This is a genomic window from Luteibacter sp. 1214, from assembly GCF_031455395.1.
Classification (GTDB): Bacteria; Pseudomonadota; Gammaproteobacteria; order Xanthomonadales; family Rhodanobacteraceae; genus Luteibacter; species Luteibacter mycovicinus.
The window spans coordinates 518,916-749,601 of record NZ_JAVDSQ010000002.1; the positions used below are offsets into that span (position 1 = coordinate 518,916).

201 protein-coding genes, 2 tRNA genes and 3 pseudogenes (2 of these 206 only partly in view) are annotated in these 230,686 nt (G+C 65.4%); 72 read left to right on the forward strand and 134 right to left on the reverse strand.

What is annotated here, in order from left to right:
- On the forward strand, positions 1-25 hold the final stretch of the coding sequence (gene glnK, locus J2X57_RS06890; RefSeq protein WP_036109554.1) for a P-II family nitrogen regulator. The gene continues 314 nt to the left of window position 1, outside the view; 25 of the gene's 339 nt are visible here — the last part of the coding sequence; its start codon lies beyond the left edge, outside the window; the stop codon is at positions 23-25.
- A 15-nt stretch (positions 26-40) separates the two neighbouring features.
- Here the strand turns inward: glnK and J2X57_RS06895 are convergent, their stop codons facing one another.
- Positions 41-568 (reverse strand): DUF1453 domain-containing protein, encoded by a 528-nt coding sequence (locus J2X57_RS06895; RefSeq protein ID WP_309865190.1) that lies wholly within the window; start codon positions 566-568, stop codon positions 41-43.
- Positions 569-753: 185 nt separating this feature from the next.
- Complete coding sequence (gene gpmA / locus J2X57_RS06900) at positions 754-1,491, reverse strand: 2,3-diphosphoglycerate-dependent phosphoglycerate mutase (protein WP_043696375.1); 738 nt, start codon at positions 1,489-1,491, stop codon at positions 754-756.
- Positions 1,492-1,649: 158 nt separating this feature from the next.
- Here gpmA and J2X57_RS06905 point away from each other — a divergent pair, with 158 nt between their 5' ends.
- Positions 1,650-2,300 (forward strand): hypothetical protein, encoded by a 651-nt coding sequence (locus J2X57_RS06905; protein ID WP_309865194.1) that lies wholly within the window; start codon positions 1,650-1,652, stop codon positions 2,298-2,300.
- A gap of 1 nt (position 2,301) precedes the next feature.
- On the opposite strand, the gene hemF is transcribed toward J2X57_RS06905, so the two are convergent.
- Complete coding sequence (hemF, locus tag J2X57_RS06910; protein ID WP_090352961.1) at positions 2,302-3,204, reverse strand: oxygen-dependent coproporphyrinogen oxidase; 903 nt, start codon at positions 3,202-3,204, stop codon at positions 2,302-2,304.
- Between the two features lie 94 nt (positions 3,205-3,298).
- Positions 3,299-4,090 carry a YdcF family protein gene (locus J2X57_RS06915; protein WP_239709128.1) on the reverse strand — a complete coding sequence of 264 codons (792 nt, stop codon included), beginning with the start codon at positions 4,088-4,090 and terminating at the stop codon, positions 3,299-3,301.
- A gap of 35 nt (positions 4,091-4,125) precedes the next feature.
- Between J2X57_RS06915 and J2X57_RS06920 the strand changes: the two genes are divergently transcribed.
- The 4 genes from J2X57_RS06920 to J2X57_RS06935 are packed head-to-tail and all read left to right on the forward strand — an operon-like array spanning position 4,126 to position 8,526.
- Positions 4,126-5,328, forward strand: a complete 1,203-nt coding sequence (locus J2X57_RS06920; RefSeq protein WP_239709129.1) for a beta-ketoacyl-[acyl-carrier-protein] synthase family protein — start codon at positions 4,126-4,128, stop codon at positions 5,326-5,328.
- A complete protein-coding gene (locus J2X57_RS06925) occupies positions 5,325-6,125 on the forward strand; it encodes a beta-ketoacyl synthase chain length factor (RefSeq protein ID WP_309865200.1) in 801 nt (266 codons plus the stop codon). Before J2X57_RS06920 ends, J2X57_RS06925 begins: the two co-directional genes overlap by 4 nt.
- On the forward strand, positions 6,122-6,892 hold the full coding sequence (locus tag J2X57_RS06930) for a glycosyltransferase family 2 protein (protein WP_043696393.1): 771 nt from the start codon (positions 6,122-6,124) through the stop codon (positions 6,890-6,892). The genes J2X57_RS06925 and J2X57_RS06930 overlap by 4 nt, the downstream gene beginning before the upstream one ends.
- A gap of 38 nt (positions 6,893-6,930) precedes the next feature.
- The gene (locus J2X57_RS06935) at positions 6,931-8,526 is read left to right on the forward strand and encodes a tryptophan 7-halogenase (RefSeq protein ID WP_043696396.1); all 1,596 of its coding nucleotides are present in this window, start codon (positions 6,931-6,933) and stop codon (positions 8,524-8,526) included.
- A 107-nt stretch (positions 8,527-8,633) separates the two neighbouring features.
- Here the strand turns inward: J2X57_RS06935 and J2X57_RS06940 are convergent, their stop codons facing one another.
- From J2X57_RS06940 to J2X57_RS06955, 4 genes are all read right to left on the reverse strand, one after another.
- Positions 8,634-9,068, reverse strand: coding sequence for a phosphotransferase (locus tag J2X57_RS06940; protein WP_036116984.1), 435 nt, complete (start codon positions 9,066-9,068; stop codon positions 8,634-8,636).
- An 8-nt stretch (positions 9,069-9,076) separates the two neighbouring features.
- The gene (locus J2X57_RS06945; protein ID WP_036109532.1) at positions 9,077-10,033 is read right to left on the reverse strand and encodes an acyltransferase; all 957 of its coding nucleotides are present in this window, start codon (positions 10,031-10,033) and stop codon (positions 9,077-9,079) included.
- A complete protein-coding gene (locus tag J2X57_RS06950) occupies positions 10,030-10,344 on the reverse strand; it encodes a hydroxymyristoyl-ACP dehydratase (RefSeq protein ID WP_052191425.1) in 315 nt (104 codons plus the stop codon). Before J2X57_RS06950 ends, J2X57_RS06945 begins: the two co-directional genes overlap by 4 nt.
- 67 nt (positions 10,345-10,411) lie before the next feature.
- Complete coding sequence (locus J2X57_RS06955; protein WP_036109531.1) at positions 10,412-10,684, reverse strand: phosphopantetheine-binding protein; 273 nt, start codon at positions 10,682-10,684, stop codon at positions 10,412-10,414.
- A 177-nt stretch (positions 10,685-10,861) separates the two neighbouring features.
- Between J2X57_RS06955 and J2X57_RS06960 the strand changes: the two genes are divergently transcribed.
- Positions 10,862-11,848 carry a pteridine-dependent deoxygenase gene (locus J2X57_RS06960; RefSeq protein ID WP_309865209.1) on the forward strand — a complete coding sequence of 329 codons (987 nt, stop codon included), beginning with the start codon at positions 10,862-10,864 and terminating at the stop codon, positions 11,846-11,848.
- 5 nt (positions 11,849-11,853) lie between these two features.
- On the opposite strand, the gene glmU is transcribed toward J2X57_RS06960, so the two are convergent.
- The 13 genes from glmU to queD all read right to left on the reverse strand — a co-directional run bounded on the left by glmU (position 11,854) and on the right by queD (position 22,644).
- The gene (gene glmU / locus J2X57_RS06965; RefSeq protein ID WP_309865212.1) at positions 11,854-13,233 is read right to left on the reverse strand and encodes a bifunctional UDP-N-acetylglucosamine diphosphorylase/glucosamine-1-phosphate N-acetyltransferase GlmU; all 1,380 of its coding nucleotides are present in this window, start codon (positions 13,231-13,233) and stop codon (positions 11,854-11,856) included.
- A 67-nt stretch (positions 13,234-13,300) separates the two neighbouring features.
- Positions 13,301-14,377, reverse strand: a complete 1,077-nt coding sequence (locus J2X57_RS06970; protein ID WP_036109529.1) for a DUF748 domain-containing protein — start codon at positions 14,375-14,377, stop codon at positions 13,301-13,303.
- Between the two features lie 112 nt (positions 14,378-14,489).
- Entirely contained in the window at positions 14,490-14,915 is a 426-nt protein-coding gene (locus J2X57_RS06975; protein WP_036109528.1) for a F0F1 ATP synthase subunit epsilon, read from the reverse strand.
- Positions 14,916-14,957: 42 nt separating this feature from the next.
- Complete coding sequence (atpD, locus tag J2X57_RS06980; RefSeq protein ID WP_036109527.1) at positions 14,958-16,370, reverse strand: F0F1 ATP synthase subunit beta; 1,413 nt, start codon at positions 16,368-16,370, stop codon at positions 14,958-14,960.
- 76 nt (positions 16,371-16,446) lie between these two features.
- Complete coding sequence (gene atpG, locus J2X57_RS06985; protein ID WP_090352969.1) at positions 16,447-17,355, reverse strand: F0F1 ATP synthase subunit gamma; 909 nt, start codon at positions 17,353-17,355, stop codon at positions 16,447-16,449.
- A gap of 71 nt (positions 17,356-17,426) precedes the next feature.
- A complete protein-coding gene (gene atpA / locus J2X57_RS06990; RefSeq protein ID WP_036109525.1) occupies positions 17,427-18,977 on the reverse strand; it encodes a F0F1 ATP synthase subunit alpha in 1,551 nt (516 codons plus the stop codon).
- Between the two features lie 50 nt (positions 18,978-19,027).
- On the reverse strand, positions 19,028-19,561 hold the full coding sequence (locus J2X57_RS06995) for a F0F1 ATP synthase subunit delta (protein WP_036109524.1): 534 nt from the start codon (positions 19,559-19,561) through the stop codon (positions 19,028-19,030).
- Positions 19,562-19,563: 2 nt separating this feature from the next.
- Positions 19,564-20,034 (reverse strand): F0F1 ATP synthase subunit B, encoded by a 471-nt coding sequence (locus J2X57_RS07000; protein ID WP_036109523.1) that lies wholly within the window; start codon positions 20,032-20,034, stop codon positions 19,564-19,566.
- 82 nt (positions 20,035-20,116) lie between these two features.
- Complete coding sequence (gene atpE, locus J2X57_RS07005) at positions 20,117-20,404, reverse strand: F0F1 ATP synthase subunit C (protein WP_036109522.1); 288 nt, start codon at positions 20,402-20,404, stop codon at positions 20,117-20,119.
- Positions 20,405-20,489: 85 nt separating this feature from the next.
- Positions 20,490-21,329: a F0F1 ATP synthase subunit A gene (gene atpB / locus J2X57_RS07010; RefSeq protein ID WP_036109521.1), complete on the reverse strand. Its 840-nt coding sequence runs from the start codon at positions 21,327-21,329 to the stop codon at positions 20,490-20,492.
- A gap of 3 nt (positions 21,330-21,332) precedes the next feature.
- Positions 21,333-21,662 carry an ATP synthase subunit I gene (locus J2X57_RS07015; protein ID WP_081907632.1) on the reverse strand — a complete coding sequence of 110 codons (330 nt, stop codon included), beginning with the start codon at positions 21,660-21,662 and terminating at the stop codon, positions 21,333-21,335.
- A gap of 205 nt (positions 21,663-21,867) precedes the next feature.
- A complete protein-coding gene (locus J2X57_RS07020; protein WP_036109519.1) occupies positions 21,868-22,194 on the reverse strand; it encodes a phasin family protein in 327 nt (108 codons plus the stop codon).
- A gap of 93 nt (positions 22,195-22,287) precedes the next feature.
- A complete protein-coding gene (queD, locus tag J2X57_RS07025) occupies positions 22,288-22,644 on the reverse strand; it encodes a 6-carboxytetrahydropterin synthase QueD (protein WP_036109518.1) in 357 nt (118 codons plus the stop codon).
- Positions 22,645-22,852: 208 nt separating this feature from the next.
- Here queD and J2X57_RS07030 point away from each other — a divergent pair, with 208 nt between their 5' ends.
- On the forward strand, positions 22,853-23,485 hold the full coding sequence (locus tag J2X57_RS07030; protein WP_309865234.1) for a LuxR family transcriptional regulator: 633 nt from the start codon (positions 22,853-22,855) through the stop codon (positions 23,483-23,485).
- A gap of 44 nt (positions 23,486-23,529) precedes the next feature.
- Here J2X57_RS07030 and J2X57_RS07035 read toward each other — a convergent pair.
- A tRNA-Met gene (locus J2X57_RS07035) sits at positions 23,530-23,606 on the reverse strand.
- Positions 23,607-23,780: 174 nt separating this feature from the next.
- On the opposite strand from J2X57_RS07035, the gene J2X57_RS07040 reads away from it, so the two are divergent.
- The 9 genes from J2X57_RS07040 (at position 23,781) to J2X57_RS07080 (ending at position 30,996) form a co-directional block, all read left to right on the forward strand.
- Positions 23,781-24,323 carry an RNA pyrophosphohydrolase gene (locus J2X57_RS07040; RefSeq protein ID WP_036109517.1) on the forward strand — a complete coding sequence of 181 codons (543 nt, stop codon included), beginning with the start codon at positions 23,781-23,783 and terminating at the stop codon, positions 24,321-24,323.
- Between the two features lie 77 nt (positions 24,324-24,400).
- On the forward strand, positions 24,401-24,604 hold the full coding sequence (locus J2X57_RS07045; protein WP_036109516.1) for a (2Fe-2S)-binding protein: 204 nt from the start codon (positions 24,401-24,403) through the stop codon (positions 24,602-24,604).
- Positions 24,605-24,707: 103 nt separating this feature from the next.
- Positions 24,708-25,190 carry a bacterioferritin gene (gene bfr / locus J2X57_RS07050; protein WP_036109515.1) on the forward strand — a complete coding sequence of 161 codons (483 nt, stop codon included), beginning with the start codon at positions 24,708-24,710 and terminating at the stop codon, positions 25,188-25,190.
- A gap of 132 nt (positions 25,191-25,322) precedes the next feature.
- On the forward strand, positions 25,323-26,069 hold the full coding sequence (locus J2X57_RS07055) for a DUF6776 family protein (RefSeq protein ID WP_309865237.1): 747 nt from the start codon (positions 25,323-25,325) through the stop codon (positions 26,067-26,069).
- Positions 26,056-26,490, forward strand: coding sequence for a polymer-forming cytoskeletal protein (locus J2X57_RS07060; RefSeq protein WP_309865240.1), 435 nt, complete (start codon positions 26,056-26,058; stop codon positions 26,488-26,490). Before J2X57_RS07055 ends, J2X57_RS07060 begins: the two co-directional genes overlap by 14 nt.
- Before the next feature lie 31 nt (positions 26,491-26,521).
- On the forward strand, positions 26,522-26,908 hold the full coding sequence (erpA, locus tag J2X57_RS07065; protein WP_036109513.1) for an iron-sulfur cluster insertion protein ErpA: 387 nt from the start codon (positions 26,522-26,524) through the stop codon (positions 26,906-26,908).
- A 13-nt stretch (positions 26,909-26,921) separates the two neighbouring features.
- The gene (gene nudC, locus J2X57_RS07070; RefSeq protein WP_309865242.1) at positions 26,922-27,908 is read left to right on the forward strand and encodes an NAD(+) diphosphatase; all 987 of its coding nucleotides are present in this window, start codon (positions 26,922-26,924) and stop codon (positions 27,906-27,908) included.
- A 45-nt stretch (positions 27,909-27,953) separates the two neighbouring features.
- A complete protein-coding gene (locus tag J2X57_RS07075) occupies positions 27,954-28,820 on the forward strand; it encodes a cobalamin biosynthesis protein (protein WP_309865245.1) in 867 nt (288 codons plus the stop codon).
- A 142-nt stretch (positions 28,821-28,962) separates the two neighbouring features.
- The gene (locus J2X57_RS07080; RefSeq protein WP_309865247.1) at positions 28,963-30,996 is read left to right on the forward strand and encodes an RICIN domain-containing protein; all 2,034 of its coding nucleotides are present in this window, start codon (positions 28,963-28,965) and stop codon (positions 30,994-30,996) included.
- Between the two features lie 45 nt (positions 30,997-31,041).
- On the opposite strand, the gene J2X57_RS07085 is transcribed toward J2X57_RS07080, so the two are convergent.
- Positions 31,042-32,916, reverse strand: coding sequence for an MFS transporter (locus tag J2X57_RS07085; RefSeq protein WP_036109507.1), 1,875 nt, complete (start codon positions 32,914-32,916; stop codon positions 31,042-31,044).
- 196 nt (positions 32,917-33,112) lie between these two features.
- Here J2X57_RS07085 and J2X57_RS07090 point away from each other — a divergent pair, with 196 nt between their 5' ends.
- Positions 33,113-34,630: an RICIN domain-containing protein gene (locus tag J2X57_RS07090; RefSeq protein WP_309865250.1), complete on the forward strand. Its 1,518-nt coding sequence runs from the start codon at positions 33,113-33,115 to the stop codon at positions 34,628-34,630.
- A 19-nt stretch (positions 34,631-34,649) separates the two neighbouring features.
- Here the strand turns inward: J2X57_RS07090 and purD are convergent, their stop codons facing one another.
- The 6 genes from purD to J2X57_RS07120 all read right to left on the reverse strand — a co-directional run bounded on the left by purD (position 34,650) and on the right by J2X57_RS07120 (position 42,911).
- Positions 34,650-35,933: a phosphoribosylamine--glycine ligase gene (gene purD / locus J2X57_RS07095; protein WP_309865253.1), complete on the reverse strand. Its 1,284-nt coding sequence runs from the start codon at positions 35,931-35,933 to the stop codon at positions 34,650-34,652.
- Between the two features lie 33 nt (positions 35,934-35,966).
- Positions 35,967-37,331, reverse strand: coding sequence for an AMP-binding protein (locus tag J2X57_RS07100; protein WP_036109503.1), 1,365 nt, complete (start codon positions 37,329-37,331; stop codon positions 35,967-35,969).
- 14 nt (positions 37,332-37,345) lie between these two features.
- The gene (locus tag J2X57_RS07105; protein WP_309865256.1) at positions 37,346-37,915 is read right to left on the reverse strand and encodes a Sua5/YciO/YrdC/YwlC family protein; all 570 of its coding nucleotides are present in this window, start codon (positions 37,913-37,915) and stop codon (positions 37,346-37,348) included.
- A 1-nt stretch (position 37,916) separates the two neighbouring features.
- Positions 37,917-40,454: a DNA topoisomerase I gene (locus tag J2X57_RS07110; protein ID WP_043696433.1), complete on the reverse strand. Its 2,538-nt coding sequence runs from the start codon at positions 40,452-40,454 to the stop codon at positions 37,917-37,919.
- Between the two features lie 100 nt (positions 40,455-40,554).
- Positions 40,555-41,697, reverse strand: coding sequence for a DNA-processing protein DprA (gene dprA, locus J2X57_RS07115; protein ID WP_309865259.1), 1,143 nt, complete (start codon positions 41,695-41,697; stop codon positions 40,555-40,557).
- A 62-nt stretch (positions 41,698-41,759) separates the two neighbouring features.
- The gene (locus J2X57_RS07120; protein WP_309865261.1) at positions 41,760-42,911 is read right to left on the reverse strand and encodes a LysM domain-containing protein; all 1,152 of its coding nucleotides are present in this window, start codon (positions 42,909-42,911) and stop codon (positions 41,760-41,762) included.
- Between the two features lie 209 nt (positions 42,912-43,120).
- Between J2X57_RS07120 and def the strand changes: the two genes are divergently transcribed.
- Genes def through rsmB form a run of 3 tightly spaced genes read left to right on the forward strand, consistent with a single transcriptional unit; the run spans position 43,121 to position 45,878 of the window.
- Positions 43,121-43,624 carry a peptide deformylase gene (gene def / locus J2X57_RS07125; protein ID WP_036109486.1) on the forward strand — a complete coding sequence of 168 codons (504 nt, stop codon included), beginning with the start codon at positions 43,121-43,123 and terminating at the stop codon, positions 43,622-43,624.
- A gap of 2 nt (positions 43,625-43,626) precedes the next feature.
- The gene (fmt, locus tag J2X57_RS07130) at positions 43,627-44,574 is read left to right on the forward strand and encodes a methionyl-tRNA formyltransferase (RefSeq protein WP_309865264.1); all 948 of its coding nucleotides are present in this window, start codon (positions 43,627-43,629) and stop codon (positions 44,572-44,574) included.
- Entirely contained in the window at positions 44,571-45,878 is a 1,308-nt protein-coding gene (rsmB, locus tag J2X57_RS07135) for a 16S rRNA (cytosine(967)-C(5))-methyltransferase RsmB (RefSeq protein ID WP_309865266.1), read from the forward strand. Before fmt ends, rsmB begins: the two co-directional genes overlap by 4 nt.
- Here rsmB and J2X57_RS07140 read toward each other — a convergent pair.
- Complete coding sequence (locus tag J2X57_RS07140; protein ID WP_308846397.1) at positions 45,875-47,008, reverse strand: glycosyltransferase family 4 protein; 1,134 nt, start codon at positions 47,006-47,008, stop codon at positions 45,875-45,877. The two genes, rsmB and J2X57_RS07140, sit on opposite strands and share 4 nt — an antisense overlap.
- A 162-nt stretch (positions 47,009-47,170) precedes the next feature.
- Between J2X57_RS07140 and J2X57_RS07145 the strand changes: the two genes are divergently transcribed.
- From J2X57_RS07145 to J2X57_RS07160, 4 genes are read left to right on the forward strand one after another with little or no spacing between them, the layout of a single operon-like run.
- Positions 47,171-48,427 (forward strand): O-antigen ligase family protein, encoded by a 1,257-nt coding sequence (locus tag J2X57_RS07145; protein ID WP_308846396.1) that lies wholly within the window; start codon positions 47,171-47,173, stop codon positions 48,425-48,427.
- Position 48,428: 1 nt separating this feature from the next.
- Positions 48,429-49,427: a glycosyltransferase gene (locus tag J2X57_RS07150; protein WP_309865269.1), complete on the forward strand. Its 999-nt coding sequence runs from the start codon at positions 48,429-48,431 to the stop codon at positions 49,425-49,427.
- A 40-nt stretch (positions 49,428-49,467) separates the two neighbouring features.
- On the forward strand, positions 49,468-51,411 hold the full coding sequence (locus tag J2X57_RS07155) for a glycosyltransferase family 39 protein (protein WP_036109477.1): 1,944 nt from the start codon (positions 49,468-49,470) through the stop codon (positions 51,409-51,411).
- Complete coding sequence (locus J2X57_RS07160; protein WP_036116966.1) at positions 51,408-51,731, forward strand: tetratricopeptide repeat protein; 324 nt, start codon at positions 51,408-51,410, stop codon at positions 51,729-51,731. The genes J2X57_RS07155 and J2X57_RS07160 overlap by 4 nt, the downstream gene beginning before the upstream one ends.
- Here the strand turns inward: J2X57_RS07160 and J2X57_RS07165 are convergent.
- Positions 51,706-52,611: a lipid A biosynthesis acyltransferase gene (locus tag J2X57_RS07165; protein ID WP_308846394.1), complete on the reverse strand. Its 906-nt coding sequence runs from the start codon at positions 52,609-52,611 to the stop codon at positions 51,706-51,708. The two genes, J2X57_RS07160 and J2X57_RS07165, sit on opposite strands and share 26 nt — an antisense overlap.
- 100 nt (positions 52,612-52,711) lie before the next feature.
- On the opposite strand from J2X57_RS07165, the gene dtd reads away from it, so the two are divergent.
- The 4 genes from dtd to J2X57_RS07185 all read left to right on the forward strand — a co-directional run bounded on the left by dtd (position 52,712) and on the right by J2X57_RS07185 (position 56,140).
- The gene (gene dtd / locus J2X57_RS07170; RefSeq protein WP_036109472.1) at positions 52,712-53,152 is read left to right on the forward strand and encodes a D-aminoacyl-tRNA deacylase; all 441 of its coding nucleotides are present in this window, start codon (positions 52,712-52,714) and stop codon (positions 53,150-53,152) included.
- Between the two features lie 180 nt (positions 53,153-53,332).
- A complete protein-coding gene (gene rpoD, locus J2X57_RS07175) occupies positions 53,333-55,198 on the forward strand; it encodes an RNA polymerase sigma factor RpoD (RefSeq protein ID WP_036109469.1) in 1,866 nt (621 codons plus the stop codon).
- A 256-nt stretch (positions 55,199-55,454) separates the two neighbouring features.
- Positions 55,455-56,000, forward strand: a complete 546-nt coding sequence (locus J2X57_RS07180) for a hypothetical protein (RefSeq protein ID WP_036109468.1) — start codon at positions 55,455-55,457, stop codon at positions 55,998-56,000.
- Positions 56,001-56,064: 64 nt separating this feature from the next.
- Positions 56,065-56,140 (forward strand) — tRNA-Ile (locus J2X57_RS07185).
- A 264-nt stretch (positions 56,141-56,404) separates the two neighbouring features.
- On the opposite strand, the gene J2X57_RS07190 is transcribed toward J2X57_RS07185, so the two are convergent.
- The gene (locus J2X57_RS07190) at positions 56,405-56,650 is read right to left on the reverse strand and encodes a tautomerase family protein (RefSeq protein WP_308846392.1); all 246 of its coding nucleotides are present in this window, start codon (positions 56,648-56,650) and stop codon (positions 56,405-56,407) included.
- Positions 56,651-56,697: 47 nt separating this feature from the next.
- Positions 56,698-57,408: an SDR family oxidoreductase gene (locus J2X57_RS07195; protein WP_036109460.1), complete on the reverse strand. Its 711-nt coding sequence runs from the start codon at positions 57,406-57,408 to the stop codon at positions 56,698-56,700.
- A 79-nt stretch (positions 57,409-57,487) separates the two neighbouring features.
- On the opposite strand from J2X57_RS07195, the gene J2X57_RS07200 reads away from it, so the two are divergent.
- Entirely contained in the window at positions 57,488-58,372 is an 885-nt protein-coding gene (locus J2X57_RS07200) for a LysR family transcriptional regulator (RefSeq protein ID WP_043696456.1), read from the forward strand.
- A gap of 42 nt (positions 58,373-58,414) precedes the next feature.
- Here J2X57_RS07200 and J2X57_RS07205 read toward each other — a convergent pair.
- Positions 58,415-58,723 (reverse strand): annotated as a pseudogene (locus tag J2X57_RS07205) (transposase); the annotation flags it as partial.
- A gap of 141 nt (positions 58,724-58,864) precedes the next feature.
- Positions 58,865-59,473: a DUF416 family protein gene (locus J2X57_RS07210; RefSeq protein WP_036109455.1), complete on the reverse strand. Its 609-nt coding sequence runs from the start codon at positions 59,471-59,473 to the stop codon at positions 58,865-58,867.
- 249 nt (positions 59,474-59,722) lie between these two features.
- Here J2X57_RS07210 and J2X57_RS07215 point away from each other — a divergent pair.
- Positions 59,723-60,498: pseudogene (locus tag J2X57_RS07215) on the forward strand (transposase); the annotation flags it as partial.
- Between the two features lie 124 nt (positions 60,499-60,622).
- Here the strand turns inward: J2X57_RS07215 and J2X57_RS07220 are convergent.
- From J2X57_RS07220 to J2X57_RS07255, 8 genes are all read right to left on the reverse strand, one after another.
- A complete protein-coding gene (locus J2X57_RS07220; RefSeq protein ID WP_156108669.1) occupies positions 60,623-61,018 on the reverse strand; it encodes a hypothetical protein in 396 nt (131 codons plus the stop codon).
- A 111-nt stretch (positions 61,019-61,129) separates the two neighbouring features.
- The gene (locus J2X57_RS07225; protein ID WP_275451497.1) at positions 61,130-61,465 is read right to left on the reverse strand and encodes an RHS repeat-associated core domain-containing protein; all 336 of its coding nucleotides are present in this window, start codon (positions 61,463-61,465) and stop codon (positions 61,130-61,132) included.
- Between the two features lie 898 nt (positions 61,466-62,363).
- On the reverse strand, positions 62,364-62,948 hold the full coding sequence (locus tag J2X57_RS07230; RefSeq protein WP_043696459.1) for a hypothetical protein: 585 nt from the start codon (positions 62,946-62,948) through the stop codon (positions 62,364-62,366).
- 14 nt (positions 62,949-62,962) lie between these two features.
- Positions 62,963-63,280 carry a putative toxin gene (locus tag J2X57_RS07235; protein ID WP_308846391.1) on the reverse strand — a complete coding sequence of 106 codons (318 nt, stop codon included), beginning with the start codon at positions 63,278-63,280 and terminating at the stop codon, positions 62,963-62,965.
- 1,534 nt (positions 63,281-64,814) lie between these two features.
- The gene (locus tag J2X57_RS07240) at positions 64,815-65,153 is read right to left on the reverse strand and encodes a ribonuclease E inhibitor RraB (RefSeq protein ID WP_036109448.1); all 339 of its coding nucleotides are present in this window, start codon (positions 65,151-65,153) and stop codon (positions 64,815-64,817) included.
- Between the two features lie 29 nt (positions 65,154-65,182).
- Complete coding sequence (locus J2X57_RS07245; RefSeq protein ID WP_051943204.1) at positions 65,183-65,653, reverse strand: Imm26 family immunity protein; 471 nt, start codon at positions 65,651-65,653, stop codon at positions 65,183-65,185.
- A complete protein-coding gene (locus J2X57_RS07250; protein WP_052191430.1) occupies positions 65,650-66,648 on the reverse strand; it encodes an RHS repeat-associated core domain-containing protein in 999 nt (332 codons plus the stop codon). The genes J2X57_RS07245 and J2X57_RS07250 overlap by 4 nt, the downstream gene beginning before the upstream one ends.
- A 17-nt stretch (positions 66,649-66,665) precedes the next feature.
- On the reverse strand, positions 66,666-72,068 hold the full coding sequence (locus tag J2X57_RS07255; protein ID WP_309865284.1) for a hypothetical protein: 5,403 nt from the start codon (positions 72,066-72,068) through the stop codon (positions 66,666-66,668).
- Positions 72,069-72,893: 825 nt separating this feature from the next.
- On the opposite strand from J2X57_RS07255, the gene J2X57_RS07260 reads away from it, so the two are divergent.
- Positions 72,894-73,760 carry a LysR family transcriptional regulator gene (locus tag J2X57_RS07260; RefSeq protein WP_043696468.1) on the forward strand — a complete coding sequence of 289 codons (867 nt, stop codon included), beginning with the start codon at positions 72,894-72,896 and terminating at the stop codon, positions 73,758-73,760.
- Between the two features lie 33 nt (positions 73,761-73,793).
- On the opposite strand, the gene J2X57_RS07265 is transcribed toward J2X57_RS07260, so the two are convergent.
- The 7 genes from J2X57_RS07265 to J2X57_RS07295 all read right to left on the reverse strand — a co-directional run bounded on the left by J2X57_RS07265 (position 73,794) and on the right by J2X57_RS07295 (position 80,364).
- Positions 73,794-74,096, reverse strand: coding sequence for an EthD family reductase (locus J2X57_RS07265; protein ID WP_043696471.1), 303 nt, complete (start codon positions 74,094-74,096; stop codon positions 73,794-73,796).
- Between the two features lie 45 nt (positions 74,097-74,141).
- Positions 74,142-74,894 (reverse strand): SDR family oxidoreductase, encoded by a 753-nt coding sequence (locus tag J2X57_RS07270; RefSeq protein WP_043696474.1) that lies wholly within the window; start codon positions 74,892-74,894, stop codon positions 74,142-74,144.
- Positions 74,895-74,962: 68 nt separating this feature from the next.
- Positions 74,963-75,493 (reverse strand): VOC family protein, encoded by a 531-nt coding sequence (locus tag J2X57_RS07275; protein WP_043696477.1) that lies wholly within the window; start codon positions 75,491-75,493, stop codon positions 74,963-74,965.
- Positions 75,494-75,560: 67 nt separating this feature from the next.
- The gene (locus tag J2X57_RS07280) at positions 75,561-76,409 is read right to left on the reverse strand and encodes an alpha/beta hydrolase (RefSeq protein ID WP_043698461.1); all 849 of its coding nucleotides are present in this window, start codon (positions 76,407-76,409) and stop codon (positions 75,561-75,563) included.
- 216 nt (positions 76,410-76,625) lie between these two features.
- Positions 76,626-77,729 carry a J domain-containing protein gene (locus tag J2X57_RS07285; protein ID WP_309865290.1) on the reverse strand — a complete coding sequence of 368 codons (1,104 nt, stop codon included), beginning with the start codon at positions 77,727-77,729 and terminating at the stop codon, positions 76,626-76,628.
- Positions 77,730-77,919: 190 nt separating this feature from the next.
- Complete coding sequence (locus J2X57_RS07290) at positions 77,920-79,491, reverse strand: glycoside hydrolase family 30 beta sandwich domain-containing protein (RefSeq protein WP_309865293.1); 1,572 nt, start codon at positions 79,489-79,491, stop codon at positions 77,920-77,922.
- Between the two features lie 33 nt (positions 79,492-79,524).
- Complete coding sequence (locus J2X57_RS07295; protein ID WP_036109415.1) at positions 79,525-80,364, reverse strand: helix-turn-helix transcriptional regulator; 840 nt, start codon at positions 80,362-80,364, stop codon at positions 79,525-79,527.
- Positions 80,365-80,462: 98 nt separating this feature from the next.
- Here J2X57_RS07295 and J2X57_RS07300 point away from each other — a divergent pair, with 98 nt between their 5' ends.
- The gene (locus J2X57_RS07300; RefSeq protein ID WP_309865298.1) at positions 80,463-81,359 is read left to right on the forward strand and encodes an SDR family oxidoreductase; all 897 of its coding nucleotides are present in this window, start codon (positions 80,463-80,465) and stop codon (positions 81,357-81,359) included.
- A 194-nt stretch (positions 81,360-81,553) separates the two neighbouring features.
- On the opposite strand, the gene J2X57_RS07305 is transcribed toward J2X57_RS07300, so the two are convergent.
- The 7 genes from J2X57_RS07305 to J2X57_RS07335 all read right to left on the reverse strand — a co-directional run bounded on the left by J2X57_RS07305 (position 81,554) and on the right by J2X57_RS07335 (position 89,920).
- Positions 81,554-83,866 (reverse strand): hypothetical protein, encoded by a 2,313-nt coding sequence (locus J2X57_RS07305; protein WP_309865301.1) that lies wholly within the window; start codon positions 83,864-83,866, stop codon positions 81,554-81,556.
- Between the two features lie 569 nt (positions 83,867-84,435).
- The gene (locus tag J2X57_RS07310) at positions 84,436-85,380 is read right to left on the reverse strand and encodes an AraC family transcriptional regulator (protein ID WP_036109407.1); all 945 of its coding nucleotides are present in this window, start codon (positions 85,378-85,380) and stop codon (positions 84,436-84,438) included.
- Between the two features lie 5 nt (positions 85,381-85,385).
- On the reverse strand, positions 85,386-85,880 hold the full coding sequence (locus tag J2X57_RS07315; RefSeq protein ID WP_051944154.1) for a DUF2127 domain-containing protein: 495 nt from the start codon (positions 85,878-85,880) through the stop codon (positions 85,386-85,388).
- Positions 85,881-85,928: 48 nt separating this feature from the next.
- The gene (locus J2X57_RS07320; protein WP_309865305.1) at positions 85,929-86,480 is read right to left on the reverse strand and encodes a DUF2894 domain-containing protein; all 552 of its coding nucleotides are present in this window, start codon (positions 86,478-86,480) and stop codon (positions 85,929-85,931) included.
- Positions 86,477-87,121 (reverse strand): OmpA family protein, encoded by a 645-nt coding sequence (locus tag J2X57_RS07325; RefSeq protein WP_043696493.1) that lies wholly within the window; start codon positions 87,119-87,121, stop codon positions 86,477-86,479. Before J2X57_RS07325 ends, J2X57_RS07320 begins: the two co-directional genes overlap by 4 nt.
- Complete coding sequence (locus J2X57_RS07330) at positions 87,118-89,214, reverse strand: DUF802 domain-containing protein (RefSeq protein WP_309865311.1); 2,097 nt, start codon at positions 89,212-89,214, stop codon at positions 87,118-87,120. The genes J2X57_RS07325 and J2X57_RS07330 overlap by 4 nt, the downstream gene beginning before the upstream one ends.
- Before the next feature lie 10 nt (positions 89,215-89,224).
- Complete coding sequence (locus tag J2X57_RS07335) at positions 89,225-89,920, reverse strand: DUF3348 domain-containing protein (RefSeq protein ID WP_309865314.1); 696 nt, start codon at positions 89,918-89,920, stop codon at positions 89,225-89,227.
- Positions 89,921-90,066: 146 nt separating this feature from the next.
- Between J2X57_RS07335 and J2X57_RS07340 the strand changes: the two genes are divergently transcribed.
- The 3 genes from J2X57_RS07340 to trxC all read left to right on the forward strand — a co-directional run bounded on the left by J2X57_RS07340 (position 90,067) and on the right by trxC (position 92,877).
- Positions 90,067-91,809, forward strand: a complete 1,743-nt coding sequence (locus J2X57_RS07340) for an alpha-glucosidase (protein ID WP_309865317.1) — start codon at positions 90,067-90,069, stop codon at positions 91,807-91,809.
- A 205-nt stretch (positions 91,810-92,014) separates the two neighbouring features.
- Positions 92,015-92,362, forward strand: a complete 348-nt coding sequence (locus J2X57_RS07345; RefSeq protein ID WP_308846378.1) for a hypothetical protein — start codon at positions 92,015-92,017, stop codon at positions 92,360-92,362.
- Between the two features lie 68 nt (positions 92,363-92,430).
- Positions 92,431-92,877 carry a thioredoxin TrxC gene (gene trxC / locus J2X57_RS07350; RefSeq protein WP_309865322.1) on the forward strand — a complete coding sequence of 149 codons (447 nt, stop codon included), beginning with the start codon at positions 92,431-92,433 and terminating at the stop codon, positions 92,875-92,877.
- 176 nt (positions 92,878-93,053) lie between these two features.
- Here the strand turns inward: trxC and mgrA are convergent, their stop codons facing one another.
- Positions 93,054-94,085: an L-glyceraldehyde 3-phosphate reductase gene (gene mgrA, locus J2X57_RS07355; RefSeq protein ID WP_309865325.1), complete on the reverse strand. Its 1,032-nt coding sequence runs from the start codon at positions 94,083-94,085 to the stop codon at positions 93,054-93,056.
- A gap of 225 nt (positions 94,086-94,310) precedes the next feature.
- Between mgrA and J2X57_RS07360 the strand changes: the two genes are divergently transcribed.
- The 4 genes from J2X57_RS07360 to J2X57_RS07375 all read left to right on the forward strand — a co-directional run bounded on the left by J2X57_RS07360 (position 94,311) and on the right by J2X57_RS07375 (position 99,241).
- A complete protein-coding gene (locus J2X57_RS07360; RefSeq protein WP_309865327.1) occupies positions 94,311-95,273 on the forward strand; it encodes an iron ABC transporter permease in 963 nt (320 codons plus the stop codon).
- Positions 95,270-96,058, forward strand: a complete 789-nt coding sequence (locus tag J2X57_RS07365) for an ABC transporter ATP-binding protein (protein WP_051943195.1) — start codon at positions 95,270-95,272, stop codon at positions 96,056-96,058. Before J2X57_RS07360 ends, J2X57_RS07365 begins: the two co-directional genes overlap by 4 nt.
- Entirely contained in the window at positions 96,055-96,924 is an 870-nt protein-coding gene (locus tag J2X57_RS07370; protein ID WP_309865332.1) for a cobalamin-binding protein, read from the forward strand. Before J2X57_RS07365 ends, J2X57_RS07370 begins: the two co-directional genes overlap by 4 nt.
- Before the next feature lie 64 nt (positions 96,925-96,988).
- Positions 96,989-99,241, forward strand: coding sequence for a response regulator (locus J2X57_RS07375; protein ID WP_309865335.1), 2,253 nt, complete (start codon positions 96,989-96,991; stop codon positions 99,239-99,241).
- 38 nt (positions 99,242-99,279) lie between these two features.
- Here the strand turns inward: J2X57_RS07375 and J2X57_RS07380 are convergent, their stop codons facing one another.
- The 5 genes from J2X57_RS07380 to J2X57_RS07400 form a co-directional block, all read right to left on the reverse strand.
- The gene (locus J2X57_RS07380; RefSeq protein WP_309865338.1) at positions 99,280-101,379 is read right to left on the reverse strand and encodes a prolyl oligopeptidase family serine peptidase; all 2,100 of its coding nucleotides are present in this window, start codon (positions 101,377-101,379) and stop codon (positions 99,280-99,282) included.
- A 20-nt stretch (positions 101,380-101,399) separates the two neighbouring features.
- A complete protein-coding gene (locus J2X57_RS07385; RefSeq protein ID WP_309865341.1) occupies positions 101,400-103,241 on the reverse strand; it encodes a hypothetical protein in 1,842 nt (613 codons plus the stop codon).
- A 29-nt stretch (positions 103,242-103,270) separates the two neighbouring features.
- Positions 103,271-104,206, reverse strand: a complete 936-nt coding sequence (locus J2X57_RS07390) for an ABC transporter ATP-binding protein (RefSeq protein WP_255363999.1) — start codon at positions 104,204-104,206, stop codon at positions 103,271-103,273.
- Complete coding sequence (locus J2X57_RS07395; protein ID WP_036109366.1) at positions 104,206-104,613, reverse strand: GntR family transcriptional regulator; 408 nt, start codon at positions 104,611-104,613, stop codon at positions 104,206-104,208. The genes J2X57_RS07390 and J2X57_RS07395 overlap by 1 nt, the downstream gene beginning before the upstream one ends.
- A 178-nt stretch (positions 104,614-104,791) precedes the next feature.
- Entirely contained in the window at positions 104,792-106,717 is a 1,926-nt protein-coding gene (locus J2X57_RS07400; RefSeq protein ID WP_309865346.1) for an LTA synthase family protein, read from the reverse strand.
- Positions 106,718-106,849: 132 nt separating this feature from the next.
- On the opposite strand from J2X57_RS07400, the gene J2X57_RS07405 reads away from it, so the two are divergent.
- Positions 106,850-107,470, forward strand: a complete 621-nt coding sequence (locus J2X57_RS07405) for a YrbL family protein (protein ID WP_309865348.1) — start codon at positions 106,850-106,852, stop codon at positions 107,468-107,470.
- A gap of 102 nt (positions 107,471-107,572) precedes the next feature.
- Here the strand turns inward: J2X57_RS07405 and J2X57_RS07410 are convergent, their stop codons facing one another.
- Both J2X57_RS07410 and J2X57_RS07415 read right to left on the reverse strand, forming a co-directional pair.
- Positions 107,573-109,222, reverse strand: a complete 1,650-nt coding sequence (locus tag J2X57_RS07410; protein WP_309865351.1) for a glycosyltransferase family 39 protein — start codon at positions 109,220-109,222, stop codon at positions 107,573-107,575.
- A gap of 117 nt (positions 109,223-109,339) precedes the next feature.
- Positions 109,340-110,917, reverse strand: coding sequence for a methyl-accepting chemotaxis protein (locus J2X57_RS07415; protein ID WP_309865354.1), 1,578 nt, complete (start codon positions 110,915-110,917; stop codon positions 109,340-109,342).
- A 249-nt stretch (positions 110,918-111,166) separates the two neighbouring features.
- Between J2X57_RS07415 and J2X57_RS07420 the strand changes: the two genes are divergently transcribed.
- Genes J2X57_RS07420 through J2X57_RS07430 form a run of 3 tightly spaced genes read left to right on the forward strand, consistent with a single transcriptional unit; the run spans position 111,167 to position 115,233 of the window.
- Complete coding sequence (locus tag J2X57_RS07420) at positions 111,167-111,709, forward strand: sigma-70 family RNA polymerase sigma factor (protein ID WP_090353903.1); 543 nt, start codon at positions 111,167-111,169, stop codon at positions 111,707-111,709.
- Positions 111,706-112,728, forward strand: a complete 1,023-nt coding sequence (locus J2X57_RS07425) for a FecR domain-containing protein (RefSeq protein ID WP_309865357.1) — start codon at positions 111,706-111,708, stop codon at positions 112,726-112,728. The genes J2X57_RS07420 and J2X57_RS07425 overlap by 4 nt, the downstream gene beginning before the upstream one ends.
- Positions 112,729-112,752: 24 nt before the next feature.
- Entirely contained in the window at positions 112,753-115,233 is a 2,481-nt protein-coding gene (locus J2X57_RS07430) for a TonB-dependent receptor (RefSeq protein WP_308846364.1), read from the forward strand.
- Here the strand turns inward: J2X57_RS07430 and J2X57_RS07435 are convergent.
- The 6 genes from J2X57_RS07435 to cyoA all read right to left on the reverse strand — a co-directional run bounded on the left by J2X57_RS07435 (position 115,230) and on the right by cyoA (position 121,124).
- Positions 115,230-116,153 (reverse strand): DUF535 family protein, encoded by a 924-nt coding sequence (locus J2X57_RS07435; protein ID WP_308846363.1) that lies wholly within the window; start codon positions 116,151-116,153, stop codon positions 115,230-115,232. The genes J2X57_RS07430 and J2X57_RS07435 overlap by 4 nt on opposite strands.
- A 39-nt stretch (positions 116,154-116,192) precedes the next feature.
- Positions 116,193-116,975 (reverse strand): SURF1 family protein, encoded by a 783-nt coding sequence (locus J2X57_RS07440; RefSeq protein ID WP_309865361.1) that lies wholly within the window; start codon positions 116,973-116,975, stop codon positions 116,193-116,195.
- The gene (cyoD, locus tag J2X57_RS07445) at positions 116,972-117,382 is read right to left on the reverse strand and encodes a cytochrome o ubiquinol oxidase subunit IV (RefSeq protein ID WP_036109351.1); all 411 of its coding nucleotides are present in this window, start codon (positions 117,380-117,382) and stop codon (positions 116,972-116,974) included. Before cyoD ends, J2X57_RS07440 begins: the two co-directional genes overlap by 4 nt.
- Complete coding sequence (cyoC, locus tag J2X57_RS07450) at positions 117,379-117,954, reverse strand: cytochrome o ubiquinol oxidase subunit III (RefSeq protein WP_214442890.1); 576 nt, start codon at positions 117,952-117,954, stop codon at positions 117,379-117,381. Before cyoC ends, cyoD begins: the two co-directional genes overlap by 4 nt.
- A 52-nt stretch (positions 117,955-118,006) precedes the next feature.
- Positions 118,007-119,980 carry a cytochrome o ubiquinol oxidase subunit I gene (cyoB, locus tag J2X57_RS07455; protein WP_197056653.1) on the reverse strand — a complete coding sequence of 658 codons (1,974 nt, stop codon included), beginning with the start codon at positions 119,978-119,980 and terminating at the stop codon, positions 118,007-118,009.
- A gap of 70 nt (positions 119,981-120,050) precedes the next feature.
- Entirely contained in the window at positions 120,051-121,124 is a 1,074-nt protein-coding gene (gene cyoA / locus J2X57_RS07460; protein ID WP_218124548.1) for a ubiquinol oxidase subunit II, read from the reverse strand.
- A gap of 139 nt (positions 121,125-121,263) precedes the next feature.
- Here cyoA and J2X57_RS07465 point away from each other — a divergent pair, with 139 nt between their 5' ends.
- Together J2X57_RS07465 and J2X57_RS07470 are read left to right on the forward strand one after the other, a co-directional pair.
- A complete protein-coding gene (locus J2X57_RS07465; RefSeq protein WP_036109345.1) occupies positions 121,264-122,607 on the forward strand; it encodes an MFS transporter in 1,344 nt (447 codons plus the stop codon).
- A gap of 121 nt (positions 122,608-122,728) precedes the next feature.
- Entirely contained in the window at positions 122,729-123,787 is a 1,059-nt protein-coding gene (locus J2X57_RS07470; protein WP_308846710.1) for a trifunctional transcriptional activator/DNA repair protein Ada/methylated-DNA--[protein]-cysteine S-methyltransferase, read from the forward strand.
- Between the two features lie 72 nt (positions 123,788-123,859).
- Here J2X57_RS07470 and J2X57_RS07475 read toward each other — a convergent pair whose 3' ends face one another.
- The 18 genes and pseudogenes from J2X57_RS07475 to J2X57_RS07560 form a co-directional block, all read right to left on the reverse strand.
- Complete coding sequence (locus J2X57_RS07475; protein ID WP_309865369.1) at positions 123,860-124,846, reverse strand: NAD(P)-dependent oxidoreductase; 987 nt, start codon at positions 124,844-124,846, stop codon at positions 123,860-123,862.
- A 12-nt stretch (positions 124,847-124,858) separates the two neighbouring features.
- Complete coding sequence (locus J2X57_RS07480) at positions 124,859-125,404, reverse strand: DUF2058 domain-containing protein (RefSeq protein ID WP_043696536.1); 546 nt, start codon at positions 125,402-125,404, stop codon at positions 124,859-124,861.
- A 77-nt stretch (positions 125,405-125,481) separates the two neighbouring features.
- Complete coding sequence (locus tag J2X57_RS07485; protein WP_309865373.1) at positions 125,482-126,462, reverse strand: fimbrial protein; 981 nt, start codon at positions 126,460-126,462, stop codon at positions 125,482-125,484.
- Between the two features lie 34 nt (positions 126,463-126,496).
- Positions 126,497-126,928, reverse strand: a pseudogene (locus tag J2X57_RS07490) (hypothetical protein); the annotation flags it as partial.
- Positions 126,929-126,936: 8 nt separating this feature from the next.
- A complete protein-coding gene (gene trbL, locus J2X57_RS07495; protein ID WP_309865377.1) occupies positions 126,937-128,142 on the reverse strand; it encodes a P-type conjugative transfer protein TrbL in 1,206 nt (401 codons plus the stop codon).
- A gap of 51 nt (positions 128,143-128,193) precedes the next feature.
- Positions 128,194-129,030 (reverse strand): hypothetical protein, encoded by an 837-nt coding sequence (locus J2X57_RS07500; protein ID WP_043696545.1) that lies wholly within the window; start codon positions 129,028-129,030, stop codon positions 128,194-128,196.
- Between the two features lie 32 nt (positions 129,031-129,062).
- Complete coding sequence (locus tag J2X57_RS07505) at positions 129,063-130,286, reverse strand: TrbI/VirB10 family protein (RefSeq protein WP_309865380.1); 1,224 nt, start codon at positions 130,284-130,286, stop codon at positions 129,063-129,065.
- A 20-nt stretch (positions 130,287-130,306) separates the two neighbouring features.
- Complete coding sequence (gene trbG, locus J2X57_RS07510; protein WP_309865383.1) at positions 130,307-131,203, reverse strand: P-type conjugative transfer protein TrbG; 897 nt, start codon at positions 131,201-131,203, stop codon at positions 130,307-130,309.
- A gap of 10 nt (positions 131,204-131,213) precedes the next feature.
- Positions 131,214-131,930: a VirB8/TrbF family protein gene (locus J2X57_RS07515; RefSeq protein WP_309865386.1), complete on the reverse strand. Its 717-nt coding sequence runs from the start codon at positions 131,928-131,930 to the stop codon at positions 131,214-131,216.
- Complete coding sequence (locus tag J2X57_RS07520) at positions 131,927-134,464, reverse strand: VirB4 family type IV secretion/conjugal transfer ATPase (protein WP_309865388.1); 2,538 nt, start codon at positions 134,462-134,464, stop codon at positions 131,927-131,929. Before J2X57_RS07520 ends, J2X57_RS07515 begins: the two co-directional genes overlap by 4 nt.
- Entirely contained in the window at positions 134,461-134,772 is a 312-nt protein-coding gene (locus J2X57_RS07525) for a conjugal transfer protein TrbD (RefSeq protein WP_043696555.1), read from the reverse strand. Before J2X57_RS07525 ends, J2X57_RS07520 begins: the two co-directional genes overlap by 4 nt.
- Positions 134,772-135,191 (reverse strand): TrbC/VirB2 family protein, encoded by a 420-nt coding sequence (locus J2X57_RS07530; RefSeq protein ID WP_309865392.1) that lies wholly within the window; start codon positions 135,189-135,191, stop codon positions 134,772-134,774. The genes J2X57_RS07525 and J2X57_RS07530 overlap by 1 nt, the downstream gene beginning before the upstream one ends.
- A 19-nt stretch (positions 135,192-135,210) precedes the next feature.
- The gene (trbB, locus tag J2X57_RS07535) at positions 135,211-136,179 is read right to left on the reverse strand and encodes a P-type conjugative transfer ATPase TrbB (RefSeq protein WP_043696558.1); all 969 of its coding nucleotides are present in this window, start codon (positions 136,177-136,179) and stop codon (positions 135,211-135,213) included.
- A gap of 100 nt (positions 136,180-136,279) precedes the next feature.
- Entirely contained in the window at positions 136,280-138,877 is a 2,598-nt protein-coding gene (locus J2X57_RS07540; RefSeq protein WP_309865396.1) for a fimbria/pilus outer membrane usher protein, read from the reverse strand.
- The gene (locus J2X57_RS07545) at positions 138,874-139,602 is read right to left on the reverse strand and encodes a fimbria/pilus periplasmic chaperone (RefSeq protein ID WP_309865399.1); all 729 of its coding nucleotides are present in this window, start codon (positions 139,600-139,602) and stop codon (positions 138,874-138,876) included. The genes J2X57_RS07540 and J2X57_RS07545 overlap by 4 nt, the downstream gene beginning before the upstream one ends.
- A gap of 72 nt (positions 139,603-139,674) precedes the next feature.
- On the reverse strand, positions 139,675-140,220 hold the full coding sequence (locus J2X57_RS07550; protein WP_308846707.1) for a fimbrial protein: 546 nt from the start codon (positions 140,218-140,220) through the stop codon (positions 139,675-139,677).
- A gap of 297 nt (positions 140,221-140,517) precedes the next feature.
- Positions 140,518-141,912, reverse strand: coding sequence for a sugar porter family MFS transporter (locus tag J2X57_RS07555; protein WP_309865402.1), 1,395 nt, complete (start codon positions 141,910-141,912; stop codon positions 140,518-140,520).
- 100 nt (positions 141,913-142,012) lie between these two features.
- Complete coding sequence (locus tag J2X57_RS07560; RefSeq protein WP_309865405.1) at positions 142,013-142,777, reverse strand: SDR family oxidoreductase; 765 nt, start codon at positions 142,775-142,777, stop codon at positions 142,013-142,015.
- A 167-nt stretch (positions 142,778-142,944) separates the two neighbouring features.
- Here J2X57_RS07560 and J2X57_RS07565 point away from each other — a divergent pair, with 167 nt between their 5' ends.
- Entirely contained in the window at positions 142,945-143,742 is a 798-nt protein-coding gene (locus J2X57_RS07565) for a GAF domain-containing protein (protein WP_308846705.1), read from the forward strand.
- Positions 143,743-143,778: 36 nt separating this feature from the next.
- Here the strand turns inward: J2X57_RS07565 and J2X57_RS07570 are convergent, their stop codons facing one another.
- From J2X57_RS07570 to J2X57_RS07580, 3 genes are all read right to left on the reverse strand, one after another.
- The gene (locus J2X57_RS07570) at positions 143,779-145,104 is read right to left on the reverse strand and encodes a PAS domain-containing methyl-accepting chemotaxis protein (protein WP_197062447.1); all 1,326 of its coding nucleotides are present in this window, start codon (positions 145,102-145,104) and stop codon (positions 143,779-143,781) included.
- Positions 145,105-145,208: 104 nt separating this feature from the next.
- Positions 145,209-147,575, reverse strand: coding sequence for a penicillin-binding protein 1C (gene pbpC / locus J2X57_RS07575; RefSeq protein WP_309865408.1), 2,367 nt, complete (start codon positions 147,573-147,575; stop codon positions 145,209-145,211).
- Between the two features lie 85 nt (positions 147,576-147,660).
- Positions 147,661-153,672, reverse strand: a complete 6,012-nt coding sequence (locus J2X57_RS07580) for an alpha-2-macroglobulin (protein ID WP_309865411.1) — start codon at positions 153,670-153,672, stop codon at positions 147,661-147,663.
- 391 nt (positions 153,673-154,063) lie between these two features.
- Here J2X57_RS07580 and J2X57_RS07585 point away from each other — a divergent pair, with 391 nt between their 5' ends.
- Entirely contained in the window at positions 154,064-155,083 is a 1,020-nt protein-coding gene (locus J2X57_RS07585) for an HWE histidine kinase domain-containing protein (protein WP_309865415.1), read from the forward strand.
- Positions 155,084-155,237: 154 nt separating this feature from the next.
- Positions 155,238-155,618 (forward strand): VOC family protein, encoded by a 381-nt coding sequence (locus J2X57_RS07590; RefSeq protein WP_309865725.1) that lies wholly within the window; start codon positions 155,238-155,240, stop codon positions 155,616-155,618.
- 43 nt (positions 155,619-155,661) lie between these two features.
- On the opposite strand, the gene J2X57_RS07595 is transcribed toward J2X57_RS07590, so the two are convergent.
- Genes J2X57_RS07595 through J2X57_RS07605 form a run of 3 tightly spaced genes read right to left on the reverse strand, consistent with a single transcriptional unit; the run spans position 155,662 to position 158,325 of the window.
- Positions 155,662-156,138, reverse strand: a complete 477-nt coding sequence (locus J2X57_RS07595; RefSeq protein WP_043696574.1) for a T6SS immunity protein Tdi1 domain-containing protein — start codon at positions 156,136-156,138, stop codon at positions 155,662-155,664.
- A 55-nt stretch (positions 156,139-156,193) separates the two neighbouring features.
- Positions 156,194-157,384 carry a serine hydrolase gene (locus J2X57_RS07600; RefSeq protein WP_081996651.1) on the reverse strand — a complete coding sequence of 397 codons (1,191 nt, stop codon included), beginning with the start codon at positions 157,382-157,384 and terminating at the stop codon, positions 156,194-156,196.
- A complete protein-coding gene (locus tag J2X57_RS07605; protein ID WP_051943183.1) occupies positions 157,381-158,325 on the reverse strand; it encodes a YbhN family protein in 945 nt (314 codons plus the stop codon). The genes J2X57_RS07600 and J2X57_RS07605 overlap by 4 nt, the downstream gene beginning before the upstream one ends.
- Positions 158,326-158,432: 107 nt before the next feature.
- Between J2X57_RS07605 and J2X57_RS07610 the strand changes: the two genes are divergently transcribed.
- Positions 158,433-159,224, forward strand: a complete 792-nt coding sequence (locus J2X57_RS07610) for a TOBE domain-containing protein (RefSeq protein ID WP_043696577.1) — start codon at positions 158,433-158,435, stop codon at positions 159,222-159,224.
- Here the strand turns inward: J2X57_RS07610 and J2X57_RS07615 are convergent.
- The 4 genes from J2X57_RS07615 to glgX all read right to left on the reverse strand — a co-directional run bounded on the left by J2X57_RS07615 (position 159,214) and on the right by glgX (position 163,547).
- Entirely contained in the window at positions 159,214-159,879 is a 666-nt protein-coding gene (locus tag J2X57_RS07615; RefSeq protein ID WP_043696580.1) for an ATP-binding cassette domain-containing protein, read from the reverse strand. The genes J2X57_RS07610 and J2X57_RS07615 overlap by 11 nt on opposite strands.
- Complete coding sequence (gene modB, locus J2X57_RS07620) at positions 159,876-160,550, reverse strand: molybdate ABC transporter permease subunit (RefSeq protein ID WP_090353199.1); 675 nt, start codon at positions 160,548-160,550, stop codon at positions 159,876-159,878. Before modB ends, J2X57_RS07615 begins: the two co-directional genes overlap by 4 nt.
- Positions 160,551-160,556: 6 nt before the next feature.
- Positions 160,557-161,303 (reverse strand): molybdate ABC transporter substrate-binding protein, encoded by a 747-nt coding sequence (gene modA, locus J2X57_RS07625; protein WP_309865427.1) that lies wholly within the window; start codon positions 161,301-161,303, stop codon positions 160,557-160,559.
- A 141-nt stretch (positions 161,304-161,444) separates the two neighbouring features.
- A complete protein-coding gene (gene glgX, locus J2X57_RS07630; protein WP_309865431.1) occupies positions 161,445-163,547 on the reverse strand; it encodes a glycogen debranching protein GlgX in 2,103 nt (700 codons plus the stop codon).
- Between the two features lie 188 nt (positions 163,548-163,735).
- On the opposite strand from glgX, the gene J2X57_RS07635 reads away from it, so the two are divergent.
- Together J2X57_RS07635 and J2X57_RS07640 are read left to right on the forward strand one after the other, a co-directional pair.
- A complete protein-coding gene (locus tag J2X57_RS07635) occupies positions 163,736-164,104 on the forward strand; it encodes a DUF2946 domain-containing protein (protein ID WP_051974347.1) in 369 nt (122 codons plus the stop codon).
- Between the two features lie 45 nt (positions 164,105-164,149).
- Positions 164,150-166,444 (forward strand): TonB-dependent receptor, encoded by a 2,295-nt coding sequence (locus J2X57_RS07640; RefSeq protein ID WP_052191441.1) that lies wholly within the window; start codon positions 164,150-164,152, stop codon positions 166,442-166,444.
- Here J2X57_RS07640 and lanKC read toward each other — a convergent pair.
- From lanKC to J2X57_RS07670, 6 genes are all read right to left on the reverse strand, one after another.
- Complete coding sequence (gene lanKC, locus J2X57_RS07645; protein WP_309865439.1) at positions 166,441-169,131, reverse strand: class III lanthionine synthetase LanKC; 2,691 nt, start codon at positions 169,129-169,131, stop codon at positions 166,441-166,443. The two genes, J2X57_RS07640 and lanKC, sit on opposite strands and share 4 nt — an antisense overlap.
- Positions 169,132-169,225: 94 nt before the next feature.
- Positions 169,226-169,357: a hypothetical protein gene (locus J2X57_RS07650; protein ID WP_255349726.1), complete on the reverse strand. Its 132-nt coding sequence runs from the start codon at positions 169,355-169,357 to the stop codon at positions 169,226-169,228.
- Positions 169,358-169,576: 219 nt separating this feature from the next.
- A complete protein-coding gene (locus J2X57_RS07655; protein ID WP_309865441.1) occupies positions 169,577-170,779 on the reverse strand; it encodes an ATP-binding protein in 1,203 nt (400 codons plus the stop codon).
- A gap of 11 nt (positions 170,780-170,790) precedes the next feature.
- Complete coding sequence (locus J2X57_RS07660) at positions 170,791-172,164, reverse strand: sigma-54 dependent transcriptional regulator (RefSeq protein ID WP_043696595.1); 1,374 nt, start codon at positions 172,162-172,164, stop codon at positions 170,791-170,793.
- A gap of 42 nt (positions 172,165-172,206) precedes the next feature.
- Positions 172,207-174,552 (reverse strand): ABC transporter permease, encoded by a 2,346-nt coding sequence (locus tag J2X57_RS07665; protein ID WP_043696598.1) that lies wholly within the window; start codon positions 174,550-174,552, stop codon positions 172,207-172,209.
- Positions 174,549-175,313, reverse strand: coding sequence for an ABC transporter ATP-binding protein (locus J2X57_RS07670; protein ID WP_043696601.1), 765 nt, complete (start codon positions 175,311-175,313; stop codon positions 174,549-174,551). The genes J2X57_RS07665 and J2X57_RS07670 overlap by 4 nt, the downstream gene beginning before the upstream one ends.
- A gap of 309 nt (positions 175,314-175,622) precedes the next feature.
- On the opposite strand from J2X57_RS07670, the gene J2X57_RS07675 reads away from it, so the two are divergent.
- From J2X57_RS07675 to J2X57_RS07705, 7 genes are all read left to right on the forward strand, one after another.
- Entirely contained in the window at positions 175,623-176,432 is an 810-nt protein-coding gene (locus tag J2X57_RS07675; RefSeq protein WP_043696604.1) for a hypothetical protein, read from the forward strand.
- A 56-nt stretch (positions 176,433-176,488) separates the two neighbouring features.
- Complete coding sequence (locus J2X57_RS07680; protein WP_052191443.1) at positions 176,489-178,975, forward strand: response regulator; 2,487 nt, start codon at positions 176,489-176,491, stop codon at positions 178,973-178,975.
- 153 nt (positions 178,976-179,128) lie between these two features.
- On the forward strand, positions 179,129-181,306 hold the full coding sequence (locus tag J2X57_RS07685; protein WP_043696606.1) for a glycoside hydrolase family 3 N-terminal domain-containing protein: 2,178 nt from the start codon (positions 179,129-179,131) through the stop codon (positions 181,304-181,306).
- A 40-nt stretch (positions 181,307-181,346) separates the two neighbouring features.
- Positions 181,347-182,123, forward strand: a complete 777-nt coding sequence (locus J2X57_RS07690; protein ID WP_043696609.1) for a 3-hydroxybutyrate dehydrogenase — start codon at positions 181,347-181,349, stop codon at positions 182,121-182,123.
- Positions 182,124-182,257: 134 nt separating this feature from the next.
- Entirely contained in the window at positions 182,258-183,997 is a 1,740-nt protein-coding gene (locus tag J2X57_RS07695) for an alpha/beta fold hydrolase (RefSeq protein WP_309865447.1), read from the forward strand.
- A 42-nt stretch (positions 183,998-184,039) separates the two neighbouring features.
- Positions 184,040-185,674 (forward strand): alpha/beta hydrolase, encoded by a 1,635-nt coding sequence (locus J2X57_RS07700; RefSeq protein ID WP_309865450.1) that lies wholly within the window; start codon positions 184,040-184,042, stop codon positions 185,672-185,674.
- Between the two features lie 16 nt (positions 185,675-185,690).
- Complete coding sequence (locus J2X57_RS07705) at positions 185,691-187,340, forward strand: alpha/beta hydrolase (RefSeq protein ID WP_309865454.1); 1,650 nt, start codon at positions 185,691-185,693, stop codon at positions 187,338-187,340.
- Positions 187,341-187,354: 14 nt separating this feature from the next.
- Here J2X57_RS07705 and J2X57_RS07710 read toward each other — a convergent pair whose 3' ends face one another.
- The 3 genes from J2X57_RS07710 to glnA form a co-directional block, all read right to left on the reverse strand.
- Positions 187,355-188,542 (reverse strand): porin, encoded by a 1,188-nt coding sequence (locus tag J2X57_RS07710; protein ID WP_309865457.1) that lies wholly within the window; start codon positions 188,540-188,542, stop codon positions 187,355-187,357.
- 147 nt (positions 188,543-188,689) lie between these two features.
- Positions 188,690-189,481, reverse strand: a complete 792-nt coding sequence (locus J2X57_RS07715) for a glutaminyl-peptide cyclotransferase (RefSeq protein ID WP_309865460.1) — start codon at positions 189,479-189,481, stop codon at positions 188,690-188,692.
- Positions 189,482-189,637: 156 nt separating this feature from the next.
- Positions 189,638-191,050, reverse strand: a complete 1,413-nt coding sequence (gene glnA, locus J2X57_RS07720; protein WP_036109277.1) for a type I glutamate--ammonia ligase — start codon at positions 191,048-191,050, stop codon at positions 189,638-189,640.
- 332 nt (positions 191,051-191,382) lie between these two features.
- On the opposite strand from glnA, the gene acpA reads away from it, so the two are divergent.
- A complete protein-coding gene (gene acpA, locus J2X57_RS07725; RefSeq protein ID WP_309865464.1) occupies positions 191,383-193,062 on the forward strand; it encodes an acid phosphatase in 1,680 nt (559 codons plus the stop codon).
- A 120-nt stretch (positions 193,063-193,182) separates the two neighbouring features.
- Here acpA and J2X57_RS07730 read toward each other — a convergent pair whose 3' ends face one another.
- The 3 genes from J2X57_RS07730 to J2X57_RS07740 are packed head-to-tail and all read right to left on the reverse strand — an operon-like array spanning position 193,183 to position 197,738.
- Complete coding sequence (locus tag J2X57_RS07730) at positions 193,183-194,733, reverse strand: DHA2 family efflux MFS transporter permease subunit (RefSeq protein ID WP_036109272.1); 1,551 nt, start codon at positions 194,731-194,733, stop codon at positions 193,183-193,185.
- Positions 194,734-194,736: 3 nt separating this feature from the next.
- Positions 194,737-196,227 carry an HlyD family efflux transporter periplasmic adaptor subunit gene (locus tag J2X57_RS07735; protein ID WP_309865468.1) on the reverse strand — a complete coding sequence of 497 codons (1,491 nt, stop codon included), beginning with the start codon at positions 196,225-196,227 and terminating at the stop codon, positions 194,737-194,739.
- Positions 196,224-197,738 (reverse strand): efflux transporter outer membrane subunit, encoded by a 1,515-nt coding sequence (locus J2X57_RS07740; protein WP_309865471.1) that lies wholly within the window; start codon positions 197,736-197,738, stop codon positions 196,224-196,226. Before J2X57_RS07740 ends, J2X57_RS07735 begins: the two co-directional genes overlap by 4 nt.
- A gap of 180 nt (positions 197,739-197,918) precedes the next feature.
- Between J2X57_RS07740 and J2X57_RS07745 the strand changes: the two genes are divergently transcribed.
- Positions 197,919-198,713 carry an undecaprenyl-diphosphate phosphatase gene (locus J2X57_RS07745; protein WP_036109270.1) on the forward strand — a complete coding sequence of 265 codons (795 nt, stop codon included), beginning with the start codon at positions 197,919-197,921 and terminating at the stop codon, positions 198,711-198,713.
- Positions 198,714-198,853: 140 nt separating this feature from the next.
- On the opposite strand, the gene J2X57_RS07750 is transcribed toward J2X57_RS07745, so the two are convergent.
- On the reverse strand, positions 198,854-199,840 hold the full coding sequence (locus J2X57_RS07750; protein WP_043696631.1) for a LysR family transcriptional regulator: 987 nt from the start codon (positions 199,838-199,840) through the stop codon (positions 198,854-198,856).
- Between the two features lie 196 nt (positions 199,841-200,036).
- On the opposite strand from J2X57_RS07750, the gene J2X57_RS07755 reads away from it, so the two are divergent.
- The 4 genes from J2X57_RS07755 to J2X57_RS07770 are packed head-to-tail and all read left to right on the forward strand — an operon-like array spanning position 200,037 to position 206,650.
- Positions 200,037-201,245, forward strand: a complete 1,209-nt coding sequence (locus tag J2X57_RS07755; protein ID WP_308846682.1) for an efflux RND transporter periplasmic adaptor subunit — start codon at positions 200,037-200,039, stop codon at positions 201,243-201,245.
- A 6-nt stretch (positions 201,246-201,251) separates the two neighbouring features.
- On the forward strand, positions 201,252-204,443 hold the full coding sequence (locus J2X57_RS07760) for an efflux RND transporter permease subunit (RefSeq protein ID WP_043696638.1): 3,192 nt from the start codon (positions 201,252-201,254) through the stop codon (positions 204,441-204,443).
- Positions 204,444-204,446: 3 nt separating this feature from the next.
- On the forward strand, positions 204,447-205,880 hold the full coding sequence (locus J2X57_RS07765) for a TolC family protein (RefSeq protein WP_309865480.1): 1,434 nt from the start codon (positions 204,447-204,449) through the stop codon (positions 205,878-205,880).
- Positions 205,877-206,650 carry an SDR family NAD(P)-dependent oxidoreductase gene (locus tag J2X57_RS07770; RefSeq protein ID WP_255364002.1) on the forward strand — a complete coding sequence of 258 codons (774 nt, stop codon included), beginning with the start codon at positions 205,877-205,879 and terminating at the stop codon, positions 206,648-206,650. The genes J2X57_RS07765 and J2X57_RS07770 overlap by 4 nt, the downstream gene beginning before the upstream one ends.
- A gap of 89 nt (positions 206,651-206,739) precedes the next feature.
- On the opposite strand, the gene J2X57_RS07775 is transcribed toward J2X57_RS07770, so the two are convergent.
- From J2X57_RS07775 to J2X57_RS07820, 10 genes are all read right to left on the reverse strand, one after another.
- A complete protein-coding gene (locus J2X57_RS07775) occupies positions 206,740-207,903 on the reverse strand; it encodes an AI-2E family transporter (RefSeq protein ID WP_036109255.1) in 1,164 nt (387 codons plus the stop codon).
- Complete coding sequence (locus tag J2X57_RS07780) at positions 207,900-208,217, reverse strand: hypothetical protein (protein WP_309865487.1); 318 nt, start codon at positions 208,215-208,217, stop codon at positions 207,900-207,902. The genes J2X57_RS07775 and J2X57_RS07780 overlap by 4 nt, the downstream gene beginning before the upstream one ends.
- Before the next feature lie 2 nt (positions 208,218-208,219).
- Positions 208,220-208,618, reverse strand: coding sequence for an ABC transporter ATP-binding protein (locus J2X57_RS07785; protein ID WP_309865490.1), 399 nt, complete (start codon positions 208,616-208,618; stop codon positions 208,220-208,222).
- A gap of 110 nt (positions 208,619-208,728) precedes the next feature.
- Positions 208,729-209,118: a DUF883 family protein gene (locus J2X57_RS07790; RefSeq protein WP_036109244.1), complete on the reverse strand. Its 390-nt coding sequence runs from the start codon at positions 209,116-209,118 to the stop codon at positions 208,729-208,731.
- 170 nt (positions 209,119-209,288) lie between these two features.
- Entirely contained in the window at positions 209,289-209,453 is a 165-nt protein-coding gene (locus J2X57_RS07795; RefSeq protein ID WP_036109241.1) for a DUF1328 domain-containing protein, read from the reverse strand.
- A 157-nt stretch (positions 209,454-209,610) separates the two neighbouring features.
- Positions 209,611-210,234, reverse strand: a complete 624-nt coding sequence (locus J2X57_RS07800) for a YbhB/YbcL family Raf kinase inhibitor-like protein (protein WP_308846679.1) — start codon at positions 210,232-210,234, stop codon at positions 209,611-209,613.
- A gap of 22 nt (positions 210,235-210,256) precedes the next feature.
- A complete protein-coding gene (locus J2X57_RS07805) occupies positions 210,257-211,348 on the reverse strand; it encodes a PQQ-dependent sugar dehydrogenase (protein WP_308846678.1) in 1,092 nt (363 codons plus the stop codon).
- Positions 211,349-211,371: 23 nt separating this feature from the next.
- Positions 211,372-212,373, reverse strand: coding sequence for an alpha/beta fold hydrolase (locus tag J2X57_RS07810; protein WP_309865496.1), 1,002 nt, complete (start codon positions 212,371-212,373; stop codon positions 211,372-211,374).
- Positions 212,370-213,170 (reverse strand): lysophospholipid acyltransferase family protein, encoded by an 801-nt coding sequence (locus tag J2X57_RS07815; protein ID WP_036109236.1) that lies wholly within the window; start codon positions 213,168-213,170, stop codon positions 212,370-212,372. The genes J2X57_RS07810 and J2X57_RS07815 overlap by 4 nt, the downstream gene beginning before the upstream one ends.
- 83 nt (positions 213,171-213,253) lie before the next feature.
- Complete coding sequence (locus J2X57_RS07820; protein ID WP_036109235.1) at positions 213,254-213,733, reverse strand: Lrp/AsnC family transcriptional regulator; 480 nt, start codon at positions 213,731-213,733, stop codon at positions 213,254-213,256.
- A gap of 135 nt (positions 213,734-213,868) precedes the next feature.
- Between J2X57_RS07820 and phhA the strand changes: the two genes are divergently transcribed.
- Both phhA and J2X57_RS07830 read left to right on the forward strand, forming a co-directional pair.
- Complete coding sequence (phhA, locus tag J2X57_RS07825; protein ID WP_036109233.1) at positions 213,869-214,756, forward strand: phenylalanine 4-monooxygenase; 888 nt, start codon at positions 213,869-213,871, stop codon at positions 214,754-214,756.
- A 69-nt stretch (positions 214,757-214,825) separates the two neighbouring features.
- Positions 214,826-215,074, forward strand: coding sequence for a hypothetical protein (locus tag J2X57_RS07830; RefSeq protein WP_036109231.1), 249 nt, complete (start codon positions 214,826-214,828; stop codon positions 215,072-215,074).
- A 250-nt stretch (positions 215,075-215,324) separates the two neighbouring features.
- Here the strand turns inward: J2X57_RS07830 and J2X57_RS07835 are convergent, their stop codons facing one another.
- From J2X57_RS07835 to J2X57_RS07865, 7 genes are all read right to left on the reverse strand, one after another.
- Positions 215,325-216,032, reverse strand: coding sequence for an SGNH/GDSL hydrolase family protein (locus J2X57_RS07835; protein ID WP_051943170.1), 708 nt, complete (start codon positions 216,030-216,032; stop codon positions 215,325-215,327).
- Between the two features lie 18 nt (positions 216,033-216,050).
- Positions 216,051-216,752 (reverse strand): RES family NAD+ phosphorylase, encoded by a 702-nt coding sequence (locus J2X57_RS07840; RefSeq protein ID WP_043696660.1) that lies wholly within the window; start codon positions 216,750-216,752, stop codon positions 216,051-216,053.
- Complete coding sequence (locus J2X57_RS07845; protein WP_043696663.1) at positions 216,749-217,150, reverse strand: MbcA/ParS/Xre antitoxin family protein; 402 nt, start codon at positions 217,148-217,150, stop codon at positions 216,749-216,751. Before J2X57_RS07845 ends, J2X57_RS07840 begins: the two co-directional genes overlap by 4 nt.
- 109 nt (positions 217,151-217,259) lie before the next feature.
- Positions 217,260-218,987 (reverse strand): DUF885 family protein, encoded by a 1,728-nt coding sequence (locus J2X57_RS07850; RefSeq protein WP_309865502.1) that lies wholly within the window; start codon positions 218,985-218,987, stop codon positions 217,260-217,262.
- Between the two features lie 62 nt (positions 218,988-219,049).
- A complete protein-coding gene (locus J2X57_RS07855; protein ID WP_036109223.1) occupies positions 219,050-219,754 on the reverse strand; it encodes a YafY family protein in 705 nt (234 codons plus the stop codon).
- A gap of 69 nt (positions 219,755-219,823) precedes the next feature.
- Complete coding sequence (locus J2X57_RS07860) at positions 219,824-220,462, reverse strand: glutathione S-transferase family protein (RefSeq protein WP_043696666.1); 639 nt, start codon at positions 220,460-220,462, stop codon at positions 219,824-219,826.
- On the reverse strand, positions 220,459-220,716 hold the full coding sequence (locus tag J2X57_RS07865; RefSeq protein ID WP_309865506.1) for a hypothetical protein: 258 nt from the start codon (positions 220,714-220,716) through the stop codon (positions 220,459-220,461). Before J2X57_RS07865 ends, J2X57_RS07860 begins: the two co-directional genes overlap by 4 nt.
- Before the next feature lie 135 nt (positions 220,717-220,851).
- Here J2X57_RS07865 and J2X57_RS07870 point away from each other — a divergent pair, with 135 nt between their 5' ends.
- A complete protein-coding gene (locus J2X57_RS07870; protein ID WP_309865509.1) occupies positions 220,852-221,877 on the forward strand; it encodes a class 1 fructose-bisphosphatase in 1,026 nt (341 codons plus the stop codon).
- Positions 221,878-221,986: 109 nt separating this feature from the next.
- A complete protein-coding gene (locus J2X57_RS07875; RefSeq protein WP_051943164.1) occupies positions 221,987-222,910 on the forward strand; it encodes a patatin-like phospholipase family protein in 924 nt (307 codons plus the stop codon).
- On the opposite strand, the gene J2X57_RS07880 is transcribed toward J2X57_RS07875, so the two are convergent.
- Positions 222,911-223,495, reverse strand: a complete 585-nt coding sequence (locus tag J2X57_RS07880) for a TetR/AcrR family transcriptional regulator (RefSeq protein WP_036109212.1) — start codon at positions 223,493-223,495, stop codon at positions 222,911-222,913.
- A gap of 164 nt (positions 223,496-223,659) precedes the next feature.
- Between J2X57_RS07880 and J2X57_RS07885 the strand changes: the two genes are divergently transcribed.
- Positions 223,660-224,214: a glutathione peroxidase gene (locus tag J2X57_RS07885; RefSeq protein WP_309865515.1), complete on the forward strand. Its 555-nt coding sequence runs from the start codon at positions 223,660-223,662 to the stop codon at positions 224,212-224,214.
- A 20-nt stretch (positions 224,215-224,234) separates the two neighbouring features.
- On the opposite strand, the gene J2X57_RS07890 is transcribed toward J2X57_RS07885, so the two are convergent.
- The 4 genes from J2X57_RS07890 to J2X57_RS07905 form a co-directional block, all read right to left on the reverse strand.
- The gene (locus J2X57_RS07890; protein WP_036109206.1) at positions 224,235-225,539 is read right to left on the reverse strand and encodes a c-type cytochrome; all 1,305 of its coding nucleotides are present in this window, start codon (positions 225,537-225,539) and stop codon (positions 224,235-224,237) included.
- On the reverse strand, positions 225,536-227,809 hold the full coding sequence (locus J2X57_RS07895) for a molybdopterin cofactor-binding domain-containing protein (protein WP_309865520.1): 2,274 nt from the start codon (positions 227,807-227,809) through the stop codon (positions 225,536-225,538). Before J2X57_RS07895 ends, J2X57_RS07890 begins: the two co-directional genes overlap by 4 nt.
- The gene (locus J2X57_RS07900; protein WP_036109200.1) at positions 227,806-228,300 is read right to left on the reverse strand and encodes a (2Fe-2S)-binding protein; all 495 of its coding nucleotides are present in this window, start codon (positions 228,298-228,300) and stop codon (positions 227,806-227,808) included. Before J2X57_RS07900 ends, J2X57_RS07895 begins: the two co-directional genes overlap by 4 nt.
- A gap of 212 nt (positions 228,301-228,512) precedes the next feature.
- Positions 228,513-229,502, reverse strand: coding sequence for a glycoside hydrolase family 43 protein (locus tag J2X57_RS07905; protein ID WP_309865526.1), 990 nt, complete (start codon positions 229,500-229,502; stop codon positions 228,513-228,515).
- Positions 229,503-229,613: 111 nt separating this feature from the next.
- On the opposite strand from J2X57_RS07905, the gene J2X57_RS07910 reads away from it, so the two are divergent.
- Complete coding sequence (locus J2X57_RS07910) at positions 229,614-230,603, forward strand: helix-turn-helix domain-containing protein (RefSeq protein WP_043696679.1); 990 nt, start codon at positions 229,614-229,616, stop codon at positions 230,601-230,603.
- Positions 230,604-230,681: 78 nt separating this feature from the next.
- Positions 230,682-230,686, forward strand: partial view of a DJ-1/PfpI family protein gene (locus J2X57_RS07915; protein WP_052191447.1) — the 5' end (the start) only. The gene runs 985 nt beyond the window's last position; 5 of the gene's 990 nt are visible here — the first part of the coding sequence; it begins with the start codon at positions 230,682-230,684; its stop codon lies off the right edge, out of view.

Sequence of the window (230,686 nt, forward strand, 5' to 3'; positions counted from 1 at the left end):
CGAATTGGACAACGACGCCCTCTGAGTGCGTCTCCGGCGATCAGACCGCCTGCTCCAGCCGCTTGAAGCGGCGGTGGTGCACCAGGATCCCCGCGTAGTAGGCCGCGTAGTAGCCGATCGTCAGACCGACCACCAGCATGGTGAGCGGGCTGTTACCGGGCGGCGGCGTATGGGCGACAGCTGGGCCCTCGCCCTGAAACAGGGGGGCCAGCACCAGGAAGCGCCAAGCCATGCGGCCCAGCAGCAGCGCGGTGAGCGCGGCCCCAAGCCAGGGATTCGGGATATAGAAGTCGCCGCCCTGGGGGCTCGACTCGAAACGGGTGAGGCGCAGGCCGACGAAGGCCAGCGCACCGCCGAGCACGAGGCCGCCGAGGGCGCCCTCCGCAAGCCGGATGTCCTGCAGACCCGAGGTCATCATCAGGCAGGCGATCGCCGCGAAGATGACGATGCGAGCGGTCATCCGCTTCGTCCGGATCGGCTGCCGGCCGAAACTGCCGCGAACACGGCGGTAGACGGCGAAGGCCATCAGCGGAGCGACGATGAACGGGATGGTGGTCGGAGCCAGCATGGGCGCGGTCTCGGTGGTGGTGACTGTGACGCTACCTTACGGCGACCGTGGCGGGCATTCGAGGGCGGGATGTTAGGTGTTGGGGGTGACGGGTGTCATGCGGCCGGAGTCCCGCGCCGGGCCCGTGGGGACCGGCGCGAAGAGCTGTCGCGCGCGGGGCGCGCTCCTACACGAAGCGGCCAGCGTTATTTTGCTTTGCCCTGGTTGGCGACGGCGGCCATCTTGGCCGCGATCTCGGCCTCGTCGCCCAGGTAATAGTGCCTGACCGGCTTGAGGTCGGCGTCGAACTCGTAGACCAGCGGAATGCCGTTGGGGATGTTGAGCTCGGCGATGTCGTCGTCGGAGATGCCGTCGAAGTACTTCACCAGCGCGCGCATGGAGTTGCCATGAGCGGCCATCAGCACGCTCTTGCCGCTCTTGATCGCCGGCGCCAGTACGTCGTGCCAGTACGGCAGCACGCGGGCGACGGTGTCCTTCAGGCACTCGGTCAGCGGGACGTCGGCGATGCCGTCGTAGCGGCCGTCGTCGGCGAACGACATCTCGCCCGGCTTCAGGGCCGGCGGCGGCGTGTCGTAGCTGCGGCGCCAGATCTTGACCTGGTCTTCGCCGTACTTACTGGCGGTCTCCGACTTGTTGAGGCCGGTCAGGGCGCCGTAGTGGCGCTCGTTGAGGCGCCAGTCGGTCACCACCGGGATCCACATCAGGCCCATCTCGTCCTGCACGTGCCACAGGGTGCGCACGGCACGCCTGAGGTAGGAGGTGTGGGCCAGGTCGAAGGTGAAACCGGCGTCCTTGAGCAGGCGACCGGCCTCACGGGCCTCGGCCACGCCCTGCTCGGTCAGGTCGACATCGGCCCAGCCGCTGAAGCGGTTCTCGAGGTTCCAGGCCGACTGGCCGTGGCGGATCATGACAAGCTTGTACATGGCATCCAACGTCAGGAGGAAAAATCCGATGGTGGAACCTCGCCCGCGAGGCGTCAACTTACGCGGCGACGGCAGGCAGCCGTGCCGGAAGTCACGCTAAACCTTGCGCGGGGCGCGCGCATCTCAGGTGTCCTAGTCCACTCGCGGAGTGCCGCAGCATGCCTCGTAGCCTGATTTCCCTCCTCATCGCCCTGTCCCTCGCCGGCGCCGCCGTCGCGGCCGACGACATCAGCAAGGTCAACGGCACCGCGTCGGTCGAAGCTGGCCAGAACGCGGGCGACGTCCATACGGTGAACGGCTCGGTCCGCATCGGTTCGCGCGCCACGGTACAGAAGGCCAGTACCGTCAACGGTTCGGTCGAGCTTGGCGAAGGAGCTACCGCCGCCACCGTGAAGACGGTCAACGGCGCGGTGTCCCTGCTTGAGCAGTCGCGCGTGAGCGATGAAGTGCAGACGGTCAACGGGCGGGTTCAGCTCGAGCGCGGTGCCGACGTCAAAGGCCACCTGTCCAACGTCAATGGTGAGATCTCGCTCGACGGCGCGCACGTGGGCGGCGGCATCGAGACCGTCAACGCGGACATGGATATCGGTGGCGGCTCGAAGGTCGAGGGCGGCATCCTGGTGAAGAAGCCCAACATGGGCTGGCACACCAACAACGACCGCAATCCGAAGATCGTGATCGGACCGCACGCCGTGGTTCAGGGCACCCTGAGGTTCGAACGTGCGGTCGATCTCTACGTGAGCGACTCCGCGACGGTCGGCAAGATCGAAGGCGCCACGCCGCACACGTTCTCGGGCAGCGCCCCGTAACTCAGATCCAGTCGCGCGGCTTCAGGTATTCCTGCAGCCGCGCTTCGGGGCTGTCCGCCTCGGGCGCGTACGCGTATTCGAAGCGAACGCGTGGCGGCAGACTCATCAGGATCGATTCCGTGCGCCCGCCCGACTGCAGACCGAACAAGGTGCCGCGGTCGTAGACCAGGTTGAACTCGACGTAACGACCGCGACGATAGAGCTGGAATTCGCGCTCGCGCTCGCCATACGGCGTGTCGCGACGGCGCTCCACGATGGGCAGGTAGCCGTCGAGAAAACCCTGACCGACGTCGCGCGTGAAACTCATGCACCGCTCGAAGCCGCCCTCGTTGAGGTCGTCGTAGAAAAGACCGCCGACACCGCGCGTTTCGCCGCGATGCTTGAGGTAGAAATACTCGTCGCACCACTGCTTGTATCGCGAGTACACGTCATCGCCATACGGCGCGCAGAGGTCCCTGGCGACCCGATGCCAGTGACGCACGTCCTCGTCGACCGGATAGAACGGCGTGAGATCGAAGCCGCCGCCGAACCACCACACGGGCTCCGCGCCTTCTTTCGAGGCCTCGAAGTAACGCACGTTGGCATGCGTCGTCGGGATGTGCGGGTTACGCGGATGCAGAACCAGCGAGACGCCGGTGGCGATGAAGCTGCCGCCGACGAGGTCGGGCCGGTGCGCCGTGGCGCTCGGCGGCAATGGCGAACCGGCGACCCGAGAGAAATTCACGCCCGCCTGTTCGAAGATGGCGCCGTCGCGCAGGACGCGCGTGCGACCGCCGCCGCCCGCAGGGCGCGTCCAGGCATCCTCCTCGAACGTCGCCTTGCCGTCGATCCCCTCGATGGCGGCGCAGATGCGGTCCTGGAGCCCGCGCAGGAACGACTCGGCAAGATCGGCTTGTTCGGACATGACGGCGCAGGATCCTTGGGCGGGAAATGTCGCGAAGCTTAGCAAGTCGGGCCGGGAGGCCCGCTGCGGCACGCCGCCGCGTAACGATGACGGGTCAGGAAATACGTGCGGCCATGCGCCGGTTGCCCGTGAGCGCGGCCCAGCGCATGCCGATGTCGATCCACATCAGATAGCCCGCTTCCATGAGCATCCGCACGACATAACGACCGCTGAGCGCGAGCCGGGGTTCGGCGGCGATGGGCGAGGCGTCGAAACCCAGCCGGCGGGCGAGGTACAGGCAACGCGCCAGATGGTAGCGACTGGTGACGAGCCAGACGGCGGGCAGCCGGCCTTCGTCCGATGGACGCAACAGTTCGCGGGCGTGCCGCAGGTTTTCGAGGGAATCGATCGACAGCTGCTCGAGCGTCATCGGCACATCGACGGGCCAGCCGGCGGCGACGAGCCAGCGACGTCCCGCCTCCGCTTCGCTGACCGAGCCGCCACTCGTGCCGCCAAGCAACAACACGCGATCGGCGGCGCCGGCGAGCACGTTTTCGCGCCCGCGCGCCAGACGCTCGGTGAAGTCGGCCTCCGGCAGATCGTCGACCAGGCGACGCCCGAAGATCAGCAGCGCCCGACGATGCCCTCCGGCGATCGGGCTGCGTCGGGCGAGGCCCCATACGTTGATCACGTGCGCGACGTAGACCAGGCCCAGGGTGCCGACGAAGACCACGACGGTGACGAACGCCGCGATCAGGATGTCGCGGTCACTGAGGTAACGCCAGACGCCGCGACGCAGGGGTTTGAGAAGACCGGCCATAGACAGCGGAGTCTGGCGACTTGGCTGGCGAGGCGCAACGATGCGGTCCTGCGAATGAATGGCCATGTCATGGGTGCCGTCATTCACGCGACGCTGCGGCTCAAAAAGGATAGGCTCGCCGCATGCCTCATCCCATGCCTCCTCTCGCCATCCGCGCGTACACGGCGACCTCCGCGCTCGGTCGCGGTCTCGACGCTCACGCCACCGCCATCGCCACCTCCCGGGGCGGCCTTCAACCCAACGACTTCAGCTCAGCACCCCTGGATTGCTGGATCGGCCGCGTCGCCGGACTCGAAGACGAACCGCTCCCGCCGGCTCTCGCCGAATGGGAATGCCGGAACAACCGCCTGGCCTGGCTGGCGTTGCGTCAGGACGGTTTTATCGATGCGGTCAGGGACGCACGCGAGCGCTACGGCGCCTCGCGCGTCGCCGTCCTGCTCGGCACGTCGACCGCCAGCATCGGTGCGACCGAAGAAGGCTATCGACGCCTGGAAGGAGGCCGGATGCCGGCGGATCTCCATCGCTCCGTCCTGCACACCCCCCATTCGCTGGCCGGATTCGTCGCCACGGCGTTCGACCTGGAAGGGCCTTGCCTGACCGTCGCCACCGCGTGCTCCTCCAGCGCCAAGGTGTTCGCCAACGCCGAGCGGATGATCCGCCTCGGATTGATCGACGCCGCCATCGTCGGTGGTACCGACACGCTCTGCGACAGCGTCCTGTTCGGGTTCAATTCGCTCGAGCTCGTGTCACCTGAACCCTGCCGCCCGTTCGACGCCGACCGTGGCGGCATCTCGATCGGCGAGGCGGCCGGCTTCGCGCTCATCGAGCGCGCCGTGGAGGGTGGCGGACTGCCGCTGTTGATCGGCTACGGCGAAGCCAGCGACGCGCACCACATGTCGACACCGCATCCCGAAGGCCTCGGCGCCGAGCTCGCACTGAACGACACGCTGGCGCGGGCGGGCATCGTCGTGGGCGATGTCGATTACATCAACCTGCACGGAACCGCCAGCCAGAAGAACGACGAGGTCGAGGCGGCACTGGTGGCACGGCGTTTCCCGGCCAGCACACGCGCCAGCTCGACCAAGGGCTTCACCGGCCATACGCTGGGCGCCGCGGGCATTCTCGAGGCCACGCTTACGCTGTTGTCGATGCGCGACGGCGTCGTGCCCGCCAATCTGGGTGCGACGACACCGGATCCGCTGTGCGGGCCGCAGATGGCGTGGACATCCGAGCGCGGCGATCTCCGCATCGCGCTGAGCAATTCGTTCGGCTTTGGCGGAAACAACGCCTGCCTCGCCTTCGCCCGGGCGGAGGTTGCCGCATGAGCGCCGCGCTGACCGTATGGATCAAGGGTATCGGCACGTGGGCACCCGGCGCCGACGACTGGCAGGCGTTCCGCGAGATCGCCAACGGTGCCGCCGCGCCTGGTGCGACCACGCGGCCCGTGGCCGACGTCCTGCCGCCGAACGAACGGCGACGCGCTCCGGAAAGCGTGCTGCTGGCCGCCGCCGCCGCGGGCCAGGCCGTGCGGATGAGTGGCCTCGACGCCGCCGCGTTGCCTTGCGTTTTCGCTTCCGCACACGGCGACCAGGTGATCACCGACTACATGTGCACCACGCTGGCGACGGCACCCACCGAACTGTCGCCCACCAAATTCCACAACTCCGTGCATAACGCCCCCGCGGGCTACTGGACTATCGCCACGCATTGCCATGCCAGTTCAAGCGCGGTGTCCGGCGGCGAGACGAGCTTTGGCGCCGGACTGCTCGAGGCGGCCACCCTTGCGGTAGCCGACGAGCGCGATGTCCTGCTGGCCAGTTACGACATCGCGGGCACCGGCCCGCTCGGTGAGATGACCAGCACCACCGGCCCGTTCGCTTGCGCGCTGGTGTTGTCGCCGCGTCCGGAGGGCGCCCTGGCGCGCATCGATCTGACGCCGTCGGCCGGCAATACGGGCGCTGTCGCGCTGGGTGACGCCTGGATGGACGACATCGCGGCCAGCAGCCCCTCGGCCCAGGCGATACCGCTGTTGCGTGCACTGGCCCGCGCACGCCCCACCGCCCTGCGCGTGGCCGCCGCCACCGGCCTGGACCTTCACGTGGATATCGAGGCCGTATCATGAACGCCACCGGTGATCGCTGCTGCATCCTGATTCCCTGCCTCAATGAGGAACGTGCCATCGGTCGCGTGGTTGCCGAAGCCATGGAGCTGGGCTTGCCGGTGATCGTCGTCGACGACGGCTCGGACGACCGCACGCCCGGGATCGTGGGTGAGCTGCCCGTCACCCTGATTCGCCACGCGACACGACGCGGCAAGGGCGAGGCCCTGCGCAGCGGCTTTCGCGAGGCGCTGCGTCAGGGTTTCGACAACGTCATCACGATGGACGGCGACGGACAACACCTGGCGTCCGACATCCCGGCGATCCTCGAAGCTCACCGCCGCTATCCCGGCAGCATCGTCATCGGTGCGCGGCTGCTTGAGCGCGAACAGCAGCCGCGGGGACGCCGCCGTGCGAACGCCGTGGCCGACTGGGGCATCTCCTGGGCCTGCGGCCGTCCTGTGGCGGATACGCAAAGCGGCCAGCGGCTGTACCCGCGTGCCGCTCTCGACCTCGTCGACCTTCCCGCCGAGAACTTCGTCTTCGAAGCCGCGCTGCTGATCACGGCGTGCCGCGAGCGCGGCATCGGCGTGGTCTCGGTGCCGATCGCCTCGCGCTACGAGGGCGAGTTCCGCCTCAGCCACTTCCAGCCGGTGCGCGACGTCACCCGAATCACGGTGTATACGGTAGGCCGCATCTTCCATTACGGTCACGTAATGGCATGCTACCGGTCCTCCCGCGCGACACCGACGATTGTCGCGACGGCACCTGGGACACGCGACACGCACTGAAAACGCTACGCGCACGCACCGCGCAAGGGGTCGATACGATGGATCGCAAGTTATATGACGCAGTCATCCTTGGCGGTGGCCTGGCCGGACTGTCCCTGGCGCTGCAGCTGAAAGGCGCCTACCCCGACATGGACATCGTCGTGCTGGAGCGGCAGGCACGACCGCTGCCGGTGGCGGCGCACAAGGTCGGCGAGTCGACGGTGGAAATCGCCGCCCACTACTTCACGCATACGCTGGGCCTGCGCGAACACTTCGAGACGGAGCACATCCGCAAGTTCGGCTTCCGGTTCTTTTTCTCGGAAGGTCGCGACGACCTCGCCGACGTTCTTGAACTGGGGGTCAGCGCTGTGTTGCCGACGCCGAGCTACCAGATCGATCGCGGCATTCTGGAAACCTTCCTCGGCGAGGAAGCGGTACGCCGCGGCATCGATTTCCGCGAGGGCGCCACCGTCCGTGGCTTTGACATCGGCAAGGGTGACGACAGCCACACGGTTCGCTTCAGCCAGTCCGGCAGTGACCACGAGCTGCAGGCACGCTGGCTGCTCGACGCATCGGGGCGTGCGGGCATGATACGGCGCAAACTCGATCTCACCCGCGACAACGGCCACCACGCCAACGCGGTGTGGTTCCGTATCGACGATCGCCTGGAGATCGACGGCTGGTGCGATGACGCCGAATGGAAGGACCGCGTGCATCCGCCGGAGCGCTGGCGTTCCACCAATCATCTGGTCGGCCCGGGCTACTGGCTGTGGCTGATTCCCTTGTCGTCGGGGGCGCATTCGGTCGGCATCGTGGCCGACGCCAAGATGCATCCCCTGGATGGCATGCGCGATTTCGAGAAGGCGCTGGCGTGGATCCATGAGCACCAGCCCGTGGTCGCGCGCGAGATCGAAAAGCGCCGCGACAAGTTGCTGGACTTCGCCTTCTTCCGGCATTTCTCCTATGGCTGCTCGCGGATGTTTTCGTCGGACCGCTGGGCACTCACCGGCGAAGCGGGCGCGTTTCTCGATCCGTTCTATTCGCCTGGCAGCGACTTCATCGCCATCTCCAACACGTACATCACCGAGTTGATCGGTGTGGACCGGCGCGGCGAACCGCTGGCGCCGCACGCGCGTGCCTACGAGCGGCTGTTCTTCTCGTTCTACGAGAATACGCTGCACATGTACCGCGGCCAGTACAACCTGTTCGGCGATCCCGAAGTACTGTCGATCAAGGTGATCTGGGATTACGCCTATTACTGGGGTGTGCTCTGCCAGATCATGTTCCAGGAGCGACTGGCCGACACGCACTTCATCGGGCGCCTGGCGCCGGAGCTGCTCGCCGCGGCCGACCTCAACAAGGAGATGCAGGTCTTCTTCCAGCGCTGGCACGCCGTGTCCGAGCGCCGTAACCCGAAGATGATGCTGGATCAGCGCGACCTCACCTGGTTCGCCGACATGAATGCCACGTTGCACGATTCGCTCAACGAAAAAGCGCTCGGCGATCGCATCCGCGCCAACGTGCACATGATGCGGCTGCTCGCGGCCCACGTGGTCGAGCGTGCGGCGGCGGATCATCCGTCATTGATCGAAGGTGCGGAGCATCTGGTGGATGTCGAGGGCGCGCGGACGACGCTGTTCGCTCAGGTGGCGTGAGTCGCGCGATCTGAGACGCCGCGGATCGACACTACGGCGGTCGGTCCGGAGGGGCCGGTCAGGCTCCTCATCAGTCACCCTTTCGCGCTGCCCCTCCGGCCGGCGAATCAACCCGCCGGGTGAATGACCGCGGCTCGACCCGAGGCGATCTCGACGCCGTCATGCGCGATACGAAAACTGTACTGGGCACCGGACGTATCGGCCATCAGGCACTCCGCGTGCACGTCGAGGCGTCCTTCCAGCGTATCGATCCGTTCGACCGCCAGCTTCACCCCTCGCAGGCTGACCAGCATCCCCGGACGGGGCTCGGTGTCCCCGCGTTCCTTCGCCAACAAGGCGCCATGCACCGCCATCGCCTGTGCGCCATATTCGGCCAGATGCAACGCGTGCAGGCCGTGGGGGCCGCGCAGCGGATGCGTCGGCAGTACATGGCTCGTGCTGAACGCATGGAGGGCGGATGCGTCAAAGGCGACCACGCCGTCGAGCAGGCACATATCGCCCGCATGCGGAATCAGGTCGATGAACTCGTGTCTGGACAGCAGGGACACGGTCATCCGCCGTGGGCATCGGAGTGCCCGGAGAGAGCGACGGCGGCGGCTGGCTCCTCTACGGACTCCATCTCCTGCCAGAAGTCGTAGAAGTTGAACCAGTTGAACGGATAGGCGCGGGCGTAGTGCTCGACGCGCTGGGCGTAGCGCGCCACGACCGCATCGAGGACGGCGGCGCGTTCCGTACGAGGCACGTCGATGCCTTCGGAGAAGGCCTCGAAGATCAACCGGTAGCGGTTGCCGCCCAGATAGATACCCATGCAGACCACCACCGGAACCTTGAGCACGGCGGCGAGCTGCCACGGCCCCGTGGGAAACGGCGCAGGCTTGCCGAGGAATGGCACCATGCGCGTCGCTTCACCGCGATGCCCGCGGTCGGCCAACAGCGCGAGCATGCCGCCCTGCTCCGCGGCTTCGGCCATTGCGAGCGCGATGGATGCGCCTCCCAGCGCCGCGTCGATCACCGCGGCGCCGACATCGGGCGCGAGCGCCTCGAGCACGGCGGTCAACGCCGGTGTCTTCTGCTTGTCCAGCACGACGCGCAGCGGCACATCGGGACGGCGTCCGCCAAGCGCGCGCAATGCTTCGAAGCTACCCTGATGGGAGCCGATCAGGAGAACACCGCGTCCCGCATTCAGGTGTCGGTCGAGTTCCGGCAGGCCCTCCACCTCGACCTCGAAGTCGCGCTCGCCACGGGCCAGAAAAAACAGCCGGTCAAGCAGCGTCGCGGCGAACATGTGGATGTGGTGAAACACGTCATATGCGGTCACCGGCCGGTCGAGCACGCGCGACAGATAGGTGCGCGAGGCCGCGCGTTCGTCGGCGCGACGCAGGAAGAAATACAGCGCGATGGGATAAAGCAGCAGGCGCGCGACGCCCCGTCCGAGGCGCAGGGCGATCGTGCGGATCAGCCAGATCGCAAAGCGCCCGCCACCTTCCCGTTGTTTCCAGTGACTCATGCCCGGCCCTCGAGCGTGCCGCGGACCAAGGTGTCGGAGCCGCGGCGAACGGTGAAACGCACCCGCGCGGCATCCAGCCCGGTCAGCTCGACCTCGGCATCCTCATCGGGAAGCAGCGGCAGCAGGAACTTCGCGTCGATCACCTGGCCCACGCCGACACCGCGCCACGCGCGCAACGCGTCGGCCGCGGCTTCGAGCAGCAGGACGCCGGCAACGATGGGGCGACCGGGAAAATGTCCGGCGAAACTCGGGTGCGCCGCGTCGAAACGCAGCGGGCGCACGAACGATGCGATGTCGGCTGGATCGGTCATGGGCATCTCAGGCTCACGGTCGGGGCGAAGCAAAGCACGCTCCGGGCGAGTGGTGCCTGAACGACGATCAGGCCGCGGCGCGGTGCTGTTCGATGTGCTCGGACAGCGTGCGGAGGCTGGTGAAGATGGTCCGGTTGTCCGGATTGTCGGACTTCAGCTGGAAGCCATAGCGCTTGGACACCGCCAGGGCGATTTCGAGGGCGTCGATGGAATCCAGGCCCAGGTCGCCGCCGAACAGGGGCGCTTCCGGGTCGATGTCGGCCGGCTGCACCGACTCGAGGTTGAGGCTCGTGACGATCAGTTCGGCGAGTTCGTGCTGTGCTGCGGTTTGCGTTGCCATTGTGTTTCCAGGTCCTGGATTTCCTGCCTCCCCCCGGATGGCAGCGGTCGCGGAGTTTATCACAGGGCCCCCGGGCAAGCCCCTGCGGCCACTCAGCTTCGTGAAGAATCGACCGTTCACGTTTCTCGCCGACGGCGTGACGATATGATGCCCCGAACGCGTTCTATGGACTACCTGATGCCCCACGGCAATGAAATGCGGGAGCGCACGGCGCTCACCGCCCACCCTTCCCCGCTGGTGCGTTACCGCGACGGCTCCGCTTCGCCGGGTCCGCGCACGCTGGCCCTTTTCGGCTTTGGCTCGACACCTCGTGACATCGACGATCCGCGCTGGCTGCGGGTCGTCCTCGATCCGCTGGGCGACGCGCCGCTGGAAGCGTGGGAAGTGGATGCCACGGTCGAGGCGGGCCGCCAGGGCGACCTGCGCTGGTCGCGCGGAGGCGGCTGGCTCTACGCCGCCGTCGAATGCCACGAGGACCACCATGGCGGGCCCGAAGGCGCGGCCGTGCATGCGTATGGTTTGCTCTCGCGATTCGTCGAGGCCGCCGAAGAACGGCACGTGCAGCGCATCTGGAATTACCTCGGCGCGATCAACGAGGGCTCGGGCGACGACGAACGCTACAAGCACTTCTGCACGGGGCGTATCCGCGGCATGGGCGACGTGTTCGCGCAGGGCTTTCCGGCTGCCTCGGCGATCGGACATCACGGCGATCCCGGGCTGTTGCAGGTGTATCTGCTCGCGACCGACCGGCCCGGCACCCGCGTGGAAAACCCGCGTCAGGTCAGTGCCTGGCAGTATCCGCGTCAGTACGGGCGCACGCCCCCGAGCTTTGCGCGCGCCACCCTGCTGCCGGCGGGCGATGTACTGGCGATTTCAGGCACCGCCGCGGTCGTGGGTCACGCCTCCGCGCACGCCGGGGATCTCGAAGCTCAGCTGGCGGAAACGCTGCGGAATCTCGATGCCCTGCTCGAATCCGGCGGCATGCCCGCCGGCCTCGATGGCGGGGCGCCGCTGAAGGTGTACGTGCGGCATCCCGAGGATGAAGCCGCGGTGCGGGCCTTCGCGGCAAAGCGCTTCCCCTCCGCCCCCTTGCTGCTGGTGCACGGCGATATCTGCCGGGCGGAGTTGCTGGTGGAGATCGATGGATGGCGCTACCGGGGCTGATAGCCTTACGGCTTCCTGACGGGCCGCACCCAACCCTCGATCGCCGTCTGCCGTGCACGCGAGATCGTCAGCGTATCGGCCGGTGCGTCCTTGGTGATCACCGAGCCCGCACCGATCGTCGAACCGGCACGCAGGGTCACCGGCGCGACGAGCGAGCTGTTTGACCCCACGAACACCCGGTCTTCGATGGTGGTACGACTCTTGTTTACGCCGTCGTAATTGCAGGTGATCGTGCCCGCACCGATGTTGACCTTGCTGCCGATCACCGTGTCGCCCAGGTAGCTGAGGTGATTGGCCTTCGATCCCTCCGCGATCACGGCATTCTTCGTCTCGACGAAGTTTCCGATGTGCACGCCGGCTGCCAGGTCGGTCCCGGGCCGCAGGCGGGCGAACGGACCGATCGTGCAGGGGCCGTGGGTGACCACGCCATCCAGGTCGCAATGCGCGAGCACGACGGTGCCGGCAGCCAGCGTCGCGTTGCGCACGCGCGTAAACGGACCGATGCGCACGTCGTCGCCGAGCACGACCTCGCCTTCGAAGATCACATTGACGTCGACCTCGACGTCGCGCCCCGCGCTCACGCTGCCACGCACGTCCAGCCGCGCCGGATCGGCGAGACGGACACCCGCCAGGGCCAGCTCGCGCGCGGCGCGTTCCCGGTACAGCGTCTCGAGACCGGCCAGCTGCCACGGGTCGTTCGCGCCTGACGCTTCGACCGGATCGCAGTCCACGCAGGCGGCGGGCGCTCCTTCGGCCGAGGCCATTTCGAAAACGTCGGTGAGGTAGTACTCGCCTTGCGCGTTGCTGTTACCGAGCGCACGCGTCCAGGCGAGAAGGCGTGCCGCATCGCCGGCGACGATACCCGTGTTGACGAGGTCGACCGCGCGCTGGGCAGCGTTGGCATCCTTTTCTTCGACGATGTGACGGACCTTGCCGGCCGCATCGAGCACGACGCGCCCGTAACCCTTCGGATCCGCGAGGCGCGTGGCCAGCATGGCGAGACCGTCGCCGGTGCCGACCAGTGCCGCCAGCGTTTCGGCGCGGATGAGAGGAACGTCGCCGTAGAGGATGAGTACCCGTCCCTCGAGCTTGCCATCCGTCTCCAGTGCCTCGAGCGCCGTGCGTACGGCATGCCCGGTACCCAGACGCTCGCGCTGCTCGATCCAGCCCAGCGAGCCATCGGCGGCGAACGCATCGCGCACCTGCTGCCCGTTATGTCCGTAGACGACGTGCACGCCAACGGGATTCAGCGAACGCGCCGAACCGATCACATGCGACAGCAGAGGCCGCCCCGCCAAGGGCATCAGCACTTTGGCGGATGCGGACTTCATCCGCTTGCCTTCGCCCGCGGCGAGGATCAGGACGTGAAGGGGCGTAGCGGTCATGGGCTCTCGTACCTGCCTGGAAGTGAGGGCCGCACTGTCGCGCGTTTGGCCGGCGCTGCCAAGTCGGCTACTCGTCGTCCTTCCGTTTGCTGAGGTTTTCGAGGTTCGGCTTATAGGCCTCGACGAAGGCATTGCGCAGGATGCCGATGATGGCGTCCGACGTGGAAACGCTCTTGTCGTCGATGTTGCCGGATATCGCCACACGCGTCGCGAACTGGTCCTTGGACTGGTTCTTGAACAGCTTGGCCACGCCCTCGGCCGCCGCTTCGTAGACGATCTTCAGCGGACCCTTCTTGTCTTCCTCCACGTCCTGCTTCCAGCTGAAGATCTTCAGTCCGTGGAAGAGTGGCTTGGCGTAGCCACTGAGCTTGCGATCCTTGGCCTGGAGCTCCATGACGAAGTCGCCTTCGCCGCCCGCGAAATCGAGGCCGGAATAAGCGCGCGCGAGATCGTTGGCCTTGACCAGCTTGATGTCGTGGACGGTGATTGAATAATGGAAGTCGCCGAGGCGTTCCACCGGATCGATGTCGGCATGGGTTTCGAGCGGCGCGTCGCCCAGCACCTTGGCCGTCGCGTGCATATGGGCGACCCGGTCGCCGCCTTCGCGCTGGACGTTGGTGAGGTTGGTCACCGTGCCGTTGACGTCGGTCATCTTCAGGTCGACCTTCGGGCTGGACACGAAGTTGTTGAAGGTGATCGTGCCATTCATGACATTGATTTCGTCGAACCGGAACGGCGCCAGGGCACGGAGCTGCTCGCGCCAGTCCACGCCCTTACCCGTCTGCTTGTCGCCCTCCGACTTGCCGTCCACGAAGTTGACGACGGGATCGTAGAAATCGATCTTGCCGCGGAAGTGACCTTTCACCAGCGCGCGCCAGGTCAGCGAAATGTCCGCGCGCGTGGTCTTGAACAATGGGACCGGCACCTTGCCGTCGACCTTGGTGACCGACATCTGGTCGATCGAGTACGACCCGCGCCACAGATGGATGTCGATATCGGCAATCCGTCCGGCGTAGGCGCCCATGTGAGCCAGGCGACCGTTGAGGTAGTTGAGCACGACATACGGCAGCGCGACGCGGGCCGCGATGAGCACGACGGCGACGATCCCCAGGATCCAGAAGCTTCGGCGGTAGCGGGTGCGCATGAGACTTTCACCTTGAAACGACAGCCCAGTGTTGCGCCGCGGCAGTCATTTCCGGATGAAGAAGCAAAAAAAACCCCTCCGGAGAGGGGTTTATCGGGCGAGGCGGCGTCGCTCAGTGCTTCAGCGTCTTGCGCATGCGCTCGAGTGCCTGGAGCTGCGCCAGCGCCTCGGCCAGCTTGGCCTGGGCTTCGGCGACGTCCATCTCGGGGCCGCGGTTGGACAACGCGGCCTCGGCTTCTTCCTTCGCCTTCAGGGCGGCCGCCTCGTCGAGGTCGGCCGCGCGAGCGGCCGTGTCGGCGAGGATCGTCACGACCTGCGGCTGCACCTCGAGGATGCCGCCGGAGACATAGAACTGCTGGCGATCGCCGTTGGTGCCGACCACGTCCACGTGGCCCGGCTTCAGGCGGGTGATCAGCGGCGCGTGACGCGGCGCGATACCCAGCTCGCCAAGCTCACCGGTGGCGACCACGAGCGTGGCTTCGCCGGAGTAGATCTCGGCTTCGGCGCTGACGATGTCGACGCGGATGGTGTGGGTCATGGGCTTGTCTTCCGTTGGTCGGGAATGGGAGGAGAAGGTCGCTTACGCGGCCTTCTTCGCACCCATGTCCTCGCCCTTCTTGATGGCTTCGTCGATGCCGCCGACCATGTAGAACGCCTGCTCGGGCAGGTGATCCAGGTCGCCGTCGAGAATCATCTTGAAGCCGCGGATGGTTTCCTTCAGGGCGACGTACTTACCCGGCGAGCCGGTGAAGACTTCGGCCACGTGGAACGGCTGCGAGAAGAAGCGCTCGATCTTGCGGGCGCGCGACACCGAGGCCTTGTCTTCCGGCGACAGCTCGTCCATGCCGAGGATGGCGATGATGTCCTTCAGTTCCTTGTAGCGCTGCAGGGTGCCCTGCACGCGACGGGCCGTGTCGTAGTGCTCCTGGCCGATAACCGAGGCATCGAGCTGACGGCTGCTGGAAGCGAGCGGATCGACGGCCGGGTAGATACCCAGCGAGGCGATATCGCGGCTCAGCGTGACCGTGGCATCGAGATGCGCGAAGGTCGTGGCCGGCGACGGATCGGTAAGGTCATCCGCGGGAACGTAAACGGCCTGGATCGACGTGATCGAGCCGGTCTTGGTCGAGGTGATGCGCTCCTGCAGCACGCCCATTTCCTCGGCCAGCGTCGGCTGATAACCCACGGCCGACGGCATACGACCGAGCAGCGCGGACACTTCGGTACCGGCCAGCGTGTAGCGGTAGATATTGTCGACGAACAGCAGGACGTCCTTACCCTTGCCCGACTCGTCCTTCTCGTCACGGAAGTACTCGGCCATCGTCAGGCCGGTCAGCGCGACGCGCAGGCGGTTGCCCGGCGGCTCGTTCATCTGACCGTAGACCATCGCGACCTTGTCGAGGACGTTGGAGTCCTTCATCTCGTGATAGAAGTCGTTACCTTCACGAGTACGCTCACCCACGCCGGCGAACACGGACAGACCCGAGTGCGCCTTGGCGATGTTGTTGATGAGCTCCATCATGTTGACCGTCTTGCCGACGCCGGCGCCGCCGAACAGGCCGACCTTGCCGCCCTTGGCGAACGGGCACATGAGGTCGATGACCTTGATGCCGGTTTCGAGCAGTTCGCTGGCCGCGGCCTGCTCGTCATACGACGGGGCTTCGCGGTGGATGACCCACTGCTCTTTCTCGCCGATCGGGCCGGCTTCGTCGATGGGGTTGCCCAGCACGTCCATGATGCGACCGAGCGTGGCGGTACCGACCGGCACCTTGATGCCTTCGCCGGTGTTGCGGGCGAGCAGGTTGCGGCGCAGGCCGTCGGTGGAACCGAGCGCGATGGTGCGCACGATGCCGTCACCGAGCTGCTGCTGCACTTCGAGGGTGATCTCGGTGCCGTCGATCTTCAGTGCGTCGTAAACCTGCGGCACCTGGTCGCGCGGGAATTCGACGTCGACGACCGCGCCGATGATCTGAACAACTTTGCCCTGGCTCATGGAATGCTCCGGATGAATCTTCGTAAGGTTCTGTTCGGGCGCCGCTCACTGCGTCGCCATCGCGTGTAGCTTTCGGTCAGACCGCGGCGGCGCCGCCGACGATCTCCGAGATTTCCTGGGTGATCGCGGCCTGACGTGCCTTGTTGTAGACCAGTGTCAGTTCGCCGATGACCTTGTTCGCGTTGTCCGACGCGGCCTTCATGGCGACCATGCGCGCGGCGTGTTCGCTGGCGAGGTTCTCCAGCGCGGCCTGATACACCACCGACTCGATGTAACGCGTCATCAGGTGCTCGAGGACCGTGCGCGCATCGGGTTCGTAGATGTAATCCCAGTCGTGGGTCTGCTCGACCTTCACGCCCGTGGATGCATCGCCTTCGGCGTCCTCGAGTTCCTTCGCCACCAGCGTGAGCGGCAGCAGGGCCTCGATGGTCGGCTTCTGCACGATCGTGTTAACGAAGTCGTTGTAGACCAGGAAAACGCGATCGAGCTTGTTGTCGCCGTAGGCGTCGAGCACGACCTTGATCACGCCGATCAGATCTTCCAGCTTCGGTTTTTCGCCGAGGTGCGTGGCCGAACCGATCAGGTTGACGCCCTTGATGCGACGGAAGAACTGCACGGCCTTCTGGCCGACGGCGACGACGTCGATCTCGGCACCCTTGTCCTGCCACTCGCGGATGCTGGTCAGCGTGCGACGGAACAGGTTGGAGTTGAGACCGCCCGCGAGGCCGCGATCGGTCGACACCACGATGAAGCCCACGCGCGCGACGTTCTGGCGCTCGGTGAGGTACGGATGGGTGAAGTCCGTGCTGGCCTGGGCGACGTGCGCGATGACTTTGCGCATCAGACGCGCGTAAGGACGCGACGCCTTCATCAGGTCCTGCGCCTTGCGGATCTTCGACGCCGAGACCATTTCGAGCGCACGCGTCACCTTGCGCATGTTCTGCGTGCTCTTGATCTTGGTTTTGATTTCGCGGCCGCTAGCCATGGCTTACTCGTCTGTAAAGGGTGACGCCGGATCACGGGGCGGACGTTGCCGCCGCCCCGCGGGTCTCGCTATTACCAGCTACCGGTCTTCTTGAACTCGTCGGCGGCCGACTTGAAGGTCGCCTCGATGTCCTTGTCCCAGTCGCCGGTCTCGTCGATCTTCTTCATCAGGTCGCCGTGATTCTGGCGGAAGAAGGCGTGCAGGCCCTTTTCGAACGGCAGCACCTTGTTGACCGGCAGGTCGTCGAGGTAGCCCTTCTCGGCCGCGTAGACCGAGACGCCGAGTTCGGCGATCGACAGCGGCGAGTACTGCGCCTGCTTCATCAGTTCCGTGACGCGCTGGCCACGATCGAGCTGAGCGCGGGTCGCGGCGTCCAGGTCCGAGGCGAACTGCGCGAACGCAGCCAGCTCGCGGTACTGGGCGAGAGCGAGCTTCACGCCGCCGGACAGCTTCTTGATGATCTTGGTCTGGGCGGCACCACCGACGCGCGACACCGAGATACCGGCGTTGACGGGCGGACGGATACCGGCGTTGAACAGATCGGTCTCGAGGAAGATCTGGCCGTCGGTGATCGAGATGACGTTGGTCGGAACGAACGCGGAAACGTCGCCGGCCTGGGTTTCGATGATCGGCAGCGCGGTCAGCGAACCGGTCTTGCCCTTCACTTCGCCGTTGGTCATCTTCTCGACGTATTCGGCGCTGACGCGCGAGGCGCGCTCGAGCAGACGCGAGTGGAGATAGAACACGTCGCCCGGATAGGCTTCGCGACCCGGCGGACGCTTCAGCAGCAGCGAGATCTGGCGGTAAGCCACGGCCTGTTTGGAGAGATCGTCGTACACGATGAGCGCGTCTTCACCGCGGTCACGGAAGTACTCGCCCATGGCGCAGCCGGAATACGGCGCGACGTACTGCAGGGCGGCCGCTTCGGATGCCGAAGCGACGACGACGATGGTGTTGGCCAGCGCGCCGTTCTCTTCGAGCTTGCGCACGACGTTGGCGATCGAGCTGCGCTTCTGGCCGATGGCGACGTAGATGCACTTAATGCCCGAATCTTTCTGGTTGATGATCGCGTCGATCGCGACGGCGGTCTTGCCCGTCTGGCGGTCGCCGATGATCAGCTCGCGCTGGCCGCGGCCGATCGGGATCATCGAGTCGATGGACTTGTAGCCCGTCTGCATCGGCTGGTCGACCGACTGGCGCCAGATGACGCCCGGAGCGACCTTCTCGACCGGGCTGCTGCCCGCGGCGTCGATCGGACCCTTGCCGTCGATCGGGTTACCCAGCGCGTCGACGACGCGGCCGAGCAGGCCCGGGCCGACCGGCACTTCGAGAATGCGGCCGGTCGTCTTGGCGGCATCGCCTTCGCGCAGGTGCTGGTATTCACCGAGCACCACGGCGCCGACCGAGTCGCGCTCGAGGTTCAGCGCGAGGGCGTAAGTGTCGTTCGGCAGTTCGATCATTTCGCCCTGCATCACATCGGCCAGGCCGTGGATGCGCACGATGCCGTCGGACACGCTGATGATCGTGCCTTCGTTGCGTGCCTCGGCGCCGAGCTTGAACTGCTCGATGCGGGTCTTGATCAGCTCGCTGATCTCGGACGGATTCAGTGTGGTGCTGGACATGGTCGGTTCCTTGGGTCGCGCCGCTTTCACGGCACCCGGTGGTATGAGAATCAGTGCGTCAGCGCGCTGGCCAGCCGCTGCAGGCGGCCTCGCGCGGAACCGTCGATGACCTGCTCGCCCGTGTCGATGACGACACCGCCAAGCAACGCCGGATCGACGTGCGTATCCAGTTCGATCTCACGCTTGAAGCGGCGCTTCAGCGAAACGCGAAGCTTGTCCGACTCGGCGGCGTCGAGATCCATCGCGCTCGTGACCTTGACCAGCAGGGTCGACTCCGACTCACGCTTGTAGTCGTCGTACAGCGAGGCGATTTCCGGCAGGAGCGCCATGCGGCCGTTTTCCGCGAGTTCCTCGAGGAAGCGGGCGAACGGCGCCTCGGCGGCCATGCCTTGCGGCAGGTGCAGCGCGACCAGCTGGGTCGGCAGCACGCGCGGATCGTTGCCGAGGCCGGCGACGCGCTGGTCCGCGGCGACGAGCGCCGCGAAGTTCAGCGCCGACGACCAGTCGGCCAGCGAACCCGACGCATGCGCCACTTCGAAGGCGGCGCGTGCGTAGGGACGGGCGAGGGTGAGCGCCTGGGCCATGATCAGATCTCGGCGGCGAGCTGGTCGAGCAGGGCCTTGTGGGCCGCCGGATCGATTTCGCGCTGCACGATCTTCTCCGCGCCACGGACGGCGAGGGCGCCGACCTGCTCGCGAAGCTGCTCACGGGCACGCTGGGCCATCGAAGCGATCTCGTCCTGGGCCGAAGCCTTCAGGCGGTTGATCTCTTCGATCGCGTCGGCGCGGGCCTTCTCGAGAATCTGGTTGGCCTGCTGCTGCGCCTTGTCGATGATGTCCGTCGACTGCACGCGGGCCTGCTTGATCTCGGTGGCGACCTTGGCGTCGGCATCCTTCAGCTCGGCGCGGGCGCGCTCCGCCGCGGCGAGCCCTTCGGCCACCTTCTTCTGGCGTTCTTCGATGGCACCGTTGAGCTGGGGCCAGATGAACTTGGTGGTGAACCAGACCAGGATCGCAAAAGAGATCATCTGGCCCAGGAAGGTCATGTTAATTTCCATGATCTCTCCAAAGACTCCGAACGCTGGGGTACTGACGGTCGCCGTGACGCATTACGCCACGGCGACGAAGACGAACGCTTGCTCAGCCGCCGGCGGCGGTGCGCAGAACGCCGATCAGCGGGTTCGAGAAGGCGAGCAGCAGGGCGATGGCGAGGCCGATAATGAACGCGGCGTCGATCAGACCGGCGAGCAGGAACATGCGGCCCTGCAGCAGCGGAACCAGCTCCGGCTGACGAGCGGCCGACTCGAGGAACTTCGAGCCCATGATCGCGATGCCGAGGCAGGCGCCGAGCGCGCCGAGGCCGATGATCACGCCGATGGCGATGGCGGTCATGCCCTGCACGTGTGCGAAGAGTGCGGTGAGTTCCATGGTGTTCTCCTGGGATATCTAAGAATGACGAATGGGTGGAAACGAAACGAAACTGGACTGAGCGGTCTAACGTCGGTGCGGTGAGTTAGTGGTGTTCACGTGCCGTGGCGATATAGACGATCGTCAACATCATGAAGATGAACGCCTGGAGGGCGATGATCAGGATGTGGAAGATCGCCCAGGCCGTGTTGAACACGACACCAGGCACGAAGCCGATCCAGCTCACCATCAGGCCGGCGATCAGCATGAACACCAGTTCGCCACCGTACATGTTGCCGAAGAGTCGCATCGCGAGGGACACGGGCTTCGACAGGGTCTCGACGACGTTAAGAAGCAGATTCGGGATGAGCAGGACGATCTTGGCGCCCATGCTCTCCGCATGGAACGGCGCGGTGAGCATTTCCTTACCGAAACCGAAGCCGCCCTTGGCCTTGATGCCGTGGCCGATGACGATGAGGATCACCGCGAGGGCCAGACCGACCGTGGTGTTGATGTCAGCCGTGGGAACCTGGCGGAAATAGGTGTGATGCGCGACTTCGGCACCGCTGAACGTATGCACCAGCCAGCCGGGCAGATCCACCGGCAGCAGATCCATCGCGTTCATGAAGAACACCCACATGAAGATCGACAGCGCCAGCGGCGTGACCGTGCGGCGGTCGCCGTGGAAGGTGTCCTTCACCTGAGTGTCGACGAATTCGACGGCGAGTTCGACCAGCGCCTGACCCTTGGACGGGACACCCGACGTCGCCTTGCGGGCGAACAGCCAGAACCACAGGCAGAAGATGGCGCCCAGCACGAAGGACACCACGATCGAGTCGAGGCGGATGTTCCAGAACCAGAAATGATCGGCGCTGAAATTCACCGTCATGTGGTTCAGGTGGTGCTGGATGTATTCGGTCAGACCGCCTTGCGGTTCGCTCGCCATGCCTCAACCCTTGAATCTGAATGCAAATACGTTGACCGTGAAACCCGCTACCAACCCCACGAGCGCGGGCAGGAACGGCAGTTTCCACTGGACCAGAATGAGCGCCAGCCCGCCGACGAGGACGATCCAGCGAAGGATCATTCCCACCAGGAACCTCATGAACGTCGCCGCGCCTCCACCCAGCGCGCTGAACGCTCGCGCTGCGAAAAGCGCGTTGGCGATAGCGACGATCAGGGCGGCTGCAAACGCGGCCAGTCCGGCGGCACGCCCCTGCAGTGAAAAAGCGAGTCCCGCGATGATAGCCACCCCGATCTGCGCGATAACGACGCGCATGGCGAGATGACGACCGGCGGCAAGACTGTTGAGCAACGCGAGGCTCCCGTGGTTTCGCTCGAGGCGGCACCTTTGGTTCAACGGGCCACGGTCTAATCTGGAAAAGTATACCAGCGCCGTAAACGACGGGACAAGCGACGAAAGTCCAATAACCACCCGCCGGCGCGACCGTCCGTCGCGTCGTTGGCGAGGGAGCGGCGGTGGATCAGGCCCTGGCGGGCTGACCTACCAGCGCGCCGAGCGAGGTGGCCGTCTCAACGGCCACGTCGAATATGCCACCGGCGGCCGATGCGGCACGCTCGACGCCTTCCCGCTGGAGGTCCCCACCGCGCGCCATGATGGCGCGCATCGCGTTCGCATCTGTAGCGAGCATGGCATCGGCCATCAGGCCGGATGCCGCACGCGCATGCCCTTCCATCGCCTGCAGGTGCAGGTCGGCCACGCGCTCCATGCCACGCCAGGCCAGGGCCTGCGCGGAAGTAGCCTGCTCGACGAAGCGGGCAAGATCGGCGTAACCGTTTACGTGAGGCATCGAGTGCATCCGTGGGGAACGGGGAGGTGCCGGAGTGTAGACCTGTCTGCGGCGGCGCAGCAACCGCTAATTGTTGCGATGACAGCCTTTGCCTCAGTCGCCCGTGTATTCCGCACCCGAGGTACAGGTCTCGTTGACCACGACCTTGGCCAGACCCGGCACGTCGACACGCAGCCGCTGGAAGATCCAGCGCGCGAGGTTTTCACTGGTCGGATTCTCGAGACCTTCGATATCGTTGAGATAGTTGTGGTCGAGGCGGTCGTAGAGCGGCTGGAAGCGCGCCTTCAGGTCGCCGAAGTCCATGACCCAGCCGAAGACCGGGTCGACCGGGCCTTCCACGTGGAGCTCCACACGAAACGAATGACCGTGCAGCCGCGCGCACTTGTGGCCTTCGGGCACATTCGGCAAGCGATGCGCCGCCTCGATGTTGAACGTCTTATAGATACGCATGAGGGTGAATCGATCTCTGATGACTGGACAGTGTAGCGGACCGGCTTCAAACGATCTCAGCGACCGCCTTCACGACGTGGTTCGCATTTTCGAACCGTCAGGGCGTCGTTTCGTGGACTTTTACGACCGGAACGGTTGCAGTGGTAACTTGTCCGACGGAGCCGGGGGGCGTCCGTTGAGGGGATTCGTGCTCACTGAGGAGGCATCCATGTGCCTTGGTCGTGACTCGCTCGACCGCCCGCACCAGTGCGGGCTGGCCGAAGAAGTGTTTGCCGCCCTGCCCATGCCCTGCGTGGTGTGGCGCGATGAAGGCGGGCGCGCGGTGATGGTCAACGCCGCATTCCGGCGGGAGTTTGGCGTGGGCCGCGGAACAGCCGGACCGCGCTGGATCGCCGACCACCTGGAGCCTTCCGGCGGCGCCGACGAATTCGCCTTCCGCGATCCGCACGGCCAGCCTCGCCGCTATCGCGTGACCCGGCAGCGTCTCGAAGCACCCAGCGGTGCGTTCCAGGCCGTTTTCCTGATGCCCCTCTCCGATGATGAGAGCGTGGCGGCGGATTCTTCTCCTCCGGCCAGCCCCGTCTCGATCGCCGCCACGCGTCCGGACCTCGGCCTGACGCGAAGGGAATCGCAGGTGCTCGACGGAATCATGAGCGGCAAGCTCAACAAGGTCATCGCCAGCGAACTGCGGATCAGCCCGAAGACCGTGGAACTCCACCGCGCCAATCTGATGGCGAAGCTGCGCGTGCATAACGTCGTGGAACTGGCGAGGGCCGTGCTGGACGGGCCTCCCTCCCGTCCCGACGAGCGGGTCGCGGACACCGACCTGTCGGCCGCCTGAGGCATAAAAAAAGCCGCATCGTGACGATGCGGCTTTTCTCGTTTTGGTGGCTAGAGGCGGGCTCGAACCGCCGACCTCAGCATTATGAGTGCCGCGCTCTGACCAGCTGAGCTACCTAGCCATGGAACCTGGTCGTTCGTAAGCGAGGCTCACGAAGGCCGGGCAGTTTAATCGGGGCTGAGCTTCCGTTCAAGTGGTGCCTTGCCCCGTCTTCTCGCGCTGTGGTTGAATCGGGCCCATCGCGCACGTTTCCGGCCTGCAAGGCTGGCGCGCGGCATGGATTCGCGGAGGGCGGATGATCGACGCAGATGGCTATCGACCGAATGTGGGCATCGTTCTCCTCAATGGGGACGGGCGCCTGTTCTGGGCGCGCCGTGTCAATCGCGACGGCTGGCAGTTTCCTCAGGGGGGCATGCGCAGCGACGAAACGCCGCTGGAGGCCATGTATCGCGAGCTGGAAGAAGAGACCGGCCTGCTCGCCAAGCACGTGGAAGTCCTCGCCGAGACCCGTGGCTGGCTGCGCTACCGGTTGCCCAGCCGCTTCGTGAGACACCATCAGCGCCCCACCTGCATCGGCCAGAAGCAGGTGTGGTTCCTGCTGCGCCTCAAGTGCACCGAGGACACCTTTCGCCTGGATGCCTGCGAAAAGCCGGAGTTCGACCTCTGGCGCTGGGTCGATTTCTGGTATCCCGCCAACCACGTGGTGAACTTCAAACGCCAGGTGTACGAGCGCGCCTTACGTCAGTTCGCACCCACGGTCGAGACCGTCTGTTCGGTCACGGTGGGTACCTGCCCACAACAGGCCGAAGCCGAACGGCTCGCCCGCGGCGGCGAATGATGGCGCGGTAACCTCGCGGCTGAATTTCACATCTGTGTAGTTGACAATCGTTCGCATTCGTATTCGAATGCCGACCCATGTACATATGCATGTGCAACGCCGTCACCGACCACGCCATTCGCCGCGCCGCGGCCGATGGTGTCGAATCGTTCGCCGAGCTCCAGGCCCGCACCGGCTGTTCCGACTGCTGCGGCGCCTGTGAGTCCGAGGCCCGGCAATGCCTCCGTGAGGCGGTCTCCGAGATGCGCCCGGTGCTGAGCTTTCTCCCTACCCCGGCCTGATCTCGCGCCCGCCTTTGCGGACGCAAACCGTCTTCATTCTCGTTACGTCATCGCTTCTCCGCGAGTCGTATAGTCGCCGCTGAATATCCAGGGAGACACCCCCATGAAGGGCGACGCGAAGGTCATCGAATTCCTCAACAAGGTCCTCTACAACGAGCTGGCCGCCATCAACCAGTACTTCCTGCATTACAGGATGTTCAAGGACTGGGGCTACAACGAACTCGCCAAGCACGAGTACGAGGAGTCCATCGAGGAAATGAAGCACGCCGACAAGCTGATCGAGCGGATCCTGTTCCTCGACGGCCTGCCGAACCTTCAGCACCTGGGCAAGCTGCGCATCGGCGAGAACGTGGTCGAAGCGCTGCAGGGCGACCTGGATCTCGAAATGATCGCGACGAAGGATCTGCGCGAGGCCATTGCCTACAGCGAAGGCATCCACGACTTCGTCAGCCGCGACCTCTTCAAGTTCATCCTGGGCCAGGAAGAAGAGCACATCGACTGGCTGGAGACGCAGTTCAGTCTGATTTCGGACATCGGTCCGGAGCGCTACATGCTCAGCAAGGTCGGCTCGCTCGACAAGCACTGATCAGGTCGCTACAAAGCTACATAAGGCCGCCGCCAGGCGGCCTTTTTCGTGGAACGAGGCGGGGTTCCTTGACCGCGGCGGAAGCCGGGGGCTATACCATCCGGCCTTCACGCCTTCTCCACGGATCCATTCATGGCCCCAAGCCATCCACCCCGCTTCGTCGTGCGCCGGCTCGACGACATGTCCGTCGAGCGGCGAAAACGGCTGCTGATGGGCGCCGCGTGGCTAGGCAGCCTGTTCCTGACCACGCTGCTGACCTTGAGTCTGACGGCGGGCAAGGCGCCGGCCGGCAAGCCAGGCCATGGCCCCATCGTGGCGCACGAGACCGAGGCCGAAGACCTGCGCCAGCAGGTCGCCAACCTGCAGCGGGCGGGCCAGGTCAGCGAGATCGCCGCCAGGGAACTCAAGAGAAACCTCGCTGAGCGCGATGAGGAGATCAGTGGTCTGCGTACGGATCTGGCGTTTTATTCGCGCCTGGTCGGCGGTAACGGGCAGCGCGACGGCCTGAAAATCCAGGGCACACGCACCACGGCGATCAAGGGCGCGCCGAACGGATGGAACGTGGTGATCACTCTGACTCAGAACGCGCGCCGGGGCGATGAGGTCAAAGGCGATGTCCACCTCGCCGTGGAGGGTATCCAGGACAACAAGGTGCGTACCCTCGAAGGCGCCGCTCTCGGCCAGGCCGCATCCGTGGATGGTCTGCCCTTCGCCTTCCGGTATTTTCAACAGATCCAGGGCAGCTTCACGCTGCCGGCTGGGTTCCAGCCGACGCGGCTGCGCCTCGAAGCGCGGCCTGCCGGGGACGACACCGTCAGCGCCACCGTGCCCTGGGCCGAGGCAACACGCAACGACGAGGCAAGCGATGTTCAACAGTAAGGGGAAGAAGCAGGGGCCGGCCGTCGGTATCGCCGCCACGAGCCTGATCGCGCGGGGCGTGATCATTCGTGGAGACGTGCTTTTCAGCGGCTCGCTGCACCTGGATGGCGCGGTCGAGGGCTCCGTCCACGCCGACACGGGTAGCGACGGCTTTCTCACCATCAGTGAGACGGGACGCGTCACCGGGCGGATCGAGGTGCCACACGCAAGCATCAACGGCGGCGTGACCGGCGACATCGATGTGTCCGAAAGGCTCGAACTGGCGCCGCTGGCGCGTATCGAAGGCGACGTTCACTACCAGGTGCTGGAAATGGCCGCCGGTGCACAGGTCAACGGCAAGATGATCCATCGGGCGCCCCCGACCGTACGGCAGCTGGCCCAGGCGGGTATCGAGAAGACCCCGACGCTGTCCGAGGCTTGACCTGTAGCCGATCGGCGCCATTATGGGAGGCATGAACAACCCCTTCCCCATGGCTCCGTCGGCAGCCGCGCCGGATTACCGCTCGGCGGGTTCGCCCCTGATCTTTACCGAGGCCGCCGCACGAAAGGTGCACGAGCTGATCGACGAAGAGGGCAACCCCTCGCTCAAGCTCCGCGTGTATATCAGCGGAGGCGGCTGCTCGGGTTTCCAGTACGGCTTCACCTTCGACGAAGAGCAGGCCGAGGACGACCTGGCCGTATCGCGCGAGGGCGTGACCCTTGTCGTCGATCCGCTGTCGCTGCAGTACCTGACCGGCGCCGAGATCGATTACGCCGAGTCGTTCAGCGGTTCGCAGTTCGTGATTCGCAATCCGAACGCGAAGACCACGTGCGGCTGCGGCTCCTCGTTCAGCGCATGACCGGTCGTACCGCGTGAGCTACGGAACGGAGCGCCACACGCCCGTAGAAGGTCGCGTGCGGGATAACGTCTTCGCCGGCGTCGCCATCGACCGTATGGCCGAGCGCCGCGACGATCGTCTCTGGGTCGAAGAAACCGAACGCGCCGACGACACGCGCTTCCTGGTGCTGGACAGCGAAGGGCAGGCCTTCGTCGACGAGCGTGGCGAGCATCCTCAGTGGATGACTCCCGTGATGCGGGCCGAACGCTTCGGCGATGTGGTCTCCACGCTGCTGGGGATCGCCAACGGAACGGCATGGTTCGCGCTGGTGCTCGACGAGGCGCATGCTGAGATCTTCGTCGACCTGACCTCCGCGCGACGCATGTCGCTGCGCGAAGCCGGGTTGATCCTGCCGGCCTTCGAAGCGGGACTCTTCGCGTTCGCCAAGGGCATCACGCATTGGCAGCGGCAGACGCGTTTCTGCAGTCTCTGTGGTGCTCCCACGCTCGTCGTGGCTTCGGGACATCGCGTGCAGTGCACGAATCCCGACGGTCCGCACATGCATTTTCCCCGCACCGACGCCGCGATCATCGTGATCGTGGAGGACGGCGACCGTTGCCTGCTGGGCCGACAGCGCGGCTGGCCGGCGGGCCGGTATTCCACACTGGCCGGCTTCATCGAGCCGGGCGAGTCGCTCGAGGATGCGGTCAGGCGCGAAGTGCGCGAAGAGTCCGGCGTGGAGGTACTTCACGCGACCTACCACTCGTCACAGCCCTGGCCCCTGCCGGCCTCCCTGATGGTCGGTTTCACGGCCACGGCCAGAACCCGCGAGATCATCCTCCGCGACGACGAGCTGGAAGACGCCCGCTGGTTCACCGCCGACGACATCGTGTCCGGCATGCGTTCGGGTGAACTGGGCGTACCGCCGCCGCTATCGGTCTCGTATCGCCTGATCGAACACTGGCTGGCGCAGCGGAATATCTCCCTCGAGGAACTGATCGCGAGTTCGCCGGCCCGCTGACGGTTCGCCTACAATCGGGCCATCGATCTGCGGATTCCGCTTGCCATGGCTCTACGTCTCCTCGCGATTCTCATCTCCCTGGCCATCGTCTGGAGCGTGCCCCGGCTGGCGCGCTGGCGTGACGACCGCTGGTTCCGGGGCTGGGTCTCCCGCTTGAGCGATCTTTCCGGTCCCGGTCGCGTCGCGGTCGTGCTGCTGGTTCCCGTCATCGCGGCGGCGATCATCGCCGGCGTACTCCGTGCCCTGCCCTTCTTCGATCTGGCATGGCTGGCTTTCGCGATCGTCGTGCTGACCTACGCACTCGGACCCCGCGAAATCGAGACCGATATCGACGCGATCCTGCGTGCGAGCGATACGCTTCGCCGTGACGAGGCCCTGATCGCGCTCCGCCACGACGAAGAGACCCTTCCGTGGTTTGCGCCGGCTCTGGTCGAGGCCGCCTTTTACGGCGCGCTTCGTCGTCGCTTCGGCGTGCTGCTGTGGTTCCTGCTGCTCGGGCCGGCCGGCGCGCTCGGCTATCGCCTCGCGCAGTTGCTGGGTCGCGACGCGTCGCTATCCGTCGACACGGACACGCGTACCGCGGCACGTCGTCTGGCCGATGCGCTCGACTGGATTCCCGCCCACCTGATGGTTTTTGCGATGGCGCTGGTCTCCGATTTCGACGCCGTCATGGGCGCATGGAAGCAGTGGCATCGCACCTCGGGCAGCCCGCGCTCGCGGCTGGACCCGGACTTCCTGGGTGCTGTCGCCCGTGCCGGTGTCGATGCCGACGTGGAAGCCGGCGACGGCTACGCGCAGGACGTCAGCGACCCCGTCGTCGAACTCGAAGATGCTCGCCGGGTCATACGGCGCGTGCTTGTGGTCTGGCTGGCAATGGTTGCGCTGATCGTGCTGGCCGCCTGGGTGGCGTGATATCGACTTACGCTGATCTGAGGCGAAGCCCTACGCGCAAGTGATGGGTTGACTGAGCCAGACTCGGGGCGAAGGACTGACCTCGCCTCGTAGGGGAATGCGGCACGCTTCGTACTCCCCCCCTGCCAAGGATATGGCAACCATGAAAACCCGCACCCTTGCCCTGGTCCTGATGGCCAGCCTGAGCACTGGCGTACATGCCCATTCGCCGCCCGCCTCCGCACCGAACGACAGCGCCATCCACTTCCTGCGACTGAAGGCCCTCCCCGAGGCCATGGCCACGACTCAACGAGATCCGGCTCGCTGGCGAACCCCCGACGAACTCCGCGGCCTGTCCTACCGGGAAGCCGCCGCGGAGCGAGAACCCGTCGTCGCTTGGATCTCCGGTGACGCCCTGAGCGACGCCACCGTTCGTTCGCTTGCAAGCAAGGCTCTCCACGAGGGCATCGGCGTATTGGTGACCTCGCCCGAAGGGACCACCCGTCATGAGGCGGAAGTCTTCGGCATCGAAGGCCAGGGACGGACATCGCTGTACAGGCGTGGCAAGGATGGCGTACTGGAAGTCTCGACCCTCGACGACACCACAGCCGACGTCGAAACGTCCCAACGGCTCTATCGCGAGCTGGCGGCGGCTCCAGCGTTCAGGGCATTCGCGCGCAGCGCCACCCTGAACGGTGCGAACTCCGCGTCCGACGACATACCCGACCACGTGCCACACGAGCGCTTCCGCTACAAACCCATCAGCGCCCATGGAAACAAGGTCGTCCACGACATCGTCGTACTGCGCGATGCGCGCACCAGCGGGGACAGCAAGGTTATCGTCGTCAAGGCGGGTGTCGATATCGCGCCATGGGACAACGGCGTCTACGGCAAAAACCGCCCCGCCTTCGAACGTGATGGTATCCACGACTTCCTCGCCATCGCGGGTCGCTACGAATTCAGGACGCTTGTGGATTGGGAAGGCAAGGACCGTGGCCCGGAGCTCCGTCTGGACCGGATGGTTCCCGACACCTCGCCGGACGTGAATCGTTCCGTTGCGAAGAGCAGCCAGGTGAGCACGTCCTATGGCGTCAGCACCGCATTCAAGGCTGAGGATGCACTCAAGGGTATCGGCATCTCCGCCATCGGCAAGGTCCCGTTCGAATTCTCCGCCAATCGCACGTACACCGACTCCACCTCGGTATCGATGGAGACGGAGTCCTATTACATCGACGCCGTGACCGAGAATTACGGCCGAGCCCAGGGCGTGACCTGGAACATGCACCTCGCCAACGATGTCGCAGGCAGCCCCGGATACTTCAACGCGAAGAGCAAGTACAAAGTCAGCACGGCGATGGTCACGCCGATGATGCGCAAAGCCTCCGCCCAGCTGATGTCGGTATGGCGAGTCCGTGGCGACTACGAAGGAAATCTGCTGATCGGTACGGGCGGGCGCGTCGAGAATCGACGCTACGGATGGAACCGATCGATGGGCGTTTCCTGGGACCGCAGCTCCGATGTCCATCCCGACTACACGGCCGACATTCCATGGTGGTTCTGGCACAAGGGCAACGACCCGTGGGCGCATCTCCGCCAGGTACCCGCGCAGCCGACGCAAGTGGTAAAGATCAACCTTGGCTCACCCTTTCTCACGTCCAGCCCGACGGTGCTGATTCAGTCGAGCAGCGGCGAAGGCCTGTGCATCACCCAGGGCCCCTTTGACGAGAAAGCCGGCGCCGCCCAGCTCACGGAATGCGACGAAGCCGAAAGCCATCGCGCCCAGCAATGGAACATGGATTCGGAAGGCCGATACCGCAACCGCGAGAGTGCGCAGTGCCTTCAGATCGACACGAAGAGTGGCACAGTCGGCACGGCGAAGTGCGCCATTCGTCACAACCAGCGCTGGAAGTGGGCCGCGGATCGCGTCGTGTCCCTGATGGACGGGGGCACGCATCATCGCCTCGAAGTGTCGAATGACTCGCTGATCGCAAAGTTCGATGCCGTGCGACATGATGAAGTCGTGGTCAACACGGAAAACGCGTTGCTGCCACCGTGGAGCAACTATCCGCTGGCACCGTCACCTGGCAGCACCATTCCACGCCTGTCGACGAATTCGCCGACGGTGCCGGACAGCTACCTGAGCTACCGTCGCGTACCGGCGACGGAGCGTTGGCAGACGATCCCCCTCAGTCGCTGAAGCAGGAAAATCGAATCGCCGGCGCTCAACGCGCCGGCGATGCCCTCAGGCTTTGTCGCCCCGCAGTTCGCTGACACGCGCTTCCAGTGACGCTGCATTCGCGGCCTCCGCAGGCAGCGGTGCACCACCCACCAGTTCGATCTTCGACCAGAACCGGCGTGGCAGACGCGCACGGCGCAAGGCACCGTCACGGCGACTGAAGATACTGCCCCACATGCCTCGCAGCGCCAGCGGCACGACGGGCACCGGCCGACGCGCAAGGATGCGGTCCACGCCAGGGCGGAAGGTCTGGATGTCACCGTCGCGCGTCAGGCCACCTTCCGGGAAGATGCAGACGACCTCTCCGGCCGCCAGTGCCTCGTCGATCTCGTCGAACGCCTTGTCCATCAGCGCCACATCCTCGTTACGCCCGGCGATGGGAATCGCCTTCGCGGTGCGGAAGACGAAGCGCAGCACCGGGATGTTGAAGATCTTGTAGTACATGACGAAACGCATGGGGCGGCGCACGCTGGCCATCAGGATCAACGGATCCATGAAGCTCACGTGGTTGCACACGACCAGCGCGGCACCTTCGTCCGGCACGTTCTTCAGACCGTCCACCCGCACCCGGTAAAGCGTGTGCACGAGCACCCAGGTGATGAAGCGCATCATGAATTCGGGAACGAGGGTGAAGATGTACACCGCGACCGCGATGTTGATCAGCCCCGTCACGAGGAAAATCGTCGGCACGGAGAGTCCCAGCGCCGTCAGGCCGATGCCGAAGCCGGAAGCGGCACAGATGAAAAGCGCATTGACGATGTTGTTGCCCGCGATCACGCGCGACAGGCGGTCGCGAGGCGCGCGACTCTGCACGAAGGCGAACAGCGGGACGACGTAGAAGCCCGCGAAGGCTCCGATCATGGTCAGGTCGAGCGCGGCGCGCCACGCTCCCGGCACGGCGAGAAAGGCCAGCCAGTCGAGCGAGGCGCCGGGCGTCACACCGGGCCGCGCGAAGAACAGATCGACAGCGAATACGGTCAGGCCGAACGCGCCCATGGGCACCAGGCCGATCTCGACACGTTTGCCCGACAGCCTCTCGCACATGAGCGAGCCCACGCCCGTACCCAGCGAAAACAACGTCAGCACGAGCGTATTGACCGAACCGTCCCCGCCGAGGATGTGGCGCGTGTAGTTCGGCAGCTGCGCGATCATGACGGTGCCGAAGAACCAGAACCACGAGATGCCGAGCACGGCGTTGAAGACCGCGCGATCGGCGTTCGTGATCTTCAGAACCCGCCAGGTTTCGCTGAGCGGGTTCCAGTTGAACTTCAGATCGGGCGCGGTCGCGGGCGCGGGAGGTACAGACCGGCTGACGAGGTAACCGGTCACCGCGATCGCGATGGTCGTCAGCGATGCCGCGAGCGTTCCGTAGCCGGCGATCAGCATCAGCGAGTTGCCGACGATCATGCCGATCAGCATCGCAAGCTGTGTACCCATCTCGACCAGCGCATTGCCGCCGACGAGTTCGCTGCGATCGAGGGTCTGCGGAAGAATGGAATACTTGATCGGGCCGAAGACGGTCGAATGGATACCCATCAGAAACAGGACGACGAGCAGCAGCGATACGTGGTGAGTGAAGAAGCCGACGGCCGCGATGGTCATCGCTGCGATTTCGAAGAGCTTCACGTAACGGATGATCCGGGTTTTCTCGAACTTCTCGGCCAGCTGTCCCGCCGTGGCGGAGAACAGGAAATACGGCAGGATGAAGAGCGCGGGCGCGAGGTTCGTGTATAGCGAGACCTCGGCGTCCGGCAGGCTCATCTGGAAGGCGACCAGCATCACCATCGCGTTGCGGAACGCGTTGTCGTTGAAGGCGCCCAGCGCCTGGGTCCAGAAAAAAGGTGCGAAGCGGCGCGTGGCGAGCAGTGAGAACTGGGACATCCGTGATCGACCCTCTGATTTTTCCGGAGTGTAGCTGAGACGTGGGTCACCGTGGCCGGCACACCCGGTCTCGTCGCGGTGCGCTGCGTTTTCAGGAAAAACCTCACGGACAGCAACGGCGGGTTCCTACCTCGCCGCCTGCAAGCAGATGCCATCCTGACCGGCATGATTGCCCACGATCCAAGGAAGACATCCCATGACAAGAAGGAAGAGAGCACCGGACCACACGCGCCACCCCGAACCCTGGCTTGTCGCCACCGTGCTCGCGGCGGCGCCTTTCGCGGCCGTCGTCGCCCAGGACGCGCGCACCGTCGGCGGTTACGTGCCACGCCTGGAAGTACGCGACAGTGACGTCTTCGACAACGGCCGGAGCATCCACCACGACATCGTCGTCGTCCGGGAAGTGAGCCCGAGCGTCGACGAGAAGGTCGTCATCGTAAAGACCGTCGTCAACCAGCTGCCTACCGTGCAAGGTCTCCACATGTGGGGCGGCCGGGAGAGCGAAGACAACTACGGAAACATTCTGACCCTGCCCCTGCATTACGAGGTGGAAACCACCCTGACCGCACCGGACCTGCAGGACGGACAGGTGCGCCTGATATCGCAGGCACCCCGTTCGGATGGCGCGACCGATCGCACCTTCGTGGACAAGGTCGGCGTGAAGACCAGCGTGGGCGCGGGCGCGAGTACGGAACTGACGGCGGCCGTGTCGAAAGACAGCGGTTTCTCGTGGGGAAAACTGCCTGTCTCGTTCAACGCGGGATTCGAGCAGACATCGGAGCGCAGCGTCACAATGACGCTGAAAGATTACTTCACCGAGAGCGCCGTCACGAAGAACGCCGCAGGTGAGGCATCGGCGCTGTGGCGATTCCGGCTGGCGCCCGACATCGCCAACGACGTTTGGTATTCGTACTCGCACTATCGGGTGGGGCCAGGCTGGCTGTTCACGCTCCCCACGACGACTCCGATGATGCAGCGAGCCACGATCGAGACCGTCTCGGAGTGGCGCCTCCCGGGTGGCTACAGCGGTCCCATCGACATCGCCACGCGCAGCTCCGTGGACAACTCCACGCGGCTCGCGCCGACGTCATCGATGGAGACATGGCGCGACGACGACGCCGGCATCGGCCATCTGACGCGCATCGACCTCGGCTCGCCGCATCTCGAACGGCAACCCGTCGTGAGATTGCAGTCCCTCGCAGGCGAGGGCCATTGCCTCACCCAGCCTCAGCGGGACCAGCCTGCCGTGGCGTTGGCGCCGTGCAAAGGCGGCACCGACGGTGCGGAGCAGCAGTGGTATCTCGACAGCGACCATACCTACCGCAACGTCGCGAGCCGGCTCTGCCTTGCCGCGGATCCGGCGGGTGGCGGCGTCAGGACCGAATCCTGCGCAGGCTCCATGCTGAACAAGCAGTGGCAGTGGCGCGCCGACCGCCTGCACTCCACTTACATGGACGGAGGTTCCTGGCGCCTTCATGTACGCGACGGCGTACCCCGGGCTATCTTCGATCCCGTGCGACACCAGGAGATCGGCAGCAACCCGTTCCATCATCTGCTGCGACCGTGGTCGTCGTATCCGCAGGCACCGACACCGGGCGATGTCGTCCCGGCTGTCGCGGGTGCCTCACCCGCCATCTCCCAGGGACTGCTGCGGCACAAGGCGGTCAGTGCGGAAGAACGTTGGCAACCCTTGCCGATCGATTCGAACCGTTAGCCGATGTGGCGTGGCGGCCTCACGCTCGTGAGAGCGCGCGGTGTGCGATGTCGTGGCGGAAATACATGTCGGCGAACCGCACGCTGCCGAGCGCCTCGTAGGCCGACGCGCGGGCGGCCGCCACGTCCACGCCCAGCGCGCAGACGGTGAGTACCCTGCCCCCGGCGGTGACGGCCTGCCCGTCGGCATTGTCGGCCGTACCCGCATGGAACACCTTCACGTCCGCACCGAAGTCACCCTCCGCGCCGGTGATCACATCGCCGGCGCGGACCTTGCCCGGATAGCCGCCCGCGGCGAGCACCACGCCCAGCGAGGGGCGCGGATCCCACTCGGCGGTGACGTCGCCGACGCGGCCATCCAGCGCCGCCTCGATCAGATCGACCAGGTCCGAACGGAGGCGCAGCATGATCGGCTGCGTTTCCGGATCGCCAAAGCGCACGTTGAACTCGATGACCTTCGGCGCGCCCGCCTTGTCGATCATCAGCCCCGCATAGAGAAACCCGGTGAACGGCGCACCGTCGGCGATCATGCCGTCGAGGGTGGGCTGGATGATCTCGCGCATGACCCGCGCCGAGACCTCGTCGGTCACGACCGGGGCGGGCGAATACGCGCCCATGCCGCCCGTGTTCGGGCCGAGGTCGCCGTCGTCGCGCCGCTTGTGATCCTGACTGGTCGCCATCGGCAGCGCATGCCTGCCATCGGCGATGACGATGAAGCTGGCTTCCTCCCCGTCGAGGAATTCTTCGATGACCACACGGGACGAAGCGTCACCGAAGGCCTGCTGACCGAGCATGTCCTCGAGCGCGGCTTCCGCGTCTGCGAGCGTCATGGCGACCACCACGCCTTTACCGGCGGCGAGGCCGTCGGCCTTGATGACGATCGGGGCGCCGGTACCGCGCACATGCGCGAGCGCAGGCGCCAGCTCGGTAAAGACCGCGTAGTGCGCCGTAGGAATGCCGTGGCGGGCGAGGAAGTCCTTGGCGAAGGCCTTGCTGCCCTCCAGCTGCGCCGCGGCGGCGGACGGGCCGAAGCAGCGCAGGCCTTCGGCGGTGAAGCGATCGACCACCCCGGCGACGAGGGGAACTTCGGGGCCGACCACGGTGAGGCCTACGCCTTCGGTTTTCGCCAGGGCCACGAGACCGTCGATGTCGGTGACCGGGACCGCCGCGTTACGGAGGCCCTGCTCACGTGACGTACCCGCATTGCCGGGAGCGACGATGACCTCGTCGACGCGGCCCGACTGGCCGAGTTTCCAGGCAAGCGCGTGTTCGCGACCGCCGCCGCCGATAACGAGGACCTTCATGCTGCTTCTCCCGACAAGTAGCCGGAGATTCTATCAGCCGCGTGCGGCCAGCATTTCCAACAGGAGGCCGCGCGGCAGTTTGCCGGTCTCGTTGCGCGGCAGCGCCTCCACGACGCGCAGCGGGCGCGGCAGAAACACCGGGTCCATCGCCTGGCGCAAGGCGGCCAGTACGGCCTGCTCGGTCATCCCCGGCGCTACCACGAGGCCCGCGATGCGGCGGATGCCGGAGGCGTCGGCATCGTCGAGCTGGAACAGTACGCCGTCGCGCACGCCGTCTATGGCCAGCAGACGGCGATTGAGGTCGCCCAGCGAAGCGCGCTTGCCGGCGATCTCGAGGAGATCGGTGTTCCGGCCGCGGAGCTGAAAGCGGCGCCCGCCGTCGTGCAGCGAGACGATGTCGGCAAGGGCGATCGGCTCAGCGAGCTGCGGCGCGTCGACCAGGGTCCCATCAGGCTGCGGATGCAGCGTCACACCCTGGTAGAGCGACCAGTCGTCGTCGGTCGCGGTGCGTCGACTGGCGAACACGCAGGTTTCGGTCGAACCGAACACCTCGTGCAGCGGTGCGCCGAAGCGCTCTTCCGCCGCACGCGCCAGCTCCACCGGCATCGGCGCGGTCGCGGAGACGAACGCGGCGAGGCTGGGCAGGACGACGCCGGACTCGACCAGCGCGCGAAGGTGCACGGGCGTCGTCACGAGTGCGCGCGGTTCCGGCATCGAGGCCAGCGCGGCGGCGACATCGGCCGGGAAAAACGGGCGACCCGAATGGACGCTCACTTCGGACAGCAACGGCATCAGGACCGACATCTCCATGCCGTACATGTGCTGCGGGGGCACCGTGGCGACGACATCGAAGGCGCGTCCGATGGTGCCACCGAGCATCGCGGCGTTACCGGCATTGCTGGCGACGAAGCTGCCCCAGGTCTTTACGTTGGGCTTGGGCCTGCCGGTGGACCCGGAGGTGTAACCGATGGCGACCACGGCGTCCGTCGGGATCGAGGGCACCTCACCGCCGGCCAACGACGTATCGTCCAGCGTCGGCATGCGCAGGTAGCCGGCCGGTGCGGGCGCCAGGGCCAGCTCGCCGATGGCGTAGGAGCCCGGGTGGCTGGCCATGACCTCGTCGACCGCATGCGTCGCGCGCGAAGGGGGCAAGAGGTTGATCTGACCACGCGTGACCAGCGCCGCGAAGGCGACGAGGAAGGCGTAACGGTCCTCGCAGAGGTTGACGGCGCTGTCGGCCTCGGGAAGCAAGGCGGCCACCTGGCGGACGTGGGCCAGGAAGGTGGACGCGGTGACGGCCCGACCGTCACGCCAGGCGATGGCGCGCGACGGCGCGCCTACCAGCAACGGTAACGATGGCGCGGTCTCGCGCCCGGTGATTTCGTAAACGGTCGACAACGTGATTCCCCCTGTCAGGCGCGGATGATAGCGCCGGTGAGGGCGTCGCGGATGGTGGTCGGGCGCTCCTGGCCGCCCAGCGGAGCGTCCAGCGCAGCATCGAGGCGGTCGCCGAAATAGCGCTCGAGGGTCGCCACGTCGCGAGCGGGCGGCTCACCATGCGGGTTCGCGCTGGTCGACGCCAGCGGTGCGCCGAACACCCGGCAGAGCGCCGCCGACGGTTCGTGCGCCGTCACGCGCAGTGCGATGCCGGTGTGTGCGCCCGCCACCCATGCGGGTACGCGCGCGCTACGCGGAAACACCCAGGTATGGGGACCTGGCCATGAGCTGCGGACATCGCGAAGGATCTCCGAAGAAACGGCGGCTACGTCGATATACGGCTCGACCTGCGCGAAGTCCGCCGCGATGAGCAACACGCCCTGGGTCGGCGGACGCCCCTTCAGCGCGAACAGACGCTCGAACGCGCCTTGATCGTGGGGATCGCAACCGAGGCCAAAAACGGCCTCGGTGGGGTAGGCAATGACGCCACCCTCGCGAAGCCGGTCGGCGGCCAGGGCGACGTCGGGAAGAGTGAAACGTCGCATATCAGTCCGCGGCAGGCGCCGCCGTTTTCGATGCCGGGGCCGCGGTTTTTTTCACCGCCGCCTTTTTGGTTGCGCTTTTCTTCGTGGCGGCCTTCTTCGCGGCAGTCTTCTTCGTGGCCGTCTTCTTCGTCGCGGTCTTCCTGGCGGCCGTCTTTTTCACGGCCGTCTTCTTCACCGCGGCGTCCTTGGTCGTTGCCGTCTTCTTTGCCGCGGCCTTCTTTGTCGCGGTTTTCTTGGCGGCGCGACCGCCACGCGGCTTCTTGACCGGTGCGGCGGCGAGCAACTCGCGACATTCGGCCTCGGTCAGCGACTTGGGCTCCTTGTCCTTCGGGATGCGCGCATTCTTCTCACCGTCGGTGATGTACGGCCCGTAGCGGCCGTTCAGCACCTGCACGCCGTCACCGAAGTCGGTGATGATGCGGTTCGCGATGGCTTCGAGCTTCTCCTGAACGAGCTGCAGGGCCCGCGGCAGCTCGATGGTGTACGGATCGTCTTCCGGCTTGAGCGAGGCATAGGTGCTGCCCTGCTTCACGAACGGCCCGAAACGACCGACACCGACCGTGACATCGTCACCGGCTTCCGACTGGCCGAGGTTGCGCGGCAGCTTGAACAGCTCCATCGCCTCTTCGAGGGTGATGGTATGCATGCTCTGGCCGGGGCGCAGGCTGGCATAGGTCGGCTTGGCCTCGTCGTCCTTGGTGCCGATCTGGGCGTAGGCGCCGTAGCGGCCCAGGCGCACCGACACGGGCTTGCCCGATTTCGGATCGTCGCCCAGTTCTCGCGCACCGGTCGCCTCGTTTCGGTCGACCGATTCGGTCTTGTCGTCGACCAGCGTCTTGAACGGCTGCCAGAAGCGCTCGAGCAGCGGCACCCACGCCTCCTCACCGCGGCTGACGGCGTCGAGCTCGTCTTCCAGCCGGGCGGTGAAGTCGTAATCGACGTACTGGGTGAAGTGCCCCGACAGGAACTGGCTGACCGCGCGGCCGACGTCGGTCGGCTTGAAGCGCCGGCTTTCGAGCAGGACGTATTCGCGACTGAGCAGCACCTGGATGATGCTGGCGTAGGTCGACGGACGACCGATGCCGTATTCCTCGAGCGTCTTGACAAGGCTCGCTTCCGAGAAGCGCGGCGGCGGCTCGGTGAAGTGCTGGTCGGCCACGATGGCGGCGACGGGCACCACCTCGCCCTGCTTCAGGCGCGGCAGACGACGCTGATCTTCATCCTCGTCACCCTTCTGATCCTTGCCCTCTTCGTAGACGGCCAGGAAGCCGGGATCGATGACCGTGGTGCCCGTGGCGCGGAACGCGGAGTCGCCAACCGGAAATTCCACGGAAACCGTATTCAGCGTGGCGTGGATCATCTGGCAGGCGACGGTGCGCTTCCAGATCAGCTCGTACAGCTTGCGCTGGTCGTCATTGAGGAACGACGCGACGCTGCGCGGCGTACGCATGGCTGAGGTCGGGCGGATCGCTTCGTGCGCTTCCTGGGCATTCTTGGACTTGGACTTGTAGACCTGTACCGCGTCAGGCAGGGCGTTCTTGCCGTATTCGCTGGCGATCAGCCCGCGCAGCTCGGCGACCGCGTCGTCGGACAGCGCCACGGAGTCCGTACGCATGTAGCTGATGAGGCCGACGTTGCCCTCGCTGCCGATGCTCACACCTTCGTAGAGGCCCTGGGCCACACGCATGGTGCGGCTGGTCGAGAAACCGAGCTTGCGCGCGGCCTCCTGCTGCAGGGTGGAGGTGGTGAACGGCGGCGCGGGACGGCGCTTGCGCTCCTTGCTGGCGACCTCGCCCACCGTGAAATTGCCAGCGGCGGCACGCTCGAGCGCGGAACGCGCGGCGGTGGCATCGGCCTCGTTGGTGAGGTCGAACTGCTCGAATTTCTTGCCGTCGAGCCGCACGAGGCGGGCGTCGAACGCACCGTCCTTGTGGGTCAGGTTGGCCTGGATCGTCCAGTACTCGCGGGCCTGGAACGCTTCGATCTCGAGCTCGCGCTCGACGATCATCCGCAGCGCGGGCGACTGCACACGGCCAGCCGACAGGCCGCGCTGCACCTTGCGCCAGAGCACCGGCGAGAGATTGAAGCCGACCAGGTAGTCCAGCGCGCGACGCGCCTGCTGGGCGTCGACCATGTCGTGCGAGAGCTGTCGCGGATTGGCGACGGCTTCCTTGATGGCCTTGGGCGTGATTTCACTGAAGACCACCCGCTGGACGTCCTTGCCCGCCAGCAGGCCGCGTTCGCGGAGGATCTCGCTGATGTGCCAGGAAATGGCCTCACCCTCGCGATCCAAGTCGGTCGCGAGATAGATGCTGCTTGCCGCCTTAGCCGCCTTGGCGATCGCATCGACGTGTTTCTCGTTGCGTTCGATGACCTCGTAAGCCATGGCGAAGCCGTGTTCCGGGTCGACCGCGCCCTCTTTAGGTCGCAGATCGCGCACGTGACCGTACGACGCCAGCACCTGGAAGTCGGCCCCCAGGTACTTGTTGATCGTCTTGGCCTTGGCCGGCGACTCGACGATGAGGAGGTTCTTTGCCATGCGTTAACCGATTCCAAAGGCCGCCGGGGCGAGTGGACCCCAGGGCATGTATATATTTAGTGGGGGCATACCACCGTGATGCCTGTCAAGCGCCGGATGCTTACATCACGCGCTGATAACGGTTTCCGGGGAGGCTTGCGACCTCACCTTCCAGCTCCAGCATCAACAACATGGAAGACAATGGCCCCGCAGCGAGACCCGTCGTGCCCACCAGGGCGTCCAGAGAAGCGGGATCGTACCCCATGACGTCGAGCAGGCGGCGATATTCCTCATCCTCGCGCCAGTCGAAGGGGCCGCGCTTCGCCCGCCCGGTGGCCGGCTTCGCCTCGCCGGCGGCCAGCCGCTCACGCAGCTGAGCCCCCAGTTCCATGGCCGCGGGCGCCAGCGCCGCGAGGACCTCGTCGGGACGCTGGACCAGACGGGCGCCTTCGGCGATCAGCGAGTGACAGCCCTCGGCCAGGGGATTGTGGATGGAGCCAGGCAACGCGAAGACGTCCCTGCCCTGCTCCCCGGCGACGCGCGCGGTGATCAGCGAGCCCGAGCGCAGGCCGGCCTCGATCACGACGACGCCCAGGCTCAGGCCGGCGATGATGCGGTTGCGCTCGGGGAAATGGCGGGGCAGCACGGCGGTACCGGGCGAATATTCACTGACGATGGCCCCGTGGGCCGCGATACGGCGGGCCAGGGCGTGGTGTTTGCGCGGGTAGACCCGGTCGGGGCCGGTGCCGATCACGGCGATGGTCGGCTGTCCGGCGTCCAGAGCCGCCTCGTGCGCCGCGCCGTCGATGCCGTCCGCCATTCCGCTGGTCACCACGAGGCCACCCTCGGCCAGCCCGGCCGCGAACCGCCGTGCATTGGCGAGTCCCGGGACCTGAGCCTTTCGTGCGCCGACGATGGCGACCTGGGGTCGCAGGAGCAGCGAAGCGTCACCTTTGACGAAGAGCGCCGCGGGCGGATCCGGGATGGCCTCCAGCTGCGGGGGAAAGTCTTCTTCCGTGCACAGCAGCAGGCGCTGGTCGTCGGCGCCCTTCACCCAGGCCAGATCGGCGGCCAACGCAGCCTCGTCCGGCTGAGCCAGCCAGTCGCGGCCCTCGGGTTTCAGGGAGCTCTCGTGCCGGGTCAGCCAGCCCAGCAACGCCGAGGCGCTGCCACGTGCGACGAGCCCCTCCCGCAGGTTTCGCGGCGTGAGGCCCGGGGTCCGCAGAAGGATCAGCCAGGCGCGAAGGTCGTCGGTGTCGGTCATCCGCGCAGTGTAGACACTGCGCGGCGACTTACTGTCAGCGGGCGGCTTGACGCCACCGGCGATTATTCCGGCAGAACGAGCTTTTCGCCCTTCTTGATCGGCCGGAGTGCGTCCATCACGAGCGCGTAGCTGACATGGTCGAACGTGCGGAAAACCATGATGTGGCCCGCGAACTCGTCCGGCAGCTTGACCTTTGGCGACGTGTCGCGGCGCTTGTAGTTGCCCCTGACTTCGTCGGGAATGACTTCGCCCTGGTCCATCACCGTGAAGGTGGCACCGTTGTCGACGCCGTCGGCCGAGCCGGCGGAAATCGATACGACCTGGCGGCTGCCGGCGTAGTTGCCGTCCGCGATGCCGATGACGCGGCCGTCCGCCGGCACGCTCTTTGCGGCGTGCGGATAGAAGTACGGGTCGTAGGGCGTGTCGTCGATCTGCGTAAGGCGATCACCCTTGCGGATTTCCAGGGTCGAATCGACCAGGACCAGGCTCGTCACGTCGCCCTTGGTCGCGATGACTTCCGCCGTGCCGATGACCGATACCTCGACACCGCGATCGTCACCCTTGCCCGTGTGCGTGTCGTGACGCGAATCTTCCTGCCAGGGGCTGTTGGCCATCGAGGCATCGCTGTCCAGTTCGTCCGCGACGAACGAACCGTGGCCCGGGTTGTTCAGCATGTCCAGACCACCGGGGTTTCCGCCATGGTCGCGGAAACGATTGGTCGGGCGGACGATGGCCCAGCGCTGACCCAGCTGCGCCGAGTCCAGATCACGGGCGTAGATCTTGTTGCCCGGTGAGGCGCGCAGGTGCGATTCCTCGAACCCGACGAGGTACGGCAACTGTTCGACCGCGTCGGCGTCCATGACACGCATTTCCTTCAGGAACATGCGCAGGTCGCCGAGCGGGATGGCCGCGACCGCTTCGCCTTCATGGCGGATGCCCGGCTGCAGGCCGACGCGCGGACCGCCTCCGGCCATCGACAGATTCAGAACGTCACCCGGGTAGATCAGGTGCGGGTTGCGGACCTGGGGATTGGCCTGCCAGATTTCCGGCCACAGCCATGGCTTGCTCAGAAAGCGGGCGGAAATATCCCACAGCGTGTCGCCCTTGCGGACCGTATAGGTATCCGGATGGTCGGGACGTAGCTGGGCCGCTGCGGCATAAACGGCCACAGTGAAGAACATGCCGCCGAGCAGCATGGCGAACTTCTTGATCATGCGGGATTTCCCCCTTCCCCGGTGCTGTCGCGAGTGTAACTGAATCGTTAACGGGCACAATACGTGGCGTCGCTCGCCCGGCCCCCGGCGCGCGCGTAGAATACAGGCTCATCCTACAGGTTGCCGCTGGTTGGATTTCGCCGATTTGCCCGCAAATTTGCGGTCAGGCAGGCGCCGCAGTGGCCCGCGCATACGTTCAAGGTGACACCGTGTCCACCCTCACCATCCTCGAATTCCCCGATCCCCGCCTGCGTACCGTCGCGGCGCCGGTCACCGTCTTCGACGCCGAACTCAAGCAGTTCGTCGCGGATATGTACGAGACGATGTACGCCGCGAACGGCGTCGGGCTGGCCGCCACCCAGGTCAACGTGCACCAGCGCGTCCTCGTCGCCGACATGAGCGACAACCGTGACGAGCCGATGGTGCTGATCAATCCGGAGATCCTCGAGAAGGACGGCCAGCAGGTCTATCAGGAAGGTTGCCTGTCGTTTCCCGGCATCTATGCCGACGTGACCCGTGCGCTGCACGTCAAGGTTCGCGCGCAGGATGCCGACGGCAAGGAAATCCTCGTGGACGTCGAAGGCCCGCTCGCGGTGTGCATCCAGCATGAGATGGACCATCTCGCCGGCAAGGTCTTTGTCGACTACCTGTCGCCCCTCAAGCGCGGCATGCTGCTGAAACGCATGGAAAAGCAGCGCAAGGCAAGCGCCTGAGCGTGGCCGGTCGTCCTCTGCGCGTGGTGTTCGCCGGAACACCCGACTTTGCCGTCCCGTGTTTCGAGGCCTGCCGCACTTCCGGCGCCGACGTCGTGGCCGTATACACGCAGCCCGACCGGCCCGCCGGCCGCGGGCGCAAACTCGCCGCCAGTCCGGTCAAGGAAGCGGCGCTCGCCGCCGGGGTCCCGGTCGAACAACCGGAATCGTTCAAGGCCCAGGCCGACCGCGATCGCCTGGCAGCCCACGCACCCGACCTCATGGTCGTGGTCGCTTACGGGCTGATTCTTCCCCGCAAGGTACTGGCGATTCCACGGCTGGGCTGCTGGAACGTCCACGCGTCCCTGCTGCCGCGCTGGCGCGGCGCGGCGCCCATCCAGCGGGCGATCCTGGCCGGCGACGAGGAGTCCGGCGTCGACCTGATGCAGATGGAAGCGGGCCTGGATACGGGTCCCGTACTGATCGAGCGGCGCACCCCCATCACCGGCGACGACACGGGCGGCAGTCTGCACGACCGGCTGTCCGCGCTCGGCGCGGACGCGCTGGCCGAAGGCCTTCGTCGCGTCATGAACGGCGAAACCCTTGTCGCCCGTGCGCAGGCGGAAGACGGCGTGGAGTACGCGCACAAGCTGGACAAGGCCGAGGCTCGCCTCGACTTCTCGCTGACGGCGATCGCGCTGGAACGCAAGGTGCGGGCGTTCGATCCCTGGCCCGTCGCGGAAGCCGATATCGCGGGCGAACGCCTGCGTATCTGGTCGGCGCGCGCGATCGACGCGGAGACGGCCGGCACCACGCCGGGACAGGTACTGTGCGTCTCGCGCGAGGGCATCGATATCGCCTGCGCCGACGGTGCCCTGCGCCTGCTTGCCGTACAGCGGCCCGGTGGCCGCCGGATCGGCATCGTCGACTACCTCAATGCGCGTCCGGAGCTGAAGCAGGCGGTCTCGTGAGTCGGACGATCTCGGTCCGTGCCCTGGCCGCCGAAGCGCTGGCCGATATCGCCCTGTCAGGGCATTCGCTGCGCGAAGTGGCCGACCGGGCTCTCCCCCGTCTCCCCGATGCCCGTGACCGGGCGCTTCTCACCGCCCTCCTCAATGAAGGTGCGCGCTGGTGGCCCCGGTTCGACGCCGCGCTCGACCGCCTCCTGGCCAAACCTATTCGGCGGAGCGAGCCGGTCATCCACGCCCTGCTGGTGACCGCGCTGGTCCAGCTCGAGATCCTCGAGATGCCGGGTTATGCCGCCGTGGCCGCCACGGTGGAAGCCGTGCGCGAACTACGCCGCCCGCGACTTGCCGGCATGGCCAACGCCGTACTGCGCCGCTGGCAGCGCGAGCGCGAGGCCCTGCTGGCCGACCTCGATGCGACGCCGGCCACGCGGCATGCTCATCCGGCGTGGCTGGCCAAGGCTATCGCGCGCGACTGGCCCGGCCACGCGGAGGCGGTCATGGCCGCGGCCAATCACGAGCCGCCGCTGATGCTGCGCGTGAATCGTCGACGCGCGGGGCGCGACGAGGTCGCCGACCGCCTGCGTGAGGCCGGTCAGGAGATCGCCGCGCACACGTGGCTGGCGGACGGTCTGGTACTCCCCCACAGCACCGATGTGACACGCCTGCCCGGATTCGCCGAAGGCCATTTCGCCGTCCAGGACGGCGCCGCCCAGGTGCCGGCCGACCTGCTCGATCTGGCCAGCGGCCAGCGCGTGCTCGATGCCTGCGCCGCCCCCGGCGGAAAGGCCTGCCACGCGCTGGAACGCTCGGACATCGCCCTCGTCGCCGTGGAATCCGAGGCGCGACGCGCACTGCGCATCACCCAGAATCTGGAACGCCTCGGCCTCGCTGCCGACGTCATCGTCGGCGACGCGGGCGACGTGCGGGCCTGGTGGGATGGCAAACCCTTCGATCGCGTCATGATCGACGCCCCCTGCTCGGCTACCGGCGTCATTCGCCGCCGACCGGACGTACGCCTGCATCGCCGCGCCGCCGACATCGAAGCGCTCGTGGCACTACAGAGCCGCATCCTCTCCGCCTGCTGGGAAACCCTGGCACCCGGCGGCACGTTGCTTTACGTCACCTGCTCACTGCTGCGTGCCGAGAATGAGGGTGTGGTCGGTGCCTTCGTCGACGGTCGCGCCGATGCCTCCGTGCTGCCATTGACTCTGCCCGTGGGCCAGGCGGCCGCCATCGGCTGGCAGATCCTGCCCGGCGACGGCGACCTCGACGGCATGTACTACGCCCTGCTGCGCAAACAGGGCTAACCCGGCAGCGTGGCGAGCCTGAGTTCGCGGTAGAACGCTTCGGTCGCGTCGATGAAACGCTCCAGTCCGAACTCGGCCTCCGCATGTGCTCGCGCCGCGAAGCCCATCGCGGGCAGCTGGTCGCGCTCTTCGACCAGCCGGCGCAGGGCGGCGGCGATCGCATGCCGATCGCGGGCCGGCACGATCCAGCCGTCTTCGCCCTGACGAATGTTTTCGGGCAACCCGGCGTAGTCGCTGACGAGCACGGGCTTCTCCATCGCCATCATTTCGCGGCAGGCGAAGGAAATCGTTTCGACGTCCCAGGACAGGACGAATCCGGCATCGAGCGTCGCCACCAGCGGCCGGACGTCGTCGAGCCGGCCGGCAAAGTGCACCTGCGATGCCACGCCCAGGGCTTCGATACGGCGGCGGTCTTCCGCGTCGGGAAGACCGCCGGCAAGGACGACACGAAGGCGATCGCGCCAGGCCGGTTCCAGCGACGCCAGCGCTTCGACGAGGTCCATCCACCCCTTGTAGCTGGCCGTACCCGCATTGCTGCCAATCAGCAGCGGTGCTTCCGCGGTGGCAGGCGCCAGCCATCCGGCACGAAGCGTCGTATCGGCAGGTCGCGGCGCGAAGCGATCGATGTCGACCCCATTGAAAACGGTGACCACACGGCAGCGCGCATAAGGCGAAGCCATCACCTGCCGGTGCACGTAGTCGCAGACGGCAATGACGCCATCGGTGCCGACGCGGGCCCGCCAGGCGTTTCCGATGCCGGACATCGGCTTGGAGTTGTGCTTGGTGAGCACGATGGCCGGGCGACGGCGCAGTCCACGCACGGCGGCAATGACCAGACGATGGTCGGCGGAGCCATTGACGTGGATGACGTCGAACCGATGCCCGGCCAGATAGGCCGACAACTGCTGGCGCGCGCGGCGCCGTGCCGGCAGCTTGCCCAGGCCGTTCGGATAGGGCTGGTCGAGCACATGCACGCCGGCAAGCGCGCGGGCCTCGCGATTCAGACGGCTACCCGGCGGCGCGGCGACGTGCACCTCATGCCGGCCCGACAGTCCGCGCGCGAGGCTGATCAGGTAAGTCGTATGGCCGCCACCGTCGCCGGCGTGGAAATTGGTAAACAGGAGCTTCATCGCCCGGGCGGGTCCTTACGGAAGCTGAATTGGCGCCGCTCACCCGGAACCGCACGGAGAGGCATCCGCGATCCGTTAAAGTACCATGCCCTCGCGCCGCCCCGGCGGCACGAGCCGGTGACGGCGAGGCCGCCGCGCCGTTCCGATCCCAGCAGGTGCCGAGTGCTCGACAAAACGAATCCGTGGCGCGTGTGGATCCTCTCGCTGCTCATCGCGATCATGCCGCTGTCCTTCGCCTTGCCGGTCAAGGCCAAGGCGGTCCCTGCGCTGATCCTGTTTCTGACGGGGCTCTGGGTGCTCGCGACGCGTGCCGACGTCCGTCGCGCCTACCGCCGCGCGGCGCCCGTGCTGGCACCCGCCGCCATCGCCTTCGTCTTCTGGGCCGTCAACGTCGGCGCCCACGGGGTGAACTGGCGCGAGTTCGACGTCACGTCGCACATCCTTGCGTTTCTGGTCATCGCGGCGACGTTCGCCCTGCCGCTGCGGACCGCCGCCCTTCGCGTCGGCTTCAGCGGATCGGCGGGCGTTCTGGGCCTGATCTGCGTCGAACAGCATTACATCGAACATATCGACCGCGCCTACGGGATCAACAACGGCGAATGGGGTGCCATCGAATTCGGCATGTTCATGCTGGTGCTGTCACTCATCGCCATCGTGCAGGCCCTGCGGGGTGAGCTCCGATCGCGCGAGCGCGCGATGCATGCGGTCTTCGCCGTCATGGGCTTCTATGGCGCGCTGCTGACGCAGAGCCGCGGCCCCCTGTTGGCGTTCGTCCCCGTCTTCGCGGCACTGATGCTGATCCAGGGTCGCCGGACGGGACGCTGGCGCCAGAGCGTGCTGGCCCTGGTCATCGGTGTGGCCGCCGCCGGCCTGGCGGCGACGACGCTGCACGGCGAGATGGTGGAGCGCCTGGCCGCCGTGAAAGACGAAGTAGCCACCTACAGCGAACAGGACGCCACCGGCGCCGTGCGCGAGCGCCTCGAAATGTGGCGCACCGCACGAATGGCCGTGATCGCGCACCCCGTCACCGGCGTCGGCATGAACCAGTTCGGCCCCTTCGCCCGGGCGCGGATCGCCGATGGCGAGGTCAATCCGTCGGTGGTCCGCTATGACCATCCGCACAGCGAGTACCTCGAGTGGGCGGCGACGGGCGGCATCCCGGGCCTGCTGGTCCTCGTGCTGCTCTTCGGTGGTTCGCTGATCTATTTCGGGCGGCATGCGCTGAACCGCGATAACGCCATCGCCATGCCGGCATGCGCCGGATTCTCGACGACGGCCATGTACGCGCTATGCGCCCTCACCGACAATGTCTTCTATCGGGCGATGCCGCACTCGTTGTATTTCTTCCTCACGCTGGGACTCGCCGTTTACGTCGGACGCGCGCTCGATCGGCACCGCACCGGCGCAGGAGCCTCCTGAGATGGCCCACATCAACCTCATCGCCTGGGACAACGGTCGCGGGCTCACGCACGATATCCGCCTCTTCGAGAACGCCTTGCGCGAACTCGGTCACCAGGTGACGGTGACGCGGACGCCGCAGCGCAATCATGGATGGCCGTGGCGGGCCTGGGCGCAGCGTGCCGCCATGTTCGGCCGCTGGCTGACCGGCCGCGGTCCGCGGCGCTACGACCTCGGCCTGACGATCGAGCACGTGCACCCGGGCTACCTGCCGATGTCCCGGCGCAATGCGCTCATTCCCCATCCGGAATGGATGAGCAAACGCGACCGCCGCCACCTGCATCGTTTCGACACCATCCTGTGCAAGACCGACAGCGCGATGAAGACGTTCGGCGGGATGGGGCTGCGCACCGCCCACATCGGATTCATCAGCACGGACTGCCGTCGTGAAGGTGTCGCACGCGACCGCGCCTTCCTGCATCTTGCCGGCGGCAGCCGCATGAAGGGTACCGAGCGCCTGCTCGACGTCTGGCGCCGGCACCCGGAGTGGCCGACCCTGCATGTGCTCCAGTCACCGTCGGTGGCCGCACCGGACCGACCGCCGGCCGCACCGAACCTCGATCACCAGGTGACCTTCCTGCCCGACGTGGAATCGATCTACCGCCTGCAGAACGCACACCGTTTCCACCTCTGCCTGTCCGAGGCCGAGGGCTGGGGCCACTACATCGTCGAAGCCATGAGCTGCGGTGCCGTGGTACTGGTCACCGACGGTGCGCCGATGAACGAACTGGTCGACGACACGCGAGGGATGCGCGTCCCCGCGCACGAAAACGGCACGCTCAACGCCGCCACGTTGTGGAAGTTCGACGAAGAGGGGCTCGAAGCATGCGTCGAGCGTATCGTCGGTATGTCCGATGCCGAGGTCGAAGCCCTTGGGCAGGCCGCACGCGACTGGTACGACGCCAATCAGGTCGGGTTCCCCGCACGTCTGGGGCACGCCCTGGACACGTTGCTCCGGTGAAGCGTTTAGAATTCCTGATCCCTTAACGGTGACGACGCCCTTGTCCAACAGCGCCTATACCCGATCGGAACATGTCCGCGCCCTCTGGCCATGGCTGCCCCTGTGGGCCGCGATGGCGTTGCTCGCGATCTTTTCCCACGGTCCGATGCCGATGTTTTCCACGCGGACGCTCGCGGTCGCCTGGGAAATGTGGGCGCACGGTCACTGGCTGGTGCCGTACATCAACGGCGAGCCGTACAGTGAAAAGGTGCCGCTGCTGTTCTGGATGATCCACGCCGGCTGGGCCGTGTTCGGGGTCAACGATGTGTGGCCGCGCCTCCTCGAGGTCCTCTTCGGCGGCACGCAGCTCGTACTGGCCTCCGTTCTGGCCGGGCGCCTCTTTCCGGCGCGCCCGTGGGTGGCCAAGGCCACGCCGTGGCTGCTGATGGGCTTCGCCTACGCGTTTCTGTTCGGCCTGCAGATCATGTACGAGGTGCTCCTCGTCGTCTGGGTACTGGCCGCGCTGCTCACCCTGACCCCGACCGCCACGCGTGCGGAGCCCCGCTGGTGGCTGTTCGGCCTGTTCGTCGGCGCGGGCCTGCTGACCAAGGGGCCGGTGATGGCCCTGCACGTGCTGTTCCCCCTGCTCTTCGGCCCGCTGTGGAACGACTGGGCGCGGCAGAACAAGGCACGCTGGTACGGCTTCGGCGTGCTTGGCCTGCTGCTCGGCTTCGCGATCCTGCTGGCCTGGGCACTGCCGGCCGGGCAGGCCGGTGGCGAGGCTTACCGCCAGCGTCTGTTCTTCACCCAGACCGCCGGCCGGGTGGTCGAAACGCATAACGCCGACCTGCAGAACCACGCCCGTCCCGCCTGGTACTACCTGGTTTTCCTGCCGGTCATCGTGTTCCCGCTCAGCGGCTGGCTGCGCGGCATCGTCGCGCTGCCGACGGCACTGTTCCGCAAACCATGGCGCGCCGGCACCGGTGGGGCGATCGCCTGTGCGGTCGTCGCCCTGGTGCTCCTGCTGATTTCCGCCGCGTTCGCGCATTTCCCGCCGCTGGCCGAGAAGCTGCTGCTGATCCTCGTGATCGCGCCGCTGTTTGTCGCGCTGATGCGACAGCCGCTGGAGACGGGACTGCGTTTCCTGCTGGTCTGGCTGCTGCCGGCGCTGCTGGTCTTTTCACTGGTCACCGGCAAGCAGCTGTACTACCTGCTGCCCGAACTGGCCGGTGTCACGATGCTGGTGGCCGCGTCGGTGGCCGACCTGCGCGAGCGCCACAAGGCGCTGGCCACGAGCTATGCCCTGGGCACCTGGCCGCTCTCGGTCGGCGCCTTCCTGCTCGCCATCGCCTTGTTCGCCATGCCGTCCGTGGTGCCTTCGCGCTTCCCGGACAACATGTGGCTGACCGGCATGGCGCCGTATGCGCGCTTCTTCGGTGTGATCTTCATCGTGCTCGGTGCGCTGTTGCTGCTGCGCGGTCGCGGCGAAATGCGCCGGCTGGCCTTCGCCGGCCTGATCGGCACCGTGTCGCTCAATGCCCTGTTCACGCTGGGCCTCTGGTACCGCTACGACCTGGCGCCCGCCTCCCAGTTCCTGGCGCAGGCCGACGCGGCCGGGCGCCCCATCGGCAATCTGGGCGTCTCGTATAACGGCCAGTACCACTTCGCCGGCCGCCTCATGCACCCGATCGCACGCATCAACGTCGTGCCCGGTATGGCGGCGCCCATGGAAGACGACGAAGACGACGCCGTGCACGACGGTGACAGCCTCGACGACTTCGCGCGCCATCACGCCGACGGCGTCATCATCTCCTACGCCAAGCATCCGCCCGCGGAAGCCTTCCGCTACGCCCGGCTGATCCAGCCGTCGCGCACCGGATGGCTCATGATCTGGGATGCCGGCACACTGGCCGCGCTGCAATCCGGACGGGCTCCGCCCGAGCCGAAACAGCCGACCCTGCTCTACCCGCAGGAGTATTGGCGCACGCGGACGGCAGTCCGGTGACCGATCCCCTCGTCGAGCGTCTGCGAGCTCAGGTGGGCGGCCCGAGGGACGGGGCGCTGCTGCGCTTCTCCATCGGTAACGCGCTTCTGGGCGACGGGATGTACGACGAGGCCGCCACGTCGTTCCGCGAGGCGCTGGCGTTCGACCGCGACTACTCCGCGGCGTGGAAACTGCTCGGCAAGGCGCTGCTCGCGAAAGACGACGAGACAGGCGCGGCCGACGCATGGCGCGAGGGGGTCGACGCGGCCACGCGTCGCGGCGACATCCAGGCCGGCAAGGAAATGACCGTTTTCCTCAACCGGCTGTCGCGGAAGAGCTGACCTTGTAGGGGTCGGGGCGATCGTGCGCCGTGAACCGCTTGTAGTGCCACTGGTACTGCGGAAAGGCACGTTCCACGCATTGCTCGACGCCACGATTCAGTGCCGCACAGGCGACTTTCAGATCCGTGCTGTCGATGCCTCCGGGCGCCGGCAGGATGTGGATTCGAAAGCCTTCGCCATCGGCCAGGCGCTCGGCGAAGCTGAAGAGCACCGTCGCGCCGGTGCGAGCCGCAAGACGCGGCAGCAGCACCATCGTCAGCGCATCCACGCCGAAGAAGGGCGCGAACTCGCCCTCGCCTTCGCGCGGTTTCTGGTCGGGCAGGATGCCGACCGTGCCACCGGCACCGAGACGCTTGAACAGCGTGCGCACACCGGCGCCCTCGGCCCGCACCTGCTCCGGCGCCAGCTTGCCCCGCACCTTGCGCAACAAGGCCTCGATGGCCTGAATACGTGGCGGGCGATACAGAATGGCCATGGGCGTCTTGCTGCACAGCCAGTAATTGAGCAGCTCCCAGCAGCCGAGGTGTGGCGCGGCGATGATGGTGCCCTTGCCGGACGCGAGCGCCGCCTCGAACAACTCGCCGCCGACCACTTCGCGGACCAGGCCGAGCGACCGGTCGGCGCCGCCGCCCCAGATCGCCGCCACCTCCGTCACCGACTTGCCGGACTCTTCCATGGTCTGGACGAGAAGCCGTTCGCGATCCCCTGCCGACAGCTCCGGCCGGGTCAGTCGCAGGTTGACCGCGCTGTAGCGGGCGCTGCGCGACTTCGAGCGCAGCGAACGGCGCCCGATCCACGCGCCTGCGCGGTGAACAGTCCGCAGGGACAGCAGGCTGACCAGACGGAGCAGGAGGTAGAGGAGATAGATATCCGGACGCATCCGGAGAAGTGTAAGGCAAGGCGGCCCGGACCGACTCCGCCGCTGTAAAGCCTCGCGCGCACGCTTTAAGCTTGGCGCCCCCTGGCCGTTAAACCCCTACATGATTGCATTGATTCAGCGTGTCGAATCCGCGCGCGTCGACGTCGACGGGCAGACCGTGGGCGCCATCGGCGCCGGCCTGCTTGTTCTCGTCGCGGTGGAGCCGGGCGACGGCGAGGCCCAGTGCACCCGGATGCTCGAGCGGCTGCTTGGCTACCGTGTGTTCTCCGATGCCGAGGGCAAGATGAACTTGGCGCTGTCGGACACCGGCGGCGGACTGCTGCTCGTCAGCCAGTTCACCCTGGCGGCCGATACCCGGAAGGGCATGCGCCCCAGCTTCACCACCGCGGCGCCGCCGGAAGAAGGCCGGCGCTGGTTCGACCGGCTGGTCGATCTGGCCCGGGTGGCCCACCCGGGGGTGGAAACCGGACGCTTCGGTGCCCATATGAAGGTTCACCTGATCAACGATGGCCCGGTCACCTTCCGTCTGGAGGTGCGCTGAGGCGTCAGTGCGCGGGGCTTCGTCCCCGTCTCCCTCCTCATCGTGGCGCGATCGCCCGGCCTCCAGCGGCCATCTGGCGCGATTCTTGCGTGATCCCGATGAGTCCGATCCACTTGAAAACTGGTCAAAAAATCATCAAATGACTATACTGATCGGTTCCTGTAACCCGCGGCGGTCGGCATGACTAACAAAGCTCACGAGCAGCAGTCTGAAATCAAACAGCTCATCTCCAAGGGCTTGGAGCAGGGCTACCTGACCTACGCGGAAATCAACGACCACCTGCCCGACGACATCGTCGATCCGGAGCAGATCGAAGACATCATGGCGGTGCTCAAGGGCGTCGGCATCGAGGTCCATGATTCCGCGCCCGACACCGACACCATCTCCGATGGCGCCGCCCCCGGCACCAGCACCGACGACGAATCGGCCGCTGAAGAAGCCGTGGCGCTGCTGTCCGCCGTCGACGCCGAGGTGGGCCGCACCACCGACCCCGTCCGCATGTACATGCGCGAGATGGGCACGGTCGAGCTGCTCACCCGCGAAGGCGAGATCGCCATCGCCAAGCGCATCGAAGAAGGCCTCAGCCAGGTCCAGACCGCGCTGGCCAGCTTTCCGCTGACCATCCAGCTGCTGCTCGAGGAATACGATCAGCACGTCGAGGGCAAGCGTCGCCTGAGCGAGATCCTGGCCGGCTTCGCCGACCTCGAGGAAGCCGCCGACCAGGCCAAGGCCGAAGCCGCCGAGGCCGCTGAAGCCGCCGGCGACACCGAAGGCGACGACGACGAGGAAGACGGCGTCGAGGGTGCCGAGGAAGAGGAAGCGGGCCCGACCGGCCCGGATCCCGAGGAAGTGAAGCGCCGCATGGAAGAACTGCGTTCGCTGCACGCCAAGTTCCAGAAGACGGCGCCCAAGGCCGAGATCGCCGACAAGAAGGTCGCGAAGATCCGCGAGCAGATGTCGGAAGCCTTCCTCAATCTCAAGCTCCCGTCGGCGCTGATCGACAGCTTCGTGCGCAAGCTGCGCGAAGTGGTCAACGACATCCGTCACCACGAGCGGATCCTCATGGACATCTTCGTCAAGCAGGTGAAGATGCCGCGCGCCGAGTTCCTCAAGAGCTTCCCGTCGAACGAAGGCAACCTCGAGTGGGCCGCGGAGCTGTCGCGCAAGCGTCAGAAGTGGTCGCCGAATATCAAGAACTACCGCGAAGTCATCGACGGCGAACAGGAGAAGCTGGCCGCCATCGAGCGCACGCTGTACCTGCCGCTGACCGACATCAAGGAAATCAATCGCGCGATGTCCGTCGGTGAGGCCAAGGCCCGCCGCGCCAAGAAGGAAATGGTCGAGGCCAACCTGCGTCTCGTCATCTCCATCGCGAAGAAGTACACCAACCGCGGCCTGCAGTTCCTCGACCTCATCCAGGAAGGCAACATCGGCCTGATGAAGGCCGTGGACAAGTTCGAATACCGTCGCGGCTACAAGTTCTCGACGTACGCCACCTGGTGGATCCGTCAGGCCATCACCCGCTCGATCGCCGATCAGGCCCGCACCATCCGTATTCCGGTGCACATGATCGAAACGATCAACAAGCTCAACCGCATCTCCCGCCAGATGCTCCAGCAGTTCGGCCGCGAGCCGACGCCGGAAGAACTGGCCAAGGAAATGGAGATGCCGGAAGACAAGATCCGCAAGGTCCTGAAGATCGCGAAGGAACCGATCTCCATGGAAACCCCGATCGGTGACGACGAAGATTCGCATCTGGGCGACTTCATCGAAGACACCAACGCCAGCTCGCCCATCGAGTCGGCCACGGAAACGGGTCTCATGGAAACCGTGCGCGACGTGCTGGCCGGCCTCACCCCGCGTGAAGCCAAGGTCCTGCGCATGCGCTTCGGCATCGATATGAACACGGATCACACGCTGGAAGAAGTCGGCAAGCAGTTCGACGTCACCCGCGAGCGCATCCGCCAGATAGAAGCCAAGGCCCTGCGCAAGCTGCGTCACCCGAGCCGCTCGGAAACCCTGCGCTCGTTCCTCGATATCGACTGATATCGGGTCACCGGTCGATGCGAAAACGCCCGCTTACGCGGGCGTTTTCTTATGTCTTGCCAGGAACCTGCTCTGGTAGGAGCCAGCCCCGCTGGCGATTGGGAAACCCCTCACCCTTCACCCCTCCCCTCCGCCCGCTCCCGAGTCACCACCCCCGCGCGCAACCCCATCGGCCGAAGCAACTTCGCCACCGTATCCAGCGTCGGACTTTGCTGTCTAATGGCGACATACCCAACTGGGCTTAAGGAAATTGCATATGTCGTATTACCGCCCCGCTTCGATGATCGCTTGCGCCCTGATGGCGACGCTCTCGGCAGAGGCTTATTCAGCGCCTCCGCAAACTGCACCAGCGGCCGCTACCCCCTCGTCCCAGAGCCCCATCGCCAAGGACCTGAAGAGCCTGCCCCTCGCGGACCAGAAGCGGTTCGCCGCCGGTCGCTTCCTTGGCTTCTACACGCTCAACGGGCGCACCACGGGCGACGTATGCCGTGCGGAGGGCGTCGACCTCTCCGCCTACGTGCAGGCGTTCCAGCGCAAGCACGACGCCGAGTACGAGCGGGCCGACAAGATCATGGTGGCATCGGGCTTCTCCACAGCCGAGATGGCAGCCGCGACCGATGCCAACCGTGGCCGGCTCGAGGAGAAGGTTCGCCAGTCGATGCAGGACCTCGCCGGCGCGCTACACAAGACCACGGTGGCCGAGGCCTGCGCCTATATCGCGGCCCACGTGAGCGACGCCGTGGCGGGACAGTCGTTCGCCCAGCAAAACCCCGAGATCGAAGCGGTCCTGATGTCGAACTGACAAGGGCTGTAGGCGAATGGGCATTTCGGTGCCCTGCGCCAACCGTTACACTTCGCAGCCGTGCGGGCCTATAGCTCAATGGTTAGAGCAGGGGACTCATAATCCCTTGGTTCCAGGTTCGAGTCCTGGTGGGCCCACCATTTGATTCAGCTGCACATGGCTGATTCGCCCGGTCGAGGCGCCTCTCGCGGTGCCATCGCCTCGGACTGACGCCGTCCGCTACCTTCGCACCAGGCGCATCGCCTCGAAGCCCCGCTTGCCGGCGAACGGTTCACGGACGAGTACCGCCGAAGGCAATGGCCGCCACGCTACTTCGGTCTGGTAGATAAGAGTCCCTTGGCGGATCGGATGCTGGACCGGCGACGTATGGAGATCGCCATGCGTACGAAGGCGACGGACTGCTGTCAGGAGTTGACCTGTCGGTCGCGATCCCTCCTTGCGCGGAAATCCGCCAAAGGCAAGCCGCTCTGTCCGATATCTTCGATTTCGTGTTCCTGAAAGAGAACGATCGTGTCGTCATGGGGCTTGCCCATGACGTCGAACAGCAGGTCGGCAATGCCTTTGTAAACGGCCGCCTTCTGCTCCTGAGTGGTTTTTTCTGCGCCAGGACGTGTGCCCTCACGGGTCACGAGAATGTTCACGATCGGCATAACGACTCTCCCGAATAAAGGGGACGCCAAACGCCCCCATGGTTTGCTCAGCGACCGGCGATCAGGCCGCCGTCGACATGAAGGATTTCGCCTGTCGAGAAGGCGGCGTCTTCGAGGTAAAGCACCGCGCGGACGATGTCTTCGACTTCGCCCAGCTTGTTCATCGGGTGGAATGCGGCCAGCTCATCGACAAGCTTCGGATCGTGCATGGGTGTACGGATGACTCCGGGCGCCACGGCGTTCACCCGAATGCCGCGCGTCGCGTACTCGATAGCGAGGCTCTTCGTGGCGGAGTTCATTCCGCCTTTGGTAAGCATGGCGATGAAGGCGGGCCCCCGGGAGCTGGCGAATTCGGCCGTTGACGCCGTGATCTGGACCAGATGGCCGCTGCCCTGTTTCAGCATCACGGGGACGACCTGCTGGGTAGTGAAGAAAAACCCGTCGAGATTGGTCTTCAGCTTCAGCCGATAATCTTCTTCGGTGTAATCGACGAACGGCTTACCGATGAAGATCCCGGCGTTGTTCACGAGGGTGTCGATGCGACCGAACGTGTCCACCGCAGCGGCAACGAGGCGCCTTGCGGTCTCCGGATCGCCGATGTCACCCGCCACGGTGAGAAGGTCCGGATCGGTCGAGGGCTTGATGGAGCGGGACGTGGCCACCACGGCGTAGCCGCGTGCTCGAAATCCTCTGACGATGCCTTCGCCGATACCCTGCGACGCGCCGGTGACGATGGCTACTTTCTTGGTGTTTGACATGGCTGTGGTCCGTTCTGCTTGCGGGATGGGCAGAACTTAAGGCACTGTCGCCCCTTCGAAAATTAGCTATCTTCGATCAATGACTGAGCAAAAACGCACAGACCTGGATTGGCAGGATGTCCGGGTCTTCGTGGCCCTGGCGCGGCAGGGCAGTCTCTCCGCAACGGCTCGGATGCTTTCGGTCAATCACGCGACCGTTGCGCGCAGGGTGCAGTCGCTGGAACAGGCGCTGGGCGAAAAGCTCGTCGAGCGGCGACCGGAAGGCTACGTGCTTACGGCGGCTGGGACGCAGGCGCTTATGGCGGCCAGCGACATGGAGCAGGCAGCGCAAACCCTCAGGCGAGGCGTGGCCGACGGGTCGCCGAGCGGGCTGGTCCGGATCAGCTCGTCACCAGGCTTGTCAGCCGGCTTTCTGGCCTCGCGCCTTGCCCCTTTGGCGTTGCGATATCCACAGCTCGATATCGATCTTGCCCATACCCTGCGGTCAGTCAGCCTTGAACGGCACGAGGCGGATATCGCCATCCGGGTCGACAAACCCAAGGACGGTGACATCGTCGCGCGCCCGCTGGCCACCATGGGTTACGCGTTCTATGGGACCGAAGAGACATGTCGCTCAGTCGAAGCCGGCGGCGAGCCGGTGTTGATTGGCTTCAACGAAGCGGACGGGTATATCACCCAGGCCGCATGGATGTCGCAGCGCTTCCCCCGGGCGCGGGTGGCGTTCCGCGCGAAAGACCAGTTCCTGCAATCGATCGCTGCACAGGCGGGCGTGGGCCTGGCGCTCATCCCGCACTACATCGGCCGCAGTACACCGCTGCTCCGTATCTGCGATCTCGGATCGGTACCGGCTGCCAGGGACGTGTATCTTCTGACCCGCAGCCGCGACCGCAAGGACGCGTCGATTCGAGTCATCGCCGACGAGATCGTCAGCATGTTCGAGCAGGCGCGCGATCTTTTTCGGTAATTGAAGATTGGAATCGACTGCGCTCGTGGCCACATGTCAGGCTTAGGTATGTCGTCTCCCCCGTTGATTAGCACCAACCATACCAGGGGCAGCCGGATCGTTTTGTTGCCTGAATTCGGCGGACGTCAGCCCGCCACGACTGTCGTGTGGGATCTCGCGTTTGTAGTCAGCTAGCCATAGCTGTCCCTGCTCTCGCACTTCCGTCAGGTTCCGAAAGACGTGCATATCGAGTGCGCCCCGCCGAAGGCTGCCGTTGAAACGCTCGATGAAGCCGCGCTGCATCGGTCTACCGGGCTCGATGACATCCAGGAAGATCCCTTAGATCCTTTGGCGGCGAGCGTAGTTGTTCACCTCTGCTCCGAAGGCTTCCGAGCGACCCGGACTGCGGTCACCTGCGCGCGATGGCGTCACCGGTTTGGCAAATCGGCCTTCCAACCGCTAAGGTCACGTATAACAACAAGCCTAAGAGTTGCGAATCCTGACTGTGGCATTTCACTCAGCTCGGCGGATCAACTCAATCTGCCGGTAATTCAGCTCAAGGACGCGCCGCCGAAGCTGAGAGGCAAGAGGCTCCGACTGCGCGCTCGACGCCGCAAGGAAGAAAAGATCGTCTTGCATGCGATTCAACTCGAGCGATAGCAGCGAAGTGGGCCCCTGAACTAAACGATGATCGTCACCCACGCCATCCTCATCCAACAACCTCTGGGTTGCCAAGTCGAGCGTATCAAGCTGGACCTGCGTCGCCGCCACGATCGACCTAATGTCTTTCGCGTGAATGAAGTCGAGCAAGCTACAGCAAATGTCCACAGCATCGAGCGCCGCCGAGGTATAGAACGAATCATAATCCTCCGAATCCGGCATGACCTTCTCACACTCATTACTGGTCAGGAAGGCCGGCTCACCCCACCGGCCATCCTCCATGGTCTTCCAGCATGCCGCCAATGAAGCCATCACTTCGCCCATGCCAGCATGATTCGTCTCCGCCTGGAACGCGTAGAACATGGGTAACGCACGCTCCAGCAGACAGATCCCGAAGCCAAGTCGCTCCAGATCGCTAAGCTCGATCAATTTCTCTTCAAACTGCGCAATATCGTAGTCCATCACACTTCCAAGGCGGGTTTCATTATTTAAGGGGTGACAGCGTATCGATGCCCTCACGATCTAGAGTTTGCACGCATGATGTGCAAATAAGGCGGCTGGCAGCCGTACCCGTTGGAGTCAGTCCCATTTCCCTTGCCGCGTTCACGCCATTGACTTCAGCATGCATCCTCGGAACGCTTTTTCCGTAAACCTGCCCCTGTCGACCCACCGTAAACTTACGCCAGACATAAACCGAGGTCTCCGGGCGAAATATCCCCAAGGAGACCTACGAAGCGCAAAAGCAAATTCACCGAGAGCCAGATCGTTGCGACGCTAAAGCAGGTCGAAGGCGGCAGGCAGGTCAAGGACATGTGCCGGGAGCTGGGCATTTCCGAGGCGACCTATTACACCTGGAAATCGAAGTAGGGCGGCATGAAAGCGTCGGACGTTCATCGCCTGCGCGACCTGGAAGCAGAGGACAACAAGCTCAAACGCATGTACGCAGATTTGGCGATAGAGAACCACGGGCTTAAGGATCTCATTGCAAAAAAGCTGTAGACCCGGCGCATAAGCGCCCGCTCATCTCCTGGTCTGTCGAACACCATGGATGGAACGAGCGCCGGGCATGTGAGGCACTGGGCTTCTCGCGATCCACGCTGCGCTACAAGGCTCGCCCCGATCGGGATGAGCCCGTCATCGCTCTCTTGGCTGAGCTGGCTGAGCGATTCCCCGAGCGCGGCTTCGACAAGCTGTTCCAGATCATCCGTCGGCGTGGTCTGCCGTGGAACCACAAGAGGGTCTGGCGCGTGTATTGCCAGATGCAGTTGAATCACCGCCGACGCGGCAAGAGGCGTGTTCCGATGCGCCACCCGCTACCGTTGGTCGCTGGCGAAGCGATCAATGGCAGCTGGTAGGTCGACTTCATGTCTGACGCGCTCTGGGACGGTCACCGGTTCCGCACGTTCAATGTCATTGATGACTTCAACCGCGAAGCACTCGCCGTGGAAATCGATCTCAATTTGCCTGCATCGCGCGTTGTTCGCACCCGAGGTTTCGCGATTCGTGCGCGTGCCGAAGCATCGGAAGACGTGCCCATGCACGTTCGCCCATGCCACTCACTCGATCGAGGGGGACGGCGCCGTTTTGAGACCTCTTTCCCCCGCACGATGCTCAGTTCACAAGTCGAGAAGCAACTGACGATGAGTCCACAACAACGGAAACCCTGGTGACGCTACTTTTAGAGTCCACCCAAACCGATACCCTAACGCTTCCAGGCGATACTTCCTGATCAAGCACTCGATCGATTTCGGCAGTAGCTATTGCGATGATGCCATTGGGCACAAGCAACGAATGACTGGCCACCAATTCGAGACCTTTGGTTGGCGCCACTTCTGACAAAGACACTTCAACATCACCATCCATGTAGGGCCTTACCGCAACCGAAATGCATGATTCTGTTGCCGAGACTATTTCGTCGTCTTCATATTCCGGAACGATCGCATCTTTGTTCCTTGGATCTACGATGAAAATAATGCCATGTTCCGCACTGATCACAACGCTCTTCATTCCTGATTCCTTAATTTCTGCTGTCTAACTTCTCCACCCTGACGGCGCATGCAGCTCATGCAGTGTGGATAAAACTCAGTGGCCTTTCCCAACGATTGCGGCGGTTGATGGTCAACGACCGCATTTCCAGATGTGGTCCCAGAATCCTTGGTACCACACGTGTCGAACTGCCCGCGGCCAGACCCATGGGGTCGCTTTGGACATAGCGCCCGTCGAGGGCTCGTAATAGCGATGCCCGTTGTAGACCAGCCCGCTTTCGGCATCGGCATACTGCCCCGCGAATCGAAGGTTGAGCGTCAGCGTACCGATCGGCGATGCCTCGTCAAACGCGTTCGACTGCAACGGCCACGACCACACCAACTGACCCGTCGCGTTGGTCACCGCGCGCGGGGCGTCAGAGCCGTCCGCATACATGAAAGATACCCACCTATCGATGGTGGCCTTCACCCGCCAGCGGGACCGTTTTCGCATGTATGCCACCGAAGGCGACCTAGAGCAGCTCCGCGAACGGCTGGGCCTGGACCGGCTCAAGGCCAATGCGCTGGAGGAAGGCCGTTTCAACGCCAAGCCCACCGCGCTGGAGCGCTTCCGGGGGCCTTGGCGAACTCGATCAGGCGGTGCGTGCCAAAATCGAACGGCTGCGCCATGTCATCGTCGCGCGGCACCCTGGGCTGGGCCAAAAACCCCGCCTCTCCATGGGCTCGAATGACCACCCGGGAAAAGGCCCTATCGCTCTACAGCCAAGGCCTGCGCTGCTCGGCTATAGCCCGGCAACTTGGGGTGAGTCGGCAACGGGTCGGCTACATCGTGGCGCACGATGCGGCAGCGGGAGGCACCCCCATGGCACGCGTGGTTGAGCGGCGCCGTGCCGTCACCGCACGGCACCCGGCCGGGGTTACGGCCGCACAACTGGCGAGCCAATGGGGCGTCAGCATGGCATCGATCAGACGGGATCTTCGGGCGACCCGGCGCGCGTTCGGCTGACCCCATAGCCCAGACGTTCCATCACCTCTGCCACCGCAGCGGTGATGGCCTCTGGACCCACGCCAGCATCGACAGCAACCTGCAGCGTCAACTCCACGCCGATTGCAGTGCCGAGCACAGAGCGCTGCGGCCGGCGAGCGCCGATGAAAGCGGAAGCACCAAGCCGAGGCGGTAAACGGGAACCTGGAACCAAAGTCGATCGATACGCGAAAGCCGGATGAAAACCGACGGATGATTGAGCAGATCGACAGCAGCGGACGCCGGGCGGTTCGCGCGGCTGGTTATCCAGCACCCGCATCCAACACCTGGAGTTGTTGATCAATCGATACTGTCCCAGGAGCGTCCCAGCAGTAAGGTTTTTCTAGTGTGTCCGCGCGACGCTCTGCGCTGGCAGGATCTTCCAACTGTTGATCTCGCGCGCCAAAGCTGGATCCCTGCGAAGCTCGTCTAACAGCTCGGCAATCTTTGCGTCCTTCCCTCGCCGCCGACGAAGTGGGTTCAAAAGTAACACGCGATGGGGCAGCTCTTGATTTCGGATCAACTCAATCAGTTCTCCCAGTCGGTTGGGAGGACAACTTGCGGCGACTGCGGCAGCTAGGCCCATTTCGAAGTCACCCCCGTCTTGCGCCATTCGGTTTCGTTCATGCACATACAACGCACGGAGGTCGTCCCAATAATCTTTCGCTTCTTGAGTTGCCAGCGCGCGTGCGATCGATTCGAGAGTCGCTTCCGAATATTGAGTGTGCAAGTGCCGAGCCAGAATGGGAATTGCCGCGGTATATTCTTTCGTTGGAATCATGGGCAGAAGGTTGACCATATCCACTTTGACGCCAACCGCCAAAAGCTCCGATAGGAGAGCGCGTTGCTCATTTTTTCCGCGAGTCATCCGCTCTTGCACTTTTGCTTCGAGATCAGCTTTCTTTCTCTTTCCATCTTCAGTCAACATAGGTGATCCGAGTATCAGTTCATTGGCAACCGGAAGTGATTGACTGTCCCCGCATCGATCAGTTCCTGGAGAGGCTGTGTGATCTTAGTGCTCTCGTTGGTATAAAGATTGAACGGAACTTCACGACTTGCGGCTATCTGAATATAGTCACGCAGCTGCTCGGTCAATCCCTGAGTTGCAACATTCTTCACCTCGCTTAGCGGTCGGCCCGGAATGAAGCCATCCGGAATCCGCATCCGCCCATTGACATTGACGGCGACCTTATCGCCGATGTCCACCATTTTGCGCACCGCCTCTTCACCCCTGCGGCCCTTAGAGGCGATCTGAGCCATGCGCTCGCCGGCATTAAGAGCACGACTGGCACCGCGTAACTCGCCACGAGGCGTGTGGCGAGCGTGTGGCGAGTTGAGCCCGAAGGAGATACTCGACGTGAAATAGGAAGGAGGTCGGCAGCCCCCTCCGGAACGCCGCGCGGAACGGGGATGCGGTAGTCCCGAGCGATTTGCGAGTCTTTGCGCTGTTCCGCGGCTTCGACGATGTTCCACAGCAAGGCCGGGTCCGTCGCCCACGCTGGGGATCCCGCTGGCGCGATGGTGTTGGCAAAGATGACCCTGTCGACATGTCGGCGCGGCCGGTAATCGCGCCAGCGTTTGGCGCGGTCGTCGAAGAGTCGCAAGCGCATGCGGTAGGCCGCACCCGACACAGCGGAGTGGCGCCGAGAGCGCGAATGGACGGAAAGATGGGGGCGAGCGTGATGCATGCGGCTTCCTTGTGCTTATGATGATGGGAATATTTCTTCAGCGCAGACGGTCGAACAATCTGAAGGGCGCTGGCGCGCTGCGACGGAAAGAGCACGCCGCCTCGCATGTCCATTCAAGCATCGGGGCCGAAAACGTCAATTGCACAAATCCGGCGAATCACGGAATTTGTGAGGCCAAACCATTGCGCGAATCGATGTCCAAACGGTGTCCGCCCGGAGGCGTTGGTGCAGGCCGACAGACGCGTGAGCGGGCCTGCGGGTGTCGCAAGAACGTACAACCCGTAGGGGTTGTCCCCAAAGGGCGCGTTGTTCGGAGAACAAGTAGACGCGCACTGCACCACGTAAATCGTCCTACTCTGCGTCGACTCCGCTTATGCCAAATCTACTTAAGAAGACTGGCGGTTGCAGTTGCTGACGAAACCAAGGATGGCGCAAGCATGCGGGAACGCAACGGCATCGCCCCGTCACCGCTCGCGCCAACTGCGGTCCGTATGCCTCGAAAAGGAAGCGGCCAGGCCATGACATGCGCGTGCTTCCCCTCGCTGCTCCCGGCGTGGGCGTATTAAGAGTGGCTCTTTCGCGCGTCCTGGGCACACTGGAACTGCTGAATGTGGCAACGACACTGAACGGTCAGGAACGCTATCAGACTATTTGACAGCGACGTGTACTACGAAGTGTTCAGCCGAGCGCCTCGCCTGTCGTCGGTCACGCCATCACAAGCCATGGCCCCGGTGATGCCGTCGGGTTCTTTGCACCGGCAACGAGTTGCCGATACTTCGCCGAGTCACGACCGCCCGGCGTGGTGCCCTTATGGCGGGGATCGTCGACAAGGTGTCGCCCTAGGCAGCGTGTTGGCCACCTTGCTCGTGGCCTGTGCAACCCCAGCCCGCGGCGCCGTGTCGCCGTGTCGCCCCGCCCAGGCGGTTCAACGAGCGCAATCCCCAACCTGGACTACCCGATGACTTCAGCAGCATCGAGCCCGGCCTTGTACTCGCTCACACTGGTTGACCAGGGATCTCGAAGAGAGTTACCGCATATTCGAAAATGCTCGCTGGAATCGCCCTACCTACGCAACGGTGAACGGTTCCTACCTTGACCATCAATTTTCAACCGATGATTGGGGCGCCCCAGCCGTCGTAACTCACCTGGAAGAGCGCGGCAATGCACGTCATGAATCCCGACACCGAAAGAATGACTTGCTGCTCGACCGACATAGAAATCGTCGCGACAACGCGGTAGTCGCCGCCGCTCGATGTCAGCATCGTCGTGGCATATTGATAGTCACTCAAGAATCCGGCTACGGCCGACGCTTGGGCTTCGTCTTCCGAGACGAAGACGAAATCGACTGATCGATGGCGAGCAAACACGTCGCCCTGTCGGTCACGAAGCCGCAGCAAATCGATATCCGCTTGGGCGTTGGATGCCAAGTCTTTCACGATGCTCATCGCACACCCCTAAGCGACCCATCTACCGGTCAAATAGCATCTATCTGCAGGGAGAGAAGCCATTTGTTCTCGCGACCAGCATATTGATCTCGAATGCGGTCTTCAACATGTTCAGCGTCCCACACCGCTGTTCGCTCCAAGGCCGAACACTCGGCGCGCGTGGCCGGCCGCATAATACCGGCATCATAAATCTGAAATTTCTCAGGATTGATCGGGTCTTGAATGAAGGTTGGCGGCGCCTTCAACGCTGCAACGCGCTCGGGACGAGCAGTAACAAAGGGCCACCGGCCGGTTGTAACTGCGCTGTTCATGACCGAAACATAAAACATCGGGGCCTGCCGAATGACCTCATCAATTTCCGAAGCGTTTCGACCGTCGAAGAAGGCAAATTGAGATTTCTCAAGGACGACAGCATAAGCTGTAGTCCCGGCTTCATCGAGTGCTATCGACACTACATCACCGACCCGGGGGCGCCCACCACGCTTCTTCGATTCATTCATTCACCGAACTCCGTTCGTGCGGCTTTGATGTATTCGTCAATCGAATCATTTGTGGGACTTATGCCATTAATTGCGTTTCCGGAGGTCCCTCCGGATCGCTGGGAACCGCCGTAATTGTCGATCATAATTTGCTCTTGGCCACGAATGGCGTTGGGATTCGACGAAGAATACATGAGGATGGCCGGACCGAACCCCTTTCCCGTCATGTGGTGATTGGCATCACGCCGAGCGACATTCTCGGTCGGCGACCGCGTCCCGCTCGTTCGACCCGTGTATATCTCGCGCGTGGCAGAGTTTGTCTTGATATAAATCTGATAGGTTTTTTCAGCTTTCGATTCTGTCTTAGGTAAATTTTCACCAACGTCTGTGCGCTGCTCCAGGCCTAGTTCCTGAGCAACTTGGTGTTCTGGAAATGTTTCCGGCAGCAGACCAGGCGCAAGGGTTGCGGGAGGCGTGAAGCCCGGAGCCGCCATGTTTGGACCAATTGGCGGATTAAGCCTGGACAAGGCCGCCCGAGTCTCAATGTCCAACTCATCTGCGTCAACTTCCTGCTGACCGTTCGGATCAACCATACGAACAGGATTGTTGATGGCGTAGGTAAAGCGCCCAAATCGCAGTGCGTTGCCCGCTGTGGTGCCGACCGGGTCCGCTGAAAGAAAGCGACCCACGCTCGGGTCGTAGTATCGGGCTTGCATGTAAACCAAGCCCGAATCGACATCGTTTACATGCCCCGTATATCCCGGCCCCTGCTCCGGCGTACCCAGCGCCTGCGTACCGTAAGGCCGGTAATCCGCACTGCTAAGGATATTTCCCGACGCATCGGCCTTGGCCAGCACCGTACCCTGAGGACTGGTGTAGTAGTAGGTCACGGTCTCCGCAGCGCGCGCCGATCCCGAGGCGGCGAACAGAAGTGCCAGAAGCAGCAGCGCCGCTGTGATCCAGTTCGGACCTCGCCGGCGTGATGAACGGACAGTGGTCGGAGAGACGGTTTCCATGGAGGCACTCCTGATCGTCATGGCGTCACACTCCGCGCGGGGCTGTAAGCCGAGCAGCCCACGGCGTTGCAGGCACGAACCATGTAGGTGATGCTGACGGTCTTGTCGTGCAGCGAGCTGAACGACAGGTCGGGTCCGTTGTAGACCAGCTGATTGTTCTCAAGCAGCTCGTAGCGTGTGGCATAGGGTTGGGCGACCCACTTGACCAGCACCGTCACCTTGGTGCCATGGTAGGTGTTCGTGAACGTGGGTCCGGGAGGAGCCGGCGGGATATTGGAGACGGTGACGACGGCCTGCCCGCTGTAGGGGCCGCATCCGCCGCCGTTGCACGCCTGCACCTGGTAGACATAGGTGCCATCCCCCCGGCCGCTGGTGGACCAATTGGTGGCGCCATTGTTCTGCACGCCGGTCCAGCCGCCTCCGTTCACGGACTCGATGAGGTTGTAGGACGTCGCTCCACCCACGCCAGTCCACGAGATGGTGTAGGCACCGCTATTGGTGGTTCCACCGCCGGCGATCGAAGGGGCCGACGACGGAGGTACGGTGACGATCACCACACCGCTGGTGGCATACCCGCTGCATCCGTTACCGTTGCATGCGCGGACGCGGTAGTACCAGTTGCCCGACGCCGGTTCATTGATCGTCGCGCTGGTCGCGGCACCGGCGAAGACCTGGACCCAGTTGCCATCCTGGCTGTGCTCGACCTGATACGAGGTGGCATAGCTGGAGGCGGCCCAGCTCAGCGCCGCGGCGCCTGTCGAACTGCCCGGTGCCGTGATGCTCGCTGGCGTTGGCGGCACATGCGCGACCGTCGCCGTCGAGGAAACGGTGGGCGTGCTGCAACCGTTCGCATTACACGCTGCCACACGGAATTGATAACTGCCGTCCGCCGGGCCGCTGACGGTCGTGCTGGTGGACGCGCCGGTGTAAAGCGTGGCCCAGGCGCCACCGTTGACCGACTGCTCGACCGTGTAGCTGGTCGCATGGCTCGCGGCCGACCAGCTCACGGCGATACTCGACAGGTCCTGAGCCGCGGCCGCCGTGACGGTAGCGGGCGCGCCGGGGGCCAGCGTCGACGGCGGCACCACGAAGGAACCCGACCCTGAGAGCAGCGTGTTCTCACCGCCGACGGGCGAGATGCCGTGGACGTAGATGGCCTCGCCCGCGTACTCGCCGCGCTGCTCTTCTGTGAGCGGGATGCTGAAGCGATGCTTGGTGCCGGTCGAGTGGCAATCGGCCTGGATCGTCTCCTCACTATCCAGGTTGGCGGTGAACGCACCGATACCCGTGCCGGAACCGGCCGGACCGCCGACGTAAAGGTGCACATCCACCGACGCGGCCAGTCCGCTGGCGCATGCCCATCCCGTGATGACTGCGTCGGTGCCGGTGCTTACGCCTTCGATGGTCCCGAGGATGACCGAGGTGGCAGCTTTGCGGCTGGCCACCAGCTTCTTGCCCAGATAGACAAAACTGGTGCCCGCCGTGGTCGCGTTGTCGTATTGCCACATCAGCTGCCCTGCGCTGTTGTAGGCGTAGTAGGTCGTGCCTTGAGGCGTTACCGCCTTCACCCGGTGGCCCGACGCGTCGTAGAGATAGTCGCCCTTTCCGTCGACGGACAGCAGTCGATTGGCCAGGTCGAAGGTCATCGCCTGCGTGTCTTTCTTGGTCGTATTGCCTTGGGCGTCGTAGGTGAAACTGTGCACCGTCGCCCCATTGTTGCTGATCGAGGCCAGGCGATTGTTCGCGTCGTAGGTGTAGGTGTTCGTCCCGTTGCTGTCGGTCAGGCTGCGGATGTTGTTGAGGGTATCGTAGGTGTAGCTTTCCGTACCCCAAAGATTGTGGGCGGTGACCGACATCAAGCGACTCAGACCATCGTAGGTCATGGTGCGCGTGCGTTGATCCGACCCCGACTGGTCGGTGATGCCGACGATGTTCCCCACGGCGTCGTACGTCATGTCTTCGCTCACCGCCGGCTGAGCGGCAGAGCCAAAACTGAAATTCAGCAGGAGCTTGCGATCGTTTTGTTCGGCGGAATAGACCGCGCCGTTGCCCAGCGTCGCCGCTTGCAGCTCTCCGTTGGCAAAATAGGTCGCGCCCGTCGCATACGCACCTGCCGTCGTCGGCTGACCCAGTGCGTTCGGCGTGGCCGCAACGGTGGTGCCATCGGGATATTGCGTGCTCGCCAGGCTTCCGTTGCCGTCGTAGCCATAGCCCAGGGTCCACGACCAACCGTCCACCGAGAGCACCTCGGCTGTCAGTAGCCCAAGCTTGTTGCGACCGTATGCCCACGATGCCGAACCGGTGGCATTGGCGTTGCTTCCGGCGCTGGCCGAGACCGCCGATGCAAGCTTACCGAGCGCGTCGTAGGTGAAGGTGGTCGCCAGCGCGCCATTCGGATAGGTGACCGAGGTGACGCGATTCATCGCGTCGTAGGCACTGACCGTCTTTGCCGAGTCCGCGACCTGATCGTAGCCACAACCGTCCCCGTTGAAGGGCTGACCCGCCGCGGTCCACACCACGTTATCCGCCGCATCGTAGGCGGTCATCGTGCTCCCGGTCTCCGGCTCCCAAGAGCGGCACACCCGATGCTGTCCGTCGTAGGCCATGGTCCGGGTGAGATCGCCTTGCACGACTGCCAGCACGTTGCCGTAGATATCGCGAGTGATCGTTTGGGTGACGCTTTCCGGCGCTTCCACCTTCACCACGTTGTCGAAGCCCGGTTGGTCAAACACCTGGAAGTGACTGGTCGTCACATTGCCCTTCGGGTCGGTTACGGTGCGCGCCCCACCGGCCGGGTAGGCCGTCGTAGACACCAGATTGTTCAGTTCGGAAAACTGGGTGGTGGTCACCGGACGCCCCAACACGTCGTAGGCGGTTCGGGTGCCCTGTACCAGCGCACCAAGGTCGAGCGTGCCCGACTGGGGATATGACTCGAACGTCTTGCGTCCAGCCCAGTCGTATTCGGTGCTCGACGAGACCGCCAGGGCACCGGTGGTGGCATCGGACCTTGTCGCCAGGACGGGACGCAGGAGAACGTCGAAGTCGGTCCGCTGACTCAGGCTACCCTGCGTAATCGTGCGAACCCAATGGCTGCCGCCCAGCCCGCGCGCATCGGCGGAAAACACATACGCGTAGGTCTTAGGCGCCCATGCGGTGCTGTCGCCCGCCGGGTAATCCACACGTGCAATGCGCCCGATGGCGTCGTAGCCATAACTTGTCGTGGAACCGGCCTGATCGGTGATTGCGGCGATCTGCCCCAATCCATCGACGGCCACCGTCTGGCTGGTGCTGTCGGGGTAGCCAATGGTGGTGGGAATGCCGCGGACGTAGCTGCCCAACGTGGTGGTCTTTCCATTGCCATCGGTGAAGCTGGCGAGCTGGCCTTGCGCGTCGAACGTGTAGTCCATGACCTTCACGCCAAAGCTGTCGCGTTCGACCGGTGTCGCGGTGCCTGGGTCATAGACAGTCTTGCTGACTGTCTCGCCGCTCGTCAGGTTGTCTGTCTGCGAGGGAAGCCCGAGCACCCACAAGGCGGTGTTATCCGTGGCGGTCGACCGCTCACTGACGCTGTAGCCGAAGTTGTTGGATCGGGTCACATCCTGCGGTCGCGCAAAGACATCAAAAGCGGTGACATTCCAGAGGTAAATGTCGGGCGTCGCGTTGGCTGCGGGGTCGACCGTGGTTTGTCGCGTCGTCATCGGCAGTTGCTCTTGCAACTGAGCCGCGTTGATGCGCTGCTGGGGCGCATAACCCCAGGGGTGAACGTAGGCTGCTGCCCGCGCGTCCTGTGTCGCATCGGGGTTCACATAGCTGTACGCGGTCGTGCGACGCAAAGCGGTGGTCGTGTCGCCGTCGAAGACCTCTTCCTTGAGCAGCTGGCTCTCCGTCCAGTCGTACCGGTTGGAGAAGGTGCTGCGCTCCACATGACCATCGGGATACGCCACATCGGTAGACACGGTCGTGGCGCAGGCCACCGCCGTGCAGTCTTGTGCCCAACTCTCGTTGGCCGCCGAGTAGCTGTAGCTCCACCCCAACCCATTCGGCGGCAGGCCCGTGCCGGTCAGCACCCGCTGCGTGATGGCCATGCTGTAGGACGCGTTGGGGATGGCGGCCCAGGTGCCCGGATAATTGGGCGTGGCAGGCACGTTCGGCCCGGACATGCACTCTTGCGGCACATACGAGCGCCCACGTTTGAGCGGCGCGACGGTGTAGCTCGCTGCCAGGCCCGAGGGGTGCGTCACCGTGGCGGTGATCGGCGGGCTGTCCATGTTGCCCGGCACGCCAATCGCGCCGCAGGTACCTCCGGACGTACGAGAATCGATCCATGCGCCATTGAGCGGGTCGAGGTTATACCCCCAGCTACTCCCGTCCGGTTGCTGCACCGAGGTCAGCGTGTAGACCAGATTCGCGTTCGACTTCACATAACTGTAGGTCCACGTCCGCGTGCCCGCATCGCCGCCCTGAACGGTGATCGTGCTGACACGATGGCTGCTGGCCCCGGTGTCCGGATCGGTCTGGTACGTGAGGGTGACATGGCGACCGTCCGACGCAGCGATGTCGGTGACATCATCCCCGCTGTAGGTGTAAGAAACCGAATTACCGAAGCGGTCTTCGATGCGGGTCACCAGCATCCGGCCTTCGCGGCGAGTGATGAAGTCCTCGGCGGACGCAAAGATGTGGATCCCGGCAAACGTCTCCGGGCCGGAACCGAGCGGACGCGTCAACGACGGCATGTATCGATAGGCGATGTGGTCCAGCCAATACTTGGTGCCATCCGGTGACACGGCCAGGAAGCCTTCGATGGATGCATCGTTAGCCGCCTGCGGCAAACAGCCCACCGCCCAGTTGGCGCGGGTCACGATGGGGTAAGCGAGCCCCGCCACGCCAGGCGTGGCCGTGTTCGCCGCAGACCGCGTCAGCAGATCCTGGTTGCCCTGACCCGGGATGCGCAGTTGGTAGCCCTGCCACCAGGTCTTTGGCTCCCAGTCGGCACGCTCCGAATCGCCCGTGGGGGCGGCAACGCTGGGCGGTGGCCCGAAGCTCGAGCAGATCGCGTTGGGATTGCTCGCCGCGACCTGCCATCCGGTGACGTTGTTCTGGTCCGCCGTGACCGTGAAGATCTGGGGTAGTTCGATATCCCAGTCGCCGAAAGCGCGCGCCTGAAGATCGGGGCGGTCTTCCACGCCGTGAAGCGCGAACGTGCGGCCGATGGTCAAGGCAGGTCCGGTGCCTGACAGGGAGACGTCGGTCTGGCTGAAGCTCAGCGAGCCATCTTGCAACCCGATGCGTTCGCCGAACGGCGTGTCACCCAGAGGCTGGATGTCTTCGTTGACCTTGATGAGCTTTTTGTACTCATCCTCAGGCTTGGCGGTGGTCTGGCCGAGCGCAACGGCAGGCACGCCCGCCACGCACAAGAGCATGACTATCCACAGCCCGCGCATCATCGGACGCGCATGGCGCGTCCACCCCTGATTCGTCCCTTGCATCGCTTTCCCCAGCCAGTGGCCCCCGATCGAGCGTCCGACTTTAGAAATCAATTCGGGACGAGTACAAGCGTGTTCGTCTATGTCAAGAGCGAGTGAAAGCCATCAGCGTCGGCGCAAAGCGTTTGCACTACAGTGGGTTGCTTCGTACTTTCCTAGTGGCTGTAGGGTTTCGCCTACACAACGCGGTGGAGGACACCTACAAGTCGCGACTCTTCTGCTGAGTACGGCACCGGGGGCAGGCGGGAATGCGAACGAAGGGAACGGTTGCATGTCGATCGTCAGTCGCAGACGCGGCGATCTGCGCGCCTCGGGATGCAATGAAGATCACAGCGCTATCGGTTCAACGCGTCAAGACTTGCCTGAGCCGCCCCGACCGAGCACCGCGGCTTCCAAAGGAACCAAAAGCTCACCTGGTTCGTCCTGAAAGTGTCGGGCTATTCACCATGATCGAGTTTTGCTGCTCGCAGACGGCGCTCGAAACGCCTCGAAATAGGCGATAGCGCTCGATGTAACTCTGAACATAGCCGCAAGCTTCTTGCACGGAACGTTTAACGTACGCTTCCGCAATCTCACCTGCCATCGGCTCTGACCGCCAGCTGGCATAGGCACGTTCGAGTCCCATCTCCGGTTTGTACATCGGCAGCCCCGAATGCCTCCATCAAGGGCGTGCTACGTTCAGCAAGAATCACAGACATGCCCCGCTTGCCGCCAGCCCCGGCCTGCTGCATATTTCGCCCTCTTCCCGACTGAGGCACGCGCATGGAATGGAGCGACGTCCGCATATTCCTTGCCGTGCTCAGAAGCGGCTCCTACGGTGAGGCGGCACGTCGTCTCGGGGTAAGTCACCCTACGATCGGGCGGCGGATCAAGGTGCTTGAAGGCGAGGCGGGACAAGCCTTGTTCCGGCGCACCTCGGACGGACTTGTCCTGACCGATGCCGGCGATGGCATCGTAAGCGCCGCCGAGGCGATGGAGCAGTCCGCGCTGTCGATGGAGCGCCGTCTCCTGGGAAACCACGAACGACTGGAGGGCATTCTGCGCATTGGATGCGCCGACTGGTTCGCGGCTTACGTGCTCGCGCCGGTGTTCATGGCACTGATCGGCCAGCATCCCGCCGTGGTTCCCGAGGTCATCGCGGGATACCGTTTGTCGGATCTCGCTCGTCGCGATGTGGACATCGCTTTTCGCATCGTGCCGTTTACCGAACCGGACGTGGTTCAGCGTCGCCTGATGAGCATGCCCTACGGACTTTACGGATCGCCCGCGACGTTGAAGCAAATGGCCGACGATCCTGCATCCGTCGGCCTGATCGTCATGAATGAAGCACAGTCGCACTTTCCTGATGTTGCATGGATGCGCGACCGATTTCCCGGCGCTCGCCTCGCATTCGCCAGCACCAGTCGGTCGGTGCAGGCGCAGATGTGCCTCCGGGGCGCGGGTCTGGCGGTCCTCCCACGCCCGCTGGGCAACGCGACGGCGGGTTTGCTGCGCGTCGATGCCGGTGAGGCGCCGCCCAGCCGGGACGTGTGGGTGGGATACCACCAGGATCTCAAGCGGATGGACAGGCTTCGCGCGTTGATCGAGATCGCGGACGCCATGCTCTCGACCCCCGATCAGGCCTCATGAAGCACTCCGGTTGCCCTGTCTTACGCTTCGCGCTTAGAACGCCCTGAAGAGACTACGGAGCACCACGATCGAATCGGTGAAGTTCTTCACGTCATCCATCACTTGCCGGGTTTTTGGACTTGCCAGGGCGTCGTGTACACCCTGCTCCGACGAAAAGGTGTAGACGCCGATCGAGATCCAGTTTCCGCCCTCGGCGTACGGGAAGAATGCTTCCGCCGATTGAAGCCCATGCTCGCCCCAGCACGCCCTGGCCAACGGAAGGTGCTCGTTGGCGTAGTAGTCCCGGTCGAAGCGCGTCCCGGCATCACCCGTGCAGATCACCATCATCTTCGTCATCGTCTTTCACCTGTGTTTTTGCCGCCCTCGAAAAGGGGCGAGAGCTCATGCGGCGATGCCGCCGTCGACGAGAATGCCCGAGCCTGTGACGTAGGCAGCCCCAGGACCCGCGAGGAAGGCAACGGCTTCGGCGACCTCCTGGGTCTTCCCGTAGCGGGGAATGGAAAGGCTCGGGAGAATGGACGCGGCGAGAGAGCCATCGGCAGGGTTCATATCGGTGTCGATGGGACCCGGACGAACCAGATTGACGGTGATGGCACGAGCGCCGAGCTCGCGGGCGAGACCGCGGGTGAAGCTTTCCATCGCGGACTTGGTTGCCGCGTAGACCGCGATGCCCGCAAACGGAACGGTCAAACCCGCGTTGCTTCCGATCGTGATGATACGCCCGCCGTCCGGGATGTGTTTCAACGCCGCCTGCGTGGTTACGAAAACGCCGCGCACATTGACGTTGAGCAGCAGGTCCATGTCCTCGAGGGACTGGTCAGGAAAAGGACCAGCGACGAGGACGCCAGCGTTATTTACTAGGATATCGAGACCACCCAGATCGGCCACGGCGCGTTCGACCGCCGTGATCGAGGCCTCCGGATTTGCCGCGTCGGCCTGGATGGCTAGGGCACGGCGGCCCAGGGCGCGCATGTCGGCGACGATGGCCTCGGCCTTCTCCATCGACTTCTCGTAGGTGATCGCGACGTCTGCGCCATCGGCGGCCAGTTTCTTCGCGATAGCCGCGCCGATGCCGCGTGCGGCACCGGTAACGAGGGCACGTTTACCGGCCAGCGGAAGGGATGAGTCGGTCACGGCAAGGCCACCTGTGGGCAATCGTTTTGTCGCGGGAAGATCATGTCTCTCCAACCTTCTCGCATCGCTCAACCCTCGTCCTGCCACCGGCGAAGATCGGTCTGATCGTGGTAAGGCATGCGATCCGGTGTGGTGATGAATTCCATCGTCGTACCCCAGGGCATCTGGCAATAGCAGACCTTGTTGCCGGGGCCTTTCTCGGTCGCATAGGGAATGGGGCGCGGTGCGGTAAGCGGCTTGCCGCCCGCGTTCTCGAAGCGCGCCACGGAGGCGTCGATATCGTCGGTGTACAGCGCGAAATGCGTGATACCGAAGTCGCTCGCGCGGATGGGCTGCGCCTGCTCCGGCCCATGCATCTCGAACAGTTCGATATCGGGGCCGGTCCCGATCTTCATCATCGCCTGAGCCCGGACGACGGTGCCGGGATAGGCGCCCACTGCCCGCTCGAACTCGGGGCCTTGTCGCGGCGGATCCTGCGGACCGAAGGACTGATAAAGAAGCTCGGCACCGAACGCCTCCATGAGGAAGGATTTCGCTGCCTCGATGTCCGGGACGGTGATACCGACGTGATTGACGCCGCGAATTTCAGGAGCGGACATGATGGTTTCCGTTTGAGATGAGAGTTGGAAGAGTGAGGAAAGGACTCGCTGGCGTACTTTCCAGGGATCACGTGGCTTCGAGAAAACCGAGCAGCGCCGCGGCAACCTCCCCGGGCTGCTCATCGGCGACATAGTGACCACACCTCTCGATCGAGCCGCCCGTTACGTTCGTCGCGAACTCTTTCAGCATCGACACCATGCGCGGGCCGAACCGCCGGTCGCCGCCCAGGGCAAGCACCGGCATGTCGAGCGGTTGCGTCTTGTACTCCAGCGCAGCGGCGTGATCGCTAGCGAGCGTTCGGTACCACTCCATACCGCCGCGTGTGCGCCCGGGAAGCGCCATGGCTTTCGCGAAGATATCGATATCGATCGGATTGAAGCTGCTGTGGTCGTAAAAACGCTCCGCCATGAAGGCCGCGACGTAGTCGTATTCCCGGCCATGGATCATCCGTTCGGGCAGATCGCGATTCATATGGAACGAGAAGTGCCAGAGCCTTGCGATGGTCTCCTCCCACTCACTCCAACCCGGGAGGGGAACGTCGAGCACCGCGAGATGACTGACCGCATCCCGGAACAACGCCGCTTGCGCCAGCGCGACCATGCCGCCTATATCGTGCCCGCATACCGCGTAGCGCTCATGGCCGAGGGAACGCATGACCTCGTGTGCGTCGCGTGCCATCGTCGCCTTGTCGTAGCCATCGAGCGGGCAATCGGAAAAGCCTGCGCCGCGCAGATCGACAGCGACGACACTGAGATGCCCGGCGAGTAACGGCATCACGTGATGCCACTCCCACCAGGTTTCAGGCCAGCCGTGCAGGAGAAGGACGGGCGGACCTTTGCCGCCGGTAACGGCATGGATCCTGATGCCGTTTACCGCCATCAGCTGCTGGCTGAAGCCCGCTACGGTCGGATGCATGTCGAACTTCATCGAAGAATGGCCTTGGTTTGCACCGGCGGATCGCGCCGATGCCTTTTAAGCTACCAAGAGGCGTTTGCTTCGAGCACTGACAAAGCTGCGCATTGAATGTGCAGATATGTTCGGGGGCGGATACAGCGAACGACGGCGCCGTGAACCGGCCTTCCGGACAACTCACTGGGGAGAAGGCGTCGCGTGACCCACATCGCGACCCTGTTATCGCGCGGAAAGCTCCCACTTCATCTGCTTCAACCAGAGTTTCAGTCGTTTCACGTCATCGAAAGAACGAAGATCCTGTTCGAACGCCTTGATGTAATGGCGCAGGTCGGTGAGGCTCGCGGTGAGATGGCGCTTCACACTCGCCGGTGACACCGTCGCCATCGGGCCCAGCCCGCATCGGGCCAGGTATTCGAAGTGCACCTCGGAAAGCTCCTGGTCGAGCCCACGCAGCTGCTCCTTGAGGATCGTATTCCAGCGTTTGAGGCGTTCCTCGCCGATGCTATCCAGCGCCATCTGGTCGATGTGCTCCAGTTCGAGCTGGATCGCGAGCAGGTCCAGCAAGCTGCGGCTGGCGTAAGCTCCGTTGACCCGCTGCATCAGGACTGCCTTGCGTTCGCGTTCCACGGGGTCGGGTTCGCGGTCGGGATGCAGCATGCTGGCCAGCTTGCGGTAGACCTCACGCAGGGACTGGTGGACTTCCGCCTCCTCGGCACGCGCGCGCTCCTCGGCGGCTTTCGGCTTCTTTGCCTTCTTTCGCTCGGCGTGAAACTCCTCCTTCGCTTCGCGATGCCTGCGCTCGGCATCTTCCTGCTCGTCGAGTTGTCTCTGGATATGACGGAGCACGGCTTCAGGCGAATTCAGGTCGACGTCGTCGGCGATATCGACACCGAACTCGGTCTCCAACGTTTGCTTCAGATCCGCCAGGGCCTCGGCGCTCTTCGCGTCGTCCGCCCCGCTGTAGCGACGATAGAGTTCCTCGACGGCGGGATCGTCGCTTGACTCCATGAGGTCGCCGGCGATGTGACTGATGAGATCCTCGATCGTCTGGCGCTCGCCCTTGGTCAGCCCCTTTGCGTCGTGCGACTGATCGAGCTTATGCAGCATCTGAATGCGTATTGCGTCGAAGCTGTTCTGCAGCGGCACGACTTCGTCGGTGTACCGGCGCCGGAAGTCGGTGCCGAAGACCTCCCACTCGGCCAACGTCGCACGGCGCTTGGCGATCTTCTCGCTGAGCGTATTGAAGGCTTTCTGGCCCTTCGACAACGGCTTTTCGCTATCGGTGCCGCCAACTGCGACAGCACCGGGGATTTTCTTCAACATGAGCGTTCCCGACGGAATGGACTGACGCGCGACGCGTCCCAGCCCATGATAAGCCGTGATATTCGCTATTCGCGAATAGCGAATGCCAGGAAAACACGCTCCGCCGGCGCCCCCGGCTCATCGAGCCGCCTCACCGGAATGACCACCGACACCGCAAGCAGCCGCCCCTCCCGCGGCGGAAGGCTTCTGCTCATTCGACGCGCGGCGGATTCCGGATCGGTCCTGACCACTGCTGGATAAGGCGCAACCAACGCCCGAACGGCTCCGGATTCCACACGAAGGTGCCCACGCTCTCCGCAGGCATCCGGTACTCGAAGCGCCGCCCACCCTCCACCACCGACACCGTACGCGCCTCTGTACGGATGTTGACCAGCACGAGCACGATCGATCCGTCGGTCTCATTGCGGAAGGCCACATTGGCCAGTCCCATCTCCGCATCGGTGTCGTTGGACTTGATCCGCACGGCGCCGGGAAGGACGAAGCGGCTGAAATGCCCGAGCGCGTAGTACTCGTCATTCCGGCTCACGCGGCCCGTCGTCGAATCGACGGTGATCACGCCCTTGCATGCCGCACATCCGCCGAAGTGCGGCCCGTGATTTTCGTCGAGGGCGAGATTCCAGTAGATGACGCCACGTGCCCATTGCCGGGTGCCCGTGACCAGAAGATTGCGCGTAAACCACAGCAGCTCGCCATTCATGCTCAGCGGCCAGTCGCCTCCGGAGCATTCGGTGATGAACGTATCCTTGTCGGGATGCGCTCGATGGACGGTACCCTGTTCGTGCTGGCTGCCTTCATAGCAGTGCCAGGCGACGCCGTCGACGTAAGGCGCCGCGTCGGGATCGCCGAGCACGGCCAGCGGCTCCTCGGGATGACTCCAGTTATGGTCCCACTCGAGGATCCGCGTACGTGGCGAGCGCCCGGCGAGCTTCGGCCCGAGGTATCGACCGATGATGCGCGCGCGTGTCTGGGGCGACATGGGCATCGCCAGGTAGCTGATCGGAGAAAACCTCGGCTCGTTCTGTAAGGTCAGCGCGTAAATCGGAATACCGTGGCGCCGGTACGCGTCGACGTAGCGCACGAGATAGTCGGCATAAGCGCCCTCGTATGTCTCGAGCAGTTCGCCGCCGATCAGGTTCTCGCTCGTCTTCATCCATACCGGTGCGCTCCATGGCGACGCGACGATCCGCAAGCCAGGGTTGATGGCGAGGGACTCCTGCACCACCGGGATCAGGTCGGGGATGTTCTCCGCGACATTGAAGTGTTTCAGGTCGGGATCGGTCGCACCGAATGGCAGATCGTCGAGCGTGTAGAAGTGCGGCGAGAAATCGGACGCACCGATGGTCAGGCGCATCATGTTGAAGTTGAGACCGGGCGGCGATCCGTAAAGCTCCTTCATCAACGCATCGCGCTGAACTTCGCCCAGCGTGTTGTGCAGAAGCCAGGCGGACGAGTCCGTCATCGCCGCGCCGAAACCGACGATGGACTGATAGGCGACGTCGCTGTCGATCACGATGTCGGCAGGCGACGATGTAGCCTCCGTCATTGCGACGCTCGGCTCCGCCGTAAGTTTCTTTCGATGATCCGCCGTACTCAGCCAGACATCGACGGTGGGCAGGATCGGACCGGCCGGCGGCATGACGTCGCTGCGGGCTATCGACGGGCGCTGGGAGCGCGGAGCGTTGAGCACCGCCACCGTGATCGCCGCGATCAATACCATGAAGAACACCGCCAACGAACGGGACGGCTCGCGCGCTTCACCCATGCCGGACGCCTGTCCGCTCGACCGCGCGGCAACTCACGTCGCTGAAGCCCGTCGTGCTTCGATGCGTTCGCGGATCCGTGCCGAGTCCGCACTCGACACCGCGTTGTAGACGAACATGCACAGGTCCGGCCGACCATCCACGGCAAACGCCGAATACTCCAGTTCGAGCAGCCCGAGTTCCGGGTGATGAATGCGCTTGAGACCTTCGCCATGCGCGCGTACGTCGTTATCGAGCCACATCGCCTCGAACTCCGGACTGATGCGCGAAAGGTCTTCGACGAACTGGCCGATCTCCGCGGTCGCTCCGGCGCGCGCCACGTCCGCACGGAACGCACCGACGACGAAGCGAGCCACGCTTTCCCAGTCGTCCTGGTGAGCACGCACGCGCTGGTTCGAGAACATCAGGTGGAGGATGTTGCGCTGGTCGGGAGGCAGCAGCGCGTAGTCTGTCAGTACGGCGGCGGCGGCCTCATTCCACGCCACGACATCCCACAGAGCCGTCCGCACGATCGCGGGGCTGACCTCGAACGCATCGAGCACGCGTTGCAGCCGCGGGGATACACCATTGGCCGCACGGTAGTGCACTTCAGGCAGCCGGCCGAGCCCGAGCATGAAAAGGTGCTCGCGCTCCGGCTCGGTCAGCATCAGGCCGACGGCGATGCGGTTGAGTACGTCGGCGGATGGCGCACCGCCCCGGCCCTGTTCCAGCCACGTGTACCAGGTGGGACTGATGTTGGCGCGCTGGGCGACTTCTTCGCGACGCAGGCCCTTCGTGCGCCGCCGGCCGCCGACGAAACCGAATGTGGCGGGGTCCAGCCGGGTGCGCCGGTCGCGCAGGAAGGTACCGAGTGGATTGTCGACAGGGACGGACATAGCGATCCTGTTGGTTCCTATACCACGATAACGTCACTACTTTAACAGTATGAGCGACGCGCCCATCGTACTCCTACAACGAATTGGGAGCAGCACTCATGCGTATCTTTCTCACCGGCGCCACCGGCTTCATCGGCTCACGAATCGTGCCGGAACTGATCGCCGCCGGACACCAAGTCCTCGGCATGACCCGTTCGGACTCCGGCGCGCAGGCGCTGCAGGCGGCGGGTGCCGACGTACACCGCGGCGAGCTGGAGGATCTGGAGAGCCTCCGCGCTGGCGCGGCGCAGGCGGATGCGGTCATTCACACGGCGTTCGACCACAACTTCGCGAACTTCGTCGCCAACTGCGAGAAGGATCAGCGGGCGATCCGCGCCCTCGGCTCCGCCCTGATCGGCTCGGACCGGCCGCTGCTGATTACATCGGGTACGGGCATAGGCAGCCCCGGCCATGGCGAGCTGGCCCGCGAGGACGTGTTCAATGCGGCGCACCCGAACCCGCGCACGCTCACGGAGATCACCGGTAACGAACTGCTCGACAAAGGTGTCGCCGTGTCGGTGGTGAGGTTGCCTCAGGTGCACGACCCGGTGAAGCAGGGCCTGATCACGCCGCTGCTGGACATCATTCGCGCAAAAGGCGTCTCCGCTTATGTGGGCGACGGACAAAACCGCTGGCCCGCGGCTCATGTGCTCGACGTGGCACGCCTGTACCGTCTGGCGATCGAACAATGCAAGCCGGGCACGCGCTACAACGCGGTGGCTGAAGAGGGCATCACGGCCCGCGCCATCGCCGAAGCGCTGGGCGAAGGCCTTGGCATCCCGGTGAAATCGATCGACGCGAGCGAATCCGCCGCCTACTTTGGCTGGATGAGCGCCTTCATGAGTATGGATCTTTCGGCGTCCAGCGCGTGGACGCGTCAAGCCCTGGGATGGAACCCGGCGGGCCCGACGCTCCTCGAGGATCTCAGGCGTATGGATTACTCCGTCGCCGCCTGAGCAGGGTCAGAAGCGCAATCAGTGCTGGTTGCGCTTCTTCTCGTCCTTCGCCGCCTTCTTTTCCTTCATGGTCTTGGCGGGCTTCTTCTTGTCGCTCTTCTTTGAATCCAATCCCTTGCTCATGACGTTTCCCCGGTGATTGCCACGGCGGATCGCCGTCGCATGCACCGAGGTTACGCCGATTGCGTGGCGAGTTACACGCTGCCGAACAGGCCGCGCGCGTATTCGTACTCGGCCAGCATTTCCTCGAAGCTGAGCGCACGGTTCCACACCGCGGCATAGCGGGTCAGAACCGCGCCCTGCCCCGTCGCATCGCCGCCGTCCTTCCATGCATTGATCAGCACCTTGCCGTTGAGCGGACGTGTCGCCAGTCCCGGATAGCGCTGCTCACGCAGGTTGTCCTCATACGCCGGGCAGAGGAAGCGCACGCTGCCACTCACCGCGTCGACCGAGACGATGGCGAAGCGCGGCTTGTAGCGCGTGTCGAGCGACTCGCTCGGGCCGCTGGTCACGGCCTTCTGGCTGCCCGTGAGGGCAAGACGGAAGCTGGTGAGCTCGGAGTTGGCGACACCGGTGTCGTACGAGTGCTGCAACGCCAGACCCGCCTGACGCGGACTGAAGCCCTGGAAGGTGCTGATCGCACGCCCCGCGTTGCTGCCCGGGCCCACGGCATACGGGCTGCAGAAGCTCGCCGCGAACGTGATGCTGGCGGTCTCGTCGATATCGGTCTGGAAACCCTGCGTACCGTTCGCCGACTGCGTACCCGACGCGGTGAAGCTCGGCCGCCCGATCAGCGTGAGCGCGGCGCGACCGCTACCCGACTGATCGACGACGTCGCTGCGCGCATTGCCGTTGAAATGCCACTCACCGGTCGGCTGCACACGATTGACCCAGCTAAGCGCCACATCGGCGACCAGTGCGTAGTTATGCATCGGACGCGTCTTGCCCGTGCTGGCGATGTACAGATCGGTGTCGCCGGCGCTGTCACGGATGTTGGTACGCGGGCCGCCTTTACGTCCGGCGATCGATGCGGGCTCGGACGGGTCACCCCAGCCGAGGGAAATCTTGGCGGCGGTATCGGGAAGATCCGCTTTGAGCGTCACCTGCAGGGTGTCGCGGGAGATGACCTTCACCGCGGCGATCAGATTGTTGTCGGTGGGGCTGGCCGGAACGATCTTGTTGTTCGCATCGCGGACGTCCAGACCGTAGTTGCGCGTCGCCGCCACCCAGCTCGTATCCAGGGTGAGCACGCCGGCCGGCACGTTGAAGGCCAGGTTGATCGTACGCGCGTTGACCTTGACCGCCGCCGCGACATCGAGCGCGGGGTTGCGCAACGCGACGCCCGCCGAACGATCCTGGATCAGCTGGTAGAGCGCACGGGCGAAGTAGCGCCCCTGCCATCGATGGCTCTCGTTGGTCAGGTGCAACATCGGCTGATCCGCCGCCGCCTCGTCCGCGTAGTCGAACATGTATTGCGGGTTGACCATGCGCAGGTAAGGACTGGCCAGGCAGGCGTCGCGCTGCGCGAGCGCGATGAACGGATTGCAGAATGCGGGGCTGGTGGCGCCGTAGCTGTTGTGGCTGGTCACCTGGCCGATCAGCCACAGCGGACGCCAGCTCTGCTCGGGCAGGTTGACCTGGCAGAGCTTGAGCCAGTGCGCGCGTTCGAGTGCGGTGAGTTTGGTCTTGTAGCTGGCACGGGTTTCCGAAAGGCCTGTGGAGTCGGCCTCGCCCTGCTGCCACGTAGTGGCCAGCCAGCCGATATTGCTGCCGTCCTTCTGGCCTTCGGCACGCATCAGCCCGAGCATCGCTTTCAGACGCAGCGCACTGTTGTCCCAGCCCTGGTAGCCGCCGAGATTGCTGTCGTCGAGGAAGCTGGCGAAGTAACCGATCGGACGGCCACCTTCCGCGCTGGTAAACGCGCTGTAGCGGCTGTACTGCGACGCGGCCGGTACGCCGGTCAGCGCGGCGGTGTATTCCACCAGCCCGTCCGCGCAGGCATTGGTACCGACTTCACCGCCGGTGCCGTGACCGCCGTCGTATTCCACGAGAGGTACGAGACCCGTCATGGCGGTCGCGTCGGTACCGGGACGCACGCCACCGTTGAACGTCACGTTCGCATAGATCTGCTGCAGCGTGAGCGCGGGGCGGCCACCGGTGCCGACCGCGTTCGACTGGCCGTGGAACATGATCAGCTCGCGCCGCGAACGGATGATGGTTTCCGCCGCGGCGATGGCATTGGCTTCGGGAAACATGCTGCCCGTGACGAGCGTGCCTGCCTTGGCGGGTGAGCTGAACAGCCACGACAGGCCGACCGTACCGGTCATGCTGGCCAGACCCAGGCCGCCGGCGGCCGTGGCGCTGTTCCGCAGGAACTGACGACGGGCGCTGTCGGGCTCGGTGGCACGGGCCGCGCTCACGTCACTACGCCAGGGCCGCAGGTCGAGGCTGCCATCGGCGCGACGCAGGTTCAGGGAGACACGCTTGAAGATCCAGGGTTGTTTCATCGTGACGACTCGGATAACGCCGGGGTGAGACACCCTGGGCGACGGAAGGGGAGGAGGATGGCGTGCAAGCCCGGCAAGCCAACCGTCAAAAAGTCGACGACTGACGTTTTTATGACCCGCAATCACGATGTATCACGCGCGTCGGCCGGCGTGTCTCTTCGTATTCGGCAAGAAGGCCATCCAGACGTCCTTTTGTGAGCCACGCCGCACTCTGTCCTCATGACTCGTAAGCCGCGTGACAGCGGCGTTACGGTCGCTCGTGGCCCTCGGCCGCGTCAGTCCCGTGCGTCGCTGAGACGCACGTAAGCCCGACGCCGTACGAAACGATCGGCGAAACATCGCCGTCGCATGTGAATGGGCACCCCATACTTGTGGCCAGCGACCTTCCACCACCCTCAGGGTGTGCGTTTCCTTAAAGTACGCGCGCCGGACGCCAGGATGCGAAGGGACGAGAAGGGGGAACAGGGATGCGCAGGAACGCGCAGGGAGGCGACAGGGACGCAGCGGATGCAGGCACGCGCGCAAGGAGGCGCAGGGATGCGCGACGCGCGCAGGGATACGCCGGGATGCTATTCCGATCCCGGCGGATGCCCGAACCGCGCCTTGAAGGCGTTGGCAAAATTGGCCGGGTTGGAATAGCCGACCCGGTAGGCGATCTGGCTCACCTGCCATTTGCCCTGCCGCAACATCTGCCGCGCGACTTCGAGACGTCGATCTCTCACGTGCTGCAGCATCGAGCAACCGAACTCCCGCCGGAAGATACGTCTGAGCGTCGTTTCGCCGACGCCGAGGTCACGGGCGAGTTCGTCGACAGCGGGCGGACGGGCGAGGTTGTCGTCCAGTAAGCGCCGGGCTTCATGGGCGAGGTCGCGATGGGCCCTCAGCGTGCGCGTCGCCCCCTGACGCGAGGCGCCCAGCTGCACGGCCAGCTCGACGAGAATGCCGAGACTGAGGCTCTCCCTGTGCAGCCGCTGCAACGCGCCGGTATAGGGCGAGTGGTAGAGGCGCTCGAACAGTGACGCGATGGCCTTGCTGTCGCGCACGCGTTCGAAGCGAAGATGATGTTTCTGCAACGCCAGCAGCGGCGCCAGCGTGCGGTCGCCCTCCTCGATCTGGTCGCGCAGGAAGGCGCCTGAGATACGCAGGCCACCCAGTCGCACGTGGCTGCCGCCGGGCAGAGTGTCCACGACCTCCGCCGGCTCGCTGAGGCTGAGTAACGACAGCGCCTCCGGCGTGTACTGGTCGAACATCTCGCGATCGACGCGGTGACGCCAGCGGCCGGCCATGACCTGCACGATGGAGATGCTGTCCGGCAGGACCTTGTCGATGCGCAGCGGGTCGATGAAGTGCAGGTCGCAGTCGAAATACTGCATGGATGGCCGCACCAGCGTCGCACGGTAGTGTCCGATGGCGCGCCCGGCCACGGCACGCGCCTCGATGAGATTGGCGCGATCCAGCGACTCCGGCGCGTCGAAGCTGACTTCCGTGTCGCGGTAAGGCGTCCACACGGCCACCGGGATTATCCTGCCTGCGCCGCCGGCGTAATCGCGACGCCGCCGCGGGGTCGAAGCGCCAGCCGGACAAGGTAGACCACGATCAGGACATTGGCGACGAGAATCGCGACCTTCAGCCAGCCGAAGCGAACGATGCACTCGTAGATCTCCACCGGTACGAGCGAACCGGTGGCGATCACCGTGAACCACTCGGCCCAGTGCTTGCGCATCCACAGGCCGATGCCTTCGGTGGCGAAAATGGCGGCATAGATCAGCGCGACGATGCCGACGGCCTCGACCTTGGCCGGCCCCATCTGCTGGAGCAGATGCACCAGGCTCCAGCGCAGGTCATTGCTATCGGTGAGCTGAAGATGCTCGAGCCACTGCACCAGCTGCCTGAAACTGTCTTCGCGGTCCAGATGGAACGCGGCGCTGGCGATGAGGATCAGGCCGACCGTTTTGACCGCCTTGTAGACGGCGATGATGCGCAGGCCGGCAGGGTGCTTGGTGTCGGAAGTCATCGGCGAACTATAGAGCGCCGTGGCGACGAAGTAATGAATCCGCCTCAACTATTTGCGAGGTTTCTTCCGGGCACGCTTGCCGATGGTGGCCGGCTGGAGCGAGCCCGCGGGGCCCGCCACACCGTCTCCGACGCGCTCCATCCACGACAGGTCGTCGACATAGGCGAGGAAGTGCTGGAGGTAACCGGGCGACGACTCGCGCATCAGCGCGATGGCGCGATGGACCAGTGCCGAGGAGTTGAGCGGCCCGGCGTTTTCGGGGACCGGAGCCATCGACTGGCGCAACTGGCTCTCGGTGCGAACCCGGGACCATATGCGGCGAAAGGCGTCGAGGGAAGGCAGCTCGGGGTACGCCGCGCGCTCAGGTGACGGCTCGCGATCGCCGGCGGCCAGCGCGTCGACCAGCTCGCCAAGCGGGCCGCAAACGGCCGTCGGCCCGACACCGGGCCGGTCGCCGTCCACGCGCCCGACGTCCGCGGCACGCAACAGCGCGAGCCGCCGGTCGAGGAGCTGGCGTAACTCGCCTTCCTGTCCGGCGGCACGCCGCTCCATCGCCTCGATGAGGTGGCGGCGTAGCGTGCGGGTCGACGAAGCGCTCACGGGGTCGCCGCTGCCGGCGCCGACGGCCTGGGCATCGGTGCGATCTCGACGCGGCGATTCTTCGCCCTGCCCTCGTCGCTGGAGTTGGCGCTGACCGGCTGCTCCGAGCCGAACGCCGCGGCGAAGACCGACGAGGGCGGCACGCCATCCGCGATCAGGGCCCGCGTCACGGTCAGCGAGCGCTGGGCGGAAAGCTCCCAGTTATCGGCGAAATGCCGGTTGCCGTCGCGGACCGGCTGATCGTCGGTGAAACCGCTCACCATCAGCACCTCGTCGCGGGTCTTGAGATAGCCGGTGAGTGGCCCGGCAAGGCTCTTCAGCACCTCGAGGCCTTCCGGTTGCAGCTGATCGGAATTGAGAGCGAAGAGCACACTGCCGCGGATGCCGATGCGCCCGTCCACCAGCGTCACACGTCCGGCCGCGAGCGGCGCGGCCAGCGCCTGCTCGAGGCTGACACGGCGTTGCTCTTCGGCCTGCTTCTGCTTCACCGCTTCGTCCAGCTTGCTGGTGAGCTGCAGCTGCATGCCGATCACACCGACGAGGATCAGCACGAAGGCACCGAGCAGGACCGACATCAGGTCGCCGAACGCGGCCCAGATCGGTGTACCGGCTTCGCCTTCGAGCTCGAAGTCGTCGCTCATGCGTTGCCCGCTCCGCTGGACAGACGCTGGCTCGCGACATGCTGCATCTCTTCGATGATCTGCTTCTGCGACAGCACGCTGAGGTCGACCACTTCCCGCGCCTGCGCCACGTAATAGGCCAGCTGCTCGTCACTGCGCGCAAGCGACGTATCGAGGGCGCCAGCGATGAGTTGCAGACGCTCCATCAATGCTTCGTTGGACTGACCGAACAGCTGCACGGCGGCACCGAATGCCTCACCCAGACTTGCCACCTCGATGGCGCTGCCGGTGAGTTGTGCCGCGACGCTGCCGAGTTTGCCGGTCTCCGCCTCCACGTGGTCGCTGAAGCGCGTACTGACACGCTCGAGCAGATCGGCCGATGTGGTGACCAGTGCGTCGACGGCGGTGCGCTGCTCGGTGGACGCATGATTGACGGCGTCGAGCAGGGTCTCGAGCGTCGCCAGCAGACGGCTGCGTTCTTCGAGCATGGACGTGTCGCGGACCATACTGTCGGAAAGTTTCTGACGCAGTTCGGCGACGACCTCGGCGGCGACGCGCGGCGCTTCCGATGCGGCGTCGACCAGTCGCGAAATCTCCGCGATGGTTTCGCCCGCGTGCGCCTGGGTGCGTGCCGAGACATCCGTCGCCGTGCGCTCCAGCGCGTCGCAGATCGCCTGCTCGCGGGCGGCGGCCTGCTCGGCCGTCCGTATCCACTGCGCACTCAGCGATTCGGTCATGGCGGCGAGCGACGCGGTCCAGGCGGCGAGACGTTCCTCGTCACGCGCGGCGAGGGTGGACTGCAGATCGGCGTGCGACTGAGCGACGGTGCGTACGAGCGACCCGGCCTGGTCGTCGAAGGTGGTCGCCGCGGAGGCGAGCGCGTCCTGATGGCGTGTGACCAGTGCTTCGTTGGCCGCCTCCTGTCGCGACAGGGCGTCTTTCCATGCGGCCGATGTGGCCGATGCCGATGCGTCGAGACGGGTCGCGACGGCATCGACCAGATCCGACGAGCGCTTGCCGAAACCGTCGACGAACCCGTCCAGTGAGGCGCGCAGATCCGCCGCCATCGCGTCGTTGGACGCCTGCTGCCGGACCAGAGCGTCGTTCCACAAGGCGGCCACATTCGACGTACTCAGCTGGAAGCCCGCCGACAGGCCTTCCAGCTGCTGCTGCACCGCACGGGTCACCGTGTCGTGCAAGGCGGCTGTCTCGCGGGCAAGGCCGGCCATCGTCGACTCCATGACCGGCTGAAAGGCCGCGCTCGCGGCGCGTGCGCTCTCGGTGACACTGTCCTTCAGCGACTGCTCGACGGAGCCGGCGAGGCGCGTGTAGATCGTCGCGGTGGCGGCGTGGAAGGCTTCCTGGCTGGCGAGCTGACGCTCGCTCGCGGCCACGTTGTGCGTTTCCATGGCGGTCATCATCGCCTGCAGGCGATCCATCAACGCCGGCATGGCTTCCGTCTGCTGCTGGAGCAGCCGGAACGACTCGTCGCGCTGATGCGCCCGCGAAAAGACGCGCAGTGTCGTGGCGGCTTTCGCATCCAGAGCCTGTACGGCGTGCAGGCGCTCGCGGCGTACCAGCGCCGAGAGCAGGCCGAGCATCGCCGACGTCGCGACACCGGCGATCGACGTACCGAACGCGAAGCCCAGGCCTTTCACGGGCGCGGCGAGCGAGCCGCGGATGGCCTGCAGGTCGGTCGCGCTTTCCAGCGCCAGCCCCGTACCGCGCAACGTCGCCATCATGCCGAGCAGCGTACCCAGCATGCCGAGCAGCACCAGCAGACCGACGAGATACGGCGTAAGCGCCGGTGTCGGCAGCGCCACGCGCTCGCCTTCGACACGCAGGCGCACGGCGTTGCGCAGGCTCGGATGCAGGCGATCCAGCCAGCCGGCCAGACCGGACGGGGCCACCTCGAGGTCGTCCACGGCCTGACGGAGCGTGGTGGTCGCCTGATGGTATCGATACAGCTCGAGAGCGCCGACGAGGTAACACGCGGCGATCAGCAGCGCGACCGCCGCGCCAAGCGGGTTGGAGCCCACATAGCCCGCACCGATCCAGATGACGGCCACGAGGCCCACGAGGAACACGGCGAGATGAAGAAAGTTTCTGAACATGATTTCTCAGTTATCGGGTACGGAGCGCGGCGAGCAGCGCCTCGACCGGTTGGAAACGAACATCGAGTTCGGCCAGCAGCACGGCCTGCATGTCCTTGCGGAAGGCATCCAGCCATGCTCCGGCATCGTCGGGGCGGGCCGCCTCGCGCAGCCGGTCGAAGTGATGGGCGAGCAGGGCGGGCACGTTCCCCATCAGCGACTGCTCGCGACCGCTCAGCGCGAGCTCCATGACGGCGTCGACTTCCGCGAGGCGGGCCATCTCATCCGATGAGGCCGCCAGAATGTCCCGCAAACGCCCACGCAGGTGCCCGGTGTGGGACTGCATGGACCTCTGGAGCGTGGTGTAGCGCTGCCGAAGCGGCGCGAAGTCGGGCGTCGTGCCCGCGACGATACCCCGGGCGACGAGCTCATGGGCTCCGGTGATGGCCTGGACCAGCGTTTGCCTGACCCGGGCGCACTCGGCCGCTTCGTCGTCGACGGGGTGCGACACCTCCGCGGCGATCGCTTCCACCTTCCCGTCCAGCGCCGCCGACAAGGCAAGCGCATGGGTCCAGTCGAGCCACTGGCTCAACCGGTCCGGCAACGCGGCGTTCGGGCGACCCGTATCAACGTCGGTGAGACGCGACAACAGGCGGATGAACGTGGGTCCACGGACGCTGGTCCGCTGGTGTGCTTGCACGGGTTCTGCTGGCGAAAAAACGCCCATTTTACACGCGAATGGCAACGCCCCGTATCGATCGACAGGCCAGACCGGCCCTGAGCAAGCCGCCACTCGGCTTGCGCGTCCGTCGGCATCTGGCCACGGGAGCCCTGCGTTACTATCGGCGGTCTTCCAGTCAGGGGATGTGGCCAATGGGTATCTTTCGCCGGCTCGCGGGTGTCGCTGGCTCGCTTTGTCTTTTCTGGGCGGCACTGGATGCGACGGCGGCGGATACGACGGCACCGTGGTGGAAACACGCGCTCGTCTATGAGATCTACCCCCGCAGCTTCGGTGACAGCAACGGCGACGGTGTCGGCGACCTCAACGGAATCAATGCCCATCTGGATGACCTGCAGAAGCTCGGAGTAGATGCGATCTGGATCGCGCCCATGTACCCGTCGCCGCAGGCGGATTTCGGCTACGACATCTCCGACTACCAGGCCATCGACCCGCAATACGGCACGATGGCCGACTTCGATCGCCTGCAACAGGCCGCGAAGCAACGCCACATCCATGTGATCCTCGACATGGTGATGAACCACACGTCCGATCACCACGCGTGGTTCGTCGAATCCGCCAGTTCACGGAATAACCCGAAGTCGGACTGGTACGTGTGGAACGACGGCATCCCTGCCGACACCGCGCACCTCTCCGCCGTGCAGCGGCGCAACATCCATGACGGCAAGGCGCCGCCCAACAACTGGGAGTCGATGTTCGGCGGCTCAGCATGGCAGTGGGTGCCGGCGCGCCAGCAGTTCTATTACCACCGCTTCTACATCCAGCAGCCGGATCTCAACTGGCGCAATCCCGACGTGGAGAAAGCCATGTTCGGCGCGATACGCTTCTGGCTGGATCGCGGCGTGGACGGCTTCCGGCTCGATGCCATCTCCGTGTTGTTCGAGGATACGAAGCTGCGTAACGATCCCGAACGCCCGGGTACGAATGCGCAGGGCGAGCCGAACCTCAACTACCTCTACAGTGACAAACTGCCCGAGGTCCATGGCGTCATGAGACGCCTGCGTGCACTGGTCGACAGCTATCCGGGCCAACGCGTGCTGATCGGCGAAACCTACGAGCCCAACATCAAGCTGCTGGACGAGTGGTATGGCACGGCGGAAGCCCCGCAACTCCAGTTGCCGATGAACCTGCAGCTGGGCTTCGGCTGGCAGGCAAGCTTCGACGCCACATGGTTCCGGACGCGCCTTCAGGAGTCCCAACAGGTTCACGGGCAACCGTTGCTCGTTGTCGACAACCACGACAATCCACGTTCGATCGATCGGTTTGGCGATGGTACCCATGACGTGGAGCGCGCGAAGGTCGTCGCGGCGGCGCTGCTGACGTCCCGCGCTGTCGCCCTCACCTACTACGGCGCTCCCATCGGCATGACCACCGCGACACCCACGCGGGTCGAAGACGTGCGCGATCCGGTCGGCGTCACCGGCTGGCCGAAGGACAAGGGGCGTGACGGTGAGCGCACGCCAATGCAGTGGACGCCGGGGCCGCAGGCCGGCTTTTCGACGAACCCCAGAACGTGGCTGCCGGTGAATCCCAACCACGCAACGGTCAACGTCGAGGATGAGTGGAAGCAACCCGAGTCGTTGCTCAACTGGCATCGTCAGCTGATCGCGCTTCGACGGGACAACCCGGCATTGCGCGATGGCGCGATGACATTTCTGGATACCCGCGATCCGAACGTCCTGATCTATCGACGCGAGGGAGAACATCCGGTGCTGGTGATGCTCAACTTCAGTGGTTCGGCGCAATTGGTGCCGAAGCGGCTGATGCAGGGCAAGGTCAGGACGCTTGCGGCAAGTGAGGTTTCCCTGCGTGGGCTGGAAACGCTGGACGGGGCGTCACTTCCCGCTTACTCGGCCTGGATTGTCACACCGGATTGATCATCTCGGTTCGGCAAACGACATAGGATGTCGATAGAGTCCATGTGCCGCCTGACACGCTTCTCCTGACGCTGCCAGAACCTCTCGATCTTCTTTCTATATCGATGATCCATATCGGCAATCCTTTTGATGGGTCATGGGGCGAGATTGTAAATTGGACCGGGGCGGAGTCGCCCTCGGCCTGGGGACGGCGGAGAGAAATGAAATGACGAACGAAGTCATCAGCGCGATTGTGGTCGGATGGCTGCTCCTTTTCCTGATCACGCGAAAACGCGCACGTCGACGGCCATTCGCCGCGCAAACCTTTACCTGCCATCGGTGCGGCACGATCACCCCGCACAATGCAAGAACCATCGGCGCGCTGCGAGATGGGAAATCGCGATTCTTTTGCCGCCCCTGCCATCTCAAATGGCTTAAGACGCAGCCCCCGAGCATCGGCAAGCGGCGGCCGCTTTCGAGCCGCCGTAGCGAATCGCAGGGCGGTTGCCTGGGATTAGTCGCGCTGCTCGTCTCCGTGCCGTTGCTGGGACTAGCAGCGTGGACGTGGCTCTAGCAGATACAAGACCGCAGATCATGACCGGCTAAGCTTGAGCATGGGCCACCTGCCATACGGACGATGCCATGACCGACTCACCTATCCTTCTCGCCTGCCCCCACTGTGGAACGATGAACCGCGTGGCACGGGAGCGCCTCGGCGCCGCGCCGAACTGCGGTCATTGTCACCAGGCGTTGTTCACCGGCAAGCCCGCGGTTCTGACCACGTCAACGTTCGACAAGCACGTGCAGCGCAGTGAACTGCCCTTGCTGGTCGACTTCTGGGCTACCTGGTGTGGGCCCTGCCTGTCGATGGCGCCGCATTTCGAATCGGCGGCGAAAACGCTGGAGCCGAGGTTTCGTCTGGCCAAGGTGGATTCGGATGCGAATCCGGACCTCAGCGCGCGCTACGGGATCCGGAGCATCCCGACGATGATTCTGTTTGCCGGCGGGCGCGAGGTGGCGCGGCAGTCGGGAGCTGTGGGTAGCGCGAAAATCGTGGCATGGGCGGAGGCGAAGTTGTCTGGAACGTAAGTAGTTATTAAAGCTTAGGCGCTCAAAGTTTAATAAGGGTTTGCCTTATTAAACTTTGAGGGCGCTATACGCTGCGACGGATGGGGGTCGGCTTCTCCGCTTTGCTGGCTTTTCGCCAGCAGGGCTGGCTCCTGCAAACAGCGTCGCCCCAGCGACTTTCGAGAGGGCGAGGTGGATCAGAGCTCGGCCGATTCTTTCCAGAGGTCCGTGCCGCCGTCGCTGGCGTAGCGATCGATTTCCGTCAGTTCGGCGGCGGTGAAATCGAGGCGCTTCACGGCGTCCAGTGAGTTGTCGAGCTGTTCGACCGTGCGGGCCCCGATCAGCGAGGAAGTGACGCGCGGGTCGCGCAGGGTCCAGGCAATGGCCATCTGGGCCAGGGTCTGGCCACGGCTTTCGGCGATGGCGTTCAGAGCGCGGATGCGCTCGAGGTTTTTCTCGTTGAGCTGTTCCTTGCCGAGCGAACCGTCACGCGTCGCGCGTGCGTCGGCAGGGATTCCCTTGAGGTACTTCGATGTCAGTAGCCCCTGCGCGAGCGGCGAGAACGCGATGCAGCCGGTGCCCAGGTCTTCCAGGGTGTCGAGCAGGCCGTCTTCGATCCAGCGGTTGAACATCGAATAGTTGGGCTGATGGATGAAGAGCGGCACGCGCTCTTCGGCGAGGATGGCCGCGGCCTTGCGCGTGAGTTCCGGCGAGTAGCTGGAAATACCGATGTACAACGCCTTGCCCTGACGATGCAGATGCGCGAGCGCGCCCATGGTCTCTTCCAGCGGCGTGGTGGGGTCGACACGGTGCGAGTAGAAGATGTCGACGTAGTCCAGACCCATGCGCTTGAGCGACTGGTCGCAGCTGGCGATGAGGTACTTGCGGCTGCCGCCGATGCCGCCGTACGGGCCCGGCCACATGTCCCACCCGGCTTTGGACGAGATGATCAGCTCGTCGCGGTACGGCGCGAAGTCGCTCGCCATCACGCGGCCGAAGTTCTCCTCCGCCGAGCCATACGGGGGGCCGTAGTTGTTCGCGAGGTCGAAGTGCGTGACGCCGCGGTCGAAGGCGCGACGCAGGATGGCCCGGCCGGTTTCGAAGACGTCGGCTCCGCCGAAGTTCTGCCAGAGGCCAAGCGAGATCGCCGGCAAGTCGATACCGCTGCGTCCGCAGCGGCGATAGGGCATGAGGTTGTCGTAGCGGTTGGCGGCTGCCTGGTAGGACACGGTGGGGCTCCGGTTCGTACTCGAAAGCCCCGATGGTAAGCGATGGCTGTGTGAACAGCTTGACGGTTCATGCGCGCGCCTGCTCAAGGTTTCTTCGCCCGGGGTCGCGAATCCTTTATTCTGCTGAGCTGTTCCGGGAGCCGGGCCCAGGTGTCAAGCACAGGCGAAACAACGCGGATGCCGCGGACGGCTACTTTCGCCTCGGCCGTCAGGCTATGGTCGGGCATGCTGCTCGCCTCGGTGCTGGTGCTGGCCGCCTCACTCCTCCTGGGCGGGACCGACTCGACCATCGCCGCGTCGTGGCGGGCCCTCTTCAGCGCCGCCGATACACCGATGCACGCGATCGTCTGGGAGTTGCGCGTGCCGCGCAGCGTCGCGGCGTACGGCGTCGGCGGGCTGCTCGCGCTGTCCGGCTGCCTGATGCAGATCCTGGTGCGGAACCCGCTGGCCGACCCCTATACCCTCGGGCTGTCCGGTGGCGCCGCAGTGGGCGCCCTGGGCGCCATGCTTGCCGGCGCGGGTGCGTTGGCCGTCGCCGCCGGTGCGGCCGGGGGTGCGTTGTTCGCCTGCGTCGCGGTGTTCGTCCTCGCTCACCGCGATCTGCTGTCGCGCCAGCGCGCCGCGCATCGCGACGATTCCACCGACCTCATCCTGATCGGCGTCATGCTCGCCGCGGGGCTGGGAGCCATCGTCAGCATGATGCTGGTGCTGGCGCCGGACAAGAACCTGCGCGGCATGCTGTTCTGGATGATGGGCGATCTGAGCGGCGTGGCGAACTGGTCGCTGCCCGTGCTCGCCCTGCTCGCATGCGTGCTGCTGGTCGCGCCGCTGGGCCGTCAGCTGAACCTGCTGATGCGCGGCGAAGAGTCGGCCAGCGCGCTCGGCGTGCGGCCACCGGTCGTGAAAGCCGCGATCTTCGTCATCGCCTCGGTCGCCACCGCGATCGCCGTGACCACGGCCGGCACGGTCGGCTTCGTCGGACTGGTGGTCCCGCACGCGTTACGACGCCTGGTCGGCAACGATCAGCGCGTGCTGATTCCGGCGTGCGCGCTGGGTGGCGGCATCGTCGTCACGTTCGCGGATACGCTGGCCCGTGTGGTCGCGGACCCGATCCAGCTCCCCGTCGGCGCGGTGATGGCGGTGATCGGCGTGCCGACCTTCATGTTCCTGCTGGTGCACCGGCGATGACGACCCGCCTGACCACCGAATCCCTCAGTCTGACCGTGCGCGGAAGAGAACTGGTGCGCGCGCTCGACATGAGCGTGGTACCGGGCCAGGTGTGGTGCGTGCTGGGCCCCAACGGCGCGGGCAAGTCCACGCTGCTGCGTACACTGGCCGGCTTACGCGCTGCGGACGGTGGCCGGGTCCTGCTCGGCGGGCACGACATCGCCAACTACCGTCCGCTCGACCTCGCCCGACGCCGCGGCTTCCTTCCCCAGTCGGTGGTCGACGCGTTTTCGTTGTCGGTCCTGGATGCCGTGGTCTCCGCGACGCATCCCCGCCTGTCGTTCTGGGCGTGGGGCGACGAAGGGGACGACGCGGCGCGGCGGGCACTGGAAACCTTCGAGCTGGCCGAACTGGCCGGCCGCGACGTCACCACGCTGTCCGGTGGCGAACGCCAGCGCGTGAACATCGCCACGCTCTTCGCGCAGGATGTCGACCTGCTGCTGCTCGACGAACCGCTAACGTCGCTCGACCTGCACCACCAGATGAAGACGCTGCACGAGCTGATGCGCGTCGCCACGGACCACGGCAAGTCGGTGATCTACACCGTGCACGACATCAACCTGGCCTTCCAGCATGCGACGCATGCGGTGCTCATGGATGGCAAGGGCGGCGCTCTGGCCGGCCGAACGAACGACGTGATCACGAGCGGGCATCTCTCGGCCGCGTTCCGTCATCCCATCCACGGCGTCACGCTGGGCGACGAGCTGTTCTTCCGCGCCGAACGCCTCAACGGTGTCTCACGATGATCCGTCCGCTCGCCCTGCTCGCCATGCTGATCGCACTCCCCGCCTCCGCTTCGGTGACGGTGACCGATGACGCAGGGCGCACGGTCACCCTGCCGGCGCCGGCGAAGCGCATCGTCAGCCTCGCGCCGAGCATCACCGATGCGCTGTTCGCGGCCGGTGCGGGGCCGTACGTCGTCGGTACCACACGCTACAGCGACCATCCCGCCGACGCGAAGCACATCGCGATCATCGGCGACGCGACCATGCTCGACCTCGAGCGCATCGTGGGACTGAAGCCGGACGTGATCGTCGTGTGGCGAAGCGGCACGCCTGCCGCGCAAGTCGAAAAGCTGTCGCGCCTGGGTGTGCCCGTGTTCTACGCCGAGACCACGCGCCTGGCGGACGTGGCCGCGGCCACCCGACGCTTCGGCAGGCTGGCCGGTACCGAGGCGGTGGCCGACCGCGACGCCGCCGCGTTCGAGGCCGAACTGGGCAGGCTTCGTGCGGCTTACGCGGGCAAGCCGCGGCTCAAGGTTTTCTACCAGATCTGGGACCGGCCGCTGATGACGATCGGCCACGCCCAGATCATCGACGACGCGATCACGCTCTGCGGGGGCGTCAATGTCTTCGCCGACCTGACCCAGGCCGCGCCGACGGTCACGCGCGAGGCCGTCCTGGCGCGCGACCCTGACATGATTCTCGGCGGCGGCGACGCCGGCGCATCGCTGGCGGAGTGGCGCAAGACCGGCTTTCTCGCCGCCGTGCGACACGGCAACGTCGTGCCTCTCGACGCGCCTACCCTGGCCCTGCCCTCGCCATCGATCCTGCCGGGCGTCGCCGAGTTGTGCCGGGTCATCGACGAAGCACGGAAACGGGCGGCTTACTGACGGTCCCACCATTGCGGTCGTCGTCACATTTGCCTGCCTAGACTCGGGACGACACGAAACGCTGATGGAAATACGCCCTATGCCAGGCGCTCCGGCCGGTCACAATCCCGATCTTTCCTGGCTCGACGGCGGCGGCGAGACCGGCGCGCTCATCCGTGCGTTCGATTGGGCGACCACCGACCTCGGGCCGCTCGAGGGATGGCCGCAGAGCCTGCGCACGACCACCGGCCTGCTGCTGCTTTCCCCCGTGCCCATCGTGCTGCTGTGGGGCGAGAAGGGCTACATGATCTACAACGACGCCTATTCCGTGTTTGCGGGAGGGCGCCATCCACAGCTGCTAGGCTCCGAAGTGCGCAAGGGCTGGGACGAGATCGCCGATTTCAACGACAACGTGATGCGCGTCGGCCTTGCCGGCGGCACGCTCGCGTACAAGGATCAGCAACTGACGCTGATCCGGCGCGGCCTGCCCGAGCCGGTCTGGATGAACCTCGACTACTCGCCGGTCATCGACGAAAGCGGCAGCCCGGGCGGGGTCATCGCCATAGTGGTGGAGACCACCGAACGGGTCCGCGCCGAGCAGTCCATCCGCGGCAACGAGGCGCGCCTGCGCTTCCTCGACACCTTGCGCGAATCCACCGCCAAATACACCGATGCCGACCAGCTGCTCGCGACGACGACGCGCATGCTCGCCAGGCATCTGGGCGTGTCCATCTGCGCCTACGCCGACATGGACGAGGACGAGAACGGTTTCACCATCCGCGGCGACTGGTGCGCCCCGGGCTCTCCCAGCATCGTCGGTCGCTACAAGCTGACGGACTTCGGCCGCCTCGCGGTGACCAGCCTGTCCGCGGGCAAGCCGTACATCGTCCGTGACAACCGGGCTGAACTGCCGCCCGAGGAGTCCGAAGCGTTCCAGCAACTCGGGGCCAGCGCCACCATCTGCATGCCGCTGATCCGCGGTGGCCGGCTCACCGCGCTGATGGCGGTCCACGACCGCGAAGCCCGCGACTGGCAACCGGATGACCTCGCGCTGCTCTCCGAAGTGGTCGAACGGTCGTGGTCGCATATCGAACGCGTGCGTGCGGAGGCCGCCGTACGCGAGAGCGACCGCCGTTTCCGTGAAGCGCTCGAGGCCAAGGTCCACGAACGCACGGCCGCGCTGATGCAGGCCGAGGAGGCGCTCATGCAGGCGCAGAAAATGGAGGCGCTGGGCAACCTCACCGGCGGCATCGCGCACGACTTCAACAACCTGTTGATGGTCATCCAGGGCAGCCTCGAACTGCTGCGTGAGCGCCTGCCGGAGGAACCGCAACTATTGCGGCTCGTGGACACCGCGCGCTCGGGCGCGGAGCGTGGCGCGGTGCTGACCCGGCGCATGCTCGCCTTCGCCCGCCGGCAGGATCTGAAAGCCGAACGCATCGACCTGCGCGTGCTGGTCGAGGGCATGACCGAGCTGATGCAGCGTTCGCTCGGTCCGACGATCGTCATCGAAACCCGCTTCGGCCCGGAACCGGCGACGATCGAGGGCGATGCCAACCAGATCGAATCCGCCCTGCTCAACCTCGCCGTGAACGCGCGCGACGCGATGGACGGTGTGGGCACCATGGCCATCCATATCGACGGCGTGGACGTGAACCACGCGCATGGCCCGCTCGTCGCTGGTCGCTATGTGCGCCTGTCGCTGAGCGATACGGGCGCGGGCATGGACGACGCGACGCTGAAGCGGGCCACCGAGCCGTTCTTCACCACCAAGGGCGTCGGCAAGGGGACCGGCCTCGGCCTGTCGATGGTCCACGGGCTCGCCGAGCAGTTGGGCGGCTCTCTCTTCCTTACCAGCCGTCCCGACGTGGGCACGACCGCCGAGATCTGGTTGCCCGCGACGGACGCCGATTCGGGTGACGATCCGGCGCCCGTCACGGACACGCCGGTCCTCGTGCCTGCGAATCCCATGCGGGAGGACTCGCCCTGCATTCTCGCCGTCGACGACGACGACCTGGTCCGGGCGACCACGGCCGAGATGCTCCAGGAGCTGGGTTACCGCGTGGTCACCGCGCGCTCAGGCGCCGAGGCGCTCAGCCTGCTCGAGCGCACCCCGGTGGATCTCGTCCTCACCGACCACGCGATGCCGCAGATGACCGGCGCACAGCTGGCCCAGCGTGTCCGCGAGCTCGATCCCTCACTGCCGGTGGTGATGGTCACCGGCTACGCCGACCTCGCCGGCGGCGCGCACGTCGACATCCCGCGTCTGGCCAAACCCTTCTCGCAGGGTGCGCTCACCGACATTCTGGCGCGCGCCCTGAAGCGCGCGCAGGCCTGATCGACGGCGGGACACCGGTCTCTCCTCTGAATTCGCCTTCAGCGCGCGTCTGCAGGCGATGTCGCGGGGCTGGCGGATGACGCCGTGGTAAGGGCATCGCCGGAGAGTCGCAGATTGGCCGCGAGATAGTCGCGCATGGCAGGGTCCGGCGGTGTTTCGGCCATGCCGCCGAGATGGCGGTGCAGGGCATCGGCGATGAGGTACAGGCTTGCTTCCCGTGCCAGTGGCCGCTCGTTGCTGTGTCCCGCGGCCGGATCGACCAGCAATGTCACGTCACGATCCAGGTGTTTCAGCTGCGCCGCATAACCGAGTACACCGCGCAAGGCCACGCGCTGATCGTCGCCGCCGGCGATGATCGTCAGAGGGCGTCGCATACGCGTCGCGTTGGCCAGCGGCGACTCGTCGTGCATGCGTTGCAGCGTGCCCCTGTCACCCAGGCCAACCTGCGTCATCCAGAGTTCGAACGGCAGCGGCGACGAGAGCGAGTTGGCCTCCGTCGAACGCGTGATCCAGGCGATGTCCCAGGCAAAGTCCGATGGCGGCACGAGCGCCACACCCACCCGGAACAGTTCGGGCTGCCACGTCACGCCAAGCAACGCCGAATAGCCACCGAACGACGCGCCTACGATACCCACCCGGCGTGGATCACCGACTCCCGCAGCGAGCAGTGCGCGGACGCCCTCGACGATGTCGCGTTGCACGCGCCCGTTACCGAAGTCGCCCTGCGCGGCGAGCATATAGTCGCGGCCGAAACCGGTGGACCCACGAAAGTTGGGCTCGAACACCGCATAGCCGCGATTCACCAGAAACTGCGAGACCCCCGTGCCGAATTCGTCGGCGGCGACATTGCCCCACGGACCGCCATGGACCAGGGCGACCAGTGGCAATGTCGCCGGGTCGGCACCGGGCGGCACGCGGACGAAACCATGCAGGCGCATCCCGTCCGACGCCGTCCAGTCGAACGGCAGCTGCGTCGCCATCGACGCATCGGGCAGCCATGACGCCACGCCGCCGTCGCGGCCACGCAGCGGTGGCGTCGTGAGCACTTCGGTAAAGCGGTCGTGCGCGGGATCGAAGAGGTGGTACCGCGCATCCTGCTGCGCTCCACCCCGCTCGACGACGAGCCAGCGATGCGCGCCCGGCTGGAAGCGCAGCGCCTTGCCCGGAAACCGTGCGCGGATCCGGTCGACGCGCGCCTGCGTCGCGGGATCGAGCCCCTGCGCCGCCCATGCGATGCCGCGATACGCGAGTATCGTCGGGCGCCCGGTGGCAGGGTCCGCGGTCGCCTCGTCGACATCGGCCACCTGCGCGGGGTCGCCGGCAAGCGGCCGCATCGAACCGTCCGGCTCGAGTCGCTGCAGGCGACGGAGGCTGCCGCCGATGTCGCTCATGAAAAGGGGACGCGCATCGGCATCCAGCACCGGCCACAGGGCGCAACGCCACATCGCCTCGCACCGGAGCACGCGCTCCCGGTGTCCGTCGTGATCGATGCGCAACGTGTCGACATCGGCGCCATCGACCTGCTGCAGCCAGCCGAGGCGGCCATCGTCCGCTAATGCATAGCCCGTGATCCTGCCCACCGCGTCGGCCAGCCACTCTTGCTGACCATCGACCCGCACGCGGGAGAGGCGCCAGCCACCGGGCGCACCGTCGGCGTCCAGGACGCGCTCGCGAACGATGACCGCGGCGGGCGACGTTGCGTCCACCTCCATCACCTCACGCCCACCCGGGCCGCCGAGTTCGATGAGGGTGCGCGTTCCCGCCTGCCCCGCCGCGGCCAGCGCGAAGAGATGTCGAGGCGACACCAGCAGCAGCCAGCGCCCGTCGTGCGACCAGAGCAGATCCGTCGCGTCGCTGCCGGCCAGGACCTGGCGCGCCTCGCCGGCGTCGGTCGGGGCCAGCCACAGCGAGCGTCCGTCCTCCGGTCCGCGCAGCCACGCCATTTGCCGGCCGTCCGGGGAGAGGGACACCGCCGTTACGGACGGCCGAACCAGAAACGCCGCCCGCTCGAAGCGAGGCGACGCCGGTCGCGAGCGCTCGCGTCGCAGCGCGTCGGCGAAGGCGCCGTCACCCGCCAGCACGGGCATCGCGAGGGCGAGCGCCATGAGCGCCCCGAACCATAGCCGGCACGAATTCATTACGGTCTCCTAGTAACGGATCAGACGGTGGCGGGAGTCGCCAACGGGCGAACCGCGCGCTCGGCGCGCGGCACGATCAACGCCAGACTGGCGACCGCGGGCAGCCCGACCAGCGCACAGGTCGCCGTCCAGGCCAGGCGACTGCCGAGAGACAGGCTGCGACGCCATGCGACCCACGCCCCGATCGACGCCGCGAAGAGCGACAACACCGCGGCGAGCCAGCGCATCGATGCGGGCACGGGAGGCGTCGCGTACTCGCGATACGGCGACGGCGTGGCGAACAGGCCGGTCGCCCGATCGCGCAAGGTGTAGAGGACCGGCGAGAACCACCAGCTGCGATACCGATAGAACACGGGGAAATCCGGATCCAGCGCGCGTGTCGCCACCGGAACCACGTCGCCCTGATCGTCGACCCACAGCACCGTCTGGTACGGCGGCGCTCCGAGCATGTCGAAAGGACGGCGGCTGAAGGTGAACGAGACCAGATAGCCGTCGACCAGCTCGACCATCTCGGCGCGCGTCTGGTCGCCGGGCAGTCCCGGTATCGCCACGCGTTGTCGCGCCGCCGGCGGGACCGGCGCGTCGAGCAGATGCCTTCCGTCGAACACATAGAGCGCACGGTCGCTGAGGATCACCAGGCTTCCGCCCACCGGCTGCGTACCGAGCAGCCGCTCGCCTTTGCCGACGACCAGACGCGGCACGATGCGTCCCACGCTCGCGACGTACTGATACAACGTCTGCCCGGCTATCAGTGCCACATCGCCCTTACCTATGCCGGGCAGGATGCCGGCAGGTGTCGCGATGGCGGGGAACGCCGCGTTGCCGGCACCCACACCGAGTTCGCCCGCGCGCCGGCCATCCGTGAGCCGCATGCCTTCGAAACGCATGCGGTCGTGGCTGAAAGTCCAGCGAATGCGCGTGTCGGCGTCATCGAACGCGGTTGGCGCGGTGTTGCTCATCTCCTGCCACGGCGTGACATCCGGCAGCTGCCGCTCGATCTCGTGCACGTCGGACAGCGACACCTGCTCACGCCAGATCGGCGCCTGTCCGCTACTCGCATCGTGGAGGCCCGCCAGCATGCGTTCGCGGCCGGTCATGCGTTCGGTTTCGACGAAGCCTCCGTGTGGGGGCGTCACCATGTTCACCGGGTGGGTGCCTTGCATGATCCACGCGAGCTCGCCCATGAAGCCCAGCAGATTCAGCAACAGGTAGGCGGCGATCTGCACGGGAACGGCGGTCAGGACGATGGCCGGCAGCGAGCGCGGCGCCGCGCCAAGATCCGGTCGGAACGCGACCAGCAGAAGCGCCAGCAACCAGACGCAGGCCAGACCCTGGACAGCGAGCAGCGGCGGGCCGCTGGCCTGCGCGACGAACAGCCAGAACAGGAAGACCAGCGCGCACGACGAATAGCGCCTGTCCGCGAGCACGCCGTACGCGCCAGCGAAGTAGCCGGCGCAACCGACCAACCCGGCGGCGACCGGTACGATCAGGTGACGCAGGTCCACCACGTGGCCCGTGCCGCGTGCCTGCCATGCCAGTGCGATGACGACCGGCAACACGACAGCGCAGGCGATCGCCGCGAGTCCCGCCCCGATCAGCGCGGCGGCGATACGACGGGGCGCGAGCGGGCGGTGCAGCAGGTTCAGCCACTGATTGGGCCGCCGCCATGTGCCGTACTGATGCAGCCCGAGCAGGATACCGGTAAGCACGTAGCAGGCGCCGATGATGCGAAAGACGTGGATCGGCTGCTGGCCCATATCGACCAGACGCATGAAGAATGCCAGGGCCAGCAGATGAGCGGTGGCGTAAAGCAGTACCCAGAGGCGGTAACGCAGCCATTCGGCCTTGAACAGGTCGCGCATGATCGTTCTCCCTGTGCGACGCGTGGCGGTCACGCCGCGGTCGGCACGGCGTGGTGTTTGGAGAGGAAGCCGTTCACCGCGCGGTCAAGGCTGACCGGCAGGCGATGGATATCGCGTGCGCCGCTGGCGCGCAGAAAATCGGCGAAGCCGTCGCCCTGGTCGAGCACGAGGTAATGCTCGATGCCGTCGATGCGCTGCGCGTCGAGCAACCCGGGAACGACCCGCGGGTCGGGCCCGCGGAACGGGATGTCGGCCACCCAGTGCGCGACACGTGCGCGGAACTCGTCGGGAGGCGAGACATTCCTCAGCGCGCCGCGCTCCATGATGATGAGGTTGTCGGCCACGCGCTCGATCTCCTCCATCTGGTGCGAGCAGTAGATCACCGTGCAGCCCTCGACCGCGTTGGAATGCAGCAGCGTCTCCAGGAACGCGCGTTTGGCCACCACGTCGAGACCCAGGGTGGGCTCGTCGAGCACGAGCAACGCCGGACGCTGGGCCAGACTCAGCGCGAGATTGAATCCGGCCCGCTCGCCGCGCGACAGCTGCGAGACCTTCTGCGTGGGGCGTACGTGATAATGGCCGATGACCTCGTCGAACGCCGGCTGGCTCCAGGCCGCGTACTGGCGCCGCTGCATCGCGGTGACGGCAGCTACGGTCATCCATCCGGGCAGGGTGTGCTCCTCGTTGACGAAGCCGATCCGCTGCCGGTCTTCCGGGCGCAGGTCGCGACAGTCGCGACCGAGGATCCACGCATCGCCCGAGGTGGCCGGCAGGAAGCCGAGCAGGATGCGGAACAGCGTGGACTTGCCCGCGCCGTTCGCACCGACGATGGCGTGGATACTGCCCGGCGCGATGGCGAGATCGAGCTGGTCGATGGCGACCTTGCCACCGTAACGCTTGCTCAGCGCCCGTGTTTCGACGACGTAGTCGTTCGCGCGATGCATGTCGCTGCCCTGGAAATACATCAGGCCGACTTCCGGGTCAGCACGGCCAGCGCCTTGTCCAGGCGGCCCATGGCGCGCTCAGGCGGATAGTCCAGCGCCGCCACTTCATGCACGAAGGTCTGGATCGCTTCGTCCATGCGCCGGTCGCGCTCGTCCTCGCTCAGCCGCTGGCGAGGTGGCGCGACGTAGAGGCCGAGGCCTTGTCGCGACTCCAGCCAGCCTTCCGCCGTCAGTTCGGCATAGGCTTTGGCCACCGTGTTCGGGTTGACGGTCAGCTGCTGGGCCAGACCGCGCACGCTCGGCAACTGCGCCCCGGGCTGCAGTTCTCCCGTGGCGATGCGTAAGCGCACGGCGTCGACGATCTGCTTGCCGATCGGACGGGAATCGCCCGTGGCGATCTGGATGGGAAGGGCCTGGGTACGAGCCATCGGAGTGCACCATGTGTACTAGTGCATGTAGTACAGCAAAAACGCGCCTGTCCCGTCAACAGGTCCGTATGCCGGCCAATCGTCCCGAGGCGCTGCGTCGGCGGCAATAACCAGCACGTGACGTACTGGCTATCGCCGCATCGGCGGCCCCCGCATGGCTTATAAGCCGCTTAGCCGGTTATTTCTCGGTATCGGCTTTCGGCGGCAGGCGGTAGCGCTGCTTGCTGTACGCCCAGCTCGGCCACAACGCATGCGCCAGCGCGGTCTTTTCCAGTGACGGATCCACCGCGACGGGGACGAGCTTTTCGCCATTGGCGGAATACTCGTGATCGAGCAGGTAGTGGTACTGCGTCGGCGCCTGATTCGGGCGCAGAACGATCAGCTGGTCGCCCTTGAGATAACCGTAGTTGTCGCCGTACTGCATGATCGCGCGGTCCGGATAGCGCTGGGTCAGGTCCGCGCCGAGCATCGGATGCTCGCTGCGAATGCCGATCAGCGAGAGCAGCGTCGGCGCGAGGTCGACCTGGCTGACGATGTGATCGTCCTTCTTCACCGGCACGCCCGCGCCGAGGATCAGTGCCGGAATGTGGAAGTGACGCACCGGCACCAGGCTCGCGCCGAACACGCGTGCGTCGTGATCGGCAACGATCAGGAACACTGTGTGATTCCAGTACGGCGACTGCTTCGCACGCTCGAAGAAACGACCGATCGACCAGTCCGCGTAGCGCACCGCGTTGGCGTTGCTTGCCGGATCGCCTTCGGCCTTGATACGGCCGGCCGGGTACTCCCACGGCGTGTGATTGGACACGGAGAATGCGACGGTCAACGTGGACTTGTCACCGTCGTCGAGCAGACGCCGATGCAGTTCGTTGAACATGTCCTCGTCCGACGCGCCCCACGAACCCACGAACTGCGGACTGGTCTTGAACGTCGCACGGTCGACGACTTCATTGAAGCCGTTGCCATAGAAGAACGAGCGCATGTTGTCGAAGTGAGCTTCGCCGCCGTAGAGGAAGCGCGTGTGGTAACCGAACGTGTCGAGCAGCGCACCCAGGGTGAAGAAGTCGCGCTGGCTGCGCGGAAGCTTCAGGACGGCCTCGGCAGGGGTCGGCAGGAAACCGGTGGTCGTCGCCTCGAGGCCGCGCGCGCTGCGCGTGCCCGTGGCGTACGTGCGCTCGAGCCACCAGCCTTCATTGGAGAGCTTGTCCAGCTCAGGGGTGTAACCGGCGCCGCCGAGGCTGCCGACGAACTGCGCACCCAGGCTCTCCTCGAGGATGATCACGAGGTTGAGCGGTTTGTCACCCTGACGCGTCGGCTCCTGCCGATGCAGGCTCGGGTATTGCGGGTCGATCGGCGCGCCGTCGAAACCGGCGGTCTGGCGCACGATGCGGTTCATTTCGTCTTCCGGCATCTTGCCGTAGACGGCGGAGGCCGACCGCTCGTTACCCAGCGCCAGCGCGGCGTTGAGCACGTTGTAGAGCGAGTTCAGCGGCAGCGTGTTGACCATCGCGTCGTTGGTGAAGGCGACCTGCGAGGCATTCAGCGGACGATGCTGCAACGTGCCGCGGCCGGCCAGGAACAGCACGGCGAAGGCCAGCACCGTAACCACCGGGCGCAACCAGCCGCGTAGCGGCGCACGATCCGGCTGGCGGGTCGGCAGCAGACGGAAACCCAGCCAGGCGATCAGCGCGAAGACGATGAGGCCCGCGCCGACCGAGAGCTTGTAGCCCTGCCACAGCATGGAGGCGACTTCTCGGGGGCTGGTCAGGTATTCGAAGTAGAGACGGTTCGGACGCGTGTCGTATTCGGCGATGAACTGCGGCGTCGATACTTCGAGCAGCACGTAGAGCAGCCACCAAAAGCGCAACCACCACGCCGCGATCCGGGTGGGCAAGCGGCGGTGGCCCAGCCACGGCGAGAACAGCGCGGGAAGCGCAACCACCATGGCCAGCAGCGAGAGGTCGATGCGCCAGCCACCGAGCAGGATCGGCCAGAGGCCGCCCGCATCGTGGACGCGGGTCCACTGCCAGACGGACAGGCCGACGCGCGAAAGCGTCAGGAAGACGAGGACGGCGACGATGAAACGCCAGGTAAGCTTGCGCACGATGGAAGTCCGGACCGGGGCGTGGCGGGCCGCCACGCGTGGAAAAACGCCAGTTACAGGCGCATGACTTTACACTGTGCGCCCCACGAACGACTTACAGCCGGCTTTCATGCCGCCGCATGAGGATCCACGATGTTCAGACTGGCCGAAGCCAAGCCGATCGCCACCGGGCATGTCCGCGAGGTGTACCAGCATCCCGACGAGCCCGACCTGCTGATCAAGGTCATCGCCAGCGAATCGATCGAAGCGCGCTGGAACGCCGCCCCGTGGTATCGCCGCATGGCCCGCAGCGGCCCCTACAAGGACTTCGTGCGCGAGTTTCGCGAATACGTCAGCAGCATCTATACCGGCGGCTATGACGACGTGCCCATCGCCCGGGTCGTCGGCCTGGAGATGACGGACATCGGGCTGGGGCAGATCGTGGAGAAGGTGCGCCGGCCCGACGGTGGTCTGGCGCCTACCCTCCACGACTGGGTCAAGGCCGAGGGGTTCACCGCCGTAACGCAGACGGAGCTGGAAAGTTTCCATGCGCGGCTGCTCAGCCATAACGTGATCGCGGCCGACCTGCATGCCTGGAACGTGGTGTACGGCGAGGATTCCCGCGGTGGGCCGAGGCTGGTGATGATCGATGGCTTCGGCGAGAAGAACATCATTCCGCACTGCTCGATGAATCGGGCGCACAACGCATCGCGGACCAACAAGAAGTACGAGCGGATGCTCAGGCGGACGAAGGCCGAGGCGCCGGCGCTTTGAGGCCCGGCAAGATTGCATCGCCAGCAGGGCTGGCTCCTGCCAGAGCGCGGCATTTGGTGGGTGCCGTAGCCCTGTAGGAGCCAGCCCTGCTGGCGAAAGCTTCTAGCGATCGGTCACGAGCCCTGACGGCAAGCATGCCGCTTTCGAAGCCGCCGAAGGCAGCAAGGAATACCGTAGCCCGTTGGCGAGCCCGACGAACAGCACGCGCTCCTTCACGACGCAATCGTCCAGCGCCTGCCCGGTCACCAGAAGCCAGCGATGCGCAGGATCTTCCCTCTGCCAGGCACGCCCATCGGCCAGTTGCTCCGGACCGCTCCTGCTGAAGCCGAATTCCTTCACCGGCCGCACGGCCTGCAACAGGTTTTCCTCGCGCCACAACACCAGGCCAAGCTGTCCGTCGGCGCCGATCAGCTGGTCGGCGCGCATCATCACCTGTCGCGCCGATTCATTGGCATTCAACGCCGGGTAGGTCATCACCGGCCAGACGATCCAGCCCGCCGCCATGCCCACCAGCAACGCAATGACACCGCGTCGCGTCCGCCAGAGCGCCGCGCAGACGAGGAACAGCACACCGATCACCACCAGCGCGAGCCACAACGTATGGCCGCCGTCGGTCAGCTCGTAGCGGGCGGCCATCTTCTGCGCCGCTCGTGGATGCTTCAGCAGCGCCCATAGTCCGACGCCGCCAAATACGGCGCCGCAGATCGCGGTGAGTGCCAGACAGAACCGCTGCAACCAGCGTGCCTTCAGCAACTCGCCGAGGTAAGGCGCGATCGCCAGCGCCAGCATGGGCAAGGCCGGCAGGATGTAGATCGCCCGCTTGCCCCGGGGAATCGAAAAGAACACCAGGATGAGCAGGAACGACACCAGCGGCATCCAGACGCGCGGCTCGCGCAGGCGCAACGCCTCGCGCCAGCGCGGCACCATCAGGGGAATCAGCAGCCATACCGGCACCCATTCCTGCAGGATGACGCCAAGGAAGAACCACGGGTATTCCGCGTGCTGCCAGGAGTTGGCGTAGCGCTCCGCCGTCTGGCGGAACAGGATGTCCTGCACGTAGGCGAGGTATTCCGGCGTGCGCAGCCCGTACGCGGCGATCAGCATCGGCGCGAGCCAGAGCGACACGGCGATCAGGAAAGCCAGCGCACCGCCGGCCCAGCGCCAGCCGTCGCCCTGCGTGCGCGTGACGCCCGGCCATTGCCGGAAACGCATGACGCCGTAAGGAATCAACATCAGCAGCGCGACGATACCGACGCCCTTGGTGATCACCCCGAGCCCCGCCGCGAAGCACCCGAGCCAGTACATGCGCCAGCTCGGACCACGCAGGCAATGGATCAGGATGCCGACGTTGCCCAGCGTGATCCAGAACAGCGAGAGCGGATCGATCTGCGCATGCCGGATCACGTCGATGAACTGCATCGTCGACAGCACGACGATCGCCGCGTACAGACCGGTGCGAGCGTCCCAGAGACGGCGCCCGGCGTGCCAGACCAGCGCCAGCGTGCCCAGGCCCGATAACAGCGAGGTCAGCAGGAAGGCGCCACGCCAGCCACCGGTGAGCCACATCCACGCCGCCTCGGTCCACATGAGCATCGGCGGCTTGTCCGAGTAGAGCTCCATCCCACGATGGGGAAACAGCCACTGGCCGGATTCGAGCATTTGCCGCGCCACGAGAGCAAAGCGGGGTTCGTCAGGCGGCCACGGGTCGCGCAGTCCTATTCCCGCCGCCAGCACCGCCAGGGCGATGAGCATGAACCCGTAAAATTCACGTCGGGAGGATCGTTCGTCGTTCAAGTGCGGACATGGGACGGCGGCTGAGGTCGCGCCATCCTAGCCGACCTCTTGTGACAGACGCTTACAGACGCCTTATCAGGCGGCGTCGAGCTGAAAGAAGGCCACGCTGTCGACCAGTTCGCGCGCCCGTTGCTTCACGGCGTCGGCCGCCGCCGCGGCCTCTTCCACCAGGGCCGAATTGCTCTGGGTGACCTCGTCGATCTGACGCACGGCCTCGTTCACCTGAAGGATGCCCGCTGCCTGGGCGTCACTGACCCTGGCGATGGAACGCACGGAATGAGTCATGCGCTCGACGCCGCTGGAGAGTTCGGTCATGGCGCTGCCTGCGCTGCCGATGCGGCGGGCGCCGTCGGCGATCGTCTCGACCGATTCGTCCACCAGGAGGCGGATCTCGTTGGCCGCCTGCTTCGAGTGACCCGCCAGCGTGCGTACTTCCGCCGCGACGATATGAAAACCGCGTCCCGCCTCACCGGCACGTGCCGCTTCCACGGCCGCGTTGAGTGCGAGGATGTGGGTCTGCGAGGCAATCCGGTCGATGACGGCGGTGATGTCGGCGATCCGGCCGGACACGTCGGCGATGCGATCCATTGCGTCGACCGCGTCGCGCATGGCGACCTCGCCTTCCTGCGCGCCGAGCAACGATGCTTCAGCGATGCCGCGCGCCTCGCGGGCGTTCGCGGCATTGCCGTTCACGCTGCTCGTGAATTCCTGCATGGACGAGGCCGTCTCTTCGAGCGCGGCGGCCTGCTCGCTCGTGCGCGACGAGAGGTCCAGGTTGCCTTCGGCAATCTCACCGGTCGACTGCGAAATTTCTTCCGCCCCCTGGCGGATCGTCGTCACGACCTGGCGCAGCTGTCGGTTCATGCGGGCCAGCGCGCCCAGCAACTGCGCCGTCTCGTCACGGCCGTGGACGAGGATGTCAGTCGAAAGATCGCCTTCGGCCACGGCTTCCGCGACGGAGACGGCCCGACCGATCGGCCGCGTAATGCTCTGCGCGAGCAGCACGGTGATCACCACACAGAGCGCGACCGCGCCCAGCACGACCGCACCGAGCAGAATCAGGGCGGCGCGGAAGGCCGCGGCGCTTTCGTCCTCCAGACGAGCCGAGGTCGTCGCTGACTCCTTCTGCACCCGGGCCACGATGTCATCGATCGCGGCCGTCGGAGCGCGATCGATTCCCTTCACCAGGCCATCGACCACGTGCGCACTTCCCGGATTGGACGCCGCGTACTGGGCAAGCGCGGCAAGGTATTTCTCGCGCAGGGTAGCGTGCGTCGCTTCGATGGCGTCGATTTCGGCCACGGACGACCCCACGCCGGCCAGCTGCGCACGCAGCCGCTCCAGGTCCGCCTTCACGGCGTCCGCCTGCGTGCCGAACGCCGCGCGGTACTTCTGAAAGGCGGCGGGATCGGCACCGCGAAGCAACAGGTCCTTCCATTCCTGGACCTGCTTCTTGAAGTCGACCTGGGCCACGCGAGCGGTATCCGCCGCGGTGGAATAGGCCAGCGCCGTGCGGGCCGACGCCACCTGGACCTCGTGCATACGGGCAAGGCCCCGCCAGCCACCGATGCCGACGATGACCGTCGCGGCAAGGAGAATGGCACCCAGGACGGCAAGCCGGGTGGCGATACGAAAACGGTTGAACGACGTCATGGCTGGGGACCGGATGGAGACGCAGTCCGCTTGCATCGTGAGGGATAGGCTCTTTATCGGCACGGTCCACCACGCCTTGACCGGTATCGGCCGATGCGGATGTGAAAGGGCCCATTTCAATTTTCCGGAGCTGGCACGTCTAGGGTGTTCGCCGGTGCGGAAATCGGCGTTCGTCCCTGCCCGTACGGGCGCCGATTTCCCACCGTGCGACCATTGATACCCAGCCCCATGAACGCGGTCAGACACACCATGGACTCTTCCGAGGCAGGCGCCTCACCGGGGGGCAAGCGCGCCGCCCAGGTGGTCGCCCTGTTCCGTGAGCACAACTCGGCTCTTGTCGCCTTCCTGCGGGCACGGCTGAATTCGCTTGCCGACGCCCAGGAGGTGGCCCAGGAGGTCTATCTGAAACTGCTTGCGCTGGACGACGCGACGAAGATCGATTCGCCGCGTGCGTTTCTGTTCCGTGCGGCCTCCAATCTGGCCGTGGACAAGCTGCGGATGCGGAACGTACGCGCCCTGGCCCCGGTCGATCCCGATGCCGACGACTGGCATGTCACGCCGATTCCCGAACAACACGCGTCGGCCCACGAGCAATGGCGCGACCTGCGTCAGGCCCTGGACGAGTTGCCACCCAAGACCAGCCGCGCCTTCGTTATGCACGTGATCGACGGACGCGACTTCGCCTCCATCGCGAAGGACATGAAGCTCAGCGAGCGCATGGTGCGCTACCACGTCGGCAATGCCCTGGCGCATTGCCGAGAACGCCGCGACCGCGCGGAGAACCCCTCGTGACCCTGACCCCCGTTAGCATCGATCGCCCTGTCGAACACACCGCCGCGGACTGGTGGGCCCAGCTGCGCGATCCCGACCTGCCCGAACAAGCGCTGCTGGACTGGAGCGACTGGCTCGAGGCCGATCCGCGCCATGCGGAAGCGTTCGAGCGCGCCTCGGCGCTGGCCGAGGCGGCGGGCGCCATGGCCCCGTCGCTGCGCGAACGCTTCGTGCAGCGTTACGCCCCGGCCCCGCTCCAGCCGGATCGTGCACGGCGGCCGCGCATCGCGATGGCAGCCGCTGCGGTGGCGGCGCTGGCTCTGCTCGGGGCGGGCGCATTCATCGGCCTGCGCCCGTCCCATGAGGCTTCGACTCGCCAGTACGCCAGCGAACGTGCCGGCCATCGCGATATCGACCTGCCCGATGGCTCCAGCATCGAGCTGGGGGGCGCGACCTCGGTGACCACGCGCTATGGCCACGACGAGCGGGCGATCGATCTGGATGCGGGCGAGGCCTTCTTCCGGGTGGCGCATGCCGAGCGTCCGTTCGTGGTCAATGCCGGGCCACTGCGTATTCGCGACCTCGGCACGGCGTTCAACGTGCGCCGCACCGGCGACCGGGTCACCGTGGCGGTGACCGAAGGCCGGGTGCAGGTATCGCCGACGGGCGCCCAGGGCGACGACGGCACCATTGAACTCGGTGCGGGGCGTGAAGTCTCATTCGATCCGGAGACTCACGCCATGCGCATTCTGGACGTCGATCCGGCCACGGCTACCGCGTGGCGCGGCCATCGGCTGGAATTCGTCAATGAGCCGCTGTCGTCCGTGGTCGACAACGTCAACCGTTACAGCAGCCGGCCTATCCGCCTCGCCGATCCCGCGCTGGGCAGGCTGACGTTTACCGGCACCGTGCAGGTCGATACCATCGACAGCTGGGTGGCGGCACTGCCCCGGGTGTTTCCGGTGCGCGTCGATGCCTATACCGACCGGCTGGAACTCACCCGTCAGACCGCCATGACGCGGGGTGCCAGGCCGCGCTGAACACCACCGTTGGGGCCGCAGGTCTTGCAGTACTCGCTTCGCGGGCGCCGGCGCGCAATCTCCGGCGCGCTGGCGTTAGTGCTCGCGCACGGCGCCGCCTGCGCCGCCGAGGTTCCGGCCGATGGTTTCAGCTCCGCTCCCGTCGCGTTCGCCATCGCGCCGCAGCCGCTGGCCACGGCGCTGCTGGCCTGGGGTAAACAGGCCAACGTGCAGGTGCTCACCGCGTCCGGCTCGATCGCAAGCTGGCGATCCGGTGGTGCGCAGGGTGTTCTCACGCCGAACGCCGCCCTCGATGAACTGCTGCAGGGCACGGATCTCGAACGGGAGTCATATGACGCCCGCACGGTCGTCGTGCGCCAGCGGCAGAAACCCGGCAACGCGACGCCGGCGCCCGGCGATCCGGCCGCTCCCTTCGATCCGGCGGATGTCGTACCGCTGGCGACGGTCGACGTGCAGGGTCTGGTGCAGGACGGCGGTTTCAAGGCGGACACCACCCGAAGCGTCACGCGCAACGATGCCCACCTGACCGATGTGCCGCAGTCGATCTCCGTGGTGACACGCGACGTGATCGAGTCACAACAGGCGGTCGATATCGGCGATGTCGCGCGCTATGTCGCCGGTGTGCAGTACGTCGACGGTTATGGCGGCGCGCCGCTGTTTCTCATCCGCGGTTTCGATGCCGGCCATGGCATGACGGATGGCATGCCCAATGGCATCGCTCGCACCGAGGATCTGCCACCGCTGATCGGCATCGAACGTGTCGAAGTACTGCGCGGCCCCGAAGCCATTCTCGGCGACGCGTCGCAGAACAATAATTTCGGTGGCTCGGTCAACGTCGTGATGAAGCGGCCACAGGCCGAGACGGTGCGCACGCTCACGTATTCACTGGGCAAGTACGACGGTGGCAGGCTCGGTATCGATCTCGCGGGCACCGCATCGAAGGACGGTTCGGTGACGTACCGCCTTGTCGCGGCGGGGCAGCGCGGCGAGAAAACCGACGAAGGCGATGGTGGCGGTCATGGCGCTTACATCGCGCCGTCGCTCGCATGGCAAGGCGAGCGGACCCGTGTCATGGGCGGGCTGGAATTCGTGGACAACCGGGTCCCCGGACCGGAGCACACCGTCCTGCTCGGCGCCTCGCTGGCCTCCGCGTCGCCGTATCGCTCCGTCCCCGGCACACCGGGCGACACCTCGACCTACCGCACCGGACGCGCCGTGTTCGAGCTCGATCACGAGTTCGAGGACTGGACGTTCCACAGCCAGGGCCAATACGTCCGCCAGCGCAGCGACGGCAACAGCTGGTCGTATGTGTCGAGCGGCTTCGGCACGCAGAGCAACGTCCTGTCGGCCGTCGCGCGCTCGTTTCGCTACACCGGCACCTACTGGACCTGGCAGAACGACCTTACCCGCACGTTCCGCTACGGCGATGTCACGCACACGGTTCTGGTCGGCGTCGATCTCGCCCGCACCCACGCCGGCGACGGCGGTAGCGGCACGACGACCGAAACGGAAAGCGGCACCGACGACGTCACCGATCGCGATGCCTACGTAACGACCCGTCCGCTGGCGTACGACCTGCGCACTGGCGCGACCATGTCCGCCAAATACAATGCGCTGATCGCGCCGGTGAGTACCACGGTGCAGACGCTCGGCGGTTCGTGGCAAACGAATGCCGGCGTCTACCTGCAGGATCAGGTCGCGATCGGCGACGACTGGAACGTCCTTGCCGCCCTGCGCCGAACGACCTACAAGCTGGAGACGCACTGGACCGACGGGTCTCCCCGCACGATCCGCAAGGCGCGCTGGATTCCCAAGCTGGGCGTCGTTTACAAGCTGACGCCCGGGATAGCGCTGTACGCCGATTCGTCGACGGGTTTCCAGCCGGACCCGCTGCTGGGCAAGGACGGCCAGCCGTTGCCCGTCGCCACGTCCCGCCAGGTGGAACTCGGCGGCAAATTCGACCTGTTCGACCATCGCGCGCGACTGACCGCGGCGGTCTATCGCATCCATGTCGATCACAGCGTCGACCTGGTATCGCCGGAACCGCCGTTCTTCGCCACGCCCGGACCGGGCCAGACCAACCGCGGCGTGGAGCTGGAGTTTTCCGGTCGTGTCGCCGAGGGTCTCGATGTGCTGGCCAGCGTGACGGAAGCACGTATCCACAACAACGACGACACCCGCCCCACCGGTTCTCCCAGACATCAGGCCGCCGCATGGGCGAGCTATCGTTTCGGCGACGGCGACACCAAACCCTGGGGCGTCGGCGCCGGCATCCTCGCCCGCAGCCGCAGCATCGGGCGGACCAGCGGCGATGGGCAGTACTTCGGCATTCCCGGCCAGGCCAGCGTGGAAACCAACGTGTCGCGGTACGGCAGGAACTGGCGGCTGACGCTGGGCGTGAAGAACCTCTTCGCCCGTACGCTGTACGCGGTGAATTTCGATGAGACCTTCGTACCTATAAGGCAGGGGCGCGTCGTCCTGCTCTCGGGTTCGTACGACTTCTAGGCCTTCGCGAACGAGCGCAGGGCGACCTCGCAGGCTTCGCGCCGGAACGTATCGCGTTCATCGCGGCCGCTGCTCGCTCCGATGCGCGGAATCTCGTAACACCCGTCGATACCCGGGACACCGCCATGCCGCCGCCAGAAGCGGTCATAGGACGCCGCCGTGACGCCCGCCCGACGATCCAGCGGATGCGCGTCACGGGACACGCCGCGCACCCGGTCGATGCCGAAATACGTCGCCAGCGCGCGAACCACCGCGAGCAGCAGGTCGCGCGGACGCAGACCGCCCGTGGCACGGGTGAACCGCGCAATCGCACCGCGTCCGAGGTAGGCCCACGACCCGCGCATGGCGCCGACCAGCAGGCCGTCCGTGCCGCCGAACGTGATCGCGCAGGAGGAGATCACCTCTTTGTCGCCGTTGAGCAGGAACAGGCCGAGTTCGCCCGTGGCTTCGTGCTCGGGCGCGCGCGCATGCAGATACGCCACTTCACCGCCGCCGAGCGGCAGCGTCGCCAGGCGCACGTCGTGGCCACGGATCAGACGCTCACGCAGGCGCTCCGGGAACTTCCGGGCGACAAACCGGTAATGCGCTTCGACGAGCCGGGCGCACGTCGCCAGATCGAAGTCGCGTGAGATGTAATGGCGCTGCCAGCGCTCATAGACCCGCGGATTGAGCTCAGCGGCCGCGCGCATCGCCCGCGAGCGCCCGACCATGTCCAGCCACGCCGTCTGCCGCCGAAAGGCGGCGAGCGACCGAAGCAGATAAGTGAGACGCCGTTCGGGAACCGCTCCTTTGCGTCGCAGGGAAGCACGGCGTCGCGCGTGGTCCAGCACCAGGGCCAGCGTGCCTTGCCGCTGGCGGGGCGTCGCCCAGGCCAGGGTGAGGTCGTGCATCGCTTGCGACTCGGGGTAAGGCGTCTGCATCTACCCAAGACGTCCGGGGATCCCGAAATTGAAACGCCCTCAGGGTGTGCGGCGCTTCCTGCGCTGGTCCTTCCAGACGATCCAGGCGCCCAGCAGGGTCATCAGGGCCAGACCGAACCACGTGACCGCGTAGGACAGATGGTTGTCGGGGAAAGCGATGACGGTGAGGCCGCCGACCGGACCTTCGTCGCCGTCACCGCGACCGGGCGAGGAAGCCGCATCCGCGTCGACGAAATAGGGCGCGGTGTCGTCGAGACCCTTGGCCGCGGCGATTGCCGCCACGTCACGGGAATACCAGCGATCGCCCGCGGGGTCGTTGTCCTGCAGGAACGCACCCTTGGGTTCGCTGATCCGCAACAGGCCGGAGATCGTGGTTTCACCGGCGGGGCCGGGGGTACAGGTGGCCTTGCCGCCGCACCATGTCGTGGACACGAAGCCGCGGTTGACGATGACCGTGTCGCCCGAACGTGTACGCAGCGGGGTCATCAGCCACGAACCCATGCCCAGCTCCGTGCTGGCACGCACACGCACGCTCTTGTCCTGCAGGAACGTGCCGGTGAGCCTGACCCGACGGTACTCGTCGTTGGCGGCGCTGACCACGGGCCACTGCCCACGGCCCGGCGCGGTGACCGGCTCCGCATGCACGCGCTGGTCGACGCGGGCGATCAGGTCGTGTTTCCACGCGCGGCGGTGCACCTGCCAGGTGCCCAGGGCGACGAAAGCGACGAACAGCACCGTGCCGAGCACCGCCAGCAAGGCCAGAACGAAGACGCCGCGCGGAGAGCGCGGCGTCGTGGCTTCGTTTGGAACGTTGGTGCTCAAGGCAGGTTCTTGACCTGTTGCTCGGTCATGTCATGCGACATGCCCGGCATCATGTTGGCGTTCATGTGGAACATGACCCAGATGGAACCCGTGAGCGTGATGACCACCAGCACCAGGGTGAAGATCAGGGCCAGCATGTTCCAGCCACCCTCCGACTTCGTGTTCATGTGCAGGAAGTAGATCATGTGGACCACGATCTGGATGGCGGCGAAGAAGAGCACCACGATCGCAAGCGTCTGTGAGTTCGGGATGACCTTGCCCATCACGAGCCAGAACGGGATCGCGGTGAGGAACACGGCGAGGAAGAACCCCGTCATGTATCCCTTCAGCGTGCTGTGACTGGCACCGTCGTCGTGATCGTGGTGATCGTCGTGGTGGTGATCGTGCGATTCGATGTGCGCGCTCACGGCAGCACTCCCATCAGGTAAACGAAGGTGAAGACGCCGATCCAGACCACGTCGAGAAAGTGCCAGAACATCGACAGGCACATGATGCGACGCTTGTTGGCGGCGGTCAGACCGAAGCGACCCACCTGGAACAGCAGCGTGACCAGCCAGATGCAGCCGAAGGTCACGTGCAGGCCGTGGGTGCCGACCAGGGTGAAGAACGAGGACAGGAACGCGCTGCGCTGCGGACCGGCACCTTCGTGGATCAGGTGGGCGAACTCCCACATTTCGATGCCGAGGAAGGCCAGACCGAACAGACCGGTCACGACCAGCCACGCCATCATCGTGCCCTTGCGATTCTTCTGCATCTCCAGCACGGCGAAGCCGTAAGTGATGGAAGACAGCAGCAGCATCGTGGTGTTGACGGCGACCAGCGGCAGCTCGAACAGGTCGGCACCCGAGGGGCCACCGGCGTAGCTGCGACCCAGCACGCCGTAGACGGCGAACAGGCAGGCGAAGATGAGGCAATCGCTCATCAGGTAGATCCAGAACCCGAGCAACGTTCCGTTGGCCGGGTGGTGATCTTCCTTCATCCAGAACTCGAGTTTCTGGCCATCCGCGACGACGGCGGGCGAAGCGTGATTATCAGACATGGGCGGCAAGCTCTTCCGTGCGGATGGCTTCGGTACGAGCCACTTCGTCGGCGGGGATGTAGTAGTCGCGCTTGTAGTTGAAGGTGTGCGTGATGGCGCTCACCAGCAGGCCGACGAAGGCCAGGCCGGCGATGAGGAACATGTGCCAGATCATGGCGAAGCCGACCACGAAGGCGAAGCCCGCGATGACGACGCCCGCTGCCGTGTTCTTCGGCATGTGGATCGGCAGGTAGCCACCGAGGCGACGCTCGTGACCGCGCTCCTTCATGTCCCACCAGGCATCCGAGTCATGGATGATCGGGGTGAACGCGAAGTTGTAGTCCGGCGGCGGCGACGAGGTCGACCACTCCAGGGTACGGCCGTGCCACGGATCGCCGGTGACGTCGCGCAGCTTCTCACGGTTGCGGATGCTGACGAAGATCTGGATCAGGAACGAGGCGATGCCCAGAGCGACCAGCACCGCGCCGAAGGCGGCGATACGGAACCAGATGGCCAGCGACGGATCTTCGAAGTGGTTCATGCGGCGGGTGACGCCCATGAAGCCCAGCACGTACAGCGGCATGAACGCGAAGTAGAAGCCGGTCAGCCAGAACCAGAACGAGCACTTGCCCCAGAACGGGTCGAGGCGGAAGCCGAAGGCCTTCGGGAACCAGTAGTTGATGGCGGCGAACACACCGAACACCACGCCGCCGATGATCACGTTATGGAAATGCGCGATCAGGAAGAGCGAGTTGTGCAGCAGGAAGTCGGCCGGGGGCACGGCGAGCATGACGCCGGTCATACCGCCGATCACGAAAGTGACCATGAAGCCCATCGTCCAGAGCATCGGCACGTCGAACTGAATGCGGCCACGGTACATCGTGAACAGCCAGTTGAAGATCTTCGCACCCGTCGGGATCGAGATGATCATCGTGGTGATGCCGAAGAACGAGTTGACGCTCGCGCCGGAACCCATGGTGAAGAAGTGGTGCAGCCAGACCAGGTACGACAGCACGGTGATGACCACGGTGGCGTAGACCATCGAGGCGTAACCGAACAGGCGCTTGCGGCTGAACGTCGAAACGATTTCCGAGAACACGCCGAACACCGGCAGCACCAGAATGTAGACCTCGGGGTGACCCCAGATCCAGATCAGGTTGACGTACATCATGGCGTTGCCGCCGAAGTCCGTCGTGAAGAAGTTGGTACCGGCGTAGCGGTCGAGCGCGAGCAGCACCAGCACCGCCGTCAGCACCGGGAAGGCGGCGACGATCAGCACGTTGGTGCACAGCGAGGTCCAGGTGAAGACGGGCATCTTCATCATGGTCATGCCCGGCGCTCGCATCTTGACGATGGTGGCGATCAGGTTGATACCGGACAGCGTGGTGCCGACACCGGCCACCTGCAGCGACCATATGTAGTAGTCGACACCGACATCGGGACTGGCCGCGAGGCCGGACAGAGGCGGGTAGGCCAGCCAGCCGGTACGGGCGAACTCACCGACGAACAGCGAGGCCATGACCAGCAGGCCGCCAGCGACCGTCATCCAGAAGCTGAAGTTGTTGAGGAACGGGAAAGCCACGTCGCGCGCGCCGATCTGCAGCGGCACCACGTAGTTCATCAGACCCGTGACCAGCGGCATCGCCACGAAGAAGATCATGATCACGCCGTGGGCGGTGAAGATCTGGTCGTAGTGATGAGGGGGCAGGAAGCCGGGGTTGTCGCCGAAAGCGATGGCCTGCTGCATGCGCATCATCAGCGCGTCCGCGAAGCCGCGGAGCAGCATGATGATGCCGAGCACCATGTACATGATGCCGATCTTCTTGTGATCGATGCTGGTGAACCACTCTTTCCAGAGATAGCCCCACAGCTTGTACTTGGTGATCAGACCGAGCACCACGATGCCACCGAGGGCCACGCCCGCGAAGGTGGCGATCAGGATGGGCTCGTGGTACGGAATCGCATCGAGAGTGAGGCGTCCGAAGATCAGTTTGGCTAGATCGGGCATGTTCATTACCGGACTCGCTAAGGCTTGAATCGAAATCAGGCGGCCGCTGTTACAGCGGACGTCCGGCAGGGGTCATCGGCTGGCCGGCCACGCCGGCGCCGAGGCAGTAGGCACCGACATAGCGCGGGCCGGCATCGGCCAGACCTACCCGGGCGCGGGTCGCGGCGTCGAGCGAGGTCACGTTGTAGGTACCCACGACACCCTGCCCACCCTGCTTGTCGATCGCCATCATGTCGCTCTGGCACATGCGGTTCGACTCGACGCAGCGGTTGAGGATGGCGTTGTAGAGGTTGGGTGCCACGGTACCGTAGAAGTGCACCGGGTCCTTCTCGCTGGGCTGCTCGAGCTTGAGGTAATCCTCGCGGCTGAGCGTGTCGCCACTGGCCTTTGCCTTGGCGACCCAGCTGTCGAAGCCCTCATCGGACAGGCTATGGAAGGTGAAGCGCATGTCCGAGAAGCCGGCGCCGCTGTAATTGGCCGAAATGCCTTCGAAATCGCCGGTTTTGTTCATCACCGCGTGCAGCTTCGTCTCCATGCCGGGCATGGCATAGATCATGCCGGCCATCGACGGGACGAAGAACGCGTTCATGACGGACGAGGCCGTGATGTGAAACTCGATGGGGCGATCGACCGGGGCCGCCATCTCGTTGACCGTGGCGATGCCCTGTTCCGGGTAGAGGAACAGCCACTTCCAGTCCAGCGCCACGACCTCGACCACCAGCGGCCTGGTGCCGGGGGCGACGGGGCGGGTGGCATCGATCTGGTCGAGCGGACGATAGGGATCGAGCTTGTGCGTGCTGGTCCAGGTGATGGCGCCCAGCGCGATGATGATCAGCAGGGGAGCCGACCAGATCAGCAGCTCGAGGACCGTCGAGTGGTTCCAGTCCGGGTCGTAGCCCTTGTGATTCTTGTTCTTCTCGCTGTATTTCCAGGCGAAAAGGAAGGTCATCACGATCACGGGGATGATGATGATGAGCATCAGCACCACGGAGATCATGATCAGGTCGCGCTGCTGCCTCGCGATGTCGCCCGAAGGGCTGAACAGCACGGCATCGCAGCCCGAAAGCAACAGGGCAAGGGCGGGGATCAGCAATCCGCGCAACATCTTCAAGGACATTCGCATGATGGAGGCAACCGTGGGGACAGTAAAATTTACGCTGAACGGGTGGGCAAGGCCATAGGACACATTGTCCCATGGTCTACGAGCCATTGACCTCAAGCTTCGCTATGCTGTACCCAACTCTCCAGCCGGGCCGGGTACGATGACGACCATTTCGCAAGCGCATCAAGGGATTGCAGGCGTCGAACAGGACGTCCGCCGCCAGCACCAGACCAGCCACGCCCCGGTCGCCCCCGGCGAGATCGCCGTCGGTGTCGTCATCGGCCGCGCCTCGGAGTACTTCGACTTCTTCACATACGGCATCGCGTCCGTGCTGGTGTTCCCGTCGGTCTTCTTCCCGTTCCTCAGTCCGCTGGACGGGATCCTGCTGGCTTTTACGATCTTCTCGTTCGCCTTCATCGCCCGCCCGATCGGCACCACCCTGTTCATGGCGATCCAGCGGACCTGGAGCCGCGGCACCAAGCTGACGGCCGCCCTGTTCCTGCTGGGCACCTCCACGGTCTGCATCGCCTTCCTCCCCGCCAATACGACCGGCGGCTATCAGGTCATCGTGATCCTGTCCCTGCTGCGCTTCTTGCAGGGCATTGCGCTCGGCGGCTCCTGGGATGGCCTGCCCTCCCTGCTTTCGCTCAACGCCCCTAAGGAAAAGCGGGGCTGGTACGCGATGCTGGGCCAGCTGGGCGCCCCGATGGGCTTCCTGATCGCCGGGTCGCTGTTCCTCTTCCTCAATACCCAGCTGTCCCGTGAAGACTTCCTCGGCTGGGGCTGGCGCTACCCGTTCTTCGTGGCCTTCGCCATTAACGTGGTGGCCCTGTTCGCCCGTCTGCGTCTGGTGGTGACCGAGGAGTACACGCAGTTGCTCGAAGAAGGCCAGCTGGAGCCGATCGGCATCATCGAGATGTTCCACGCTCAGGGCTACAACCTGTTCATCGGCGCCTTCGCCGCCCTGGCCAGCTACGCGCTGTTCCACATCGTGACGATCTTCCCGCTGTCGTGGATCTCGCTGAACCGCTCGCAGGACATCAATAACGTCCTGATCGTGCAGATCGTCGGCGCCTTCGTGGCGATCCTGGCCACCGTGGCCTCCGGTGTGCTGGCCGACAAGTTCGGGCGTCGCAACACGCTGGGCACCATGGCGGTGCTGATCGGCCTGTTCGCCATCGCCTCCCCGTGGCTTCTGGGCGGCGGCAAGGTGGCGCAGGATGCCTTCCTGCTGATCGGCTTCGCCCTGCTCGGCCTGTCTTACGGCCAGGCGGCCGGTACCGTGACCGCGAACTTCGCAAAGCGCTTCCGCTATACCGGCGCGGCGCTGACCTCCGACTTCGCCTGGTTGTTCGGCGCTGCGTTCGCCCCGCTGGTGGCGCTGGGTCTGTCGATGCGGTTCGGGCTCGGCGCGGTCAGCATCTATCTGCTCTCCGGCGCCGCCTGCACCCTGTTGGCCCTGCGCATCAACCGAGCGCTGGAAACCGACCGCAACAAGGCCTGACGCGATGACCGGGGAGCGGCCGCATCGCTCCCCGGTCATCGACAAGGCAGTCGGGACCTTCGGAAAATAGCCGCCCGATTCGCGTGCTTCGACGCTGCCAGCATGCCTTACGCTATGCGGCATGCTTTTCGACCTGCCCGACCACGACACCTTATACAGAGCGTTACTCGACCGGGACCCGGCTTACGACGGCCATGTGTTCGTCGGCGTCACCAGCACCGGCGTGTTCTGCCGGCTGACCTGCCCGGCCCGCAAACCGCTGCTCGAGAACACCCGCTTCTACGATTCGATCGCCGGCTGTTTCGAAGCCGGCTTCCGGCCGTGCCTGCGTTGTCGCCCCCTCGATCCCGTGGGCCAGCGCGAACCGATGGTCTCGGCCCTGCTCAAGCGGCTGGAGGACGACCCCGAGCGGATCTGGTCCGAGGACGACCTCACCGCACTCGGCTACGACCCCTCAACCGTGCGACGCAGCTTCAAGCGCCACCTCGGCCTGACCTTCCTGGACATGGCCCGTCTTCGCCGGGCAGGACAAGGGATGGACAAGCTGGCTGGCGGAGCCACCGTCATCGAGGCTCAGCAGTCGGCCGGGTACGCATCGGGCAGCGGGTTCCGGGAGGCGATCGTACGCCTGCTCGGCGACGTGCCGGTGGCGCTTCGCGGGCGTGAACTGCTCAGGGCCGACTGGATCGAGTCGCCCATCGGCACGATGCTGGCCGTGGCCGACTCGCACGCCCTGCATCTGCTGGAATTCTTCGACCGGACGGCGCTGCCGACCGAGCTGAAGAAGTTGCGCGAGTCCACCCGCTCGTCGATCGGATTCGGGCGCACGCCGGTGATCGACCGGATCGAGCGCGACCTGCGCGACTATTTCGCGGGCACGCGGCTGGTGTTCGAGACGCCGCTGGCCCTGCATGGCTCGGTGTTTACCAAAGCGGTGTGGGATGAACTGATCGCGATCCCGCCGGGGACGACGCGGAGCTATTCGGAGATCGCCGCCTCAGCGGGAAGACACACCGCGGTGCGTGCCGTGGCGCGTGCCAATGGAGCGAATCAGCTGGCGATCGTGATTCCGTGTCACCGGGTGATCGGCGCCGATGGATCGCTGACCGGGTATGGCGGCGGGCTGTGGCGCAAGGAGTGGTTGTTGCGCCATGAGCGGAAAGTCATGGGGCTGAGGTAAGGGTGCCGCGCCGAAGCGCGGATCGCTGCCAGGAGTCAGCGCCCACCGGTGGCTTGCAAGACGGCGCGGCCTTCAACCGATCACAGGATACGGTTCGTCCCCGAACGCCGCATCGTGGTAACCCTTCTTCCCGATAGCCCGTGCCATGTCGCTGCGGAAGTCGACACCCTCGCGCAGGCACGTCAGCACGAACGCGAAATCGCGTTTCGGCGTCCAACCCAGATCACGCGTCGCCCGCGCGCTGTCGTAAACGCGATCCAGCGACGGCAGCAAGCGCCAGTCACGCGCGGCGTACAGCGCATCCACGTCAGGATAGAGGCGACGCACCACCGAGGGCGCGTCGTGGCGTAACGCGTCCACGTCGTCCCGGGAAAACGGCGTGGTCGCCGAAACGATGTAGCGACCGAAGCGCAGCGCGGGTGCGCGCTCGACAGCGAGCACGTGCGCGCCAACGACATCCTCGATATCCGCGCGCCGGTACGACAACTCGTTCGCCTGCATATTCGCGGTATCGAACGCATCGCGCACCTGTGCGCTGTCGTCATCCTCCGGGAAAAAACGCGAGGTGCGCAGCACGATTACCGGCAGGCCATCCTTGCGTGCGACGAGTTCGCAAAGGTCCTCCGCGGCGATCTTCGTCGTGCCGTAGATGTTTTTCGGTACCGGCACGACGCCCTCATCGATCCAGGCGGCGGGCTCGCCGGGCGCCGGCGACAACGCCGCGCCGAAAGCACTCGTCGTGCTGGTGAAGACGAACGAGCTCACACCATGCAATACGGCAGCTTCGAGCAAGGCGAGGGTGCCCGCGACGTTGGTATCGACGAACTGTCGTTTTGAATGCGTGACGACGTGCGGTTTATGCAGGGTCGCGCCGTGGATCACAGCGGTCACGCCCGACATGGCGTCACGCACGAACGTCTCATCGGCGATAGAGCCTACGATGTCGGTGAAGGGCGAACGTTTGATGTCGAGGCCGCGTACCTCGCGACCCTCCGCTCGCAAGCGTCGCACCAGGGCTTCGCCGAGGTGTCCCGCGCTACCGGTAACGAGAACGGTCATGCGCCGACCGCCTTACCAGATGAGGTCGTCCGGCACGACGAACTGCTTGTAGTAGTCGTCGTCATCGTCGCTGGTCGGCAGCGGATCGCCCTCCTTGCGGCCATGGTCGAGCACGATCATGTCGGTCGCGCGGGCGTGGATCTTGTCCGCGGGCAGACGGGGAATCAGCTCGTAGCCGTCGCCGGCACGGGCGATGACCAGCGCCCCCGAGGCCAGCTGGTTGCGCAGCCACTCGCTGACGAAGATGCTGGCGATCTTGTCGCCGTCGTTGAAGCGATAGGCGATGTCGCCCTCGCGCTTGACCTTCGTGGTCTCGATGATCTGCCGGACCTGGGCGCGGATCTCCTTTGCCCGGGCCTCGGCATTGCGTTCGGCGGCCAGAGCCCGGTCGCGCTCGGCCCGCTCAGCCTGGAGGCGGCGGACGTCGACCTGATCGGCCGCATCCGGCGCGGGAGCCTTGCCCTGACGGGCCTTGGCCTGTTCACGGGCGACCTTGGCGACCTTGTCCTTCTTGACGAGGCCGGCCTTGAGAAGCTGTTCCTGGAGCGGATTGCGCATATCGGCGAATTCGTACGTGCGAGGTCCCCGATTCTAACGCCGAACGGGAGCGGCGGGACCGGGGTGTCACGCGGCCCTCAGAAGAACTCGACCTGCACCAGCAGGGGGCGCCGGAACTCACCGCCGCGCACCGTCGGCTGGGTTTCACGCAGACGCGCATTGAACTGATAAGAGCGGCCGGTGCCCACGGCGTTGACCAGGAACGGCACGCCGGGCCGGAGCGTCGTCTTCGTATCGTCGCTGGCGATTTCGAGACCGACGTTCTTCGGGCCGGTCAGGGAGAAGAGCTCATCCAGTACAGGATCGGCGTCCGTCGCCTTACCGAAGGTGAAACTGGCGATCATCCCGACCGGCTCCGCGCAGGACTCCACCCTGAAATAGAACGGCACCCAGGGTGTGGCTCGCTCCGGGGTAGCGAAGTTGCCTACGTGATAGCGGCCCACGTCGACCGTCTGGTTGAGCGTGTCGCCGCTGATGCTGCAGGTGGGGCGCACGAAATAGAGCTCGTAGATTTTCAGGTGGCGAAAGGCCCTGGTTCTGGCACCGTCGGGTTGATACGTCCACTGCTGAGCGATGGTCCGGGAATCGACGCGACCGAAGCGCACCGGGCCTGTCGTGCGCACGACGCGATACCCGATGTCCGCATCGTTGCTGCGAACCGGCTCACCGAGGCGGAAGGTCCGCTGATAGCGGTGTGGGAAATACCGACGGTCACTCCCGTCCCGCTCTTCGATATACACCTCGATGCCGAAGCCCGACGGCTGTCCGTCGACCGTAAGCGTCACCATGCCGTCGTCGCGTGCCACGGTATAGTCGCCCTCGAAGGTGGCCTGCCCGCGCATGCATGTGGCCAGGATGTTGCCATCGCCATGCGCCTTCTCGTCGCGCACCTGCTGCCCCGGTGGCATGTCGTTCCATACGGTGATCTGCGCCGTCTGCCCAAGCTGATAATTGCCATCGGCCGACCAGTAGCAGCCATTCTCCGCCGCTATCGCGGGCGCGGCGAGCACAAGCATCGGCAACACGCCGAGGGCGCGGTGCATCGTTCGGTAGTTCATCAGGCCTCGTTCCTTAAGGTAGGGAATTCACGACGGCGTCGTGGGTTGGAAAGTGCGTGTCCAGCCAGGCGGACCAGCGGCCGGCGCGGTGGATAAGGTCCGCGCGATAACGTGCGTTGTGACGCGGGGTCCGGGAGTGGTAGTTCGCCGCGCGCGTCCACAGGTCGCCCGCATCGTTGCGAAGATGTGCGCGGATACGCCAGGCCGCCAGGAGGTAGGGATAGCATCCCGGTGCGGCGACGTCGCGCGCCGAAATGCCGAAGCGCGACAGCTCGCGCAGGTAGGCGGTATTGAACTGCAATGAGCCGACATCGTAGGTGCCGTTCTCATTGCGGACCCATTGCCCGGGTTTGCCGGCTTCTTTCTCGGCAACGGCGAGAAGCAGATTGGTCGGAACGTCGTACGCCAGCGAAGCGGCGAGCGAGCACGCGACCATCTCCTGCCGTTGCGGCGGGATGTCGGGCAGCGTATCGATCACGGCGGGTACCCTTCGCCACGTTCCGCCACATCCGTCCCCGGGCGTGCTGCACCGGCCGAACCGAAGACGCTGCCACCGCGACGCATCGCGTCCGCACCGCGGGACACGCCAAACGGATCGGACCCCGGAGCGACATGGAAGGGATCGCCCATACTGCTGCCGGACGCGGCCGAGCGGTGCACCGCGTCCATCACGGACCCGGTGCGGGCGCCCGCTGTGACGCCCATACCGCCATCCGGACCGGCGCCAGGCATCCGTCCGGTCGCCGCCGCGATGGCCGCGCCGCCGCCGGTGGCGATCGCGCTGCCGATCACGCTCGCGGAACCCGCGAGCACACCGAGCTGAGAACCGGTCACCATCGTGTAGAAGAACTGCGGGATGCGGACGGAAAGCACGAGCACCAGGACCGATACGGCGAGCATCATCCCGAGGAAAAAGAACTGCGGATCCGCGGAATTCATGCTGACTGTCGAGATCCGGTCGATGATGCGGTGACCACCTGCGCCGAGCAGGCCGAGCACCAGAACGGTGATGCCGACAGCCAATGCATGTTTGTAATAGCTCACGGCAAGTTGCGAGGTCCACCGCGCCCCGCCGAACCCAAGGAGGAAGATGCCCGCGTAGCCAAGCAGCCATGCCATGATCAGCGCCACCAGGAACTGCGCGCCGACGATGGTGAGCAGGACGAGAATCAGGACCGCGATTCCGCCTGCGAGAATCTGGTCGGGGTCGCTGCCGGTCCGGGTAGCGTCGAGAGTGCTGAAGTAAGTCGCCAGCCCACGCGCGACGAAGCCGTCGGCATGGCGCCCGAACGTAACGCGCCCAAGGTCGTTCTCCATCTCGAAGAAGGAGTCGACGATGTCGGCGATAAATCCGCCGCCACCCTCCCCGTCACTGGCGTTGATGAGCAACCAGTAGAACGTGCCGGTCACGATCATGAAGCGGATGAGTTCGATCAGCACTTCGCCGAGATCCTGCCGGAGGATGAGCATCCCCATGGTCCAGACCAGGCTCATCACCGCGAGCGACCAGAACAGCGTCTTCGCGGCGTCGAGGACCTGCGTTATGTCGAAGGCCTTCGCGATCGCGCCCTCCGCGGACGTGACCAGCTTGCCCGGCTCGATGTCCTGGCCAACGGCCACGGCGGATGCGAACAGGATAAGAACACCCAGAAGGACGGGAATGCGGCGCGGAGACGACATGATGTACCTGAAGGATCGAGGGGTGAGCGGCGCCATGGCGCCGCGTCGTGGTCAGAGCATGGGAAGCGGACGGCTCGCCGCGCTCGCCGCCTTGTCGAGGCCTTCGCGCAGATGTTTGCCCGTGGCGATGGCGCGAGCCTCCTTGTCGGCGGCAGCCTGGGATTCGGCCGCGCGCGCGGATTCCGAGGCCAGCATCATCGAACGGATCTCGAGCATCTGGTTGGCCTGTGAACCGGCGATGGCGTTGGCGACCTGAAGCTGGCGGGCGTGGCCTTTGACTTCTTTATTCATGCCTGCAAGATCCTTGAGCGCTTGCGCATCGTCCGCAATGCGGTCCTGCTCCAGATCGAGGCTCTTCACCAGCGCGTTGTTGGCCGCCTTGCGCGCACGCGATCCTTCGAAGCCGGCGTCCACCGCCTCTTTGTCGCCCGACCGCCCGTAATAACTGGCCGCATCGCCGAAATGGGCCGCGTAAGCATCGCTTTTTCCGTGCTCGTGAATTTCCTTCAAAAGTTCTTGTATCGGCCGGGGTACGGGAATGATCTCCCCGTTTCCACCCTTGTTTATGATCAGGGTGAAGTCCAGATCCGCATCGATCTCGGTGTTGATGATCGAGTTGTTCGACGTAATCGCGGTCGAGTTATCGATGTTATGTGTCGACTCGTCGATCTTCGTCGTCGATTTATCGATGTTGTTCGTGTAGTAATTGATCGTTCCGCTGTCGTTCCTCGTCAACGTCTTCTGAATCTTCTTGAGCTGAAGGCTCTGCATGGCATTCATCACAAGGTTCGCCACATCGATGACCGGCACGCCGGCCGAGGCGGTACCTGTGCATCCCGCCGCCGCAACCATGACGACGGCGATCGCAAGCTTTCTGTGTCCTCTCATTGGACTTCCTCTCCTTTGGGTTGGGTTGACGCTCAGTAATCGAACGGTTTGTACGCCTGCCTGAAGGTCAGGTCCTTCACCGCCATCACGTTGAACCGGTAGCCCGGCCGGATCTTCAGCTCCGGCGCGTAACTCATGTTCTTGTCGATCATCTTCGAAGCCACCTCACCTACCTGGCGGGCCAGGCTCTCCCGCATCATCACGGCGCTGGAGGAACCGAACGGGTCATCCCCGGGCCTGATACTCGACGATGTGAGCCCTGTCGCGATGCCCGACATGAGGATGGCGGAGGCGAACATGCGTGCGTAGTGGCGGTCCACCTTGTCGCTGAAGCCGGCGTATCCCGCCGAGTCGACACCTTCCATCGCACCGATATCCAACGCCTTGCCGTCCGGGAACACGATTCGCTGCCAGGCCACCAGCACCCGCGACTGACCCTCGATGACTTTATGGTTGTAGCGTCCGACCAGGCGCGACCCCTGCGGCACCAGACGATGGCGGCCGGTGGGCGTGTCGAAGACGTCCTGACTGACCTGGGCAATGATCTGGCCCGGAAGTTCGGAGTTGATACCCGAGATCATCGTCGCCGGAATGACCGATCCGGCACGCAGTTCGAATGCCGTACGCGGCGCTTCCATACCCGAGTCGAGCAGCCAGCGATCCGCACCGGCCCCGCGCGCGCTGGACCCGTCGAACGCGCTGTAGTCGCCCTCCGCATGTACCGGAATGCGCGTATCCCGCTCGCGGGCTTCCTGCGCTTCCGCCTCACGCGCCTTGTCGGCTTCGTTTTCCTTGACCGGCGCGACCTCGGGTGCCGCGGGTTTGGTCAGGCCGGTACGTGCATGCATGGCGCTCTGGAACAGTTTCATGCGCTCCTTGGCCATCGCGTCGTCGGCCACGCCGTTGCCGGCGCTCCGGTCAGGCACCGGCGGTGCATCCGGGTCCGCGACACGCGCGACGGGAAACGACACGGTTTGCTCGTCGGCGCCCGGCACCAGTCCGCCCGTCGCTCCACCCGCCAGCATCTGCTCGAGCAGCTGGCTGTTCTCGGGAAGCGCACCCGCCGCGGGCGGAGGATCCTCCTCCTTCTTCTGCCCGCGCTGGGCCGCGACCAGGGTGACGAGGATGACGAACACGACCATGACGCCGCCGATGATCAGCAGCGGTACGTTATTCACGCGCCGGACGCCCGCAGGCTTACCGGACGCGGCCGGCGGTGACGAAGCCTCGCCGTCCGCATCACCGGGTTCGGGCATGGGAGTCTCCATCCGCTGGCTCACCCACGCCGCTCGATGACGATCTTGCGTTGCGCCATGCCGACGCCCGCCACCAGAACGGCCTTCTTGAACAGCGTATCGACGATGTAACGCCCGTCCTGCAGGCGGTAATTGACCATCACCTCTTCATCCTTCCGGAACAGGCTGCCGCTCTCGCGCACGACAAGGAGCGTGGGCGCCTCCCCTTGCGAGAACGTCGAAGGCATCTCGATGATCGTCTTCACGCCGTCGTTGTAGACGCGCGCGGGCTTGAACGGCGCATTGCCACTGACCCGGTAGCCGAAGTCCAGGTCGCCCAGGTATTCCTTCTTTTCCCCGACCGCTGGCTTCACGGCCTGCGTGGCCGCGGCCTGGCGTTTCATCGCCGCCCATTTGGCGTCCACGGAAGCCGGGTAGGAGAAGGCCACACGTGGCATGTATTCCGTACGGTGCGAGCGCAGACGCAGGTGATACGTGCGCCGGTCGGTCGTCACCATGAGCGATGTCTCCAGCCCGACGTCGAGCGGTTTGATCACCAGATGCTGGACGGAGGTCGCGCCTGCGCCCGACAGCGCAGGCTCGACCAGCCAGCGTACCGCGTCGCCGAGGTTCACCGAGCTCACCTGCTCGCCCGGCTCGAGTTCGACGTCGCAGACCTGCATGACCGCGCACACGATGCTCGGCTGCGACTGGCCGAACAGAAAGCGTACGCTCCCGTCGGGTCCCGCCACCGGCTTGACGGAGGCGGACGTGCTAGCGATCCACTTTCGGGAGATGTCGAGCCCGGCCTTCTCCTGCGCGGTCAGCTTCGGGTTGTCCGCGGAAAAGAACTGGTTGGCGAGATCCGTCTCGGTGGTGGCCATGGCAAGGCTCGGTACGAGCCACGCCAGCGAGGCGAGGGTAGCTGCTGTTTTCATGTCGTGCCCGTCAGAACTGCTTGGACCAGGAGTAGTCCGAGATATAAATACCCAGCGGATTGAGGCGCAGTTGCTCCTCGTTGATATCGCTTGCGATCGGCCGCGTCTCGACGTTGAGCAGCGCACGCATGCGATACGGCTTGCCCTGTACCTCGCCCCTGCGTGAGCGCTGCGTTTCGATCCAGTCCACCTGCCAGGTCGTCGCGGTCTGGGGGATCGCGGAGACGATCTCGACGTTCACGGTCTGCTTTTCCGCTCGCTTGAACGGGTTGGTTTCCGGATTGCCGTTGAGCCACGCCGTCATTTTCCGCGTCGACGCGCTTCCTGCATTCATCAGCGCATACACCTTGAAAATGGCACGGCGCTGCATCGCGATATCCGGCGTCACTGTGCGCGCGTTGACGATGAACTCCGCGACCGAGGCGCGAATCACGCGCTGATCGATCTTCGCGGCCTTGTCGGCGGGCGCCACGGACATCGCTTCGCCCAGCTTGTTCACTTCGATCACGTACGGCACGAATTTCGACTGGCTGCCGATATAGACCACCCCGCCGACGGCGGCGAGGACGATCAGCAGACTGATCAGCGCCACCGCCTGCCACAGCGTGCGCGACGCGATCAGGCTGCCGACGTGGGAATTCCAGGTACGACGCGCGTTGAGATACGGATGGGCAAGCCCTGTCGCCGTGGTGGGACGGAGGTTCCCCACTCTTTTTCCCTGTTTCATGAGATGACTCCGTAGTCCTCGAGACGCAGACCTTTGAGCTCCAGCCACGGGTGCACCCAGGCATCGCCGTGACGACTTTCCAGCGTGCGGATGGTCGCGATGGATTCACGATCGGTGTGGCCGATGAAGGCCAGCGCGAGCGGACCGAGCGCGAGGTCGTAGAGGCGACGCCCCTTGTCCGACATGTAGTAGTAATGCCGCTTCTGTACGGCGGTCGCGAGGATCTCGATCTGCCGGGTGTTCAGACCCATGCGCCGGTAGAGTGCCGTCGCGTCATCGTCCCGGGCGAAGGGATTGGGCAGGAAGATTCTGGTCGCCGTCGATTCGACGATGACGTCGAGGATTCCGGAGTTCGCGGCATCGGACAGGCTTTGCGTCGCCATGATCACGATGCAGTTGGACTTGCGCAGCACCTTGAGCCACTCGCGGATCTTGGCCCGGAATACCGGATGCCCAAGCATCAGCCATGCCTCGTCGAGAATGATCGCCGCGGGCTGCCCGGTCAGCGATGTCTCGATGCGCCGGAACAGATAAAGCAGCACCGGCAGCACGAACTTGTCGCCGAGGTTCAGCAGGTCCTCGATCTCGAACACCGCGAAATCGGACAGGCGGAGGCCGTCCTGGGCGGCATCGAGCAGGTGCCCCATGGCGCCGTCCGCCGTATATATCCTCAGGGCTTCACGAATGGCTTCGTCCTGAATCATCAGCACGAACTCCGACAGAGTGGTCGCACCCGAGCGGTGCATGGCGGTGAGCGCGTTACCGATCTCGTTTCTCTGTGCCGGCGTGGTCTGAACGCCGTTCAAGGCCAGCATGCTGTCGATCCACTCCATGGCCCACGCCCGGTCCGACTTGGTCGTCAGGAACTGCAGGGGACAGAAGGCCAGCGTCTCGTCGTCACCGCCCACATCGAAGTGCAGCCCGCCGCATGCCCTGGCCAGTGGATACAGTGACAGGCCCTTGTCGAAGCAGTAGAGCGACATGCCGCGATAACGGCGCAGCTGTGCCGCGATCAGGCCGAGGTGAGTCGACTTACCCGAACCCGTCGGGCCGAACAGAAAGGTATGGCCCAGATCGTTGACATGCAGATTGAGGCGAAACGGCGTCGCCCCCTGCGTCACGCATTGCATCAGCGGCGGCGACGAGGGTGGGTACATCGGGCACGGGGCTTCCGCCTGCCCCGTCCATATCGTGGACGACGGCAACAGGTCGGCGAGGTTCAGCGTATTGATCTGCGGCCGGCGCACGTTCTCCACGCCGTGTCCCGGCATGCTGCCGAGTAGGGCATCCATCGTGTTGACGGTCTCGACGCGCGCCGCGAAACCGCGCGCATTGATCGCCTTCTCGACCTGGCGCACCGAGCGCTCCAGTCTGGACCGGTCGTCGTCGGACACGACGACCACGCTGGTGTAGTAACCCTGCGCGACGAGCCCGCTGTTGATCTCCGCGATCGCCGCCTCGGCGTCGTGCATCATCGACAGCGCGTCGTAGTTCACGGAGCCGGTGCTGGTCTGAAAGATCTGGTCGAAGAAGCCACGCACCTTCTGTCGCCACTTCTTGCGGAACTTCTCCATTTCGCGAAGGGCTTCGTGCGGGTCCATGAATATGAAGCGGTTGGACCAGCGGTAGGCACTCGGCAGTTCGGCCAGCGAGGCCAGGATCCCGGGATAGGACTCCAGCGGAAATCCCTCGATCGCCACCACCTGCACGAACCGCCGGCCGATACGCGGCGCCACGCCCGCCCAGATTTCCTGACCGCCGACCAGCGCGTCCACGTAGACCGGATTGGCCGGCAGCGCGATCGGATGATCGAGGCCTGTCACGCAGTACTGCAGCCAGCGCAGGAAGTCGTCATGGACTTCCTCCCGCCCTTCCTCGGTGGTATGCCGGTTGCCCTTGAGCCGATCCATGCGGAAGACGCCGGACAGGCGGCTCTCGAAGCTGCGGCACTCCCGCTGGAAGTCGGCGATGAGGCTATAGGTACGCTCCGCCTTTCCCGCTACTTCGGTGTCGTCGTCGAACATCATCTCGACGAACTTTCGCTGGGCCACCTGCGGCGGGAACCAGGTGAGGGTCATCACCAGATAGCCCTCGTACGTCGTTCCCAGACCGCGGAACAGACGCCGCCGTTCTTCGTCGATGGCGGCGGATACCGGGTCCGGGAACGCCGAACGGCCGGCGTCCGCATAGTCCTGCGCGGGGCGCCGGACGGCGTCCACGTGCAACATCCAGCCGTTACCCAGACGCGACAAGGCCTGATTGACCCGCATGGAAACCGTTTCACGCTGCTCGTCGGTGCTGCTGGCCGCGTCGTCGCCCGTGAAGACCCAGGCCGCCATGAGCGCACCGTTCTTGCACACGATGACACCATCGTCGACCACGGCCGCGTAGTTGAGCAGGTCCGACACGGCCTGCCCGTGCGGGCGGTAATGGTTGAGCCTGGGCTCCGCGTCCAGACGCCGGATGCGCAGCAACAGCAGGGTGACGAGGATGGCGACCACGATCGCCATCCCCGCGATGATCCACACCATCATCGGTACTGCGCCTCCTCGGCCGGTCCGTTCGTACGGAACGGCGTCGAACGCGGGGGGTAGTACTCCCGATAGCGGCGTTGCCGCAGGTAGACCTTGCGCATCTTCGGGTCGGCTTTGGCCATCAGGCGGAAGGCGTACAAGGCCCCGAACCACAACAACGTACCGAAGACGCCCGCTTTCATCTCCTGCGCTGAAAAAATGAGTGCAGCGGCGGTAAGCCCGCTGAACATGACCAGTTCGCGGTCTCCTCCCAGCACCAGGTTGTCACGGTTTCCTGCGCGACGAATCGGGACGGTGCGGATCGCCATTACGCCACCGTTTCGCGGAGGTAAGTTCCCACGACTACGTCGACGCCTCTTTGGTACGGACCAACCCGCCCTACGCCCTGCGCTTTGGTTGCCCACTTGCCGCCCAGCATCGTGACGACCGAGCCCGCCTGGACGATGACCGCCACTACCAGAATGATGAAGACCATCGTCCGAAGGAAGCCACTGATCTCGCCTCCGAATATAAGCATGGCTCCGCAACCGATGATGCCGACCAGAGAGATCACGAACGGCACCGGACCGGTCATCGAATCATAGAAGACCTCCATACCTTTCTCGTACGGAAGCACATCCGTTTCGCCAGCGGCGAAGCAAGGTATCGCGTAGAGACACATTGCGAGCGATATCGCGACGATTGCGTACAACTTGCCGCGCATAGGTGACCGGACTTCATTCGACATTGTTTCCTCCATATTCGAGTTAGAGATGACGCAGCACATAACGCCCATCCTCGTAGCCATCCACGGCAACGATTTCCTGGACGCGACGGCCGCTCGGGGTACGCGTGATGTGAACGAGCAAATGGACCGATTCGCCGATCAGCGGCTCGATCGGGCGTGGTGCATCCCGATGCATGCTGATGAGCATCGCCAGCCGCGACAGCCCGGCTCGCGCATCGTTGGCGTGCAGCGTGGCGGCGCCGCCTTCGTGGCCGGTGTTCCACGCCATCAGCAGATCGAGCGCCTCCGGCCCACGCACCTCGCCGACCAGGATGCGATCCGGGCGCATGCGTAACGAGGTGCGAAGCAACTGGGTCATGCCGACTTCGTACGAGGTGCGGTACTGCACGAAGTTCTCGGCGGCGCACTGGATCTCGCCGGTGTCCTCGATGATGAAGACGCGCTCGCGCTTATCGAGTTCGACCATCTCGCGGATGATGGCGTTGATCAGCGTCGTCTTGCCCGAACCGGTGCCGCCGATGACGAGGATGTTCCGGTGCAGGCGGATGGCGTCGAGCAGCACCTCGCGGTGCGCCGCTGACATCGCGCCGTCGGCAACGTACTGCGCCAGACTGAAGATCGACACCGCCTTCTTGCGCAGTGCGAAGGTCGGAGCCGCCACGATAGGCGGCAATTGCGCGGCGAAGCGCGAACCGTCCAGCGGGAATTCGGACTCCAGCACCGGCTGTGCGCGCGTGATCTCCTTACCGTAATACCCGGCCGTGGTCTTGATGATCGCCTCCGACTGACTGGGGCGCATCGTGCCGATACAACGCATGCCCTCACCGAGGCGCTCCTGCCACAGGCGGTGATCGGCGTTGAGCATGATTTCAATGGTCTTCGGGTCGGCGAAGGCGCTGAGAAAGGAGTCGCCGAGGTCCCGCATCAGTTTTTCGCGCGCCCGTTCGCGCAACACGGCGGAGTGACCGCCGGCATGTCCCTGTTCCATGGTGATGGTGTCGCTGGTGGCGTCGGGGCGACCCTCGTGGTCGCACCGCGACGCGGTTCTGTCTCGGGCGCGTTCCCTGCCCGTACCTCGGTTCGTTTCGTCAGGACGCGTTATCGCGGCTTGCGATCTCTGCCTCCTCTTCGCAGGGCGATCTCACCGCACGATGCAGGCCGTGCAAGGGCAGGCTTTCGAGCGACGATGGCAAGGCGATACGGCAGCCGCCGCCTGGCCAGCTGACGCGCAGGCGTGCTCCTGCCGGCGCACCGCGCGTGAAGATCTTGCTGCCCTGACCCACGACGCCCACCGCCTTTCCGCCTTCGTCGAAGACGGACGCACCAAAGGGCAATGGGGCGCCCCCGGGCTGGGTGGCGTGGATGAGCACCGCCTTCGCCTGCTCGGTCTCGTAGTCGAGCCGCGCGATCGCTCCCGCGCGTGGCGCCACCGCCTCACTCGTGCTGTGCAGATGAACGTCGTGCGACGCCCCGCGCGGGTCGATCGCGACGTGATTCAGCTGGTACGGTTGCAGCCCCCGGACCACCGCGTTGCCGTGGCGATCGAGACGTACGCCGCTGTGGCTCTCGATGCGGGCGCCCGCGGCTCCCGGCGCGTGAACGATGGCATTGGTTTCGCCCAGTTCCTGGGTGAACGTGATGCCGTCGCGGTGGGCCAGCACGGCGCCCGTCGCGCCCAGCGCATACTGGCTCGAGCCAGCGCCGGAGCGACTGACGCCCGCGCGGTAGACACCGGCGTAGCCACGATAGGCAAGGTTGGCCGAACCGGTGTTGCGCGCGGCCCGCCGGGGCGATTCGATACGGCTCGCCGCCAGCGCATAGGTCAGGTCGTCGTCGCCGGCGACCCTGCCGTTGATGTTCGCCGTCAGCGCGCCATAGCCTGCGTTGCTCCGGTTGTACGACAGCCCGACGTTCGGTGCCGCCGCCGCACGGCCCAGCGGCACGTTGAACGACACGTAGAGCACGGTGTCCGTGCCACCGCGCGGGCGGCCGCTGAAAACGCCGCCCAGTGCGCTGCCGACACGGGAGCGTTGCAATGACACGTTGTAGAAAGCCGAGCGCAACGAGCCCGCATATCCCAGGGTGTAATCGAGCCCCCGAGACCGACTCCCCCAGTAGTCGACGACGGAGCCGGTGAGGGAGAGCCGCCCCGTTCCCACGGTCTGGCCGAGGTTGGCGTCGAAGCGGCTGCGCTCACCGCCCACGGGGTCGCCCGTGATGCCACGTCGGAGACGCGAGCGCAGGCGGGCCGCGTCCGTCACACCCAGATAGTCGCGGGTGGAGAATCGATACGCGGCGACACCGAAGCTCGTACCCGTCGCGGGCAGCGTGCGGCTGTAGCGCAGCCGCGTGCTCAGCCCGCGATGTACGCGGCCGGAACGCGACGCGGCGCGCGAGCCGGTCACATCCAGCGCCACGGCGCCGAAGGGAAGATTCATCGCCGCGCCGATCAGGCCGGCGGCGTAACTGTTCGACAACGTACCTCCCGCGTACAGCGTGCTGTTGACGGTCGCGCCGTACTGCATCGTCGCCTGGGCGATGAACGGTGTCTCCGGGACGGACGCCTCGTCCACCTGCCCCGCCCAGAAGGCAAAGCGCGATGTGCCCTCGCGCAGCATCTGGGGTACGGCCGTATAGGGCACCAGCGACGTCTTCGTGCGGCCATCCGCTTCGGTCACGGTCACTTCGAGGTCGCTGCCGTAGCCCGTGGGGTAGAGGTCGTCGATCTCGAACGGACCGGGTGCCACCGTGCTGCTGTGGATGACGTAGCCGTTCTGGCGAACGGTGACCTGCGCATTGCCCTCGGCTACGCCGCGAATGACCGGCGCGTAGCCGCGCTGCGACGCGGGCAGCATGCGCTGATCGCTGGCGATGCCAAGCCCGCGGATACGCACGCTGTCGAGAATGTCACCCGCGGTATAGGTCTCGCCGACGGTGAGCTGGGCGCGCAGATCGGTGAGGTCGTGTTGCGCATGCACCAGCGTGTTGCGCCATTGGCGTCGGCCGGCGGATACCGCCAGGCCCCCGTTGTGCCGGATACGCCAGCCACCGAGATTGACGCCCGCATTCACGCCGACGTAGCTGGCCGTCGACTGCCGCCCCTGCGTGCGTATCCGATAGGTGTTGGCGTTGTAGTTGAGCATCGCGGCGTTTTCGCCGGCGTCCCAGAGTTCGGGCGCGACATAGCCAAGCGGCCGTGAGGCGAGAAAGGCCTGCGGCAAGGTCACGCGCAGGATCTGTTCGGATTCGTCGAAGTCGACCGTCGCGCCCGGCACGATCGTGTCCAGCGTTCCGCAGGTCGCATCGTGTGCGGGTATGTCGCCGACACGGCGCGCTTCGAGTTTTTCCGTATCGAGCCCGAGACGCAGAAGCGTCGGCCGGTCGAAGCACGGTCTGGCGCTCTCGCTCCCCGCGATCTCACGGAAGACGATGTCGTAGGTGCCGGGCACCGGCTCGCCGTTGAGCAGGATGTGAGGCTGATAGACGCCGGGCAGCGTCACATTGCCCCGCTCGAAGCGGGACAGGTCGATCGCACCACCGGTGGAGTGGATGAAGTCGGGATTGAACGCGGCTTGCGGCGCACCCGGATCGAGGGCGGCCGCGTCCGCCGAGGCGCAACCGGCCAGCGCGAAGGCGACAGCAAGCGGCCGCCGGGGCAGCCGTGGGCGACGGACAGCGGTGATCATCGTGCGTCGATCGTCGTGCTGTGCGGCACGAAGCCGCCATAGTCGTTGATGCTCTGGTAACGCACGTCGACACGAGCCGCTTTCAGCGGCTTCGGCAGCGGCGGCGAGAGCGATGCGTGCGGAGCGATCGACAAGGGCTCCGCCTCCATGGTCTCGCTCCCGGAAACGAGGCGAAGCTCGTTGAGGCTGACGTGATAGTCACTGTGGTTGGTGACCGACAATATCCCGTCGCGCGACAAGCCCCACGACAGGTTCTCCGCGGCCGCGGCGGCCGAGCCCTTCAGGCCTTTGGGGCGATAAAACAATTTGAGGCGGTAACGGAAAGCGAGCTGGATCGTATTGGCGTCACCGGTGCTCTCGGCCTTGGGTGGCACTTCGAGGACGTTGAGCCAGAACTGCGATTCACGATCGTCCGGCACCGTCCCTTCGGTGAACGAGATGCGGAGAGTTTGCGATTTGCCCGACTCGACGCGCGAGATAGGCGGAGTCAGGTTGAACGGCACGTCGACGTGCTCGGGCGTGGACCGCGCGTCACCGTCGTCGATCCATGCCTGGGCAAGCACGGGCAGCGTACCCTTGTTGGTCAGTTTGACGGCGATCTCCCTCTCGCCGGCCTGATAGACATAGCGTGTCGCATTCATGACCACGCCCGCCCCGGCGGGCATGGAGGCGAGCAGCAGCAGCGCGGCAAGCACACACGCCGGCAAGCCGATATTCCATTTCATTGCGTGCATCCGGAGTCGTTCCTTCACGTAAACAGTGCGACCGCCGGCCAGGCCGGCGGTCGACTTCCTTCCTTAGTTCTCGAAGCGGACGGTGTAGGTCACCGAGCTGTTGGCGTCACCCGCCGTGATGTTTCCCGTGCGCTGGTACGAAGCCGAATAGGCCAGCAGGGCCTGGTTGCCGACGACGACTTCCTTGACGCTATCCTGCTTGTCGTTCCAGATGTCGATCGGCTGACCGTTCTTGTCGAACAGACGAATCTGCACACCCGTCGCGGCGCCGACGGTCTTCAGCGCGCCCGTGGCCGGATCCACCGTCGAGCCGGTGTCGTAGCTCGCCCACACCTTCGTTCCATCCGCGCAGGTGGTTTCGCCGGCTTTACCAATGTAGATGCGGTAGCCCGTGTTACCCGAGGTATCGCCGACGTTGGCGAAGTCGGCCGCGTTGACCGCACCGATGTTGACGGTGAAGTCCGGGCCGTTGCCCGGCGCACCACCGTCGACCGTGCAGGTGACGTTGGTGATGGAACCGGTGAACGTGACGGTGCCCGTCGAGGCGAATGCCGACGGAGCGGCGAGACCCGCAATGAGCAGCGCGGAAGTGATTGCTTTGAGGTTCATCCAATTAACCCTTTTCAGATCTTGAGAAACGGTCCCGACGGGACCGCCGGCCTGGGGAGACACGGGGTCACCCCGCGCATCACGCAGCCGAGCTCGACTACGCGAGCGCTCTGAGAAGTCTGTCGGATATCTCCGACATGGCATATGGAATAAAACTCAAAAATCCGATTTTTTTCGGATCTATCGTACGCCGGCGGCCTGGAATGGGCGCGATTCTCATGACACGACGTCTCACGACGTGTTAGGCGAACGACGCCAGACAGGAGCGCGTTTGGCGCGCTCCTGTCCGTTGCCGGGTTATTGACCGATCTTGCGCAACGGCTTGCCGCTCATCAGGTTGTGTTCGATCTGCTCGAGGGTGACGCCCTTGGTCTCCGGCACCAGGAAGAAGGTGACGAAAATGAAGAGCGCATTGAGCGCCGCGTAGAGCCAGAAGGTCTGGGCGTTGCCGATACCGCTGAGCAGGCTCAGGAACGTGGCACCGACGATCATGTTGGTGACCCAGTTGGTGAACGTCGACGCGGCGATACCGAAGTCGCGTCCCTTCAGAGGCTGGACTTCCGAACACAGCGTCCAGATCAGCGGGCCGGCGGACATCGCGAAGCCGACGATGAAGACCAGAAGCATGCCCACGGTGAAGAACTGCTCGCCGCGCGAGTTGATGCCCAGACCCATCATGGTTCCCACCACGCCCAGGCCCACGGCCATGATGGTGAAGCCGGCATACAGGATGGGCTTGCGGCCCAGCCGGTCGACGAAGGCGAAGGCGATCAGCGTAGCGAGGACATTGGTCAGACCGACCGCCGCGGTGAACCACATCTGCGCGTGCGTGTCGTAACCCATGTCCTTGAAGATGCGCGGCGCGTAGTACATCACCACGTTCATACCGGTGAATTGCTGGACCGCCTGCAGGAGCACGCCTAGGCCGACGGAGCGACGAAAATTGGCGTTCTCCTTAAACATGCTCCAGCCGTGCTGCTTCGTCTTGAGCTGCTCGTCGATCGCCGCGATTTCCTTTTTGACCACCGCCTCATCGCCGCGAAGCTTCGCCAGGACGATCTGCGCATCCTCACGACGACCGCGCATCAGCAGCCAGCGCGGGCTGTCGGGCAGGAAGAACAGGCCGATGAGAAAGAGCACGCCAGGCGCCGCGATGATGCCGAGCATCCAGCGCCAGTTACCGCTGGCGCTGAAGGCCGTGTCGGAAAGGAAGGCCAGCAGGATGCCCGTGGTGATCATCAGCTGGTAGGTGGAGATCATCGCGCCGCGAATCTTTTCCGGCGCTACTTCCGCAAGATACAGCGGCGCGGTGAAGGTGGCGACACCGATAGCGACGCCCAGGACCAGACGAGCCACGATCAGGATCGCGGGTGACCATGCGACGGCGCAGAAGAGCGAACCGGCAATGAAAACGATGCCCGCGAAGATCAGCGAGCGCTTGCGGCCCAGGGATGCCGACATCCAGCCGGCACCCAGCGCGCCGATCGCCGCGCCAGCCATCATCGAGCTGACGATCCATTCGATCATGTGATCTCTGACCTTGAACTCCGCCTGGATGAACTGCGTGGCGCCGGAGATCACGCCGATGTCGAGGCCGAACATGAGGCCGGCGAGCGCCGCGAGGATACAGGTCGTGACGATCGCCGCCTTGGGATGCGCGGCGGCGACCTCTTGCTGAATGGGGGCGTCCATGGGGTCGTCCTTCAGGTATGTGAAACCTGAATTGGATGCCTCGACATGTGTTCGACCTGTATGCGTGACGTCGCCTCCGGGTGAGACGTTATGCCGCGCTTCAGACCCATCCGCCGTCCACGATGAAGTTCTGTCCGGTACACATGCGGCTGTCGTCGGCCGCAAGAAACAACGCCGCCCGCGCCAGATCCTCGGGCATCAGGTGGCCCGGCAGGCATTGCACGCGGCGAATCTCCTCCTCCCCCTCTTCGTCGAGCCACATCTCGCGCTGCTTGTCCGTGATGACCCAGCCCGGCACCAGACAGTTGATCCGGATACGGTCGCGACCGAGTTCCCGGGCCATGCCATAGACAAAACCTTCGATGGCCGCCTTGGCGGTCGCGTACATGGGGTAGCCGGCGTTCTTCTTCATCCAGCCCGTCGAGCCGAGGCAGATCACCGAGCCACCGCCCAGGCTACGCATATCCGGCAGGATCGCCTGGGTGGCGAAGTACTGGTGTCGCAGGTTCGTGGCCATGCTGCGGTCGAATTCCTCCGGCGTGGTGTCCGCTATGTCATGGCGCACGTCGTTTGCCGCGTTGTTGACCAGCACGCCCACCGGGCCGAGGTCCGTGCGGACCGTGGCGATCGCTCCGCGGAGCGCCTCGACGTCCGACAGGTCGCAACGCAGGAAACGGGGCCGGTGGCGCGCACCGCCGAGGCGCTCCGCGAGCGCTTTGCCCGCATCGGCCGCCACGTCGAGGAAGGCGGTTTTCGCGCCCTGGGCCGCAAAGTGCTCGACGAACGAGGCACCGATGCCGCTGGCACCTCCGGTAATGACGACGGTACGATCGACGAGACTGGGATACGTGGCGAACGAGGTCATGCGCTGGCTCCATGAGCGAAAATCGATCCGCCGCGTATACCAGAGTTCACGCCGTTGTCGTGTATGTCTTTGCTCACGCAACAAAACGCCACTCAAACGCGGTGTTTTCGACAAGCGAGTCGGGGCATCGCCTGTGGTAGTTTCAAACAGTTGAATGAACTACGTACGTGGCTGCCTTGAACGACCGCATTCCTCCCGATTCGCCCGATGATCCCACCGTGACGACGCGCGACGCCGCGGAGTTGCTTGGCATTTCCGTGAGCACCGCTCAGAAATGGATCGAAGGGGGCGCACTGACCTCGTGGAAGACCCCCGGCGGTCATCGGCGCATGCGGCGCAGTGCCGTGCTGGCCCTGCTCGAGGAGCGCATGGCACCCCCGGGCGAGTCACCGTTGACCCTGCCGGAAGAGCTCCGTCCGGCGCGTCACCCCGATTATCCGGTTCCCGCGGACGAGGCACGACGTCTGCGCTCAGTGGCGCGCAGCGGGCTGCTCGACACCGCGCAGGATCCGGTCTTCGACCGTATCACCTGGCTGGCCTGCCAGATGACCGGTGCGCCCACGGCCGCGATTGCCCTGCTTACCTCGCGGCGCCAGTGGTTCAAGTCCCGGCAGGGTCTCGCCCCGGAAGAGACGCCCCGCGGCTGGGCGATCTGTAGTCATGCGATCCTGGGGGAGGACATCCTGGTGGTGGAAGACGCCCGTAGCGATGAGCGTTTCCAGCGCAACCCGCTGGTGACGGGCGACCCGCATATCCGCTTTTACGCCGGCCACCCGCTGCACGCGCCGGATGGCCAGGTGCTGGGCACCCTGTGTGTCTTCGGCGACGTGCCCCGTGGCCTCAGCGAGCTCGAAGCCAACGGTCTTCGTGCACTGGCCGCCATCGCGGAAGACGAAATCCGGCTGCACATGATCGAGCACGGCAGGCGCTGGCATCAGCCCCCGGGCGACATCCAGGGGTCGTAACCGCCGCCGCATGCCTTCGTCACGCCGCGCCCCGGGTCACGCCAGTTCGGCCACCGCGCGACGGACGTTGTCGATACCGCCCGCCTGCTGGGTCGTCGCCACCGCCACATCGGAGACGCGCTCGAGCAGGGTCCCGACGTTGCTGAGGATGTCGCGCATCGCCGCACCGGCCTCCCCGCTGCGCTCGCTGCCTTCGCGGACGCGCTCGAGCGTCCCGTCGATAAGCGCACGAATGTCGCGAGCCGACTCGGCGCTCTGCTGGGACAGCATGCGTACTTCGTTGGCCACCACCGCGAAGCCACGGCCATGGACCCCGGAGCGCGCCGCTTCGATGGATGCGTTGAGCGCCAGAATGTTGGTCTGGAAGGCGATCGAATCGATCATCGCGACGATGTCGGAGATGTCACGTGCGCCACTCTGGATCGCGGACATGGTGGAGATCACCGCGTCGACCATCGCACCCCCGTCCACCGCCGAGCGGCTGGCCGCGTTGGCCAGGTTGTTGGTGACCCGGGCTTGCTCCGCGATCGCCGGCACGGTGTCGGCCAGTTCGGAGAGCGACGCGTGCAGGGTGCGCGCGGCACGCGTCTGCGCGGTGACGTCGGTGGCGTACTTGACCACCTTGAAGGGTCGGCCGGCCATGTCGAAGATCGGGTTGTAACTGCCCTGTATCCACACTTCGCGACCGCGATGGTCGACCCGGCGATATAGCCCCGAGTCGTATTCGCCACGACCCAGTTTCTGCCAGAAAGCGAGGTAGTCGGAGCCTTCGCGATCGGCCTGATCGACGAACATGCGGTGGTGCCTGCCGATGACGTCGGCACGCTCGTACCCCATGGTGGCGAGGAAATTATCGTTCGCCTCGAGGATGATGCCCTCCAGGGAGAAGCTGATCACCGCCTGCGCCTTGTCGATGGCCGCCAGCCGGCCTTCCATGTCGGCGGCGCGCAGGCGTTGCTCCGTGACGTCGGTGGCGAACTTGACGACTTTGACCGGTCGGCCGAACGCGTTGAGCACCGGGTTGTAGCTCGCCTGGATCCAGACCTCACGGCCGTCCTTGCCGCGACGGCGGTACAGGCCCATGTCGGGCTCGCCGGAGCCGAGGCGCTTCCAGAACGCGGCGTATTCCGGTGAGGCGGCGTCTTCCGGGTCCACGAAGATGCGGTGGTGGCGACCCACGATCTCGGTGCCCTGGGCGTAGCCCATGGCATCGAGAAAGTTGCGGTTCGCCTTGAGAATGGTGCCATCCAGGGCGAACTCGATAACCGCCTGAGTCCGATCGAGCGCCTCCAGCTTGGCGTGCGCGCACGCATCCGTTTTCACGAACATCCGGCGAACGCCGGAAAACACTCCGATGGCCATGATGACGGTTCTCCCCTGTTGAGCTTCAGACCGTCGTTATCGACGATCCGGGGGGTGCCCTGAACGCCCGCTGCCGGAAACGCGCAGTGATTCGCCGAGGCCGCCTATTCCACGGCGCCGATGCCCAGCTCGCGGGCGTCCGTACGCCCCCGGTCGTCGACCACGCGGACAAGGAATCGCCCGGTGCGATCGGGGGCCCACATCAGGCTCTGGCCGCTCGGGACGCTGCCCAGGTAAGCGTCGTCGACGAACCAGTACAGCATGCGCGACGCGCCGTCCGCCGTCGCCGTGAACGCCACGCGCTCCGTACCCAGGCGGGAGACCCGGATCTGGTAGGTGCTGCCCTTCAGGGGCGAGGTGATTCTGGGCGGATCGCCAACCAGCTGGCCGCCGCCCTGGCAGTCCGGCAGCGGGGGCGGTGTCCGCCGTGCCAGACCCGCCTGGGCGAAGACGCGAGCCAGATCCGACGGCCAGTACTCATACACCTCGGTACGCGTGCGTTGCGGGTCGTACGGCGGACACGCCGGCTGACCCGTCGCCGTGTCGATGACCACCGGACGGTGCACGGTACTCACGCGGATCGGCGACTTGCCGGGAATGAACCAGGTGCTGCCCACCTGCGGGCACCAGGCGTTGGGCAGGTCGCCGCTGGCCAGGCAGATCGGCACGCGGCGCAGGTTCGGCGGGTTGCGCCGGACGGGCTCGGCGAGGCGTGGCCGTTCCGCGCGCAGGGCATCGGCAATGCGGAAGAACAGCGGTGCCGCGGCGTCCACGCCGACGAAAGCCGGATTGCCCACCCCGTCGAAATTGCCTATCCAGACGACCAGCACGTAGGGCCCGAAGCTGCCCGCGGTCCATGCATCGCGGAAGCTCCATGACGTCCCGGTCTTCCAGTAAATGGGCAGGCGCGAGGGTTGCGCGGCGACCGCGTCGTCAGGGCGCGGGTTCTGCCGCAGCATGTCCATGACCATGAAGCTGGCCTCCTCGCTCAGCACACGCGAGCCTTGCGTACGTGGCTGGGTGGCGAGCGTGCGCAGTGGCCGCAGTTCGCCGCGGTTGGCCAGCATGGCGTAGAGACTGCCCAGTTCCTGCATGGTGACTTCACCGCCGCCGAGGACCAGAGCGAGGCCGTAATGTTTCTCGCTGGCCATGCGCGAGATGCCGGCATCGTGCAGGAACTGATAGAGGTTGGGGCTGGCCAGCTTCGCGGCGATCTGCACGGCGGGAATGTTGCGGCTGCGGATCAGCGCCTGGGTGGCGGTCACCGGGCCCAGAAAGCGACCGTCGAAGTTCTCCGGTGTATAGGGGCCGAACGCTGACGGCACGTCACGTAGCACCGTTTCCGGATGGAGCAGGCCCTGATCGAAACCCAGCGCATAGATGAAAGGCTTCAGGGTGGATCCGGGCGAGCGTTTTGCCTGCGTGCCGTTGACCTGGCCCTGGATGGAGGAGTCGAAATAGTCGGCGGAGCCGACCAGCGCCTTGATCCCCATGTCGCGCGTGTCGATCAGGATCGCCGCGGCATTTTTTATACCGCGATCGCCACCGTGCTCGACGTACTGGCGAACCTGAAGCTCGAGGCTGTGCTGAAGTCCGAGATCCAGCGTGGTGACCACGCGCATGTCGTCGCCACCATCGAGGCGACGCTCGGCGAGTACCTGCTCGACAAAATGCGGCGCCTCGAAAGGCAGCCGGGACAGCGGGCGAAGGCTCAGCGGCAGGGCGAAGAGCGGTCGCGCGGCGACATCGTGCGGGTGCTTCGCCACCCAACGCGCGAACAGCCGGTCGCGCGACTGCTTCAGCGCCCTGTCGATCACCGTGGCCCCGCCGACCGTGCCGGGCACACCGCGCGACGGTTCCTGCGGAATGACCGCGAGGGTCAACGCTTCGGGCAAGGTGAGTCGTGCGGGTGGCTTGCCGAAGTACGCGAGACTGGCCGCGCCGACGCCTTCCACGTTGCGGCCGTAAGGCGCGGCATTGAGGTATGCCTCGAGAATGTCGTGTTTGGAGTACCGCAGTTCCAGCTGCATCGCCCGCGCGGCCTGCACCAGTTTGCCGCCGGGGCTGCGCGTATCCAGATGCCAGATCAGCCGCGCCAGCTGCATGGTGATGGTGGAACCACCCTGGGGATTGCCGTGACGTACGTAGGTGACCCATGCGCCGCGCGCGAGGCCCCAGGCGCTGACGCCCGGATGCCAGCGGAACCAGCGGTCTTCGTGCAGCAGGACGCCGTCGACGAGTTGCGGCGAGATGTCCTGCAAGGGAACCCAGAGCCGGTAACGGTCGTCGCTGGCGAGGGTAAGCCGGAGCAGCCGGCCGTCGGCGTCGTAGACGGCGGTCGATGAGGGGAGCCAGGCGCGCAGGGGCTCGTGGGGCCAGAGGCGACACGCCACGGGGACGATCGCGATGAGCAGCAACGCCACGAGGGCGTTGTGCCATGGGATCCGGGCGAGGCGCTTGAGAAGGTTCATCAGGACGTGGGCACGACGGGAGGGTGACGGGGCCCGTTATCGCCAGCAGGGCTGGCGACCCGGTGTACCCGTTACCCCCGACAGATCACGGCTTGGCCGTCACGGTGATGCTCCCGCCACCTGGCGCCCGCGCCTGTGTACCCCGGTCATACAGCGACTCGGCGAAGACGGGCGGAATGACGAACTTACCCGCATTCGTCGCCTTGATCCGGTAGACGAACTCCTGCACGTCGGTGCTGGCCATGCCATAGACCACCACGCGGTCCTCGCGAACGTCCGCGTAGTCGGGCTTCCACGTGGATTCCGGATTGCCGATCGGCGAATGCCATGCCGGGGTGTTGTCGCCTTCGCCGTCACCTTCCCCGTCGTTGCTCGCTTGCTCGTCGGCACCGCCGTTCGCATCGTCATCCGACGTGGCTTCGTCCGACGAGGGCGCATCGGCATCCGCAGCCGGCGCCGTCTGCAACACCGGTTCGAAACCACCGGGCAACAGGTCGACGATAGCGATGTCGTCCACGGCGTCGCTCTTCGTCGCGCGGATACGCACGTGAACGTCGATCTCGTCACCCGTGGCGACGCTGTCGATCGACTTGCCCTTGGTATCGGTGTAGGTCCGGGTGATTTCCAGACCGTCCTTGCGCGTTTCGGCCGACGGCTTGCGATCGAAACCGGTCTGCGCCACGCCATACCACGCCGGGGCGTCGGCATCGTTGACCAGACGCAGCCGCTGCGTACCCGCCGCCCAGTGCGCGTCGACCAGCACGCCCTTCGGCGCGCCGATCGGCGTAACGGTGCCATCGGCCGCGACCGAACCGATCGACAGCTTGCTCACATCGCCACCGGTCTCTTTCGCCCATGCATCCAGCGCGAGGATGATCATGCCGGAGGACAGGGTGTTGTAGTGGCCCTGCCCGAGCGGACGCACGAGGTTGTCGATGGTCTCGGGCGGCAGTGCCTTCGCCTGTGCGGGGAAGTGCTTCGCCAGCAGATACAGCACGGTGGCATCGCGAATCGGCGCGTCGTAGTAATCGAAGTACGCGTACGACTCGTCCGCCGGCTTGCGACCGAGCAGCTTGCGCGGCTGCGCCATCAGGTCGTTCGCCATCTTGTCCTGATGCAACAGCTGGTACGACGCCGCGATCCACGCGGCGGCGAGGTCGCTCTTCCAGTCCTTCGGGAAAACGTCCTGCAGACGTCCCTGCACCGAAGCCAGGTCGTTGGTCGTGACGTTACCCTGACGGGTCAGCAGGTAGATCGCATAGGCGCGCTGCCGCATCTGCACCAGCGTGTCGCCACTATCGTCGGCGGCAATCTGGCGCAGCGCTTCATCGGCCGAGGCCAGCATGTCGCGCGGCACGGCCACGCCGTGATCGGTCGCTTCGATCATGTAATGCACGGCGTAGTCGGTGGCGAAGGTGTGCGTATCCGGCGTCGCCGTCCACAGGCCGAAACCGCCCTGCCCGTTCTGGCGTGCGCGCAGCACGTCGAACAACGCGGCCACCGGATCGGCGGGAGGCGTGTCGTCACCGAGCATGCGGGCTTTCTTCACGTCGCCGAACTCCGGACGGTTGCCGAGGATCAGCGCCGGCATCGCCGCGCTGATGACCTGCTCCGTGCAGTAGTGCGGGAAGTCGACGAGGTACGCGGCAAGGCCACGCGCCAGCACCACCGGCACCGACGAGAACGCCGCGTCGCGCTTGGCGTATTCGTCATGCATGTCGCGCAACGGGGTCACGTCCGCGCGGCCGTGGGCATCGACGCGGCCGAAGGCCAAATCGGTACGCATCGGCGAGGCGGGGCGGACCGAAAGATCCACCGACTGCTTCGCCGACTTGCCGTTCGCGCCCGCGGTGAAGGTGAGGTTGCCCGAACCGAGCTTGTTCGTCGCCCGTACCCGGAAGATCGCCACGCCCTCGCGCATCTCGCCGAGATTCAGCGTTTTGGACGCGTCCCCGACCAGCTGCAGTTGCGGACCGAGTCTGAGGCTCACCGCCACCGGGATTTCCTTTCCGCCAAGTCCGGTCAGGTTGTTGGCGACGCCGACACTGATCTCGGCTTCATCGCCCGGGGCAAGCGTCGTGGGCACGTTCGGCGACAGCACGAAATCGCCGCGCACGGTGGTCGCGCCTTCGAACGTACCGATCTTCTCAGGCGACACACTCACCGCCATGACGCGCAGCTTGCCGTTGAAGTAGTCGGGCACCTTGTACGTCAGGTCCTTCGAGCCGTCGACATCGACGATGCCGGACCAGTAGGCCACCGGCTTGTCACGCTTGCGCTTGAACGGGTTGAGCTGGCGGCCGATGGCACCGTCCGCGTCACCGCCGGGTGCCGCCATCGTCATCAGCTTCTGGAAGTCCGGGATGATCAGATCCAGGATCTGCGAGGTCGACACTTCGAGCATGCGCTTGCGGAAGAAGTACTGCAGCGGATCGCCGAGCTTGTAGTGCGCGACCTGCAGGATGCCCTCGTCCACCGCGAAGACCACCGCACGCGTCGGCGTGGTCGAGGTGACGTGGAAGGTCACGGTGTCGCCGGGCTTCACCAGCGACGGCGACTCCACGGCGAGCACGTTGCGACGCGCGTCCATGTTGACCGAGAACGGCACGACACCGAACGACAACGGGCTCATGAAGATCTCGTCGGACGACGGATCGCGCACGTACTGCACGTTGATGTAGCCGTTACCTTCAAAATCCGCCGGCACGGTGATGTGCTGGACGCTGCTGGTGGTGTCGGCATGGAACCAGGCGTGCGCATAGACCTTGTCGCGTTCGATGGTGATCAGGCCGCTACCCGCGTACGGTGCGCGGATCGCGATATCGACCGCCTCACCCGGCGCATAGTCCTTCTTCGACAGCGTGAGCTGCAGCTCGGCGTTGCGCTCGAGCGAACGCGACACATTGCCCTCACCGGCGACCGACCAGGCCACGCGGTTGACCTCCTTGCCCTGCGCGTCCTTCACCACCAGGGCGAAGTTACCAGGCTTGTCCGTGGGCAACGCCACGTCGAGACCGGCGGCGGGAATCGTCAGCGGGGTCTCGGAGACTACCGTCTCGCGTGCCTTCGACTCGTACTTGAAGACGCCGGACTCCTGCCTGGTCAGTACGGAGACGAAGCGCGTCTCGACAATGTCCTGCTTGAGGCCGTTGAGGTCGATGCGCTTCGCCGACGGATCGATGGCGACGAGGTTGACCGTGCGCTTCGCGTCGCGGCTCACGTAGTCGAGGTTGTCGACCGCCTTGTAGCCGACCAGCCAGTCGTTCGACGAAACCATACCCTGGGTCGCGGCGGCTACGCTGCGGCCACCCTCAGCTTCATACGCCTTGGCGAGGAAGTAGAGCTGGTAGGTCGCGTCGGCATACTTCGACAGGTCCAGCGCGAACTCCGCATGACCCTTGTCGTCGGTCTTCGCATCGGCGAGCTTTTCTTCGAAGCCTTCCTTCGCACGACGGATGTCGTAGAAGTGGTAGTCCTTGTAGCTCGGGAATGACGGGTACGCGGGGCGCAACGTCAGCGACCCTTCGACGCGGCGATCCGCCGCCGGGGTCCCGAACAGGTTCTGCACGTCGACCAGTGCCTTCAGCTGCGCGGGCTTCACCCAGCCTTCGGTCACGGCGGTCGACAATCTGGCCGCGACCTTCATGCGGTCCGGCTGAAACTCCTTGACCTGCACGGTCGTGCTGCCGATCTGCGAGTACGGCTTGCCGTCCTTGGCGATGTACAGGTTCACCGTCCAGTTGCCGGTGGGCGACGTCTCGGACGTGGTGTGGTCGAGCTCGGCGAAACCGGCGGCGTCCATGGACACGGTCTGCTGGCGCACGGTGGTGCCGCGCGGGTCGACCACCTCGGCGATCAGGGGCATACCCGCCACGCTGCGCGTCCAGCTGTTGGCGCGCACGATCATGCCGATATGGAACAGGTCGCCCGGACGATAGATGCCGCGATCCGAGAACAGGTAGCCCGAGAGCTGGCCCTGGCTATGCGCGTTGGGCTCACCGCCGATGTCGAAGCGCGAGAAGTCCAGCGTACGGTCGTACGAGGTCACGGGCAGGAACGACAGATCCTCGCCCTGACGCACGACGTACATCGCCGGCGCTTTTTCCTGGGTGAAGCCCTTCAGGCTGGCGAAGTGAGCCAGGCCATCGGCGCCCGTGGTCTGCGTGAACAGCGTACTGCCGTTTTTGGCGATCACGGCGACCGAGGCGCCACTTACCGGCGAGCCATTGCGGATGGACTGCACGAAGATGTCCTGGCTTCCGTCCATCGACTTCTTGGCGATGACGCCGAGGTCGGTGATGACGACCAGGCGCTCGTCCTTCGGCCAGTCGTAAGGTGCATGACCGCTATCGTCATCGTCTTTCGCCGCTTCGGCCGCGGCGGCATCCGCATCGGCGCCCGCGTCGCGGGCCGCGGCTTCGCGGGCTGCCTTGACGCGCCGGTCGCGTGCTTCCTTCTCGGCGTTCTCGTCATAGCCGGACAGTTTGAGCAGGAACACGCCCTTCTTGCCGGACGCGAGGTACTGGCCAAGATCGAAGCCTTCGTAATGCGCCTTGCCCGGGCCTTCGTCCGGGAACGAAACCTTCTTTACGAAGCGGTCGACGATGTGGTCCGAGGTGAAGCCGTACATTTCCGGCTTCGCGTAGCTACCCTCGTTGAGCGAGACCAGATGCTGCAGCTGGTCCGGCAGCACGCGGCCGATCTCCACCCGCATGCCGGGGATATTGCGCGAGACCACGGAGATCCGCTTGTCACCGCTGAGCGACAGCAGTGAGCCGTCGGCCATGAAGCGGAGCAGGCGCGGGTAGTCGGGCACCGTGAGCAGCTCGGCGCGCGACTTCGCCATGATATAGCCGCCGAACGAGGTCAGGCCCTTGTCCACACGGACATAGATCTGCTGGCCCGGCTGGGCGTGGTATTTGAAGCTCTGCGTGGCCGACCAGTCGTTTTCGGTCGGCACCACGTCGGGCTTGATCGCCGTGAACGAGCGCAGGTCGCTCTCGCCGATGGTCGAAACGCCGTAGCCCTTATCGCTGCGGGGCACCACCCAGACGTGCAGCCGCTTCGCCAGTTCGGTATCGCTGACCGGGCTGCCGAAATTCATCACCACGACCTGCTCCGGCTCGAAGCGGGCGTTGTCCACCAGCGTGGCCGAGATCTCGTCGACCTTCAGGCTATACAGGCCGGGTACGCGCACCGCGGTTTCCAGCGCTTTCTCCGTGCCGTCGCCGCCACGGCTGCTCACCGCGCCGTCGTCCAGCCTGAGGCCGACCGAACCGTCGTCGCGCGGCAGCTGCAGGGGCTGCGAGTGGACGAACGCGTTGAGGCGACGATCGTCATAGGTGACCGAGAACTTCAGTTCGCTGCCGCGCTTTTCGTTCCCGTTGCGCAGGTCGAGCTTCAGGCGCTTCTCGAGCTGCGCCGCATCGACCGGGTAGTTGAAGCCCAGCTGGACGATGGTCTTTTTCTTGGTCGGATCCTGCGGGTCCTGGTAGAACTCGCCATTGACGACGCGCGCGGTGAAGGGGACGGTCGAGACGGTGAAGTGGTCGTCGGCCAGCACCGCTTGCGGCGCGAACACCTTCGCCTTGTCGAAACTGACCTCGATCTTCCGACCCACCGGCCAGTCCGCGGACGGCACGAAGGTGAGTACGCGATCGCTCTCCCACTTCCACTGGCCGGGCAGTTTCGGATCCATGGCGATGCCGTCGGTCACCGGCTTGCCGAGCGACTCGATCTTCGCTGCCGACCCCGAGAAGGTCACCGTGAGCGGATGGATCGTCACCGGGACATGCTCGTAGTCGCTGATGTCGGGCGCGGGGGCTTCAAACGTGATGCGGTTGGGCTCGACCGGCTTCGGTCGGTTTTCCCACCAGTGCCAGCCGAACCAGCCGGCGGCGGCGATCAGGATCGCACCGGCGACCGTGGCCGTGAACTTCAGGGGATGGCTGCGGGCGGCGCGGCCGGTCGCGGGGACCCAGGCGGGTGCCGACCAGGCCATGTTGCCGAAGACAGGCCGCAGCACGCGACCGAGCAACCAACCCAGGCCGCGCAGCAGGCGTACGGGCAGCATCAGGATGAAACGAAGCAGATCCATGTTTCCCTTCCGATCCATTCAAAAGTTGACGAGCACGTCCGTCCGCCGCACAAGCGGCGAACCAGCGGTCGTTCGTAATCCCCAGTGACATGCTGCACGCGATCGATGTCACGGCGGCGACCGGATTCTGGCATACCAGCGCCCCTCTTCGGGCTTTTTCGGGCGCGTTGGCAATAGGAAAATTCTGAAAAATCGGCCGCATGCGCCACCCCGTGACTGATGTCACGGGGGAGGATTGTCGTCATGTCACCCACCGGGAACTTACGTTATGGTGCGGTCGCCCGCTTACCGACCAGCGGGCGGCGCGACGGACAAGGATGTCGGCCGGGCTGACATGAATTATCCGCACCGGGGGAAGCAAGGCGACGTGCGGACAGAGACGGTGAACACCATGAGCGATCACGCCACCCTTCCCATCGACCGCGCCGTTGCCGCGGGCGAACGGGAGTTCCGCGAACTGGCGGACTTCGCGCCGGTGATGATCTGGCGTACCGGCACCGATCGCCAGGGCGACTGGTTCAATAAACCATGGCTGGCCTTCAGAGGCCGATCCATGGCGGAAGAGGTAGGCGAAGGCTGGGTCGAGGGCATCCATCCGGAAGACTTCGACCGGTCTTCGTCGGTGTTCTTTCATGCGTTCGGCGCACGTGAGCCTTATTCGCTCGAGTACCGGCTGCGCCGGCACGATGGCGTTTATCGATGGATCGTCGAAAACGGCACGCCGTTCGAGCGGGGCGGCGCCTTTGCGGGCTACTGGGGCAGTTGCACCGACATTACCGATCACCGGGTGGCGCAGCGCAGCCAGCGGGTGCTGATCAACGAGCTCAGCCATCGCCTCAAGAACACGCTGGCGGTCGTTCAGGCGATGGCGGAGCAGACCTTTCGCGAAGGGCGACCGATGGATGCCGCGGTCACCTGTTTCAGCGGTCGTCTGCGTGCGCTTGCCGCGGCCCAGGACCAGCTGATCGCCACGGCGTGGGAAGAGGTGCCGCTGAGCGACGTCGTCGAGGCCACGGTGCTTCCCTTCGATTGCGGCGGCGCACGGATTCACAGGGAAGGGCCGCCGCTGATTCTCAGCGCCGAGACCGCGGTCAGCCTGACCATGGCACTGCATGAGTTGCTGACCAACGCGGTCAAGTACGGTGCCCTGTCGAACGACACCGGAACGGTCACGATCGCCTGGTCGTGCGCCGAGCCCGCAGGCGGCCGGTTCCGGCTGGAATGGAAGGAACAGGGTGGCCCGACCGTGTCCACTCCGCTGGAGCGCGGCTTCGGCACACGCTTCATCGAGCGAGGTGTCGGGTGCCGGCAGGGCGGTGGTTCGCGTCTGCTTTTCGAACCCGACGGCGTGCGCTGGGTCCTGGAAACCGAACTTCCGGCGACGTCTGCCCATCGCGCCCAGGTCGCCTGATTCCCGGCGACCTTGTGCCGGGCCGATAGCTGCCATCGCGTTTTTCGCGCACGCTGTCGCCAGCGCGGAAGGGCAATCGATAGTTTCTCCTCATGAAGAAATTTTCAGGTTTTGGGCGATGAAACATCGTGCTGCGGCGAGTATCGTCGTGGATATGAACATCGACCGGATCGACCACCTCGTCCTCACCGTCAACGACATCGATACGACGGTGGACTTCTACACGCGTGTGCTGGGCCTGGAAGTCGTCACCTTCGGTGAAGGGCGCAAGGCGCTCGTCTTCGGCAGGCAGAAATTCAACCTTCACCAGAAGGGCAAGGAATTCGAGCCGAAAGCCGCGGCCCCGACGACGGGCGCGATCGATCTATGTCTCATTTCAGGCACGCCGCTCAAGGATGTCATCAGCGAGTTGAACCAGGCCGACATACCCATCGAGCAGGGTCCCGTGGGAAGGACGGGCGCCACCGGCCCGATCCAGTCCATCTATATCCGCGATCCGGACCTCAACCTGATCGAGATATCGAACTACGCATGATCGCAGACCACTAAGCGCTCAGTCCGGGTGCCGCGTCCGGCGCTTAATGCGTAATATCGATCTTCACATCCGTCCCATCCGGCAGATCCTGCATCTGCTGCAGCACCGAACCCGTCAGTTCGAAATGCTCGATCGCCGGCACCGGATTCAGATTCTCGACGGTGTACTCGCCTTCGGCGAAGATCGGCAGCGTGACGTAGGTGTAGCACTCCCCTTCCGCCCGCGTCTTGCCCGCCTCAAGCAGCGCTTCGATCAACGGCGGCAGAAGCCAGTCGTCGGCGATCTCTTCGCGTAGCAGCTGATTGAAGCCGGGCACGCTCTCGGCCACGCGCTCCACTTCCGCGGTGCCCGTATTGAGCCAGAAGATGCCGCCTTCGTCGGCCTCGTAGAACATGTCGCCGAGGGCCGTGAACAACAGCGGCGTATAGCCGTCGCCGATGCGCCAGGCCCAGGATTCGGCGAGCGCGTCGATCGCGTCCTTGTCCGGGGTGCAGATGAGGTCGTTCCAGGCGAGGGCCATGGGGATGGGCCTTTCAGATCGATGGGGATGTCGCAGTTTACCCTCCCCCGCCCGATCAGTCCTCCGCACCGGCGATGACGGCTTTGACGAACGCCGCACGGGCCGTGGCCTGGGCGTCATTGGTGGCGACGGGCCACGCGGCCAGCTGGACGATCACCAGTTCGCGTGCCGGATCGACGTAGAGCAGCTGCCCGAAGATGCCGATGCCTGCGAAATCGCCGTTGTCGTAGGTCCACCACTGGTAGCCATAGCCGCGTCCGGGCGCGCCGATGTCGGCGTGCTTGTGTGTCGCATCGGCAAGCCAACCATCGGCGAGCACCTGTTTGCCGTCGGCAACGCCGCCATCGAGCAGGAACTGGCCGAGACGCGCATAGTCGCCCAGCGTGGCCGACACGCCGGAACCTCCGGCTTCGGTGCCATCGACCCCGTCCTTGAGCCAGATCGCATCGGCGGCCATGCCGTAGGGCTTCCAGACCTTCTCCGAGAGATACGCCGCCAGCGACGTGCCGGTGGCGCGCTCGACGAGAATGCCGATCAGATCGGTCTCGCCGGTCTTGTAGACCCAGCGTTCCCCCGGCGCGAATTCGCGCGGCAGCTTCGACATGTACGACACGAGCAGCGGCACGCCGGGCTGACGCGCCCCCTCATACATCTGCGCGACATCCGATGTCGGATCGACATAGTCCTCGTTCCAGCGGACGCCGGAGGTCATCGTCAGCAACTGGCGGACGGTGACGTCTCGGTAGGCACCCGCGGCGAGTTCGGGGATGTAGCGCGTGACCTTGTCGTCGAGGCTGTGGATCGAGCCGTCACGCAGCGCGGCGCCGACAAGGGTGGACGTGAACGACTTGGCGACCGAGAAGGAAGTCCATCGTGTCGATGGCGTGGCGCCGAGGCCGTAGCGTTCGAGGCGCACCTTGCCGTGCTGAAGCACCATGACGCCAGCCACGCGGTGCTCGGCCATGTAGCTGTCGAGCGTGGTGGCATCGGCGAAATGCGGCGTCAGCGGCGTGCCGGCGGGCAACGGGTGCGCGACGCCGTGACGGACGACGTTGCTGGCGTACTGGGTTTCCATCGCGCGGAAGTTCGCTTCGCGCTGCGACTGGTTCCAGAAGAGCACGTCGGTGCGGCGGGCGTGAGGTGTGGCGCATGCCGTGAGGAGGCTCAAGGTGAGCACGAGGCAAAACGCTTTCGCCAGCAGGGCTGGCTCCCGCCATGGCAGGTTCGGTGGGCGATGCGTGTTCATCGGGATGTCCTGGTGCGGCGGCGGATTTCGAACGCGCCCAGCGCCAGCGACGCGATGGCGAAGGGTCCGAGGCCGTAGATGACACGATAGGCGAGCAGTGCGGCGAGGACCTGCGCGCGCTGTTCCTGCGGGAACGCCGCGAGGGTCAGCGCTTCGAACGCGCCAATGCCACCGGGGGTGTTGCTGATGATGCCGGCGAGGATGGCGCCGACGTAGATCGGCGCGAAATCGAGAAAGCTGCCGGCGACGTCCGCAGGCAACAGGAAATACATGGCGGCGATCGCGCCGATCATTTCCACGGTGCCGATCGCGACCTGTGCGGCCGCCGAACGCGCCGAAGGCACCGGCGTGGAGAACTTCCAGATCCGCAGTTCATCGTGCTTGCCGGCCAGCCAGCGCAGGAGCAGGACGAACAGGATCACCAGAGCGACGCCGGGCCAGCGTCCCCACCCATGCGCGATCGACGGTTCGAGCAGCAACGCGATCGCCGTGACCGAGGCGAAACCGAGCGCCACCGCGAAGCCGACCAGCCCGACCACGCGGGCCACATCGGGGGCACTCACCCCGCGTGTCGACAACATGCGGTAACGCAGCGCGGTACCCGTAATCGCATGAAAACCCAGCGCGTTGCAGATCGCGTGCGTGGTCGCACCGGAGAAGATCTTCATGCGCATCGAGACCTTGCCTGGCACGACGGTCTCCACGGCGAAGACATCGTAGGCCGTGAGGCAGGACCAGCTGACCAGCGTGGCGCCGATGGACGCGAGGACATGCCAGCGCGGGATGCGGTCGATGGCCGCACGGATGTCCTGCCAGGACATGCGCGCGATATAGCGATGCAGCAGAAAGATCGCCACGCCCACGAAGGCCGCCGCCAGCAGGTATTTCGTCGCACGGCTCGCGAAAGCTTTCAGGGTTGGCTGGGCGTGTTTGTCCGTCACCGCGTCACTCTGACCGTCGGGCCTCGCCCGAGAAAGGCGGGCATCATCCCACGACGGCGAGCGGCGCGGGGGCTAGACTGGGGGACCGATTCCTCTGCGGTGGACCCATGCTTCATTACGACGGCTCTCTCTGGCTGACCGACGGCACCCGCCGCTGGGGCGGCCCCGACCGCATCGAGCTCCTCGCCCAGGTGGGACAGACCGGTTCCATCACGGCGGCGGCGAAGGCGGTGGGCATGAGCTACAAGGGCGCGTGGGATGCCATCGCCGCCATGAACAACCTGGCGGGCGAGGATCTCGTGGTCCGTTCCACGGGCGGCAAGGGCGGCGGCGGGGCGCGGTTGACGGCGAGGGCCGAACGCCTGATCGCCTCGTTCCGTGGCATCGAGACCGAGCACAAGCGATTCGTGGAGCGGCTGGCGTCGCTCGGCGAGGATGCTACCGACGACATTCATCTGCTGAGACGTTTCACGATGCGCACGAGTGCACGCAACCAGCTGGCCGGCACGGTCAGCGCCGTCACCGAAGGAGCGGTCAACGACCGTATCGATATCGCGCTGGCCGGGGGGACGACCGTCGTTGCCACCGTCACCCGTGAGAGCACCGCCAGTCTCGCGCTCTCGCCTGGACGGCCCGTCGTGGCGCTGGTGAAGGCGAACTGGGTCATGGTGGGCATGCCGGGCGCCGGGCGTCTGTCCGCGGCCAATCAGCTGCCGGGGCGGGTGACGGAGGTCTTTCCCGGTGCGGTGAATACGGAAGTAACGATCGCGCTGGACGGCGGCGGGACGATCGCGGCGATCGTGACGAAGGAGAGCGCTGAGGGAATGGAACTGGCGGAGGGCACAGCCGTGATGGCGATCTTCGATGCCTCGTCGGTGATTGTCGGGGTCACCGACTGACCTTGCCGTCGCGGATTTCGATGGTATGGCCATCCAGCGCGTCGACATCGGCCGGATCGTGGGTGATCACCAGCAGTTGCAGATCGAGACGGGTTTGCAGCGCCAGCAGCTCGCCACGCATGCGGCCGCGCAACGCGGGGTCCAGCGCGGCGAACGGCTCGTCGAGCAGGAGCAGGCGCGGCTCGGAAACCAGTGCGCGCGCCAGTGCGACGCGCTGGCGCTGCCCGCCGGAAATGCGTGACGGGTAGCTATCCGCGACCGCCGTGAGTTCGAACGTCTCGAGCCACCGACCGACCCGTTCGCCATGGCGACGCCGCGCCGGGTTGAACCAGCCACGCGACAGTCCGAAACCGACGTTCTGCGCGACCGTCAGGTGAGGAAACAGCGCGTAATCCTGAAACAGATACGCTACGCCGCGTTCGCGCGAGGGAACATCCACCCGCGCCTGCGTGTCGAGCAGTGTCCGACCGTCGACACGCACGTGCCCTGCGTCCGGAGAGATCAGTCCGGCCATCGCGCGCAGCGTCAGACTCTTGCCGGCACCCGAGGGTCCATACAGCACCACGCGACGATGCTCCGACGCGAAGGCGACGTCCAGCTCGAAGCGGCGGTCGTCGGCGTGCAGCGTTTTGCGGACCGCCACGTCGACACTCATGGCCGCGACCGCCGCGTGTGATCCGGCGACAGCCAGCCGGCGAGCAGGAGCGCCACCACGCAGGTCACCGACGTGACGACGACCATGATCGCAGCGGTATCGTCGTGGCCAGCCTGCACGGCCGCATAGATCGCGACGGACAGGGTCTGCGTACGCCCGGGCAGATTACCCGCGATCATCAACGTCGCGCCGAACTCACCGAGTGCGCGGGCGAAGGCGAGCAGAGCACCCGCCGTAATGCCGCGCGCGGCGAGTGGCAGCGACACACGAAAGAACACCGCGACTTCACGCAGACCCAGGACGCGCGCGGCACTTTCCAGCTGAGGATCGACCGCTTCGAAGGCGGCACGTGCCGCCTTCTGCACGAGCGGAAAGGCGACCAGCGTCGAGGCAATCACCGCGCCCTGCCAGGTGAACACGAGTTCGATCCCGTGCCGGTCGAGCCAGCCGCCGAAGGCGCCCTTGCGACCGAGCAGGACCAGCAGGTAATAGCCGAGGACCGTCGGCGGCAGCACCAGCGGCAAGGTCAGGATCGAATCGACGAGCTCGCGCGCAGGGGAGCGCCAGCGCGACAAGCCGAAGGCCACCGCGACGCCGAGCACGAGGTTGATCGCGGTCGCCCACAAGGCGACCTTGAGCGACAGCGCGAGGGGAATCCAGACGTCGCCCACGCCGGCTCAGGGTGCTTCGAAGCCGAAGCGGGCGAGAATTCCGCGTCCCTCGGTGGATTGCACGAAGGCTTCGAACGACTTCGCCTCGGCCACCTGCTTCGAGGCCGCGACCACGGCGATCGGATAGCCGATCGGCTTCGGGGTCGGCACGGTGGCGGCGACGGTGACCTTGTCTTTCGCGATCGCGGCATCGGTAGCGAAAACGAAACCGGCGTCGACCTCGCCGCGGGCGACATAGTCGAGGCTCTGGCGCACGTTCTGCGCCAGCACGCCTTTGGCGGAGATGGTGTCCCAGAGCCCCTGCCGCTCCAGTGCGGCCTTCGTATAACGACCCACCGGCACCGACGCCGGATCGCCGTAGGCCACGCGTTTCACCGCGGGGGCTTTCAGATCGGCCGGCGAGGACACCCTGACCGAGGCGTCCCTGGGCACGATCAGAACCAGACGGTTGGTCGCGAAGTCCTGCCGCGTCGACACGTCGATGGCTTTCGCTTCGACCGCCTTGTCCATCGCGGGCTGGTCGGCCGAGGCGAACACGTCCGCCGGGGCGCCACTGGCGATCTGGCGCAGCAGCACGTCGGAGGCGGCGAAGTTGAGGACAACGTGGGTACCGGGGTGTTTCGCCTCATAGGCCTTGCCGACGGACTGGAAGGCGTCGGTGAGGCTGGAGGCCGCCGAGACGACGAGATCGGCCGCGGAAGCAAGGCCTGGACCGAGGACAAGGCACAGCGCGACGAGAGGGCGGAGGCGCATGGCGTCAGTCCGGCAAGAAGAGGTCGGGCAATATAGGAAGGTATATGGCGGGGGGTCAAATGCGCCGGCTGCCGCGAACCGGGGAGCGGGACCTTCACGGTCACCGCCTCCCGGTCGGGCCATCCCCCCTTCCGATGCGCCTCAGCCCGCCGCCAGCACCACGAAGCTGCGCGGTGGCGCAATCATCTTGCCGTCTTCAGCCACGGTATCCACCGCGAGATCCAGATCGCTCGAGAACGCCACGCTCCAGGCACCCTCGGGCAACGTGAACTCCACCCCGCCATCGAAGGCGTTGATCAGGATCAGCACCGTCTGATCCGCCGCATGCTCGCGCACTCCGGAGGCCTGGCTGCGCCCGTCGAGCAGGATACCGATGGACCGCGCACGCGGATCGTCCCAGTGCTCAGGCTGCATCTCGCCACCGCCGGGATTGAGCCAGACGATGTCGCGAATGCCCGATTCCTCGTCGTAACGTCCGTTGAGAAAACGACCGCGACGAAGGATCGGATAACGCTCGCGCAAGGCGAGCAACTCACGCACCGACTGGGCCAGGCTGCCCTCGGTCGGATCGTCATTCCAGTCGATCCAGCTCAGCTCGTTGTCCTGACCGTAGACGTTGTTGTTGCCGTTCTGCGTGTTGCCGCGCTCGTCGCCGGAGAGCAGCATCGGCGTCCCCTGCGCCAGGAGCAGGGTGGCCAGCAGGTTGCGCGACTGGCGCTGCCGCATGGCGCGGATGCCCATGTCGTCCGTCGGGCCTTCGGCGCCGTGATTGAACGAATGGTTGTTGTCCGAGCCGTCGCGATTGTCTTCGCCGTTGGCATCGTTGTGCTTGCCGTTGTAGCTCAGCAGATCGCGCAGCGTGAACCCGTCGTGCGCGGTGATGAAGTTCAGCGACGCGTACGGGCGACGTCCACGCTTGTCGAACAGATCGGCGGAACCCGTGAAACGCCGCGCGAACTCCGGCAACTTGCCTTCCTCGCCGATCCAGAACGCGCGCACCGTGTCACGGAACTTGTCGTTCCACTCCACCCAGCCGGGCGGGAATTCACCCACCTGATAGCCGCCGGGACCGCAATCCCACGGCTCAGCAATCAGCTTGGTCTGGTTGAGCACGGGGTCCTGCGTGCAGGCGTCGAGGAAACCGCCGTTTTCGTCGAAGCCGTACGGCTCGCGACCGAGGATGGTGGCGAGATCGAAACGGAAACCGTCCACGTTCATGTCCGTGGCCCAGTAGCGCAGTGAGTCGGTAACCATCTGCAGCACGCGGGCGTGACTCAGGTTGACCGTGTTACCGGTGCCCGTGTCATTGATGTAATAACGCTTGTCTTCGGCCAGTCGGTAGTAGCTGGCGTTATCGATGCCCTTGAACGAGAGCGTCGGGCCCATTTCGTTGCCTTCGGCCGTGTGGTTGTAGACCACATCGAGGATGACCTCGAGACCGGCGCGGTGATACGCCGCCACCATGTCCTTGAATTCGCGGGGGTCGCCGCTCGACATGTAGCGCGTCTTCAGCGCGAAGAAGCCGATGGTGTTGTAACCCCAGTAGTTGCGCAGGCCCTGTTCCAGCAGGTGCTGGTCGTCGAGGTAGGCATGCACGGGCAGCAACTCGATCGACGTGACGCCCAGATCGCGCACGTAGTCGATCACTTCTTCCGTAGCCAGGCCGGCGAACGTGCCGCGCTTGTCTTCCGGCACCGACGGGTGCTGCATGGTGTAGCCACGCACGTGCGTTTCCTGGATGACGGTCCGGTTCCAGGGGATGTGCGGCTTGCCGTGTTCGATCCACTTGTACGTCGGATCGACGACCATCGCCTTGGGCATGAACGGCGCGCTGTCGCGCTCATCGAAACTGAGGTCTCCGTCGGCGTGGCCCACGGTATATCCGTAGAGTTCGTCGGCCCAGATCAGCTCGCCGACGATATGCCTGGCGTACGGGTCGAGGAGCAGTTTGTTCGGGTTGAAGCGGTGCCCGTTCTCCGGCTCGTAAGGGCCGTGGACGCGGTAGCCGTAAAGCTGACCCGGACCGACGCCCGGCACGTAACCGTGCCAGACCTCGTCGGTGTACTCGGGCAGGTCGATGCGGCCCGTTTCGTTACCCGCGTCGTCGTAGAAGCAGACCTCGACCCGCGTGCCATGGGCGGTGAACAGGGCGAAGTTGGTGCCTTTTCCATCCCAGGTCGCTCCGCGCGGAAACGGCGAACCCTCGCGGACGGGGGAGGCGGAGTCGTAACGGCGATCGGGCATGGCGGCGTCCTCGTGGGGGTGGCGCACGATGACCCAGCGCACGACAGGAAAACGTGAGGGCGCCTCCTGGCCGACATACCTCAGCGACACCGCGCCGCAGCGCCTTCACGCCCGGACGTGGCATCATCCCTGGACCCACATCCAGGGTTGATCGAGGGGACGCCGCGTTGCGTCGAACACAGGGACACATGCGTTGGCTGGGATGGATGGCGACGGTCGCCGTCTGGCTCACCGTGCTTGCGCCCACCGTGTCCAGGGCGCTGCCCGCGTTCGCCTTCCCCGATCTCGGCGCCTGGTGCGACCGGGAAGCTGTCACGGCGCACCACGGTATGCCGGGCCACGGTCACGACATGGGCGGCGCTCAGGACGCCGACGACGCCTGCGGCTACTGCGCCCTGTTCGCACAGACGCCTGCCCTCGGTGGCGGCTTCTTCGTCGCCCGGTGGCTTCCGCTGGCCGGCTATGTCGATGCGACGCTGCCGGCCCGGCGTGCCGCGCCGTCGCTGGTCCGCCATCACGCTCCCACGCGAGGTCCGCCGGTCGCCGCGCACGCCTGATCGTTTCCGATCCCGCCGTACGCCAACGACCCACGGACTATCGCCATGACCCTGCTTCCTCTCGATGGACGCGCGCTCGCGCGCGCTGTCGCCTGCGCCATCGGTGCCTCCACGCTTGCCGCCCATGCGGCCGAGACACCTGACGCCCCCCAGACCACCAACCTTCGCGAAGTGCGCGTTTCCGCCGTCAGCAAGGGGACGCGTGTCGATCCCGACATGCCTTCGGCGGTCGAGACCGTCGACGCCGCCAGGCTCGACCGCCTCAACGTGATCAACGCGGAAGACGCGCTGAAGTACCTGCCGTCCTTCGGTATCCGCAAGCGATTCGTCGGCGACGAAAACGCCACGTTCTCCGTGCGCGGCACCAGCAACCAGCAGAGCGCGCGCGGCCTCGTCTATCTGGACGGCTTGCTGCTGTCGAACCTGCTGGGCAACAGCTGGTCGAATCCGCCACGCTGGTCGATGGCGTTTCCGGAGAACCTCGACCGTGTCGAAGTCCTTTATGGCGCGTATTCCGCGCTGTACCCGGGCAACGCCATCGGCGCCACGGTGCTGATGACCACGCGCATGCCCGACAAACTCGAGGTGACGGGCGACGTCCAGGCCTTCACCCAGCATGTCGATACCTATGGCACGGACCGCAACTACGGCGGCAGCCGGCAGAGCGCGACCCTCGGCGATCGTTCGGGCAGGTTCGCGTTCCTGATCGGCGTCGCGCATCTGCAATCCAACGGGCAGCCGCTGGTCTACGCCGTGCAGAACCGCGCCAGCCGCGCCGGGACGACGAACCCGGTGACGGGAGCCATCGGTGACACGGGCGCCACGGGGCTTCCGCGTGAGGTCCTCGGCATCAACAGCGAAGGCCAGGAAGCGACCAGCCAGGACGAGGCCCATGTGCGCCTGACCTACGACTTCACCCCGGAGCTGACCGGCGGCGTCACCGCGGGCTACTGGAACCAGGATCTCTCCCATCGCACGGCAACGTACCTGCGTGACGCCAACGGCCAGCCGGTCTGGTCCGGCCCGGTGAGCATCGACGGCCGCCAGTACACGCTACCGGCCAGTTTCTTCGCCCCCAGCACGCGGCAGAGCCGCAACTATCTCTACGGCGTTTCGCTCGGCACGCACCGGGACAGCGGATGGAATATCGAAGGCAACGCGTCGTACTTCGACATGGACCGCAACCGCGATCGTGTGGCCGACGCCGTGACCTACAACGGCAGCGGCCTGTTGACGGCAGGCGACGGCAGTCGCTGGCGGACTTTCGACCTGCGGGTCAGCCATACCCCGGACTCGCCGGACGCCAACTCGCACACCGTGAGCTTCGGCTACCACTTCGACGGTTACCGCCTCGATAACGTCACGGACCTGCTCTCCGCATGGCGTACCGGCGGCGCTGGCGCACTCACCGCAGCCAACGGCGGCAGCACGCAGACACAGGCGCTTTATGTACAGGACGCCTGGCAACTCGACGAGCGCTGGCGCCTCACCGCCGGTGCGCGCTACGAGCAGTGGCGCGCGTTCGGTGGCACGCGTTCCACCGCCAGCGCGACCATCGGGTACCCGGAGCGCAAGGAGTCGCACACCTCTCCCAAGCTGTCATTGACCTATGCCGCGAGCGACAACCTGTTGCTGCGTCTGTCCGGAGCACGCGCCTGGCGCTTCCCCACCGTGAACGAGCTTTTCCAGGGAACGTTCAACGGTATCGCGATCATCAACAACGATCCGAATCTGAAGCCGGAAAACGACCTCTCCCGCGAACTGTCGGCCGAGTGGTACCAGGCCCATGGCGTCGCGCGGTTCACGGTGTTCCGCAGCGATACGCGCGACACGCTCCTGAGCCAGACCGACACGACGGTTTTTCCGAATGTCACCAGCGTGCAGAACATCGACCTCGTACGCACGCGCGGTGCCGAGGCAAGCTATGACGGACGTGGCGTGGTCTGGGATGCGCTCGATCTCACGGCGAACGCGGCGTATACGCAGGCGACCACGGTTCGGAACCATCGTAACCCCTCGTCGGAGGGCAAACAGTTCTATCGCATCCCCAGATGGCGAGCGAACCTGATCGCCACCTGGCATGCGAGCGAAACGGTGGCACTGACGCTGGCCGGTCGCTATTCCGGACGGCAGTACAACACGCTCGACCACAGCGACATCGACCCCGACACCTTCGGCGGAGCCAGCGCGTTTCTTACCTTCGACGCCAAGGTGCAGTGGCAGGCGAGTGAGCACGTGAACCTCGGTGTCGGCGTGGACAACCTCACCGACCGGCGCTATTACGTCTACTACCCTTACCCCTCGCGCACGTACATGATGGAGGCGAAGTTCCGGCTCTAGGCCGTGGCAGCCCCGCAGCGATGCTGCGCCATCGTCAGATGCTCGTCGAGCATGAACGATGCCGGACCGCCGTTCCAGAGCCTGTCGAAGAATGCGGCGACACCCGCGTTACCGGTCGCCAGATCGCAGGTGAAACGAAGCAGTTCCGTCCCGGGAACGGCGAGTCCTTCAGGCCGCCGGACCAGAAACAGTTCGATGCCGCCGGCGACGCGATGGGCCTGCGTCAGATAGTGCGCGGCACGCTCGGGCAACACCGCGGCCAGATCGAGCAAGGTCTCACCGATCCCGGCGAGGCCATCGCACAGTCCCGGTGAGATGGCGTGGCTACGCATCAGGTCCGCTTCGCAGGTCAGCAGGATGTCCCGGTAACGGCTATCGCCGGTGGCCGCAAGGAAGCGGGCCACGACGGCAAGGACGCCGGCCGTGCCATGGCGCAGGTAAGGCACCAGGGCGCCGCCCTCCACGGCGCGACGCCATGTGCGATCCCCGTCGGCATTGAATCCGTAGTGATCGAGGTCGAAGGCGAGCCCTTCGCGCGCCGCGTCGAAGAAGCGTGACTCGTCCGTCGCCATGAACAGGTGCAGCAGGAACAACGCGATGCCCGCGGCACCGTAGCCCAGCCCCACCGCTTGCATGGCTTCGCCGCGGTGCCAGCCGCGCTTGCCGTGCACGCACGGCCCTGCCGCCAGCAGCGCGTCACCCGCCGCGATCGCCGCCGCCAGCATGGCGTCATCCTGCGTACGTCGCCAAACCGCGATTCGCGCCAGGCCCCAGCCTGCGATCCCGTCATACAGCCCGTAGCGTTCGCGAATGGGCCCGTCGAGTGTCGACGCGCCCAGCAGCGACAGCGCGAGGTCTTCCCTGCCCGCATCGAGCAGGACCCATGCGATGCCCGCGTCACCGTGCATGAGGTCGCATCCCCGATGTCGTCCCTCGTGCACGCCCGCCAGCAGGTACTCCATCAAGCTGTCGGGGACGGGCCGGCCTCCGCGCTGGCGGGCGTGCACGATGCCTGCCGCGCCGTACGCGACGCCCCAGGGATGGCGCTCGAAGACCTGCGGGTCCGCCGGCACGTAGCGATCGGGCCGCGCGCCTGCCGACAATGTATCGATGTAACGGAACAGATCGCCCGCGGCGTTCGCGACGGGCGCCACGGTGCGCCGCAGATGCGGGACCAGAAGCCGGTCGTCGGCGAGATGCGTGAGCGCACCGCGCAGGTTTTTCATCGCGGCGACAGGCGACGGGCGCTTCGTCGGCTCGCTGTCCATGAGCGCGGCGATCGTCGTGGCGACGAGCGCGGGATACCCCATGTCTTCGCACAGGCGATGCGTGATGCGCATGGCGGCGTGGGGATCGAGCGGCAGCATCGCGTTGACCGGAAGCATGGCGGCGAAAAGGTTGGCGCCGAAAGCGTAGCGATCCTCCGCGCACGCGCTGGCGTGATCGTCACGCTGTGGCGATCGCGACGCGAACCCCGGCGTGCACAGACCCGAGGGGCGGTCGAGCCCACGATCGACGGCCGCTTCGAGGTCGATGATGCGCACACGCCCGTCCGTCGCGATCATGATGTTGTGGAACGAGAAATCGCCCAGCGTGACGCCTGTCGCGTGGATGGCCTCCAGCGCGTCCGCTATACGCTGGAACACGTCGCACAGCTCACGCAGGAAGCTCGCGACGTGGGCTTGCGTCGCTCGTGTCTTCAGCCACGGGTAGCGCTCGGCGAGCCACCGGCGCAGGGTCTGCCCGTCGATATACTCCTCGACCAGATACTGGTGCTCCCATTCGGTGAAGTAGGCGACGGGCGACGGCGTGACGCCAAGTGGAGCGAGCTTGCCCAGCAGGCGGTACTCCTTGAGCAGCAGAGTGGTGGCCGACTGCGTGCCGCCGATGTGGGGACGGGCCTCCTTGATGACGACGTGGCGTCCCGAGTCGCGATTCAACGCCAGATAGATGCCCCCGGCCGAGGAAAATGTAAGCGCGCCGCGAACCTCATAGCGTCCGCCGTCCAGGCGCAGTACCGATGAATCGCCGGCATCGGTATCCTGCGGAAACGGGTCGCGGACCCACGGCGGCAGGTGCACGTATGCGGCGCGTATATCCGGTTCCTTCTCGCCTGACGGGTTGCGCAGGAAATATTCGCGCTGCCCACCCGCCGACACCTCGTATTCGCCACGAATGCCACCGAAACGATAATGCAGGATGCGCGATCCCGGAAGGCGCCGGTCGCTGAGAATGTGCGGTCCCTCGTAACCGGTCAGAACGGCCTGCAACTCTTCCATGACGTAGCGGAAGGCTTTCGGATCCGCCGGGTAGATCGTGATGAACTTTCCGGAGCCTCCGCGCGGCCACCGTTTGCCATTCATCGCGGCATGCATGCGCGCGTCGGCGGCGAATTTGAACGCGACGCCCAGCGAGCTGAGCGTCGCCGCCACGATCGAGAGCACGATCGGTGCGGTCGGCGTCACCGATGAGACGTGAATCTTCCAGCCCTGTGCCGGCAACGGCGTATCCGGCGGCAGGCAATGCATCCAGACCCCAGAGCGGTGCATGCGCCAGCTGGCCGGAACGATCCGGCGCACCGGCTCGACGAAATCCCGCTCGTCGATGACGCGACTGCCATGCGTTTCGAAGAATTCGCGGTCCACCGCGGTGTAGTACAGCAGTTCGGTCCGTCGTTCGGCGGGCATGACTGTCCTTGGAATGGCACGCTGAAAAACCGGCATGCGGTGCGACCCGGACGTCGCACCGCATGCCTTCGCCCCAGCCGGATCACGGCAGGAGTTACTGGCCGTCGATACCGTCGACGTTGGCGAACGAGCAGGCGCCGTTGCTGCATGAGCTGGTGGGCGTATCGGCTTCTCCCGCGGTCAGCGGATCGGCTTCGAGCATCTGCAAGCGGAGGACGTGGTCCATGTGATTCTCCTGGCGATATCGACGTGCTGCCTCCCCCCCATGGAGAAGCGCGTAAGCCAATCTAGGAGGGCAGCGCGATCGAAAACAGCGGGAGAGACGTGCCGGCTCGCCTTTTTTTCGCGCGGTGGGCAGATAAATGGCCGTCCCGTTCGAAACCGGTCGAGCCGCCTGTCCGGAATCGGACAGCGCGTCCGGAAACGGACAACGTCAGGTTCAGGGTCAGGTGCCGAGAGGGAGCACCACGATCGCCGTCGCACCCGGACCGTCGGACCGGTTACGCAGGTCGACGCTTCCCGCGTGCGCTTCGACGATCAGCCGGGTAAGGCTCAGGCCGATACCCGAGCCGGTTGGCTTGGTGGTGAAAAAAGGCACGAACAGTGAGGATCGTTCGGGCAGGCCACCGCCTTCGTCCTCGATCGTCACGCGAACCTGCGCCCCTGCCACCATCCAGTTCACACGGACGCCGCCGCCCGACGCCAGCGCCGACTCCACCGCGTTGCGAAGCAGGTTGATGAAGGCCTGGTCGAGCTGGGCCTCGTCACCGTTGACCACGACCTCGGCGGAACCGTCGACGCCGATCTGCATCCGGTCTTCCAGACGCGCGAGCCGACGCAAGGAAAGGTCGAGCCGGAACGCCTGGGCGCGCAGGGGTGGCAAACGAGCAAGGCGCCCGTAGCCCGCCAGGAAACGTGCCAGCGAGTCCGAACGCCGCTCGATAACCTCCAGGCCTTCACGCAAGTCGTGCTCGACGGCGTCCCCACCGTGCTGATCGAGCAGGGCCGACAGGCTGCCCGCCAGCGAGCCGATCGGTGCGAGCGAATTGTTGAGCTCGTGGCTGAGCACGCGAATCAGTCGCTGCCACGCGTTGCGCTCCTCGTCCCCGAGTGCTGCACTTACATCGTGCAGCATCACCATCGTGTTCTCGTATCCTTCGCTGTACCAGACAGCGCGGCGGACGATCCAGCGCCCGGTTCGGGCGGGAAACTCCCATGAGAGAATCGCGTTGTCCGACGCGACGACCACCGGCATCAGGCCCATGGCATCGGCGTCGCGCCCGATGACGCTGTCGTGAGCCGCGCCGATCAGCTCACGCGCGGCAGGATTGATCATGACCAGGCGCTGCTCGCGGTCGACAACGAAGATCGGGTCCTGCAGGGCGGTGAGCGTCTTGCCCAGGAAGCGCAGGCTTTCGGTGCGTTTTCGCCGCCCTTCGCGCAGGGTGTCCGAGACGGCGTTGATGTCCGCGATCATGCCTCTGAGCGGGTGATGCCGCGAAGGCAGGCTGCCGCGCACGCCGTAATCGCCCTCTCGCAGTGCGGCGAGAAGACTTCCCAGCGTGCGCCAGGCCGCCAGCATGCGCCACGCGAAGCACGCGATGGCGGCCGCACCGAGGCCCATTCCGAGCGCGAACAGCATCGCCATGTCCATCCCTGTCAGTTGACCTGGTCGAACCCGCCCTTGGCACGGTGCTTGTCGATGCGACGGTACAAGGACTGCCGCGAAATACCCAGCGCGTCGGCGGCTCTCTGCAGGTTGTTGTCGTTGCGTTCAAGGGCTTGCCGGATAAGCATCTCCTCCGCTTCGGGCAAGGTGAGTCGATCAAGCACCAGCGGTGCGCCCGACGCGGGAAGAAGCGCCAGCGTCTCCGCATCGATGTCGTCACGCGGGGCGAGCAGGACGGCGCGCTCGATGACATGCTCGAGTTCGCGCACGTTGCCCGGCCATCCGTAGGCACGCAGGGCACGCTCGGCGGATGGCTTGAGGTTCATCGCGCCGCGTCGCAGACGGGCACATTCGCGCAGGAGGAAATGGCGGGCGAGCGGGACGATATCCTCCCCGCGATCGCGCAGGGCGGGGAGTCTTATCTGCATCGCGTTCAGGCGGTAGAGCAGGTCGCGACGGAACCGGCCGTCCCTTACCGCGGCGTCGAAGTCAGTGTGGCTCGTCGAGATCACCCGCACATCCGCGCGCCGTGTGCGCATCGAACCGCTTCGCTCGAACTCTCCTTCGTCGAGTACGCGAAGCAGCTTCGCCTGCTGCTGCAGCGTCATGTTGCCGACCTCCTCCATGATCAGACTGCCGCCGTGCGCCAGTTCGAAACGCCCGGGTCGGGGCGACGGCTCGTCGTCCCCGAACATTTCCTCCGAAAAACGCATGTCCGACAGACTGGCCATGTCGACGCGGATCAGTGGTTGGTCGGCACGGGGTGACATGGCGTGGATTTCCCGCGCCAGCAACGACTTGCCGCTGCCATTTTCGCCCATCACCAGCACGCTGGCGTCGCTGGCGGCGATACGATGCGCGAGGTCCACCACCCGCCGCATCGACGTCGATTCGCAGATCCGCGTCGCGTCGGCCGACCGGCGTGCGAGCGCGGTTTCCGTGCGCAGGCGAAGGTTCTCCTCACGCATCGTCCGCAGGGCGATCTGCGCACGCACGGTGTGCACCATGCGCGCGTTGTTCCAGGGTTTTTCGACGAAGTCCGCGGCGCCTATGCGCATCGCACGCACGGCCAGGTCGATGCTGCCCCACGCCGTCATCACGATGAGCGGCAGGTCCGGGCATTCATGACGCAGGCGTGCCACCAGGTCGAGCCCCTCCGTGCCCGAGGTGGTGTCGGCACCGTAGTTCAGATCCAGGATCGCGCAGGCCACGGCCGTCCGGTTGACGACGTCGCAGGCGCCAGCGGGCGATTCCGCCTCCACCGAGGGAATGCCTTCGGCTCGCATCAGCAGGCGCAGGGACAACCGGATGTCCGGGTGGTCGTCAACGATCAGGATGGGCAAGGCATGGTGACTGTCGGACATGGCGCTCGATCCTCCTGAGATGCATGAAACGGCGTGCCACACTCAGCCGCCACGCAGGATGGGGAGTGGTTGAAGATGAGCCGCCCACCATGCGGGACGTGCGATCGCGACGAGCGCGGCGGCGATGAATACGAGCACGGCGGCTGCCACCGCCACGGCGTCGACACGCTCGACCTGTGGCCATGGACGCGTCAGCACGGCCGCGATAGACCCGAGCACCGCGCCGGCGACAGCGGCGAGGAAATAGCCGGTGATGGCGCCATGGACCAGTCGCCGTCGCGGTTCGCCCAGCGCCGTACGCAGGGCGAATTCGCGGTGGCGTACAGCCAGATCGACGGACTGACTCGAATACAGACCCACGGTCGCCAGGACCAGGGCGGCAAGTGCCGCGGCGGCGAGCAGATTCGCGTTGCGCCGCGCCTCCGCCGTCGGTTCACCCACGAGGTCGGCAAGCCGCCGGTACGCGCCTGCCGCGACAAAAGGCGCCACCTCGCGCAGTCGGGACGCGAACGCCTCTTCGCTGCGTCGCTCCTCGGCGGCCGGCACCCGCCACACCGCGTACATCGGCATCAGGCGGCGAATGAACGCATAGATGGCAGGATCGACCTGGCTGAGCGGGACGAACACCGTGGCGACCGCACGCTCCGACGGTCCCGCCACGCGTGTGTCCGCGACGATGCCGACGATGCGCAGCGGTGGCGTCACCGCCAGGCGGGAATCGGACCGGACGAAGCCGCCGAGCGTCCCGCCCATGGTCTGCACGAACGTCGTGTTCACGACGGCGACCGGCGTGGCCCCGGCCCGGTCGTTATCGTCGATGGCACGGCCCGCGAGGCGCGTGAGGCCCAGCGCTTCCGTCGTGCCCGGCGTCACGACGGCGAAGCGGACGAAGTGGCGGCGACCCGTCGCGTCGAGGAAGGGCATGACCAGACCGTCACCTCGGGGCAGCAGGTTGGTGAAGCCGGGTGGCGCGCTCAGCGGCGTTCCATCCGTGCCCCGGCGGAGGTCGTCGAGCATGGCGAGCACGTGGTCGCGCGTCGGATAGGAGGAGACGTCGAGGTGCATCGGGACAAACGTACCGCCTTTCGCATCGAAGCCCGGTGCGACTTTTTCGAGGCTGACGAGGCGAGCGACCGCCACCGTCGCAAAAACCAGCAGCGCACCGGCAAAGGCGGACTGAACCAGAATCAAGCCGATGCGGGTTGCCCGCGCCAGCCTTCCCAGCCCATGACGCCCGTCCACCGCGATACGCTCGCGCAGGAGGTCGGCGAGGCTGTCGTGCACCATGCCGGAAACAGCGGCCATAAGCACCAGAGCCACGTCCACCGCCGTGGCGGTCAGATACACGCGGGGAGATGTCTCGATCGGCAGGGCGCTGCTCAACCACGTCTCCGGGACGACATCCTGAAACGCCTGCACGATAAGTGCGCCGGCAGGAAGGCCGAGGCCTGCGGCCAGCACACCGATGGCGAGCGCTTCCTTCACGGTGGACGACCAGGGTGAAAGCCCACGCGCTCCAAGCGCCATGCGTATCGCGGTATCGCGTGACCGGGTGAGACCTCTCCCGAGCATGAGATTCGACAGTGCGATGCCCGCCGCCGCGAGAACGCCTCCCGCACAGGCCATCAGGCCGAGCAGTGGAGCCCTGGCGTTTCTTACCAGAACGAGCGCCAGCGGCGTCGCCCCCACGTCGGCGTCGGCGCCGGTATCGAGAGGGTGACGACTCGCTTCCCGGGCCGTGCGCCCGGCGACCTCGGACGACAGGGCGTCGACCGTGGCGCCCGGCCGGAGGCGCGCCACAGCGATCAGGTTGTCGGCCGCGTCGTCTGCCGAGCCGGAGACACGCATTGGCAGGACCACGTCCACATCCTGGAAAAACCGGTACCCCTTCGGCAGGACGCCGATCACCGGCATGCGGCGCCCGTCGACGATAACCTCCCGCCCGAGTATCGACGGGAGACCGCCCCCGTGGCGACGCCAGAAATCGAAAGACACCATGGCGCCCATGCCGTCGGTGAGATTCCTCCCCGCGGCGGGCGCGACCCCGAGCGTTGCGAGAAAGCCCGGGTCCACACGCTGGCCCTGGAGCAACCACCGCTGCTCACCCATGACGAGGTTCACGGCGCGGGGAAGACGCGTCGCGCCGCGCGATTCGACACTGGCAAGGCCGTCCATCGCCCCGACGAATCGCGGCGATGCGACGCGCGTCGGATCGCCGCGGTAGCTGGCACCGTAAACGGCAAGACGGTCGACGTCCGCGAAAGGCGGCGGCCGCCACAGCAGCGAATCGACCAGGGTGAGCGCCGCGGTGAAGGCGGCGATCCCTAGGGACAGGGTGATCGCGGCAAGCGCGAGAAAGCCGACGCGCGCCCCACTTCCGCGGTTCACGGGAGCGAGCCCGCAAGCTGCCGCTCGTCGAGTCCGGACCCCGCCTCTCTCTGCCACTCGGCGTAGCTCGTCTCATCGACCAGTCGGCCGTCGAGCAGCCTGACGATGCGGTCGGCGGCTCCACGAAACCGCTCCTCGTGGGTCACGACACAGATGGTCCGGCCTTCGGCATGCAGGCGTCCCAACAGCGCCATGAGTCGTTCGCCACTGGCAAGATCGAGGCTTCCCGTGGGTTCGTCGGCCAGCAGAATGGCGGGATCCCCGGCAAGGGCGCGCGCCACCGCGACCCGCTGTTGCTGGCCACCCGACAACTGGGCCGGGTAATGACGCACGCGGTGCGACATGCCGACGTCTTCGAGCGCCCGCAGGACCCGCTCGCGACGCTCCCGCCGCCCGATGCCGCTGCGATAGGTCAGTGGCAAGGCCACATTGTCGAAGACATCCATGTCGCTGATCAGATTGAACGCCTGGAAGACGTAGCCGATCCGCTCGTTGCGCAGCCTCGACCGTGCCACCCTGCCAAGCTGCCCTGCCTTCACGCCTTCAAAACGCACTTCACCCCCGCTGGGATGGTCCAGAAGGCCCATAAGCGAAAGCAGCGTCGTTTTGCCGCATCCCGACGGCCCGGCGATCGCGAGGAACTCCCCCGGGCGGACGTCGAGGTGAATGTCGGTGAGCGCATGGTGTTCGATGCTTCCGGCACGAAACACCTTGGCGATGCCGCGCATGGCGATCACGGGGGAGTTCGCACGCGGTTCCATGACGCGTTTCCTGCGTTCGTGCGGGGGGACTCCGAGACTAGCGCGCCAACTTCACGTTGTCGTGTCACCGAGCCGTGCGATGCAAACGATGGCGGGCGTATTGCCGGATTTGCGTGGTGATCCCCAGCGGGGACGGGACCTCACTCAGCCTTTGGTAAGGGCTGCTCATACCCGGGGCCGGTAGCCGTCCTTTATGACAAAGCTTAGAATTGGCTTATGGGGAGGAACGCGGAATTCTGTCCGCGGCAATCGGAATGCGCGGGGTCGCCAGCGGGGGCGGCCCGCCAGCGCTGGTACGGAGTTCTCTCGATGGTTCAACGTTTTTCTCTTGGTGGCCGTGTCGCCTGGCTCAAGCGCTACGACCCGGATGGCTGGCTGCGGCCGGCGCTCGTCACATTGTGGAACGGCCTGGTCACTCGCCTGGATCTCCAGGCGCTGCGTTCGCCGCCCCGCCATGCGGGTGAGGCGGCCAAGGCCGTGGAGGCCCGGCGGCTGCAGACGCTCAGCGCCTGCGGGGCACCGGTGCCCCGCATCCTGGGCGAGGGCCCGCGCAGCCTGATCCTGAGCGATATGGGCCCCACGCTCGCGCATCGGCTGAAGCGCCTCACCAGTGCCAACGATGCCGATGTGCTGGTCAGGCAAACCGCGCGGGCGATCGGCGAGCTCCATCGGCACGGCGGCTATCTCGGCCAGGCGTTCGCGCGGAACATCACCGTGGGCGACTCGGGCGTCGGTTTCATCGACTTCGAGGAAGACCCGAGTGAGATCATGAGCCTGTCGCAGGCCCAGGCACGTGACTGGGTGATGTTCACTACGGGGGTAGGTCCGTATTTTACGGGCCGTATGGATGTCCTTACGTGCCTGATCCATGACGAGGCGGTCGCAATGGAACCCGCCGTGGCCTCCGAAGTGCGCCGCATCGCCCAGCGTCTGAGCTTTCTGGAGCGTGCCGGACGCCTGCTCGGTCGCAAGACGGCCGCCATCGCCGGCGCGATCGGCGCCATGCGCAAGGGCTTCGCACTGCTGGCGATCGGTGCGTTCATCGTCGATCTGGCCAGCGACGGGGACTGCGACATGTGGCTGGCGATGATGGATGTGGTCCAGCGCGCCACGACCTGAGTGCGCTGGCGCGTTACCATCCGGCGTCGCCCCGATCTCCTTCCAAGGTTCGCCGCATGGCTGTCCCCTCGACCGATTCGTCCTGGTTCCTTCCGCACGACCGTGAACTGGGGCGGTTGATCCGCGATCTGGACTGGTCGGCGACCGCGCTCGGACCCATCCACGGGTGGCCGCCGACCCTTCGGCATGCGCTCGCCGCCATGCTGCGCGCCGACGCGCCAATGGCGATCTTCCAGGGACCGGAGGGCGTTTTTCTCTATAACGACGCCTACCGCGCCATTGCCGGCGTGCGACATCCCGAGGTCCTGGGCCGGCCGATCGTGCAGGCATGGCCCGAACTGGCGGAGTTCAACCGGAACGTCCTCGACGTCGTGCTGGCCGGCGGCACGCTCGCCTATCGCGATCAGCATGTCGTGCTCGATCGCTCCGGCGAATCGGAGGACGCCTGGCTGCACCTCGACTTCAGCCCGCTGGTGGATACCTCCGGCGTTGCCGGTGGCGTGTTGGTGGTGATCAAGGAAACGACCCGGCGCGTGGAGGTCGAAGAGCGTCTGCGCATCGCCCAGCAGGCCGGCGGCGTCGGTTCGTTCGAGTGGTTTCCCGAGACCGGTCGCCTCGAAGTGTCAGAGGAATACCGCCGCATCTGGGGCCTTCCCGCCGAAGGTATCGTCACCGACGCGATGCTGGGCGAACTGCTTCATCCCGACGATCGCCACGAGGCCGCGCCGCAACGGCTGGATCGGGCGAACCCGCTCGATTACACCGAATACCGGCGCATCGATCCCCTCACGGGCGAGGTCCGCTGGATCGCACGGCGTGGGGAAGTCATCGCGCGCCCGGGTCAGGCGCGCCGCCGCTTCATCGGCATCGTCATGGATATCACCGCGCGGAAAGCGGCCGAAACCGAGCTCGCCGCTTTCGCCGCGACGCTGCAGGAGCGTGTCACCCAGCGCACCGCCGAGCTGCTGCGCACCCAGGACGCGCTGCGCCAGAGCCAGAAGATGGAAGCGATCGGCAACCTGACCGGCGGCGTCGCACATGACTTCAACAACCTCCTGCAGGTCATCAGCGGCAATCTGCAGCTGCTGGCCGAGGATGTCGGCGGCAACGAGCGTGCGGAGCGACGCGTCCGGCACGCCCTGGCGGGCGTGGCGCGAGGCTCGAAACTCGCATCGCAGCTGCTGTCGTTCGGCCGGCGACAGCCGCTCGCGCCCAAGGTGGTCAACATCGGCCGTTTCATCCGCAACATGGACGACCTGCTCCGGCGGACGCTGGGCGAAGCCATCGAGGTGGAGACGATCGTCGCCGGCGGCCTGTGGAATACCCTGATCGACCCGGGCAACGTGGAAAATGCCCTGCTCAACCTCGCCATCAACGCGCGCGACGCGATGGACGGCCAGGGCAGGCTCACGATCGAAGCCGGCAACGCCTATCTCGACGCGCAATACGTCAGTTCGCTCGACGACGGCGACGTCACCGCGGGCCAGTACGTGCTGCTTGCGGTGACCGACACGGGCCATGGCATCGACGCGACCATCGTCGACAAGGTGTTCGAACCGTTTTTCACCACCAAACCGGAAGGTCGCGGCACCGGTCTGGGCCTTTCCATGGTCTATGGCTTCGTCAAACAGTCCGGCGGCCACATCAAGGTCTACAGCGAGCCGGGCGAGGGCACGACGGTGAAGCTCTATCTGCCGCGAACCACGCAGTCCGAGGACATCATCGTCGACATCGATGCCGGTCCGGTGACGGGCGGCCATGAGACCATCCTCGTCGCCGAGGATGACGAAGCGGTACGCGATACCGTCGTCGCCCTGCTCGCCAACCTGGGCTATCGCGTACTCAAGGCGCGCGACGCGCAGAGCGCACTCTCGATCGTCGACAGCGGTATTCCGATCGATCTGCTGTTTACCGACGTGGTGATGCCCGGCCCGCTGAAAAGCCCGGAACTGGCCCGCAAGGCACGCGAGCGTCTTCCGGGGCTGGCCGTGCTGTTCACGTCGGGCTACACGGAGAACTCGATCGTGCACGGCGGCCGCCTCGACGAAGGGGTCGAGCTGCTGAGCAAACCCTATACGCGGGAAACGCTGGGTCGCAAGCTGCGCCAGATCCTCGCCGCGCAGGCGCAGCGCCATGCCGGCGACCCGGCAACCCCTTCGGTCGCGGCGCCCACACCGGCAGCCACCAAGGCTCTCCGCATCCTCGTCGTCGAAGACGACTGGCTGGTACGCACCACGGTCGTGGAGATGTTGCAACTGCGCGGCCACGACGTCCGCGAAGCCGGCGACGGCACGCGCGCCACCGCCCTGCTCGACCAGGAAGCGGCGGACCTGGTCATCACGGACGTCGGGCTTCCGGGCATATCCGGCATCGAGCTCGCCGCGACATTGCGCCAGCGCTTTCCGGACCTGGCCGTGATCTTTGCCACGGGCCATGCCGGTACGGCCGGTCTTCCCGACGATGAGCGCAGCGCCGTGCTGGCCAAACCGTATGGCTCACAGGCACTGACCAAGGCCGTCAGCCGCTTGTTTCCATCCGGCTGAGCGGCGCGATCCGTGCGCCTCAACACATTGTGGCGCAACGACGTAATCGTTTACATGTAACGGCATTTACGTACCCACTTCCGGGGCCGATGCCAGTATCCTTGCCCGCCTGACGCGCCCTCACGCGTCCACTTCGCTTTCAAGGCAGAACCCATGAACCGTGATCCCCGCATCGAAGACCTGATCGCCCGCATGACCATCGAAGAGAAGGTCGGCCAGCTCGGGTGCTTTGCGGATGCCCTGCGTCCGTTCGCGCCCGACATCAACCCGGAAGCGAATGCGCTGGGTGCGGCGGAGGTTCGCGAACAGATCCGTGCGGGCCGCGTGGGCTCGCTGTTCAACGGCGTCGGCGCGGCCGAGGGCCGCGAGGCGCAGCGCATCGCCGTGGAAGAAAGCCGCCTCGGTATTCCGCTGCTGCTGGGTGCCGATGTCATTCATGGCATGCGCACCGTATTTCCGATTCCTCTGGGTGAGGCGTCCACGTTCGAGCCCGACCTCGCCGAGCGCACCGCGCGCGTGACGGCCGTCGAGGCCACCGCCGCCGGCATCCACTGGACCTTCGCTCCCGCCGTGGACATCGCGCGCGACCAGCGCTGGGGACGTGTGGCCGAGGGTGCGGGTGAAGACGTGGTGCTGGGCTCGGCGTTCTCCGCCGCGCGTGTGCGGGGTTTCCAGGGCGCCGACCTCAAGGCCGACGATTCGCTGCTTGCCACGCCGAAGCACTTCGCCGCCTACGGCGCGGTCGCGGGCGGCATGGAATACAACGCCGTCGATATCTCCCCGCAGACGCTGCGCGACGTGCACCTGCCGCCTTTCAAGGCAGCGGTCGATGCCGGTGCGCTGACCTTCATGAGCGCGTTCAACGACATCAACGGTGTACCCGCATCGGCCAACCGCGAACTGATGACCGACATCCTGCGCGGTGAATGGGGTTTCGAAGGCCTCGTCGTTTCCGATTACACCGCCGACATGGAACTGATCGCGCATGGCTTTGCCGCCGACGAACGCGACGCCACGCGTCTCGCCTTCGTCGCGGGTGTCGACATGAGCATGCAGAGCGGCTTCTACGCGGCGAACCTGCCCGACCTCGTCGAAAAGGGCGAGGTACCGATGGACGTGCTGGATGAAGGCGTCCGTCGGGTGCTCACCGTGAAGCAGGCGATCGGCCTGTTCGACAATCCCTACCGCTCGCTCGATGCCGTGGCCGAAGCGGATACGTCGAAGCGGGCCGGGCACGACGAGCTGGCGCGCGATGCGTCGCGTCGCTCGATCGTGATGCTGAAGAACGACGGCGTGTTGCCGTTGCGCAAGGCGGGTCAGAAGATCGCCCTCATCGGTCCGTTCGGTACCGATGTCGACAACATCGAAGGCTGCTGGACGTTGTTCGGCGACAAGACTCGGTACGTGACCATCGAGGCCGGCCTGCGTGCCGCTCTCGACGATGCGGGCTCGCTCGAGGTGGTCGCCGGCAGCGGCATCGAAGATGCGATCGACGGCGGCATCGATGCCGCTGTCGCGGCGGCGAAACGTGCCGACGTCGTTCTCCTCGCCATCGGCGAACCGCAGGTCTATTCCGGTGAAGCGCAGTCGCGTACGCAGATCATCGTGCCGCCCGCCCAGCAGGCGCTGGCCGAGGCCGTCGCCGCCACCGGTACACCGGTCGTCGTCCTGCTGAAGAACGGTCGCGCGCTGGCCCTTACCGGTGCCGTGCGCAGCGCCTCGGCCATTCTGGTGACGTGGTTCCTCGGTACGCAGACCGGCCCGGCGATCGCCGATGTCGTGTTCGGCGATTACAACCCGGCGGGGCGTCTTCCGGTGAGTTTCCCGCAGGACGCGGGCCAGCAGCCGTACTTTTACAATCACCTGCGCACCGGCCGCCCGGAACTGGCGGATCAGCCGCCCGCGTTCAAGGCGCGCTATCGCGAAGTCACCTTCGAAGCGCTGTACCCCTTCGGCCACGGGCTCAGCTATACCTCCTTCGGTTACGACGCGCCACGCGTGAAGGCCCGCGTGCGCTGGGACGAAACCATTGTCGTCTCCGCCACGGTGACCAATACCGGTGGCGTCACCGGCGAAGAGGTGGTGCAGCTTTACATCCACGATCGTGTCGCCAGTCGCGTGCGGCCCGTGCGTGAACTGAAGGCGTTCCGCAAGATCCTGCTCGCTCCAGGTGCCTCCGAAGAAGTCTCCTTCGAGCTGACCCGCCGCGATCTCGCTTTCACCCATCGCGACGGCACGACGTTCGAAGCGGAGCCGGGTGAGTTCCACGTCTGGATCGCGGGCTCGTCCGCCCAGGGCGAACCGGCCACGTTCATGCTCGACCCAGCCTGATCGGCATAATGGCGCCCTCTTCCTCGAAGCGGAGCGCGCCATGCACGACCTCACCGGCAAGATCGCCCTCGTCACCGGCGCCGCCAGCGGTATAGGTCGCGCCATCGCCACGGCGTATGCCGACGCGGGGGCGCGTGTCGTGGTCGCCGATATCGCCGCCGACAAGGCGGCCGAGACGGCCGACGCGATGGGCCACGGCGCCATCGGCATGGCCATGGATGTCACCGATGAGGCACAGGTCGACGAGGGCTTCGCGCGCACGCGGCGTGAACTGGGTCCGGTCGATATCCTGGTCAGCAACGCGGGTGTGCAGATCATCGCGCCGATCGTCGACTTTGCTTTCGCCGACTGGAAGCGGATGCTCGCCATCCACATGGACGGCGCGTTCCTTACCACGCGCGCGGCCATGCGCCAGATGATCGATGCCGGTCGCGGCGGATCCATCATCCTGATGGGGTCGGCTCACTCGCACGTCGCCTCGAAATTCAAGGCGCCTTACGTGGCGGCAAAACATGGCCTGCTCGGGCTTGCGCGTGTCGTCGCGAAGGAAGGCGCCACCCATGGCATTCGTGCCAACGTCCTCTGTCCAGGCTTCGTGCGTACACCGCTGGTCGAGAAGCAGATCCCCGAGCAGGCTAAGGAACTGGGCATCGGCGAAGACGCCGTCATCCGCGATGTCATGCTACGCGACACGGTGGATGGTGAATTCACGACGCTGGAAGATATCGCCGACACCGCACTGTTCCTTGCGGGCTTCGGGTCGAATGCGCTGACCGGTCAGTCGCTCCTCGTCTCGCACGGCTGGCATATGCAGTAAGCGGAACGACGGCCGGCAACCACATGATCCGTCGGGAAGCACCGGCCCCATGCAGGCATGAGGCTGATACGACCCGACATCCCGCTTCACTAACGTGAGCGTCCTTTTCCGCCACCCAGGCCAAGGACGTCCTCATGACACCATTACGCTCGCTGGCTTCATCGGCCGGCATGCTCGCCGCGTTCGCGCTCCCGGTCGCCGCACAAGTCGCCCCGTCACCGGTCTATCAGGTGCCGTCGGTGGCCACCCAGGGCATCACGTGGTCGGCATGCACGGATCAGGATGCTGACCCGGCGATCCATACCCTGCTCGGCGACCGGCTACGCTGCGGCACGGTGAGCGCTCCCCGCGATCACCACCGTCCCGCCGACGGCAGCATCCGTCTTCGCGTTCTCCGCGTAGCGGCGGCGGATGCCGCGAAGCGCCAGGGCACGCTCTTCGTCAATCCGGGCGGTCCCGGCGGCGATCCCAGGCAGTTCGCCGCGATGCTGGCCGCGATCTGGATGCACGCGAAGCCGGACGACCGCGTGCACGGCGAGAAGAAGCGCATGGCCGATGCGTTCGATCTGGTCGCCGTGGTGCCCCGGGGGATGCCGGGCAGTGCGCCTCTGACCTGCGCGGGAGAGTTTCCCGACGCCCGCTCCATCCTGCTCGACCGCACGCCGCGCAATATCGCCCGGTGGGACCTGTTGCAACGCCGGCTCGCGGACGCCTGTCGCGCGGACCCGCTTCACCCGTACATCAGCACCGAACAGACCGTGTACGACCTCGACCTCGTTCGTCGGGCCCTGGGCGAAAGCACGTTCAACTACCTTGGCACGTCGTACGGCACGTGGCTCGGCGCGTGGTACGGGGCTACCTATCCCGACAAGGTGGGTCGGATGTTGCTGGACTCGTCCATGGATTACACCTCGTCCATGGAGGAAAACTTCCTGCTTACCGCGCAGGCGGAACAGGAGCGCTTCGACCGGCTCGTCGTCAAACCCGCGGTGGCCGCGTCCGCGCTGTACGGCCTGGGCGAGGACCAGGCCGCCGTCCGCGGCGTTCTCGCGACGATGCCCTATCGCGTACAGCGGACATGGACGGGAGAATACCGCTCGCCTGAAAGCCTTAAAGCGGCGCTGGCCATGTCCGAGTGGCTGCGTGTCCAGCCTGAGCTCGACCGCGACTCGATGGCCACGCGAATCGCGACGGACGTGCTTCATCCGGACGCGGAGGTCAACCAGCGAATCCGCGCCGAAGCATCGCGCATGCTGGCGGCGCTCTACACCCCCGCCGCCGACGATACGCCTTCCCCACTTCCGGCCATGTCCGCGATGCTCGTCGCCGTGCCTTGCAATGACACACCTGGAACACGCGACGCCGGTATCTGGCACGAAACCATTGCGCGCTACGCGCGGGATTACCCCGCCGCCCGCAGTGGCGACCTGGTCAACGCATGCGTGTTCTGGCCGGGTCCGAATGCGGTGAAGCCCCCCGTCGAGCGACTGGCGCGCGCGGGCCAGATCCTCATCATCGCCTCCGAGCACGATACGGTGACGCCGGTGTCCGGCGCACTGAGGATGGTCAACGCCCTGCCCAATGCTTCGTTGCTGGTACTGCGAGGCAGCGACCGCCACTCGGTGTTCACGCTGACCGACGAAGCCTGCGTCGAGCGTACCGGAGCCCGTTTTCTGCTCGATGGGCGAAAGCCCACCGAACAGCTGACCGAATGCCAGGTGGATGGCGCGAGCGCGCCGGCGCCGACATCCGCTACACCCCAGGTGACCCGATTCACGGATACCGCTCGCGTACAGCAGTGGCGTGACCGTCTCGATCGCCTGTTCGGGCAGAAGCCGAGACTCTATCCATCCCCGCGCTCGACATCCCATTGAAGGCCATGACGGCCCGTTTTCCATCTGTAAAGGACGACCATGATGAAACATCGATTCACGGCCTTCGCACTGGCCCTGCTTCCGCTGGCCAGCTTCGCGAACCCACAGATCGCCTGGACCGATTGCACCACCGATCTGGTGGGACCCGGCGGAACGGCCCTGGGTGACCGATTGCAGTGCGGCACGCTGCGGGCACCGCTTGACCATATGGCACCGGACGGCCGGTTTTTCGATGTCGGCGTCGTGCGCATACGCGCCGCCGCCGCCGACCAGCGGCAAGGTTCGCTGTTCGTGAACACCGGAGGGCCCGGAGCCCACCCGGGAAGGCTCCTCGTGGCCATCGCCCGCGGGTGGAGCCAGGAAGACCCCGACGATCCTGACACCGCCGACAAATATCGTCTGGCGCAGCGTTTCGACATGATCGCCGTCATTCCTCGCGGGCTTCGCGGTGGCACGGAGTACCGGTGCCTCACCGGGTTACCACCTCGCTATGCGTTCCTGCCCAGCCACCTGGACGACGACAACTGGCGGAAAGTCATCGAGGAGGCCAACGCACAATCGTCGGCATGCGCCGCGCCACCCGAAGCACGCTTCATCAGTACCGAACAACACGTCCACGACATGGACATGGTCCGCCGCGCATTGGGCGACGACTCGCTGAATTTCTACGGCATCTCGTATGGCGGTAGGGTCGGGGGCTGGTATGCCGCCATGTACCCGACACGTGTCGGTCGCATGCTGCTCGACTCGCCCATGCTTTTTACCCACGACTTCCGTGCGGCGATGGAGATGACTCAGACGGCGCGGCGAAAGCAGTTCCAGAAGGCGCTCGCGCCCATCGTCGCCGATCCCGTTCTTTATGGCCTCCCGGACGACCCGTCCGCGATCACTTCGTCGTTCGACGACCTCCCGGGACGTACAAGGGAAATGTGGTATCCCTTCCTCGACTCGACGCCACGGCTGGCGGCCGCGTTGTGGATCGCGGGCTGGATCCGCGAAGCGGAGCCTGAGTCGCAGTCGAAGCTCGAAGGCCGTATCCGCCGCCAGACCTTCAGCGCGGACGCCTCGCTGGATCGCGGTATCCGCTGGGCCGCGATGCAACTGGCGGCACATTACTTCGCGCCGGCACCCACCGTCCCCCGCTTCGACGCCGGACAGGACGGCGACTCCGTCCGTCTTGCCGTCGGCTGCAACGACTCGCGCTGGGCGTTCTCCGATGACCAGATCCGCGCACGCGCTGTAAACGGCGCCGCGCGATACCTGCACTCGAACGGTGACGACATTCTCGAAGAACTGGTGTGCTCCCGCTGGCCCCATGCCACCGCACGATTGCCGGACCTCACGCGTGTGGAGCAGGCGCCGCCGTTTCTCCTGCTCCAGTCCGAGCATGACGTGGCGACGCCAGCGGAGGGTTCGAGAAATCTCCTCGACCGCTATCCCAATGCCCGGCTTCTGATGGCTCGCGGCTCATCGGTGCACGGCGTGTTCAACTTCACGACATCGCAATGCATCGAGCGAACGGTGGCCCGGTATCTCCTCGACGGCAGCCTCCCCGACAGTGAGTCGCGCGAGTCGTATTGCGAGGGTACCAACGAGAATCCCCTGTCCGCGCTGCCACACACGCCGGTGCCCGCGTCGACGCCGGCCACGCCCGCAACGCACGACGAATTCCGATGACGGATCAAGGACGATCATGAAAACCCTGTTACCTCTGACGTTGGCGCTGCTCGGCGCCGTCGCGTCGCCTTCCCTGCTGGCGCGCGTGCCGTTCATCACGTGGGCCAGCTGTCCGGCCGAACTTACCGGCGGCACCTGGCCCGAACTGGGTGAGCGGCTGCACTGCGGGAAGGCGCGGATGCCGTTCGATCATCTCAGGCCGGATGGACGCACCATCGAAGTCGGCGTCGTAAGGATCGCCGCCGAGGATCAGTTCAAACGCGAAGGAGCGCTCTTCGTCAATGTGGGTGGCCCCGGCGGGCAACCGGCGGCCTTCGTCGCGTCGATGGCCGCGGCATTCGGCGCGGTTGAAGCGTCCGATCCGTTGCACGGCGACCGACGGCGACTTGTCGAACGCTTCGATCTCATCGCGGTGATTCCTCGCGGACTCCGGGGCGGCTGGACCTACGAGTGCGACGCGGTCGCACCGACACGTCACTTCCTGCCGGCACATCGCGACGACGCCAACTGGAAGCGCGCCATCGCCGATGCGCGCGCGCAAGCCAACGCGTGTTCGGTGCACGCCGAAACCGCCTACCTCAGTACGGAGCAGCACGTAAGGGACATGGACGCCGTCCGCGCTTCGCTGGGCGACGACACGCTGAACTTTTACGGGATCTCGTACGGGGGCCGGGTGGGTGCGACGTATGCGGCACTTTACCCGGAGCGCATGGGCAGGATGCTGCTCGATTCGTCTCTGATGTTTCACCGCGGCTACCGCACCGCCATGGAGCTGACGAATGACGCGCAGCAGGATGCCTTCGAAAAACGCGTGCTGGCTCCCATCCTGCACGAGCCATGGCGCTATGGGCAGGTAAGCGATGCCGGCGAACTCCAGGGCGCGATCCGTGGCTTCGCCGACGAGCTGAGGCCCGCATGGCACGATGCGCTGATCAGTCCCGCCCATCTCGCCGCCGCGATGACGATGGACAGGTGGGTCAAGGCATCCGGCTGGCGCAACTGGCGAAGCCTGCAGAGTCTGGCGGCTGCCAACCGGTTCAGCCTCGATGCCGCGACAGACGGTGCGATACGACAGGCCGCGCTGGAGCTCACCCAGCGTGGTGCGAGCACCGTGGCGGGCCAGGTCCGGGGGCGCCACGGCAACGCGCATCGGCATGACTCGCTGGTCGACCGTCACGGCGAGTGGCTCAACCTCGCGGTGATGTGCAACGACGAACCCTGGGAGCCGATGCAGGAGAAGATTCGCGCCCGCGCGGACCGCGATGCATTCACTTACACCGAGGCTGACGGCTCGCAGATTTTCGACCAGCTGACCTGTGCGGCCTGGCCGGCGCGGGTCGCGCGCAGCCCCGACTTCGGCTTGCTCGAAACACGTGCTCCCTTCCTGCTGATCCAGTCCGAGCATGATGCATCGACGCCACTGATCGGTGCGCGCGCGATGCTCGCCCGATTCCCTTCCAGTCGGCTCGTCGTCGCGAAGGGCAGTTCACAGCACGGCCTGCTGGCTCAGTCCGCGACACCGTGCGTGGAGAAAGCCGCCATGGCGTATCTCCTGGAGGGCCGACTCCCCGAAGGCCCGGACAGGGAGACGGCGTGCGCGTTCGTGCCCGGCGAGCCTTACGAAGATCTCACGGCGTCGTATGAGTGGGATGACGCACGGCTCTGATCGGGAAAGCGCGCTCAGAACATGATCTGAGCGCGCACCTCGACGATGTGCGGGTCGATGCGCAGGTCGCGCCGGTCACTGGTCGCCCTGACGTAGTTGCCCTGGAGTTTCAGGTATTTCGTGATGTACCAGTTCGCACCGAACGTCCAGTCGTGCTCGGTACCGCCCAGCACCGGGCCGTCGTCGAGGTCGAGCGTGCTGTAACGAACGAGGAATTCGAGTGCGCCCCAAGGCCCCTTCGGAACGACATCGGCGACGTTGCCGCTGTTATAGGTGCGCGACTCGCCGGTGACCACCCAGCTGCCGAACGCGTACCAGCCGTGTGCGATGAAGGCGGGCTTGTCGACCAGCTTGACGCGGGCGTCGAGGTATTCGCTCTGAACCGACCACGGCCCCCCGATCCACAGGCCTTCGAGACCGCGGCGATCGACATGGTCGGCCACGCTGAGCGTGCCGGAATCGATGAGGCGCTGGGTGATCAGGCCGGCCTCGGGCAAGGCGCGCAGACGGATGCTCGGCGGGGTGTAGCGCCCGCGTCCGTCCGTCGTGCCGTCAGGTGTCTCGCGCGAAAGGGACAGGCCAAGGTGCAACACGTCGCCCGGCGAGTTGTGCGGCGTCCATGCGGCGCGCCCTGCCACCATGCGGCCGTCGAGATCGCCCTGCAGGTTGCCGCCGTGGTAGTAGCCGAGTTGTATCAGGTACTGCTTGCGGGTCAGAGCCCAGTCGATACCGAGGCGTCGGTTCGCGTACACCGCCTGCATCGGCAGCGAGGATTCCAGAAACGACGTCGTTCCCGTGCTGGTGTTGCCCTCGAAGCCGACGGGCGTTTTCATGAAACCCACGCGTAGCGCGCCGTAGTCGTCGCCGAGCAGCGCCTTGCTCTGCACGCGAAAAAACGTATCCAGCCAGGTCTTCGCCTGAAAGTCGAAGACGACCGTCGCGTCGTAGACACCTTTTTTGCGTACGAAGAACCCGAACTCCTTCCGGCGATTGGTCTGCGCGTCTTCGTAAGTGCCTTCGTCGTGCGAAAAGCGGTCGAGGTCGAACTGGTATTTCAGCGTGAGGCCGAGATCCGTGCCGTCGGCGAAAACGTGATGGGTCGGCCAGTTGCTTCGCCAGTCGTAGCTGGTGGCGGGTACGTCGGCGGCGAGCGCGTAGGCGGGAGCGATCAGCGCCAGCGCGCCGAGGATGATGGTCTTCAAGCGGGTCCCCTCCCGAGGCTCCCGGCGGACAGCCGGGCGTTATTCGTAAGACTATACAACGGATATAAGAATATCCTCAGATCTTGCGAATATGATCGGCCTGAATCGTATTTACTTGAAGGCGGTCGCTGTTTACCGCGGTGCCACTCAGCGCGGACGTTTCGGTTTCAGTCGAATCTCGAAGAGCGCTGGCCAGCGCTTGCCGGTCACGAACAGGCGATCGTGGGCCGCGTCGTAGGCGATGCCGTTGAGGACGTCATCGGCCGGGTCATCCACGCGGCTCGTGTCGACGAGCCCCGAGAGGTCGATCCAGCCGGTCACGTGCCCGGTTTTCGGATCGATACGGGCGATGCGTTCGGTCTGCCAGACGTTGGCGAGGATCTCCCCCTTCACCCACTCCAGTTCATTGATCATGCGCAGTGGCGCGCCATCGGCTGTCACGTCGATGCGACCCGTCTGCGCCAGGGTGACCGGATCGAGAACCCGGATGGTGGGCGTGCCGTCGCTCATGTAGAGATGTTTCGCGTCGCGCGTCATCGCCCAGCCTTCGCCGGGATAGCTGAACTTGCCAACGGGCGCGAAGGTCTTGCGGTCGTAGATGAAGCCGACACCATCGCGCCAGGTCAGCTGCAACAGGTGGTCGCCCGAGACGATGATGCCTTCGCCGAAGTATCCGGGCGGGGTGTCGAGATGCTGCGCGACCTCACCGGTATCGAGCCGGACCTTGCGCACGCCCGAGCCCATGTATTCGCCCGTGCTCTCGTAGAGAAAACCGCCGTCGTAGAACAGCCCTTCCGTAAAAGCCTTCGGATCGTGCGGGTAGGTGCGCACCACCGTGTAGCCGTACACGGGAATGTCGGAGGCCGTCGCGACACTGCCACATCCGACCAGCCACGCAAACGCGGCCAGGACCGCCACGCGAATCGGAGAGGTTGTCATGCCGGATGCCTGTGAGTGAACTGCAGGCATCCTAACGGCAGTTTCGCCACGATCAAGGGGCGGCGGCGGCTCGCAAAATCGCGCCCATTCGCCCACGAGAAACAAAAGAAGGGGCGCCGAGGCGCCCCTTCGTTCACCCGAACGTCGCTCTCGCGATCAGATCGCGTAGTACATCTGGAACTCGAGCGGGTGGGTGCTCGCGCGGTAGCGGGTCACTTCCTGCATCTTCAGCGCGATGTACGCGTCGATGAAGTCGTCGGTGAACACGCCACCGGCCTTGAGGAAGTCGCGATCCTTGTCGAGCGCGGCGAGCGCTTCGTCGAGGCTGGCGCAGACCTGCGGGATGTTCTTCTCTTCTTCCGGCGGCAGATCGTAGAGATCCTTGTCGGCCGGTGCACCCGGGTCGATCTTGTTCAGGATGCCGTCGAGGCCGGCCATCATCAGCACGGTGAAGGTCAGGTAGCCCGACTGCATCGGATCCGGGAAACGGATTTCGATACGACGACCCTTCGGGCTCGACACGTACGGGATACGGCAGGATGCCGAACGGTTACGCGCCGAGTAGGCGAGCATGACCGGCGCTTCGAAGCCCGGGACCAGACGCTTATAGCTGTTGGTCGTCGAATTCGCGAACGCGTTGATGGCCTTGGCGTGCTTGAAGATACCGCCGATGTACCACAGCGCCGTCTGCGACAGGCCACCGTAGAGGTCGCCCGCGAAGAGGTTCTCGCCGTTCTTCGACAGCGACTGGTGCACGTGCATGCCCGAGCCGTTGTCGCCGACGATCGGCTTCGGCATGAAGGTCACGGTCTTGCCCTGCTGGTGGGCGACGTTCTTGATGACGTACTTCATCGTCATCAGTTCGTCGGCCTTCTTCACCAGGGTGTTGAAGCGCGTGCCGATCTCGCACTGGCCCGCGTTGGCGACTTCGTGGTGATGCACTTCGACCACCTGGCCGAGCGACTCGAGCACCTTGCACATGTCCGCGCGCAGATCACCCAGGCTGTCGACCGGGCTGACCGGGAAATAGCCACCCTTCACACCCGGACGGTGACCGCTGTTGGTGCCGTCGTACTTGTAGCGCGACGACCAGGCCGCTTCTTCGGAGCCGATTTCGTAGAACACGCGGCCCATGTCGTTCTGCCAGCGGACCGAGTCGAAGATGAAGAACTCGGGTTCCGGGCCGAAGAAGGCGGTATCGGCGATGCCGGTCGACTTCAGGAAGGCTTCGCCGCGCTTGGCGATGGAGCGCGGGTCGCGACCATAAGCCTGCATGGTGCTCGGCTCGAGCACATCGCAGTGCACGATCAGCTGCTTGTGAGCGCTGAACGGGTCGAGGTGGGCGGTCTCCGGATCCGGCATGAGGACCATGTCGGACTCGTTGATGCCCTTCCAGCCGGCGATCGACGAGCCGTCGAACATCTTGCCGTCTTCGAACGTGCTCTCGTCGATGGCGTGGGCGGGGAACGTGACGTGGTGGTGCTTGCCGAGCATGTCGGCGAAGCGCAGGTCGACGAACTCGATTTCCTCGTCCTGGATCAGGTTCAGCACTTTGGAAGCGGCGGACATACAAACCTCGAAATGGGTGTGGGCGGAATGCGTGTAGCAATCGCTATGCCAGCGTGTCCGCCATCGACGGGCGCCGGAATCAAGCTCTCCCATCATAGAACGGGCGTGAGGAAGATGTGCAAATGCACCATCATGGTGCATCGTTCTCGCTCACGCACCATTCCGGCCGATCCGCCATCATCGACGCGAGGTCCGCGAGCGTTTCTCCATCGTTTCCTACGCCGCTGCGTTTTCCCGAGCCGCCCGCATCGTTTACGCTTCGGTCCCTAGCGGGGGCCTCGCCCCTCCCACACCGCCGCCTTTCCCCGGGCCGGCGCACGCAGAGCCGCTCCATGACCAAGAAAACCGATAACGACACCCCCGACGCCGCGCGACGCCGGTTGCTGGGCGGCATGGCCACGACGGGCGCCATGCTCGCGCTGGGTGGCGCAAGCGAGGTGACCGCGGCCGGCAGGAAGGCGGCGGGTCCCGCGCCGACCGGTGCCGCACTGGATGCGTTGCTCGAAAAGCACATCGATAACGTGGTCGTGATCTACGCGGAAAACCGCAGCTTCAACAATCTGTTCGGGGACTTCCCCGGTCTGCAGCAGCCGCTGAGCGAGGTGCCGCCAGAACGTCTGATCCAGCGGGACCGCGACGGCACCCCGCTGAAGACCCTGCCACCCATCTGGGGCGGGCTCGTGCCGCACGAGCAGGTCGTCGACCATAAAACGTACAAGATCGGCGAAAAGGACATTACCGGCCTGCCGAACGCGCCGTGGGCACTCCACACCGGCGACGGCACCCCGCTGCCGCACGGTCTGGTAACGCGCGATCTCGTCCACGCGTTCTATAACAACCAGCTGCAGATCAACGGCGGCAAGAACGACGGCTTCGTCGCGTGGGGTGACAACGGTGCGCTGACCATGGGGCACTATGCCAGCGCGCCCGTGCACCTGCGCCTGTGGAATATCGCCTCGCAGTTCACCTTGTGCGACAACTTCTTCATGGGTGCCTTTGGCGGTTCGTTCCTCAACCACCAGTACCTCGTCGCCGCGCAACCGCCGTTCTATCCGGGCGCCGACAAGAGCCCCGCGCAGTTCAACATCGCGGTCACCGAAAGCGGCGACCCGCTCGACCATCGCCTGAAGATGGACGAGGAATCGCCGAAGAGCGCGATGGACGGCAAACCCAAATTCGCGCACCACAATACGCTGACCCCGGACTTCTGGGCGGTGAACACCATCGGTCCGCCCTATTCGCCGGGCTTCAACGTCGATCGCAAGAATCCGCTGCTTGCCGACGCCACCAGCGCCAACACGCTGGTGCCGCAGAAGCATAAACACATCGGCGACGTACTCTCGGCGAAGGATGTCGACTGGGCCTGGTATGGCGGCGGCTTCCAGGCCGCGCTCGACGGTAAGGGCGACGGTGACGATGCCAGCTTCCCGCAGACGCCGAACTTCCAGCCACATCACCAGCCGCTCAATTACTTCGTGACACTGGCTCCGGGAACCGAAGCGCGCAAGAAGCATCTGCGCGATGGCGGTCTTGGCGAGACGGCGGCGACGAATCATTTTCTTGCGGACATCGCGGCTGGGAAGCTGCCTCCGGTGGCGTTCTACAAGCCGCAAGGCGACCTCAACATGCACGCCGGCTACTCCGACGTGGAAGCCGGCGATCGTCATATCGCCAACGTCGTACATGCGCTGCGCACGAGCCCGCAGTGGAAGAACATGCTGGTGGTGATCACGTTCGACGAGAACGGCGGCTGGTGGGATCACGTCGCTCCGCCGAAGGGCGATCGCTGGGGTCCGGGAACACGCATTCCCGCGCTGGTCGTGTCGCCGTATGCGAAGAAGGGCCACGTCGAGCACACGATCTATGACACCGGATCCATCGCCCGCTTCCTGACGCGCCGGTTCAAGCTCGAGAAGCTGCCGGGGCTGAAGATGCGTGAGGATGCGATGGTGGCGGCGGGTGGACCGGCGGCTGGTGATCTTACCGAAACGCTGGACTTTTCGGCGACATGATATCGCCGACAGGGTTGGCTCCCACCGGAGCATCCCCAGCAGCCCTGACCTCGGGACGTCGGCAGTGGCGCGAGCCAGCCTGCTCGTAGGAGCCCCGCCTGCTGGCGACAGCCCGGACCCTCAGTGTCCGGGTGTACCGCCCGACGCGAAAGGCGGTTTCGCGAACCAGATGGCGATCATCGCCAGACCGAAGATCAGGCCGAAGACCCAGAACACGTCATTGACCGCCAGCGTCGCCGCCTGCATGTCGACGATGCGGTTGAGCGCCGCGTTGGCGGTCGGGCCCTGCACGCCAAGTGCCTGGAAGCGATCGAGGTACTCCGTCGTCGTGCGGCTGCCCTCGACGACGTTCTCCGACAGCACCGCGTGGTGATACGTCGTGCGATGGGAGTACATCGTCGTACTCACGGCCGTCGCGATGCTGCCTGCCAGCGTGCGGAAGAAGTTCGACAACCCGGATGCGCTCGCGACCTCCTCATCGGGCATGCCCGAGAGGATGATCTGGTTCACCGGCACGAAGAACAGCGCGATACCCGCACCCATGCAGAGCCGCGGGATGGCCAGCTCGCTGTACGGCGCGTTAGTGCTCAGCGTCGACATATAGAACGATGCGGCAGCGAACACCGCGAAGCCGATCGTATTGAGCAGACGCAGGTCGAACTTGCTCTGGAACACGCCGACGATAGGCGACAGCACGATAGCCAGGATGCCGATGGGAGCGACGACGAAGCCCGCCCAGGTGGCCGTGTAGCCGAGTACCTCCTGGACCCACATCGGCATGACCACCGTACCGCCGAAGAAGGCGAACATGCCCAGCGAAAGGCACAGCACACCCACGAAGAAGTTTCGCCGGCCCAGCAGGCGCAGCTCCACCACCGGATGCTTGTGCATCAGCTCCCATGCGACCAGGAAGGTGATGCAGACCAGCGACACGATGGCGAGTACGACGATGGTCGTCGAACTGAACCAGTCGTCGTCGTTGCCGTTGTCGAGCATGAACTGCAGGCAGCCCACGCCGACGGCCAGCAGGAACAGGCCGACCGCGTCGATAGGCATCTTCGTGACTTTCGACTCGCGGTCGCGAAGCAGCGCATAGGTGACGACGACCGCGAAGATGCCGACCGGGATGTTGATGAAAAAGATCCACGACCAGTGGTAGTTGTCGGTAATCCAGCCACCGAGAATCGGGCCGAAGACCGGCGCGACCACCACGGTCATTGCCCACAGCGCCAGCGCGATAGGCCGCTTCGCGACGGGGTAGTTGTTGAGCAGCAGCGTCTGCGAAAGCGGGACCATCGGACCCGACACCGCGCCCTGCAGGAGGCGGAACACGATCAGCATCGGCATCGACGTGGAAAATCCGCAGAGTGCGGAAAACACGACGAACAGCATCACCGACACCATGAAGGTCCGCACTTCACCGAAGCGACGCGCCACCCAGCCGGTCAGCGGTTGCATCACCGCGCTGGCCATGGAGTAGGCGCTGATCGCCATCGTGCCTTCGTTGCTGCTCACGCCTACGTTGCCGGCGATGGTGCGCACCGACACGTTGACGATGGAGATGTCGAGCACCTCCATGAACGTGGCGAGCGCCACGCCCGCGGTGAGCAGGACCAGCGCACCGCCGGTGAGCGGCGGCCGGGATGCGCCGTTGCCGTTCTGCCCAGCCATCGATCAGCCGCCGCGCTTCGCCGGCACCGGCTTAGGCGTCGTATCCACGGTGTTCTCGCGGATGATCTGTTCGGCGCGCTGGTCGGCTTCGCCCATCTCCTCCTCATAGACGTTGGTGCTGGCCAGAGGCTTGCTGCGGATCGTGTCGGACAGCACACGGCCATCGCGGTCGTGCGTATCGACGTTCACGTCGGTTGACAGACCGATCCGCAGCGGATGCTTGCGCAGGTCCTCCGCGTCGATCGCCACGCGCACGGGCAGACGCTGTACCACCTTGATCCAGTTGCCGGTCGCATTCTCGGCGGGCAGCAGCGAGAAAGCGCTGCCGGTGCCCGCATTCAGACCGACGACCTTGCCGTGATATTCCACGTCCGAATACATGTCCGTCGTCAGCTTCACCGGCTGGCCGATACGGATGTGCTCGAGCTGGGTCTCCTTGAAGTTCGCATCCACCCAGAGGTCGGCGAGCGGCACGACGGTGAGCAGATCCTGGCCCGGCTGGATACGCTGGCCGACCTGCACCTGGCGACGGGCGGCATAGCCTTCGATCGGAGAGACGATCGCATTGCGCCCGTTGTTGACCCATGCGTTACGGAACTGCGAACGCGCCTGAATCACCGCGGGGTAGTTCTCGATGGTGGTGCCATCGACCTGCGCGTGCGCGGCCGCGGCTTCGCGCTCCGCGGCATCCAGCGCGGCCTTGGCCTGCTGCATCTGGCGCTTGCCGGTGTCGACTTCTTCGGCCGACACGGCGCGCCGCTCGAGCAGCGGGTGGCGGCGGTTATAGTCGTCACGTGCCTGCTCATACTGCGCGCGGCGCTGCGGGATCGCGGCATCGGCCTGGTTGGCTTGCTGCATCCTGGCCTGTGCTTCACGCACGGCCTGGGCGAGCTGGCCTTCGGCGTTCATCAGGGCCACCTTCGCATCGACGGGGTCGAGCCTGATCAGCACCTGACCCTGATGGACGCGCTCGGTTTCTTCCACGCCCACCTCCACCACCGTACCGGCGATGCGCGAGGAGATCGTGACCATATCGCCCTTCACATAGGCATCGTCGGTCGTCTCGCGCTGTGACAGCACGAAGATGTAGAGAAGCAGCCATGCCAGGCCGGCGAGGATGAAGACCGCGGCGATGATGGAAAGGATGATGACCTTCTTGCGCTTCGCCTTCGGGTCCTCGTCCTTCTTGTCTTTGTCGTCCTTGTCTTTGTCGTCCTTGTCCTTTCCGTCCTTGTCCTTTCCGTCCTTGTCCTTTCCGTCCCTGTCCTTGTCGCCGTCTTTTTTATCGGCGTCCTTCTTCTCGTCGTCCTTGCCGTCGGGCTTGTCCTGAGGCTTCTTCTCGTCATCGTCGCCGTCGTGACGGCCATCGTCGTCGCGCTCGCCACGCGGCGATTCGTCACCATACTTGTGCAGGTACTTGTAGCGGTACTTGTACGGCTGCGGCGTCAGGCCGCCTTCGGCGCCTTCGCGCTGATCGTCGTTTTCAATGGTCATCGCGAGGAGTCCTTGCCGGCGGCGGCGGCCGGAAGATCGGGCAGGTCGTCGGCGTGGTAACCGCCGCCGAGCGCGTGGATGAGGGAAAGATTGGCGGAAAGCATCTGGCTGGTGAGCTGCAGGCGCGCATCGCGCTGCTGGTCCAGCTGCATGTCGGCATTTAGCCAGGTGCGGTCGTCGATCAGGCCTTTGGACCGACGGTCGGCGGCTTTGGCCTTCTGCGCGGCGCTGGCGTCGTACTGCCGGTCGACGTGCACGCGCTGGTTATCCAGCATCTGCAGCGTGGCGACACCTTGCGCGATATCGCCGGCCGCCTGCACAACGGCCCCGTCGTACTGCGCCACGGCGCTGTCGAGCTGGGCCTGCGCATTCTCGAACTGCGCACGCAGGCGGCCGCCACTGAAGATCGGCAGCTGTACCGATGCGCCGATGTTGCCCAGCGTCAGGTCGGTCCGCGTTCCCGATCCGAGATCCGGATAGGTACGCAGGAAGGCACCCAGCGCCATAAGGCTCACGTCGGGGTAATACGCCTTGCGCGCCTGGTCGATGTTCTTCGACGAGGCTTCGATCTGCCATCGCGCCGCTGCGATATCGGGCCGCCGTGCGAGCAGACCCAGCCGGGCGTCGTCGGGCAGCCGCGTATCGGGCGTGGGCAGCGGCGACGGCGTGAGGTTACCCAGGTCCTTCGGCGATACGCCGGCCAACGCGGCGAGCTGGACGAGATCCAGACTTGCGGCGCCTTCCAGCTGCGCCACGTTCTGCCGCGTCTGCGCGAGCTGCGCATCGGCCTGATCGAGGGTGGTCGGATCGTCCAGACCGCCATGCACACGCAGTTCGACCAGTTCGCGGTACTGCGACGAACTGTCGGATGCATGGCGGGCGACGGCGAGGCGCGCCTGCTGCGCCTGCCAGTCGAAGTAGGTGTTGACGACGTTGTACTGCAGCGACGTCGCCGCGGAGGCCCGCTCGGCCTCGGCGGCACGGGCCTGGCCGACGGCTGCCTCGACCGCGGCCTTCTGCTTGCCCCACAGGTCGAGGTCCCACGTCGCGAGCGCCCCTGCGGCGCCGCTGTTGCTCCAGCTCTTGCCGGGGTTCAGCTGAAACCCCTGAGCGTTTCCGGCGGCACCGGGTGCCTGACCCTGCAGGGACACGTCGTTGTACCCGTGCCCGCCATTCAGAAGCCCGCGTACCTGCGGGTTCAGTTCCGCCTTCGAGGCATCCACGGCGCGGAGCGCCGCCCGATATCGGGCTTCGGCCTGCTCCATGTTGGGCGAGCCGCGCATGGCGAGGTCGACGATACGATCGAGCTGCGCGTCGTCGTACCGTTTCCACCACTCAGGCTGCGGCCATCCCGCCTGGGACGTGGGCAGCCCGGCGACAGGTACTTCGTCGCGCGGAACGAAGGCCGGAGGACGCACGGCGGGCGCGCAGGCGGCGACCGCAAGCGCCGCGACGAGTACGCCAATGCGTAGCCCGCCGGTTCGACGGCGGAGCCGGAGGAATGTGTGCATGTCGAATCCGTGTGAAATTTCTTGCGAAAGGCGATGACATGCCCTTGCTGCGTCGCCGAAAATTAACAGTGGTTGACGTGGGCAACGCGTGACGGTTCATTGAGTGAAGCAAGTCGCACGGATTCGTGCTGCGGTGCGGCTAAGCTAGGGGACCTGCTCGACCACCGGATTTCCCCGCCCGTGAATGACCTGATCAGCGACATCCTCCTCGGCATCGTCGAGGGGATCACCGAATTTCTGCCCATCTCCAGCACCGGTCACCTGCTCATCGCCGAACGCTGGCTCGGCGCGCGCTCCGACCTGTTCAATGTCGCCATTCAGGCCGGTGCGATCCTCGCCGTGACGTTCATCTACTGGCGGACGATCTGGAACCTGCTGACCAACTGGCGTCGTCCGGAGACGCGCGATTACATCTTGAAGCTGGGCGTAGCCTTCCTGATCACCGCGGTGCTCGGCCTGATCGTCACCAAGCTCGGGTTTAAGCTCCCCGAGACGATCACGCCGATCGCATGGGCGCTGATCATCGGCGGCATCTGGATGATGGTGGCCGAGAAAGTGGCTGCCAATCGGCCCGATCAGGTGTTCGTCAGCTGGCGTGTCGCCATTCTGGTCGGCCTGGCGCAGATGGTCGCCGGCATTTTCCCAGGTACGTCACGTTCGGCGTCCACGATCTTCGTGGCCATGCTGGGCGGCACCACCAATCGCGCGGCCGCTACCGAGTTCGCGTTCCTCGTCGGCATCCCGACCATGTATGCCGCGACCGGCTACGAGTTGCTGAAGACCTTCACGCACGGCGGCGCGGCCGGCGAGGACTGGACCGGACTGGCGGTGGCTTTCGTCGTGTCGACGATTGTCGCGTTCGTCGCGGTGAAGTGGCTGCTGGGGTATATCCGCTCACACCGGTTTACGGTGTTTTCGATTTACCGGATCGTGCTGGGGATTGCGCTGTTGCTGTTTCTGCCGGCTGGAGGTTGACGGCTAGCCGGGGCATGGCTATGCCGCTTCGTTGGCTTTTCGCCAGCAGGGCTGGCTCCTACAGGGCTGCGGCACGCCCGCCGCGTCCGCGAATCCTGTAGGAGCCAGCCCCGCCGGCCATGCTTTCCCGCAACAAAACCTCACGCAACAGCCGCGATACGCTCCACCGGCGGGGCCGCACGCAACCGCGCCAGTTCGGCTTCCTGCTGTTCGAGCAGCTTGCACTGCGGCGTGCTGGTCCGCTGGAACAGCTCGCTGGTCCACTCGATGAAGGCCTGCACGCGCGCGGAGAGGTGACGCTTTTGCGGGTACACGATCCACAGGTTGGAACCGGTGGAGATCGTGTCCGACATGATGATTTCGAGCGCGCCCTTCTGCAGGGCGGTGGCCGCCAGGCAATGCGGTGCCTGGATGATGCCGAGGCCCGCGACCGCCGCCTGGATCACCGATTCGCCGTCATTGATGAGCATGTGCGCATCGACATCGACGGCGACCCGGCCACTCGGCGAATCGAACTGCCACTGGTACGGCTTGCCCGTGCTGGGATGCACGAAGTTGACCGTGCGGTGGGCCTTGAGATCCTCGATGCTGGTCGGTGTCCCATGGCGCGCCAGATACGACGGCGCCGCGCACAACACGTTGCTGAAGTGGCCGATCTTCCGTGCGATCAGGCTGGAATCGGCCAGCTCGCCCATCCGGATCGCGCAATCGAACCCTTCCTCATTCAGGTCGAAGGGAAAGTCGCACATCGTCAATTCCAGACGAATGTCCGGGAAACGCTGCTCGAACTCGGCCAGATTGGGTATCAGCGCGGCCCGGCCCACCGCCGATGACGCCGCCACCCTGAGCTTGCCGGCCGGCTTGGTTTTCGCATACCCGAGAGCCTCGGTGGCTTCAGTGAGGTCCGCGAGGATCTCCTTGCATCGGGAGTAGAACGCGGACCCATCGTCGGTCAACCGCAGCGAACGTGTCGAGCGGAAGAACAGTCGTGCACCGAGGCTTTCTTCGAGTCGCGAGATCGCCCGGCTGACGCCCGACGGGGTCATTTCCAGATGCTGCGCCGCGGAAGAAAAGCTCTTGGCTTCCACTACGCGGACGAAAACGCTGATCGCTGAAAAGTCTTCCATCGTCGACTCCGGGGACGGTCATTCGTGACTGGGCGTCACAGGCGAGGTGATTGTAGACCCATTTTTCGCTTGACGGGCAAGACCTAGATTACGTCGCCTGGGTGAGACCGGCTTGACCTCGAGCGCGCTTGAGGTCGTACGCTGCGCCGCCGCACGACCTCCAGCCTACGTTTCGACGCTCTTCAAGGACCCCGTCATGAAAAAGAAACTCCTGTTCGGTTCGTCCGCACTTGCTGTCGCCATCGCCTCCGCGCTGTGGCTGAGCAGCGGCGGCCTGCCCTCCCATGCCGCCGAGCCCGCCCCGGCCATGCCGGCGCCCGAAGTCACGGTAGCCCAGGTCCTCCTGCGCCCGGTGTCCGATGCCAGCGCCTTCACGGGCCGCATTCAGGCGGTCGACTCGATCCAGATCAAACCGCGCGTCAGTGGCTACATCGACTCGGTGCATTTTCGCGAAGGTACTTCGGTGAAGAAGGGCGATCTGCTCTTCACCATCGACCCCCGTCCCTACAAGGCCGAGTCCGACCGTCTGGCCGCCAACCTCGCCCAGGCGCGCGCTGAAGCCAAGAATGCCGACGCCAATGCGGCCCGCGGCGCCAAACTGGTCCAGCAGCATGCCGTCTCGCAGGAAGAGGCCGACCGTCTCGATACCGCGGCCGCCAGCGCCAAGGCGCAAGCCGCCTCGGTGCAGGCCGCACTCGATAACGCCCGCCTCAACCTGTCGTTCACCGAGGTTCGCGCTCCGGTCGACGGCAAGGTCAGCAACGCGCAGATCACCGCCGGCAACCTCGTGACGCCCAGCGACACGCTGACCAGCGTGGTCACCGTCGATCCGATGTACGTCTACTTCGATGTCGATGAGCAGACCTTCCTCAAGCTCGATCGCCTGCGCCGCCAGAGCGGTCACGCGCCCGAGGTCGAAATGGGTCTGGCCGACGAGACCGGCTATCCGCACGCCGGCAAGATCGACTTCGTCGACAACCAGATCCGCGCCGGCGCCGGCACGATCCGCCTGCGTGCGGTGTTCCCGAACGCGGACGGTGCTTATACGGCCGGCCTGTTCGCCCGCGTCGAACTGCGCAGCGGCAACACCCAGCCGCGTGCGCTGATCGACGACAAGGCGGTCGGCACCGATCTGGGCAACAAGTTCGTCTACGTGCTGGGTAAGGACAAGAAGGTCGAGTACCGCCGCATTTCCACGGGCGCACTGGTCGACGGCCTGCGTGTCGTCGATACCGGCCTCAATGCCGACGACGTCGTCATCGTCAACGGCCTCCAGCACGTACGCCCCGGCGTCGAAGTGAATGCGAAGCGCGTGGCGATGGCCTCGCTGGTACCGGAGGGCCTGCGCAACGTCGCCGCCAACCGTCCGGCCGGCGTCGACAGCGTGGCGCAGAACCAGGACTGATCCACCATGAAAATCGCCCAATACTTCGTCAACCGCCCGATCCTCGCGGGCGTGCTGTCGGTGCTGTTCCTGATCGCGGGCGGTATCGCCGTGTTCAAACTGCCGATCAGCGAATACCCGGAGGTCGTTCCGCCGACCGTCGTGGTCAAGGCGAGCTACCCGGGTGCCAACCCGAAGGTCATCGCCGAGACCGTCGCCACGCCGCTCGAAGAGCAGATCAACGGCGTGGAAGGCATGCTGTACACCTCCTCGCAGGCGACCAGCGACGGCCAGATGACCCTCACCGTCACCTTCGCCCTGGGTACCGACCTCGACAACGCGCAGGTGCAGACGCAGAACCGCGTCGCCCAGGCCCTGCCGCGTCTGCCGGAAGAGGTGCAGCGTCTCGGCGTGACGACGACGAAGAGCTCGCCCGACCTGACCATGGTCGTGCATCTGACCTCGCCCGACCACCGTTACGACATGCTCTACCTGTCGAACTATGCGCGTACGCGTATCAAGGACCAGCTCGCCCGTCTCGACGGTGTGGGTGACGTCCAGCTGTTCGGCGCCGGCGAATACAGCATGCGCGTGTGGATGAACCCGGAAAAGCTGGCCATCCGTAACCTGACCACGGGTGACGTGATCAAGGCCGTACGCGAGCAGAACATCGAAGTCGCCGCGGGCTCGCTGAATGCGCCGCCCGGTCCGAACTCGAACGCGTTCCAGGTCAACATCAACACGCGCGGCCGGCTGGTGACCGAGGACGACTTCCTCAACATCATCGTGCGCAGCGACGCGTCGGGCTCGGTCACGCATCTGCGCGACGTCGCCCGCGTCGAGCTCGGCTCGAACAACTATGCGCTGCGCAGCCTGCTGAACAACCGCGAGGCGGTCGCGATCCCGATCTTCCAGCGTCCGGGCTCGAACGCGATCGCGATTTCGGACGAAGTGCGTGCCGAGATGGCGACGCTGAAGAAGGATTTTCCGCAGGGCGTCGATTACTCGATCGTCTACGATCCCACGGTGTTCGTGCGCGGCTCCATCGAAGCGGTCGTGCATACGCTGTTCGAAGCGATCGTCCTCGTGGTGCTCGTCGTCATCCTGTTCCTGCAGACCTGGCGTGCATCGATCATTCCGCTCGTCGCGGTACCGGTATCGCTGATCGGCACCTTCGCCGTGATGTATCTGGTCGGCTTCTCGCTCAACGCGCTGTCGTTGTTCGGCCTCGTGCTGGCGATCGGTATCGTCGTCGATGACGCGATCGTGGTCGTGGAGAACGTCGAGCGACACATCGAGCACGGTCTCGACCCGAAGATGGCGACACGTCAGGCCATGACCGAAGTTACCGGTCCGATCGTGGCGACGGCGCTCGTGCTCTGCGCGGTGTTCGTGCCGGCCGCCTTCATCAGCGGTCTGACCGGACAGTTCTATCGCCAGTTCGCCCTGACCATCGCCATCTCGACGGTGATCTCGGCCTTCAACTCGCTGACCCTGAGCCCGGCGCTCTCCGCGATCCTGCTGAAGGGCCGCGACGAGCCGAAAGACAAGCTCACGATCTGGATGGAGCGCAGCCTCGGCTGGTTGTTCCGGCCGTTCAACCGTGGCTTCGACCGCGCATCGCACGGCTATGTCGGCGGTGTACAGAAGATCCTGCGCTTCTCGGCGGTCGTGCTGGTGCTCTACGCCGGTCTCGTCGCCCTCGGCGTGCTCGGCTTCGCGAAGACGCCGACGGGTTTCGTCCCGACCCAGGACAAACAGTATCTCGTGTCGTTCGCGCAGTTGCCGGATGCCTCCTCGCTGGATCGTACCGAAGGCGTGATCCGCCGCATGGGCGATATCGCCCTGAAGGATCCGGGCGTCGAAAGCGCGGTGCAGTTCCCCGGCCTTTCGATCAACGGCTTCACCAACAGCACCAACGCGGGCATCGTGTTCGTCACGCTCAAACCGTTCGAGGAACGTCGTTCCGCCGATCTGTCGGCCGAGGCGATCGCGGCTCGTCTGAACGGCCAGTTCGCCGGCATCCAGGACGCGTACATCGCCATCTTCCCGCCGCCGCCGGTCAACGGCCTCGGCACGATCGGCGGCTTCCGCATGCAGATCGAGGATCGTGGCGACCTGGGCTTCGAGGAGCTGTACAAGCAGACCCAGGGCATCATCGCCGCCAGCCAGAAGACACCGGAGCTCGCGCACCTGTTCACCAGTTTCCAGGTGAGCGTGCCGCAGTTCGACGCCGACATCGATCGCGAGAAGGCGAAGTCGGAAGGTATCGACCTTGGCGACGTGTTCCAGACCATGCAGGCGTACCTCGGTTCGCTCTACGTCAACGACTTCAACCGCTTCGGTCGCACCTATCAGGTGAACGTGTCCGCCGAGCCGTCGTTCCGTCATGAGCCGTCCGACATCGTGGGGCTGAAGACGCGCAACGCCGCGGGCGACCTCGTGCCGCTGGGTTCGTTCCTCACCGTACGCCAGACCAACGGCCCGGATCGTGTGCAGCACTACAACGGTTATCCCACCGCCGAAATCAACGGTGGCGCGGCGCCGGGCTACAGCACGGGTCAGGCTCAGGCCGCGATGGAGAAGCTCGTCCAGGCCAACCTGCCCAACGGCATGACCTATGAGTGGACCGAGCTTACCTACCAGCAGATCCTCGCCGGCAATACCGCGGTGCTGGTGTTCCCGCTGTCCGTCCTGCTCGTCTTCCTCGTGCTGGCCTCGCTGTACGAAAGCCTCAGCCTGCCGCTGGCCGTGATCCTGATCGTGCCGATGGTGCTGCTGTCCGCGATCGTCGGTGTGATCGTGACCGGTGGTGACAACAACATCTTCACCCAGATCGGCCTGATCGTTCTCGTGGGCCTGGCCTGTAAGAACGCGATCCTTATCGTCGAGTTCGCCCGAGAGGCGGAGATCGGTGGCATGAACCGTGTGGATGCGGTGCTCGAAGCGGCCCGCCTGCGACTGCGCCCGATCCTGATGACCTCGTTCGCTTTCATCATGGGCGTGGTGCCGCTGGTGACCTCGCACGGCGCGGGTGCGGAGATGCGTCATGCGATGGGCGTGGCGGTGTTCGCCGGCATGCTGGGCGTGACCTTCTTCGGCCTGATCTTCACCCCGCTCTTCTATGTGCTGATCCGCGCCTGGAACGAACGCTCCGAGGCTCGCCGCAACGCGCGCCGCGAACGCCGTCTCCTCGACAACGCGGCCCGGGAGTCGTAATTCATGAAAGTCATGTTCCGTAGTACGGCCCTGTTCGCGGCCCTCGTTCTCGCCGGGTGCGCGAGCGTGGGCCCCGATTACCACACGCCGAAGGAAGCACCGGTCACCCTGCAAGGCGTCGACGCCACGCACCAGAACCATGGTGACGTGCAGGCGCAGTGGTGGAAGCAGTTCGGCGATCCGACGCTCGATGCGCTGATCGTCCGCGCGGCGAAGGGCGCGCCGGACCTGCGTATCGCGATGGCCCGGCTGAATCAGGCGCGTGCCGCGCTGGGTACCGCGAAGTCGCAGCAGGTTCCCGACGTGGAAACCGTTGCCTCGTACCAGCGCACGCGTGCGCAGCAGCCGGGCTTCACCGATCAGCGCACGACGGTGACGCAGTATCAGGCGGGCTTCGATGCATCGTGGGAGCTCGACCTGTTCGGGGGCGTCCGGCGCTCGGTCGAGGCGGCTCGCGCCGATGCCGCCGCGGGCGAAGCCTCGTTGCAGGATGCTCAGGTCACGCTGTTCGCCGAAGTCGCACGCAACTACTTCGACCTGCGCGGCACGCAGCTGCGGATCGATGTGGCCAATCGCGACATCGCCAACCAGCGCGATTCACTGAAGGTGATCAACGCACGCGTGGAGGTCGGCACCGGTGCCGAGCAGGATCTGGCCAGCGCCAGGGCACGCCTCGCGGCGGTCGAGGCGCAGCTGCCGGTGCTCGAGACCCAGGCACAGGCCGATACGTTCCGCATCGCGGTGCTTCTCGGTTCGCGACCGGGTGAACTGGACGTCGATCTGTCACCCGCGACCTTCAGGCCGATCGACGTCAGCCTGGCCATCGGCGGCGCCGACGAAGTGCTGCAGCGCCGTCCCGACATCCGGATCGCCGAGCGCCAGCTTGCCGCCGCGAATGCGCGCATCGGCGTCGCCAAGGCCGACTACTTCCCCCATATCTCGCTGGGCGGTTTCATCGGCTTCCTCGCGGGCCGCAGCAACGACTTCGGCGGTGCCGACTCGCGTGCGTTCCAGGTCGCGCCGAGCATCTCGTGGTCCGGGCTCAACGTGCAGCGCGTCGCTTCCGGCGTGCGCGGCGCGCGTGCCCAGGCGGAGGAAGCGCAGGCCAACTACGACCGCACGGTGCTCACCGCACTGGAGGATGTCGACAACTCACTGGTCGGTTTCAACCAGCAGCGTGTGCGTGTCGAAAAGCTGGTCGTCCAGGCCACGGAGAGCCGTCGTGCGGCGGAGCTGGCCAAGTTGCGCTATGACGCGGGCCGTACCGACTACCTCGAACTGCTCGACGCGCAGCGCACCCAGCTCTCCGCCGAAGATCAGCTCGCGGAAGCCGAGGCCGCCATCAACACCCGCGCCGTGCAGCTGTACAAGGCCCTGGGCGGTGGGTGGCAGGCGTGCGGCGACAACGCGTGCAGCGAGGTTGCGAAAGCCCCATGAGCTCGGCCAAGGTTCATCGCCTGCCCGTAAAGACGAAGCGTATGAACCCGACCGCCGTGGAACCGCCGCTCAGCCAGCGCATCGCGCTGGTGAGCGGCGCCAATCGCGGGATCGGCTTTGAAGTGGCGAAGCAGCTCGCTTCGCTGGGTGTCACGGTATTTCTCGGCGGGCGTGAACTCGCCAAGGCGGAGAAAGCCGCGAAGTCGGTACGCGAACTGGGCGGAGACGCCCACGCCATACGGCTCGACGTCACCCGTGCCGACGATATCGAAGCGACGATCGCGACAATCGATGGCCGCTTCGGTCGGCTCGACATTCTCATCAATAACGCGGGCGGGCATTTCGACGTGCGAGCCCGCACGTCGAAGCCCGACATCGATGACATCCGTGGCGCGCTCGACGTGAATCTGCTCGGGGCATGGTGTCTCACGGCCGCCGCGCTTCCCCTGATGCGTCGCCATGGTTACGGCCGGATCGTCAATGTGTCGAGCGAATGCGCGACGCATGAGATGTGCGGCGACAACGCACCGGCGTATCGCATTTCCAAGGCGGCGTTGAATGCATATACCCAGGTCGCCGCGCGCGAACTCGAAGGCAGCGGCGTGCTCATCAATGCGGTATCCCCCGGATGGACGGCAACGGCCATGGGCGGAAGCGGCGGCCGACCGGTAGCGGAGAGCGCCGAGGGCATCGTGTGGGCGGCACTGCTGTCCGAACGCGACGCCGCGCACGGACAGTTCTTTCGCGACAAGCTCAGAATCGCCTGGTAGCCGCCCGTTTCTTGAGACAAGCGTCGGCTAAAAATCCGGCAGAGCGTATGCCACCTGTCGAAACGAAGCCCCTCAGCCCCGGCTGCGATTCACCGGGAAATGATGTGCGCGAACCACTCCCACCCGCGCAGTTTCGCGGTGACGAGTTTCACGCAGGTCAGCATCGGTACGGCCAGCAGCGCGCCGGGAATGCCCCACAGCCAGCCCCAGATCAGCAGCCAGAGAAGAATGGCCACGGGGCTGAGCCGTGACCGGCGCCCCTGCAACATCGGGGTCAGCAGGTTGCCTTCGATGGCGGTGATGCCGGCAAAGGTCGCGGCGGGAAGCAGCGCCGGGCCGACTTCCTGAAAATGGAGGACACCGACGACGGCAAGCACCGTGGTCGTCGTGATCGCGCCCACATAAGGAATGAAGTTGGCGACGGTCGCGACCGTGCCCCAGAGCAGCGGATCGGGTACGCCATAGAGGTAGAGCATGCCGGCAGTGACTAGGCCCAGCGTGACGTTGATCGCGGCGGTGAGCAGCAGGTAGCTCGACACCTCGACCTGGATGCTGCGCACGATGCTCACGGTGTGCCGCTTGTACGCGAACGTAGGCGATATCTCCACCGCGCGGCGGAGGATCTCGTCGCCGTACACAAGAAAGAAAAACACCAGGAGCGCGACGGTCAGTACGCTTGCGAGTACCTTCGGCGCACCGGCCACGATGTCCCACGCCGTGAAGGCAAAACCCGCGTTCGCCTGAGGCGCGTTACGCGTCACGGCGCCGCCGACCAGATTCTGTGTCGCCCGGCTCGCCGCTTCGATCTGCTGCGTCATCGGCTTGATCTTGGGCGCGAATGCACGCATCGCCGTCGGTGCTTCGTGGAACCAGTTCAACGCGGGCGTGGACAGCGTGGCGATCGCTGAAACCAGCCCCACGTTGAGCGTCACCATCACGATAACCGCGGCGAGCCAGCGGGGAAAACGCACCCGCGCGGCGGCGACGACGATCGGGTTCAGTGCAAGGCCGATAAAGGCCGCGAGTACCAGTGGGACCAGCAACGACTTGCCCAGCACGACGGTATACAGAACCGCCAGCAGGATCATGCCGGTCAGTGAAATACGTATGGCGCGAAGGTGGCGCGAGATACGCCGGGTGCTGCGACTACTGCCGGGTTTACGCCGCCCGCGCGTGACCAGCGTGGACACGGCGGCCCCCGGCGCCGTCGTCGATGGCAACGGCGTAGGGAGTGGACTGGGAAAATCGCTCATGACACGTCGTCGGCCACATCGGCGACATCGCCGGCCAGATCTCCGAGCAAGCTGCCGGTGGCCATCGATATCACCTTTCCGATGATATCGGCCGTCCCACCCGCGACGAGCCCGCTGACGCCAGGCACCGCGAGTGGGTTGAGCTTGATGTTGCTGAGGAAAAAACCGCCGCCGGCCGCGATGCCGAGCACCGTCAGGGGATTTTCGTAGCCGCGCGCGATAAGCGCGGCGGCGGGTTCGACGACTTCGGCGCGTGCGGCGACAACGCGTGCGCGCGCCTCGGTCACTTTCGCCATGCTGCGGAAAATACCCATCGTCAGCCCCCTACCTTCGCTTCGCCTTCCGCCTTGCCCTGCTTCAACGCTTCTTTCGCCAGCAGCGCCAGCTCGTTGCGCGTGCCCGGCAGACTGAGCCAGTGCATGGCGCGCCGGAACACGAGGATAGCGACAATCAACAGCACCAGCTGGAGGCCCGCCAGTGCGGTCAGTGCCCAGGCCCAGGAGCCGAACCACTGCGCGAGGCCCCAGCCGGCAAGCGCCAGCAGAGTGAGTCCGAGCGCAACAGCAAAGACGATGGCCGCCAGGCCCATGAACAACATCATGACGATGCCGCTGCGGGCAAGGCCTAATTCAGCGCCCGCCAGCGCGATCTGCGCCGAAAAGAGGTTCTTCAGCCCGACGCCGAGGCGACGAATGTCATCCGTCCACGCCGGCATGGCGAACCTGGGACCCGCCGGCGCCTCGTCTCCGGGCGCCGGTCCGTCCATGTTTTCTCGCCCCGAGGGACCGTCTTCCAACATGCGTCAAAGCCCCTGCGGGTGGTGGATCAGTTGCGCAGGATACGGCCCGCGAGCCAGCCGGCGGCAAGCGCCAGCGCGATCGACTGGACCGGCTTCTCACGCACGTAATCGCGGGCGGTGTCGAGCCAGTCGTTCGCGGTGTCGACGGCTTCACCATAAGCTTCCTTGCCGCGAAGCTTGGCTTCTTCCGCTTTCTCGGCGGCGCGGGTCGCGCCGTAGGCAGCCTTGTCCGTAGCGCTGTGCAGCGTGTCTTCCACCTTATCCGCCGCGCGATCGACGGCATCCTTGGTGCGGTCCACGGCGCTGGAGGTTGCCTGCTTCACCTGCTCGGCACGTGCGTCGATGCGCTCGGCAGCCGAGACGGTGTTCGCGGCGGCAGTCGCGGCGTTGGCGACATGGTCGGCGGGCTTGTTCATGGCATGCATCTCCGGGATAGGCTGGATTTGGGACGGTACGACAAAGAGAGTGAGCGTTGGGTCATTGAGGCGGAGGTGAGCTGTCCGGCCTTCCTCCGCCTCGGACTCGGGAGCGTGTCGCCGATGTACCGGCTTCCACGCGGGTCGCCAGGGCATGGGATCTCACCCGGTCAGACGCGCGGCCCACGTCCGCGGAAGAACGAAATGATGGCGAGGATCAGGAAGACCACGAAAAGGATCTTCGCGATACCTGCCGCCGTACCCGCGATACCGCCAAAGCCGAAAACGGCGGCGATGATGGCGATGACGAGGAAGACGAGGGCGTAATGAAGCATGGTGGGATTCTCCGGCAGGTAGGACGCGGTGCCATTTAGTCCCGGGAGCTGCGCAGGGCGCGTGAAGCCTGGAGCCACCTGTCAAAAGCCGTTCAGGCTGATGGAATCGGTCATCGACCGGTCGGCTCCGATGGGGGCCGGCCGGTCGGCGACCAGGTCAGGCCTTGACCTTCGGATTCAGTGAGTACGTCCCGGTGATTACCGCTTCACCCACCACGTGCCCCTCGATCACGTCCCGCAGCTCGGCAAGGTTGAACCCTTTCTCGAGCGGGACCGTCTCCACGTCCAGCGCGTAGACGTGGAAGTGATAGTGATGCGGAATGCTGTCGTTCCACGGCGGGCATGGGCCGTCGTAGCCGTGGTAGTGACCCTCCATGTCCCGGTCGCCCTTGAACCAGCCGGTGTAGTCGTTCAGGCCCTGAACCGAACCGGGAGGACCGACCGGATCTTTCTTGCCGCGCGGCACGACGCCCTCACCGCAGGCGCCTTCGCCCAGTTCCCGGCACTCGAGCGGAATGTTCGCCATCAGCCAGTGGACGAACTCGACGCGCGGCAGGTCGCGACGCACTTCGCGGCCCTCGACGTTGACGTCGTCCGGCTTCGAGGGCACGTCGGTGTCGATCACCGCGATGGCAAAGGACTTCGCCGTCGACGGCACTTCGGTCCAGGCCAGATGCGGGGTGACGTTGCCGGCCGGCTTGATCGGCTCACCGATTTCCATGAAGGCGAAGTTGGCTGGAATCGGCTTACCGTGTTCGATGCTGTCGCTGGTTAAACGCATGGCGGTTCTCCTGGCTTACGAATTACTTCTTGTAGGTGACGCGATAGATGGCGCCGTTGTCGTCGTCGCTGATCAGCAGGCTGCCATCGGGAAGCGGCTGCACGTCGGCGGGACGGCCGGTGGCGTTCTCACCAACCAGGAAGCCCTCCACGAGGGGTTCATAGCTGACCACCTTGTCGCCGTTGAGGCGCACCGTCATCACGCGATAACCCGACTTGGCCGTACGGTTCCACGAACCGTGCTCGGCGACGATGAGTGCGCCCTGATATGCCGCCGGGAACTGCTTGCCCTGGTAGAAGCGGGCACCCAGCGCGGCGACATGAGCGCCCAACTTAAGCACGGGAGATGTGTAGTCCTTGCAGTTCCTGCCCTTGCCGAAGTCGGGGTCGAGTGTGTCGCCCTGATGGCAGAAGGGGTAGCCGAAATGCTGGCCGGTCTTCGTCACATGGTTGAGTTCATCGCTGGGCAGGTCGTCGCCGAGCATGTCTCGACCGTTGTCGGTGAACCACAGCGTCTTGTCGCTCGGGCGCCAGTCGAAACCCACCGTATTGCGGATGCCGCGCGCCACGACTTCGCTGCCGCTGCCATCCGCGTTCATGCGGCGAAGCTGGGCAAAGCCTTCCGAGTCGCGATCGCAGATATTGCAGGGCGCGCCGACCGGCACATAGAGCTTGTCGTCCGGCCCGAACGCGATGTACTTCCATCCGTGATGCGTTTCCGTGGGCAGCTTGTCGGTGATGACCTCGGGCGCGGGCGGCGCGTCGAGGTGGTTCTCGATGTCGCGAAGCACCACGATCCTGCTGACGGCCGAGATATAGAGGTCACCTTTGTGGAACGCGACGCCGACGGGCAGCTGTAGCCCACTGGCGACGGTGCGTACCTTCTCCACGGTGCCGTCCGCCGCATAACTCACGGCATAGACGCGACCCGCGTCGCGCGAGCCGACGAAGACGGTGTGGTTCGTGCCCACCGCCATCTCACGCGCGTTGGGCACCTTGTCGGTCCACACGGCGATATGAAAACCCGGAGGCAGTTTGAGCGATTCCATCGCCGGCGTGGCGGCGAAAGCGGGGGCGGCGAGCAGGGACAGGGCAAGAACGAGGGCGCTACGCATGGACGGACTCCCGTTGCGGTGATTCAGCCCGCGATGGCGTTGAAGCGGGCCGCGATGTAGTCGTCGGTGAAGCTGGTCATGCTGAAATCGCGGATGAACCCGCAATGTCCGCCATAGTTGGCGATATCGAGCTCGATGTTGGGCGGCAGGCGAAGCTGATGGAAGGCACTCACCGGAATGACGGGATCGTCGCGCGAGGTGAGGATGGTCGCGGGAACGTGCAGGCCCATGAGCCGGTCGCCCGCGACGGAGTAGCCGTCGAGGTAGGCCTCGAGCGAGCCGAAATCCGTATGGCGCAGCACCAGCGAACTGGTCAGGTCGCGCATGTTCTGCTTGAGCTCGTCGAGCTCGAAATAGGTCTGCTGCGGGAACGCCTCCTGCTTGAGCCGCAGGGAGCGTCGCCACTTGTGCATGAAGTAGGCGTTGTAGAACCACGGCGCCTCGCTTTCCAGCGAGAACAGGCCCTCGGCCGGGTCGATGATCGGGCAGACCGCCAGCACGTAGTCGATCGGAATAACCTGCTTCGACGCCAGCATGGCGGCGCGCAGTGCGAAGTTGCCGCCCAGCGAAAAACCGGCGACGCCGATCACACGCGAGGGGAACATCCGGGCGATCTCACCCAGCGCCGTCACCACCTCGTCGATGCGGCACGAGTGGAACAGCGCCTCGTTGAGGCCGTGGCTGTCGCCGTGGTCGCGGAAGTTGAGGCGGAAGATGTCCCAGCCGTCTTCGAGCAGGCGGCTGCCCGTCTGCAGGACGTAGGTGGAATCGACGCTGCCTTCCCAGCCGTGGAAAAGGATGGCCAGACCGCGCGACGCGCCACCGGTGGTCTGCGGGGTGAAGCGCCCGCTCAGGCGATCACCGCTGCCCACGTCGACCAGCACTTCGCGTGCGTCTTCCTGCACCTTGTGCGCCCGTTTGGGCAGCAGGGTGCGACGGATGCCGCTGGAGGAGAGCATGGTCTGGACGTGGCCGCTACGCAGCGGCCACGGCGGATTCAGGTCGACGCCCTTGGGCAGGCTCATGCGGAGGTATCGGTATCCAGGGCCAGCGCGATGCGCTCGCGCGAGGCCTCCGCCATGCGGCGGCGCCCGTCATCGGATAGCGGCACAGGCTCGAGGAAGTGCACTTCCGCGTCCATCGGGGCCTCGCCCAGCAGACGCAGGATATTGCCCACAAAACTCTCGTCTTCCCGGAAGCCCGCATCGATGATGCGACGACCCTGACGAGCGAAGCGCAGCGCCACCGGCTGTACCGGCACCCCGGCATCGAGCGCCGCCTGAAAGATGCGGGCATGGAAGACGCGAAGCACGCCGTTGTGGCCCGTGCCGCCTTCGGGGAACACGGCGACCGCGCGCCCTTCGCGCAGGCGCTCGACCATCACCGCCATCACCGAGGCCAGCGAGTGGTTATTGCCGCGACGGTGGAAGATCGTGCCGCCACGGGCGGCCATCCAGCCGACCAGCGGCCAGCCGGCGATCTCCGCCTTGGCCACGAAGCAGGCGGCACGCTGCGAATGAAGCAGCACGATGTCCAGCCACGACGTGTGGTTGGCCACGAACAGGACCGGATCGGGCAACGGCGTACCGATGCGGACGCTGCGCAGGCCGAAGATGCGCAGGAGCAGGGTCGACCACAGGCGGATCGCGCGATGCGCGAACGGCTCCTTGCCGTCCTTCATGACACCGCGCGACCAGCTAAGGATGCCGGCACAGATGACGATGGCGAAGAGGACGTGGAGCAACAGCAAGGGTATCCGCCACACATAGCGCAGCGGACGCAAACGGTCACGGGGTGTCGGATTGGCGGTGGCGGCTTCCATCAAGCACACAAGATTAACGACCGGCGAACCCTGCCGCTAGAGGACATTGTCTTTCTCGTTACGCCACGCGGGCTTGCCTCAGGCTAGCTTGAGACATTTCCTAGTGGAAGGGCCGTCGAAGCCTTCACCGTGCGCAGGACGAAGCTGGTATTCACGTCGGCCACGCCCGAGGCGTTGAGCAGACGGTCCAAAAGAAATTGCGAAAAGCCGTCCAGATCGGCCACGTAGACCTGCAGCAGGTAATCCATGTCGCCCGTCAGGGCATAGCAGGCGACCACCTCCTCCCAGCCAGCCACCGACTCGGTGAACGCGTCGATGGCGGGCGACTCGTGCCGGGACAGCTGCACCCGGACGAAGGCCTGCAGACCCAGCCCGACCGCCCGGGGCTCCAGCCGCGCGCCGTATCCGCCGATCACGCCATCCGCCTCGAGTTTCTGAACACGGCGCAGGCAGGCCGACGGCGACAGGTTCACCTCGGCCGCCAGATCGGCATTGCTCATACGGCCGCTGGACTGAAGGGTCGCGAGGATCCGGAGATCGGTGCGATCGAGCGTGGACTGCATGATTATTTCTCTTGATCGATCTTATACGCATGAATATTGCGCTCAACTATCGGCTTAGCGCAACAACACAAGCTCATTGCGCCGTTTCGGCGCTAAGCTGTTGTTTCACTCAGGCAAGCGTTCAAGGAGAGTCCCATGGAAAGCCCCCGCCGCGTCGAGCATCAGCAGACCGACCGCGGATACGTGCCCGTCTACGCGACCGGCATCGTGGAGCAACCGTGGGCGAGCTACTCGAAGACCGATCATGAGGTCTGGGACACACTCTATCGGCGCCAGCGCGACCTGCTGCCCGCGTACGCCTGCCAGGAATTTCTGGACGGCGTCGAGCGTTTCGGCTTTGGCGAGGGCGGCATTCCCCGCTTCGAGGATCTGAACAAGGTGCTGGGCGAGGCCACCGGCTGGGAGATCGTCGCCGTGGAAGGCCTGCTGCCGGACGAGGTGTTCTTCGACCACCTGGCCAACCGCCGTTTCCCGGTCAGCTGGTGGATCCGCCGGCCGGACCAGCTGGACTACCTGTCCGAGCCGGATCTGTTCCACGACCTCTTCGGCCATGTGCCCCTCCTGCTCAACCCGGTCTTCGCCGATTACATGCAGGCCTACGGCAAGGGCGGTATGAAGGCTTACGCGATCGGCCCCGAGGCGTTGATGAACCTCACGCGCTTGTACTGGTACACGGTGGAATTCGGCCTGATCCGCACCGATGCCGGCCTGCGTATCTACGGCGCCGGTATCGTCAGCTCCAAGGGCGAGTCGATCTACTCGATCGACTCCGCATCGCCGAACCGGGTCGGCTTCGACCTCGAGCGGGTGATGAACACCCGGTACCGGATCGATTCCTACCAGCAGACGTACTTCGTCATCGACGACTTCGCCCAGCTGTTCGAGGCGACCGGACCGGACTTCACGCCGATCTATGCCCGGCTGGCCGACGGCACCGCCGTGGCGGCTTCCGATGTCGTCCCGGCGGACAAAATTTTCAATATCGGCACGCGCGAAGGCTTCGTTTCCGGCGGAGATAACTGAGCCTCAACGGCGCCCTAACGAATCGCCCCTTAGGATGGACGCACGTTCAGTCAACAGGGTGGGTTCATTGTGGTCGTCTTCGATATTCCGTTCGAGTCCGTCGGTCCGGGCCTCTGGGTGCTCCAGAAGAATGAGAATGAATATGCCGAGTTCTGTTCCCGCGAGGATGCTCTCGAATGCGCGCTGGCTGAGGCCCGCCGTATCGAGGCACTGAACGCGGCATCGGACATCGTGTTGAACATCGAAGGCAACGACGGCGTGTGGCGGGCATTCGACACATCGATCCGGCCCTACGCGTGCCGCATGCAGGCGGCCTGATCCGTCTGATAAGCGAGCGGGATTCCCTGAGGGGCAGGTTGGCGTAAGAGCTGACCTGCCCTTTTTCTTTGGGCGGACAAAATAAAACCCCGGCAGCCAGGGGAGGAGCTGCCGGGGTCGCGTCGGGTCCAGGCTATCAGGGGAAATAGCGGGACCCGGGACAGATGGCCGATGAAACGCGGCGTCTGCCAACAGGTCGCCTCTCGGCGATCGAATACTTAGATAAGGGCTTTGCCGTGAAGTTCCCGTATCACGGGGTGGTCGTGTTTGGGGTCTGTTTAACTTCGGCCGCCGTGGCGTGGTCGGCAAGCCAGGGACCCACCTGCGCGACCCAGAGCGCATAGCCCTTCGGGTTCATGTGCAGCCCGTCTTCGATGAAGAGATCCGGCTTGGGCTGGCCCTGCGCGTCGATCATCGCGGGCGCCACGTCCAGAAAAGCCACGTTCTTCTGCGCCATGGCCCAGGTGCTGATCAGTTTGTTGGCGGCGTTGATGCTGGGCAGCAGGTTGACCCGGGCGACGCTGGGCTTGATCGAGATGAAGGCGATCGGGACGTTGGGCTGCGCGGCGCGCACCTTCGTCACGAACGCGGCGAAATCGTCACGCACCTGTTCCGGGGTGTCGCCGCCCTGCAGGTCGTTGTCGCCGGCGTAGACGACGATGGCCGCGGGCTTGTACGGAAGCACGATGCGATCGGCGAAGGCGGTCGAGTCATCCATGTCCGATCCGCCGAAGCCGCGGTTGATCACGCGGTAGTGCGGGAAATCGGAGGCCAGGCTCTTCCAGAAGCGGATCGACGAACTGCCGACGAACAGCACGGCGTTGGCCGGCGGAGGACTGGCTTTGTCCGAGGCCTCGAAGGCCTGGATGTCGGTTTCCCACCGGCTGTGGTCGGGATCCCTGGCGTGTGCGCCGAAGGACAGGACGAGGAAGATAAGGAGGATCGTCAGGCGTTTCATCCGGACGACCGTAACCGCTCAGGCCTCCGGGGGCAAACCGGGACGATCCACCGCGGTGACCTTCAGCACCGCCTCGATGCGCTGGCCGTTCCATCGATAGATGAAATGTTCGGCCTGCACGCAGGGCGCGATCAGGTCGGGGAAGAACACCGCGACGCACTCCCCGCCCGGGTGGCGCGCGCTGTCGTAGACGATGCCGTTGGAGCCTTCCTCACGCAGGGTCCGGGCCAGCTTGACGCTGGCCAGATAGGAGTCCGGATCGTGTTCGGCGGCCCAGCCCCCACGGATATCGTGCAGGCGTCCCGCGATCGAGGTGCTGTAGCACCGCACCTGCACGTCGGTGGGCGGTTCCCGCGTCGCCGCCAGGAAGGCTTCGCGGTGGTAGACCGTCTCTTCGATCGCGGTGGCGATGGTATGCGCCGCATAGAACACGCCCCAGTGACCATCGGAGAAGCGGCTGCCCTCTGGCGGAATGTGGGTGAACGCGGCCATGATCGGTGTCGTGCCGGGGCCGGAGACGCGCCGGTCGGGCGGCACCATGCTCAGCGCGCCCATTTCCTCGCGCAGGCGGGGGTTGGTCATCGACTCGATCGCCATGACGGCATCGATGTCCCTGGCATCGGCGATACGGTCGAACAGTCCCACCGGGGGAAAACGGCTGGGGACGATGCGGTAGGCGTGGGTCCAGCGAATCCGCCGCGACGGCGGTGCCGTCGTCATCCGTTCCAGCCGCGCTGCGCGTCCAGGTACTGACGGACGACATAGAGGTCGGCGACGTTGCCCGAGAGCATGCGATCCAGTGCCGAGTGGCCGCCGAAGAGAGGCGCAGTGTTGGGCTTGCGCACCCAGGCATCCGCCTGGCCGGGGTCGGGGAAAAGGATCTGGAGGTCCTTCCAGATGCCAAGCAGGTAGCTGATGCGCTCCACGACGTCCCTCGAGGGGGTTCCGTCCTGGAGCTTCTTCCATTTGAAGTACGTGGACTCCGGGGGGTCGCCCAGTAGCGTGCGCTGCTCGGCGCCGCGGAGTTTCCAGCGCTCCGCGAGGGCGAAGAAGGCGCGCAAGGCCGGCCCGCCGAGATCATGGGCGTAACCGGGTTCGACGTGGATGGCTGGCTGCATCGACGGCTCTACCTGTGGACTTGTGATGCAGTCTACTCCATTTGTGGAGCGTTTCGTATACGGGCTGCCGTCGGCAGGGCTGGCTTTTACCTGAGCGCCGTGAAACCGCTCATTTCCTGGACGCAATCCACGCGTCGACATGCTGCTCCAGCACCGGCAGCGGCACCGATCCCAGCGCCAGCACCGTGTCGTGGAAGGCCCGCAGGTCGAACTTCTCGCCCAGCTCCTTTTCCGCCTTCTCGCGCAACGCGCGGATCTTCAGGTAGCCCAACTCATACGACAGCGCCTGCCCCGGCCAACTGATGTAGCGGTCGACCTCGTTGGCGATCTCGCGCTGGCTCAGCGCCGTATTGCCGGCGAGGTAATCGATCGCCTGCTGACGCGTCCAGCCGAGATGGTGGATGCCGGTATCGACGACGAGGCGACAGGCACGCCACATCTGATACGTGAGGAACCCGAAGCGCTCGTAGGGCGTGTGGTAGATGCCCATCTCCTCGCCCAGGTATTCCGAGTACAACGCCCATCCCTCGCCATAGGCGGAGATGTAACCGTCGCGACGGAAGTCGGGCAGACCCTGCTGCTCGGCCGACAGCGCCAGTTGCAGCGCGTGCCCGGGCATCGACTCATGCAGCGTCAGCGCCGGCATGTTGAACAGCGGACGGGATGGCAGGTCGTACGTGTTGACGAGGTACGTGTCCGGGCCGCCGCGGCCGGACGTGTAATAAGGCGCGATATCCGCAGGCACCGGTTCGATGGCGAAGCGCTGGCGCGGTAACAGGCCGAAGTACTTGCCGAGCTTCGCATCCACCTGCTTGGCCACCCAGGCCGTGCGCATCAGCAATTCGTCGGGCGTCTTCGCATAGAACTGCGGATCGCTGCGCAGGAAAGCGAGGAAGGCCGGGAAATCGCCCTTGAACCCGGTCTCCTTCATCGTGGCGACCATCTCCTTGTGGAGGCGATCGACCTCGCGCAGGCCGATGGCGTGGATGGCATCGGGCGTCAGATCCAGGGTGGTGTATTCGAGGATCTGCTGCCGGTAATAGGCCTTACCGTCGGGCAGCGACTCGGCGGCCAGGGTCGGGCGCGCCCCAGGGACGTACTCGTTGCGGAAGAACGTCAGCAGCTTGCCGTAGGAGGGAATCACATCCTCGGCGATGACCTTGCGTGCCTCGGCACGCAACAGGTCGGCGTCCCTGGGGGGCAGGGTCTTCGGCAGCGACCTGAACGGACCGTAGAGCGCACTGTCTTCGGGGTTCTTCAGTTCGGCGACGGCGGCGATCGATACATCGCGTCCATTGAGCACCTCGCGCGGGACGGTGAAACCGCGCGCCAGGCCCAGACGCATGTTGTCGATCTCCTGGTCCATATAGGCCGGGATCTGGCGCAGGCGATCGATGTACTTCCGATAATCGTCGCGCGTGCGCAGGTCGTCGCCGTGAAGCACGTAGCCGATGTCGGACCAGAAGGCCGAGTCGCTGTTGAACGGCATCTGCCACTGCTGGAAGCGCTGGGCAGCCGCGAGGTTGGCGATCTGCGCGCGGTAAACGGCGTAGTCCACACGAACCGTGCCGCTCAGCGAGGCCGGATCGATGCGACCCAGCTGCGCCAGCACGTCGTTCCAGTAGGCGAGGCGCCTGGCCTGGCTGGCGGCGTCCACCGTATCCAGGCGGCCCTCGCCGGGCTGCGCTTCGCCCGAGGTCAGGATGCCCGCCTGCCCGCTACGCCATGCCCATTCCTTCGTGTAGATCGCCTTGAAGGCGTCATCGGTCGGTGTGGCGGCATGGGCGGTACCGGCGACGAGGCCGGCGAAGGCGATGGCGCGAATCCAGGGGGACATGCGGGCTCCGTAGGGGGACGGGTAAACCCCGATCATCGCATCCGGACCACCGAACCCGAAAACTATTCCAGGCCGGCGTAGTGCGTGCGCATGGTGTCGAGGTAAGCCCTGATGTCCCGCCCCGGTGCATCGACGAAGGTTTCTCCCGAATCCCGGCAACCCACGATGCGATCCGGGCGAAAGTTGCGGAAAGCCTGACGATGCCGGCACCAGGTGCCCAGCGTCCATGCGCCACCCCAGAACGACAGGCACAACGGTTCGACCTCACGCGTGCTCGCGCGCCCTTCCGCGTCGCTGTAGTCGAGGCAGAGCACGCGATGCGCGAGCACGGCCTCGTGCAGGCGATCGAGCATGGCCGCCACCTCGTTCTGGAACGTATCGCGCCAGATGGGGGCGAAGATGCGCGACTGTGCCGAGCGCTCGCGCAGGTCCGGGGGGAGCACGGCCTCGATCTTGATCATGGCGGCCTGCGCCTCGCGCGCCAGCCGCTCGCCGGCGAACGCGCGGACGAAGCGCGTACCGGCAACGAGTGCTTCGAGTTCGTCGGCGGAGAACATCAGCGGCGGGATGTCCGAGCCTTTGCGCAGGACATAGCCGACGCCGGCCTCGCCCTCGATGGGGACACCGGAAAGCTGCAGGTCCGCCACGTCGCGGTAGACCGTGCGTAGCGAGACCTCGAGTGTGGCGGCCAGCTGGCGCGCGGGCAGCGCGGTGCGCCGCCCGCGCAGGGCGTTGATGATGAGGAACAGACGGTCGGCGCGGCGCATACCCGGATCATCGCCTGCCGCGCGTGGCACGGAAAGCGGCGATGGTCATGCCCGCGCATCGTCCTGCACTCAGGCGGCGGCCAGCGTCTGGGCTTTGGCCAGCGCCGCGTCCTGCGCGGCGGCGCGAACCACCGCCGGACGCGCCATCACGCGGGCCACATAGGCCTCGAAGACATCCCGACGCGGCACCAGGCCGAAGCCCATCGTCCAGGTCAGCGCGCTGGCCCAGAGGATATCGGCGGCGGTGAAGCGGTCGCCGAACATCCAGGGGCCCTGCGCGAGCTGGGCCTCCAGGAGGTCCATGACGGTGTCGAAATCACCGTAGGGCGACTGCATCGCCGGCATCGGAACGTTCTTCGCCCAGCGATCGACGACGGCGGGCTCGAAGCACGAACCGTAGAAGGCGAGCCAGCGCAGGTAGGGGCCGCGCAGCGCATCGTCGAACGCGGGCGCCAGTCCGGCCTCGGGATAGAGATCGGCGAGGTAGGTGAAGATCGCCGGGCGTTCAGTCACGAGACCACCGCGGTGTTCGATCGCGGGCACCTTGCCCATCGGGTTGATCTTCAGATACGCGGGAAGGCGCTGCTCACCCTCGACCAGGTTCATCACGTGCAGGTCGTACTGCGCACCCAGTTCCTCCAGCAGCATGAGGACGCTGCCCGACCGGCTGTTGGGGGCATGGTGGAAAACGACGCGATTCGGGTTCATGCGGTGAAGCTTCCTTTCGGGTGGCGGAGACTGTAGGAGCGCGCCTTGCGCGCGATGCTTCCGGAGACGGGAGCAGGGTCACGGCCGGCGCGGCCTGCGGCAGGCTTTTCGCGCGCGGGGCGCGCTCCTACGGGTGGCGGCGAGGTTGCCGGCGATCTTTCATCGGGGGTGAAACGGTATTGCCCATCCATCAGCAGTCCCCGCTTGCCGAGCGGCGCATACAGCTCGGCGAGACGATCCAGAAATCGATTCATGACGCGTTCCCTCCCCGGTTCGGCCGTGAAGGGACAGTCTGCGCGGGGCCTGCTGACAACGTTCTGTCAGCAGCCCTCTGGCGTCGTTCACGCCACACCCGGACAATGCATGGTTTCGCGCCTGAGTCCGTCCGAATGACGAAACCGATTTCGCTGATCCAGTTCCTCATCGAAGAAAAGCGCGAGGGGCACATCAACGCCCAGCTCAGCCTGCTGATCGAGGTCGTCGCCCGCGCGTGCAAGCGCATCTCCGTCGCCACCGGCAAGGGTGCCCTCGGCGGCGTGCTCGGCAATGCGGGTTCGGACAACGTCCAGGGCGAGGCCCAGAAGAAGCTCGACGTCATCTCCAACGAGATCCTCCTCGAAGCCAACGCCTGGGGTGGTCACCTCGCGGCGTGCGCGTCCGAGGAAATGGAAGATCCGCAGCCGATTCCGGATGCCTACCCCAAGGGCAACCACCTGCTGTTGTTCGATCCGCTCGACGGCTCCTCCAACATCGACGTCAACGTCTCGGTCGGCACGATCTTCTCCGTGCTCCGCTGCCCGGATGGCGTCACCGAACCCAAGGCGGCCGATTTCCTGCAGCCGGGGACGGAACAGGTCGCCGCCGGTTACGTGGTCTACGGCCCGTGCACCCTGCTGGTGCTGACCTTCGGTCACGGCGTGCATGAGTTCACGCTGGACCGCGAGCACGGCAGTTTCGTGCTCACCCGTCGGGGCATCACCATTCCCGCCGAAACGGCCGAGTTCGCGATCAACATGGCGAACCAGCGCCACTGGGAAGCGCCGATGCAGCGTTACATCGGTGAACTGCTGGCAGGCTCGACCGGCCCGCGCGGGCGGGATTTCAACATGCGCTGGGTCGCCTCGATGGTCGCCGACGTGCATCGCATCATCACCCGCGGCGGTGTCTTCATCTATCCGCTGGACGCGAAGATCACCGGCCACGGTCGCACCGGCAAGCTTCGCCTGATGTACGAGGCCAACCCCATGGCGTTCATCGTCGAGCAGGCCGGCGGCGCCGCCACCACCGGCCGCGAGCGCATCATGGACCTTCAGCCCACGGCGCTTCACCAGCGTGTGCCCGTGTTTCTGGGGTCGAAGAACGAAATCGACGTGGCGACCCGCTACCACCTCGACGCGGACCACACCCGCGACTGATCGACCGCCGGGCGGCGCACACGCGCTGCCCGGTTTTAGCCATCCGTCCGTCATCCGGCCGCCGCCAGCGTGCCCGATGATCCGCCTGCCCTTCTCACGGTTTTCTTCCATGACGCTCCGCCGCGCCCGCTCCTGGCTTCCGCTCGTGCTCGCGACCCTGCTCACCGGTTGCTTCGGTGGAACCAGGCCGGATCAGCGCCCGGATACCGCCGTGCCGGTACTCGCGGCCAAGCCGCGTATCGGACTGGCGCTGGGCGGCGGCGCGGCCAAGGGCTTCGCCCATATCGGGGTCATCAAGATGCTGGAGGCCAGCGGCATTCATGCCGACGTCGTCTCCGGTACCAGCGCCGGCAGCGTGGTCGGCGTGCTGTATGCCTCCGGCATGGATGCCTTCCAGTTGCAGGAGCAGGCCTTTGCGCTCGATGAGGGCAAGATCCGCGACGTTCGCTTCTTTTCAGGTGGCCTCGTGCAAGGCCAGAAGCTGCAGGACTACGTCAACGAACTCCTGAAGAACACACCGATCGAGAAGTTGCATACGCCATTCGCGGCGGTGGCCACCCAGCTGGAGAACGGCGACCGCGCCATCTTCATTCGCGGCAATGCGGGCCAGGCCGTGCGGGCGTCCAGCAGCATCCCCGGCGTGTTCGAACCGGTGGACATCAACGGGAAGCATTTCGTGGACGGCGGCGTCGTCAGCCCCGTTCCGGTGGACGCGGCGCGCCAGCTCGGTGCGGACATCGTCATCGCCGTGGATATCTCGGCGCGCCCCGATGGCACCAATCCCGACAGCATGGTCGGCATCGTCGGCCAGTCCATCACGATCATGGGACGTCGCCTGGCGGAGCAGGAACTCGGCCGTGCCGACATCGTGATCCGGCCGAAGGTCGGTCAGATCGGACCGACCGACTTCGATCAGAAAAACGTGGCGATCCTCGAAGGCGAGCGGGCCGCACTGGCCGCCATTCCCGCGATCAGGGCGAAGATCGCCGAGAAGACGGCCGCCATGGGCAGGCCGCCCGTCCCGGCGCGCTGATCAACCCGCGTCGATCAACGCCAGCGCCGCCTGACGGCCCAGCGTGAGCACCTCGTCCGACAGTCCCTGTTCCGCCACGGCGCGCGAGAGGGACATCGAACCCACCATCGATGCGAACACCGACATGGCCAGCGTGCGACGGCGTTTGCCACGCACCGACGCCGGCAGGGTCGACGCGATCAGCTCGACCATCTCGGCATAGCCTTCCGAAAATGCCGCGCGGGTCTCTTCCGGACGGCGGCCCATCTCGGCAGCCAGTGCGGCCGCCACGCAGCCCGATGCCGGATGATCGCGGTGATCCGCCGACAGATAGGTGTTGACCATCGCACGATGCGGCTCCGAACGTGAGCCCGCGACACGCACGGCCATCCGGTCTTTTGCCGACGTCGCCGCCGATGCCACGCTGTCGCGCACCAGGTCTTCCTTGGAACCGAAATGGTTGTAGAACCCACCCTGGGTCAGCCCGACATCGCTCATCAGGCTCACCACGCCGACGGCGTCGATGCCGTCCGCGCGAAACCGTTCAGAAGCCGCTTCGACGATCTTCTGCCGAGTCTGCTCCTTGTGACCTTTCTCATAACGCATTGCTTTCGCTCCCCTGGGGATCGATTCCCCTGCCCTGGGCCGATTCTAGCAATGCTTGCATATTGAAATGTCGAACGTCATGGGGATCACATCGTCGCGACGTTCAAGGCACTGCGTGTTGGCCTATGCTTGGCGTATTTCCGTCACGCCAACGAGGATCCCACATGAGCCAGGCCCATCTGTACGACATCGCCGTGAAGCAGATCGACGGTGTTTCCACCACGCTCGACACCTGGCGCGGCGACGTGCTGCTGGTGGTCAACGTCGCCTCGAAGTGCGGGCTGACGCCGCAGTACGAAGGCCTCGAGGCGCTCTACCAGCGCTGGCGCGACAAGGGCTTCACCATCCTCGGCTTTCCCGCCAACGACTTTCTCGCGCAGGAGCCCGGCAGCGACGACGACATCAGGTCGTTCTGCTCGACGACGTTCGACGTGCAGTTCCCGCTGTTCTCCAAGATTCCGGTGGTCGGTCCGCAGCGCCATCCGCTGTACAGCGCGCTGATCGAAGCGCAGCCCGAACGCATCGGTGAAGGCCCGATGCGTGATCGCCTGCAGGGTCATGGCATTCCGACCAACGAGGCGCCGGAGGTGCTCTGGAACTTCGAGAAGTTCGTCGTGAACCGCCGCGGTGAAGTGATCGCACGCTTCGCGCCGGACGTCGAAGCGAGCGATGCACGCCTGCAGGCGGTGCTCGAGAAGGCACTGGCCGAGAAAGCCTGAGTCGCCTGGAGGCGCCGGGCCTAAAGTGCCCGGCGTCTGGCGACGTCCTCCGCGGTCACCTGCCCCTGTTTTCCGCCGAAATGACGGATGACGTAGTTGGCCAGGGCGGCTACCTCCGGATCGCTGTACGCGTGACCGAAGGCCGGCATGTAGACATCCGTTTCGCCGATCCGCATCGTCACGCCGTGCAGGATCGCCTGGGTGACGTTCCGCCCGCTGGGGTCATTGACGCCACGCGTACCGACGAGGCTGGCGTACGACGTCTGCTGTCCGGCGCCATTCCATTGATGGCAGCTGGCACACGCACCTTCGAACAGGCGCAGACCGTCCGCGTCGGCCGTTTCATCGTCTCCACCAGGCGCGGCCGCACTGGACGCGAGTACGGCTTTGGGCGACGGGTCGACGACCACCGGGTCATCGCCCTCGCGCGCAGGCACCGTGCGCAGCCAGGCGACGAGCGCCGCCGTGTCTTCCGGTTTCAGGAACTGCAGGCTGTGCGCGACCGCCTCGCCCATCGGCCCCATGGCCGACGCATGGCCATCCGCGTGGCCGGTACGCAGATACTGCGTCAGCGCCTCGTCGCTCCACTTGCCGATGCCGTGCGTGGCGTCCGAGGTGATGTTCCACGCGCGCCAGCCTTGCAGTTCCGCACCAGCCAGCGACTCGCCATGCTTCAGCCCGAAACCGACGTTACGTGGCGTATGGCATTCCGCGCAGTGACCGAGCGGTCCGGCGAGATAGGCACCCGCGTTCCACGCCGGCGATCGCGAGGGATCGTTCTCGAAGCGTTCGCTGCGGAAGAACGCGGCATTCCAGAAACCCATCGCCCAGCGCTGGTTGAACGGGAAGCCGAGATCGTTCGGACGTTCCGGCTGGCGCACCCTGGGCAAGGTGAACAGGTAGGCCTTGATCGCCAGGACATCGGCACGGCTCAGCTGCGTGTACGCCGTGTACGGGAAGGCGGGATAGAGATGCTTTCCGTCCTTGCGTATGCCCTCGCGGACCGCACGCACGAAGTCGTCGTCGCTCCAGCCGCCGATGCCTGTCTCGACGTCGGCGGTGATGTTGGAAGAGTAGATCGTGCCGAACGGCAGCTTGAAGGGCAGGCCTCCTGCGAAGGGTTTACCGGTTTCCGGCACCGTATGACAGGCGATGCAATCGGCCGCGCGCGCCAGATACTCGCCGCGTGCGACGGGATCGGCGTTCAAGGGCGCACCGGCGAGCACCGGCGCGGTGCCATCGGCCGGATCGGTGCGATTGAGCGCGACGTAGGCCACCGCTCCGATGATCAGGACGACGACGATCAACAGAAAGAAGCGCTTCATGCGACGCCCTCCTTGCCGGTTCCCGCATCCGCGACACGTTTGAGCGCATCCGCCGATGCGGCGAGCGAGGTGCGCGAGACCGGCAACTCCGTCAGACGCACGCCGGTGGCGGCGAAGATCGCGTTGGCCAGGGCCGGCGCGGCGATCGCCGTACCGACTTCGCCCAGTCCTCCCGGCGACTCCCCGCTGGCGACCGTATAGACCTCGACGTTCGGTACTTCGTTGATGCGCAGCGTGCGGTAGTCGTGAAAGTTGCTCTGCTCGATCATGCCGTCTTTGAGGGTGATGCCGTTGAACAGGGCGGCGCTGAGGCCGAACAACAGACCACCCTGCACCTGCGCCTGCACGGAACTCGGATTGATGGCGATACCCACGTCGACGGCGACCACGGCGCGTCGCAGGTGAACCTGGCCCTGTGCCGTCACCTCGACCTCGACGATCGCGCAGACGTGGCTACCGAACGGCGACGCCACGGCGATACCGCGTCCGACCCGCGCCGGTAACGGCTGGCCGCCCCAGCCGATCTTCCCGGCGGCGAGGTTCAGCACGCCCAGCGGCCGTGAACCGGGCTTCATCAGCGAACGCCGGTACGCCAGCGGGTCCTTGCCCGAGGTGTGAGCGAGCTGATCGATGAAGCTCTCGACGATGAAAAGGTTGTGCGTTGGACCGACGCCACGCCACCAGCCGACGACGAGCCCGGGCGGCATGTCGTGGCGGACCCACTCGACGAGCACGTTGTCCATCTCGTAAGGCAGATCGGCCGCGGACTCGATGGCGTCGCTGTCCATGCCGTCCTTGCCCATGCCACCGGGCGCCCAGCGCCCGAGTACCGTGCCACTGGTGATGCGATGCTTCCACGAGGTCGGGCGGCCATCGCCATCCAGCGTGGCCGAGATGCGGTCGAAGTACAGCGGCCGCACGCGGTCATGACGGATGTCTTCCTCGCGACTCCAGATGACCTTGAGCGGGTAGGCCACCTGCTTCGCGAAGGCCACGGCCTGTTCGACCTGGTCGGTTTCGAGGCGACGGCCGAAACCGCCGCCGAGGTACTGGTTGTTCACCGTCACCGCGTCGAGCGGGATGCCGCAGATGCGCGCGGCTTCCTTCTGCGCGCGTGTCGGAACCTGTGTGCCCGTCCAGATCTCGCACTTGCCGGGCGTGACGTGCACGGTGGCATTGAGCGGCTCCATCGGCGCGTGCGCCAGCATGGGCGAAACGAAGGTCATCTCCACCGCCTTGCCACCCGCGGCCGCCTCGCCCTTCGGCTTGCGCCCGACCAGGGCGGGGCCTTTGCGCGAGCTTTCCTGCAAGGCGGCGACGAGCGTGGCGGTATCGAGTTTCTCGTTGACGCCGTGGCGCCATTCGATCTCGAGTTCCTGGAGGCCACGATGTGCGGACCAGTAGTGCTCACCCACCACGGCCACGGCATCGGCCAGCCTGATCACATCGATGACCCCGGGCACGGCGCGTGCCTTCGTCTCATCGACGGCACCGAGCGTACCGGCGAGTTCCGGGCTGGTACGTACGGCGGCGTATTTCATGCCCGGCACTTTGACGTCGATGCCGAACTGCGTACCGCCGTTGACCTTATCCGGCGAGTCCACGCGACGCAGCGGCTTGCCGATCACGGTGAAGTCTTTGGGGTCTTTCAGTGTGACGGTCGCGGGCTGCGGCAGTTTGCCGGCGGCTTCCGCCACCGCCGCGAATCCGAGGGTGCGACCCGACGGCACGTGCGTGATGGTGGCGCGCGCCACCGAACAGCTGGCCGCATCCACGTGCCACTGCGCCGCGGCGGCGGCTACAAGCATCTCGCGCGCCACCGCACCCGCTTCGCGCAACGACTGCCACTGTCCGCGCGTGCTCGTGGAGCCGCCGGTGATCTGGCCGCCCCCAAGCAAGACCTGACCGTACAGCGCATCACTGGGAATCGAATGTTCGACGGTGATCTGATCCAGGCCGACGCCGAGCTCCTCCGCGAGCATCATCGAAATGCCCGTGTAGATCGCCTGCCCCATTTCGACCGTGGGCATGACGAGGCGGATGCGCCCATCCGCGTCGATCCGGATGAACGCGTTGGGTGCGAACGTCGGATGGCCATCGGCCGCGGCCGCCGCGTCATCCGCCGGTTGGCGTCGGGGATTCATCTGCGCGACCGCGGGACCGAGCCCGGCCGTCCACAGGAAGGCCACGGCGAGACCACCGCCTGCGAGCTTCAGCGCCGAGCGGCGCCGCGGATCGATCCCGTGCTCGTCGTGAGGGGAGGCGGTCATGGCGTACTCCCGTCGACGATGACCTGCAACCCTTGCGGCAGTCCCGTCGCCGCCTGCTTGATGGCCTCGCGGATGCGCACGTACGTGCCGCACCGGCAGATATTGCCGGCCATCGCGGCATCGATGTCGCGATCGCTGGGGTTCGGTGTGCGCGCGAGCAACGCCGCGGCGGACATGATCTGTCCGGACTGGCAGTAACCGCATTGCACGACGTCGACCGCCAGCCAGGCCTGCTGCACCTTCGCGCCTTCGGGTGTCGCGCCGATCGCCTCGATCGTCGTGACGGCGCGGTCGCCCACGGCCGACACGGGCATCTGGCAGGAGCGGACCGGCTGCCCATCGAGGTGCACCGTGCACGCCCCGCACTGCGCGATGCCGCAACCGAACTTCGTGCCGGTCAGTCCCACCACGTCGCGCAGCACCCAGAGCAACGGCATATCGGGTGGCACGTCGGCCTGCCGATCCTCACCATTCACGCGCAGCGTGTACATGTCCCCTTCCCCTCGGCTGGGTGGACGCTCGCGTCCACTGGCTTGATCAGATGTCGGGCGACAGATTACGCCGAATCGGGAGCCGTGCATTCCGCGAGAGGAGGTGTTTTTGCAGAAACTTCTTGCGGCGTGACGAGGGACCGGCACATCGCGCCCGTTATGTGCCGCGCTTTATGCCGACTCCATCGGGCGGTCCCGGCCAAGCCGCTGCGTCAGCGCAGCGGCTTGGCGGTCACGCCTTCGTTGGTCATCTTCACTGGCAGGATGTGACCGTCCTTGTCGAAGTGCATCTCGTCGATGCTGGTCACGCGATGGTTGCCGTCGGTATCGCCGAGGGGATGGCGGTGATAGACGATGTACCAGCTGTCGTCTTTTGCGACGTGAAACACGGAGTGATGCCCGGCGCCGGTGGCGATCTTCGGATCCTGCTCCAGAATCTTGCCGATACGCTTGAACGGGCCTGTCGGGGAGTCGCCGATCGCGTAGGCGACGCAATAGTCCGGCCCGGTCCAGCCACCTTCCGACCACATGAAGTAGTACTTGCCGTTGCGCTTGAACATCAGCGGGCCTTCGACGTACTCGGGCGCGGGCGTGATTTCCTTGAAGGTCGTGCCATCGGCCATCGGCTCGACGCCGGTGAAATCCGGCCTCAGCTTCACGATGTTCGCGTGCTTCCAGCCGCCGTAGATCATGTAGTAGGTGCCGTCGTCGTCATGAAAGACGAACTGGTCGATCGGCTGCGCGCCGTTATGGAACTTGTCGATCAAGGGCTTACCGAGCAGATCCCTGAACGGACCGTCGGGCTTGTCGGCGACGGCCACGCCGATGCCACCGACCTCGTTGTCGTTCTGGATGTCGTTGGCGGCGAAGAAGAAATAGTACTTGCCGCCTTTCTCGACCAGCGCGGGCGCCCACAGCGCCTTCTTCGCCCAAGGGATGTCTTTCATCGCCAGCACGCTGCTGTGCTTCGTCCAGTGCACCAGGTCCGGGGACGAGAACGCGTCGAAGCCGGTCTGCTGCGCGTACTTCAGCGACGTGGTCGGGTAGATCCAGTACTGATGATCGAAGATCGCGGCTTCGGGGTCGGCGTACCAGCCGGGGAAGACGGGGTTCCCGGCGTGTCCCGGCGGTGGAGCGGCGAATGCCGCCGTGGACATGCACGCGGCGAGCACCGCACCCCCAACCCATTGAGCTAACCGCATGCCGAGTACCCCGTTCGTCTGTGCAGAGCGGACGACCATAACGTTTCGGCCGTCCGGATGCCATCGGAGGTATCGTTTACCGTGATCCGCCCACGGAATGAAAACGTACGTATGTCCGCCGCTCCCCGCACCATCTGCATGCTCGTCTATCCTCAGGCGCAGTCGCTGGACATCAGCGGCCCCCTTGAGGTGTTCGCGCTGGCCAGCCGCCAGGCCCAGGATGACGAGCCCGGACGTGCGCCGCTGTATCGCATGCAGGTGTTGGCCGCGACGGACAAGCCCGTGGAACTGGCATCCGGCATGCGCCTGCTGCCGGATACCCACTACCGCGATATGCCCAACGAAACCGATACCTTGCTGGTCTGCGGCGGCATGGGTGACGCCGTCGAGCGGGTGCGCGCCGACACGAACCTGGTGACATGGCTGCACGAGGCCGCGCAACGGGTGCCCCGCGTCGCCTCGATCTGTAGCGGCGCCCTGCTGCTCGCCGAGGCAGGCCTGCTTGACGGCCGGGAGGCGACCACCCACTGGAGCGACATCCCCGAGCTGCGCGACCGCTATCCTGCCGTGCGCGTGTTGCCGGACGCGATTTACACGCGCGACGGCCATATCTGGACTTCGGCGGGAATCACGACGGGGATGGACCTGGCGCTGGCGATGGTCAGCGCCGACCACGGTGCCACGCTGGCGCTGAAAGTCGCGCGGCGCATGGTCATGGCCAACAAGCGCTCGGGCGGGCAAAGCCAGTTCAGCGAACAACTGCATGCACTGGAACAGCCGGAGCACTTCGCGTCGCTGGCGTCATGGATCGGCGAAAACCTGCGCAGGCGACTCGATGTCGGGATACTCGCCGATCGGTTGCACATGAGCCCTCGCCAGTTCACGCGCCGGTTTGGTGCGCACTTCGACGTGACACCGCTGAAGTACATCGAGCGCTTGCGCGTCGAAGCGGCAAAGCCCCTGCTCGAGAGCACCGGCAAGGACATCAAGCGTGTCGCCGACGAGTGCGGGTTTCCTTCCGACGAGGCGATGCGCCGGGCTTTCGTCCGCCGGCTGGGTAGCACGCCGGCCGAGTACCGGGCGCGCTTCGCGGCTAAGTGACCGTTTGCGCGGGTTCCATGTCCGCAAAAGCACCCAGAAACGTTTTAGCGTGCGGCATCGTTCACGGAGGATCCGCCCATGCG

What these genes read in the sequence shown, in the direction of transcription:
- J2X57_RS06895 (WP_309865190.1), bottom strand. Translation starts at nt 568, where the DNA reads ATGCTGGCTCCGACCACCATCCCGTTCATCGTCGCTCCGCTGATGGCC.
- gpmA (WP_043696375.1), bottom strand. Translation starts at nt 1,491, where the DNA reads ATGTACAAGCTTGTCATGATCCGCCACGGCCAGTCGGCCTGGAACCTC.
- J2X57_RS06905 (WP_309865194.1), top strand. Translation starts at nt 1,650, where the DNA reads ATGCCTCGTAGCCTGATTTCCCTCCTCATCGCCCTGTCCCTCGCCGGC.
- hemF (WP_090352961.1), bottom strand. Translation starts at nt 3,204, where the DNA reads ATGTCCGAACAAGCCGATCTTGCCGAGTCGTTCCTGCGCGGGCTCCAG.
- J2X57_RS06920 (WP_239709129.1), top strand. Translation starts at nt 4,126, where the DNA reads ATGCCTCATCCCATGCCTCCTCTCGCCATCCGCGCGTACACGGCGACC.
- J2X57_RS06925 (WP_309865200.1), top strand. Translation starts at nt 5,325, where the DNA reads ATGAGCGCCGCGCTGACCGTATGGATCAAGGGTATCGGCACGTGGGCA.
- J2X57_RS06930 (WP_043696393.1), top strand. Translation starts at nt 6,122, where the DNA reads ATGAACGCCACCGGTGATCGCTGCTGCATCCTGATTCCCTGCCTCAAT.
- J2X57_RS06935 (WP_043696396.1), top strand. Translation starts at nt 6,931, where the DNA reads ATGGATCGCAAGTTATATGACGCAGTCATCCTTGGCGGTGGCCTGGCC.
- J2X57_RS06945 (WP_036109532.1), bottom strand. Translation starts at nt 10,033, where the DNA reads ATGAGTCACTGGAAACAACGGGAAGGTGGCGGGCGCTTTGCGATCTGG.
- J2X57_RS06950 (WP_052191425.1), bottom strand. Translation starts at nt 10,344, where the DNA reads ATGACCGATCCAGCCGACATCGCATCGTTCGTGCGCCCGCTGCGTTTC.
- J2X57_RS06955 (WP_036109531.1), bottom strand. Translation starts at nt 10,684, where the DNA reads ATGGCAACGCAAACCGCAGCACAGCACGAACTCGCCGAACTGATCGTC.
- J2X57_RS06960 (WP_309865209.1), top strand. Translation starts at nt 10,862, where the DNA reads ATGCCCCACGGCAATGAAATGCGGGAGCGCACGGCGCTCACCGCCCAC.
- glmU (WP_309865212.1), bottom strand. Translation starts at nt 13,233, where the DNA reads ATGACCGCTACGCCCCTTCACGTCCTGATCCTCGCCGCGGGCGAAGGC.
- J2X57_RS06970 (WP_036109529.1), bottom strand. Translation starts at nt 14,377, where the DNA reads ATGCGCACCCGCTACCGCCGAAGCTTCTGGATCCTGGGGATCGTCGCC.
- J2X57_RS06975 (WP_036109528.1), bottom strand. Translation starts at nt 14,915, where the DNA reads ATGACCCACACCATCCGCGTCGACATCGTCAGCGCCGAAGCCGAGATC.
- atpD (WP_036109527.1), bottom strand. Translation starts at nt 16,370, where the DNA reads ATGAGCCAGGGCAAAGTTGTTCAGATCATCGGCGCGGTCGTCGACGTC.
- atpG (WP_090352969.1), bottom strand. Translation starts at nt 17,355, where the DNA reads ATGGCTAGCGGCCGCGAAATCAAAACCAAGATCAAGAGCACGCAGAAC.
- atpA (WP_036109525.1), bottom strand. Translation starts at nt 18,977, where the DNA reads ATGTCCAGCACCACACTGAATCCGTCCGAGATCAGCGAGCTGATCAAG.
- J2X57_RS06995 (WP_036109524.1), bottom strand. Translation starts at nt 19,561, where the DNA reads ATGGCCCAGGCGCTCACCCTCGCCCGTCCCTACGCACGCGCCGCCTTC.
- J2X57_RS07000 (WP_036109523.1), bottom strand. Translation starts at nt 20,034, where the DNA reads ATGGAAATTAACATGACCTTCCTGGGCCAGATGATCTCTTTTGCGATC.
- atpE (WP_036109522.1), bottom strand. Translation starts at nt 20,404, where the DNA reads ATGGAACTCACCGCACTCTTCGCACACGTGCAGGGCATGACCGCCATC.
- atpB (WP_036109521.1), bottom strand. Translation starts at nt 21,329, where the DNA reads ATGGCGAGCGAACCGCAAGGCGGTCTGACCGAATACATCCAGCACCAC.
- J2X57_RS07015 (WP_081907632.1), bottom strand. Translation starts at nt 21,662, where the DNA reads ATGCGCGTCGTTATCGCGCAGATCGGGGTGGCTATCATCGCGGGACTC.
- J2X57_RS07020 (WP_036109519.1), bottom strand. Translation starts at nt 22,194, where the DNA reads ATGCCTCACGTAAACGGTTACGCCGATCTTGCCCGCTTCGTCGAGCAG.
- queD (WP_036109518.1), bottom strand. Translation starts at nt 22,644, where the DNA reads ATGCGTATCTATAAGACGTTCAACATCGAGGCGGCGCATCGCTTGCCG.
- J2X57_RS07030 (WP_309865234.1), top strand. Translation starts at nt 22,853, where the DNA reads ATGTGCCTTGGTCGTGACTCGCTCGACCGCCCGCACCAGTGCGGGCTG.
- J2X57_RS07040 (WP_036109517.1), top strand. Translation starts at nt 23,781, where the DNA reads ATGATCGACGCAGATGGCTATCGACCGAATGTGGGCATCGTTCTCCTC.
- J2X57_RS07045 (WP_036109516.1), top strand. Translation starts at nt 24,401, where the DNA reads ATGTACATATGCATGTGCAACGCCGTCACCGACCACGCCATTCGCCGC.
- bfr (WP_036109515.1), top strand. Translation starts at nt 24,708, where the DNA reads ATGAAGGGCGACGCGAAGGTCATCGAATTCCTCAACAAGGTCCTCTAC.
- J2X57_RS07055 (WP_309865237.1), top strand. Translation starts at nt 25,323, where the DNA reads ATGGCCCCAAGCCATCCACCCCGCTTCGTCGTGCGCCGGCTCGACGAC.
- J2X57_RS07060 (WP_309865240.1), top strand. Translation starts at nt 26,056, where the DNA reads ATGTTCAACAGTAAGGGGAAGAAGCAGGGGCCGGCCGTCGGTATCGCC.
- erpA (WP_036109513.1), top strand. Translation starts at nt 26,522, where the DNA reads ATGAACAACCCCTTCCCCATGGCTCCGTCGGCAGCCGCGCCGGATTAC.
- J2X57_RS07075 (WP_309865245.1), top strand. Translation starts at nt 27,954, where the DNA reads ATGGCTCTACGTCTCCTCGCGATTCTCATCTCCCTGGCCATCGTCTGG.
- J2X57_RS07080 (WP_309865247.1), top strand. Translation starts at nt 28,963, where the DNA reads ATGAAAACCCGCACCCTTGCCCTGGTCCTGATGGCCAGCCTGAGCACT.
- J2X57_RS07085 (WP_036109507.1), bottom strand. Translation starts at nt 32,916, where the DNA reads ATGTCCCAGTTCTCACTGCTCGCCACGCGCCGCTTCGCACCTTTTTTC.
- J2X57_RS07090 (WP_309865250.1), top strand. Translation starts at nt 33,113, where the DNA reads ATGACAAGAAGGAAGAGAGCACCGGACCACACGCGCCACCCCGAACCC.
- purD (WP_309865253.1), bottom strand. Translation starts at nt 35,933, where the DNA reads ATGAAGGTCCTCGTTATCGGCGGCGGCGGTCGCGAACACGCGCTTGCC.
- J2X57_RS07105 (WP_309865256.1), bottom strand. Translation starts at nt 37,915, where the DNA reads ATGCGACGTTTCACTCTTCCCGACGTCGCCCTGGCCGCCGACCGGCTT.
- J2X57_RS07110 (WP_043696433.1), bottom strand. Translation starts at nt 40,454, where the DNA reads ATGGCAAAGAACCTCCTCATCGTCGAGTCGCCGGCCAAGGCCAAGACG.
- dprA (WP_309865259.1), bottom strand. Translation starts at nt 41,697, where the DNA reads ATGACCGACACCGACGACCTTCGCGCCTGGCTGATCCTTCTGCGGACC.
- J2X57_RS07120 (WP_309865261.1), bottom strand. Translation starts at nt 42,911, where the DNA reads ATGATCAAGAAGTTCGCCATGCTGCTCGGCGGCATGTTCTTCACTGTG.
- J2X57_RS07140 (WP_308846397.1), bottom strand. Translation starts at nt 47,008, where the DNA reads ATGAAGCTCCTGTTTACCAATTTCCACGCCGGCGACGGTGGCGGCCAT.
- J2X57_RS07150 (WP_309865269.1), top strand. Translation starts at nt 48,429, where the DNA reads ATGGCCCACATCAACCTCATCGCCTGGGACAACGGTCGCGGGCTCACG.
- J2X57_RS07165 (WP_308846394.1), bottom strand. Translation starts at nt 52,611, where the DNA reads ATGCGTCCGGATATCTATCTCCTCTACCTCCTGCTCCGTCTGGTCAGC.
- dtd (WP_036109472.1), top strand. Translation starts at nt 52,712, where the DNA reads ATGATTGCATTGATTCAGCGTGTCGAATCCGCGCGCGTCGACGTCGAC.
- rpoD (WP_036109469.1), top strand. Translation starts at nt 53,333, where the DNA reads ATGACTAACAAAGCTCACGAGCAGCAGTCTGAAATCAAACAGCTCATC.
- J2X57_RS07180 (WP_036109468.1), top strand. Translation starts at nt 55,455, where the DNA reads ATGTCGTATTACCGCCCCGCTTCGATGATCGCTTGCGCCCTGATGGCG.
- J2X57_RS07190 (WP_308846392.1), bottom strand. Translation starts at nt 56,650, where the DNA reads ATGCCGATCGTGAACATTCTCGTGACCCGTGAGGGCACACGTCCTGGC.
- J2X57_RS07195 (WP_036109460.1), bottom strand. Translation starts at nt 57,408, where the DNA reads ATGTCAAACACCAAGAAAGTAGCCATCGTCACCGGCGCGTCGCAGGGT.
- J2X57_RS07200 (WP_043696456.1), top strand. Translation starts at nt 57,488, where the DNA reads ATGACTGAGCAAAAACGCACAGACCTGGATTGGCAGGATGTCCGGGTC.
- J2X57_RS07210 (WP_036109455.1), bottom strand. Translation starts at nt 59,473, where the DNA reads ATGGACTACGATATTGCGCAGTTTGAAGAGAAATTGATCGAGCTTAGC.
- J2X57_RS07220 (WP_156108669.1), bottom strand. Translation starts at nt 61,018, where the DNA reads ATGAAGAGCGTTGTGATCAGTGCGGAACATGGCATTATTTTCATCGTA.
- J2X57_RS07230 (WP_043696459.1), bottom strand. Translation starts at nt 62,948, where the DNA reads ATGTTGACTGAAGATGGAAAGAGAAAGAAAGCTGATCTCGAAGCAAAA.
- J2X57_RS07235 (WP_308846391.1), bottom strand. Translation starts at nt 63,280, where the DNA reads ATGGCTCAGATCGCCTCTAAGGGCCGCAGGGGTGAAGAGGCGGTGCGC.
- J2X57_RS07240 (WP_036109448.1), bottom strand. Translation starts at nt 65,153, where the DNA reads ATGAGCATCGTGAAAGACTTGGCATCCAACGCCCAAGCGGATATCGAT.
- J2X57_RS07245 (WP_051943204.1), bottom strand. Translation starts at nt 65,653, where the DNA reads ATGAATGAATCGAAGAAGCGTGGTGGGCGCCCCCGGGTCGGTGATGTA.
- J2X57_RS07250 (WP_052191430.1), bottom strand. Translation starts at nt 66,648, where the DNA reads ATGGAAACCGTCTCTCCGACCACTGTCCGTTCATCACGCCGGCGAGGT.
- J2X57_RS07255 (WP_309865284.1), bottom strand. Translation starts at nt 72,068, where the DNA reads ATGCTCTTGTGCGTGGCGGGCGTGCCTGCCGTTGCGCTCGGCCAGACC.
- J2X57_RS07260 (WP_043696468.1), top strand. Translation starts at nt 72,894, where the DNA reads ATGGAATGGAGCGACGTCCGCATATTCCTTGCCGTGCTCAGAAGCGGC.
- J2X57_RS07265 (WP_043696471.1), bottom strand. Translation starts at nt 74,096, where the DNA reads ATGACGAAGATGATGGTGATCTGCACGGGTGATGCCGGGACGCGCTTC.
- J2X57_RS07275 (WP_043696477.1), bottom strand. Translation starts at nt 75,493, where the DNA reads ATGTCCGCTCCTGAAATTCGCGGCGTCAATCACGTCGGTATCACCGTC.
- J2X57_RS07280 (WP_043698461.1), bottom strand. Translation starts at nt 76,409, where the DNA reads ATGCATCCGACCGTAGCGGGCTTCAGCCAGCAGCTGATGGCGGTAAAC.
- J2X57_RS07285 (WP_309865290.1), bottom strand. Translation starts at nt 77,729, where the DNA reads ATGTTGAAGAAAATCCCCGGTGCTGTCGCAGTTGGCGGCACCGATAGC.
- J2X57_RS07290 (WP_309865293.1), bottom strand. Translation starts at nt 79,491, where the DNA reads ATGGGTGAAGCGCGCGAGCCGTCCCGTTCGTTGGCGGTGTTCTTCATG.
- J2X57_RS07295 (WP_036109415.1), bottom strand. Translation starts at nt 80,364, where the DNA reads ATGTCCGTCCCTGTCGACAATCCACTCGGTACCTTCCTGCGCGACCGG.
- J2X57_RS07300 (WP_309865298.1), top strand. Translation starts at nt 80,463, where the DNA reads ATGCGTATCTTTCTCACCGGCGCCACCGGCTTCATCGGCTCACGAATC.
- J2X57_RS07305 (WP_309865301.1), bottom strand. Translation starts at nt 83,866, where the DNA reads ATGAAACAACCCTGGATCTTCAAGCGTGTCTCCCTGAACCTGCGTCGC.
- J2X57_RS07315 (WP_051944154.1), bottom strand. Translation starts at nt 85,880, where the DNA reads ATGACTTCCGACACCAAGCACCCTGCCGGCCTGCGCATCATCGCCGTC.
- J2X57_RS07325 (WP_043696493.1), bottom strand. Translation starts at nt 87,121, where the DNA reads ATGAGCGACGACTTCGAGCTCGAAGGCGAAGCCGGTACACCGATCTGG.
- J2X57_RS07330 (WP_309865311.1), bottom strand. Translation starts at nt 89,214, where the DNA reads ATGTTCAGAAACTTTCTTCATCTCGCCGTGTTCCTCGTGGGCCTCGTG.
- J2X57_RS07335 (WP_309865314.1), bottom strand. Translation starts at nt 89,920, where the DNA reads ATGGGCGTTTTTTCGCCAGCAGAACCCGTGCAAGCACACCAGCGGACC.
- J2X57_RS07340 (WP_309865317.1), top strand. Translation starts at nt 90,067, where the DNA reads ATGGGTATCTTTCGCCGGCTCGCGGGTGTCGCTGGCTCGCTTTGTCTT.
- J2X57_RS07345 (WP_308846378.1), top strand. Translation starts at nt 92,015, where the DNA reads ATGACGAACGAAGTCATCAGCGCGATTGTGGTCGGATGGCTGCTCCTT.
- trxC (WP_309865322.1), top strand. Translation starts at nt 92,431, where the DNA reads ATGACCGACTCACCTATCCTTCTCGCCTGCCCCCACTGTGGAACGATG.
- J2X57_RS07360 (WP_309865327.1), top strand. Translation starts at nt 94,311, where the DNA reads ATGCTGCTCGCCTCGGTGCTGGTGCTGGCCGCCTCACTCCTCCTGGGC.
- J2X57_RS07365 (WP_051943195.1), top strand. Translation starts at nt 95,270, where the DNA reads ATGACGACCCGCCTGACCACCGAATCCCTCAGTCTGACCGTGCGCGGA.
- J2X57_RS07370 (WP_309865332.1), top strand. Translation starts at nt 96,055, where the DNA reads ATGATCCGTCCGCTCGCCCTGCTCGCCATGCTGATCGCACTCCCCGCC.
- J2X57_RS07375 (WP_309865335.1), top strand. Translation starts at nt 96,989, where the DNA reads ATGGAAATACGCCCTATGCCAGGCGCTCCGGCCGGTCACAATCCCGAT.
- J2X57_RS07380 (WP_309865338.1), bottom strand. Translation starts at nt 101,379, where the DNA reads ATGAATTCGTGCCGGCTATGGTTCGGGGCGCTCATGGCGCTCGCCCTC.
- J2X57_RS07385 (WP_309865341.1), bottom strand. Translation starts at nt 103,241, where the DNA reads ATGCGCGACCTGTTCAAGGCCGAATGGCTGCGTTACCGCCTCTGGGTA.
- J2X57_RS07390 (WP_255363999.1), bottom strand. Translation starts at nt 104,206, where the DNA reads ATGTATTTCCAGGGCAGCGACATGCATCGCGCGAACGACTACGTCGTC.
- J2X57_RS07395 (WP_036109366.1), bottom strand. Translation starts at nt 104,613, where the DNA reads ATGGCTCGTACCCAGGCCCTTCCCATCCAGATCGCCACGGGCGATTCC.
- J2X57_RS07405 (WP_309865348.1), top strand. Translation starts at nt 106,850, where the DNA reads ATGTTCAGACTGGCCGAAGCCAAGCCGATCGCCACCGGGCATGTCCGC.
- J2X57_RS07410 (WP_309865351.1), bottom strand. Translation starts at nt 109,222, where the DNA reads ATGCTCATCGCCCTGGCGGTGCTGGCGGCGGGAATAGGACTGCGCGAC.
- J2X57_RS07415 (WP_309865354.1), bottom strand. Translation starts at nt 110,917, where the DNA reads ATGACGTCGTTCAACCGTTTTCGTATCGCCACCCGGCTTGCCGTCCTG.
- J2X57_RS07420 (WP_090353903.1), top strand. Translation starts at nt 111,167, where the DNA reads ATGGACTCTTCCGAGGCAGGCGCCTCACCGGGGGGCAAGCGCGCCGCC.
- J2X57_RS07435 (WP_308846363.1), bottom strand. Translation starts at nt 116,153, where the DNA reads ATGCAGACGCCTTACCCCGAGTCGCAAGCGATGCACGACCTCACCCTG.
- cyoC (WP_214442890.1), bottom strand. Translation starts at nt 117,954, where the DNA reads ATGAAGGAAGATCACCACCCGGCCAACGGAACGTTGCTCGGGTTCTGG.
- cyoA (WP_218124548.1), bottom strand. Translation starts at nt 121,124, where the DNA reads ATGCGAATGTCCTTGAAGATGTTGCGCGGATTGCTGATCCCCGCCCTT.
- J2X57_RS07465 (WP_036109345.1), top strand. Translation starts at nt 121,264, where the DNA reads ATGACGACCATTTCGCAAGCGCATCAAGGGATTGCAGGCGTCGAACAG.
- J2X57_RS07470 (WP_308846710.1), top strand. Translation starts at nt 122,729, where the DNA reads ATGCTTTTCGACCTGCCCGACCACGACACCTTATACAGAGCGTTACTC.
- J2X57_RS07475 (WP_309865369.1), bottom strand. Translation starts at nt 124,846, where the DNA reads ATGACCGTTCTCGTTACCGGTAGCGCGGGACACCTCGGCGAAGCCCTG.
- J2X57_RS07480 (WP_043696536.1), bottom strand. Translation starts at nt 125,404, where the DNA reads ATGCGCAATCCGCTCCAGGAACAGCTTCTCAAGGCCGGCCTCGTCAAG.
- J2X57_RS07485 (WP_309865373.1), bottom strand. Translation starts at nt 126,462, where the DNA reads ATGAACTACCGAACGATGCACCGCGCCCTCGGCGTGTTGCCGATGCTT.
- trbL (WP_309865377.1), bottom strand. Translation starts at nt 128,142, where the DNA reads ATGTCGTCTCCGCGCCGCATTCCCGTCCTTCTGGGTGTTCTTATCCTG.
- J2X57_RS07500 (WP_043696545.1), bottom strand. Translation starts at nt 129,030, where the DNA reads ATGAGAGGACACAGAAAGCTTGCGATCGCCGTCGTCATGGTTGCGGCG.
- J2X57_RS07505 (WP_309865380.1), bottom strand. Translation starts at nt 130,286, where the DNA reads ATGCCCGAACCCGGTGATGCGGACGGCGAGGCTTCGTCACCGCCGGCC.
- trbG (WP_309865383.1), bottom strand. Translation starts at nt 131,203, where the DNA reads ATGAAAACAGCAGCTACCCTCGCCTCGCTGGCGTGGCTCGTACCGAGC.
- J2X57_RS07515 (WP_309865386.1), bottom strand. Translation starts at nt 131,930, where the DNA reads ATGAAACAGGGAAAAAGAGTGGGGAACCTCCGTCCCACCACGGCGACA.
- J2X57_RS07520 (WP_309865388.1), bottom strand. Translation starts at nt 134,464, where the DNA reads ATGATGGTGTGGATCATCGCGGGGATGGCGATCGTGGTCGCCATCCTC.
- J2X57_RS07525 (WP_043696555.1), bottom strand. Translation starts at nt 134,772, where the DNA reads ATGGCGATCCGCACCGTCCCGATTCGTCGCGCAGGAAACCGTGACAAC.
- J2X57_RS07530 (WP_309865392.1), bottom strand. Translation starts at nt 135,191, where the DNA reads ATGTCGAATGAAGTCCGGTCACCTATGCGCGGCAAGTTGTACGCAATC.
- trbB (WP_043696558.1), bottom strand. Translation starts at nt 136,179, where the DNA reads ATGGAACAGGGACATGCCGGCGGTCACTCCGCCGTGTTGCGCGAACGG.
- J2X57_RS07540 (WP_309865396.1), bottom strand. Translation starts at nt 138,877, where the DNA reads ATGATCACCGCTGTCCGTCGCCCACGGCTGCCCCGGCGGCCGCTTGCT.
- J2X57_RS07545 (WP_309865399.1), bottom strand. Translation starts at nt 139,602, where the DNA reads ATGAAATGGAATATCGGCTTGCCGGCGTGTGTGCTTGCCGCGCTGCTG.
- J2X57_RS07550 (WP_308846707.1), bottom strand. Translation starts at nt 140,220, where the DNA reads ATGAACCTCAAAGCAATCACTTCCGCGCTGCTCATTGCGGGTCTCGCC.
- J2X57_RS07555 (WP_309865402.1), bottom strand. Translation starts at nt 141,912, where the DNA reads ATGGACGCCCCCATTCAGCAAGAGGTCGCCGCCGCGCATCCCAAGGCG.
- J2X57_RS07560 (WP_309865405.1), bottom strand. Translation starts at nt 142,777, where the DNA reads ATGACCTCGTTCGCCACGTATCCCAGTCTCGTCGATCGTACCGTCGTC.
- J2X57_RS07570 (WP_197062447.1), bottom strand. Translation starts at nt 145,104, where the DNA reads ATGGCCATCGGAGTGTTTTCCGGCGTTCGCCGGATGTTCGTGAAAACG.
- pbpC (WP_309865408.1), bottom strand. Translation starts at nt 147,575, where the DNA reads ATGAACCTTCTCAAGCGCCTCGCCCGGATCCCATGGCACAACGCCCTC.
- J2X57_RS07580 (WP_309865411.1), bottom strand. Translation starts at nt 153,672, where the DNA reads ATGGATCTGCTTCGTTTCATCCTGATGCTGCCCGTACGCCTGCTGCGC.
- J2X57_RS07585 (WP_309865415.1), top strand. Translation starts at nt 154,064, where the DNA reads ATGAGCGATCACGCCACCCTTCCCATCGACCGCGCCGTTGCCGCGGGC.
- J2X57_RS07590 (WP_309865725.1), top strand. Translation starts at nt 155,238, where the DNA reads ATGAACATCGACCGGATCGACCACCTCGTCCTCACCGTCAACGACATC.
- J2X57_RS07595 (WP_043696574.1), bottom strand. Translation starts at nt 156,138, where the DNA reads ATGGCCCTCGCCTGGAACGACCTCATCTGCACCCCGGACAAGGACGCG.
- J2X57_RS07600 (WP_081996651.1), bottom strand. Translation starts at nt 157,384, where the DNA reads ATGAACACGCATCGCCCACCGAACCTGCCATGGCGGGAGCCAGCCCTG.
- J2X57_RS07610 (WP_043696577.1), top strand. Translation starts at nt 158,433, where the DNA reads ATGCTTCATTACGACGGCTCTCTCTGGCTGACCGACGGCACCCGCCGC.
- J2X57_RS07615 (WP_043696580.1), bottom strand. Translation starts at nt 159,879, where the DNA reads ATGAGTGTCGACGTGGCGGTCCGCAAAACGCTGCACGCCGACGACCGC.
- modA (WP_309865427.1), bottom strand. Translation starts at nt 161,303, where the DNA reads ATGCGCCTCCGCCCTCTCGTCGCGCTGTGCCTTGTCCTCGGTCCAGGC.
- glgX (WP_309865431.1), bottom strand. Translation starts at nt 163,547, where the DNA reads ATGCCCGATCGCCGTTACGACTCCGCCTCCCCCGTCCGCGAGGGTTCG.
- J2X57_RS07635 (WP_051974347.1), top strand. Translation starts at nt 163,736, where the DNA reads ATGCGTTGGCTGGGATGGATGGCGACGGTCGCCGTCTGGCTCACCGTG.
- J2X57_RS07640 (WP_052191441.1), top strand. Translation starts at nt 164,150, where the DNA reads ATGACCCTGCTTCCTCTCGATGGACGCGCGCTCGCGCGCGCTGTCGCC.
- lanKC (WP_309865439.1), bottom strand. Translation starts at nt 169,131, where the DNA reads ATGCCCGCCGAACGACGGACCGAACTGCTGTACTACACCGCGGTGGAC.
- J2X57_RS07650 (WP_255349726.1), bottom strand. Translation starts at nt 169,357, where the DNA reads ATGGACCACGTCCTCCGCTTGCAGATGCTCGAAGCCGATCCGCTGACC.
- J2X57_RS07655 (WP_309865441.1), bottom strand. Translation starts at nt 170,779, where the DNA reads ATGGCGATGCTGTTCGCGCTCGGAATGGGCCTCGGTGCGGCCGCCATC.
- J2X57_RS07660 (WP_043696595.1), bottom strand. Translation starts at nt 172,164, where the DNA reads ATGTCCGACAGTCACCATGCCTTGCCCATCCTGATCGTTGACGACCAC.
- J2X57_RS07670 (WP_043696601.1), bottom strand. Translation starts at nt 175,313, where the DNA reads ATGGAACCGCGTGCGAACTCCCCCGTGATCGCCATGCGCGGCATCGCC.
- J2X57_RS07675 (WP_043696604.1), top strand. Translation starts at nt 175,623, where the DNA reads ATGGTTCAACGTTTTTCTCTTGGTGGCCGTGTCGCCTGGCTCAAGCGC.
- J2X57_RS07680 (WP_052191443.1), top strand. Translation starts at nt 176,489, where the DNA reads ATGGCTGTCCCCTCGACCGATTCGTCCTGGTTCCTTCCGCACGACCGT.
- J2X57_RS07685 (WP_043696606.1), top strand. Translation starts at nt 179,129, where the DNA reads ATGAACCGTGATCCCCGCATCGAAGACCTGATCGCCCGCATGACCATC.
- J2X57_RS07690 (WP_043696609.1), top strand. Translation starts at nt 181,347, where the DNA reads ATGCACGACCTCACCGGCAAGATCGCCCTCGTCACCGGCGCCGCCAGC.
- J2X57_RS07695 (WP_309865447.1), top strand. Translation starts at nt 182,258, where the DNA reads ATGACACCATTACGCTCGCTGGCTTCATCGGCCGGCATGCTCGCCGCG.
- J2X57_RS07700 (WP_309865450.1), top strand. Translation starts at nt 184,040, where the DNA reads ATGAAACATCGATTCACGGCCTTCGCACTGGCCCTGCTTCCGCTGGCC.
- J2X57_RS07705 (WP_309865454.1), top strand. Translation starts at nt 185,691, where the DNA reads ATGAAAACCCTGTTACCTCTGACGTTGGCGCTGCTCGGCGCCGTCGCG.
- J2X57_RS07715 (WP_309865460.1), bottom strand. Translation starts at nt 189,481, where the DNA reads ATGACAACCTCTCCGATTCGCGTGGCGGTCCTGGCCGCGTTTGCGTGG.
- glnA (WP_036109277.1), bottom strand. Translation starts at nt 191,050, where the DNA reads ATGTCCGCCGCTTCCAAAGTGCTGAACCTGATCCAGGACGAGGAAATC.
- acpA (WP_309865464.1), top strand. Translation starts at nt 191,383, where the DNA reads ATGACCAAGAAAACCGATAACGACACCCCCGACGCCGCGCGACGCCGG.
- J2X57_RS07730 (WP_036109272.1), bottom strand. Translation starts at nt 194,733, where the DNA reads ATGGCTGGGCAGAACGGCAACGGCGCATCCCGGCCGCCGCTCACCGGC.
- J2X57_RS07735 (WP_309865468.1), bottom strand. Translation starts at nt 196,227, where the DNA reads ATGACCATTGAAAACGACGATCAGCGCGAAGGCGCCGAAGGCGGCCTG.
- J2X57_RS07740 (WP_309865471.1), bottom strand. Translation starts at nt 197,738, where the DNA reads ATGCACACATTCCTCCGGCTCCGCCGTCGAACCGGCGGGCTACGCATT.
- J2X57_RS07750 (WP_043696631.1), bottom strand. Translation starts at nt 199,840, where the DNA reads ATGGAAGACTTTTCAGCGATCAGCGTTTTCGTCCGCGTAGTGGAAGCC.
- J2X57_RS07755 (WP_308846682.1), top strand. Translation starts at nt 200,037, where the DNA reads ATGAAAAAGAAACTCCTGTTCGGTTCGTCCGCACTTGCTGTCGCCATC.
- J2X57_RS07760 (WP_043696638.1), top strand. Translation starts at nt 201,252, where the DNA reads ATGAAAATCGCCCAATACTTCGTCAACCGCCCGATCCTCGCGGGCGTG.
- J2X57_RS07765 (WP_309865480.1), top strand. Translation starts at nt 204,447, where the DNA reads ATGAAAGTCATGTTCCGTAGTACGGCCCTGTTCGCGGCCCTCGTTCTC.
- J2X57_RS07770 (WP_255364002.1), top strand. Translation starts at nt 205,877, where the DNA reads ATGAGCTCGGCCAAGGTTCATCGCCTGCCCGTAAAGACGAAGCGTATG.
- J2X57_RS07775 (WP_036109255.1), bottom strand. Translation starts at nt 207,903, where the DNA reads ATGAGCGATTTTCCCAGTCCACTCCCTACGCCGTTGCCATCGACGACG.
- J2X57_RS07780 (WP_309865487.1), bottom strand. Translation starts at nt 208,217, where the DNA reads ATGGGTATTTTCCGCAGCATGGCGAAAGTGACCGAGGCGCGCGCACGC.
- J2X57_RS07785 (WP_309865490.1), bottom strand. Translation starts at nt 208,618, where the DNA reads ATGCCGGCGTGGACGGATGACATTCGTCGCCTCGGCGTCGGGCTGAAG.
- J2X57_RS07790 (WP_036109244.1), bottom strand. Translation starts at nt 209,118, where the DNA reads ATGAACAAGCCCGCCGACCATGTCGCCAACGCCGCGACTGCCGCCGCG.
- J2X57_RS07795 (WP_036109241.1), bottom strand. Translation starts at nt 209,453, where the DNA reads ATGCTTCATTACGCCCTCGTCTTCCTCGTCATCGCCATCATCGCCGCC.
- J2X57_RS07800 (WP_308846679.1), bottom strand. Translation starts at nt 210,234, where the DNA reads ATGCGTTTAACCAGCGACAGCATCGAACACGGTAAGCCGATTCCAGCC.
- J2X57_RS07805 (WP_308846678.1), bottom strand. Translation starts at nt 211,348, where the DNA reads ATGCGTAGCGCCCTCGTTCTTGCCCTGTCCCTGCTCGCCGCCCCCGCT.
- J2X57_RS07810 (WP_309865496.1), bottom strand. Translation starts at nt 212,373, where the DNA reads ATGAGCCTGCCCAAGGGCGTCGACCTGAATCCGCCGTGGCCGCTGCGT.
- J2X57_RS07815 (WP_036109236.1), bottom strand. Translation starts at nt 213,170, where the DNA reads ATGGAAGCCGCCACCGCCAATCCGACACCCCGTGACCGTTTGCGTCCG.
- J2X57_RS07820 (WP_036109235.1), bottom strand. Translation starts at nt 213,733, where the DNA reads ATGCAGTCCACGCTCGATCGCACCGATCTCCGGATCCTCGCGACCCTT.
- phhA (WP_036109233.1), top strand. Translation starts at nt 213,869, where the DNA reads ATGGAAAGCCCCCGCCGCGTCGAGCATCAGCAGACCGACCGCGGATAC.
- J2X57_RS07835 (WP_051943170.1), bottom strand. Translation starts at nt 216,032, where the DNA reads ATGAAACGCCTGACGATCCTCCTTATCTTCCTCGTCCTGTCCTTCGGC.
- J2X57_RS07840 (WP_043696660.1), bottom strand. Translation starts at nt 216,752, where the DNA reads ATGACGACGGCACCGCCGTCGCGGCGGATTCGCTGGACCCACGCCTAC.
- J2X57_RS07845 (WP_043696663.1), bottom strand. Translation starts at nt 217,150, where the DNA reads ATGCAGCCAGCCATCCACGTCGAACCCGGTTACGCCCATGATCTCGGC.
- J2X57_RS07850 (WP_309865502.1), bottom strand. Translation starts at nt 218,987, where the DNA reads ATGTCCCCCTGGATTCGCGCCATCGCCTTCGCCGGCCTCGTCGCCGGT.
- J2X57_RS07855 (WP_036109223.1), bottom strand. Translation starts at nt 219,754, where the DNA reads ATGCGCCGCGCCGACCGTCTGTTCCTCATCATCAACGCCCTGCGCGGG.
- J2X57_RS07860 (WP_043696666.1), bottom strand. Translation starts at nt 220,462, where the DNA reads ATGAACCCGAATCGCGTCGTTTTCCACCATGCCCCCAACAGCCGGTCG.
- J2X57_RS07865 (WP_309865506.1), bottom strand. Translation starts at nt 220,716, where the DNA reads ATGAATCGATTTCTGGATCGTCTCGCCGAGCTGTATGCGCCGCTCGGC.
- J2X57_RS07870 (WP_309865509.1), top strand. Translation starts at nt 220,852, where the DNA reads ATGACGAAACCGATTTCGCTGATCCAGTTCCTCATCGAAGAAAAGCGC.
- J2X57_RS07875 (WP_051943164.1), top strand. Translation starts at nt 221,987, where the DNA reads ATGACGCTCCGCCGCGCCCGCTCCTGGCTTCCGCTCGTGCTCGCGACC.
- J2X57_RS07880 (WP_036109212.1), bottom strand. Translation starts at nt 223,495, where the DNA reads ATGCGTTATGAGAAAGGTCACAAGGAGCAGACTCGGCAGAAGATCGTC.
- J2X57_RS07885 (WP_309865515.1), top strand. Translation starts at nt 223,660, where the DNA reads ATGAGCCAGGCCCATCTGTACGACATCGCCGTGAAGCAGATCGACGGT.
- J2X57_RS07890 (WP_036109206.1), bottom strand. Translation starts at nt 225,539, where the DNA reads ATGAAGCGCTTCTTTCTGTTGATCGTCGTCGTCCTGATCATCGGAGCG.
- J2X57_RS07895 (WP_309865520.1), bottom strand. Translation starts at nt 227,809, where the DNA reads ATGACCGCCTCCCCTCACGACGAGCACGGGATCGATCCGCGGCGCCGC.
- J2X57_RS07900 (WP_036109200.1), bottom strand. Translation starts at nt 228,300, where the DNA reads ATGTACACGCTGCGCGTGAATGGTGAGGATCGGCAGGCCGACGTGCCA.
- J2X57_RS07905 (WP_309865526.1), bottom strand. Translation starts at nt 229,502, where the DNA reads ATGCGGTTAGCTCAATGGGTTGGGGGTGCGGTGCTCGCCGCGTGCATG.
- J2X57_RS07910 (WP_043696679.1), top strand. Translation starts at nt 229,614, where the DNA reads ATGTCCGCCGCTCCCCGCACCATCTGCATGCTCGTCTATCCTCAGGCG.